178 protein-coding genes, 2 tRNA genes, 1 pseudogene and 1 riboswitch (2 of these 182 only partly in view) are annotated in these 230,686 nt (G+C 46.0%); of the genes and pseudogenes, 125 read left to right on the plus strand and 56 right to left on the minus strand.

Annotated elements, in window-relative coordinates:
* The 15 genes from FSB84_RS06915 to rho all read left to right on the plus strand — a co-directional run.
* Positions 1-2,788, plus strand: the 3' portion of a protein-coding gene (locus FSB84_RS06915) for a DUF7619 domain-containing protein (RefSeq protein WP_130542256.1). Its footprint begins 500 nt before the window's first position; the window shows 2,788 of its 3,288 coding nt (coding positions 501-3,288); its start codon lies off the left edge, out of view; its stop codon occupies positions 2,786-2,788.
* Positions 2,789-2,985: 197 nt separating this feature from the next.
* Positions 2,986-3,540 carry an ExbD/TolR family protein gene (locus FSB84_RS06920; RefSeq protein ID WP_130542255.1) on the plus strand — a complete coding sequence of 185 codons (555 nt, stop codon included), beginning with the start codon at positions 2,986-2,988 and terminating at the stop codon, positions 3,538-3,540.
* Positions 3,541-4,064: 524 nt separating this feature from the next.
* Positions 4,065-5,009 (plus strand): isopenicillin N synthase family dioxygenase, encoded by a 945-nt coding sequence (locus tag FSB84_RS06925; RefSeq protein ID WP_130542254.1) that lies wholly within the window; start codon positions 4,065-4,067, stop codon positions 5,007-5,009.
* A 152-nt stretch (positions 5,010-5,161) separates the two neighbouring features.
* A complete protein-coding gene (locus tag FSB84_RS06930) occupies positions 5,162-5,578 on the plus strand; it encodes a hypothetical protein (protein ID WP_130542253.1) in 417 nt (138 codons plus the stop codon).
* A gap of 60 nt (positions 5,579-5,638) precedes the next feature.
* On the plus strand, positions 5,639-6,229 hold the full coding sequence (locus FSB84_RS06935) for a penicillin-binding protein activator LpoB (RefSeq protein ID WP_130542252.1): 591 nt from the start codon (positions 5,639-5,641) through the stop codon (positions 6,227-6,229).
* Between the two features lie 23 nt (positions 6,230-6,252).
* Complete coding sequence (locus tag FSB84_RS06940) at positions 6,253-7,668, plus strand: COG3014 family protein (RefSeq protein ID WP_225980001.1); 1,416 nt, start codon at positions 6,253-6,255, stop codon at positions 7,666-7,668.
* 360 nt (positions 7,669-8,028) lie between these two features.
* Positions 8,029-8,247 (plus strand): hypothetical protein, encoded by a 219-nt coding sequence (locus FSB84_RS06945; protein WP_130542251.1) that lies wholly within the window; start codon positions 8,029-8,031, stop codon positions 8,245-8,247.
* Positions 8,248-8,291: 44 nt separating this feature from the next.
* Entirely contained in the window at positions 8,292-8,681 is a 390-nt protein-coding gene (locus tag FSB84_RS06950; protein WP_130542250.1) for a PadR family transcriptional regulator, read from the plus strand.
* Between the two features lie 26 nt (positions 8,682-8,707).
* Positions 8,708-10,843, plus strand: a complete 2,136-nt coding sequence (locus tag FSB84_RS06955; protein WP_130542249.1) for a PspC domain-containing protein — start codon at positions 8,708-8,710, stop codon at positions 10,841-10,843.
* Between the two features lie 178 nt (positions 10,844-11,021).
* Positions 11,022-11,864 (plus strand): hypothetical protein, encoded by an 843-nt coding sequence (locus FSB84_RS06960; protein ID WP_130542248.1) that lies wholly within the window; start codon positions 11,022-11,024, stop codon positions 11,862-11,864.
* Between the two features lie 71 nt (positions 11,865-11,935).
* Positions 11,936-13,021: a glycine cleavage system aminomethyltransferase GcvT gene (gcvT, locus tag FSB84_RS06965; protein WP_130542247.1), complete on the plus strand. Its 1,086-nt coding sequence runs from the start codon at positions 11,936-11,938 to the stop codon at positions 13,019-13,021.
* Positions 13,022-13,081: 60 nt separating this feature from the next.
* Positions 13,082-13,567 carry an SRPBCC family protein gene (locus FSB84_RS06970; RefSeq protein ID WP_130542246.1) on the plus strand — a complete coding sequence of 162 codons (486 nt, stop codon included), beginning with the start codon at positions 13,082-13,084 and terminating at the stop codon, positions 13,565-13,567.
* 45 nt (positions 13,568-13,612) lie between these two features.
* The gene (locus tag FSB84_RS06975; protein ID WP_130542245.1) at positions 13,613-14,350 is read left to right on the plus strand and encodes a 2-phosphosulfolactate phosphatase; all 738 of its coding nucleotides are present in this window, start codon (positions 13,613-13,615) and stop codon (positions 14,348-14,350) included.
* Between the two features lie 81 nt (positions 14,351-14,431).
* Positions 14,432-15,490, plus strand: coding sequence for a mechanosensitive ion channel family protein (locus FSB84_RS06980; RefSeq protein WP_130542244.1), 1,059 nt, complete (start codon positions 14,432-14,434; stop codon positions 15,488-15,490).
* Positions 15,491-15,934: 444 nt separating this feature from the next.
* Positions 15,935-17,632, plus strand: a complete 1,698-nt coding sequence (gene rho / locus FSB84_RS06985; protein WP_130542243.1) for a transcription termination factor Rho — start codon at positions 15,935-15,937, stop codon at positions 17,630-17,632.
* 459 nt (positions 17,633-18,091) lie between these two features.
* Here the strand turns inward: rho and FSB84_RS06990 are convergent, their stop codons facing one another.
* From FSB84_RS06990 to FSB84_RS07015, 6 genes are all read right to left on the minus strand, one after another.
* Entirely contained in the window at positions 18,092-18,352 is a 261-nt protein-coding gene (locus tag FSB84_RS06990; protein ID WP_130542242.1) for a hypothetical protein, read from the minus strand.
* Between the two features lie 32 nt (positions 18,353-18,384).
* The gene (locus tag FSB84_RS06995; RefSeq protein ID WP_130542241.1) at positions 18,385-18,588 is read right to left on the minus strand and encodes a hypothetical protein; all 204 of its coding nucleotides are present in this window, start codon (positions 18,586-18,588) and stop codon (positions 18,385-18,387) included.
* On the minus strand, positions 18,549-19,262 hold the full coding sequence (locus FSB84_RS07000; protein WP_130542240.1) for a hypothetical protein: 714 nt from the start codon (positions 19,260-19,262) through the stop codon (positions 18,549-18,551). The genes FSB84_RS06995 and FSB84_RS07000 overlap by 40 nt, the downstream gene beginning before the upstream one ends.
* 140 nt (positions 19,263-19,402) lie before the next feature.
* Positions 19,403-19,645 (minus strand): 4a-hydroxytetrahydrobiopterin dehydratase, encoded by a 243-nt coding sequence (locus FSB84_RS07005; RefSeq protein WP_262713808.1) that lies wholly within the window; start codon positions 19,643-19,645, stop codon positions 19,403-19,405.
* Between the two features lie 16 nt (positions 19,646-19,661).
* On the minus strand, positions 19,662-20,096 hold the full coding sequence (locus FSB84_RS07010) for an IPExxxVDY family protein (RefSeq protein ID WP_192909902.1): 435 nt from the start codon (positions 20,094-20,096) through the stop codon (positions 19,662-19,664).
* Between the two features lie 24 nt (positions 20,097-20,120).
* Positions 20,121-21,782, minus strand: a complete 1,662-nt coding sequence (locus tag FSB84_RS07015) for a M20/M25/M40 family metallo-hydrolase (RefSeq protein ID WP_130542237.1) — start codon at positions 21,780-21,782, stop codon at positions 20,121-20,123.
* 288 nt (positions 21,783-22,070) lie between these two features.
* On the opposite strand from FSB84_RS07015, the gene FSB84_RS07020 reads away from it, so the two are divergent.
* The 13 genes from FSB84_RS07020 (at position 22,071) to FSB84_RS07075 (ending at position 43,914) form a co-directional block, all read left to right on the plus strand.
* Entirely contained in the window at positions 22,071-25,859 is a 3,789-nt protein-coding gene (locus tag FSB84_RS07020) for a DEAD/DEAH box helicase (RefSeq protein WP_130542236.1), read from the plus strand.
* Positions 25,860-25,971: 112 nt separating this feature from the next.
* Entirely contained in the window at positions 25,972-28,977 is a 3,006-nt protein-coding gene (locus FSB84_RS07025) for an outer membrane beta-barrel family protein (protein WP_130542235.1), read from the plus strand.
* A 143-nt stretch (positions 28,978-29,120) separates the two neighbouring features.
* A complete protein-coding gene (locus FSB84_RS30945; protein WP_207234284.1) occupies positions 29,121-29,963 on the plus strand; it encodes an AlbA family DNA-binding domain-containing protein in 843 nt (280 codons plus the stop codon).
* Between the two features lie 108 nt (positions 29,964-30,071).
* On the plus strand, positions 30,072-30,641 hold the full coding sequence (locus tag FSB84_RS30950) for an HTH domain-containing protein (RefSeq protein ID WP_207234283.1): 570 nt from the start codon (positions 30,072-30,074) through the stop codon (positions 30,639-30,641).
* Between the two features lie 409 nt (positions 30,642-31,050).
* Positions 31,051-31,575 carry a hypothetical protein gene (locus tag FSB84_RS07035; RefSeq protein WP_130542234.1) on the plus strand — a complete coding sequence of 175 codons (525 nt, stop codon included), beginning with the start codon at positions 31,051-31,053 and terminating at the stop codon, positions 31,573-31,575.
* A 102-nt stretch (positions 31,576-31,677) separates the two neighbouring features.
* The gene (locus FSB84_RS07040; RefSeq protein ID WP_130542233.1) at positions 31,678-34,476 is read left to right on the plus strand and encodes an outer membrane beta-barrel family protein; all 2,799 of its coding nucleotides are present in this window, start codon (positions 31,678-31,680) and stop codon (positions 34,474-34,476) included.
* 280 nt (positions 34,477-34,756) lie between these two features.
* The gene (locus tag FSB84_RS07045; RefSeq protein WP_130542232.1) at positions 34,757-35,296 is read left to right on the plus strand and encodes a T9SS type A sorting domain-containing protein; all 540 of its coding nucleotides are present in this window, start codon (positions 34,757-34,759) and stop codon (positions 35,294-35,296) included.
* A 33-nt stretch (positions 35,297-35,329) separates the two neighbouring features.
* Positions 35,330-40,504 (plus strand): beta strand repeat-containing protein, encoded by a 5,175-nt coding sequence (locus tag FSB84_RS07050; protein ID WP_147122079.1) that lies wholly within the window; start codon positions 35,330-35,332, stop codon positions 40,502-40,504.
* An 18-nt stretch (positions 40,505-40,522) separates the two neighbouring features.
* Positions 40,523-40,984, plus strand: coding sequence for a hypothetical protein (locus FSB84_RS07055; protein WP_130542229.1), 462 nt, complete (start codon positions 40,523-40,525; stop codon positions 40,982-40,984).
* Between the two features lie 33 nt (positions 40,985-41,017).
* Positions 41,018-41,109: riboswitch (TPP riboswitch) on the plus strand.
* A 120-nt stretch (positions 41,110-41,229) separates the two neighbouring features.
* Entirely contained in the window at positions 41,230-41,928 is a 699-nt protein-coding gene (locus FSB84_RS07060) for a class I SAM-dependent methyltransferase (protein WP_130542228.1), read from the plus strand.
* A 6-nt stretch (positions 41,929-41,934) separates the two neighbouring features.
* Positions 41,935-42,981: an AIR synthase-related protein gene (locus FSB84_RS07065; protein ID WP_130542227.1), complete on the plus strand. Its 1,047-nt coding sequence runs from the start codon at positions 41,935-41,937 to the stop codon at positions 42,979-42,981.
* Positions 42,978-43,622, plus strand: coding sequence for a thiamine phosphate synthase (locus FSB84_RS07070; protein WP_158643803.1), 645 nt, complete (start codon positions 42,978-42,980; stop codon positions 43,620-43,622). Before FSB84_RS07065 ends, FSB84_RS07070 begins: the two co-directional genes overlap by 4 nt.
* A 1-nt stretch (position 43,623) precedes the next feature.
* Complete coding sequence (locus tag FSB84_RS07075) at positions 43,624-43,914, plus strand: Trm112 family protein (RefSeq protein ID WP_130542225.1); 291 nt, start codon at positions 43,624-43,626, stop codon at positions 43,912-43,914.
* Here the strand turns inward: FSB84_RS07075 and FSB84_RS07080 are convergent.
* Complete coding sequence (locus FSB84_RS07080; protein ID WP_158643804.1) at positions 43,907-44,803, minus strand: diacylglycerol/lipid kinase family protein; 897 nt, start codon at positions 44,801-44,803, stop codon at positions 43,907-43,909. The two genes, FSB84_RS07075 and FSB84_RS07080, sit on opposite strands and share 8 nt — an antisense overlap.
* A gap of 84 nt (positions 44,804-44,887) precedes the next feature.
* Here FSB84_RS07080 and surE point away from each other — a divergent pair, with 84 nt between their 5' ends.
* The gene (gene surE, locus FSB84_RS07085) at positions 44,888-45,616 is read left to right on the plus strand and encodes a 5'/3'-nucleotidase SurE (RefSeq protein ID WP_130542223.1); all 729 of its coding nucleotides are present in this window, start codon (positions 44,888-44,890) and stop codon (positions 45,614-45,616) included.
* 1 nt (position 45,617) lies between these two features.
* On the opposite strand, the gene FSB84_RS07090 is transcribed toward surE, so the two are convergent.
* Positions 45,618-47,075 carry a hypothetical protein gene (locus FSB84_RS07090; RefSeq protein WP_225980002.1) on the minus strand — a complete coding sequence of 486 codons (1,458 nt, stop codon included), beginning with the start codon at positions 47,073-47,075 and terminating at the stop codon, positions 45,618-45,620.
* Positions 47,076-47,688: 613 nt separating this feature from the next.
* Here FSB84_RS07090 and FSB84_RS07095 point away from each other — a divergent pair.
* The 3 genes from FSB84_RS07095 (at position 47,689) to FSB84_RS07105 (ending at position 52,542) form a co-directional block, all read left to right on the plus strand.
* A complete protein-coding gene (locus tag FSB84_RS07095; protein ID WP_130542221.1) occupies positions 47,689-50,739 on the plus strand; it encodes a glycosyltransferase family 117 protein in 3,051 nt (1,016 codons plus the stop codon).
* A gap of 69 nt (positions 50,740-50,808) precedes the next feature.
* Positions 50,809-51,456, plus strand: a complete 648-nt coding sequence (locus FSB84_RS07100) for a peptidylprolyl isomerase (RefSeq protein ID WP_225980003.1) — start codon at positions 50,809-50,811, stop codon at positions 51,454-51,456.
* Positions 51,457-51,495: 39 nt separating this feature from the next.
* Positions 51,496-52,542, plus strand: a complete 1,047-nt coding sequence (locus FSB84_RS07105) for a nucleoid-associated protein (RefSeq protein ID WP_130542220.1) — start codon at positions 51,496-51,498, stop codon at positions 52,540-52,542.
* Positions 52,543-52,607: 65 nt separating this feature from the next.
* Here FSB84_RS07105 and FSB84_RS07110 read toward each other — a convergent pair whose 3' ends face one another.
* On the minus strand, positions 52,608-53,615 hold the full coding sequence (locus tag FSB84_RS07110) for an EamA family transporter (RefSeq protein WP_130542219.1): 1,008 nt from the start codon (positions 53,613-53,615) through the stop codon (positions 52,608-52,610).
* A gap of 5 nt (positions 53,616-53,620) precedes the next feature.
* On the minus strand, positions 53,621-54,091 hold the full coding sequence (locus FSB84_RS07115; protein ID WP_130542218.1) for an Lrp/AsnC family transcriptional regulator: 471 nt from the start codon (positions 54,089-54,091) through the stop codon (positions 53,621-53,623).
* A gap of 340 nt (positions 54,092-54,431) precedes the next feature.
* On the opposite strand from FSB84_RS07115, the gene FSB84_RS07120 reads away from it, so the two are divergent.
* From FSB84_RS07120 to FSB84_RS07135, 4 genes are all read left to right on the plus strand, one after another.
* Positions 54,432-54,776, plus strand: a complete 345-nt coding sequence (locus FSB84_RS07120) for a DUF3127 domain-containing protein (protein ID WP_130542217.1) — start codon at positions 54,432-54,434, stop codon at positions 54,774-54,776.
* 123 nt (positions 54,777-54,899) lie between these two features.
* Positions 54,900-57,332 carry an outer membrane beta-barrel protein gene (locus FSB84_RS07125; protein ID WP_130542216.1) on the plus strand — a complete coding sequence of 811 codons (2,433 nt, stop codon included), beginning with the start codon at positions 54,900-54,902 and terminating at the stop codon, positions 57,330-57,332.
* A gap of 68 nt (positions 57,333-57,400) precedes the next feature.
* Positions 57,401-59,158 (plus strand): ABC transporter ATP-binding protein, encoded by a 1,758-nt coding sequence (locus FSB84_RS07130; RefSeq protein WP_130542215.1) that lies wholly within the window; start codon positions 57,401-57,403, stop codon positions 59,156-59,158.
* A 195-nt stretch (positions 59,159-59,353) separates the two neighbouring features.
* Positions 59,354-59,593 (plus strand): hypothetical protein, encoded by a 240-nt coding sequence (locus FSB84_RS07135; protein WP_130542214.1) that lies wholly within the window; start codon positions 59,354-59,356, stop codon positions 59,591-59,593.
* 7 nt (positions 59,594-59,600) lie between these two features.
* On the opposite strand, the gene FSB84_RS07140 is transcribed toward FSB84_RS07135, so the two are convergent.
* Positions 59,601-60,383, minus strand: coding sequence for a DeoR/GlpR family DNA-binding transcription regulator (locus tag FSB84_RS07140; RefSeq protein ID WP_130542213.1), 783 nt, complete (start codon positions 60,381-60,383; stop codon positions 59,601-59,603).
* A 355-nt stretch (positions 60,384-60,738) separates the two neighbouring features.
* Between FSB84_RS07140 and FSB84_RS07145 the strand changes: the two genes are divergently transcribed.
* The 6 genes from FSB84_RS07145 (at position 60,739) to FSB84_RS07170 (ending at position 70,555) form a co-directional block, all read left to right on the plus strand.
* Positions 60,739-63,903, plus strand: coding sequence for a SusC/RagA family TonB-linked outer membrane protein (locus tag FSB84_RS07145; protein ID WP_130542212.1), 3,165 nt, complete (start codon positions 60,739-60,741; stop codon positions 63,901-63,903).
* Between the two features lie 23 nt (positions 63,904-63,926).
* Positions 63,927-65,477 (plus strand): SusD/RagB family nutrient-binding outer membrane lipoprotein, encoded by a 1,551-nt coding sequence (locus FSB84_RS07150; RefSeq protein ID WP_130542211.1) that lies wholly within the window; start codon positions 63,927-63,929, stop codon positions 65,475-65,477.
* The gene (locus FSB84_RS07155; protein ID WP_130542210.1) at positions 65,477-67,738 is read left to right on the plus strand and encodes a glycoside hydrolase family 20 protein; all 2,262 of its coding nucleotides are present in this window, start codon (positions 65,477-65,479) and stop codon (positions 67,736-67,738) included. Before FSB84_RS07150 ends, FSB84_RS07155 begins: the two co-directional genes overlap by 1 nt.
* 38 nt (positions 67,739-67,776) lie before the next feature.
* Positions 67,777-68,241 (plus strand): RidA family protein, encoded by a 465-nt coding sequence (locus tag FSB84_RS07160; RefSeq protein WP_130542209.1) that lies wholly within the window; start codon positions 67,777-67,779, stop codon positions 68,239-68,241.
* An 84-nt stretch (positions 68,242-68,325) separates the two neighbouring features.
* Complete coding sequence (locus tag FSB84_RS07165) at positions 68,326-69,360, plus strand: sugar kinase (RefSeq protein ID WP_130542208.1); 1,035 nt, start codon at positions 68,326-68,328, stop codon at positions 69,358-69,360.
* Positions 69,361-69,481: 121 nt separating this feature from the next.
* On the plus strand, positions 69,482-70,555 hold the full coding sequence (locus tag FSB84_RS07170) for a dipeptidase (RefSeq protein WP_130542207.1): 1,074 nt from the start codon (positions 69,482-69,484) through the stop codon (positions 70,553-70,555).
* 77 nt (positions 70,556-70,632) lie between these two features.
* Here the strand turns inward: FSB84_RS07170 and FSB84_RS07175 are convergent, their stop codons facing one another.
* Both FSB84_RS07175 and FSB84_RS07180 read right to left on the minus strand, forming a co-directional pair.
* On the minus strand, positions 70,633-72,252 hold the full coding sequence (locus FSB84_RS07175) for a Na+/H+ antiporter (RefSeq protein WP_130542206.1): 1,620 nt from the start codon (positions 72,250-72,252) through the stop codon (positions 70,633-70,635).
* Between the two features lie 124 nt (positions 72,253-72,376).
* The gene (locus FSB84_RS07180) at positions 72,377-72,769 is read right to left on the minus strand and encodes a DoxX family protein (RefSeq protein WP_130542205.1); all 393 of its coding nucleotides are present in this window, start codon (positions 72,767-72,769) and stop codon (positions 72,377-72,379) included.
* A 130-nt stretch (positions 72,770-72,899) separates the two neighbouring features.
* On the opposite strand from FSB84_RS07180, the gene FSB84_RS07185 reads away from it, so the two are divergent.
* The 3 genes from FSB84_RS07185 to xseB all read left to right on the plus strand — a co-directional run bounded on the left by FSB84_RS07185 (position 72,900) and on the right by xseB (position 75,537).
* Entirely contained in the window at positions 72,900-73,883 is a 984-nt protein-coding gene (locus tag FSB84_RS07185) for a GlxA family transcriptional regulator (protein ID WP_130542204.1), read from the plus strand.
* Positions 73,884-73,981: 98 nt separating this feature from the next.
* Positions 73,982-75,304: an exodeoxyribonuclease VII large subunit gene (xseA, locus tag FSB84_RS07190; protein WP_130542203.1), complete on the plus strand. Its 1,323-nt coding sequence runs from the start codon at positions 73,982-73,984 to the stop codon at positions 75,302-75,304.
* A 5-nt stretch (positions 75,305-75,309) separates the two neighbouring features.
* Positions 75,310-75,537, plus strand: a complete 228-nt coding sequence (gene xseB, locus FSB84_RS07195; RefSeq protein ID WP_130542202.1) for an exodeoxyribonuclease VII small subunit — start codon at positions 75,310-75,312, stop codon at positions 75,535-75,537.
* Here xseB and FSB84_RS07200 read toward each other — a convergent pair whose 3' ends face one another.
* The 4 genes from FSB84_RS07200 to FSB84_RS07215 are packed head-to-tail and all read right to left on the minus strand — an operon-like array spanning position 75,538 to position 78,237.
* Positions 75,538-76,197 (minus strand): response regulator, encoded by a 660-nt coding sequence (locus FSB84_RS07200; protein WP_130542201.1) that lies wholly within the window; start codon positions 76,195-76,197, stop codon positions 75,538-75,540.
* Complete coding sequence (locus FSB84_RS07205; RefSeq protein ID WP_130542200.1) at positions 76,190-76,978, minus strand: sensor histidine kinase; 789 nt, start codon at positions 76,976-76,978, stop codon at positions 76,190-76,192. Before FSB84_RS07205 ends, FSB84_RS07200 begins: the two co-directional genes overlap by 8 nt.
* Complete coding sequence (locus tag FSB84_RS07210) at positions 76,948-77,607, minus strand: hypothetical protein (protein ID WP_130542199.1); 660 nt, start codon at positions 77,605-77,607, stop codon at positions 76,948-76,950. The genes FSB84_RS07205 and FSB84_RS07210 overlap by 31 nt, the downstream gene beginning before the upstream one ends.
* Positions 77,608-77,616: 9 nt before the next feature.
* Positions 77,617-78,237, minus strand: a complete 621-nt coding sequence (locus FSB84_RS07215; protein WP_130542198.1) for a hypothetical protein — start codon at positions 78,235-78,237, stop codon at positions 77,617-77,619.
* 418 nt (positions 78,238-78,655) lie between these two features.
* On the opposite strand from FSB84_RS07215, the gene FSB84_RS07220 reads away from it, so the two are divergent.
* A complete protein-coding gene (locus FSB84_RS07220; protein WP_158643805.1) occupies positions 78,656-79,486 on the plus strand; it encodes a YwqG family protein in 831 nt (276 codons plus the stop codon).
* On the opposite strand, the gene FSB84_RS07225 is transcribed toward FSB84_RS07220, so the two are convergent.
* Genes FSB84_RS07225 through FSB84_RS07235 form a run of 3 tightly spaced genes read right to left on the minus strand, consistent with a single transcriptional unit; the run spans position 79,483 to position 82,859 of the window.
* Positions 79,483-81,423: a protein kinase domain-containing protein gene (locus FSB84_RS07225; RefSeq protein ID WP_130542196.1), complete on the minus strand. Its 1,941-nt coding sequence runs from the start codon at positions 81,421-81,423 to the stop codon at positions 79,483-79,485. The genes FSB84_RS07220 and FSB84_RS07225 overlap by 4 nt on opposite strands.
* Before the next feature lie 3 nt (positions 81,424-81,426).
* A complete protein-coding gene (locus FSB84_RS07230) occupies positions 81,427-82,188 on the minus strand; it encodes a PP2C family serine/threonine-protein phosphatase (RefSeq protein ID WP_130542195.1) in 762 nt (253 codons plus the stop codon).
* Positions 82,185-82,859: a vWA domain-containing protein gene (locus tag FSB84_RS07235; protein WP_127132938.1), complete on the minus strand. Its 675-nt coding sequence runs from the start codon at positions 82,857-82,859 to the stop codon at positions 82,185-82,187. Before FSB84_RS07235 ends, FSB84_RS07230 begins: the two co-directional genes overlap by 4 nt.
* Before the next feature lie 444 nt (positions 82,860-83,303).
* Between FSB84_RS07235 and FSB84_RS07240 the strand changes: the two genes are divergently transcribed.
* The 5 genes from FSB84_RS07240 (at position 83,304) to dcm (ending at position 87,005) form a co-directional block, all read left to right on the plus strand.
* Positions 83,304-84,053, plus strand: a complete 750-nt coding sequence (locus tag FSB84_RS07240) for an AraC family transcriptional regulator (RefSeq protein WP_225980004.1) — start codon at positions 83,304-83,306, stop codon at positions 84,051-84,053.
* A gap of 45 nt (positions 84,054-84,098) precedes the next feature.
* On the plus strand, positions 84,099-84,506 hold the full coding sequence (locus FSB84_RS07245; protein WP_130542193.1) for a DinB family protein: 408 nt from the start codon (positions 84,099-84,101) through the stop codon (positions 84,504-84,506).
* A gap of 87 nt (positions 84,507-84,593) precedes the next feature.
* Positions 84,594-85,052, plus strand: a complete 459-nt coding sequence (locus FSB84_RS07250; RefSeq protein WP_130542192.1) for an NUDIX domain-containing protein — start codon at positions 84,594-84,596, stop codon at positions 85,050-85,052.
* A 75-nt stretch (positions 85,053-85,127) separates the two neighbouring features.
* Positions 85,128-85,550 carry a very short patch repair endonuclease gene (locus FSB84_RS07255; protein ID WP_130542191.1) on the plus strand — a complete coding sequence of 141 codons (423 nt, stop codon included), beginning with the start codon at positions 85,128-85,130 and terminating at the stop codon, positions 85,548-85,550.
* Positions 85,551-85,733: 183 nt separating this feature from the next.
* Complete coding sequence (gene dcm / locus FSB84_RS07260) at positions 85,734-87,005, plus strand: DNA (cytosine-5-)-methyltransferase (RefSeq protein WP_130542190.1); 1,272 nt, start codon at positions 85,734-85,736, stop codon at positions 87,003-87,005.
* Here the strand turns inward: dcm and FSB84_RS07265 are convergent.
* Positions 86,994-88,259, minus strand: coding sequence for a type II restriction endonuclease (locus FSB84_RS07265; protein WP_130542189.1), 1,266 nt, complete (start codon positions 88,257-88,259; stop codon positions 86,994-86,996). The two genes, dcm and FSB84_RS07265, sit on opposite strands and share 12 nt — an antisense overlap.
* A gap of 320 nt (positions 88,260-88,579) precedes the next feature.
* On the minus strand, positions 88,580-89,437 hold the full coding sequence (locus FSB84_RS07270; protein WP_130542188.1) for a helix-turn-helix domain-containing protein: 858 nt from the start codon (positions 89,435-89,437) through the stop codon (positions 88,580-88,582).
* A gap of 171 nt (positions 89,438-89,608) precedes the next feature.
* Here FSB84_RS07270 and FSB84_RS07275 point away from each other — a divergent pair, with 171 nt between their 5' ends.
* On the plus strand, positions 89,609-91,297 hold the full coding sequence (locus tag FSB84_RS07275) for a tetratricopeptide repeat protein (RefSeq protein WP_130542187.1): 1,689 nt from the start codon (positions 89,609-89,611) through the stop codon (positions 91,295-91,297).
* A 6-nt stretch (positions 91,298-91,303) separates the two neighbouring features.
* Here FSB84_RS07275 and FSB84_RS07280 read toward each other — a convergent pair whose 3' ends face one another.
* On the minus strand, positions 91,304-95,383 hold the full coding sequence (locus FSB84_RS07280) for a hybrid sensor histidine kinase/response regulator transcription factor (protein WP_130542186.1): 4,080 nt from the start codon (positions 95,381-95,383) through the stop codon (positions 91,304-91,306).
* 280 nt (positions 95,384-95,663) lie between these two features.
* Between FSB84_RS07280 and FSB84_RS07285 the strand changes: the two genes are divergently transcribed.
* Genes FSB84_RS07285 through FSB84_RS07305 form a run of 5 tightly spaced genes read left to right on the plus strand, consistent with a single transcriptional unit; the run spans position 95,664 to position 104,648 of the window.
* Positions 95,664-98,846, plus strand: coding sequence for a SusC/RagA family TonB-linked outer membrane protein (locus FSB84_RS07285; RefSeq protein WP_192909903.1), 3,183 nt, complete (start codon positions 95,664-95,666; stop codon positions 98,844-98,846).
* A 24-nt stretch (positions 98,847-98,870) separates the two neighbouring features.
* Positions 98,871-100,481 (plus strand): RagB/SusD family nutrient uptake outer membrane protein, encoded by a 1,611-nt coding sequence (locus FSB84_RS07290; protein ID WP_130542185.1) that lies wholly within the window; start codon positions 98,871-98,873, stop codon positions 100,479-100,481.
* Positions 100,482-100,505: 24 nt separating this feature from the next.
* Entirely contained in the window at positions 100,506-101,462 is a 957-nt protein-coding gene (locus FSB84_RS07295) for a DUF5017 domain-containing protein (protein WP_130542184.1), read from the plus strand.
* A gap of 24 nt (positions 101,463-101,486) precedes the next feature.
* A complete protein-coding gene (locus tag FSB84_RS07300; protein WP_130542183.1) occupies positions 101,487-102,743 on the plus strand; it encodes a glycoside hydrolase family 88 protein in 1,257 nt (418 codons plus the stop codon).
* Positions 102,744-102,785: 42 nt separating this feature from the next.
* The gene (locus FSB84_RS07305; RefSeq protein WP_130542182.1) at positions 102,786-104,648 is read left to right on the plus strand and encodes a heparinase II/III domain-containing protein; all 1,863 of its coding nucleotides are present in this window, start codon (positions 102,786-102,788) and stop codon (positions 104,646-104,648) included.
* Positions 104,649-104,655: 7 nt separating this feature from the next.
* On the opposite strand, the gene FSB84_RS07310 is transcribed toward FSB84_RS07305, so the two are convergent.
* The 3 genes from FSB84_RS07310 to FSB84_RS07320 all read right to left on the minus strand — a co-directional run bounded on the left by FSB84_RS07310 (position 104,656) and on the right by FSB84_RS07320 (position 107,422).
* Positions 104,656-106,176, minus strand: coding sequence for an ArnT family glycosyltransferase (locus tag FSB84_RS07310; protein ID WP_130542181.1), 1,521 nt, complete (start codon positions 106,174-106,176; stop codon positions 104,656-104,658).
* Positions 106,154-106,810 (minus strand): phosphatase PAP2 family protein, encoded by a 657-nt coding sequence (locus FSB84_RS07315; protein WP_130542180.1) that lies wholly within the window; start codon positions 106,808-106,810, stop codon positions 106,154-106,156. The genes FSB84_RS07310 and FSB84_RS07315 overlap by 23 nt, the downstream gene beginning before the upstream one ends.
* A 93-nt stretch (positions 106,811-106,903) precedes the next feature.
* Entirely contained in the window at positions 106,904-107,422 is a 519-nt protein-coding gene (locus tag FSB84_RS07320) for an exonuclease domain-containing protein (protein WP_130542179.1), read from the minus strand.
* 135 nt (positions 107,423-107,557) lie between these two features.
* Here FSB84_RS07320 and FSB84_RS07325 point away from each other — a divergent pair, with 135 nt between their 5' ends.
* Both FSB84_RS07325 and FSB84_RS07330 read left to right on the plus strand, forming a co-directional pair.
* Entirely contained in the window at positions 107,558-108,403 is an 846-nt protein-coding gene (locus FSB84_RS07325) for a CvfB family protein (protein WP_130542178.1), read from the plus strand.
* A 76-nt stretch (positions 108,404-108,479) separates the two neighbouring features.
* A complete protein-coding gene (locus tag FSB84_RS07330) occupies positions 108,480-108,974 on the plus strand; it encodes a hypothetical protein (RefSeq protein ID WP_130542177.1) in 495 nt (164 codons plus the stop codon).
* A 113-nt stretch (positions 108,975-109,087) separates the two neighbouring features.
* Here FSB84_RS07330 and FSB84_RS07335 read toward each other — a convergent pair whose 3' ends face one another.
* On the minus strand, positions 109,088-109,855 hold the full coding sequence (locus FSB84_RS07335) for a DeoR/GlpR family DNA-binding transcription regulator (RefSeq protein ID WP_130542176.1): 768 nt from the start codon (positions 109,853-109,855) through the stop codon (positions 109,088-109,090).
* Between the two features lie 407 nt (positions 109,856-110,262).
* Here FSB84_RS07335 and FSB84_RS07340 point away from each other — a divergent pair, with 407 nt between their 5' ends.
* From FSB84_RS07340 to FSB84_RS07470, 28 genes are all read left to right on the plus strand, one after another.
* Positions 110,263-113,358, plus strand: coding sequence for a SusC/RagA family TonB-linked outer membrane protein (locus FSB84_RS07340; protein WP_130542175.1), 3,096 nt, complete (start codon positions 110,263-110,265; stop codon positions 113,356-113,358).
* A 5-nt stretch (positions 113,359-113,363) separates the two neighbouring features.
* Complete coding sequence (locus tag FSB84_RS07345; protein ID WP_130542174.1) at positions 113,364-115,133, plus strand: RagB/SusD family nutrient uptake outer membrane protein; 1,770 nt, start codon at positions 113,364-113,366, stop codon at positions 115,131-115,133.
* 35 nt (positions 115,134-115,168) lie between these two features.
* Positions 115,169-116,410, plus strand: coding sequence for an MFS transporter (locus FSB84_RS07350; protein ID WP_130542173.1), 1,242 nt, complete (start codon positions 115,169-115,171; stop codon positions 116,408-116,410).
* 12 nt (positions 116,411-116,422) lie between these two features.
* Positions 116,423-117,811, plus strand: coding sequence for an FAD-dependent oxidoreductase (locus FSB84_RS07355; RefSeq protein ID WP_130542172.1), 1,389 nt, complete (start codon positions 116,423-116,425; stop codon positions 117,809-117,811).
* A gap of 12 nt (positions 117,812-117,823) precedes the next feature.
* The gene (locus tag FSB84_RS07360; RefSeq protein WP_130542171.1) at positions 117,824-118,741 is read left to right on the plus strand and encodes an endonuclease/exonuclease/phosphatase family protein; all 918 of its coding nucleotides are present in this window, start codon (positions 117,824-117,826) and stop codon (positions 118,739-118,741) included.
* Positions 118,742-118,753: 12 nt separating this feature from the next.
* Positions 118,754-119,863: a metallophosphoesterase gene (locus FSB84_RS07365; protein ID WP_130542170.1), complete on the plus strand. Its 1,110-nt coding sequence runs from the start codon at positions 118,754-118,756 to the stop codon at positions 119,861-119,863.
* A gap of 30 nt (positions 119,864-119,893) precedes the next feature.
* Entirely contained in the window at positions 119,894-121,168 is a 1,275-nt protein-coding gene (locus FSB84_RS07370) for an MFS transporter (RefSeq protein ID WP_130542169.1), read from the plus strand.
* 33 nt (positions 121,169-121,201) lie between these two features.
* The gene (locus FSB84_RS07375; protein WP_130542168.1) at positions 121,202-122,212 is read left to right on the plus strand and encodes a 2-hydroxyacid dehydrogenase; all 1,011 of its coding nucleotides are present in this window, start codon (positions 121,202-121,204) and stop codon (positions 122,210-122,212) included.
* Between the two features lie 12 nt (positions 122,213-122,224).
* Positions 122,225-123,679: an FGGY-family carbohydrate kinase gene (locus FSB84_RS07380; RefSeq protein WP_130542167.1), complete on the plus strand. Its 1,455-nt coding sequence runs from the start codon at positions 122,225-122,227 to the stop codon at positions 123,677-123,679.
* Positions 123,680-123,691: 12 nt separating this feature from the next.
* On the plus strand, positions 123,692-125,134 hold the full coding sequence (locus tag FSB84_RS07385; RefSeq protein WP_130542166.1) for an FGGY-family carbohydrate kinase: 1,443 nt from the start codon (positions 123,692-123,694) through the stop codon (positions 125,132-125,134).
* A gap of 2 nt (positions 125,135-125,136) precedes the next feature.
* Positions 125,137-125,736 (plus strand): histidine phosphatase family protein, encoded by a 600-nt coding sequence (locus FSB84_RS07390; protein ID WP_130542165.1) that lies wholly within the window; start codon positions 125,137-125,139, stop codon positions 125,734-125,736.
* The gene (locus tag FSB84_RS07395; RefSeq protein WP_130542164.1) at positions 125,737-126,624 is read left to right on the plus strand and encodes a glycerophosphodiester phosphodiesterase family protein; all 888 of its coding nucleotides are present in this window, start codon (positions 125,737-125,739) and stop codon (positions 126,622-126,624) included.
* 177 nt (positions 126,625-126,801) lie between these two features.
* Entirely contained in the window at positions 126,802-127,401 is a 600-nt protein-coding gene (locus FSB84_RS07400) for an RNA polymerase sigma-70 factor (protein WP_130542163.1), read from the plus strand.
* Positions 127,402-127,451: 50 nt separating this feature from the next.
* Positions 127,452-127,982 carry a FecR family protein gene (locus FSB84_RS07405; protein WP_147122080.1) on the plus strand — a complete coding sequence of 177 codons (531 nt, stop codon included), beginning with the start codon at positions 127,452-127,454 and terminating at the stop codon, positions 127,980-127,982.
* On the plus strand, positions 127,973-128,728 hold the full coding sequence (locus tag FSB84_RS07410) for a FecR family protein (RefSeq protein ID WP_147122083.1): 756 nt from the start codon (positions 127,973-127,975) through the stop codon (positions 128,726-128,728). The genes FSB84_RS07405 and FSB84_RS07410 overlap by 10 nt, the downstream gene beginning before the upstream one ends.
* Positions 128,729-128,963: 235 nt before the next feature.
* The gene (locus FSB84_RS07415) at positions 128,964-132,551 is read left to right on the plus strand and encodes a SusC/RagA family TonB-linked outer membrane protein (RefSeq protein WP_158643806.1); all 3,588 of its coding nucleotides are present in this window, start codon (positions 128,964-128,966) and stop codon (positions 132,549-132,551) included.
* Between the two features lie 47 nt (positions 132,552-132,598).
* Positions 132,599-133,966: a RagB/SusD family nutrient uptake outer membrane protein gene (locus FSB84_RS07420; RefSeq protein ID WP_158643807.1), complete on the plus strand. Its 1,368-nt coding sequence runs from the start codon at positions 132,599-132,601 to the stop codon at positions 133,964-133,966.
* Between the two features lie 147 nt (positions 133,967-134,113).
* Positions 134,114-135,514 carry a M16 family metallopeptidase gene (locus FSB84_RS07425; RefSeq protein ID WP_158643808.1) on the plus strand — a complete coding sequence of 467 codons (1,401 nt, stop codon included), beginning with the start codon at positions 134,114-134,116 and terminating at the stop codon, positions 135,512-135,514.
* 11 nt (positions 135,515-135,525) lie between these two features.
* On the plus strand, positions 135,526-136,137 hold the full coding sequence (locus tag FSB84_RS07430) for a hypothetical protein (protein ID WP_130542158.1): 612 nt from the start codon (positions 135,526-135,528) through the stop codon (positions 136,135-136,137).
* A 21-nt stretch (positions 136,138-136,158) separates the two neighbouring features.
* Positions 136,159-137,091: an ABC transporter ATP-binding protein gene (locus FSB84_RS07435; protein WP_130542157.1), complete on the plus strand. Its 933-nt coding sequence runs from the start codon at positions 136,159-136,161 to the stop codon at positions 137,089-137,091.
* A gap of 2 nt (positions 137,092-137,093) precedes the next feature.
* On the plus strand, positions 137,094-139,418 hold the full coding sequence (locus FSB84_RS07440; protein WP_130542156.1) for a Gldg family protein: 2,325 nt from the start codon (positions 137,094-137,096) through the stop codon (positions 139,416-139,418).
* Positions 139,419-139,422: 4 nt separating this feature from the next.
* The gene (locus FSB84_RS30640) at positions 139,423-139,587 is read left to right on the plus strand and encodes a hypothetical protein (RefSeq protein WP_158643809.1); all 165 of its coding nucleotides are present in this window, start codon (positions 139,423-139,425) and stop codon (positions 139,585-139,587) included.
* Entirely contained in the window at positions 139,554-140,783 is a 1,230-nt protein-coding gene (locus FSB84_RS07445; RefSeq protein WP_147122085.1) for a MutS-related protein, read from the plus strand. The genes FSB84_RS30640 and FSB84_RS07445 overlap by 34 nt, the downstream gene beginning before the upstream one ends.
* Before the next feature lie 2 nt (positions 140,784-140,785).
* On the plus strand, positions 140,786-142,102 hold the full coding sequence (locus FSB84_RS07450) for a MutS-related protein (protein WP_130542154.1): 1,317 nt from the start codon (positions 140,786-140,788) through the stop codon (positions 142,100-142,102).
* 104 nt (positions 142,103-142,206) lie between these two features.
* A complete protein-coding gene (locus tag FSB84_RS07455) occupies positions 142,207-143,382 on the plus strand; it encodes a serine hydrolase domain-containing protein (RefSeq protein WP_130542153.1) in 1,176 nt (391 codons plus the stop codon).
* Positions 143,383-143,637: 255 nt separating this feature from the next.
* Positions 143,638-144,534 carry an AraC family transcriptional regulator gene (locus FSB84_RS07460; protein WP_130542152.1) on the plus strand — a complete coding sequence of 299 codons (897 nt, stop codon included), beginning with the start codon at positions 143,638-143,640 and terminating at the stop codon, positions 144,532-144,534.
* A gap of 89 nt (positions 144,535-144,623) precedes the next feature.
* The gene (locus FSB84_RS07465) at positions 144,624-145,031 is read left to right on the plus strand and encodes a VOC family protein (protein WP_130542151.1); all 408 of its coding nucleotides are present in this window, start codon (positions 144,624-144,626) and stop codon (positions 145,029-145,031) included.
* Between the two features lie 7 nt (positions 145,032-145,038).
* Entirely contained in the window at positions 145,039-145,911 is an 873-nt protein-coding gene (locus FSB84_RS07470; protein WP_158643810.1) for an alpha/beta fold hydrolase, read from the plus strand.
* A 111-nt stretch (positions 145,912-146,022) separates the two neighbouring features.
* Here the strand turns inward: FSB84_RS07470 and FSB84_RS07475 are convergent, their stop codons facing one another.
* From FSB84_RS07475 to FSB84_RS07485, 3 genes are all read right to left on the minus strand, one after another.
* A complete protein-coding gene (locus FSB84_RS07475) occupies positions 146,023-153,297 on the minus strand; it encodes a right-handed parallel beta-helix repeat-containing protein (protein ID WP_130542149.1) in 7,275 nt (2,424 codons plus the stop codon).
* Positions 153,294-153,491, minus strand: a complete 198-nt coding sequence (locus FSB84_RS07480; RefSeq protein ID WP_130542148.1) for a hypothetical protein — start codon at positions 153,489-153,491, stop codon at positions 153,294-153,296. Before FSB84_RS07480 ends, FSB84_RS07475 begins: the two co-directional genes overlap by 4 nt.
* A 161-nt stretch (positions 153,492-153,652) precedes the next feature.
* On the minus strand, positions 153,653-155,353 hold the full coding sequence (locus FSB84_RS07485) for a tetratricopeptide repeat protein (protein ID WP_130542147.1): 1,701 nt from the start codon (positions 155,351-155,353) through the stop codon (positions 153,653-153,655).
* 486 nt (positions 155,354-155,839) lie between these two features.
* Here FSB84_RS07485 and FSB84_RS07490 point away from each other — a divergent pair, with 486 nt between their 5' ends.
* Positions 155,840-156,847 carry a type IV toxin-antitoxin system AbiEi family antitoxin gene (locus FSB84_RS07490; RefSeq protein ID WP_130542146.1) on the plus strand — a complete coding sequence of 336 codons (1,008 nt, stop codon included), beginning with the start codon at positions 155,840-155,842 and terminating at the stop codon, positions 156,845-156,847.
* A 40-nt stretch (positions 156,848-156,887) separates the two neighbouring features.
* On the opposite strand, the gene FSB84_RS31645 is transcribed toward FSB84_RS07490, so the two are convergent.
* Complete coding sequence (locus tag FSB84_RS31645; protein ID WP_394367092.1) at positions 156,888-157,046, minus strand: DUF5763 domain-containing protein; 159 nt, start codon at positions 157,044-157,046, stop codon at positions 156,888-156,890.
* Between the two features lie 228 nt (positions 157,047-157,274).
* Here FSB84_RS31645 and FSB84_RS07495 point away from each other — a divergent pair, with 228 nt between their 5' ends.
* Positions 157,275-158,030 carry a DNA recombination protein RmuC gene (locus FSB84_RS07495; RefSeq protein ID WP_225980090.1) on the plus strand — a complete coding sequence of 252 codons (756 nt, stop codon included), beginning with the start codon at positions 157,275-157,277 and terminating at the stop codon, positions 158,028-158,030.
* Between the two features lie 37 nt (positions 158,031-158,067).
* Here the strand turns inward: FSB84_RS07495 and FSB84_RS07500 are convergent, their stop codons facing one another.
* Both FSB84_RS07500 and FSB84_RS07505 read right to left on the minus strand, forming a co-directional pair.
* Positions 158,068-158,919 carry a nucleotidyl transferase AbiEii/AbiGii toxin family protein gene (locus tag FSB84_RS07500; protein ID WP_130542144.1) on the minus strand — a complete coding sequence of 284 codons (852 nt, stop codon included), beginning with the start codon at positions 158,917-158,919 and terminating at the stop codon, positions 158,068-158,070.
* On the minus strand, positions 158,916-159,554 hold the full coding sequence (locus FSB84_RS07505; RefSeq protein WP_130542143.1) for a type IV toxin-antitoxin system AbiEi family antitoxin domain-containing protein: 639 nt from the start codon (positions 159,552-159,554) through the stop codon (positions 158,916-158,918). Before FSB84_RS07505 ends, FSB84_RS07500 begins: the two co-directional genes overlap by 4 nt.
* A 624-nt stretch (positions 159,555-160,178) precedes the next feature.
* On the opposite strand from FSB84_RS07505, the gene FSB84_RS07510 reads away from it, so the two are divergent.
* Positions 160,179-164,471, plus strand: a complete 4,293-nt coding sequence (locus tag FSB84_RS07510) for an FG-GAP-like repeat-containing protein (protein WP_130542142.1) — start codon at positions 160,179-160,181, stop codon at positions 164,469-164,471.
* Between the two features lie 78 nt (positions 164,472-164,549).
* On the opposite strand, the gene FSB84_RS07515 is transcribed toward FSB84_RS07510, so the two are convergent.
* The 4 genes from FSB84_RS07515 to FSB84_RS07530 all read right to left on the minus strand — a co-directional run bounded on the left by FSB84_RS07515 (position 164,550) and on the right by FSB84_RS07530 (position 168,019).
* On the minus strand, positions 164,550-165,197 hold the full coding sequence (locus tag FSB84_RS07515) for a Crp/Fnr family transcriptional regulator (RefSeq protein WP_130542141.1): 648 nt from the start codon (positions 165,195-165,197) through the stop codon (positions 164,550-164,552).
* Positions 165,198-165,809: 612 nt separating this feature from the next.
* On the minus strand, positions 165,810-166,616 hold the full coding sequence (locus FSB84_RS07520) for a hypothetical protein (protein WP_130542140.1): 807 nt from the start codon (positions 166,614-166,616) through the stop codon (positions 165,810-165,812).
* A gap of 105 nt (positions 166,617-166,721) precedes the next feature.
* Positions 166,722-167,567 (minus strand): HEPN domain-containing protein, encoded by an 846-nt coding sequence (locus FSB84_RS07525; RefSeq protein ID WP_130542139.1) that lies wholly within the window; start codon positions 167,565-167,567, stop codon positions 166,722-166,724.
* A gap of 191 nt (positions 167,568-167,758) precedes the next feature.
* Positions 167,759-168,019 (minus strand): hypothetical protein, encoded by a 261-nt coding sequence (locus FSB84_RS07530; protein ID WP_130542138.1) that lies wholly within the window; start codon positions 168,017-168,019, stop codon positions 167,759-167,761.
* A gap of 352 nt (positions 168,020-168,371) precedes the next feature.
* Here FSB84_RS07530 and FSB84_RS07535 point away from each other — a divergent pair, with 352 nt between their 5' ends.
* Together FSB84_RS07535 and FSB84_RS07540 are read left to right on the plus strand one after the other, a co-directional pair.
* Positions 168,372-168,731 carry a hypothetical protein gene (locus FSB84_RS07535; protein ID WP_130542137.1) on the plus strand — a complete coding sequence of 120 codons (360 nt, stop codon included), beginning with the start codon at positions 168,372-168,374 and terminating at the stop codon, positions 168,729-168,731.
* A gap of 78 nt (positions 168,732-168,809) precedes the next feature.
* Positions 168,810-170,033: a hypothetical protein gene (locus FSB84_RS07540; RefSeq protein ID WP_130542136.1), complete on the plus strand. Its 1,224-nt coding sequence runs from the start codon at positions 168,810-168,812 to the stop codon at positions 170,031-170,033.
* Between the two features lie 33 nt (positions 170,034-170,066).
* Here the strand turns inward: FSB84_RS07540 and FSB84_RS07545 are convergent, their stop codons facing one another.
* Complete coding sequence (locus FSB84_RS07545) at positions 170,067-170,966, minus strand: GTP pyrophosphokinase (protein WP_130542135.1); 900 nt, start codon at positions 170,964-170,966, stop codon at positions 170,067-170,069.
* A gap of 161 nt (positions 170,967-171,127) precedes the next feature.
* Entirely contained in the window at positions 171,128-171,949 is an 822-nt protein-coding gene (locus FSB84_RS07550) for a hypothetical protein (protein ID WP_165434915.1), read from the minus strand.
* A gap of 949 nt (positions 171,950-172,898) precedes the next feature.
* On the opposite strand from FSB84_RS07550, the gene FSB84_RS07555 reads away from it, so the two are divergent.
* The 4 genes from FSB84_RS07555 to FSB84_RS07570 all read left to right on the plus strand — a co-directional run bounded on the left by FSB84_RS07555 (position 172,899) and on the right by FSB84_RS07570 (position 176,100).
* On the plus strand, positions 172,899-174,674 hold the full coding sequence (locus FSB84_RS07555) for an ATP-dependent nuclease (RefSeq protein WP_130542134.1): 1,776 nt from the start codon (positions 172,899-172,901) through the stop codon (positions 174,672-174,674).
* Positions 174,675-174,885: 211 nt separating this feature from the next.
* On the plus strand, positions 174,886-175,389 hold the full coding sequence (locus tag FSB84_RS07560) for a hypothetical protein (RefSeq protein WP_130542133.1): 504 nt from the start codon (positions 174,886-174,888) through the stop codon (positions 175,387-175,389).
* A gap of 10 nt (positions 175,390-175,399) precedes the next feature.
* Positions 175,400-175,678 carry a hypothetical protein gene (locus FSB84_RS07565; RefSeq protein WP_147122087.1) on the plus strand — a complete coding sequence of 93 codons (279 nt, stop codon included), beginning with the start codon at positions 175,400-175,402 and terminating at the stop codon, positions 175,676-175,678.
* Positions 175,669-176,100, plus strand: a complete 432-nt coding sequence (locus FSB84_RS07570) for a protein-export chaperone SecB (protein ID WP_130542131.1) — start codon at positions 175,669-175,671, stop codon at positions 176,098-176,100. Before FSB84_RS07565 ends, FSB84_RS07570 begins: the two co-directional genes overlap by 10 nt.
* 162 nt (positions 176,101-176,262) lie before the next feature.
* On the opposite strand, the gene FSB84_RS07575 is transcribed toward FSB84_RS07570, so the two are convergent.
* Positions 176,263-176,336 (minus strand) — tRNA-Asn (locus tag FSB84_RS07575).
* Positions 176,337-176,531: 195 nt separating this feature from the next.
* On the opposite strand from FSB84_RS07575, the gene FSB84_RS07580 reads away from it, so the two are divergent.
* The 7 genes from FSB84_RS07580 (at position 176,532) to FSB84_RS07610 (ending at position 185,651) form a co-directional block, all read left to right on the plus strand.
* Positions 176,532-179,519, plus strand: coding sequence for a PAS domain S-box protein (locus FSB84_RS07580; protein WP_130542130.1), 2,988 nt, complete (start codon positions 176,532-176,534; stop codon positions 179,517-179,519).
* A gap of 34 nt (positions 179,520-179,553) precedes the next feature.
* Complete coding sequence (locus tag FSB84_RS07585; RefSeq protein WP_130542129.1) at positions 179,554-179,919, plus strand: response regulator transcription factor; 366 nt, start codon at positions 179,554-179,556, stop codon at positions 179,917-179,919.
* Between the two features lie 66 nt (positions 179,920-179,985).
* Positions 179,986-181,071 carry a HEAT repeat domain-containing protein gene (locus FSB84_RS07590; RefSeq protein WP_130542128.1) on the plus strand — a complete coding sequence of 362 codons (1,086 nt, stop codon included), beginning with the start codon at positions 179,986-179,988 and terminating at the stop codon, positions 181,069-181,071.
* On the plus strand, positions 181,068-182,531 hold the full coding sequence (locus tag FSB84_RS07595; protein WP_130542127.1) for a glycosyltransferase family 2 protein: 1,464 nt from the start codon (positions 181,068-181,070) through the stop codon (positions 182,529-182,531). The genes FSB84_RS07590 and FSB84_RS07595 overlap by 4 nt, the downstream gene beginning before the upstream one ends.
* Entirely contained in the window at positions 182,518-184,584 is a 2,067-nt protein-coding gene (locus FSB84_RS07600) for an LTA synthase family protein (RefSeq protein ID WP_130542126.1), read from the plus strand. The genes FSB84_RS07595 and FSB84_RS07600 overlap by 14 nt, the downstream gene beginning before the upstream one ends.
* Before the next feature lie 170 nt (positions 184,585-184,754).
* A complete protein-coding gene (locus FSB84_RS07605) occupies positions 184,755-185,321 on the plus strand; it encodes a hypothetical protein (protein ID WP_130542125.1) in 567 nt (188 codons plus the stop codon).
* Positions 185,322-185,351: 30 nt separating this feature from the next.
* Complete coding sequence (locus tag FSB84_RS07610) at positions 185,352-185,651, plus strand: hypothetical protein (RefSeq protein WP_130542124.1); 300 nt, start codon at positions 185,352-185,354, stop codon at positions 185,649-185,651.
* A 33-nt stretch (positions 185,652-185,684) separates the two neighbouring features.
* On the opposite strand, the gene FSB84_RS07615 is transcribed toward FSB84_RS07610, so the two are convergent.
* From FSB84_RS07615 to hflX, 4 genes are all read right to left on the minus strand, one after another.
* Positions 185,685-186,845: a hypothetical protein gene (locus tag FSB84_RS07615; RefSeq protein ID WP_207234280.1), complete on the minus strand. Its 1,161-nt coding sequence runs from the start codon at positions 186,843-186,845 to the stop codon at positions 185,685-185,687.
* Positions 186,846-186,857: 12 nt separating this feature from the next.
* On the minus strand, positions 186,858-188,111 hold the full coding sequence (locus FSB84_RS07620; RefSeq protein ID WP_130542123.1) for a YaiO family outer membrane beta-barrel protein: 1,254 nt from the start codon (positions 188,109-188,111) through the stop codon (positions 186,858-186,860).
* Positions 188,112-188,207: 96 nt separating this feature from the next.
* Positions 188,208-188,564, minus strand: a complete 357-nt coding sequence (locus FSB84_RS07625) for a Rieske (2Fe-2S) protein (RefSeq protein WP_130542122.1) — start codon at positions 188,562-188,564, stop codon at positions 188,208-188,210.
* Positions 188,564-189,754 (minus strand): GTPase HflX, encoded by a 1,191-nt coding sequence (hflX, locus tag FSB84_RS07630; protein WP_130542121.1) that lies wholly within the window; start codon positions 189,752-189,754, stop codon positions 188,564-188,566. The genes FSB84_RS07625 and hflX overlap by 1 nt, the downstream gene beginning before the upstream one ends.
* A 158-nt stretch (positions 189,755-189,912) precedes the next feature.
* On the opposite strand from hflX, the gene FSB84_RS07635 reads away from it, so the two are divergent.
* Positions 189,913-190,542: a hypothetical protein gene (locus tag FSB84_RS07635; RefSeq protein WP_147122089.1), complete on the plus strand. Its 630-nt coding sequence runs from the start codon at positions 189,913-189,915 to the stop codon at positions 190,540-190,542.
* Between the two features lie 72 nt (positions 190,543-190,614).
* Here FSB84_RS07635 and FSB84_RS07640 read toward each other — a convergent pair whose 3' ends face one another.
* Together FSB84_RS07640 and FSB84_RS07645 are read right to left on the minus strand one after the other, a co-directional pair.
* Positions 190,615-191,367, minus strand: coding sequence for an outer membrane beta-barrel protein (locus FSB84_RS07640; protein WP_130542119.1), 753 nt, complete (start codon positions 191,365-191,367; stop codon positions 190,615-190,617).
* Positions 191,368-191,657: 290 nt separating this feature from the next.
* A tRNA-Ile gene (locus FSB84_RS07645) sits at positions 191,658-191,731 on the minus strand.
* 147 nt (positions 191,732-191,878) lie between these two features.
* On the opposite strand from FSB84_RS07645, the gene FSB84_RS07650 reads away from it, so the two are divergent.
* Both FSB84_RS07650 and FSB84_RS07655 read left to right on the plus strand, forming a co-directional pair.
* The gene (locus tag FSB84_RS07650) at positions 191,879-192,454 is read left to right on the plus strand and encodes an RNA polymerase sigma-70 factor (protein ID WP_130542118.1); all 576 of its coding nucleotides are present in this window, start codon (positions 191,879-191,881) and stop codon (positions 192,452-192,454) included.
* A 68-nt stretch (positions 192,455-192,522) separates the two neighbouring features.
* Positions 192,523-193,647, plus strand: coding sequence for a FecR family protein (locus FSB84_RS07655; protein WP_130542117.1), 1,125 nt, complete (start codon positions 192,523-192,525; stop codon positions 193,645-193,647).
* On the opposite strand, the gene FSB84_RS07660 is transcribed toward FSB84_RS07655, so the two are convergent.
* Positions 193,608-193,934: a hypothetical protein gene (locus tag FSB84_RS07660; RefSeq protein WP_130542116.1), complete on the minus strand. Its 327-nt coding sequence runs from the start codon at positions 193,932-193,934 to the stop codon at positions 193,608-193,610. The genes FSB84_RS07655 and FSB84_RS07660 overlap by 40 nt on opposite strands.
* Before the next feature lie 42 nt (positions 193,935-193,976).
* Between FSB84_RS07660 and FSB84_RS07665 the strand changes: the two genes are divergently transcribed.
* The 6 genes and pseudogenes from FSB84_RS07665 (at position 193,977) to bglX (ending at position 205,170) form a co-directional block, all read left to right on the plus strand.
* On the plus strand, positions 193,977-197,222 hold the full coding sequence (locus FSB84_RS07665) for a TonB-dependent receptor (protein ID WP_130542115.1): 3,246 nt from the start codon (positions 193,977-193,979) through the stop codon (positions 197,220-197,222).
* An 11-nt stretch (positions 197,223-197,233) separates the two neighbouring features.
* Positions 197,234-198,760, plus strand: coding sequence for a RagB/SusD family nutrient uptake outer membrane protein (locus FSB84_RS07670; RefSeq protein WP_207234279.1), 1,527 nt, complete (start codon positions 197,234-197,236; stop codon positions 198,758-198,760).
* A 49-nt stretch (positions 198,761-198,809) separates the two neighbouring features.
* Positions 198,810-199,643: a LamG domain-containing protein gene (locus tag FSB84_RS07675; protein ID WP_130542113.1), complete on the plus strand. Its 834-nt coding sequence runs from the start codon at positions 198,810-198,812 to the stop codon at positions 199,641-199,643.
* 52 nt (positions 199,644-199,695) lie between these two features.
* A pseudogene (locus FSB84_RS07680) lies at positions 199,696-201,347 on the plus strand (glucoamylase family protein).
* A gap of 21 nt (positions 201,348-201,368) precedes the next feature.
* The gene (locus FSB84_RS07685) at positions 201,369-202,733 is read left to right on the plus strand and encodes a glucoamylase family protein (protein WP_225980005.1); all 1,365 of its coding nucleotides are present in this window, start codon (positions 201,369-201,371) and stop codon (positions 202,731-202,733) included.
* A 184-nt stretch (positions 202,734-202,917) separates the two neighbouring features.
* Positions 202,918-205,170: a beta-glucosidase BglX gene (gene bglX, locus FSB84_RS07690; protein ID WP_130542112.1), complete on the plus strand. Its 2,253-nt coding sequence runs from the start codon at positions 202,918-202,920 to the stop codon at positions 205,168-205,170.
* A gap of 94 nt (positions 205,171-205,264) precedes the next feature.
* On the opposite strand, the gene FSB84_RS07695 is transcribed toward bglX, so the two are convergent.
* Positions 205,265-205,684: an aspartyl protease family protein gene (locus tag FSB84_RS07695; protein ID WP_130542111.1), complete on the minus strand. Its 420-nt coding sequence runs from the start codon at positions 205,682-205,684 to the stop codon at positions 205,265-205,267.
* 175 nt (positions 205,685-205,859) lie between these two features.
* Here FSB84_RS07695 and FSB84_RS07700 point away from each other — a divergent pair, with 175 nt between their 5' ends.
* Positions 205,860-206,477, plus strand: coding sequence for an HAD family hydrolase (locus tag FSB84_RS07700; RefSeq protein WP_130542110.1), 618 nt, complete (start codon positions 205,860-205,862; stop codon positions 206,475-206,477).
* A 9-nt stretch (positions 206,478-206,486) separates the two neighbouring features.
* On the opposite strand, the gene FSB84_RS07705 is transcribed toward FSB84_RS07700, so the two are convergent.
* The 3 genes from FSB84_RS07705 to FSB84_RS07715 are packed head-to-tail and all read right to left on the minus strand — an operon-like array spanning position 206,487 to position 207,574.
* Positions 206,487-206,744, minus strand: a complete 258-nt coding sequence (locus FSB84_RS07705; protein ID WP_130542109.1) for a DUF4834 family protein — start codon at positions 206,742-206,744, stop codon at positions 206,487-206,489.
* Positions 206,745-206,801: 57 nt separating this feature from the next.
* Entirely contained in the window at positions 206,802-207,143 is a 342-nt protein-coding gene (locus FSB84_RS07710; protein ID WP_130542108.1) for a hypothetical protein, read from the minus strand.
* A 44-nt stretch (positions 207,144-207,187) separates the two neighbouring features.
* Complete coding sequence (locus tag FSB84_RS07715) at positions 207,188-207,574, minus strand: hypothetical protein (protein WP_130542107.1); 387 nt, start codon at positions 207,572-207,574, stop codon at positions 207,188-207,190.
* A gap of 246 nt (positions 207,575-207,820) precedes the next feature.
* Here FSB84_RS07715 and FSB84_RS07720 point away from each other — a divergent pair, with 246 nt between their 5' ends.
* The 11 genes from FSB84_RS07720 to FSB84_RS07770 all read left to right on the plus strand — a co-directional run bounded on the left by FSB84_RS07720 (position 207,821) and on the right by FSB84_RS07770 (position 225,918).
* Positions 207,821-208,282 (plus strand): LSm family protein, encoded by a 462-nt coding sequence (locus FSB84_RS07720; protein WP_225980006.1) that lies wholly within the window; start codon positions 207,821-207,823, stop codon positions 208,280-208,282.
* Between the two features lie 107 nt (positions 208,283-208,389).
* Entirely contained in the window at positions 208,390-209,637 is a 1,248-nt protein-coding gene (nusA, locus tag FSB84_RS07725) for a transcription termination factor NusA (RefSeq protein WP_130542105.1), read from the plus strand.
* Positions 209,638-209,716: 79 nt separating this feature from the next.
* Positions 209,717-212,905, plus strand: coding sequence for a translation initiation factor IF-2 (infB, locus tag FSB84_RS07730; protein WP_165434914.1), 3,189 nt, complete (start codon positions 209,717-209,719; stop codon positions 212,903-212,905).
* A gap of 162 nt (positions 212,906-213,067) precedes the next feature.
* On the plus strand, positions 213,068-214,441 hold the full coding sequence (locus tag FSB84_RS07735) for a peptidylprolyl isomerase (protein WP_130542104.1): 1,374 nt from the start codon (positions 213,068-213,070) through the stop codon (positions 214,439-214,441).
* 271 nt (positions 214,442-214,712) lie between these two features.
* Positions 214,713-217,793, plus strand: a complete 3,081-nt coding sequence (locus tag FSB84_RS07740; protein WP_130542103.1) for a PAS domain S-box protein — start codon at positions 214,713-214,715, stop codon at positions 217,791-217,793.
* Positions 217,794-217,805: 12 nt separating this feature from the next.
* The gene (locus FSB84_RS07745) at positions 217,806-218,447 is read left to right on the plus strand and encodes a response regulator (protein ID WP_130542102.1); all 642 of its coding nucleotides are present in this window, start codon (positions 217,806-217,808) and stop codon (positions 218,445-218,447) included.
* A gap of 715 nt (positions 218,448-219,162) precedes the next feature.
* Complete coding sequence (locus FSB84_RS07750) at positions 219,163-221,010, plus strand: amidophosphoribosyltransferase (RefSeq protein ID WP_130542101.1); 1,848 nt, start codon at positions 219,163-219,165, stop codon at positions 221,008-221,010.
* Between the two features lie 198 nt (positions 221,011-221,208).
* On the plus strand, positions 221,209-221,844 hold the full coding sequence (locus FSB84_RS07755; RefSeq protein ID WP_130542100.1) for a response regulator: 636 nt from the start codon (positions 221,209-221,211) through the stop codon (positions 221,842-221,844).
* A gap of 276 nt (positions 221,845-222,120) precedes the next feature.
* On the plus strand, positions 222,121-222,621 hold the full coding sequence (locus FSB84_RS07760) for a SixA phosphatase family protein (protein ID WP_130542099.1): 501 nt from the start codon (positions 222,121-222,123) through the stop codon (positions 222,619-222,621).
* A gap of 150 nt (positions 222,622-222,771) precedes the next feature.
* Complete coding sequence (locus FSB84_RS07765; protein WP_130542098.1) at positions 222,772-224,292, plus strand: T9SS type A sorting domain-containing protein; 1,521 nt, start codon at positions 222,772-222,774, stop codon at positions 224,290-224,292.
* 243 nt (positions 224,293-224,535) lie between these two features.
* Positions 224,536-225,918: a T9SS type A sorting domain-containing protein gene (locus FSB84_RS07770; protein ID WP_158643811.1), complete on the plus strand. Its 1,383-nt coding sequence runs from the start codon at positions 224,536-224,538 to the stop codon at positions 225,916-225,918.
* 23 nt (positions 225,919-225,941) lie between these two features.
* On the opposite strand, the gene FSB84_RS07775 is transcribed toward FSB84_RS07770, so the two are convergent.
* Together FSB84_RS07775 and FSB84_RS07780 are read right to left on the minus strand one after the other, a co-directional pair.
* Positions 225,942-226,325: a glycosyltransferase gene (locus FSB84_RS07775; RefSeq protein ID WP_158643812.1), complete on the minus strand. Its 384-nt coding sequence runs from the start codon at positions 226,323-226,325 to the stop codon at positions 225,942-225,944.
* On the minus strand, positions 226,322-226,804 hold the full coding sequence (locus FSB84_RS07780; RefSeq protein ID WP_147122093.1) for a hypothetical protein: 483 nt from the start codon (positions 226,802-226,804) through the stop codon (positions 226,322-226,324). Before FSB84_RS07780 ends, FSB84_RS07775 begins: the two co-directional genes overlap by 4 nt.
* Positions 226,805-227,294: 490 nt before the next feature.
* Between FSB84_RS07780 and FSB84_RS07785 the strand changes: the two genes are divergently transcribed.
* Entirely contained in the window at positions 227,295-227,543 is a 249-nt protein-coding gene (locus FSB84_RS07785; protein ID WP_127133106.1) for a hypothetical protein, read from the plus strand.
* A gap of 95 nt (positions 227,544-227,638) precedes the next feature.
* Here FSB84_RS07785 and FSB84_RS07790 read toward each other — a convergent pair whose 3' ends face one another.
* The 3 genes from FSB84_RS07790 to FSB84_RS07800 form a co-directional block, all read right to left on the minus strand.
* Positions 227,639-228,895 (minus strand): pyridoxal phosphate-dependent aminotransferase, encoded by a 1,257-nt coding sequence (locus FSB84_RS07790; RefSeq protein ID WP_130542095.1) that lies wholly within the window; start codon positions 228,893-228,895, stop codon positions 227,639-227,641.
* A gap of 93 nt (positions 228,896-228,988) precedes the next feature.
* The gene (locus tag FSB84_RS07795) at positions 228,989-230,272 is read right to left on the minus strand and encodes a hypothetical protein (protein ID WP_130542094.1); all 1,284 of its coding nucleotides are present in this window, start codon (positions 230,270-230,272) and stop codon (positions 228,989-228,991) included.
* Positions 230,273-230,283: 11 nt separating this feature from the next.
* A protein-coding gene (locus tag FSB84_RS07800; protein ID WP_130542093.1) for a class I SAM-dependent methyltransferase crosses the window boundary here: on the minus strand, positions 230,284-230,686 show its 3' portion. The gene runs 338 nt beyond the window's last position; only the last 403 of its 741 coding nucleotides appear in the window; the start codon falls outside the window, past its right edge; the stop codon is at positions 230,284-230,286.

The following is a 230,686-nucleotide window of genomic DNA, read 5'->3' on the forward strand; positions in this document are numbered from 1 at the left end:
ATTCATGATTGCAGGAAGCAGTAAGTCTTTAGACGGACAGGTTAACGCAACAAATACATCAGCATTTTCAATCTGGAATTTCAGGATCACAGAAAATGGGGATTTTATCTCTGGCCTTGTAATGGGCAATATTGAAGGAGAATATCCCAATCATGGAGAAGATCTGAAAATATTACCTGATGGAAATATTATCATGTCTGTATTACCAGCCACTACGTCGGTAGAAGGTGCAGAGTTCCCAACTGGTATGCTGCCTACAGTCTGGCTTGTTAAACTGACGCCGCAAGGAGCTGTTATCTGGAAAAAGGAAGCTGATCCTGGAAACCTTTCCCGCTATGAGCCGCTTTTCTGTGCATCCATTCAAACAACTACTTTCGGAATTACTTTAGTAGAATCCGGAGATATGGGACCAATGGGCCACGATAATCGGGCATTTCTGATGAGCCTTCTGAATTTTGATGGCTCTAACACTGGACTTAAGAAGTTCTTCTTTTATGGCTTTGATGATGCTGGTTTAGCAGGAAATCAAAGTGTAATTGTTTCCAATCGGGGAACTGTCGGTTTATCGGATAGTTCCATACTGGCTGCGGGTTATTATAAAAAAAGGTTTGATGCCTCTTCTGATTTTTACCGTGAAGATGCATTCCTGGCAAGAAAAAATTTTTCTAAGACCACTCCTGAACCATTACCCGTTTTTTTTGGAGGCAGTAACGAGGATGCATTTGCCGCAGTCAAACGGGATGTAGGTTCACATTTTGTAGCAGCAGGTTATTCTGCTTCGTCAGACGGCGATCTTACCGGCAATCATGGAGCATTTGATGCCTGGATTGTTGGATTGACAGACTCAGTTAACATTCAAAAAAACTATATCAAAGGCAGGGTTTTCCTGGACCATAATAATAATCAGGCATATGATGCCGGCGACCAACTTTTCAGTCAACTGAAAGTAAAATCATCAAAAACGGGACTTCAAATAATTTCAATTCCATATGATGGGTATTTCACAAACGAAGTAGATACAGGTAATTTTGTAAGCTCGGTTATGGCAACTCCTTTCTATTCCGTTCACCCAGTTTCTCACAACTCTGCTTTCGGCAATTATGGGAATGAGGACAATGTAGATTTTGCCGTCACGTTGATCACAGGATTACGGGATTATAAAGTTTCACTGATTTCACTTAACCTGGATCTGATTCCAGCGTATGAAGTCCTATACCACGCAATTGTCAGCAATAAGGGAACGGATACTATGAAAAATCAAATGGCGGTAATGGTAAAAGACAGCCGGTTTGAACTCGTCATGGCCAATCCTGAGCCTGCTTATCAATCTGGTGATACATTGAAGTGGCTGATCAACTCACTGGTTCCAGATTCTACTTTTAAAGCTGAATTAATTTTCTATACGGCACAACCTCCGATACTTAACCTGGGCGATACAGTCATCAATTCATTCGAAGTAGACAGCATGCAGGATCTGACACCATTCGACAATATGGTAAGGCTGAGTGAGAAAGTGGCCCCTTACCTGGAGGATAATGGAATTATCGCTGATTTCGGAGAGTCAATGCCATTGTCGGAATACGAAAGGGGGGACTACCTGAGCTATACTATTCACTTCCAGAACACAGGGTCAGATACCAGTTTCAATGTTTTGATCCTGGATACCCTGAATAATAAGTTTGATCCACAAAGTTTGGAAATGATTTCGGCCAGTCACCCCTATCAATTGAGCTTGGTGAATAACAACGTGTATCAATGGAAATTCTCAGGAATCGGTCTCGTAGACAGCGGCAGAAATGCGCAGTTTAGCCGTGGATCTGTTTCTTTCAGGGTTAAACCTTCTCCCGGATTAAATATTGGTAGCGAGTTAACCAACTCTGCCTCCATTTATTTTGATGATAAGCTTCCTGTGAGAACCACTCATAAGATTACTATATCAGCATCCAAACCACCAATTCCGCAAATTAGCGGTATTCATTCCAGTTATTGTAAGAATGATGGGATAAAGACTGCTTCCATTGAAAACCTTTCCACAGCAGGTGGCGGCACTACTGCAGAAGTGCTGATCAATGGGGCTGCCACATCATTAGCGGGAAACCAGTTTTCATTTAACCCTTCCACACTAAACAATGGAGCCAACACAATCAAAGTATCCTTCTCCAACTCAGCCGGTATCTCTTCGAAAGAGATAAACCTTGATATCTTTGTTCCTGTAACGCCAGCTCTTGATGTGAGTGCCTCTGCTATCACAGTTACAGAACAATCTCCTGCGGTGACTATTTCTGTAGCAAACCCGGTTCATGCCGGAAGTGATCCATTATACACATTTGCCAAAGACAAATCTTTTACTAATATCATTCAGGCTTATTCAGTATCCACTAGCATCACAATGCAGCCGTCCGCCCTTACAGTTGGGGAGAATAAGATCTATGTAAAAATGGAATCCAGCGAAACTTGTTACACTGATAAGTATGCTATCGATAGCATACTTATTGTAAAGAGTACTCCCACTGGTATAGCCGATCCTGATTTTCCAGCTTCCAATATCAATATAGGCCCCAACCCATTCACGAGCATAATCAATATCTCAGGCCTGCAGCGATCAAAATCATATTTACTTACTATTGTAAATGCATCAGGAACTGTTTTATGGAAGAGAAAGGTTAGCAATACAAATACGTACATTATACAGTCAAATGGTTTTACAACGGGTGTTTATTGGTTACATATTACAGACGAAAAAAACAAAAGACCTCTTGGCACAATGAGTTTATATCATCAACAATAATTTCATTAGCCGCTCACTGGGACCAACCTCCAAGCTTAACTTTTAAGAAACAATAAGACATAGAGCCCGTACCTGCGGGCTGTATGTTTTATGCATTCATTGCTCCGGCATCTTTTAGAAATTTAGCTGGCCATTCAAAGGTTAAAATATAATTATGGAAAAATCTTCTTCTGGTATCTCATTCAAAACTCCTGCGTATGGCCGAAATAAACATGGCAACCAATACCGGCGGTGCCGGTGTTCGCCGTAGTAAAAAACGTTCCACCCGCGTAGACCTCACGCCCATGGTGGATCTTGGCTTCCTGCTGATCACCTTCTTCATTTTCACTACCAGCATGTCTGAGCCGGTAGCTTCCAAACTGAACATGCCTGCCGATGGTCCGGATTCAAAATCGCCTCAAAGCGGTTCCCTGACTGCTGTATTGCTGGACGATAACAAAGTATTCTATTATCACGGCAAACTTGAGGAAGCCATTCAAAACAAAGTTTACGGCACCACAAACTTCTACATAGCTAACGGTTTCGGACAAGTGATCCGCCAGAAAAAATCATATCTCGATAGTCAAAAACCCAATGGCAGCAAGGAATTGATCCTCATGATCAAACCTCTCGAAGAATCCGCCTACCGCGATGTTGTGGATATCCTGGACGAAGTGATGATCAACGATGTAAAAACCTACGCCCTGATGGACATAGATCCCCTCGAAAAAGAAATAATAAAAAAGCTCATCAACGAACCGCAACCGAAATAAAAGTAGTTTTCACACACTCAGCATAAACAAAGTATAGCCACGAACCTGCGCAGGGGTAGCTATTAACCAGTATCAATAACCGGAAGTGTTGATATTCTGCTTGTGCTGCTCCTGCGCTATCCTGCAGGGTACATCAGTTCCATAACCCGGCATCACACATACGTTCAACTTCCTTCCTGCCATTACTCTCGCAGATGCACCTGTTCCCCTCTCCCCACCATCCGATGCACAGAGAAATCCAGTGCGTCCTGCAACAACAAAAAAATCTGTTGAGCTTTCAGTGCCTGGCCGCCGGAGGGATATGAAAACAGGGCCTAAGAAACATAAGCGATAAAGCCCATCTCAGTACCACAGCCCAATCCACACCACCCACAGCTCAGAAAAAATCCTCCCGCGTTGGTTTGTTTCTTCAGCCCGCGTTTTCATATCCCCCGCCGGCCGCCCAAAAACATCTTATTTTTTCGTAACTTGTTACCCCGCACCTGATTTCTCAAGTGCATCATCCACCCACTTAATCTTATTTTATGGCAATACCGGTAGTAAACCTCGCCGACTTCACCTCCGGCGATCCCGAATTGAAAACATCCTTCGTGAATCAGTTAGGCAAAGCTTATGAAGACGTAGGCTTTGTAGCAGTAAAGAACCACGGTATCCCCGACCTCCTGATAGCTGATCTATATAAATATGTACAGCAATTCTTTTCATTGCCGCTGGATGCAAAAAAGAAATACGAGGTACCCGGACTGGCGGGCCAGCGTGGCTATACTTCCTTTGGCAAGGAGCATGCGAAAGGAAGCGAAGCTCCAGATCTGAAAGAGTTTTTCCAGTATGGACAGATCGTGGATGACAATGATCCTGTAAAATCGGAGTATCCCGATAATGTAAAAGTGAACGAAGTGGCGGCATTCAATGCTACATTCGAAAAGGCTTACAGGGCTTTTGAGAAATCCGGTAAGGCATTGTTGCAGGCCATCGCCATATACCTGGGATTGGATGAAAATTACTTCGATGCGCATATCCATAACGGTAATTCGATCCTTCGCGCCATTCATTATCCGCCCATTACGCAGGAACCGAAATCCGCCATCAGAGCGGAGCAGCATGAAGACATCAACCTGATCACATTACTGGTAGGTGCTTCTGCAGACGGGTTGCAGATCCTCACCAAACAAAATGAATGGGTGGGCGTAACCAGCCTGCCTGAGCAGATTGTAGTGAATGTGGGCGATATGCTTCAGCGTCTCACCAATAACAAACTCAAATCAACCACCCACCGTGTGGTGAATCCTCCGCGCGATAAATGGCATACATCCCGTTTCTCCATTCCATTTTTCCTGCATCCGAAAAGTGAAATGAGCCTGGCTGCCCTCGATAGTTGTGTGGATGCCTCTCACCCCAAGGCATATCCGGACGCAACTGCCGGAGAATACTTAGATGAAAGGCTTCGTGAAATAGGGTTGAAAAAATAGGGGTAAACCGGTATCTTGTTGTCTTTAGTAATGAATAGGATAGAATTAAAATACCCATTTGGTTGAAACTCAAACAGGTGGGCCGATTTAACTGCCGGTTAACGGATTTCGAACTAGCTTTGTACTGTTCAATTAACTAAAAAAGAAAGGCTATGAAAAAAGTATTACTTCCATTTTTCGCCTTTATAGCGCTGGCTTTTACGGCTGAAGCGCAGCATCTCGCTCCCGACCAGAATCCAAGATACATGGAGAGCCAGCAGCGTTACATGCGCATGGCTGACTCCATCAATACATGGCATGGCACCACTCCACAGGAAACCTATAAGGCAATCGACTTTCTGGCAGACAAACGCGAAGCCAGGGAAGCCCGCAAAGCCTTCCGCAGGGAACTGAGAATGGAAAGGGCCCGCTGGAATAATGATTTTTACCAGGGCTATGGCGGCTACTACAATTATAATAATTATTACCCCGGTTATTACCGCCATGGTTACCGCAGTAACTGGAATAATTATTTCTGGAATACACTCCCGCTCGCAACAGCCGTTGGCCTTGCATCCTGGTGGTGGTAACTTTCAGTACCGCACAAACGTAGTACTCATCTCAAATCCTTTTGTATAAATAATATCAATATGAAGAAAGTTCTGTTGGCTTTTACAGCTTTCGCTGCTGTAAGTGTTATTAGTGTATCCTGTGCCCACAAAGTGACCCGCATCGATCCCAATGAGCAGGTTGATCTCAGCGGCCGCTGGAACAATACAGATTCCAGGCTCGTAGCCGAAGAAATGACCCAAACCATTCTCAACAACAAATGGGTGGCCGATCACCTGGAATCACATAAAGGACAAAAACCCGTTGTGATTGTTGGATTCGTTACCAACAAAAGCCATGAACATATCGAAGCGGAAACTTTTGTGAAAGATGTGGAGCAATCCTTCATTCAATCTGGTCGCGTAAGACTGGTGCAGGGTGGAAAGAAAAGAGAAGAGCTCCGCGCTGAAAAAGCAGACCAGCAGACAAACTCATCCACCTCTTCCATGAAGAAATTCGGAATGGAACAGGGTGCTGACTATATCCTCCAGGGTTCCATCAACTCCATCGTTGACTCTCAGAAAAGGAACAAAGTGGTTTACTACCAGGTGAATCTCGAACTCACCAATATCGAGACCAATGAAGTGGTTTGGATCGGTGACAAGAAGATTGCCAAATACGTGAAGAACTAAAGTAGAAAATCCGGAGCCTGTTCATGCAGCAATTACCTTATAATAACAGGAGAGCATTGGCTTTGATTCCGCTGATGCTCTTTTTATTTTCCTGCGTTACTTACAATCAACGCATCGCCGACTATTATGCGGCTATGCGGAACAACAATTATACGGCCGCTGAAGCTACCCTGGAGAAAACAAAGATCCTTCAGGCTAAACGCAACCGGCTGCTCTACCTGTTTGAAAAAGGTAAAATGGCGCACCTCATGAAACAGTACGACTCCAGTAACAGGTATTTCAATGAAGCGGATATTTTCATGGAAGATGTGCGTACATCCGCGTCTGACGTAGCATTGGGCACCCTGCTCAATCCCATGATGCAGACCTACAAGGGTGAAGCCTTTGAGAAATTCATGTTGCATTACTACAAAGCTCTCAATTACCTCTACCTAGGAAAGCCGGGCGATGCCCTTGTGGAAGCAAGAAGGATCAGTCTTTCCAACTACGAATTGCAGGACAAAACAAAAAGCGATAACAAATACAATGATGATGCCTTCTCCCTCATGATGCAGGGCATCATCTACCAACAGAATGACGACTGGAACAATGCCTTCATCGCTTATCGAAACTCCGTTGATCTCTTTCTGAAGAACAATAACAGTTACTACGGAGTGCCTATCCCGCAACAACTGAAGCAAGATCTGCTCCGCGCTGCCGACAAAACAGGATTTACGGATGAGCTGGGACGTTATGAAAAACTGATGAACACCAGCTACCAGAAATACCCTGAGCCGCCCGGCGGAGAACTGGTGCTCTTCTGGGAAAATGGATTGGCGCCGGTAAAAGAGGAACAGAATTTTTTCTTCGCACTCACTAAAGATGGTCTCGGTAACTTCGCTTTTGTAGATCCCTCCGGTTCTTTCAATATTCCATTTAACTTCAGTGCCTATAACATCAATAGTTCAGACCTTCGCCTCGCTGATCTTCGTTCTTTTCGTGTAGCCTTCCCACGTTATGTGGAACAACCCATGTATTTCCGGAACGCGACCGTTACTCTCGACAATCAAAAATATTCACTGGAGCAGGCACAGAATATCAATACCCTCGCCTTTACAACGCTTCGCGAAAGATTTTTGAAAGAGATGAGCACTGCACTTGCACGTCTTGTAGTGAAAAAGCTGGCGGAAATGGCAGCAAGACCCAAGAGTGACGATAAGAATAAAGACACGAAGGAAGCCATCGCCCTGGCCATCCAGGCGTTTAGCTTTGCAACCGAAAAAGCCGATACCCGCAACTGGCAAAGCCTGCCACATACTATTTATTATACAAGGATCCCACTTCAGAAAGGAACCAACCAATTGCAGTTCCAGGCCAGTGGACAAAGCAGCCAAACCATCAACCTGGTAGTGGAAGGCAGGGGCGGACAGCAGGTTCAGAATATTGTGACACTCCGATAGATTGGATCGCTGATTTGTTATTAATTCCAACGAATCCCCCTTTTCCTGATCAGATAACCCCCAATTATCTCTTCGGCAATCAATTTTTGTTCCCCCGCTCCCCCTTTTTGACGTTTCCCGGCCCCAAACTTATACCACTCAGCCTCATTTTTAGACCATCCATTGATTTCGAAAAAAATTATCCTGATCCCTTTATTGCCCCAGATCTCAGTCTCAGACTGCATTTCAGGCAAAACTCATTACCCTCCTATGAAAATTACCTGTAAAAAGTTAGTACTATGTGTTGCATAGTACTAAAATTCGACGTATGTTTGTGTTGTGAATGATCGATCTCACCAAATATTGACCATTCCCAAGCATATGTTAGTAAAAGTTGCACTGGTTGTTTTATTATTGACTTCTCTGCTGACCGCCGGCATGGATGATCAGCAAACAATCTCCGGCCCCGCCGCCGCAACCGAAGAAGTTATCGAAGAGAACGAACCGGCAGAAAAGGACATTAAAACAGTTTCAGCCATAGAAAGGTCTTCTGGCTGGGAAGATGAGATTACTCCCGTTACTTTTGCTCTTTACAGATAAAGCATTTAAGTATAGCCAGCCCTTCGGGGCAAAAACGATCAAGTATGAATATCGAGAATACACAGAGCCAGATGCGCAAAGGGATTTTGGAGTTCTGCATTCTCTCCATTATCAGACGGGGTGAAGCTTACCCCAGTGATATTGTAGACGAGATGCGGGGCGCCAACCTGCAGATCCTTGAAGGAACCCTGTACCCCCTGCTAACCCGTTTGAAAAATGCAGACATGCTCACCTATCGCTGGGTGGAAAGCAACTCGGGCCCTCCGCGCAAATATTTTTCTCTCACTCCAAAAGGCGATGAGTTTTATATGGAACTGCAAGCCACCTGGAATGAACTGGCCAATGCCGTAAACACACTGGCCAGCAAAAAGGATTCTCTTACTTCATCCGCAGGAGCCAACGCCATTGAACCTGATCCCAACACTTCCAACTAACACTTCAACCGTCAAATAGCTGAACAATGAAAAAGGTCATCAACATAAATTTCCAGGGCAGGGTGATCCCCATCGAGGAAACTGCCTTCGATCTGCTGAAGCAATACATTGATAGTTTGCGCAGCTACTTCGCCCGGGAGGAAGGACGTGATGAAATTATCAATGATATTGAAAGCCGCATCGCTGAACTGTTCTCCGAAAGACTGAAGAAAGGCGCTGTTTGCATTACCGATCAGGATGTGAATGAAGTAAGCGCCAGCATTGGCCGTCCCGAAGATTTTGAGGACGATGGAGGCAGCACTACCCAGGAAACAACCGGCGAAGAGTCAAAGCAATCACAGCAACAGCAATCCACCCAGAGTGCCGGCTCACAGCAGTATGCTACCGGCCGTGGCCGTCTCTACCGCAATACTGATGATAAGATCCTCGGTGGCGTTTGTTCCGGTCTTGCCAACTATCTCGGCATCGACCCTGTGATCCTCCGTATCATCTTCGTTATACTGATGGCGCCATTGTTCTGGGTGTACATCATCCTCTGGATCGTGGTTCCCGGAAAATCAGTACAGACCAATATCACCAAACGTCTTTACAGAAGCAGTGACGATAAAGTGATTGCCGGTGTGGCAGGTGGTTTGGCTGCCTACTTCCATATCGACACCTGGATCCCCCGCCTGATATTCGCCCTCCCGCTGATCCTGGCGCTGGTATCCGGCCCTTTTGATTTCTTCTGGAACGATTGGGGCTTCTGGGGACCTAAATTCATCACAGGCTCTCTCGGCTGGACCCTCTTCATCACGTACGTGATCCTCTGGATTGCAGTACCGGTGGCCGTTACAGCTTCCGAGAAACTGGAAGCAAAAGGTGAAAGAGTAGACATCAATTCCATTGCCGATACAGTAAAGGAAGATCTCAAGGGCTTTCAGCAGAAAGCTGAAAAGTGGGGACAGGAAGTGAAACAATCTGCCCAGCAATTCGGAAGCAAAGCCCAGGAGTTCGGAAAAGAAGCAGGTGAACAATTCAAAACATATACAGGAGAAGCAAGCTCAAGAGTACAGGGCTCCGGTCTGGGACACGCCATCGGTGTGATCTTCAAAGCGCTCTTCATGCTGATTGCCGGCGGTATTGCTGTGGCTCTCTTCATTGCAGTGATGTGGGTGCTCTTTGGTGGCTTCAATATCTTCCCGCTGAAAGCCTTCATCCTCGAAGGATTCAAACAGGAAGTACTGGCCTGGCTTTCGCTCATCCTTTTCCTTGGCATTCCTATCGTTGCTGTACTTACCTGGCTGATCCGCAACATCGCTGGCGTGAAAAAGAACAAATACATCGGGTTTGCATTCGGAACGCTCTGGACCATCGGACTGATCTGTGTGATCGTTCTGAGTGGACTGATCGCCCGCAATTTCAGATCGCACGAAAAAGTATATGAAGATGCAAGGACTCTCACCAATACAAACGGCAGACTGCTGGTAGACATCAAACAGGACAAACGTTTATACTCCAGTGATTGGTTCGGTTTCGATGCAGATGAAGACTGGCCTTTCTACGCAGTTAGTCCGGATACACTCCTCATCAGCATGGTAAGAGTGAAAGTGGTGAAAAGCCCGGATTCCACCTACCATGCAAAGCTGGTGAAGATGTCACGTGGACGTACACCCGAAGTTGCAAGGAACCTCGCCGGCCAGATCAATTTTACACCAGTAGTTGAGAACAATACACTTTACCTGCCTGAAGGCTTTCTTATCAGTCGTGACGAAAAATGGCGCAGCCAGGGTGTATTGCTGATTCTTGAAGTACCTGTTGGCAAACGCGTAACATTAGACCGTAGCCTGGACAGATATGAACACTTCGATATCCAGGTGAACCGCCGTGATCGTTATGATTCAGATCTGGACCGCGAATGGCACTGGCTTGAATACGGCAAAGAATATGTAATGACGAAGGATGACGGCCCTAGAAAAGTGGAAGATATGAGTGAAGGGGAACTGAAGAAAGGAAATTTCAAATTGAAGATCAAAGACGGCGATACTGAGATCAATGCAGAGATCAACACCAACGATTCGAATCAAAAAGAAGATCACAATCCCAATAATGACTACCGCTACAAAGGACGTGAAGAAAGAAAAGAGAAAACCGACAGCACAGCAAAGAAAGTAGCAATCTGATCAGAAAGCCACAACAGGACTGCATTTCCCCGCACACACCCTTGCAGGACCGTTGCTAAAAATAGGTTGAAGTTGGAACAACGGGGTCCGTCGCCAGATGTGGCAGGGCCCCTTTTTTATGCCCTGCCGTAACGGCCGGATCAAAAGCATGCACCTCTAACTCCTTAAAAATTTTCATATGAAGAATAAAACTTTGAGAATCGGACTTTGGATGATCGCTATCATCTTATCCCTGCTCGGCACCATTTACCTGGTTGCCTGGAAGAGCCCCAAATATTACAAACTGGAAAAAGCATACAATTCAAAAGACAGCATTGTTCCATTCCGCGATTACAGCGCATATGCCAATCATCCCCGACCTTTTGTTGTGGAAGGAGAGAACTTTGTGATTGTGGGAGCGCCACATACGAGGGACCCTAAAAATCCTGATCTGCGCCTGGTCCATCAGAAATGGAACAGACTGAAACCAACAATGGCGCTGGTGGAAGGAAGGCTCGGTTTCCTGATCCCTTATTTGATGGACCCGGTAAAACAACTCGGAGAAGGAGGTTATGTGAAAAAGCTCGCCAGCAAAGATGGAGTACCGGTTTACACATGGGACCTATCCAAAGAATCGCTGGCTGTTGCGCTCCAGGATTCCTTTTCCAAAGAACAGATTGCACTCGGACAGATATTGAATCCTTATTTCAGTAATCTCCGGTTCGGAAAGCCTGCTTCTCCTGAGAACTATATTCAACCTTTCCTGAAACGGGCTGCGTACGTTGGACAAGAAGCCGGTTTCAAAAATGCCGCTGATGTAGATCTTGCCTGGAAAAAATATTTTCCCCAGGGACCCGACTGGAGGGATGTGTCTGATGAAAAGGAGTTGCCTGGTTATCTTTCTTCCATGATGGCGGCATCCAACGATCTCCGGAACCGGCACCTGGTGGGCATTGTAAAGGAACTGACAGCAAAAAACGAAAAGGTTTTCCTCATCTGCGGATCCAGTCATGCATTCTGCGTGTCGCCTGCTTTCCGTTAAGTCTGTTCACAATTTCTTTTTATTGGTCGCCTTATGGGCAACCTGTAATTTTGCAGCTCTAAAAAAGCTATATGAAGAATACTCCTTTTACGAACAAGCACATAGCGCTGGGAGCTAAAATGGCTGAGTTCGCTGGTTACAACATGCCGATCTCTTATTCTGGTATCAACGATGAACACGCAACCGTGCGCAACAATGCCGGCGTATTTGATGTAAGCCATATGGGCGAGTTCATTCTGAAAGGAGAAAATGCCCTGGACCTGATCCAGCGCGTCACTACCAACGATGCATCCAAGCTCACTAACGGAAAAGCACAGTACAGCTCACTGCCCAATAACAATGGCGGTCTCGTGGATGACCTCCTCGTTTACTGCATCGAAGAGAATAAAGTGTACATGCTGGTGGTGAATGCATCCAATATCGAAAAAGACTGGGACCGCATCAGCAGCTTCAACACCAAAGGCGTTGAGATGCACAATGTGTCTGACAAAACATGTCTGCTGGCAATCCAGGGGCCCAATGCCACAAAGATCCTTCAGACCCTTACAGACCTGGACATTCTCAATCTCAAGTATTACACTTTCGCAAAAGGAACTTTTGCCGGCGTGGAAAATGTACTGGTCAGCGCAACTGGCTATACCGGCGCTGGTGGTGTAGAGATTTATTTTGAAGATAAAGACGGCAATGCCGACAAGATCTGGGACGCCATCTTTGCTGCAGGCGGTCCGCAGGGGATGAAACCCATCGGTCTTGGTGCACGCGATACCCTCCGCCTCGAAATGGGATTCTGCCTGTACGGAAATGATATCGATGATAACACATCTCCATTGGAAGCTGGTCTTGGCTGGATCACTAAATTCACCAAGGACTTCCCTTCAAGGGCCATCTTCGAGCAACAAAAGAACAACGGCGTTGAACGCAAGCTGGTAGGATTTGAAATGATCGACAGAGGCATTCCCCGCCATGATTACGAGATCGCCGATAAAGACGGCAACGTGATCGGCAAGGTAACTTCCGGAACGCAATCACCCAGCCTCGGTAAAGCCATCGGCATGGGCTATGTGAAAACCGAACTGGCTGTACTGGACTCCATCATCTACATCAAAGTAAGAGATAAGTTGCTCCAGGCGAAAGTGGTTAAATTCCCATTCGCTTAAAGCATTGGCTCATTTCTTGCTGGTAATTCACCCCCGGACTCCGGCAGCAAACAATGACCTATGCCCATTATCCATCTAACAACATTTATTGCGGCTCCGGCAGAACGTGTGTTCGACCTGAGCCGCAGTATTGATTTTCATAAGAAGAGCATGAGCCATACCGGCGAAGATGCTGTTGCCGGTGTAAGAGCCGGGCTCATGGAGCTGCACGAGTCTGTAACCTGGAAGGCCCGCCACTTCAGGAAAACACGCTACATGAAAGTAGCTGTCACGGCCATGAAACGCCCCTTCTCCTTCATCGATGAAATGGAAAAAGGCGATCTCAAGTCCATGAAACATGAGCACTATTTCAAGCAGATCGAGAATGGCACCCTCATGATCGATGTATTCAGCTTTGAAGCCCCTTACGGATTTATCGGTTCCATCGCCAACAAATTGTTTCTCAGGAAATATTTCGAAAAATTACTGGTGCTGCGCAATGACCAGATCAGGCAGTATGCGGAGAGCGACAAATGGAAATTTGTTCTAATGACACACAACGCGTAAAATTGCAGCAAATTTCCGTCCATTAATTAAATCTCAGCCATCGGCATGTCTCAAGTAAAACCCTCTTTGTATACTTCCCTTTCCCCGGCTCTTTTGCATTTACATGACCTGAACAATACTGTGGTGGTGATCATCGATGTATTGAGGGCCACGTCTACCATCGCTACTGCGCTTTACAACGGCGCCCGTTGCGTGATACCTGTAGACAGCGTGGCAAGATGCATCGAGCTTGGAAAGAATATCGACTCCATTACTGCCGGAGAACGTGATGGGCAGATTGCCGAGGGCCTTCAATATGGCAACTCCCCTTTCGAATACCCTGAGTCTTTCATCAAAGGAAAAACGCTGGTGCTGACCACCACCAATGGCACCAAGTTATTGCATATGGCGCTGGAAAGAGGAGCAGGCGAAGTGATCACCGGATCCTTCCCCAACCTCAGTTCCGTTTGCGATTACCTGTTGGCTTCCAAACAAAATGTGATTCTCGGTTGTGCGGCATGGAAAGACAAAGTGAACCTGGAAGACACGCTCTTTGCGGGTGCAGTGATCAACCGTGTACAGGAACATTTTTCCATCAACTGCGATTCATCCAAATTGGCTGCTACCCTTTATGATGCCGCCAAAGATGATCTGTACGGTTTCATGCATGAGAAGAACGCGTCGCATTACCAACGCCTCACAGGATTTGGCCTGGAAAAGGATATCCGTTACTGCCTTACGCCAGATGTAGCCAATGTGCTGCCTTTTTATGGTGATGGAAAACTGACGATACACTCCTGGTAAAAACTGGCAGTTCATTTGCGTAAGTTTGTATTGCTCCCCCAACCCGTCCGTCTATCTTTTTAACAATAAAAGCTTATTCAGATGGAATCATTCTGGCAATACCAGTTCTGGGGTAATACAATATTAGCTTATACCATTGCTGCCGGCGGCATTATCCTTGCCTGGCTGATCATCCGTTTGCTGAAAGGCAAAGTGCTGAAAAAGATCCTTGATTACACTACCAAAACCGAGAGCAGGTACGACGATGTGATCTTCAGTACCATTCAGCGGTTTGTGCTGCCATGGATCTATATTTTCGTGAATTACCAGATCCTGCAGCAACTGCACTGGAGCCCTAAATGGGAACGTGTTCTTCACGTAGCCATGGCCGTTGTGACCACCTACTTCTTTGTGAGGATCGTGAACCATGTGCTAACGCTCATGCTCACCGGCATCATGCGCAAACGCAATGAGACTGAATACCGGATGAAGCAAATGCGTGGAGCACTGCTGGTATTGAAAGTGATCATATGGGCAGTGGCCATTGTATTTCTCATAGACAACCTGGGGTATAATGTCACTACCATGATTGCCGGCCTGGGTGTAGGTGGCATAGCCATTGCATTGGCTGCTCAAACTATCCTGGGAGATCTGTTTGGTTATTTCGTGATCTTCTTCGATAAGCCTTTCGAGATCGGCGATTATGTGGTGTGGGGCGATAAGGCAGGAAATATCGAATACATCGGTATCAAAACCACGCGTATCCGCAGTTTGGGCGGAGAGCAACTGGTTGTTACCAACTCTGATCTGACCAAACAGGCGCTGTCTAATTTCAAAAGCCTGCAACAGCGAAGGGAAGTGTTGAAGATCGGTGTTACTTACGATACGCCGGTGGATGTGTTGCAGGAAATTCCCGGAATGATCAGGCAGATCATCGAAAGCAAACCGAAAACGAGATTCGATCGCGCACATATGGCTGCATTGGCAGACAGCAGTATCAATTTTGAAGTGGTGTACCTGATCCTTACCACTGATTACAACGAGTACATGGATACGAGACAGGCAGTGTTATTCGACATACTGACCAAATTCAGGGAAACGAAAGTGAACTTTGCTTATCCAACGCAAACCCTCTACTACAAAGCAACAGCCACAGTTTAGGTGATCCCGGAACCTGTTACAATCAATGTGCAAAGAACAGCTATTGCGGAAACCTGCAAAAGTTGAAAAGGACTGAACAAGGTGACAACAGGTCAGTTGTTAATGGATCGGTAAATGAAGTGGTCGGAACCTAACAGGTAAGGGTAAACATGTATCGGCCTGAAAGCCTTGTAATGCCCGGATTGTCAGGGTTTCAGCGGACTGAAAACCATTTTCCGGCATTGAGAATAGCCAGCGGGAAAAAGCGTTTGCAGGCAGTCAAAAATTTTTGCTTTTTGCAAATTTGACGTATTATTGTGCCGGAATAAGGCTGATAAGTCGCCCCTGATTTCTCTCAACTCGTCAGTTTTTCTGATTCCGTTCAATATAATAACTCATTTCAAATCGTTTTTTCAACACACAAAGATTGGTTTTCTGATCAAGTGTTAAACACTCAAGATTTTTATGTATGACATTCTGCAACTGAACGACATGCTCGTTCCTGAGCTGCTGGATATAGCAGAGCAGTTAAAAATCTCCAACGCTAAAAAGCTCGACAAGCAAGAACTGATCTACAAGATCCTCGACAAACAGGCCGTCCTGGCCAGCGCTAATAAGGGCAACAACGCAGAAGAAAAAGGCAAACGCAAACGTGTTATCAAAGCAACTACCGCCAACAGCACAGAAGAAGCTGATGTAATGAGCGGTGGTGAAGAAAAGAAAAAAGAATCCAGGGAAACTCCTGCCAGCAAAGCGCCTGTAGCGAAGAAGAAAGCAATGGAGAAATCAGTGGAGAAAGCAGCAGCAGCAGCGGCTCCCGCTCCCGTGGCAAAGAAAGGCCGTGGCAAGAAAGATGCGCAGCCGGTTGAAGAACAACCGATGTCGCTCGACCTCGATGCTAATATTCCCGATGAGATGGAAGAAGAAGATGTAGCCATTGAACAACCAGGTGAAATGCATACTGATGTAGTTCACCACCAGGGACCTAATGGCGACAACCAGCATAAACCTTATCAAAATCGTCGCGAAACAGCCTTCAACATTGAGTTTGACGGTGTGATCCTCGGCGAAGGCGTTCTCGAAATGATGCCTGATGGTTATGGTTTCCTCCGCTCTTCAGACTATAACTACCTCTCTTCTCCCGATGATATTTATGTTTCTCCTTCACAGATCAAACTCTTCGGTCTTAAAACCGGCGATACTGTGTATGGAGCTGTTCGCCCTCCGAAAGAAGGTGAAAAATATTTCGCACTGTTGAAAGTAGAGACTATCAACGGCAAACAACCGGAAGATGTGCGGGACCGTGTTCCTTTCGATTACCTCACGCCACTCTTCCCCTACGAAAAACTCAATATCTTCACTACTCCCAACAGCTATAGCACTCGTATCATTGACCTTTTCACCCCTATCGGAAAAGGACAACGTGGTTTGATCGTAGCCCAGCCTAAAACAGGTAAAACTGTTCTGCTGAAAGAAATAGCCAATGCCATCGCAGCCAATCACCCTGAATGTTACCTGATGGTAGTACTCGTGGATGAGCGCCCTGAGGAGGTGACCGATATGGAACGCAGCGTAAGAGCAGAAGTGATCGCTTCTACTTTCGACGAACCTGCTGAGAAACATGTAAAGGTTTCCACTATCGCGCTTCAAAAAGCAAAAAGACTGGTAGAGTGCGGACATGATGTGATCATCCTCCTGGATTCCATCACTCGTCTTGCCCGTGCCCACAATACTGTTGCTCCTGCTTCCGGTAAAGTACTTTCCGGTGGTGTGGAAGCTAACGCCATGCAGAAACCGAAACAGTTCTTCGGTGCTGCACGTAAGATCGAGAATGGCGGATCACTCACCATCCTGGCCACTGCACTCATCGATACCGGATCCAAAATGGACGAGGTGATCTTCGAAGAGTTCAAAGGTACCGGTAACATGGAGCTTCAGCTCGATCGCCGCCTGGCAAACCGCCGTATCTTCCCTGCCATCGACCTGGTTGCATCATCCACCCGCCGTGATGATCTCCTCCTCGAAAAGGAAGTGCTTCAACGCATGAACCTTCTTCGTGTGTACCTCACCGATATGAACACGGAGGAGGCGATGCATGAACTCCTCAGAAGAATGCGCGGAACCAAGGATAATCAGGAGTTTTTGGCGAGCATGAATGGATAATGCAATTCTTAATTTATTGTAAGCCGGTTGGGGGTTCCCAGCCGGCTTTTTTGTTTTATATGCTGTGGGCCGGAGAAGGGATATAAGATGCCGGCTGACGAAACGAACTAACGCAGGAGGATATGTTTGGGCTTTGGGTTGGAGGGATGGGGCTGTGGTGCCGGGACGGGCTTCTTCGCTTATGTTTCGAAGGCCGGCATCTTATATCCCTTCCCCGGCCCCGTGCACAATCAACGTTCAACAGCTTCGGCCGATGAATCAATAGTTCTTATAAAATTGAAGAAGCATCTTTTCCATTCGGGCTAAAAAAACTTTGGATACTCCTTTCTTCCCCGCGCATGGAGGAGGTTCATGCATTTAGAAAAAAAAGGGGGAAAAGTGCATCACTCCAATTAATTGCAGTAAGAAAATAGTTGTGTAATCAATCAGGTTGTAATAAGAGAGTAAGAAAATGTAAGGTCAATTTTGTATTGCAACAAAGAATAGCAACATGTTAAATAGAATAGGTAATGAAAATGTATTCTTTAACTTATCTCGCAAATGCAGCACCAATAATGCTTTCAGGCTACTCCCATCAAAAAAGAATAAAGCAGATGATAAAGACTGCCCAATCATAATACCACTGCCTGCCATTACTTGTGCTGACGCACCTGTTCCCCATCCTCCTCCACCAGCGTGGTTGGAAGTAATGCACGCATCCCAAAGAAAAACTTTACCCATTCAGCGTGCTCTATCAAAGGGATGGATGTAATTCAGGCCTCGCAAATACAAGCGAAAAAGCCCACCAGCATTCCACAGTCCATCAAACCATAAAAAGCAGAAAAATATCCTCCCGCGCCGGTGTATTTCGCAGCCTGAATTACATCCATCCCTTTGATACCACCAAAGAAAAAGTTTTTCAGAAAAAAGGTGCAGCCTACTTCAACACCACGCCCTTCAATCTCTCCTTTCTCCATTGACCGGCGAGTTTGTCAGCAGCTTGTGCATCGTCCAGTTCGTAAAGATCATACATGTTGTCATTGAGACTGATCTTCCAGACGGTTACTTTTTTGCCGCCATTCTCTTCGTTTTCCTGTGTGCCGACGATCACCAGTTCATTGTTGCTGGTCCAGAAGGCATCTTCAACGGAGCCGCCTGGGCCCATGAAAAGGAGGCGTTTGCTTTTACCGGATTTGGGATCGATGAGACTTACTTCGGTATCAGGACCTCCGGCTGTGCCGATGAGCTTGCCGCGCGAGTCTTTGCGGATATCGATATTGTAGCTGTCGAGGTCGATGAAGCGGGTACTGTCGGGTGAGTATTTGAGGAATGTTCCGTAGGAGGAGAAATAGGTCTTAGTAGGTTTGAAATCCTGCGTGAGCAGGGAATCCTGTTCGTAGCTGCTCTTATATTTGAAACGACTCCAGTCGAAGTTGGGGATTTTGGTTTTGGCGTAGTCTGTGAAGCCGGCGGTCTGGAAGCGCTGGATTGTTTCAGCAGTGAGTGTGGTATCCGGACCTGTAGTAACAATGCTGTCTGTTGTTTCTGTTTCATCATCGGGCTGGGTCTGTTTGTCTGCATTGTCGTTGCAGGCTGTGGCGGAAATGATGAGGAGTGCGAGTATGGAAGTGTAAATAGTGTATTTCATCATGCGAACGTTGTTGATTAAGGTACACAATAATTCGGCATCGGCCTGTTAAGCAGTGCTGGCGCGGGGTTTATTTAACGGGGTTTTAATAGATATGACTTTCGCCGTGTTTGGGACTGCGTGCAATTTGTTGAAGGAATGCATCAGGATGCGGGCGCAAATGCATCGATCTTCTGCGCCAGTTTCCTGTCTTTTTCCGTGATGATATCGCCTGCATCATGTGTGGAGAGCCAGATCTCCACTTTGTTGTAAACGTTGGTCCAGAGTGGATGATGGTTCATTTTTTCCGCTTCGATGGCCACGCGCGTCATGAAGGCAAATGCTTCAGAGAAATTACGGAACTCGAACTGGCGATAGAGTTGATTGTTCTTTTCCTGCCACATAATGATTTGGTTTAAAAGACTAAAAAATCAGGTGACCTTTGTTTTTGATCTTTTCATTGGTCAATTCCGTTACCAGTTGCACGGGCGAGAGGGAACGGATGCCGGTTACCAGTTGTTGCATAAAATCTTCGGCCACGATATCTCCTTTGAGGAGCCAGAGGAAATCAAGATGTTTGAATTCCGGCAGCAGGTATTCGCCATCGTACTGGTTATGATAGAGATAATGCACCAGTGAGGTGGTGGGCTCACGGTATTCGAAGATAGAGAAATAATAGTTCCGGGATTTCTTGTAGAGTTGAATCTCGATCTCGTTGTTGATCCGGAAATCGTAACGCAGCAATTGATTGAGCTGCCAGCAGAACTGGTAGTTCTTTACAGATGCCACAATGCCCAGTAAGCGGGTATTGTCGAAGAAATCATCTGCGAGATCGTCGAAGTCTAGTTTCAGTTTCATGGATGTCAGGTAATGGCCTGATGCTTACTGGAAGGTTACTTTGGCTTCCAGGGTATCGTTTCCGCGTTTGTATTTGACAGTTGTTGAATCGCCTTTTTTGAATTTAGAGAGTGCCTGCATGTAGGCTTCCATGGAAGAGATGGAATGCTCTCCCAGTTGAATGATTACATCTCCTGACTTAATGCCTGCTTTCTGTGCGGGCCTGTTATCGCTTACGCCATCTGCGCGAACGCCTGCTCCCGTGAATGTGTAATCGGGCATGATGCCGAGGGATACACTGAACCGGGCAGTACTGGATGTTTGTGTTTCGCGGGTTTTGGCGAAAGCCAGTTTGCCTTTCGTATTGGTGGCTGTAACGATGTTCTCGATGCATTTGATCACCAGCAGCTCTCCGTTATAATTGATCTTATTGAAATCGTCTGAGGGTTTGTGATAGTCTGTATGCAGGCCGGTGAAAAAGAAAAGTACAGGAACATCCATCCGGTAGAAAGAGGTATGGTCGCTGGGTCCGGTGCCGCTGGAATCGAACTTGAAGGTAAGCGGATTGTTTTTGGGGCTCATGCTGCTGAAGATCTCGCCCCATACCGGAGAAGTGCCGTAGCCGCCTACTGTGAGTGTTTTGCTGCTATCGTTCAGTCTTCCCACCATATCCATATTGATCATATAGTTCACCGATTTCATATCGATGGTAGGCTGCTGTGTAAAATATTTGGAGCCGTTGAGGCCCAGCTCTTCGGCAGAGAAAGCGATAAAGAGATAGTTATTGTTTTTGTTCTTTGAAGCTTTGATCAATCGCGCCAGTTCGATAAGAGCGGCGGTTCCGCTGGCATTGTCGTCTGCGCCGTTGTGGATCTGGTTTTTCACATTCGGCGCCATGCTGTTGCCATCTTCGCCGAGTCCGAGGTGATCATAATGTGCACCCAGAATGATCGTTTGAGGGGCGCCGTTATCGATATAACCGATCACATTCTGTCCTGTCCGCGTTTTGTCGCCAATATCCACACGGATCTTCACATCATAGGTGCCGGATTCATCCTGGAGATAGGTACTCACTGCTTTGGGTGTGAGGTAAACAACAGGAATGGGCGATGAGGCTGACCTGTCTTTGCCGTTGAACTTCAGGTTGTCTTTGATTGATGACGTATTGAAAAGAACCAGTGCGGTAGCGCCTTTGGATGCAGCTTTGCTCACTTTTTCCTTGATGGCGGATTCGAGATCATAATGCGGATTGTCTTTATTGTCTTCCAGCATATTCTTGAGGTCCGCAAACCAGGGCACTCCTTTTTCGGCGAGTGCTGTGCTCACAGCTGCTTCTACGCTGGCGTTGGGGCTGAATGCAAGCGGAAAATAGTCGATATTCAGCTTGAGATCATTGTCGTTGATGATGAACAGCGTGGCATTGTTCACCTGTCTGCCTTCATTGATCTCAAAAGGCTGGAACCAGTTATTGTCTGGCCCTTTGGGTTGCAGACCAACGGCTGCAAACTGTTTGCTGATGTATTCTCCGGCTAGTTTTTCGCCATTGCTGCCTGCGCGGCGGCCTTCCAGCTTATCGTCTGCCAGGTAAGCGATATGTGCCTGGAGATTGGTTACAATCGCCTTGTCGGCCTTTTTGATCTTTTGTGCCTGAATATTGGAGGAGACGATCAGAAAAAGGGAGGCTATACTTAATGCGCGGATCAGCATATAGTAGAATTTTTCTTTAATAGAAGATTGCTGCAAAGGTACTTGTCAAACTGTATACCAATCATTCCACCGTAATAATTTCCCTGAATAGTAAACTAATAGTTAAATTCAGGTTTTGCGGGTACGCATTGTTAGAATGCCATTACGCAACTGGCTGATTGTAAAGGGGGCAGATTGGATTTCCATTAAGATTTGATAATAGCCTTTATTAGCTCGTGTTTTTTCCTTTACTTTTGCAGATTGGCCTTTTCTGAAGAGGGCTGAGGAACTATAATTTTAAAGAACAGCATGGCACTACCGCATCTCATTAAGTACGTGTATACCAATGGAACTGATGAAGTGATTCGTAGAGGCAAAAAGATCCACGCCATTGGTTATGTAGAGTTGGTGGATTACGATGAGCTCCTGGACTCTGTTGTCTTTCGTGTTAAAGACGATAGTTACAGCACCTATTACAAGGTGAGCATTCAAAAGTTCAAAGACCCCCGGAACCTCTCCGTTCGTTGTGCATGTCCCTATAACCTGGGCGATATCTGCAGGCACGAAGCCGCAGCCCTCATCCAGTTGCAGGAAATGCTCGACAAGAACATGCTCAAAACTGAGGAGGTAGAGTATGATCAGCGTCACACCGTAGTGAAGATGAAGTTCATCGACCTCAAAACACTACGACTTCTCTGCTCTCCCGACGCTTATTCAGCAGCCGAAGTTTATCTCCGTACACAACGCGCGGATATCGAATATGCCAAAGATGAAGTGGTGAAAGCCTCTGTTACCATCGAAGGCAAAGCTTACAAAGTAGTGCTCCGCAAAAATGAAGAGCGCAACTTTGATACAAGTTGTGATTACGAAGACAAACAGCATCCGCTCTGTCTGCCCAAAGTGATCGTGTTCCTGCAGCTGCTGAACGCATACGGCCCCTACTACTTCGATTCTATCCGCAACTGGGATAAAGAAAAGAACAAATTACTGGAAGCCTACGGCTACCAGCTCTCAGATAATCTTGAAGGAAAATTTGAATTCACGTACAAGGATGGAAAGCCTTTCCTGCGTGTACTGGATCCAACCATCAAACGCGTATCTCCACAGGATTCCGCCAAACTGCGCGCCAAACCTGTGATGGCCGAAGCTGAAACTGTCACTGCCGAAACAGCAACTGCAGAAGACACCGAAGCAAAAGTGCTTCCTGCAAGTCCAACGCTGAGGCTGGGCGTTGTTTTCAATTTCAATGCAGACAGCTATCCCGGCTGGACCATCGATGCCATCAGCGGAGAAGCCAATGAATCCTTCACTGAATTCACAGGAAAAGTGGAAAAGCTGGACCTGAGTAAATTCGTGAACATCGAGGCTTTCAGTGAGCAGGACAAACAACTCTTTGCTCCGATCCGCAAAATGCAGGATAGTGAGATCACCAAATACCTGAACAGGAACTCACCGTTCAGCGGCATCTGGGAAAATATCATTCACCATGAAAAAGATGAACTGCCTGAAGAAACAAAGGCGCTCATGAGTGAATACCTGCATCCCAAACTGAAAAAACTTTTCGTTGACATTGCTTCCAATCCATTCGTTTTTTACCTGAATGGAAAGAAGGCATTCAAGACCACCAACCTGCACACGGTAGGAGTGGTTACGGATTTCATCACGCCCTGGTTCAAAGTGAGCCGCAGCGGCGATCATTTTGAAGTGGAAGCTTGGGTGAAACTGAATGGTCAGAATGTGCCGATCAATGAAAACACCATGAACAGCGGACTGGTGTTCTTCCACAATGAAAATCTTTTTCTCTGGGATACTTCAGAGATCGTGAACCTGGTGAGCCGTTTCCAAAGCAAGGGCGGAAAACTCAGGTTCTCCAAATCCGAATGGCCGGAACAACTTCGCTCCTTCGTGTTGCCGCTCACACGCGAGTATCATGTTGAGTTCGATCAAACCATGATCAGTGAAGTAAAAGACGGCGATCCGGAAAAACGTGTTGTACTCCAGGAAAAAGGGGATTACCTCATCTTCATGCCACTATTCAGTTACAAAGGCTTTGAAACGAAGGCCGGCGGTAAAGATGAGCTGGTGATCCCAGATGGAGAGAAAGTGTTGGTAGTACATCGCGATAAAGAAAAAGAGCTTGCCTTCTTCAAGAAACTGGAAGCCCTGCACAGTAACTTTATCAGGCCGGAAGGCGGACAGCAACTGGCTTTGAAAGGAAGCGATGTGCTGAAGAACAACTGGTTCTTCCTCTTCGTGGATGCGATGAAAGACATGAAAGTGCCCGTATTCGGATACGATGCACTGAAGAATTTCCGCTTCAATACCGCCAAGCCACAAACGAAGATCCATATCAGTAGCAATACAGACTGGTTTGATGCACGCGTGGATATTCTCTTCGGTGAGCAGAAAGTAACCATCGCCGATGTGAAGAAAGCGCTGGCCAACCGTCAGCAGTTTGTGACCCTGGACGATGGCACACTTGGTATCCTGCCCGAAGAATGGATCAAGAAATACTCACTGCTCTTCCGTGTTGGTGAAGGCAAGCAGAACCAGCTCCGTTTATCGAAATACCATATGAGTGTGATCGATGAGCTGTACGAAGAAAGAAATGAAGAGGAGCTGGTATTGAAGCTGGAAGAGAAATACGAAACCCTCAAGAACTTCAATAATATCCGCGAGATCCCGGTGCCCGAGCACCTGAAGCCGATCCTGCGTCCTTACCAGGAGCATGGATTCCACTGGCTCAATTACCTGAGTGAGATCGGATGGGGAGGTATCCTGGCTGATGATATGGGTCTTGGTAAAACCATCCAGGCATTATCATTCCTTTATTATTACAGGAAACATCACGGGAAGCTGAGAGCACTCGTTGTTTGCCCCACTACCCTGATGTTCAACTGGGAGAATGAGATCAAGAAGTTCACGCCCGAGCTTACCTACCATATCCATCACGGTGGCGAGCGCACGCGCGATAAAGAACAACTGGCCAAAGCCGAAGTGATCATCACAACTTATGGAACCCTCCGCAGCGATATCAAACTGCTGGTAGACATTCCTCTTGACTATGTGGTGCTGGATGAAAGCCAGGCCATCAAGAACCCGGCCAGCAAGGTTACGAAGGCGGCCAGCCTGCTGAATGCTAAAAATCGTTTATGCCTCAGCGGTACTCCATTGCAGAATAACACTTTCGATATTTTCGCACAGATGAACTTCCTGAATCCAGGCATGCTCGGTAGTATCGAGTTCTTCCGTCAGGAGTTTGCCATCCCCATCGATAAATTCGGGGAAGCAGACAGGAAAGACCATCTCCGTAAATTATTGTTCCCATTCATTCTTCGCCGCACCAAGGAACAGGTGGCGAAAGATCTTCCTGAAAAAACAGAGACCATCCTCTTTTGCGAGATGGATGATGAGCAACGCAATATCTATGATGCGTACAGGAATGATTTCCGCGACAAGATCCTCGGCACCATTGAATCACAGGGCATCCAGCGATCACAGCTCACCATCCTGCAGGGCCTGATGAAGCTGCGCCAGATCTGCGATTCGCCGGCCATCCTGAATGAATCGGAGAAATTTCCCAATCATTCCATCAAACTGGAAGAGCTTGGCCGGGAGATCACAGAAAATATCAGCAACCACAAAGCGCTGGTGTTCTCACAATTCCTGGGCATGCTGGGCCTGATCAAGGAAAAACTGAGAGAATTGGATGTGGATTTCGAATATTTCGATGGCAGCACCACGGCCATTGAGCGTGAGAGAGCCATTCAGCGATTCCAGAATGATGATAAGTGCCGTGTATTCCTCATCTCCCTCAAAGCTGGTGGTGTGGGTCTTAACCTCACCGCCGCCGATTATGTATACATCGTTGATCCCTGGTGGAACCCCGCTGTGGAACAGCAGGCGATCGACCGTACACACCGTATTGGTCAGACAAAGAACATCTTTGCCTATCGCATGATCTGTAAAGACACTATCGAAGACAAGATCCTGCAGCTTCAGGATAAGAAGCGGGTGCTTGCCAAAGATCTCATTACAGATGATGAAGGATTTGTGAAGAGCCTCAGCCGCGAAGATGTAGAATATCTCTTTAGTTAAACCTGGCCGTAGGAAAAGGATCATAGGAACTGGTTTGCTGTCATTTTCTGCACAAGTTTGTCAGGAAGGCAGCCGTCTAAATTCCTATTATATTCTATTTATCCCTACAGCCATGAGCAAAGCTTTACTGGTATTACTGTTTACTTTCACAGCCGGCACTACTATGGCCCAGAAGATCTCGGGCAGTATCAAAGGCAAACTCACAGATTCAACGTACAGAGAACAATTGGCGGAAGCTACCGTATCAGTAATGCATGCGGAGGATTCAACACTTGTATCCTTTAAATTATCCAACGACAAAGGTGAATTCGAAATAAAAGATCTCGATACCGGCACCTTCCGGCTTCTGATCACTTACCAGGGATACCAGCCTTACTCAAGGAAATTCAGTATTACCAAAGACTCTTTCAATATCGACTTCCGCACCATTTACATGGACAAGAAGACCACTTTACTGGATGAAGTGATCGTGGAAGCTCCACCCATCTCGATAAAAAAAGATACAGTGGAGTTCAGGGCAAGCGCTTTCAAAACCAAAGTGAATGCAACTGCTGAAGATCTTCTGAAAAAATTACCCGGTGTTCAGGTTGATAAGGATGGTAACGTAAAAGCACAGGGCGAAGATGTTCCCAAGGTATATGTAGATGGAAAAGAATTCTTCGGTACCGATCCCAAGATGGCCACCAAGAATATTACTGCCGATATGATCGAGAGCATCCAGGTGTTTGATGATATGAGCGATCAGGCAAAGTTCACGCGCATCGATGACGGTAGCCGTTCAAAGACCATCAATATCAAACTCAAAAAAGATAAAAGAAAAGGGTACTTCGGAAGAGCTACTGTGGGGGCGGGTACTGACGATCGTTACGAAGCAAGTCTCAGCTTCAATCGTTTCGATAACGACAGAAGGATCTCCATTCTTGGCGGTTCCAACAATGTGAACCGCCAGAATTTTTCTTTCAATGATGTGATCGGCGGCATGGGTGGCTTCGGTTCCAGGGGCGGTGGCGGAGGTATGAGCACTATGGGTGGCGGTGGATTTGGAGGTGGCGGCTTCGGCGGCGGCGGCGGTGGTCGTGGAGGTGGTGGTGGCCGCGGCGGCGGTGGAGGCGGTTTCGGTGGTGGAGGCGGTGGCTTCAACCTCGGCAGTGGCGGAAGTGGTATCACGAAAAACACATCAGCAGGGATCAACTATACAGACAAATGGGGAAGCAAACTGGATGTAACTGCCAGTTATTTCTTCTCTCAATCAAATACACTTTCAGACCGGTCCAGTTCAAGAACAACCTTTTTGCAGGATACGGTCCTGCGCCAGGTGGAGAATGCATTCTCAGACAACAGAAATCAAAACCATCGACTCAACCTGCGGATGGAATATTATATCGATTCCATGAACTCCCTCCTGTTCACTTCCAACGGAACCGTTCAACATTCAACTTCCAGCCTTCTCGATACTTTCTCTACATACAAAAGTGTGAGCAAAGGACCGGAATACAGGTTCATCGATGGTCGTAATGAAAACACCAATGAAAGAGATGGTCTCAGTCTCAACAGTTACCTCCTCTATCGCAGGAAATTCAATAAAGTAGGAAGAACCCTTACATTGGGGTGGAACAACTCACTGAACAGAAGTGACGGTAACGGAAGAACGAATGCCCCATTCATCTATTACAATGAAGACGGCTCGCTTGACCAGGTGATACCGCAGGATATCAGGAGTAATCAAAAAACAAGGTCCAACAATAATCAGTACAGTGTAACCTATACAGAACCTATCGGAAAGAATAAACTGATAGAAGTGAATTATGCATTCCAGGATAACAAAAGCACTTCCGATGCGAAATCTTACAGCTACAACGACCTTACCGGAAAGTATGACTCTGTAAACACTTCGCTCACCAATTCATTCGAGAACAAATACGCCATTCACCGTGGTGGCGCCAACTTCAGGATGCAATGGACAAATGCCAGTTTCCAATTGGGCGGCGCCATGCAATACTCCGAACTGGAAAGTATCAGCAACAGATTTGTGAAAGGGAGAGACACAACCTTGATTGTGTCTCAGTCGCAGCTCAATTTTGCGCCTACTGCCAATCTGAATTACCAGTTCACGAAAACACAGCACCTGCGCATCAATTATCGCGGAAGGACCAACCAGCCAAGCAGCACTCAGTTACAGGATGTACCCGATGTGAGCAACAGGTTACAGATCCGTAACGGTAATCCCGGATTGAAACAGGAATACACGAATAATCTCTCAGTGAACTTCTCAAATTTCAACGTTCAGAATTTTCAGTATGTGAATGCGAATATGCAATTCTCCAATACCAGCAATAAGATCGTGAACAGCATTCAGGATGTACCTTCCGGAATACTGGAAGCAGACTCACTGGGTAAGGGTGCGCAATATATAGTACCTGTGAACATGAACGGTTCTTATAACACATCGGCCAATGTTACATTCGGATTTCCTCTGAAAGGAAAATTCAAAGGAAGCAATCTGAGCTTCAATACCAGTGGTACTTACAATAAAGACGGAAGTGTTTTATACGATGTAAAGAACTTCACCAAAACACTGGCGCTTACGCAGGGTGCAGGCATCAACCTCAGTTATAAAGACAATCTTCTTTTAGGACTGAATGCCAATCTTACTTATAATAATGTGAGCTATTCTTCCTCCAGGGCATTGCAGCAAGACCAGAAATATTTCACGCAGACCTATTCTGCAGATGTTAGCTATACTTTCTTCAAAAGCCTGGTGTTCTCTACCGACTTCGATTACCTGATCAATACAGGTAGAACAGACGGATTCAATCAAAGCATTCCATTGCTTAATACCAGCCTGGCTTTGCAGGTATTCAAAAAGAAGAATGGCGAGATAAAATTCTCTGTATACGATCTGCTGAATCAGAACCAGAGTATCAGCAGGTCAGTTGGTGATAACTATATCCAGGATACAAGAACAGTGGTACTGCAAAGATATTTCATGCTCACTTTCATGTTCAACCTCAACAAAGCTGGGGATAACAGGCAGCAACGACCTGCAGGTATGCCCGGCAATATGCCGAGGAATATTGAAAGACAGATGCGGAATATGGAGCGAAGTGGAACTAACTAAAAAATTAAGTTGATCAAAGGGCCCGTTCAATTTTGAACGGGTTTTTTATTATCCATTAAGTATAGTAAGATTATTTTTGCATGGTGCAGTTCCTTTTATGAAATAGCTTTTTGGTAAGGCGGCCTGATGAGTCAATAATTCAAATGAGAAAAAAACAAATGAATTTAGAACGTATAGGGCGCCTATTGACGGAAAAAGAAAACATTCGTCTCGAGTTTAAGGCTGCTACTGATGCATTGCCTGGAAATCTTTTTGAATCGATCTGCGCCATGCTCAACCGGGATGGCGGCGATATCCTTTTGGGAGTTGAAGATAATGGCAAAGTAATAGGTGTAAATGAAGACTCGGTTTCCAAAATGGTGACGGACCTGGTTAATCTTTCTAATAATTCACAGAAAATTGACCCGCCGTTTATTCTATTCCCTCAAGTTTATGAAATCGATGGAAAAAGGATAATACATATCCAGGTACCAGCGAGTTCTCAGGTACATAAAACAGGAAGGATCATTTACGATCGAAGTAATGATGGTGATTTTAAAGTTGAACAACCCTACCGGATTGCAGAAATGGCGAATCGTAAACGCAACCATTACTCCGAAGGGATGATTTATCCGGCTTTGCGAATGGAAGACTTAAAACTGGATTTGTTTACCAAAGTGAGAAATCTTATTCGAAGTCATAATCCTGATCACCCCTGGCTGATATTAGACAACCAGCAAATGTTGGAAATTTCCGGCTTATGGAAGAAGGATCACTTGTATGGACAGGAGGGTTTTACCTTGGCCGCTGCTTTATTATTGGGAAAAGATGAGGTAATTCAAAACATAATACCTCATTATAAAATTGATGCCCTGGTAAGGATCAATAATCTTGAACGATACGACGATCGCTTATACATACAGTCCAACCTTGTGGATGCTTATGACATGTTGTTGGATTTTGTAAACCGTCATCTTCCAGATAAGTTTTACCTGGAAGGAGCATAACGGATAAATCTTCGAGCTACTATTTTCCGGGAAATTATTACAAATCTTATCATTCATCGGGAGTACACCAATGCTACCCCGGCAACATTTATCATTTATGCAGACCGCGTGGAGACAAGTAACGCCAATAACCCTCACGGTAAAGGTCCAATTGATCCCACTAATTTTGTTCCCTTCCCTAAAAACCCATCGATTGCGAAATTCTTTATTCAACTGGGACGCGCCGAAGAGCTGGGCTCAGGGATTTTGACTACCACCCGTTTAATGAAAGAATATGCAGGTAATGGAAGAGCAATGTTTATAGAGGGCAGAACTTTTAAGACGATCATACCTCGTCCAGACAGAAAGACGATTGCGATAAGTGACACGATAAGTGTTACAGTAAATGACACGATAAATGACACGATAAATGACACGATAAATGACACGATAAATGACACGATAAATGACACGATAAGTGATCTAATAAAAGATAGATTAATTAAGGCGATAAAGCTGTTGTATGAAAAACCGGGTATGAAGGTCAATGAATTGATTAAGGAACTGGAAGTATCTGAGCGAACAGCAAAACGGGATCTCGAGAAAATTAGAAGTTTGATAGAGTATCGGGGCAGTAAGAAAACAGGCGGGTATTTTCTTTCCGACTATATGCTCTCAAAGCTGAACAGAGCATTTTGAGCGATAACTGTTCAACTATTGTAAAATAAAAGTCCCGGCCTTTTGGGCCGGGACCAGCACATACAATGTGGTTTCAGAGGTAAGTGCTTATAGGTGTAGAGGAACTATCTCCTTTTGGCATAACCGGGAGTGCTGATCGGCGATTGGCCAACCATCAACACAGAGCAGATACTTCTGAGGAAATTAAATAGATTGAATGTGGGTCTGTAGATTCCGCTGTAGACTTTAGTACGGTGGACATCGTAGTACATAGTCTTCTTTTTCATTGATATTGGTTTAGGATATAAAATTCATGGCGTACCATAGCTAACAACGAGACTTTGTAGAAATTATTGTACGCCACCCCATAGTATTTTTCCTATTTGATCAGGAAAAAGGTATTACTAATTTTCGGGCAAATCCACGGCCCATGAAAAGTGTACAGATCCTGTTACTCTTTTTGATAACAACTATAACGGTAACGGCACAGGGCGTTTTCAGCAATCAAACCAATGCTGCATTGCAGCGGGTGATTGAAGACTACCCTAACCGGTTTAAGAATATAAAAGGCGACCTGCTACAGGAAAGCAACAACTCGGCCGATTACCAATCCAAGGTTCAGATCCCGGGATCACTCAACTGTGTGATCTCGCTGGCCAATCAACCTGCGTCCGTTTCCAACTGGACATGCTCCATCTACCTCTCACCCGATTACGATAAGGCAAGACAGAAATACCAGGAACTCTACGACCAGATCAGCAATACCATCATTCGAATAAAAGGACAAAAACCGTTCATTCTTAACGGGTCCTACACAACACCGGAACAGGAAAGTAAATCAACCGCCACCCGCTTTCAAATGACCCCCGCCCCCGAATGCGTGCAAAACCTGAAGATCGAGATCAGCCTCCGCTACCGCGAAGAATGGGAAGTGGTACTCAGCGTATATGAATAGCTGAATTATTAACCTTCATTAACATTAAAGCAAGACTGGTTAACCTGTTTTGGAAACATCCAGGAATACTTTCGTAGGTAATAACCCACGAACGGAACTGGTATGAAAAAATTATTCTACGCACTTGTGCTGACAATTCTTCCCTCTCTCCTGTTTGCCCAGAAAAATGGAATGGTAAAAGGTGTATTGTATGACTCTGTTACCAAACAGGCCGTCAGTTCTGCCACCATTAGCCTCCTTCATCAGAAGGACTCATCCCTGGTGGGCTTTACAATGTCTGATGATCAGGGGAAGTTCCACTTGGATAAACTGTCTAACGGGAAATACAGGCTGATGATCACGCATGTGAACTATCATAACAGTAACCAGTTATTCTCCATCAGCGATACTTCAGGCCAGAAAGATCTTGGACGAATATTCCTGGCTGATCTTTCACAAACACTGCAGGAAGTAGTAGTAACGGCGGAAGCTCCTCCTATCACTATGTTGGGCGATACAGTTCAATACAATGCAGGCTCTTTCAAAGTTGCGCCCAATTCCAATGTAGAGCAGCTCCTGAAAAAACTGCCTGGTGTAAAAGTGGACAAAGACGGCTCAATCACCGCCCAGGGTGAGAAAGTGAAAAAGGTATTGGTAGATGGAAAAGAATTCTTCGGTAACGATCCTAAAATGGCTACCCGCAATCTTCCCGCAGACGCAGTGGACAAAGTGCAGGTATACGACAAGCTCAGCGAACAGGCACAGGTAACGGGTTTCGATGATGGCAGCAGTCAGAAGACCGTAAACCTGAAACTGAAAAAAGATAAAAACAAAGGCATGTTCGGTAGAGTTACTGCCGGAGGCGGCACAGACGACAGGTTCGAGGGCCGCTTCAACCTGAACTCCTTCAATGGCAACAGGAGACTTTCCCTGGTGGGCATGACCAACAATACCAACTCCGATGGATTCTCTTTCAATGATATCATGTCTATGACCGGCGCCCGCGCCAGCATTGCTGGCGGCGGGGGTATTACCATGGTTACAATGGATGCCAGCGCACTGCAGGGAGGTTCCGGCAGCAGCGGCAATATCCGCACTATCTGGGGAGGCGGGGTGAACTACAATGATATGATCGGCAAAGCCGATGTGTCCGGAAACTATTTTTACAATCACTACAATCCCAGGACAGCCTCGGAAACCAGCCGGCAGAATTTTTTGGGAGACAGTTCCTGGCTGTACAAACAATCATCAATAACCGATAATATCAATAATAGCCATCGCCTCAACATGGTGGCGGATATTCCACTCGATTCCTTTCATTCCATCCGCATCGCTCCATCGATCAATACACAGGATACGCGGAACAATGTGAGCAGGGATTATAAAACAATGCTGAACGATGGCAAGCTGGTGAATGAAGGCTCCAACAGAAGCACAGATCACACAAAGGGATATACTTTCAAAAATGATATCCTCTTTCGAAAATTATTCAGGAAGCAGGGCCGTACTTTTTCTCTAAATCTCTCTACCAATCTGAATGCAAGTGATGGCAAAGGCACACTGCAGTCTGCCACCGGCTTTTACAAACCAGCCGGCAGCCTTACCAACAGGGATACCATCAGTCAGCGCAATGAGCAATCCTCCGATCTGCGCAGCTACCAGGCAAAAGCCGTGTACACTGAGCCCATCTTCAAAAGATCATTACTCGAATTCAGTGCCGGCAATAGTTATCAGAAAGCCGGCTCTCAAAAAACTACCTGGGATATCGATCGCACCAGCAAACAGGAAAAGGTTAATGAGGATTATTCCAATGATTATACAAATACCTATGGTACAACTGAAGCGGGAATGCGCTTTCGTTCCAAGGGAAAAAAATACGAATATTCACTGGGTGGCTCCTGGCAAAGAGCGAGCCTGAGCGGCACCATTACCGCGGGCACCAAAGATTCTGTGCTGAAAAAAGACTTTGATAATTTTTTACCGAATGCCACTTTCAAGTATACATTCAAGCAAATGCATATTCTGAACCTGATGTACAGGACCAGCACCAATCAACCATCGGCAGGCCAGCTGCAACCTGTACCTGATAACAGCGATCCCCTGAATATCCGCCTTGGTAATCCGGATCTGAAGCAGGAATTCAATAATATGCTAACGATGGGCCTCAACATGGTGAACCCCTATGAAGGCAGAAGTCTCTTCTTCAACCTGACTGCCCAGCTCACCAACAATAAGATCGTTGACGGAGATTCACTCACGGAGAAGGGTATTCGCATTACTAAACCTGTAAATGCCAACGGCGTGTACAATCTCTCCGGCAATGTAAATGCAGGATTGCCTTTGAAATTTTTCAAAGGAAGGCTGGGGTTGGGATCATCTGTTAATTACAGCAGCAGCAAACAGTTGCTCAATCAAAAGGAGAATCAGATCCGCAGCTTTACTGCCGGTCCGAATGTAAGCCTGGACCTGAGCCTAACCGATATGCTGGATATTACCTTGAGAGCGGGCGTGAATTACAACAGGGTTAAGTATGCGTTAAGCCCTGAATTGAATAACAAATATTTCAGTCAAACCTATGAATCTGAACTGAGCTGGACCTTGCCAAAGGATTTCTTTTTCACTACCGATTTTAGTTATGTGGCCAATAACCGGTTGACCGAAGGTTATAATCTTCGGGTACCATTATGGAATGCGTCGGTAAGTAAACAGTTTTTGAAGAACAAGCGGGGCGAAATAAGAATTTCTGCATTCGATCTGTTGAATCAAAACGTAGATGTCACCCGGAATGCTGATCGTAATTACATCGAAGACGTAAGATCTACGGTGCTGCAAAGGTATTTCCTGCTAACGTTCACCTATAACCTGAATAAGATGGGCGGACCTCCCGGCGGAGGCGTACAAATCCGAACAATCGGCCGCTAATGCTATAATAAACAATTGAACTGTAAAAAGGTCCCGTTGAACTGACGGGATTTTTTTATAGTATTTTTTCGAAGGCATCACGGTATATTATGCGAGTGTATTGACAAGAATCATGAATGTGGAAATATTTTGTGCGTCAAATACTTAACCGGTACATATAATCGTTGAATTACATGTTGATCTCGTATAAATCCTATTTGACTAGAGGTTTTATATGATTATAATTACACCTTGATTTTTTTGATCAGGGGACTTCTTATTCTACCCAAACCCAATTCGTATGAAACCACTGGTGCTCTCAGCTGTAATGGCTGCTGCATGTGTGTCGGCTTCCGGGCAGGCCCTACCCTCCATCGACCCGGATGTTATCAATGTTGCCGGCGGAACTTTTAAAAAGGGATATTACTCCCTTGATTTCAGCATTGGTGAGGCAACGCTGATCAATACGATGAAGAGCCCGGGTAATAATTTCTTTCTCACCAACGGCTTTTTGCAACCCTACATAATTGGTTTTAATATTCCTGTTGAGAATCCTCATTTTTCGGAGGATGAAGTGCGCATCTATCCCAATCCAACTTTCGGTCCATTTGAGCTGAATATTTTTACCGAACAGCATGGTAAGGTGAAGATCTATCTGGTAGACAGACTTGGAAAGATCTTGTACACGAAGGAGAATCAGACATTCGGATTTGGATATCGTGATCGTATCGATCTGTCGCGTTATCCGAATGGCGTATACACCTTGAAAGTGGAACTGTTCCCGGATGATGGCAGTCGCAGCAAAAAAGGAACATATAAAATCATTAAAGTAGGCAGATAACAGTAAAACAACTCCCCCTTAAATCCAATTTTTATGAAGAAAACATTCCTGCTTTTCTTTTCCGTGTGGCTATCGGTTAAGATGGTTGGGCAGGCTCCAGGCCAGATGAACTACCAGGGTGTAGCACGCAGTGCGTTAGGTTTAGCTATGCCTAATCAAAACATTAAACTGCGCATAACCGTTCGTGATGGAAGTGCCAACGGATCGGTTCTTTACAAAGAAACCAGGTTGGTTAAAACGAACCATCTGGGTTTGTTTTCCGTAGCAATCGGCGGTCCGGGTAAAACCGACTTTACAGGAGACCTTCTTTCCATCAACTGGACCATTGGCGGAGCCAAATTTCTTCAGGTAGAAATGGATCCTAACGGAGGAAATGATCTTAAAGATATGGGTGCTACTCAATTGCTGAGTGTGCCTTATGCGCTGTCTGCCGGCGCTGCAGTGCCTGCGGGTGTTGCCGGCGGAATGCTTACCGGCCTCTATCCAAACCCTTCTATTGCCAATGGGGTGATCTCTACGATACATCTTGCCGACAATTCAGTAACTGGCGTGAAGATCGCAGACGGTGTGATCACTACCAGTAAAATCGCAGACGGTTCTGTTACCTTAGCCAAGTTAGCAGTAGGTTCCGGCCTGCCTCCTGTGGGTAATGCCGGAGGGGATTTAGGGGGAACTTATCCGAATCCGATCGTTGCAGTGAATGCCATTACTGCCGCCAAGATCGCAGACGGTGCTGTTGGTACTACCAAACTCGAGAACAATGCAGTTACTTCAGCCAAGCTGGCCGATAATGCAGTGACCTCTTCCAAACTGGTTGATGCTTCAGTTGGAAATGCCAAGATTGCAAACAATGCCGTAAACACTTCAAAAATTGCCGATGGTTCTATTACTACTATTAAGATAGATGATGCAGCAGTTACAAACGGAAAGCTGGCTGCCAATGCAGTGACCACAACTAAAATTGCTGATGGCTCCATTACTTCTGCAAAGCTGGCTTCCGGAATTTCACTTCCTCCCAATGGTGCAGCCAGCGGCGATCTGACAGGAAATTACCCCAATCCGTCTGTGGCTAACAATGCCATCACCAACGGAAAGATTGCAGATAATGCAGTAGGTTCTTCCAAAATTGCCAACGTTGCTGTTACCACAGGAAAGCTGGCTGATCTATCGGTAACAAATGGTAAGCTTGCTGATAATGCTGTAGGAACTTCAAAGGTTATCGATGGCTCTATCACAGCCGCCAAGCTGGCTTCGGGTATCACGGTTACTCCCGGTGGCGCTGCCAGCGGCGATCTGACAGGTAGCTATCCCAATCCAACTGTTGCTGCCAATGCAATCAATACTTCTAAACTGGCTGATGGTTCTGTAACCAATGCCAAGCTTGTAAATTCAGTTGTTAGTACCATTAAGATTGCAGACGAAGCAGTGACAACAGCCAAGCTGGGTGATGCTGCCGTAGATGTTGATAAATTGAAAGATGGCGCTGTAACAAATACAAAACTTGCCAATACCTCTGTTGGCACAACAAAAATCATAGACGAAGCAGTGACCACAGCAAAAATTGCTGATGGCGCAATCACTTCCAATAAACTTGCTGCAGGTCTTACCATTCCTCCTGGCGGAGCTGCCGGTGGCGATCTGACCGGAACCTTCCCCAGTCCTGCAGTTGCTTCAAATGCTATCACTTCAGCCAAGCTCGCTAATGACGCTGTTACTACCATTAAAGTAGTTGACGGTGCCATCACTACTGCAAAGCTGGATGCTAACGCTGTAACCACAGCGAAGCTGGCCGATGCTTCCGTGTCTGATACGAAGCTGGCGAACAATGCGGTTGTCACCGGCAAAATAGCTGACGTTGCTGTAACAACAGCTAAACTTGCCGATGCATCTGTAACCAATGCCAAGCTCGCCAATACATCAGTTGGTACAACCAAGATCATTGACGAAGCAGTCACCACAGCAAAAATTGCTGATGGTGCCATTACTTCCAATAAACTTGCTGCTGGACTTACCATTCCTCCCGGTGGTGCAGCCAGTGGTGACCTGACTGGAACCTACCCCAGTCCAGCTGTTGCAGCAAATGCAATCACTTCAGGAAAACTCGCAAATGATGCCGTAACTACTGCCAAAGTAGTTGACGGTGCTATCACTACTGCAAAGCTGGATGCTAACGCTGTAACCACAGCGAAGATCACTGATGCTTCAGTGATTGACACAAAACTTGCCAACAATGCAGTAGTTACTAATAAAATCGCAGACGTTGCTGTAACAACAGCTAAACTTGCCGATGCATCTGTAACCAATGCCAAGCTCGCCAACACAGCAGTTGGTACAACCAATATCATTGACGAAGCAGTCACCACAGCAAAAATTGCTGATGGTGCCATTACTTCCAATAAACTTGCTGCTGGACTTACCATTCCTCCCGGCGGAGCCGCCAGTGGTGATCTGACCGGAACCTTTCCCGGTCCAACTGTTGCTGCAAATGCAATCACTTCAGGAAAACTCGCTAATGACGCTGTAACTACCATTAAAGTAGTTGACGGTGCAATCACTACTGCAAAGCTGGATGCTAACGCTGTAACCACAGCAAAAATCGCTGATGGCGCCATCACTGCTGATAAACTCGCTGCTGGTCTTACCATTCCTCCTGGTGGTGCAGCCAGTGGTGACCTGACTGGCACATTCCCCGGTCCAACTGTTGCTGCAAATGCTATTACTTCAGCCAAGCTCGCAAATGATGCCGTAACTACTGCCAAAGTAGTTGACGGTGCTATCACTACTGCAAAGCTGGATGCTAACGCTGTAACCACAGCGAAGATCACTGATGCTTCAGTGACTGACACAAAACTTGCCAACAATGCAGTTGTTACTAATAAAATCGCAGACGTTGCAGTGACCACCGCAAAAATCGCTGATGGCGCCATCACTGCTGATAAACTCGCTGCAGGACTTACCATTCCTCCTGGTGGTGCAGCCAGCGGTGATCTGACTGGAACCTACCCCAGTCCTACAGTTGCTGCAAATGCTATCACTACTGCAAAGCTGGATGCTAACGCTGTAACCACAGCGAAGATCACTGATGCTTCAGTGACTGACACAAAACTTGCCAACAATGCAGTTGTTACTAATAAAATCGCAGACGTTGCAGTGACCACCGCAAAAATCGCTGATGGCGCCATCACTGCTGATAAACTCGCTGCAGGACTTACCATTCCTCCTGGTGGTGCAGCCAGCGGTGATCTGACTGGAACCTACCCCAGTCCTACAGTTGCTGCAAATGCAATCACTACTGCAAAGCTGGATGCTAACGCTGTAACCACAGCAAAGATCACTGATGCTTCAGTAACTGATACCAAGCTTGCTAACAATGCAGTAGTCACTAACAAAATCGCAGACGTTGCTGTAACCACAGCTAAACTTGCCGATGCATCTGTAACCAATGCCAAGCTCGCCAACACAGCAGTTGGTACAACCAATATCATAGACGAAGCAGTCACCACAGCAAAAATTGCTGACGGTGCCATCACTTCCGATAAACTCGCTGCCGGTCTCTCCATTCCTCCCGGCGGAGCCGCCAGCGGTGATCTGACCGGAACCTTTCCCGGTCCAACTATTGCTGCAAATGCAATCACTTCAGGAAAACTCGCTAATGACGCTGTTACTACCATTAAAGTGCTTAACGGCGCCATCACTACTACCAAACTGGATGATGCAGCTGTTACTGCATTGAAACTTGCTGCCGATGCTGTTACTACTGCCAAGATCCTGGACGCCAATGTAACTACAGCAAAAATTGCTGATGGCGCCATCACTGCCGATAAACTGGCTTCAGGGCTCAGCCTTCCTCCAGGTGGAACAGCTACCGGAGACCTCGATGGTAACTACCCTGCCCCTTCAGTTGCAAAACTCAAGGGTGTTAATCTCAGCGCTACGGCTCCTGCATCAGGTGAAGTGCTCACATTCGACGGTACAGCATGGGCTCCTGCAGCAGTTCCCGGCCTCACGCTGCCTTATGTAAAAACGGTGAACGAAGCAACAAAGGCGCTCTCTATAACCAACGATGGCGATGCCCCCGCAGTTGAAGGTGTCAATAATTCTACCTCAGATAATGTTGCCGGTTTGACTGGTATCATTTTGAACGATAATGCCGGAATGGATGTAGCAGGTGTAAAAGGTATTAATAATGCTACTTACACCAATAATGGTACTGGTGTATTAGGCATCCACAATGGTTTGGGTTCCGGAGTCAGAGGATATTCTGTTAATGGAACCGGTGTGGAAGCTTTCTCCGATGAAAGTATTGGTATCTATGCAAGGAGCGCCAGAAGTACTGCCGCATACATTGAAGTTTCTGATCCTGGTGCAGGCTCAGATGCCCTTACTATCGTACACCAGGGCTATGGCATAGGTATAACGGCTATCAGTAATGGAAGTCATGGTGTTTTTGGTGGAACGCTCGAGGCGTCGAGAGCTGCCGTAATGGGCTATCACTATAATGGTGGAGAAGGTGTACAGGGAATAACATTCAGTGATGTATCCTCTGGCGTTTCAGGTCTCAATACTGGTTTAGCCTCGGCAATTAAAGGATACAATGATTTTGCCGGTGGTATGGGTATCCTGGCGCAGGCAACCAGTGCAACCGGTGCTGGTGGCACAGCTCTTGTAGCTGAGCTTCTCGGAGATCCCGAAGGCGATGTAGCTGTATTCAAAGTGAATAATAGCAATGTTGCAAGAATCTCTGCTGATGGAACAGGATACTTTGCAAATGGCGCACAGACAGGCGGCGCAGACGTTGCCGAAATGTTCGATGTGGAAGGAACCCGCTCCAGCTATGAAGCAGGTGATGTACTCGTGATCTCTGAAACATCTGACCGCATGGTTACCAAATCATCCGGCGCATACTCTACACTGGTAGCCGGTGTTTATGCCACCAAGCCAGGTCTGATGCTCACAGAAAAAGATGCGCTCAAAAGTCATCTCGACAAAATGGTGCCCATGGGTGTGATCGGTGTGATCCCTACCAAAGTGTGCCTGGAAGGCGGCGCTATCAAACGTGGCGACCTGCTGGTGACCTCTTCAACCTCCGGCGTTGCCATGAAAGCTGATCCCAACAAAGTAAGAGTTGGACAAGTGCTCGGTAAAGCCCTGCAGGATTACAACGCAAACACTGTTGGAAAGATCAACGTACTGGTTAGTGTTAAGTAAGTATTTAAAAAGATAGTAATGAGATCTTCATACATTTTCGGAATACTGCTGATTCTGGTAACGGCCTTCTCCAATATGGCGATGGCGCAGCAACTGCCATCATCCTACAGTAAGCACGAGAAAAATATGCCGGCATCCGTTAAGAAGGCGATCGTCAAAATGCAGGCGAATCCCCGCAGTTCACGTGTAATGGCCAATTCAGCCATGCGGCCGGTGCAACTGAACACACAACAACGGGGTTCTATCGCTGACCGGGAACGTGTGCTCGCCATGTTGCTGGAAAGAAAGTCGAATCCAAAAGCCAGGCCCATCGAGAGCATCGCCAACGTCAACAGGAGCTCTAATTCGTCTCGGTCCCGTATGGTGCAGATGCAACAAACACAAAGGCATGCTGTAACATATCAAACCGAAACACAGAAAAAAGCAGAGCGCAAAGCCACTGCGGACAAGGTGCTGGCACAGATGAAAAGAAAACGCTGAGAATTCAGGAAACAGTAATAAATTTGGTCATTAATTATTGCATCGGGGTGCTACACAGTAGCTGAGATGATACCCGGGAACCTGAACTGGTTAATACCAGCGGAGGGAATGCAAGGTGACACTGATTGTACTTCATTGTATTCAGCATAAACCACATTTTCTTCGAACAGGAAATGTGGTTTTTTCTTTTACCATATTCCTGTTCGATCCCATTAGTTCCCCCGTGCAGTGTAAAAACTGTAAAAATGGAACTTCAACAACTCACCAAAGGGATCAGAACCTGGCAGCAAAGGCCAGAATGGTTCTTCAACAGGGAACACACAGATTCTTACGAACAATGGTACGAAGGCCGCTACAAGCGCGCTGAAGTCTGGCAGAAAAAAACGATCGGCAGCCTTATCAAAAAAGACGAACGCATCAAAACGCTTCTCGAATTCGGATGCGGCACCACACGATTCACCAGGTGGTGGCATAATATCGGAATCCAGGCAACAGGAGCAGATCTTTCGCCATTCATGCTTGGACAGGGAAGACATCTTTTCGATGGTAACCTCGCACTGGCCGACGCGCATTACATGCCTTTCAAAGACAAAACCTTCGATTCACTTGCTTTCATCACCACCTTCGAATATTACCGCGATCCCATCCAGGTGATACGCGAAGCACGCAGAGTGGCAAAGCATGGGATCGTATTTGGAATGATGAACCGTAACTCGCCCAAATTCATCAGACGCCGCGTGCAACAGGCTTTCGGAAAGAACCCCTTTTATGTGACTGCCCATTTCTACACACCGGATTCGCTCATCAGCAAGATCAATGAAGCCTTGAACGGCGAGAACTATTCCATCGAATGGACCTGCACGGGCCTGCCGAAATGGTTTCCTGTGCAGCAATGGGGAATGCCATATGGAGACTTCTTTGCACTCTTCGTTCAATTTAAATGATGAACTATGTCAGCATTTGTTGAAAGTGGAAAACTGCACATGGATCTGTTCAATCGGCTTATCTATCCTTTACGGGGAGCCGAAAACAAGATGGTGTCCACCGGACCAGAGTATGGAGTGGATGTATCTATCGTCGATTTGCCGGGAGGCTATTCGATGGCGCTCACCAGTGACCCGTTATCCTGGATACCAACGCTGGGGCTCCGCGAATCGGCATGGCTTTCCGTACATCTTATGGCCAATGATATCGCCACTACTTCCCAGCCGCCGCAGTTTGCACAACTGGTATTGAACCTGCCGGAATCGGCTTCAAGTGCTGAGTTTGAAGAGTACTGGATGTTCGTGCACCAGTACTGCAAAGACATTGGCGTTGCAATTACAGGCGGACATACCGGTAAGGCCGCTGGTCAGCATTCCACCATTGCAGGCGGCGGCACCATGATCAGTATTGCGCCGGCAGGAAAAATGCTGCTCAGCAAATATGCAAGACCTGGCGATCTCATCATGATCACCAAAGAAGCCGCACAGATAGCCAGTTCCATACTGGCGCTCAGTTTTCCTGAAACAGTAAAGAAGAATTGTGGAAAAGAGATATGGGAGAAAGCCGCAGGACTTTTCCAGGAAACAAGCTCCTTACAGGCAGGCTTATGCGCTGCCAGTCTGCCCGTAACAGCCATGCACGATGTTACCGAAGGCGGACTGCTCGGCGCCATATATGAAATGGCAATAGCTGCAGACTGTGGCGCTATTATCGATTCAGAAGAATTGCCTGTTGGAACTGCACAGCAGGCTGTTTGCGATCTGTTTGCCATCGATCCATTGCGCTGTATCGGCGCAGGCTCCATGATCATGGCCGTGAATCCGGAGCATGAAGCCACAGTGCTGCATCAATTTGCACTTGAGAAAATAAAAGTATCGGTGGTAGGAGAATTCACCGCAGAAGAACAGGGCATCAGGTTACAAAAAGATGATGGCATCGAAACGCTTTCACGCCCGGGATCCGATCCCTACTGGAATGCATTCTTTCAAGCTTTAAAAAACGAATGGAAATGATAACGAATACCACTATCCGCGGCGGTGTTTACCTGGTAGTAGACCCTTCTGCGTTAACAGACGGATCATATCAAAAGATCCGGCTTGCATTGAAAAGCGGACTGTCAGCCATTCAGGTCTGGAACCACTGGCAACACATCACTGCTAAAGCAGAAATAGTGCAAACCCTCGTGGATCTGGCGCAACCATTCGGTGTGCCAGTGCTGATCAACGAGAACTGGGAATTGCTCATGGAAACTGAAGCCAACGGTATTCACTTCGATCTGCCATCCGATAATCTGGCCCTGATCAGGAAAGCCATCGGTCGAAACATTATCACCGGTATCACCTGTGAAAATAACCTGGAAACAGTTCAGTATGCCATTGATCAGAAAATGGATTATATCTCTTTCTGTTCTGTATTCCCTTCCGGCTCCGCCAATAGTTGCGAATGGGTGAAACCCGCAACCATCGCGGCTGCCAGGGCAATGACCAATATTCCCATTTTTGCAGCGGGTGGCATTACGGCCAGCAATCTCCCTGAAATATTGCCAACAGGGCTCGATGGCGTAGCTGTGATCAACAGCATCATGAAAGCGGAAGATCCCGCAGCTGTAACCACTGCATTCAACAAGATCCTTCAACAACAAAAAACTCATTAACATGCACCCGGATTTCATACATCAACTCTGTTGTCCTTTCGATAAAAAAGATCTTCAACTCAAAGTATTTGCTACCGATACCAATAATCATATCATCGAAGGTCTCCTTAGTTGCAGCCATTGCAGCAGATACTATCCCATCATACACGGAGTGCCCATCATGAGCCCTGACGAATACAGGGAATGGCAACTGGAAGCGCCCATAGTTAAACAATGGGAACATAAGCTGGAAGGAAAGAAATTCGAATCCTTCAGGCTTGAAAATTCAAATATAAAAGTGGAAACTAAATGACTGATGGTTTTGCGGGAATCAGGAAGCTGACCATTTCTGGCAACAATTCGATCACTGCCGTCAATGGAGGCTTTTCTTTTTTCTCCAGGGCATCATCGATATGAACCTGTGCTCCTGTCCATTCAAGGTGAACACGCTTGCAGGCGAGTGAATGAAAGGGTGGCGTTGCTTCTTCCTTATTCAAACGATGACGGAGGTATTCGATCAGCTTGCTGCGTTCATCTTCCCGGATCCACACAGCATCGAAGCGCCCATCTCCGGGATCGGCCTGTGGAGCCAGTTTCAGATTGGGACCGATACTATGCGCATTCATGATCTCCAGCAAGAGGTAGTCGCCTGAGTGATCATTGCCATCCAGCTCCAGTTTGCAGTAACGGCTCTTCGCTGTCTGGGCAATGTCCAGCAATGTAGTCAATGCCAGTTCCAGTGATTCTTCCGCAGTTTCAGGAACATCATCCACCTTATTCATTTCCTTGATCAATTTGGGGAAGAGACCGAAGCCCACTCCTTCCAGGAAGATCTGTTCATCACCTTCCTGTTTGAAAAGACCGAGATCGAATTTCTTGATAAGCCCCGGCTTCCACGCTTCAACGATCTCTTCCAGCTCGCCGCTGATACCCAGGGTGCCTGCGATATTATTGGCAGTGCCCGCAGGCAGCAGTGCTAAAGGAATATGCGTTTGATCCTGCTTCACAAGGTTGCGAACTACCTTGCCTACGGTGCCGTCCCCGCCCGCAATAACGATCAGGTCCGCATCAGGATCGATGGTCTCCCAACCTTCCTTTTTTGTTGAAAAATATCTACACTCATAGTCCTGTGATTTGAGCAGGTCGAGCAGTTTTTGCTTCGTGTGTTCCTGGTCCCCGGCTCCGGGGTTGTGGATTAACATGGCCAACTTCATAGAATGAATTCTATTAATAAAAGCATACCAACAATATTTCCCGCAGGCATGATTATGATAAGCAATTATTTCATGAGAATACTGGTAACCAACGACGATGGAATTTACAGCCCGGGTATTGCATCCCTGGCGAAGATCGCTTCCAGATTCGGAGAAGTGCTGGTAGTGGCGCCCGATGTGGAGCAGTCTTCCATGGGCCATGCGATCACTCACTCCCGGCCACTTTTTTACAAGAAATCGCCTATATCCTTTGAAGGAATGGAAGCTTACAGAGTAAATGGTACACCTGCGGACTGTGTAGCCCTGGGCACGCATATGTGGGCAGATATTGAAGTAGTGCTCTCTGGCATCAATATGGGACTGAACCTCGGAAATGGTATGTGGCACTCGGGAACACTTGCTGCCGCCAAACAGGCTGCACTGCTGGGTTTGCGGGGTATTGCACTTAGTACTGTTGCCGGAAAAACGGAGCCCGATTTCGATACACTCGGCCCATATGTGGAGAGGACACTCAGCAGATTGCTCGAAATGAAAGATGCGAAACTGCTGAACGTGAATTTTCCTCCGGTGCCAAGAGGCATCAAGTGGACCCGCCAGTCGGTTCGCTTCTACGACGGTAAGATTGTTCCGGGAATGGACCCAATGGGAAGAAAGCATTACTGGTTCACGGTGATCCCGCTGGAACCTGCCGAAGAGGATACAGACAGGTGGGCCATCGAAAATGAATATGTTTCGGTTACCCCTCTGCGTTTAGATCTGACAGATGAAGCCCAGTTGAAAGATATGATCAATCATTCCTGACCTAATGCTTAACGGTAGCCCGTTCAGGCTTTACCCTGCGCTTGCTCTCGAGGTATTTCGCATGAACCACATCGCCCATGGGCTTCTCATACACTTTACTTTCCACCCAGGACACAACATCCAGGTAAGCAAAGGCACGCGTTTCAAAGCGGTTCCCTTCCAGGTGTTTGATCTTTTGCAGGAATTTCTCCAGCTCAGGCTTTAGCTTGCGGGGAGAAACATCGAATGAGTTGCGAAGGAACCTGAACATCTCCTCTTCCACCATCGTCAGGTTCTGCATTTTGGCCATAAAACGGTACACGCTCTTTATGAGCGATTCCATGATATCATAATTGCCCATTTCATAATGAGCCATCAGGTGCAGCAGACGTGCGTAACATTGCAGGTCAACACGCAGGTCTGGAACAGACACGTTCATGATCTTCTGCAGGTAGTCGATACTGGTAGAATAATCGCCGGCTCCAAAATGAAGGGTAGCGAACTTGTAATTGAACACCAGGATCCGGTGAGTGTCTACATATAGCTCGTAATCGTTGAGGTCTTTTTCAATTTCAGGAACAATGGCGAGGCCCTGCTTGAAAGTGCCTTGCATCAGGTGCTGGTTCAGGCGGGCGCCGCTGATATAGATAAAGGTATGTACCCGGAAATTGTCGTGCGCCTTGGCGAGATCTGTATCTGCATACTCCTGGAATTTGCGGAGCGTAAGATCGAACTGATCGAAGTTGCGCAGATCGAAATGGGCATTGAGCAAATTGTGCATGCCCTTCACATAATGACCGGGCTCCACGGAAATCATCACCGGCTGTTCTTCAAACAGCTCGATCCATTTCTTGCTGTTGCGGTAGTACATCAGCCAGTCCTGACGGATGAAAGCAAACCAGCAATAGCTTTGATAAAGATATAATCGTTCATACCAGTCCGTTACCTTGTGCGCATTTTCGGGGAGGTTCTTTTTGAAGAAGTCCTTGATATCTTTCTCTTCATCCTGGTTACGGGCGTGGCCATTGCGGATGAACCAGCGGTACATGAGCAGCGCGAGGTTAGACAATTTCACTACACTGTCGATATGCTGGCTGATCTCGAGCGCTTCCCTGGCCAGCAGTTCCGTTTTTTCCTGCGAGCTGCGGGTAATATGGAGTGTTTCGATCTTCTTCTCCAGCGAAATCACTTGTGCCAGGTAGTTATATTTATGATTCTCTTTGGCGAACTCCTTGGCTTTCTCAAGGATCTTAAGCGCCTGAATTTTTAGTCCTTTATTATACAGTACACGGGCATAATCGAGTTGTTCGCTGAGCTGCAGGTCTATATTCTCTGCAGTCTTCAGGAGCCGCAATCCTGCTAACAACTGTTTGTAAAGATGTGTTTTGAGGTTGGCCAGCTGCGGTTTAGTGATGGGCGACAGTTTTTTCAGCAATACTTTCTCATCATACTCCGGTAATTTGTCCAGCGCATCGAACAATTGGATGATTTTTAGGTCCTCCTTGGCGGAACTTCTGGTGATATATAGCTTAAAATGCCTTTTTTCCGACTTCTCCAGAGATCGAACTAACTGAAATAATGAGTCTGTAAATGGGTTGGCCCTCATATTGAAATTCTCCTAAAACGCACGCCCGGTAAGGGTTTTAAGATTTATTTACCAGTTTTGGGATGATAAAATACGTAATAAGTTGTTTTGCCAGCAGTGATTTCTCGTGTTATTTTTACATCGGATTTGAAACAAACATATGGCCAAGCAATCGTAAGCAGGCAGCAATAGAAAGAGGCAAAAGACAAAGTGACAAGCAAAGCAGAGTTAGAGGCCGAATATCAAATCCACACGAAAAAGATTTTTAAGAATTTTCATATGGCAAGCAATCGTTAGAGGTCATCTGTTTCTACAGAAGACCCTTTTTTTTACGGCTGCAATATAATACAAAAACGATTCGCACACTATAATCGCCGGAAAATTGCAAGGAAATGTTAAAGCTGCCTTAGTTTCCGCTTCTTTTATCTCACCGGTATTTCATTCCCCGCTCAAATGCACGAAATTTAAAGGAACACATCTCCTTTACTTCATCTAATGCCTTAATGCTATGCAGTTCAACAAATTGAACAACCTGTTCGGGTGGCTGGTCTGTGCAGTGGCCTGTACCACTTACCTGATCACTTTAGAACCAACTACCAGCTTCTGGGATTGCGGCGAATTCATATCCAGCGCCAACAAACTTCAGATCCCGCATCCTCCCGGCTCTCCGCTCTTCATTCTTATGGGAAGATTTTTTGTAGTGCTTTTTGGTGATAACCCACAAACTGCAGCCATTGCTGTGAACAGCATGAGCGCAATCGCCAGCGGATTCACCATTCTCTTCCTGTTCTGGACCATCACGTATTTTGCCAGAAAGCTGGTGCTGCCTGCATCACAGGCAACTCCAACAGGTCAGCAGACTTTCACTATTCTCAGCGCCGGAGTGATCGGCTCACTCGCATATGCATTCTCCGATTCTTTCTGGTTCAGCGCTGTGGAAGGTGAAGTATATGCGCTCAGCTCTTTCTTTACAGCACTGGTGTTCTGGGCCATCTTCAAGTGGGAAGCCAGGGCCAACGAGCCACGCGCCGATCGCTGGCTGGTATTTATCTTCTTTATGATGGGGCTTTCCATCGGAGTGCATCTCCTGAACCTGCTCACAATCCCCGCGGTTTTGATGGTGTATTATTTCAAGAAATACAAATTCACCAGGCGTGGCGCTTTCATTGCGCTCATCACTGGTTGCGCCATTACGGTGTTCATCATGAAATTCATCGTCCAAAGCACCATCCGTGGTGCCGGACAATTCGATATTTTCTTCACCAATGAATTTGGGCTGCCTTTCTTTACAGGTTTCATTATTTTCTTCGCACTGATCGGCGCCGGACTATTACTGGCCATCCGGTATGCTTCCCGAAGGAACTGGTACAGGGCAAAGCTCGCACTCTGGTGCGCCTTGTTCGTGATGCTGGGCTATTCTACTTACACCACAACGCTGATCAGGTCCAACGCCGACCCTGCCGTGAACATGTTCAGTGTGGATAATCCGATCAGCCTCGCCTCCTATCTTGGACGCGAAAGTTATAACGACTGGCCCCTGTTCTATGGTCCCGATTTCACGGAACGCGCACCCTTCAAGAAAGCAGGAGAAGAATATGTAAAAGGAGAAAAGAAATACGAAACTGCCGGTCCAAAATACGTTCAGGACTGGGCCAATGCACCGGGCGCTCATTTCTTCCCGCGCATCTGGGATAATAATGACGACCGGAATCAAAAAGCCTGCTACTATAACTTCACCGGCCTCGAAGAAGGTGAAACGCCCACCATGAAAGATAATATCGCTTACTTCTCCCGCTATCAGGCAGGCTGGATGTACATGCGATATTTCATGTGGAATTTCGCCGGAAGACAAAATGATCTGCAGGGATACGGCAACCCACGTGACAGTAATTTCATCAGCGGTATCAATTTCGTTGACAACTCTCTTTACGGCAATCAATCGAAAATGCCCGACACCGCCCGCGAAAGCAACAAAGCCTATAACCGTTTATTCATGCTGCCCCTGGCTCTTGGCCTGGTTGGGTTATTCTTTCAACTCAGGCGGAATAACAAAGACTGGTTCGTGAATACACTGCTTTTCCTCATCACCGGAATAGGCATCGTTATCTTCCTGAATCAATCCGGTCATCAACCACGAGAGCGTGATTATGCATTCGTAGGATCCTTCTATGCCTTTGCTGTCTGGATCGGACTGGGAGTAGTGGGGCTGATCAGTTTTACACAAAAACATATCAAAAAGCCGGCAGCGGCCTGGGCTACAGCTGCCCTCTGTTTTTTTGCTGTGCCTGTGCTGATGGCCCAACAGGAATGGGATGATCACGATCGCAGTGGAAAAACCCTGGCCCGCGATCTCGCCCGTAACTATCTCGAAAGCTGCCCGCCAAACGCCATCCTCATCACTGCCGAAGACAACGACACCTATCCCATCTGGTATCTCCAGGAAGTGGAAGGTGTGCGAAGGGATGTACGCGTGGTGATTGCTACCATGATCGGAAACGACTGGTGCATCGATCAGCTTCGCTACAAAGTGAACAACAGCGCGCCGGTGGATGTGCTGTTCACCAAAGAACAAGTAGCCGGCAACAAGAGAGGTGTGGTATACTTCAATAAAATGCAGGGCTTCGATCCCGAAAAGCATTATGACCTCTATGAATCCTTAAAAAACACCGTAGCCTCGGATGACAGCAAATACACTACTGTAACCGAAGATGGAGAAACATATCATCTTCTTCCCATGAATAAATTCAGCATCCCCGTGGATCAGGCCAAAGCAATCGCCAGTGGTGCGGCGCATAACGGCGAGAAAATAGCAGATCAGTTGTTGCTGGATTTTTCAGGAAAGAATTATCTCTTCAAACACGAGCTGGCTCCCCTGGCCATCATAGCAGCCAATAAATGGGAAAGGCCCATCTGCTTTGCTTCTTCGCAAACGGCCTCCGATTATGGATTAGGGAATTATGTGAGATCGAAAGGACTTGTATACCAGTTGAGCCCTGTCCAGAACAGTGAAGTGGATAACGAAACGGCCTACGCCAATGTGATGAACCATTTCCAGTATGGCAATACCCATAAATCGGGCATGTACCTGGATGAAACAAATCGTTTAAGGCTCAACGTGATCAAGATGGCTCATGTGCAGCTCGCCATGAGCCTGGTTAAAGCCGGAGAAATGGAAAAGGCGAAAAAAGTGCTACGTCGTTTTGACGAGAACGTTAGTCCGGCCAATATGCCTTATGGGTTCACCAGCAACAGGGGCAATCAGCATAATATTATGTCACTGCAGTTCCTGCATGCCTGTTACCTGGCCGGTGATCTGGAATTGGCGAAGAAAGTAACGGCATCATTGCGCAAGGATCTGTTGCAGCAGATGGAATACTATCGCTCACTGGGAGAAGAGCCACAAAGTGATGATGAGTTGGCCCGGAATGCTTACCAGCTGATACAGGGTGGAGGCGCTTCACTGAATAATCACCAGGTTTCATTCGCCAATGATATTCTCAGCAGCTTCCAGTTGCTGAACCAGGTAAGTGAATGGGAAAAGCAACCAGCAGCTTTATAGAAAAATGAAATAATAGAATGAAGAAAGCAGCAGTACATGTATTGCTGCTTTCTTTTTAGATTTGTGCATATGAAGCCTGTAAGATTTACTCAGGGTGTTACAGACACTCGCGGGAATGCGAGCAACAGGTTGCAGCGAAAGTATTGGTGGCAACTGATCGTGCTGGTGATGCTGTTTGCAGGCTGCTCCTCCGGCAACTCCAAACATCCCCGGGTTGAGATCAGTACACGCCAGGGCGATATCATTATCGAACTCTATCCAGATAAAGCACCCAAAAGCGTTGCAGCTTTCTTAAGCTATATAGAAAAGGATCTTTACAACAACGCCAGTTTTTACCGTGTTTTGAACGATGAGAACCAACCCTCCAATGCAGCCAAAGCCAATGTGATCCAGGGAGGATTGTACAGATCTAAGAAAAGGCCCGAACTGCCAGGCATCCCGCACGAGTCCACCAAGGAAACAGGTATCCTCCATAAAGACGGTGTTGTTTCCCTTGCACGCACAGATCCGGGCACTGCCACCAGCGAATTCTTCATCTGTATCGGCGATCAGCCCGGATTCGATGCAGGCGGCGCCAACAATGCAGACGGACTCGGCTATGCCGCCTTCGGACGCGTAGTGAAAGGGCTTGACATCGTGAGGAAGATCTACAACCAACCCGAATACGATCAATATTTCGATCCTCCTGTTCCTATTTACAACATCAAAAAGTTGTAACGGCTTGCTTATCTTCGCGGCCTCAAAAACCGTAGTAACATGACAGGCATCGATAGTGTACAGTTGGAGAAAGTGATCGTTCACAAGATCGGTAATCCCTCCCGTGGCGAAGATCTGCACCTGAGTGAAAATCCGCTTACACTCAACGACGAGATCGTGAGAGGCCTGCTCACCAAATACTTCCTCGGAGCCTTCAACGAAAACGAACTCTTCCACTTCACGCATATCAGCGACCTCCAGATGAATGAAGTGTACCGTTATGTGGCTGCCATCTTTGAAGACAGGGAATCCTTCATGGAACAGGCAGCCTATATTGCCCGGTTCCTCTACACAAAATCCACGCACGTAAAAGTAAAAGAAGGCGAACTCTACGTTGTGCAATTCGACAATGTTCCCTTTGAAGGAGAATATATCCCCGCTATCGGTATCTTCAAATCTGAAACCAAAGAATCTTTCCTGAGAGTATTTCCCCACGGGAAAAGCTATGAGGTATTACATGAAGAAGGCGTCAACATCAATAAAATGGACAAGGGCTGCCTCGTATTCAGGACAAATACCGTAGAAGGCTTCAAGGTTTGCGTGGTAGACAGCACCAATAAGAACAATGATGCGCAATACTGGGTGGAAGAGTTCCTGCAGATAACCCCCTATGCAGACAGCTATCACAATACCGACAAGGTCCTCAACCTCTGCAAACAATTCATCACCCAGGAATACCCTGAGAAATTCGACGTTTCCAAAAGTGACCAGATAGACCTGCTCAACAGGAGCATGGACTACTTCAAAAGCAAGGAGCAGTTCAGCTTGCAGGAGTTTGCTGAAGAAGTGATGCACCACCAGGAAGTGGTTGACACCTTTATGGATTACAAGAAGAATTTCGAGTCAGCGAAGAACTTTGAATTGAACGATGAATTCGCCATCCACATCAATGCGGTGAAAAAGCAGCAACGCGTTTTCAAAACTGTTTTGAAGCTTGACAAGAACTTCCATATCTATATTCACGGAAGACGAGACCTGATTGAAAAAGGAGTGGATGAAATGACCGGAAAGAAATACTACAAGATCTTTTTCGACGAAGAAAGCTGATAAATGCCGCAGGAAAAAACAGGATCTCCATCCGTAAAATTGAAGACCCTGCCTGCAATGGCTGACTAGGCCATCTTTTCCTGAGCATTTGAAACAATGAGACGTTTATTCAACACTGGCGTTGAGCCTTTGCCTGAATTTCCTTTATCAGAATTGCGGTATTTGGCGAGGTTGATCAGCAGCACGCTTCCCAGGATAACGCCCAGTCCAAGCAACTGCCAGAAGCTCATTACCTCATTGGCGAAGAACACGCCAAGCAACACAGCTACAACAGGGTTCACATAAGCGTAGGTGCTCACCTGTGTTGGGCTTCTCACCTGTAACAGCCATACATATGCGCTGAAAGCGAGGATCGATCCAAACACGATCAGGTAGGCCAGGGAAAGCCATGCACTATTGCTCACGGCAGCAAAGCTGAAATCTTTCCATTCTCCGGCAATGAAACTACCCGGCAGGAAGATAAAGCCGGCAGTCAGCATTTGAATGGTGGTGTTTACCAACGCGGATCCTGTTGAATTGTATTTTGAATAAATGGAACCACCTGCCCAGCTGATACATCCCGCCAATACGATAAGGAGGCCAACCAGGGTTTCTCCGCCTCCGGGCGTATTCATGATCGCATCCAGCTGATCACTCAGCAACAGTACTACACCAATGAAACCGATGATTAGTCCAACGATGGTGCTGGTGCTGCGGAAATTCTCTTTCCATTTTGATTTATCGAGTAAAAGGAACCAGATAGGCGCTGAAGAGATCCAAACGGCTACCAGAGAACTGGGTAATGTTTTCTCGGCCCAGATCACACAGCCGTTTCCGATGAACAGCAACAGTGCTCCTGTGATGATGGCCGCTTTGAATTGCTGAGGATTCCAGAGCTTCTCTCCCCTGATCAGACACCAGGCCAGCATGATGCCACCGGCCACCAGGAAACGAAAAGCTCCCATGATCAAAGGCGGAAAATCGTGCACAGCCTTTTGAATGAAAAAATAAGTGGAACCCCAAACCAGGTACACAGTGGCGAACGCGAGGATCACCATGATCGTTGAAGCGGGCTTTTTAGCTACAGTTGACATACGTTTTATTTTTTTGGAATGACCAGTTGCTGTTGCTCTTTTACGGTTTCCAAAACGATGGTTGTTTTGGTGGATGAAATGTTAGGGATCTTTTGGAGTGAGTTGCGCATCAGATGCATGAGTGAGGCAGAATCGGCTGTGCGGACTTTAATAAGGTAGCAATCTTCTCCTGCGATATGATGTACTTCCTGCACTTCTGGAATTTGGGCAAGGGCTTTGGAAGTGTCACCACTACAGGAAAATCCTTCGGAGGATCGTATAAAAATAAAAGCGAGGAGTTTTTGTTGAATGGCGGCAGGGTTCACCTGCGCAGAATAACGGACGATCACATTTTTATTCTCGAGCTTCTTCACGCGCTCCAGTACAGCTGATGGCGCCATATTCAGTTCGCGTGCCAGGTCTGCATTGGAGATCCGGGCATTTGACTGCATCAGGTCAAGTATCTGGAGGTCTGTATTGTCGAGTGTGATTTCCATTCCGGCTAATTTTCTGTAAATTTAGAATATTCCAGAATAATATTCGGAAGGAAGACGAAATTTAGAATTTATTCAGTTTTGAGTAGTCGATGGCCGAACAATAATCGGAATTGTGAGGCTGGTTGAGGTTAAAACCGAATTTTATTCGGATTTTGGTCGGAGAAGGAGCTTGCGAAGGGTCAGGGTTGACGCCAGTTGCTCACTTCCCCGCGAGTGCCCTGTATCAGTTCGCCTCCGGCGAATACAGCGTTGAGCGACTGCTCGCTCCCTGCACATAACCTGCATAAATTCTTATTGCCATTTTTCAAACCCGGCATATATTTACGCAAATCAGTCAATAATGGACATTAGTGGAAAGATCCTCCAGTTCCTTCCCGTGCAAACAGGACAGGGAAAGAACGGTACCTGGAAAAAACAGGAATTCATTCTCGAAACAGGCGATACCTACCCCAAGAAAGTTTGCATTGCAGCATGGGGTGATAAAATAGATCTCGCCAGCATCAAGCCCGGCGAACAGGTTACAGTTTCCTTCGACGTTGAAAGCCGTGAATTCAACGGTCGCTGGTACACAGACGTGAAAGCATGGAAAGTAGTGCGCGCAGCAGCAGGTAGCGGCAACAGCGCCGTGCCCGACGGCCCTCCCGGATTTGAGCCTGGAGCTGCAGATGATGACCTGCCGTTCTAAGAAAACGACAGTTCAGCAGGCATTTTTTTCGGTTCAGATTTTCGCAACAGTATATTGCCACTGACATAAATCAGCTAATGATACAGGATCAACTGGAGTAATTTCGGTTGATCCTTTTTTATTATGCGTACACTTTTTGTAGTTGTCTTGATACTGATTGCCCAGGTGGTAACAGCGCAACCCTCTGAAGATGGTGATGTCACCATAACTGTGAACAATAACCAGCAGCAACCGCTTTCGCTGGCCTCTGTTACAATGCTGAAAGCAAAAGATTCTTCCATTGTAAGAACGGGGATGACGGACTCTTCCGGCAAACTGGTTTTTGAAAATATACCTTCCGGAAAGTATCTCTTCCGCATCACCATGGTAGATCATATCACCCAATATGCGGGTCCGATAGAGTTTAGTTCAGGCAAAGCCAATCTCCCGCTGACCGTCACCTTACTTCGTTCCAATGCATCGCTCCAGGAAGTGACCATCTCGGCAAGAAGGCCATTGATCAGGTTTGCTCCGGATAAGACAATCGTTTCTGTAGACAACAGCATTACGAGCACAGGCGCCAATGTATTGGAAGTCCTGGAAAAATCACCCGGTGTTTCGGTTGATCGTGACGGTAATGTGAGCCTGAAAGGAAGGTCCAACGTACTGGTGCTCATCGATGGCAAACCAACTTACCTGAGCGGTTCCGAACTTAACAGCCTTTTGTCAGGTATGTCGGCTTCCCAGCTGGAGCAAATTGAGTTGATGGACAATCCGCCCAGTAAGTATGATGCCACCGGTAACGCAGGTGTGATCAATATCAAAACGAAAAAGAACAAGCAACAGGGCTTCAATGGTACAGCCAGTACAGCGTACCAGCAGGGAAGGAAACAAAGATCCATACACAGTCTGGCAATGAATTACCGGCAGGGACCACTCAACGCTTTCATGAACTACAATCTGAATGAAGGTGGTTTTCTCATTTATCTCTACGCACTTCGAAAATATTTTGATCCCGGTACTACCAATGCCAATGCAGTTTTACAACAACCTGGCCGAATCGAAGGCAGGGGACAGAACCATTCACTCAAACTGGGACTGGACTATACCATCAGCAAGAAAACATCACTGGGAATATTAGCCAATGGTTTTTACCAGTATCGACGCACGAGAAACAAAGCCGAAGCTGAATGGCTGAATGACCTTGATCAAAAAGATTCAGTGATCAACACCAATGGATACAGCACGCTCAACTGGAGGAATGGGGCTGTAAATATCAATGCCCGTCACAATTTCAGTGCAGATCAGGAACTGACAATGGACTTCGACTGGCTTGGATATAATATCCAGAATTACCAGCTCTTCCGGAATATACGGGAAGGGAATAATGGATACGATGAAGCAGAAAAGGGTGAGATTCCCACCAAAATCAAAATCCTGACAGGAAAGGCTGATTACTCGCAACGATTTGGTGAAACCATGAAGCTGGAAGCTGGGTGGAAAAGCAGCCGCATCCGGACCGACAACTATGCCGGCTATGAACTCAATACCAACGGTGATTGGATCAACAACCCCGACAAGACCAATCAATTTGTGTACATCGAAAATATTCATGCGGCCTATGGCAATTTCGAAAAGGCATGGGATAAGTTCACAGTGCAGGCAGGGCTTCGCTTTGAGCATACCGGGTATGATGCAGAGCAAATGGGTAATGCATTACGGAAAGACTCTGCCTTCTCCCGAAACTACAATAGCTTCTTCCCTACCACCTATCTTCAATATAAGCTTGATTCTTCCAGCAGTTTCACTCTCAGCGCCGGCAGAAGGATCGACAGGCCCGTGTTCCAGAACCTGAACCCCTTCGAGATGATCCTCAACAAATACACGAGCCAGCGGGGCAATCCATTTCTTTTGCCTCAATATACCTGGAATTTCCAGTTGTCGCATGTTTATAAAGAATGGTTGATGACAACGGTGAGCTATAGCCGAACTTCTGATTATCTTGCACAATTGTTCCATATCAAGCCTGATGGTTCCTTCCTGTATTCCTACGGTAATGTGGGTAACAAGCAAACGCTTGGACTTTCGGTAAGTGTGCAGTTACAGCCTGCAAGCTGGTGGAACATGAGTTTGCAAACTGATTTGATCCATAAACGCTTTAAAGCCGTGTTGTGGAAAGAGCTCACCCCCACAATAACCCAACTCAACGCTAATATCAACAACCAGTTCAAATTCAAAAAAGGATGGGCTGCTGAATTGACCGCCTATTATATCACGCGCAGCCAGGAAGACATCCAGGAAGTAGTGGAGCCAACCGGTCAGGTAGGCGCCGGTATTTCAAAGTCAATGTTCAAGAACAAAGCCACTATCAAACTGGCTTTCCGCGATATTTTCTACACACAGGCCATGAATGGCCTCACGCAGTTCAAAGATTCTGAAGAGTACTTCGAGACCAGACGGGACTCCCGTGTGGCCGTGTTGAGTTTCACCTGGCGCTTCGGCAAAACATTCAAAGGCGGTGTAAAAAGAAGTGGCAGCGCCGATGATGAAATGCGACGAGTGGGCTCAGGCGGTTAAAGCGATTGTGGCTCACCGTAATTCCTTAGATTTGTATCCACCCCAACCTGTCCGTACACATCGTCGGCATGCAGATCCTTTGGAAATATTTACAGCCACAACGCTGGTTGATCCTTTTCTCCCTGTTACTGGCAGGGATTGCCCAGATCTTGTCTTTGATCGATCCGGTGATCTTCGGAAAGATCATCGATGACTACGCTGGCCAGGTAAATATCAAACCCCGCGAAGAACTGGTGCGCGGCGTACTCTGGTGGCTCTTTATCGCGATAGCCATCGCTACGCTTGCCCGCGTTGCACGCGCCTTCCAGGAATATTTCACCCGCCTCGCCGTTCAGAAATTCGGATTACAGATCTTCAATGATGGCCTGCGCCAGACACTCCGTCTCACTTTCAGTGAATTTGAAGAACAACGAAGCGGGGAAACGATGGCCATTCTGCAAAAAGTACGCACAGATACCGAACGCTTCATCAACTCATTCATCAATATTCTTTTCTCTTCGCTGGTGGGCATGGGCTTTCTAATCTGGTACGCTATTACCAAACATTGGGCACTGATCCCTGTATTCGTGATCGGCGTACTGGTGTTGGGCTCACTAACAGGATTGCTGAGCAAAAAGATCAAGACGCTCCAAAGATCAATCAATAGAGAAACCAACCGCATGGCGGGGATCATCACTGAATCCCTGCGAAATATAGAACTGGTGCGGAGCCTGGGACTTACCTTTCCCGAGATCCGGCGGCTCCGCGAGTTCACCTATCGCATCTTCCAGCTGGAAATGCAGAAAACAAAACAGGTGAGGACCCTGAGTTTTCTGCAGGGCACTGTGTTGAATATCCTTCGTCAATCCATTCTCTTTATTTTGTTATGGCTGATCTTCGGCAATGTGCTGAGCACCGGCGAGCTGATCAGTATGCAGTTCATCTCCAGTTCCATCTTTGGCCCATTGCAGGATATCGGCAGTATCATTCTTTCCTATCGCGAAGCGGAAGCATCTTTGCAAACCTTCGATACGCTGATGAACAAGCCTGTGGAACAAAGGCCACCAGAGCCTATCGAGCTCAATGAACTGGAAAGCATCCGCTTCGATAATGTGGTGTTCCGGCACAAGACAGCCCGGCAAAATGCAATGGACGGCATCTCTTTTACTTTCAAAAAAGGCGATACTGTTGCTTTCGTTGGCCCTTCCGGCTCCGGCAAATCCACACTGGTGAAGCTGTTGGTGGGATTGTACAAACCTGTTGAAGGCGAGATCTATTTCAACGATATACCGGCAACGCTTATACGATATAATGAGCTCAGGCGGCAGATCGGTTTTGTAACACAGGATACGCAGCTGTTTGCCGGCACCATCCGTCAGAACCTGCTCTTCGTGCAGCCCAATGCCACAGATGAGCAGATGATGCAGGCCATCGAAAAGGCATCGGCGCTCAACCTTGTGAAGCGACATGAATCAGGACTGGATACCATGCTCGGTGAAGGCGGTCTCAAACTCTCCGGCGGCGAAAAGCAAAGGCTGAGCATCGCAAGAGCCCTTCTCCGCGAGCCGCGGCTCCTGATCTTCGATGAAGCTACTTCAGCGCTGGACTCGCTCACGGAAGAAGCCATCACAGAAACCATCCGCGAAATTGCTTCGCAAAGACAGCAGATCACCATCATGATCGCACACAGGCTCAGCACCATCATGTACGCAGATAATATCATCGTACTCGAGAAAGGAAAGATCACAGAGCAAGGCTCTCATGATGAATTACTGGAGCAGAAAGGACTGTACTATGCCATGTGGCGTCAGCAGATCGGGGAGCGCAGGCCGGAAACGGAGTTTTGAGGATTATCAAGATCTAAGCAGGCAGGAAATTTATTGTGGATCCGATCGTTTACTGATGTTACAATTGCCAACATATGAAAAGCGGAATCGTTTTATTGCTGTCTGTATTTTCACTGTTCACTGCATTGGCGGTTGTGCCAGCCATTCTTTCTTTCAGATCTTCCGAACATAGTTCCAAAGATATTGCCACCTGTTATGGCAGAACACCCTGTGCTGCCTGCTCCAATTGCTCGGGATGCAAACATTGTAAGGCTGGAGGAACCTGCGGGGTTTGCGAAAAGCCAAAATCCTCCAATGGGTCTTTTGGTTCGTCTTCTAAGAAAAGCAGTCCTGTTACTTCCGGTCAGTGCCGGGCAAAAACAAAAAAAGGAACAAGATGTTCCCGTAATCAAAGGTCTGGCGGCTATTGCTGGCAGCATGGCGGTTGAGCCATAGCGTTATACTACAACAATTCCACTTCTTTGGTTCTGTAAGGCTGCAGGGCGATATTGTCCGGAGGCAGTTCAGTGATCAGGTAATCGATATCCTGGATATCCGCAATTTTCATCTTCATGGTGGAGTTGAGTTTTTCGGAGATCGCGAGGATGGCGATCTTATCTGCGGCTTTGATCATGGCTTTTTTCACCTGGATGGTTTCCCAGTCGGAGTCCGTGAGGCCATTGGCTGCATCGAGGGCATTGGTGCCGATGATGCAGAGGTCCGCTTTGATATTGGAAAGATATTCGAATACCTCACCACTCACCGTCATCTGGCTGTAAGTGGAGATTTGTCCACCGATCATGATCGTTTTGATCATTGGCTTGTCCAGCAATTCCACTGCAGAAAGAACATTCACTGTAATGAAAGTGGCGCGGAGCGTATGCGGGATTTTTTTGATGAACTCCCGGATAGTGGTGCCACCGCCAACCAGCACGATCATATCATCTTTCAGCAGTTGCAAAGCTTTTTCAGCAATCACTACTTTATTGCTTTGTGAATAGGTTTCGGATTCATGTCCGTAATGATAAGCGATAGACATGGCGCCGCCCTTGATCTTCACTACTTCTCCATCGTCTGCCAGTTCGTTCACGTCGCGGCGGATCGTGTCTTCACTCACATTGATCAGACCTACCAGGTCGGCATAGGTCAAACGGGTGTGAATATTCACCTGTTTGATGATGAGTTTCTTTCTCGCCTGTTTGGTCAGCGAAGCAGGGGGGATCTGATCCTGTGTGTTTAAGTCCATAGAAAAAATGAATTGCGCTTACTGAATACTGTTGGAGGATCTGCCGCATGCGGCCCTCTTTTCCAAATATCCGGTAAAAATAGAATATAAGTTCAATTTTTTGCAGGATTTGGGAGGTAAATAATTTTTTTGCGAAATGTCATAGCAAAAGATAGAAAATCGATAGGCTGTTAAACTGTTGTTTAATAGCTAATTACACATCATAATTGCTTCAATGGCGGCTTTCCGCAAATTGATTTTTATGCATATTTTGCAATTAATGCATGCAAATATTTTGCAGATTGGAGGGAATTTGGCTAGTTTTAGGGAAGGAATTTGCATTATTTGAAAGAAAAGCTCTTAACTAACTCTTGCAATGAAAAAATTACAACTAACTGCCTGGGCCAGCCGACTGCTTTTGGCTTGCAGCCTCCTCTGCTGCATTTCAGCCCTGGCCCAGTCCAACGGTTCAAACCCCTCAGAGATCTCCGGCACTGTGAGCAGCACTGTGTCCGGACAAAAGATCGCAGGGGCCACCGTAATGCTGGTGAATAACAACAGCGTAGCAACCACTACCAACAACAACGGAGAATTCACATTGAAACTTCCCGCCATTTCCGGCGCCATCGAATTACTGATCACGCATGTGGGATATGAAAGAAAACAGGTGCGGCTGCAGGCAGGTCAAACTACTATCGCTATCCAGCTCAACGATGCGCGGGCATTGGACGAAGTAGTAGTAACCGCACTTGGTATCAAAAAAGAAAAGAAAGCCCTGGCCTATGCTGTTACTGAAGTAAAGGGCGAAGAATTTACGCAGGCGCGCGAGATCAATATCGCAAATGCACTTACAGGAAAGATCGCCGGAGTGAATGCGAGCAGCCTCGCCAGTGGTCCCGGCGGATCCAGTCGCGTGATCATCCGCGGCAACGGTTCTCTTAACGGCGACAATCAACCGCTTTACGTGGTGAACGGAATGCCGATCGACAATACCACCAACTCCATGCCCGCCAGTGGCAACGGCTCCGTTGGTCTGAACAACGACCGCGGCGATGGTATCGCAGGCATCAACCCTGATGATATCGAAGCCATCACTGTCCTCAAAGGTGGTACTGCCGCTGCTCTCTACGGAAGCCGCGCTTCCAACGGCGTGATCATCATCACCACCAAAAAAGGCGTGAAACAAAGAGGTATCGGAGTGGAGTACAATTCCACGCTCACCGTGGAAAGACCAGCCATCGTGCCGGACTGGCAATATGAATACGGCTCCGGTCAATATGCCGCCAAACCTATTGATCAGGCCCAGGCCATCGCTTACGGACGTCTTTCCTACGGCGCTAAAATGGACGGATCCGAAGTGGTGCAGTTCGATGGAGTGAAAAGACCTTACTCTCCGCAGAAAGATAATATCAAAAATTTCTACAGAACCGGCACTACCTTCACCAATACTGTCTCCTTTCTTGGTGGTTCTGATAGCTTCACCTGGCGTGCGTCCCTCTCTGATTTGAACAATCATGGCATTGTGCCCAATAATAAACTGAACAAGAAGATCGCTTCACTCTCTGTTGGTGCCAATCTCAGCAAGAGAATTTCTATCGAAGGATATGCGCAATACAATATCGAGAAATCGGAGAACCGTGCCGGTGTAGCCGATGCGGCCGGTAACCCTAACTGGGGAACCTACATGATCGCGAATACGGTAGACATCAGGAACCTCGATCCCGGCTACGACGCCAACGGAAAAGAAGTGCCCTGGAACGCAGTAGGCTTCGCTTCCAACCCCTACTTCGTGGTGAACAAATTCAAGAACAACGATGATCGCAACCGTTTCATCGGCAACCTCAGCATCCGCTATAATATCCTGAACAATCTTTTCGTGAAAGGAAGGGTAAGCCACGATTACTCCAATTTCAAATACACAGGCATTGTACCTACCGGTAACCTTTACTTTGCCGATGGTTATTATCAGAACTATCTTTCGGGTATCACAGAAACCAATGCCGAGCTCACTGTCAACTACAATACGAAGATCATCGATGATCTTACCGTAAACGTAATGGCTGGTGGTAACCAACGCAGATCAGTAACCGATAATACCAACCTCGACGGTACGGGCTACTCTGTTCCCGGCTTCTATGATGTAAGCAATGTGGTGAGCCTCACCACCAGCAAAGCTCTGGGAAGACTGCGCACCAATTCGGTTTTCGGTTCTGTGGATTTCTCGTACAAGAACCTTCTTTTCCTGACTGCTTCCGGACGGAACGACTGGTTCTCTACACTGGCCCCACAGAACAACAATATCTTCTACCCTTCTGTAGGCGCAAGCTTCATCCTTTCTGAAGCATTCCAGTTGCCGGTTTGGGTGAACTTTGCAAAGATCAGAAGCTCCCTGGCGCAGGTGGGTGGCGCTACGCCGATCCCATACGCGCTCAATCTTACATACAGCCTGGTGCCTGGAGGCGGGCACGACAAGCGCCCGCTCCAGATGATCACCAATTTCAACGGCGCCAATTCAGGTCAGCTGATGGTGCCCAACCAGAACCTGAAACCCCTCACCTCCACTACTTTTGAAGTAGGTCTGGAAGCCAGGTTCCTCAATGGCCGTCTCTCTACAGACATTGCCGTGTACGATCGCAGGACCACCAATGATATCGTTCGGGCTTCCATTTCACCATCTACCGGTTTCAACCATGCGCTTTTCAATGTGGGCGAAATGAGCAATAAAGGCCTGGAAGTTTTGGTCTCCGGCTTTCCTGTGAAGAACAAGAACTTCAACTGGGAAGTGAGTTACAATATCGCGTACAACAAGAACAAAGTGATCAGGATCACGGATGAGCTCAGCACCATTGAAGCGGATATCAGCGTGAACAGGTACGCCTTCATTCACCACCCCGAAGGAAAACCATACAGCACCATCATGGCTACTACCGGATTGAAAGATGCCAAAGGCAACCAGGTGTATGCAGCTGATGGCCGTGAAATAGCAAGCCCAACACTGGTAGATATGGGCACAGGCGTTGCGCCGCTCACAACAGGCATCACCAATACTTTCAACTATAAGCGCCTTTCGCTGAGCTTCCTTATCGACGGACGTTTCGGTGGTAAAGTGTATTCTGCTACCAATCTCTACGGCACACGTATGGGATTGCACAAAATGACGCTCCCCGGAAGAGATGGAAAGCTCACCGTGAATGGTGTTGACAATGGCGGCAACCCTTTCTCCAAAACATTTACCCCCGACCAGATGTGGAGCTATTACAACAACTGGCAGGTGCTTTCTGAAAAATTCGTGTACAGTTCCGATTTCGTGAAACTGCGCCAGGTGATCATCAGCTACAGTATTCCTGTAGAGAAGATTTCATTCTTGAAAATGCAATCACTCACCCTTTCACTGGTGGGAAGGAACCTGGCGATCCTCCACAAGGAAGCTGATAATATCGACCCCGAATCCACTTTCAGCAACTCCAATGCCCAGGGCTTCGAAATGTTCGGTGTGCCCCGCACCAGGAGCTTTGGGGTGAACCTGATGGTTAAGTTCTAATTCACGATTCAAAAATTAACAACATGCCACGTTTCAAATTATATCATAGCATACTCGCACTGGGCCTTTTGGGTGGACTGAGCGCCTGCGACAAAGACTTCGAAGAGGTGAATACCAACCCCAATGCCTCCACGAATGCCAATCCTGACCTGCTGTTTTCGCAAGCCATCCTTAAAGGGAACTATGTGCTGGACAGGACCTATTTCTATACCTCCTACCTGGGAGCAGGAATGTATGTGCAGCATTTCGCGAATTACAAAGATGCTTCCCTCGCCGGAATGGGCGATAAATATGGTATCAATGATCTCTACCAGGGATTCTATTTCACTTATCTCTATCCCAATGTGCTGGAAAACCTGCGACAATGCATGGAAGGGGCAGAGAAAGCCGGACATATGAACAAAGTAGCTACAGCCCGCATCTGGCGCGTACTCCACTTCCAGCGGCTCACAGACCTTTACGGAGATGTGCCTTATAAAAATGCCCTGAAAGGATATCCTGAAAATGAGTTCCTGCCCACCTATGACCCGCAATCCGAGATCTACGACGGATTGCTCACTGAGCTTGACCAGGCTATAAGTGCCTTACAGGCAGGAGCACCTACTTTCGGTGCGGCAGACTTCATTTACCAGGGCGATGTGGCCAAATGGAAAAAATTCGGTTACTCGCTGATGTTACGTCTCGCTATGCGGATGACTAAAATAGACGAGAACAAAGCAAGGACATGGGCACAGAAAGCAATTGCAGGCGGAGTGATCGAGCAGGCTGCGGATAATGCGGCGGTTAAATATTTCAATACCGGGCAGGTGTACAATTTCAACCCGGTTGCCTATGAGATCGGCGCGCAGGATTACAAGGCCGATGCCTACGGCGATGCCAATGTGGAAGGTGGAAAGTTCAGCAAGGCCTTCATCGATTTCCTGAGGGATAATAATGATCCCCGCCTCCCCGTGATGGCTGTTACTTACAATGGAACAACACCAGACACAACATCGTCCATTGCCAAAGGTCTGCCCAGCGGCACATTGAACAAGCCCAATAATTTCAAAACCTTTTCAGAGCCCAACCCCGCTACCATCCTTCGTTATGATGCACCCCTGCTGGTGCTCACCAATGCAGAGATGAGCTTCCTGCTAAGTGAAGCAGCCCTGCGCGGATGGACCAACGCCAATACTGCTTCGGCATACTTCAAAAACGGAATCGAGAACAATATGCGCAACTGGGCCAGGTTCGGCGCGGCAGGCGTGATTGCAGAACAACGCATCACGGATTATACAACTGCACATCCGCTGAATACAGGCGGCAGCTTCAATGATCAGATGAACCAGATACATTCTCAATTCTGGGTAGCTTTGTTACTGGATGAACTGGAATGTTTCGCCAACTGGCGCCGGACAGGCTATCCCGTGCTTACCCCCACCAATGCACCGGGTAACCAGACAGGCGGTGTGATTCCCCGCAGGTTCCCTTACCTGCAAACAGAGCGAAGCAATAACAAAACGGCCTATGAAGCGGCCCTCGCACGTCAGGGAGCAGACAATTTATTAACAAGAGTTTGGTGGGATAAACAATAATGAAAAAGCTATTCGTACTTCCGTTCCTGATGGTCTCGGTTTTCCAGGTTTTCGCAAGGCAGCAGCCGATACAGCCGGCGCTGATTCCTGTTCCTGTGAAAGCAACTTATGGTCAAGGCTTCTCAGTGATATCAAAACAAACAGCAATCGATGCCGGCAGTGAACTGAAGTACGAAGCTGCTTTATTGAATGAACTCATAAAACGAAACCTGGGCTATACGCTGCCTGTTATTGAGCACACCAACAGGATGTCTGTCAAACTCAGAATAGATACCCTTCTGGTGAAAGAACCGGAAGGGTATTTGCTGGAATCCAATGGCAATTTAAATATCACGGCGCATGATGGAGCAGGACTGATCCATGGCATTCAAACACTACGGCAATTGTGGGTTCTGCAAGAGGGAACATTGAAAATACCTGTTGCTAACATTCAGGACTATCCGAGATTCTCCTATCGTGGCATGCACCTGGACGTTTGCCGTCATTTCTTTTCCCTTGATTTCATCAAGCAGTACATCGATCTCCTCTCTCTCTACAAATTCAACACCTTCCACTGGCATCTCACGGATGACCAGGGCTGGAGGATCGAAATAAAGAAATATCCAAAACTGCAAACCGTTGCGGCCTGGAGGGATGAAACGATGATCGGTCACAAGAAGGAACTGCCTCACAGTTTTGATGGAAAAAGATACGGCGGTTATTACACGCAGGAGCAGATAAAAGAGATCGTTCAATACGCAACCGAAAGGCATATCACGGTAATTCCTGAGATCGAAATGCCGGGCCATGCGCAGGCCGCCCTGGCAGCCTATCCGGCGTTGGGCTGTACCGGCGGGCCATACAAGACCGCTACTTTCTGGGGAATATTCGATGAGGTATTCTGCGCGGGTAAAGATTCCACTTTTACATTCTTACAGGATGTGCTGGACGAAGTGCTTACGCTGTTTCCATCTCAATACATCCATATCGGCGGCGATGAATGTCCCAAAACAAGATGGAAGGCTTGTCCGCATTGTCAGAAAAGGATAAAAGAAGAAAACCTTTCCAATGAGGATGAGCTGCAGAGCTACTTCGTGGGCCGTATTGCAAAATATGTACAATCGAAAGGCAGGCGCGTGATCGGATGGGATGAGATCCTGGAAGGAGGTCTCGCCAAAGGCGCCACCGTCATGAGCTGGAGAGGAACCGGAGGAGCGGTGGAAGCCGCAAGAATGAATCACGATGCCATCATGACCACAGAAGACGAATATTATTTCGATCACTATCAAAGCCTCTATCCTTCCGAGCCTGTTGCTGCCGGCGGTTATACATCACTGAAAGATGTGTATAATTACCAGCCACTCCCGGATTCCATCGATGCCAGCCTGCTGCCGCATATTAAGGGAGTACAGGGGCAATTGTGGAGCGAATATTTACCCACTGCCCAACAGGCATCTTACATGCTGTTGCCAAGAGCCATTGCACTGGCAGAAGCAGGCTGGAGCCAGTCGGCAAATCTCAATTACGATGATTTTCTGTTGCGTGTCCGGAAACAGGATGCCACACTGAAACGTATCGGTCTAACCATGGCCAATAATTTTGACGAGATCACATTTACAACTGATAAAGTATTACGGGGTAGTCTTTCTTTTCATCTTCATTCCAGTTTCCGGGAAGCTGAAATACGCTACACTTCTGATGGCAGTTTTCCTGACAAGAGTAGCCGGGTTTATTCAGGCCTGGTGCAAACAGGTGGCAGAAATGGTGTAATACGCGCTCAGCTTTTCCGGAACGGAATGCCCTGGGGACGGATATTTGAACTGCCCTACAGCATAAACAAGGCAACCGGAGCGGACATCACTGTCTCCGGTCTTCCCGCCGGCACCTCGGCTTCCAGACTGATGAATGGATTGTCTGGCACTCACCGGTACAACGATAACCAGTGGGTAAGATTCACCAACAATTTTGAAGCGATACTCGACCTGGGCAGCAGCCAGAGCATTTCAAAGTTCGGAGCAAATGTGCTCAATTATGCCTGGCAAAGGATGTGGCCGCCTGTATCGCTGGATTTTTATGTGTCGGATAACGGGACAGATTATACGAAAATCACTTCCCTTGCCAGTTTCCCTGTTAACGGCATCAACAAAGCAAGGGCAACAGTGAAGCCCGTGAATGCCAGGTATGTGAAGATCTCCGGCCGGCATCCCGGTATTATCCCTGCTGGAAAATATGGCGCCGGATCAACAGCGCTGATGATGATAGACGAATTCATTCTGGAATAAACAACAATAAGAGAACAAGTATTAAAATTTACACACGTATGAGCACAGCAGAAGAAAGATTCAGGCAACTGGGATTAACATTGCCTCCTGCTCCCGAGCCACTGGGTGTTTATAAACCCTATGTACTGGATGGAAAATACCTCTACCTCAGCGGGCATGGGCCCGTGCAGGATGATGGTTCCCTCATTATCGGACGTATCGGAAAGGAACTGGATGCAGACCAGGGGAAATTGTCGGCCAGACAGGTGGGCCTTACCATGCTGAGTACTATCCACACCCGGATCGGTGGCCTGAACAAAGTGAAAAGAGTGATCAAAATGCTGGGAATGGTGAATGCTACACCCGATTTTGAGAGGCATCCGCACGTGATCAATGGTTGCAGCGAATTGTTTGCAGCAGTCTGGGGAGAAGAGCACGGTGTTGGCGTACGCAGTGCTGTGGGCTTCGGCTCTTTGCCGGACAATATCCCCGTTGAAATTGAAGCGCTCTTTGAATTGTATTGATGGATTGCCATTTTTTAGATGTTTTGTGTTGACTGGCTTTTGTGATAGCTCAGGATTAATTAGTTTGCCGGAAAATCAACCACGATGGATCAGCCTGCCGGGAAAAAAGTTCAGTTGGCAGCCTTTGGTGAATTCCTGTTAAGATTGCACAGTCACCAGGCCAAACGTTTTCAGCAAACCGATGCTTACACTGCTTACTATGCAGGAGCGGAAGCCAATGTTTGCGTACTGCTGGCCAGGCTGGGCATGAACGTGAATTACGTCAGCCGTGTACCAGATAATGATATCGCGCTGGCAGGGATCCAACAGTTGAAAAGCCATGGCGTAGGAACAGAACATATGATCTTCGGAGGCGACAGGCTCGGATTGTATTTCACGGAATCCGGCAATCATATCCGAAGCAGTCGTGTGATCTACGACAGGACCGGCGCCAGTTTCTCCGGCCTCCAACCAGGAATGATCAACTGGAAACAGGTGTTGCAGAACACCTATTGTTTTCATTGGTCCGGCGTTGCCGCAGCCCTGAGCGCAAGTGCTGCGGATGTTTGCAGAGAAGCTCTGGAGGCCGCATCGGAATTGGGTTTGACCATCTCGGGCGACTTCAATTATCGCAGCAAGCTCTGGCAGTACGGCAAACATCCGAAAGAGATCATGCCTGCTTTGTTGCAATACAGCACTGTGGCTGTAGCCGACCTTGATGCCGTGAATATTTATTACGGTATTGAAACAGATAAAGAACTGCCGTTGGAAGAAAGATTCAAACAAACAGTTCAGCAACTGCAACAGAAAATGCCGAAGCTGCAAACACTTGGTATGAGCTTTCGCAAAACCATCCAGCAGCAGACCGTTTACCTGGCAGCACTGGCGCATAAAGGCGAATATTATTTCTCCGAAGGCTATGCTATTCCGCATGTAACTGATCAGATCGGAACCGGCGATGCATTCACTGCCGGTATCCTGTATGGACTGATGCAGGAAATGACACCACAAAATATCATCAGCTTCGCCACCGCCTGCGGTGTGCTTAAGCAAAGCATCGCAGGAGACTGGGCCATCATCAGCAAAGAGGAAATAGAAGAATTCATTCAGACCGGCGTTTCTGGAAGGATTATCAGGTGAGGATTTTCCAGAGTGTTCCGCAACTGACCAATAATGTCGGAGAGCCGGCAGTCGTTCGCCTCCCGGCGGGTGACCTGTATTTGTTCGCTGCTGGCGAACACCCTAATTAAATAATACATACATGTTCATTATAGATGCGCATCTCGATCTCAGTATGAATGCCCTTGAGTGGAATCGCGACCTCCGTCTGCCGGTACACGCCATTCGTGAAAGAGAGCTGGGACTTACAGATAAACCCGACCGGGCCAAAGGCACTGTTGCCTTACCTGAATTGCGCGCAGGCAATATCGGATTGGTAGTGGCTACTCAGATCGCGCGGTATGTAGCGCCCGGAAACCCGCTACCAGGCTGGCATTCGCCGCAGCAGGCCTGGGCGCAGAGCCAGGGTCAGCTTGCCTGGTACAAAGCCATGGAAGCAGCAGGCGAAATGGTGATGATAAAAACAAAGAAAGACCTCAGCGATCATATCGCATTGTGGCATAATGGTCAGCCCAATGATAAGAAACCAATTGGATACATACTTAGTCTCGAAGGTGCAGACAGCATCGTTACAATCGATCACCTGGAAACAGCCTGGAAATATGGGCTTCGTGCCATTGGCCCCGCGCATTATGGTCCTGGTCGTTATGCAAACGGAACCGATGCTACCGGTCATCTGCATGCGCAGGGACGCGACCTGATCAAGGAAATAGAAAGACTCGGACTCATCCTGGATGCCACGCATCTTTGTGATGATGCATTCTGGGATGCCATGGAAATATTCAACGGAAATGTTTGGGCCAGCCACAACAATGTTCGTGCATTAGTGGACCATAACCGCCAGTTCAGTGATGAAATGGTACGCGCGCTCATCAGCAAAGGCGCTGTGATCGGCGCTGCGCTTGATGCCTGGATGATGGTGCCCAACTGGGTTCGCCGGCAATCCACGCCGGAGGGCATGCACTGCAACCTGGAAGTTATCATCGATCATATCGATCATATCTGCCAGCTGGCTGGCAACAGCCTGCATGCGGGGATCGGAACGGACCTTGATGGCGCATTTGGAAAGGAGCAATGTCCTTATGATCTGGATACAATAGCAGATTTGCAAAAACTACCGGAAATGTTCACACGCAGAGGGTATTCTACAGAAGATATTCAGAACATCCTGCATGGAAATTTTCTTCGGTTTATGCAGAAGGCTCTGCCTGAATAGTCTCAGTGTGTCGCGAGCCGCTCGCCTCTGGGGGATGACAAACTTTTGTTCGCTTTCGGCGAACGCCGTGCCGAATCCTAATGATGCCCGTGCCCGTTTTCGCGTAACAATTTTTCCTGCTCAAGGTCCAACTGACCTTCAACTTTCCGGATCAGCTCATCTTCGAACTGGTCACGGTCGCGGAGCTGGAACAGGCGTTGACGCTGTGTTCCCAACAACTCGAGGTAAATACTGTTGTAGACCAGTGAAGAATGTCTTTCCTTTTCGCCGGCGCCATGTCCTTCCAGGAAATTGGCGGTGAGCTGGAGATCGTTCTTCATTTGGTTGTAAAGATTTTGCAGTACAGGTTGTTTCTTCATCAGATCTGTGTACTGTTCTTCCAGGTGTGAAACCGCAGCAGTGAGCAGTTGATGGTGGAGTTTGGCTTCTTCCTCCTGTTCAGAAGAAGCGGGTTGTTCTTTATCGAGACCTACCAGTTTGATCACCCAGGGAAGCGTAAGTCCCTGCAATACCAGAGTGATGAGGATAACAATGAAAGTAATGCAAAGGATTAAACTGCGGTAGGGAAATGGCTGGCCATTCTTCAGCAGCAGTGGGATAGACAATGCTGAAGCCAGCGATACCACACCGCGCATACCGGCCCAGCCGATCACGATGGGGCCGCGCCAGCCGGGGTTTTGATCAGCCACGGTGATCCATCGGCCTATCAATTTTGTCCAGCCTGCAGTGAACAAAGCGGTGATGATACGTGTAACAATGATCACCAAAGAGATCACCACGCCATAAAAAATGGCCTGTCCTTTGGAGTAATCACCCAGGTTGCGCATGATCTCCGGCATTTCCAGCCCGATGAGCATGAACACCAATCCGTTCAATATGAATGTTATCGTGTTCCACATCGCATAGCCCTGTAAGCGGCTCTGGTGGCTGAGTGTAACATGACTGTGATAAGACAGGAACAGGCCGCCGCTCACCACGGCCATTACGCCTGAGTAATGAAACGATTCAGCAGTCAGGTACATCAGGTAAGGCGCTATAAAGGAAAGTGCGATATCGATACTGGTGGTGGTGGGCAGCCAGCGATACATGGCATAGATGATCAGCGCGATGGCCAGTCCGATCACAACGCCCATCACCGCTACCAGTACAAAACTTACAGCAGCTTTTTGAAATACGAAAGTGCCGGTCATGATAGCGGCCAGGGCAAACCTGAATACGATCAGCGAAGAAGCATCGTTCACGAGGCTTTCCCCTTCCAGGATCTGCGTCAGCGGTTTGGGAATATTGATTCCTTTCAAAACTGAAGTGGCTGCAACTGCATCGGGTGGTGAAATGATGGCGCCCAGCAGAAAACCCATTGCCAGTGTGAATCCCGGGATCAGTGCAGTGGAAACGAAAGCCACTACCGTACTGGTGATCAGCACAAAGCCGAAGGCCAGCATCGTGATCACCCTTCGCCATTTCCAGAAAGCTTTCCAGCTGGTCATCCAGGCGGCTTCAAATAAGAGTGGTGGAAGAAATATCAGGAAGATCAGTTCCGGGTCGATGGTAATGCTCGGCAGGCCGGGAATAAAGCTGATGGCCAGTCCGCCCAATACCAGAAAGATAGGGTACGAAATGCGCAGCCGCTGGCCAAGCATTACCAGCATGGAAACAACAAGGATCAGTGCGATACAAAGCAATAAAGAATAATGCATGCGGGAATCAAGGATTTTCAGGCAGAAAATTAGGATTTGTTTTCATACCTGAAAAAACTATCATAAAATACAAAAGCCGCATCCATAGGGGGAATGCGGCTTGAAGTTGTTTTATAGCAGGGAATCAGATGGCGAGTGCAGGAACCTGGCTGGGGCGGCGCTCATATCTTTTCCAGATATAGTAAGTAAAGAACATCACAGCCAGCATGATCAGTGGGAACACGGAGTAGGCGATCGGCGCTCCTACAATGGCCCAGCTTGCGGCGGCTGAAATAAAGTTGATAGTGAAACCGGCATATGCCCATTCTTTGATGGTTTTGTACCTGGTCTGCAGGATAGCGATAGCCCCGAGTATTTTGCCGGCGCCCACGAGGTACATGATGTAATTGGGATAGCCCAGTTGTTGCATGGCTGCTTTGCCATCTTCGGTCATGGCAAATCCGGCAAATCCGTCCATCAGCATCAGGGCTGCGAAGATGATCGTTACGATCCAGTATAAAGTTTTTGAAGGTTTCATGTGGTTGAATATTGTGGGTGAAGAAATATTTGTTGACAACAAAATTGAAAAGGATTAATCAATTTTCACGGGTGTGTTCACGTCAATTTCCGGGGTTGATTGCGACGCTGTGCCATCCTACTTTTATTACATGAAAAACATCACGTTAGTTATCCCGAAAGGCGAAATCAGCCTGGGAAACATCGAAGCTGTAACGCAGATCTTCACCGCAGTGAATGATCTGTTACATGAAGGCGGAAATGCTCCTGCCTTTGAAGTACAACTGGCATCCTGTGAAAGGGTGAACCAGATCGATAAACATATTGCCGTTACTGTTAACAGGCAGCTGGCCGATGTTGGCGCTACCGACCTGATCATTATCCCATCTGTGCAGGGCCATATGGAATTGCTGCTGGAGCGGAACCTGGAGTTGATCGAATGGTTGAAGGAGCAGCGCGCCAGAGGGGCGGAGATCGCCGTGTTATCCTTGTCTGCCGCACTGCTGGCAGAGACAGGCCTGCTCAATGGTAAGGGCTGCACTTCGCACTGGATGATCGGCGAAGAATTGAAGAAGCGCTTCCCCGAGATCAAACTGCAGCTGTTCAAAGTATTCACCGATGAAGATGGACTGTACACCAGCGCCGGTGGGTTCAGCTTCCTCAATCTGCTGCTGCACCTGGTGGAAAAAGAAACCGACAGGGAAATGGCATTGCTGATCTCCAAGATCTTTGAGATCGATATTGACCGCAACAGCCAAAGCCCATTCATCATTTTCAGGGGACTGAAACACCATGGCGATGATCCCGTTATCCGCGCACAGGAATACATCGAAGCCAATTACAAAGAAAAGTTGACTGTAGATGAACTGGCCCGCAAATTCCTGCTTGGCAGAAGAAGCCTTGAACGCCGTTTCAAGAAAGCTACCGAGAACACCGTGATCGAATACATCCAGCGTGTGAAAATGGAAGAAGCGCGCAAAAGCCTTGAAAGCTCACAGGGTAGTGTACACGAAATCATGGCTGAAGTAGGATATTCCGATCCGAAAGCCTTCCGGGAAGTTTTCAGGAAAATGGTGGGCCTCAGCCCGGTTGAATACAGGAGCATGATTGGCAGGCAGGCTCCCAGCGAATCTTAGAACAAACGGACTGCGGTTACTACGGGGAATGCGGGGAAAATCATGGAAAAATGTAAATTTGGAAAAGGCGCTATTTCCAATGCATTAACCCCCTTGCAATGCCTGAGAATATTACAGACAGAACGGTGTTTTCCTTGCTGGAAGTTCAACGGAGTATCCAGAAAACGCTTACCGACAGGTATGGCAGTTCCTTCTGGGTAAAAGCCGAAATGAACAAGCTCAACTATTACAAGCAATCGGGGCACTGCTATCCGGAGCTGGTAGAGAAACAGCAGGGCAAAGTGATTGCTCAACTGAAAAGTGTACTCTGGCGCGAAGATTTCGTGCTTATCAATAAACATTTCCTTTCTTTTCTCAACGAGCCATTGAAAGATGGCATCAAGATCCTTTTCCAGGCGAAGCTGATCTATGACCCTGTGCATGGTCTTAGCCTCCGCATCCTCGATATCGATCCCAGCTATACCCTCGGCGACCTGGAAAAAGAAAAAATGGAATCCATCAGCAGGCTCGTCAACGAAGGCATCTTTGATCAGAACAAATTATTGCCCATCCCCCTGCTGCCACAGCGTATTGCTGTGATCTCCGTTGAAAGCAGCAAAGGCTATGTGGATTTCATAGAAGTGCTGGAAGGAAATCCCTGGCGATACAAATTCTTTCATTATCTCTTTCCTTCCCTCTTGCAGGGAGAGAAAGCAATCGATACCATCCGCCTGCAACTGGCCCGCATCCGGAAAGTGATCCATCATTTCGATGTAGTGGCCATTGTACGGGGCGGTGGCGGAGACGTAGGGCTGAGTGTGTACAACAACTATGAACTGGCTAAGGCTATCGCGCTTTTCCCCATCCCGGTGATCACCGGTATCGGGCATGCCACCAACGATACGGTAGTGGAAATGGTGGCCCACGCCAATGCTATCACCCCTACTAAAATTGCGGAATACCTGATCCAGCGGTTCCACAATTTCTCGGTACCCGTTATGCAGGCAACGGAAAAGATCACGGACCGCGCGAGACGATTGATACTGGAAGAAAGGAATAAACTGCGCTCGGAAGTGAAGCTGTTCCGGTCTGTAACGGCAACGGTCACCCTGGAACACCGCAGTCAGTTGATGAGCTCGGTTGCGCTGCTGAAGCAGCAGGCAAAATATTTGCTGCGGGAACATCAGGATGAACTGACAAAGGTCCAGTTGACAGAAAAGACAGCTATATTCCTGAAAGAACAAAATTCAGGACTGGCCCAGCTTGAAAGGAATATCAATAATATGAGCCCTGAAAAAGTGCTCCAGCGCGGTTTTAGCATCACCCTGAAAGATGGGAAACTGATCAGGGACGCAGCCGAAGTAAAAGAAGGTGATACCTTAGAAACAGTACTTGCCAACGGAACCATCAGCAGTACTGCCTTATCCATAAAAAAACAATAAGCTATATGGAATCTACATCATTGGATTATACGCAGGCATTTGAAGAGTTGCAGCAGATTGTGAACGATATCGAACAGGGAGAGATCTCCGTTGATGAGCTTTCCACAAAAGTGAAGCGTGCCGCCGAGCTGATCCGCTTTTGCCGCAACAGGCTTACCACAACCGAAGAAGATGTGAACAAGATCATCAAGGAACTGGATGCGGCAGGAAGGGACCCGTTCCTGGAAGATTGATCAAATCTTTACCATACCAGCCCTGATGGCAAACAGCACCATTCCTATACGGGTATTCACTTTTAGCTTCTTGAATACAGATTCCCGGTATCCATCTACGGTCCTTTCGCTTACCTGCAAATCCCGCGCGATCTCCATGTAACTTTTCTCGCTGCAGGCATGGCGGATAAATATGATTTCCCGTTCAGTGAGTTTGTCAGGAGATGAAGCCCCCTGATGGTTATTCAGAAGATGCCCTGCCGCCTGCAAGACCAGGTCTGTAACGGCATCGTTGTAATAGAATCCCTTCGAAAGAATTTCATTGAAAGCCAGTTGCAATTCCGCAGGGTCTGCATCTTTGAGGATATAACCCTTTGCACCGTGGCGGACCATTTTAATAATGGCGGTTTCACTGTCCATTGTACTGAGGGCCAGGATGCAGATACCGGGATGGTTCACCCGGATCCAGTCGGCAGTAGCATAGCCATCCATTTCCGGCATGGAAATGTCCAGCAGCACAATGTCAGGAAGATGTGGCGCTTTCAGTTGTTTGATAAAGTCTTTTCCATTGGAAGCATCAAAAAGCACTTTGTAACCCGGAAACATATTGATGAGCACCGCCAGTCCCTTCCGGAACATGGCATGATCATCCACGATGGTTATGTAGCGTGTTTCAGCCATGAGCAATTCTTATGCATAAACAGGTGCCTTCACCGGCTGCGCTGCAGATCTGGGCATTGCCTCCGATCAGCGCAACACGATTGAGGATATTTTTCAGCCCCAGGCCGGAATGTCCTTTGAGTGCGGCTTCCGTATCAAAGCCAACGCCATTGTCCACGATCATGATATTCGTATGTTCTTTGGCGTGATGGATTCTGACCAGCAGACTGCTGGCTCCGGCATGCTTCAGGATATTCTGCAAGCCCTCCTGCACTACACGGAACGTGATCAGCTTTTGCTGGTCTTTCAGGTAACAATCCTCCTCCCCTTCCAGACGCAGCTCAGCAGCAATGGCGCCGCTTTTATTGATACGGTTGATCTCCTCCCTGATATTTTCAAGCCAGTTGAAATGCTGGGCCTGATCATGGTTCAGGCTTTTGGCAATCTCCCGCAATTCGGTCATGGCTTTTCCCACATTCTCTCTGACGGAATTCACCAGTTCGCCTTTTCCATTCAGCTGTTGTTGCAGGATATTGAGCTCCACTTTTGCCAGACTTAAGATCTGGCCCACATTATCGTGGATCTCCTGACTGATGAAATGAAAGGTCTGCTGCTGGATCTCCAGCCGTGATTCCAGCAATTGGTTTTCATACAATTCCTGTATCCTCAATTTTTCCATTGCCATTTGTTTGCGGCGGCTGTTATGATGCATTACCATCACCAGGAAGAGGACAGCCAGGAAAAGTAATACGGCAACTACGGCAACGATCACTACAACGATCTGTTCAGTGGGGCTCGACATAAATAAAATCCATAACAATAACTGGTGTATAAAATAATATTCGCGGTTGGGATAATAGCATAGTACAGGCTTTTATGCAGAAGCTGGATATCGTTCTCCCGGATATATGGCTGCAGGCCCAGCAATACCAGGGTAACCAGTGCAAAGAGCAGGTTTCCTGCATTGATCCAAAAGAACGGATGCCTGTACAATGAAATGGTGATGATATCGGTAACGGATAGCCTGAACAGGATCAGGCAGCTGAATACGATGGTAAGGATCATCAAAAGAAGGAGCGACCAGGAATTGAATTCCTTCACTCCTTCTCCATAAAAATAGTTCACGAACATAAAGCTCATGCAGAGGATGGCAATCCACCGGAAGATCACAATAGCCATCCCTGAAAGGCCCAGCATCTGGCGGAACAGGTACAGCCAGAATGGGGTGGACAATATCAGGTAGATATTATAGATGAAATAATTATTGTCCCAACCGAAGGCCTCGAAATTATTGCCAACGATCTCTACCAGGAAAATGAAAACCAGCAACGGCAGGAAAGCGCCGATGGACCAGGATTTCAGGCTCCGGTAAAACCAGATGGCAAAGGCAAGGCTGAGGAATTGGAAAAACTGGAACAGGTGGAAATGCATGATCACTGCTTAAGGTTGAACGCCTCCAAGCTCCCACACTGTACGACCCTGTAATGCCGCAATCATGGAACCCGATCTGAATTTCCTGATCATCTGGTTGACCTGCAAGCCCTCGGATTTTTTCACGGGAACAATGAAGATACTGGTGCGGTTCAGTTTGTATTTCCAATCTGCGGGATCTTCCTGTACGGCTTTGAGGAAATCTTCATCCAGGTGACCTGGCATCATTAGAAAGCCGATGTCCGCAGGATCAGTTCCGGGAAAGGCTTTCATCATGCGGTTCATCCATTCCAGCATCTTTTCACCATCATAACTGACAGCGGTGGTGATGGGCTCTTGCGGCACTTTGATGGTAACCGTTCCATTTGGCTTAGCAACAAATCCATGCGCATTCATCATTTTTTCGTAACGGGTGAAACAGGGAACGGCTAATTCCAATTGAACTTCACGACCGGTAAATTGTGGCCCTGCTTTGGGAGAGACGGCTTCATGAGATGCAAGGGCACTTTTTAAACCGGGAAGATCCTGGGAGAAACTGTTGTCGGTTACTACCTGTTTTGTTTTACAGGAAATAAAAAGCAGGAAGGATAATGCTGCTGCAATGCAGCGCACGAGGTTTTGGTTAATCATGGCATTTAGATTTTCGTTTAAAAGGTACAAAATAATACGGGTTGAGGCCCATATCTTCCTGATATGCCAAAGTATAAATATTATTATTTCCCAAATGCGCACTTGCAGGGCTTTACCCGGAATCGGAGAATGAGTGGAAGGACAAAAAAGGAGGAAATCACGGTTGAATGCACCGGGAAAAATACCCGGATGAGATTGGGGTGATTTTCCCGGTATGGTAGTTGCATTACTACCGGTGATGCTCATGTTTTTTACCGAACTTAGATAAAGGAAACACAGAAAGGAATAACTAACGTACCTCTAATGCACAAGTATGGGAATATTTGATTTTTTTTCTAAAAAGAAGAAAGCGCACCTCATCGATACTCCAATAATTCAAGCCACCCGGCAAACGAATACTGAGAAAAAAATGCTACAGGTGGATGCCGAAATTTTACTCGAAAAAATTGAAGTGGTTCCCGGTCTCGTCCTGCCACGTGCTTTTGCCAATCACTGGCCCGAACTCTCTCAATCAAAAACATCCTTTATCCAGATAAAAACCACACCTGCTGCAGCGCTTACACCCGGGCAAAGCAAGTTTGGATCTTATCCAAAGCTTCCTTTGAATTTCTCATATCCCAGGGATCAGCATGGCGAATACATGTTCCCGCTGGCCCAGATCAATTTCAGGGAATTACCTCCAATGCCAGGCTATCCGAGAACCGGCTTCCTCCAATTCTATATTTCTGCAGATGACACTTACGGATACCGTTTCGACAATCGTCCCAATGATTTCAGGATCCTTTTCTTTGAAGAGGCCGATGTTGAAAATTTCCAAGCCGATTTCAGTTTTCTGCAATCCACGATGGGATCGGAGTCTGTGCCGTTATCAGAGCCTCTTTCATTGCAATTCGAACTAAAAGAAGAATATTTCGGTCTGGGAAATGTTACCAATCAGATGAACCCCGGTATTTCCCTGGAGCAGATCGCAGCGCAATATGACGAGGAACTGGAAGAAGAACTGATGACCTGCGCCTATGATCATTTTACTCCCTCAGGTCATAAGCTGGGAGGTTATGCATATTTCACACAGACTGATCCGCGCGAATACCGCGAGGAAAAAGAAAAAGAATTTGTTTTGCTGCTTCAGATCGACTCCGATGATAAGATCATGTGGGGCGATGCGGGAGTGGCCAATTTCTTCATTCACCCCAACGATCTCGCCAAAAAGGATTTCAGCAAAGCCTTCTACACCTGGGACTGCAGTTAAATCACCTTGATCAGTTGCTTGAAAGATTGTAGTTCGGCCTGAGCCTGTGCTACCTGCAGGCTGATGGCGCTGATCTGCGATTGCAGTTGTTTCCTTTTCGCCAGGATATGTTGCTTCAGCTGTTGCAGACCGTTATACTGGCTCCTGATCTCCTGTTCCAATTGTTTTTTGGATTGAGCGGCATCATCGATGATCCTGAGGAAAGCTTTATTGAGTTGCAGGTTGTCCGGGTAATACACAAATCCACCGGCCATTTGTCTTTGCCAGGAAAGCAGCATCTGTTCATACTTTTGTCCGATTCCCTGCACCTTGATATTCCCCAGTTTCGTAAGATCCGATGCCGTTATTATGCCTGCATTGTACAAAGCCTGCTTTCGGTTGGCGCCGAAGCCGGGAATAGAATGGTCCTGTAATCTGAACTGTTGAAGAAAGTGATGTAGTTGCTGATTGTAGATCCTTTCTTCTTCCAGTCTTTTCTTTACCTGGATGGTCCTGGGCACTTCTCCATATTGTGCAATCAGTTGTATGATCCGCTTTCCATGCTGGTTGTATTGGTCCAGGTCCTGTGTACTCTGATAACTGTTCACTGCCCTGTTGAGCTGATTCGACAAGTTCTGGTGATTCTCATTATGCCTTTTCAGTTCAGCCTGGAGATACCATTTCCAGGGAAAGCCCATATAAAAAAACACTGAGAGGCCGAGTACCAAAAATCCGCTGGTAGTACTGATAATAAAAACAAAAGCGGCAGTCAATAGCAGCAGAGCGCTGATGGCTGTTTGCTGCAGTTCATACTTCTTCATGCGTCCGCCATGCTGTATTGTGGCCAATGGTTGTACTGGAATGCTCAGGTCCGGTTCGGGAAAATAAACCGGGTCCACGGTAAACCCATGAATGAACCTGTCGAAGTCACTATGGATAGCGCTTTGAGCGGAATGCAGATCGTCTATGAAGTAAAGGATATTCCTTTTGGTCTTGAATTCGCACCAGGGGCATTGGGTGAGTTTGTTGGGAAAGATATGCAGCTTACTCCGGCTGCAATGGCTCATCTGTTGCAGCAATTGATTGGTGGCCAGGATCCATTGAGCAGGCATCGGCCGGGTGACTGATTCAAAAGCATCGTGAAAAAGATCGGTGATGCTATTGGGCAGGCTGTTGATATCGAAACTGTCTTTCGGAGGAGTGATCAGCTTATGGTTTTGACGAAGCGAGTAAGCAAACAATTGACGCTGGATGGCTGTTTCTTCACCGATATCTTCAGCGGTATGATTGATCCCTGCAAAAGGATGTCTTCCCAGGAACAATAACTGGAAGATGAGGATGGCCATGGAGAACGCATCGGTATTGGCAGTGCGCACTACATTCTCAAAGGAAGGGAGCCGAAGCAATTCCGGGGGCGTGTATCGTGGCACACCTACTTCACAATAAAAATAATTGTTGCCATCGGATAGCTGGAAGGAATCGCAATCGATGAAGGCCACCATACCCTGTTTATTCACAAGCAGGTTTCCTTCGTTCACATCACCTACAACCATGCCAGCACTATGCAGGGTGTGGAAAGCAGAAGAGATGTTGCGCGCAACATGTACCAAAAAATTATAGCCTTTGTCGGGGAAGATCCTTTTCCTGTCCATCGGGCTGAAGAGCATGTGCAGTGGCATGTATTTGTGAAGCTTCTTCATCACGAAGCCGCAGGGTTTTCCTTTTTTGTCGCGAACCAGGTCTGTGGGCCAGGCGGCATAAGCCTGCATTTGTTCCGAGAAGCGGTCCACCATCAGCTGCAGTTTATTGGCTTTGCTGCTGCTGAGTGGTTCCGAATACAGCTTCAAGACCTGGTCCGGATGGTCCGCCAGTTCATACACTTCACCTTCCCCTCCTTTGCCGAGAAGGTTGGACGTAATATATACGCCCTTACTGCCGCTGTACTGCTGGTTGATCATGGATCAGAATCGTGTTGCGAGAAAAAGGGTTTTATCGTCGTCGGTCCTGTTGTTGATGGCTTCGCTGTTCAGGTATTCTCCGAGTTTCCGGTTGAGAACGGCCAGGTGTTCTTCCTGTGTGGCCATTCGTAGCCATTTGAAAAGGTCGGCGAAGAATGGCTGGTGCACGCTGAGCGATTCATTGTTCAGGGTCAGCAGTTGCAGGCCGTCTGTGAACAGGGCTACTTCTTTGATGGTTTCGCGGAGCGTGACCACCCGGAGATGGCTCATATTGCTGTCGTCTACCAGGAAGGCGGTGGTATTGGAATACTCACCGTTATGCGGCCACCAGATTGTCGTGTATTGGTCTGCGTTGGTATCCCTGATGATGGCGCCATCGCCAACCTGGAAGAAGATGGCTGTGAATTCTGTGATCACTGCACCGAGAAGGGTGCAGGAGTATTCGTTGATGTTTTCTTTTTTTTCTTCGGCAAACTGCAACAGGTTGTCGTACACCTTTTCAAGGATAGCGATGATAGAGGCTTCTTCAATCGAACCATCAGCTGCTACGGCTTCGGAGAGCAACTGCACTGTGGTCTTAACAGTATAGTTGGCCGCTTCTGCTGCAAACTTTGCACTGCCTGCTCCATCGCTTGCACAACAGATCAGGGCTTCATCACCACCAGGAAGAGCGCAGGTTTTAAAGGCAAGCGCATCTTCACAAGTCCGCTGCGATTGAAGATGGGAAGTTCCGGTAACGGATTGTCCGATTGTTTTCCAGATCATACTTCAGCCCAACCGGTAGGAGGTAAGAGATTCACTTTATTGCCGGGATTCTTGCTGCTCACGGTTTTGAGTGAGCCGGAGAGCCAGATGAAGAATTCGCGGAACATAAGTCCTTTCAGCTTCAGTGGTTGACGCACGGAGATTTCGCGCAATACATCGAAGTTGGCGTCTTCCACGCCGATGGCGAAGAATGCGAAGGAATTCATCGATTCCCCTTCCCTCACCTGCATTGCGGCTTTGGTATGACTGTCTGTTGGCGCACCATCCGTGATGAGGATGATCCAGGGTTTGTAATACCCGATACCATGCGACTTATATTCATTCTTCCTGCGCGTAACCATATCGATCCCGAGTGAGATGGCAGTACCCATAGGAGTATCGCCCTCCGCTTCCAATGGACGTGGGAAAAAATTGGTGACGGTGGAAAAATCCGCATCCACTGTAACCGGGCCGAAAGTGATCATGGCAATTTCCACTCTTTTGGAAGCGAGCGGGTCGGCAAGCAATTCTTTTTTCAGCGTTTGGATCCCTTCATTGAGTTGTGCGATGGGTTTACCCGACATGGAGCCTGAAGTATCCAGCAACAACACGCAAGGGCATCTCGGTTCAGGATTATCTGCAAAACTTTCGCTTCCAAAGGGGATCTGCTCAAAAGAAATATACTCATCCATGTACAGAAATTATAAGTGTTGGTCTATATAAATGTAGTAAATCCCATTTAATTCCTTTTCGATTATATTGGATCCTTAATCGTATTCACTTATTAGCAATCATTTCAATTTCTTAACTGCATGTCAGGCGAGAAGAAATAACCATTGCTTTGATTGGCGATCCGGCAGCCAACAGTGGTGCATAGGTATTGAAGGTCCTTTTTGTACGATAATTCTTCCCGGGATAATATATTTTCTTATTTGATTCTTCAACCGGCGGTGACCCCGCCGATTTTTGTTTTCAAGATACCTCCTATGGAAATTCTGTAACTTTATAGACGCATGCAGGCAGACATCCATACATTATTTCAGTCGGACTTCTACCGCATACTGGACTTCCGGTGCAGATGCACGGAGTGCACAACCTCGAAACCAGAATACAGCGATACTTTTGGGATCAGCTTTGTGAGAAAGGGAAATTTCTTGTTCAATGTATTCAGGCATTCACTTGATTCTTACAACGGCTGTGTGCTGATCACGAAGCCTGGATTTGAAAGAACTGTCACACATGCCCACTCCGTGCCTGACCAGTGCACGATCCTCGAGTTCCACAAGGATTTTTTTTCTATTATTAAAAAGCATTATAAGCATTGTCGCTTTTTTCATGATGCGGACTGGCATTCCACGTTGATCAGGACCAATGCTTCAACAGAGCTATTGCATTATATGGCCTGGCAGCTGGTCAATACGCGAAAAGGCAGTAAGCTGCAGATCGATAACCTGGTATTGGAGATAATGGACAAAGTGCTGGGAGAAATTACGGATTATCATCCCGATCCGGCCATCAACAGTAAGATGAAAAAGAACCACCTGCAGACTATCGAGCGGGCAAAAGAATACATCACCAATAATTTTACTACAGACATATCATTGATGGAGCTGGCTTCATTTTGCTACGTAAGCCCATTCCATTTTAGCCGGATCTTCCGCACATTCACCAAAGTACCGCCTCATCAATACCTGGCAGATACCAGGCTTCAACACGCAGCGCTGATGCTTCGAACCACCAACTCACCCGTGGCAGATATTGCTTTTAGTTCAGGGTTCAACAGTATCGAGTACTTCAATAGCGCTTTTAAGAAAAAATATGATAGCGCTCCAGGCTCTTTTCGAAATCAGGAATTCAGGTTCCCGGTAATTAGCAAGATATCTTAAGTGATCGCCAGCCGGCAGTTTTAGCTTTACTCTAAATAATTTATTATGAAAGAGCATCTCTTGAATTTAGTAGACACTTCTAAGAAATATACGCTGGATGTGGCCAATGCCATGCCTCCCGGAAAATACGAAACCAAACCTGTAGACAGTGTTTGGAATTTTAAAGAGCTGCTTCACCATATTGCCTATGGCATTGAATGGTGGGGATCGAATTATGTGCGCGGAGAGCAAATGGATTGGGCACCGGGTACAGTGAGCAAAGACAAAAAAGAAGTAATGAATTATCTGGAGAAGGCTTATGCAGGGCTGGAAAATGCCATTAAAGACCGGGCGCTTAATGAGGAGGAAGTGAAGGGCGTGCATGCAACGCTGGATCATGTGACGCATCATAGGGGGCAGGCTGTGTTACATTTGCGCGTGCAGGGGCAGGAAGTGCCAGAGTATGTGTACTAGTTGTTTAGATAGCCATGAGGCGGAACTCCCCGGGTGACCGGTGGAGTTTTTTGAGTTTGGGTATCAAAATTGTGTTCAAATTGAGTTATGAAACAAAGCGCAGGAATCCTGATGTATAGAATAAGGGATAATAAGTTAGAAATGCTGTTGGCTCATCCAGGCGGACCGTTTTGGAAGAACAAAGACCTGGGTGCCTGGAGCATTCCCAAAGGAGAATATAATGAAGATGAAGAGGCTCTTACTGCTGCAATCAGAGAATTCAAAGAGGAAACAGGATTGTTGATTGATGGAGCATTTATTCAATTGGCACCTGTAAAACAGAAATCGGGAAAGGTTGTGCAAGCCTGGGCAGTGGAGGGAGATGCAGATATATCAACGTTTGTGTCTAATAAATTTACTATAGAGTGGCCGCCAAAATCAGGAAAAATGGTTGAGTTTCCCGAAGTGGATAAGTGGGAATGGTTTGGAGCGGAGAAAGCGAAAGAGAAGGTTTTATATGGACAGGCAGGATTGTTGGAGGAACTTGCCGAATTGATAAAAAGTTGAAAAAAGAATAGAAAAGCATAAATTGTAGCCCTGCAGGCAGCATCTCCTTCAAAAGCAGGTAACTATTTGCATAACATGGCAGACGTACATGACAAAGCTACCCGTAGTTTTAACATGAGTAGAATTAAGAGCAAGAATACGAAACCAGAATTGCTGGTCAGAAAATTTTTGCACTCAAAAGGTTTTCGGTATAAGCTAAATGATAAAACTCTTCCCGGAAAACCTGACCTTGTCTTACCAAAGTATAGAACCATAATCTTCATTCACGGCTGTTTTTGGCATGGACATGAGGGATGTAAATTTTTTGTTGTACCCAAGACCAGGACTGAATGGTGGCTGAACAAGATTGCAATCAATACTGCCAATGATCAAAAAGCTGCTCTGGCTCTCATGAAGCAAGGATGGCAGGTGATTATAATTTGGGAATGTGAACTTAAGCCTAATAACATTGAGCTAACTTTAAGTCAACTTTTTTCTGAGCTTAAGCCGAACGTTTAGGTATGTAAAGCAATTCACATTTCTATGTAGATGGTGGATATCAAAGTCAATATTGCTTGATGTATCTTTGTAAATTGTAATGACGTAATGCTAATTTGGAGAAAACTAAGAATGTGAATCATCTCCGAAAATTACGCTCTCACAATTGGATTTTTGATTGATTAATGAGAAACGAATTAATTAATGCAAAGCATAGAACAAGAAAACAAAACTCTCGAAAGCTCACTTCAACCTTTAATTGAAAAGTTATGGAAGGGGCATCTTTTTGGCGCGGAAAACCATCGATCTGCAATTATTAGCCATTATCTTCACTCAAATAAGATTGTGTATAAAAAAAATGCTATTCAATATGGGAAGGAAATGATTAATGGTCACTTTGCTGAAAAAATGAATGATAAGATTGCAGAAGAAGCTTTGCAGTATATCATAAGGTATAACGATCAAATTATCCCATTTCAAAATCCTTCAAAACCTGAATTTACATTTATTGATCTGTTTGCGGGCGTTGGGGGATTCAGACTTGCTCTGCAAAGTCTCCAGGGAGAATGTATTTTTTCCTCGGAGTGGGATAAAATGGCTCAAAGAACTTATTACGCGAACTTTGGTGAGATCCCTTTTGGAGACATAACCAAAGAAGAAACAAGAAAATGGGTGCCTGAAAAGTTTGATCTTTTATGCGGAGGATTCCCCTGTCAGCCATTTTCAATTGCTGGAGTTTCTAAAAAAAATAGCTTAGGCAGGAAGCATGGCTTCGAAGATGAAAAACAAGGAAATCTTTTCTTTCATGTCGCGAAAATTATTGAGGAAAAACGTCCGAAAGCTTTTTTTCTGGAAAATGTAAAAAACCTTGTATCACATGATAAGGGCAATACTTTTAAAGTTATCAAAGAAACGCTGGAAGAGCTGGGTTATACCTTCTACTCAAAAGTCCTTAACGGAAAACATTTTGTACCTCAACATCGTGAAAGAACTTTTATGGTAGGTTTTGACAAGAAGGTTTTCAAAGGAGAAGAACAATTTTCATTTCCCGAACTTCCACTGCCTGAAAGGAGGATAAAAGAAATTTTAGAAAATAGAGCAGATCCTAAATACACGCTTTCTGATAAACTATGGGATTATTTACAAGGATATGCTCGTAAACATAAGGAGAAAGGAAATGGATTTGGATTCGGCTTAGTAGATTTGAATGGTATTTCAAGAACTATGAGCGCCAGATATTATAAAGACGGTGCTGAAATCTTAATTCCCCAAAAGGACAAGAATCCCCGAAGGCTTACAGTTCGTGAAGCTGCCCGACTTCAGGGTTATCCTGATAACTTTGTGATAGATAAAGTTTCAATGAATCAGGCATATAAGCAGTTTGGAAACTCTGTGGTGGTACCACTGATACGAGCCATCGGTGAACAAATAGTTGAAGTACTCAAGAAGACACCAGTCAAGAAATCACGAAAATAATTCTCCCGAAAAATCTTTAAGGTTAATCTGTCTGGATTTTAAATATGATATGAATTCTTTGAGATTCATAAGCCATGCTCTTTGAGCGGCATTATAGGTTGTATGTATTGAGGCGGGTAATATCAATTGGAGTCCATGCGCCATCATTTCATTGGTTTGATTCTCGCTGATTCCTGGTTCAAGTGTTAGAAGGTGTTTGTTATTAATGCGTTTAGCTTCACTCAAAACTTGTCTCCACCTATCCTTACAAGTGGTTTTCACTCCAAGCATTGTTAGGTTTTCACTTTTAAAAGATGCCAGATGGTATTCTCTTGCTCCTGGAAATAGAAAATCTGGTTTTGCTTTGTTCTCAGTTATTTTTGCTCTATCAAATTTTATTTGATAAAGTCTGAATATCTCTTCTGTATGATTTTCTAATGCAAGTCCGGCTCTTGACTTTCGTGTATTTTGAATACTTAATGAAAATTTTAGAAACCCCTCAACATCAACATTCCCATCTTTATCAAAAAATCCTTGTTTTAGTCTTTTTTCCAATTCCAATCGCTCCATTCTTCTAAATAACTTCTCTTCGTGATTCATCCATGACATTAATGCGGTATCTGGATCTTCCAGTGGTGCGATATCTTTAAGTGATTGTCTGGTTAGTATAGAAAATTCTTTTGTAGTAGGCATTTTACCTTTAAGCCTTAAAAGTATTGAGTCGAGGAAATCCGTTTCAGTGTCTTCAATTTCAATACCCAGCTCTTCAAGTATGAAACGAACAGGAAAGTCGATCTCTTTATCCCCTGATTGCTGAAAATCCTGATAAACAAAGCTTTTGCCTGCTTGTACCGGTACTTCAAATAGCCAGAGTAATTGACTCTCCACTGTAGTTTGAGCAGGAGTTATGATACAAAGCAAAGTATTATCAGGTCGTTTAGCGATTATTAAGAGATCCCCAGCTTGTGCACGTTGGGAAACATCTGTAGTAGGAAAATATAATCTCCACTCTGCTGCTCTTTCTTTACCAAATCTTGCGTCGTACCATGAAAGCTGTGCGTCTGATGTTGTAGTTTCATTGTCGTCTCCCATCCAAACAAACCTGCTCCGAAAAGTTATTGTCTCACCAACTTCATTTGTCCCAAGAACTTTTTTTAAGGCTTCTGAGCCGTTGAATTCGTGTTGGTTAGATTTCTTGATATTTACTTCTACAGTTGAAAGTCTTTTAGCAGCAACTGCTACAAAGTATTGTGATAAATATCCTTTTTTATGCATGCTTTTTTACGAGCTTTTTTATTATTTTTCTAAAGACAATTTACAATTTAATGAAATTTTTGTAACAAGAACCTCCCCTAAATAGAACAGACCATTATCCAAATGCGCCGTCCACCTACAAACCACTTCTCTCCACAAATACCAAAAATTGATTTGAAAAAATTTACCCATCAGCCAGATTGAATTCTTTCATTGTATTTGCTATTGTCCCCTTCACAAACTTCTTATTTTTCTAATGATTAACGTTGTTCCCGCTAGCGCATACATTTATTCAACCTATCTTATGACAAACGTAAAGGCCTGCTCCCTTACCGTAAATCTCATATCACCTGCACATCCCTCACATTCACCGGCGAGCTTCCAAACTTCTGCTTAAATACCCTGCTAAAATGAGACGGATTCTCAAAGCCGCTCTCAAACGCAGCTTCGGCAACGGTTTTGGCCTGACTGGTCAATAGATGGCGTGCATGATACAGTCTTTTGTCCATCAGCCATTTCCCGGGAGTTGTATTGAATAAAGAAACAAAATCTCTTTTGAATGCAGACAGGCTCCTCGCACTCAGCCTGGCATAGTCCTCCAGTTTCAAGTTAAAACAGAAATTATCTTCCATCACACGTTGTAAAACAATCTGCGGCTCGTTCATCAATGAGCAGAACCAGGATAACAATTGCTCATTGGCCGGGTTCTCTGCAATCAGCAATACCAGCTCACGGAATTTCAATTCCAGCAATAATGGATCGGGTTGATAGGAAGGCCTGAAATATGGCATCAATGAAAGGAAATAAGCTTCCGCGGCAGTACTGTTATGAATGGGGATCACAGGATCAAGCTTTCCTGCCGGTCTTATCTTCTCTCCCGGTTTGCTTTTCAACACATCGCAGATGAATGCATCGGGTAAGAAAAAAAGTACAAAACAGAACTCTGTTTCATTGAACTGCTCAACAATGGAAGCGCCTTTCCTTACAAATACACAACTGCCTTTCTGAAGATCGTAAGAGCCATGTGGCGTATGCCAAACCTTTCTCCCTTCCATCACATACAAAACGTAATTGTGATGACTCCAGAGATCGGCAAACTTTGAATCGAGCGGGCAAGTAAAAATAGAAACCAGCGCCTCTCCGCAACTGAGCTGGCGATAAGCGGGATTGCCTTTTACTGTAGAATAGAAATTGTACACGGGGCTGGTTGAACTGCAAAATTAGTATTTTGGCTGGTCCCCTGAATACTACTAACCGGTAATCTCTCCTGCACTTTCAGCTTCGATATTCCCGGCAATTGTCGAACTTTGTATCCTTCCCACCTCCTGCTGAATAGTCCGCACCAATTGGTCAACCTAAAATCGTTTTGTATGAAATTGAAAATGAATTTCTCACAAAGCCTGGTGTTGCTATTCTGCCTGTTGCTGTTCGCCTGCAAAGAGAGCAGGAAAGCGCCTTCCAGGGCATCGATCGATGCACTGAACCTCAAAAAAGGACAACTGATCACCTGTGGCCCATCACAGCAGCTTGGCACCCTGCACTTTGCCATCGATGCTCCTGCAGCCACTCAATCTTCTTTTATGCTAGGGCTCAAACTGCTTCATTCGTTTGAATACGACGAAGCGGAAAAAGTCTTCGCCGGTATTATCGATCAAAACCCCGACTGTGCAATGGCGTATTGGGGAGTGGCAATGAGTAATTTTCATCCGCTCTGGGCGCCTCCTTCCAAAGCAGAATTGCAAAAAGGAAGCGCAGCCATCGCAATCGCAAGAGGACTGAAACCGGCTTCAAAAAAAGAGTCATCATATATTGAAGCCATCGCATCATTCTACGACCGCTGGCAACAAACAGATCATAAAACACGCTGCCTCCGGTTCGAAAAGGCAATGGAAGATCTGCACGAAAAAGATTCCTCCGATATGGAAGCCACCGTTCTCTATGCTCTGGCCCTGGATGCCGCGGCCAATCCATCGGATAAGAATTTTAAGAAACAAAAAAAAGCAGGCGAACTCTTGCAGTCATTAGCGCCCGGTGCACCGGATCATCCGGGTATCGCACATTATCTTATACATACTTATGATGTACCGGAACTAGCCTCCCTGGCGCTGCCCGCAGCAAGGAAATACGCATCCATAGCGCCATCGTCGGCGCACGCTTTGCATATGCCTTCTCATATATTTACAAGGCTTGGGCTTTGGGACGAAGCTGTTCAGTCCAATATCGCCTCCGTTTCTTCTGCACAATGCTATGCGCAACAAAATGGAATGAAACATTGGGACGAAGAATTGCATGGCCTTGATTATCTGATGTACGCCTATCTCCAAAAGGGTGATACATACAATGCGAAAAAACAACTGGACTATCTGTTATCCATCCACGAAACATCGCCTGCCAATTTTAAAGTCGCCTATTCTTTCGCTGCCATACCTGCAAGGTATTACCTCGAGAGCCGCAATTGGAAAGAAGCAGCCCGCCTTCCTTTCCCTGTTGCCAATTTTTCCTGGGATGATTTCCTCTGGCAAAAAGCGATCATCCACTTCGCAAGAGTGATGGGCGCGGTACATACGGGTCAGACAAAGATCTCAACAGAGGAAATACAGGAATTGAAACGAATCAGGGATACACTTGCCGAACAGGGGGATACTTACAAGGCACAACAGGTAAGTGTGCAGTTGGCAGCAGGTGAAGCCTGGGCAAAACTCAGATCCGGAAAGAAAGGAGAAGCCTTGCAACTCATGCAGCTCGCTGCAAAAATGGAAGACAGCACAGAAAAACATCCCGTAACACCTGCTGAAGTATTACCGGCAAAGGAATTGCTGGGCGATATGCTGATGGAACTAAAAGATTATCAGGCTGCTCTCGAAGCATATGAACAAAATCTTAAGAGACATCCCAACCGCTTCAATGCATTACTCGGGGCAGCACAGGCTGCATCAAAAACCGGAGAAAAATCAAAAGCAATCGACTACTATCACCGATTGATATCGATAGCAGTTACAAATAGCCCCAAACCGGAATTACAACTGGCTAAACAATCATTGGAAGAAATGGAAAAATGAATTGTATTATCCGGAAGTTTTTGCCCCGTACTCGCTTGGGTTTACACCATATTGTTTCTTAAACTCACGGCTGAAATATTTACTGTCTTCATACCCCACCATATAAGCGATCTCATACACGGTGTGTCGTTGCCCCGAAAGCAGCGTGGCTGCCTGTTTCAGCCTGAGGGACTTCACAAAATCATTTGCACTCAGCCCGGTAATGGCTTTGATCTTTTTGTATAAAACAGGTTGGCTCATCAGAGCTTTCTGGGCAAGCACGCCTACACCAAAACCCGGATCGTCCATGTTTTCAAGAACAATGTTTTCGATGTTTTTAAGGAAGGCTTCATCCAATGGATGCAAGGCAGGAAATGTCAGGGGAGTATCAGGCGCAGTTGAAGAAGAAGCCTGAACGTCTTCGCCTGGAAATGTTTTCCGGCCCAGTGTTGTATTGAAATGCTGCCAGTACTTCTCTCTTGCCAGCAATAAATTCTGTACCGTCAGTTCCAGCACTTTCGTACTGAATGGCTTGGTCAGGTAAGTGTTCGCGCCGGTCTGAAGCCCGCTGATCTGGTGCTCCACCGCGGTCTTAGCCGTGAGCAGCACTACAGGAATATGACTGGTACGTATATCCGATTTGATCCTGCTGCAGAATTCAAGCCCGTCCATTTCAGGCATCATTACGTCACTGATGATCAGGTCTGGAATATGTTCTACCGCATATACCAGCCCTGATGCTCCATCTGCCGCTTCTGCTATGAAATATTTGTCCTGGAGTGTTTCTTTGATGAACGTCCTGATTGCTCTATTGTCTTCTACCAGCAAAATGGATGGTTTGCCATTGTTGCTTATCAAAGAACCCTGCACAGGGCTTGTTTCTCCGGCAAGGATGGTTTGGATGACGGGAAGATCGGCAGTAGCAACCAGCTGACCGGGCGCATAATGCTGTATTCCTTTCAGGAGCGTTACACGGAAAATAGTTTCATGAAGATCCTGGTGGCTAAGTTTGGTGGAGCTGACGCTGATAGTGCCTTTATGCGCCTGCACAATACTTTTTGACAATGCCAGGCCGATCCCATAACCGGTGTTCTGTTGTCCGTGATCATTTTCCTGGAAGTAATTATCGAACAATCGGTCTACATTCTCGCGAGCAATCCCCTTTCCGCTATTGGCCACGGTGATGATCACCTGTTTGGCGTCATCCTGAATGGTAAGTTTCACAAAACCACCATCAGGCGTGAATTTGAATGCATTTGAAAAAAGATTGTAGAAAACTTTTTCCATTTGTTCACGATCGAATGTAAGGTTGATATGAGAAGGATGAGCAGAAAACTGCTGATCGATATTCCGCGATGCGGCAATATCTCCAAAGCTATTGTAGATCGATTGGGCAAAGTCAGCAATATCTGTAGTGGATGCGTGCAGTGTGAGATGTCCTGTTTCTGCTTTCCTGAAATCCATTAGTTCATTCACCAGTTGCAACAGGCTATCCGAGTTGGATCTGATGGTTTGCAGCAATTGTTTATCGGCCGTATTGCCGCTGTTCTTGCTCATCAATTTTTCCGTAGGACCGGTGATCAGGGAAAGATGTGTTCTTATTTCATGGGAGATATTGGTAAAGAAATTCAATTTTAGTTGGGTGAGCGTGTTGCTTTTTTTCATCAATGCCTGCATCAGGAAGTAACGGGCAACAAAGAACACGAGGGCCAATCCCGCAAGAATGTACAACGTATAGGCCCACCATGTTTTCCAAAAGGGAGGCAGCACCTGTATCTTCAGTGAAATGGGGGTGCCCCAGACTCCATCATTATTACTTCCTTTCACGATCAGTGTATAATTACCGGAGGGCACATTTGAATAACTGGCGAGCGGATCGCTGGTGTAGGTAAAGTTATCGTCGAAGCCTTCCAGCTTGTAGGCGTACCTGTTCTTTGCGGGTTTGATGAAATTCAACGCAGCAAATTCCACAGAGAATGCATTCTGGTTATGCTTCAGTCTGATTGCAGATGTATAACTGATCTGTTTTTGCAACAAACTGTCCTGTGCGCCTGTTTTCACTTCTTTATTATGAAGATTGAAAGAGGAGAACGCTACAAGCGGCGCTTGCAGGTTCTGACTGATAGCAGCAGGTTCAAAAGCAGTAAGACCAAAGTAACCGCCGAAATACAGTTTTCCATCCGGGGCTTTGTACCAGGCATTATTATTGAAAACATTGCCGGCCAGTCCATCTTCCGTGTTGTACACATTGCAGGAACCTGTAGCAGGATTATATCTCGCCAAACCGTTGATGGTACTGATCCATAGCTCCCCGTTTTCGCCTTCGATGATGCCGAGCACATTATTGTCCGGCAATCCTTCGTTCTTTGTGATGCTCGATTTCTGGTTTCCATTTTTATCCAAAAGAACCAGTCCGTTCTCACCGCTGCCCGCCCAAATGCGTTGTTGTTTATCTTCATACAAACAGTTCACCGGAAAGATGGAGCTGTCTGTTTTCAACAGTTTGCTGCCATCAGCAGTAAGAATATACAGTCCTCGCCTGGTCCCGGTCCAGATTGTATTGGTTGAAGTAAGCAGTGTAGAAAGAATGGATTGCCGTTGCAGTTTCGCGAATCCTTCAGGAGCAGGAAGTGGCTCCAGTTGTGATCCTTTCTTTTGATAAAGTTGAAGTCCCTGTGTTTCCGTGCCTATCCAGAAGCGACCAGCTGCGTCCTGCATCAGGCTCGTGATCTCAGCTCCCTGCAGATAAGGATCAGCTGCATTGTAAAGGTATCGGATGAATCGGTTCTTGCTGCGATCGAAAAGATTGAGGCCACCCCCATGCGTACCCGCCCAGATATTCCCCTCTTTGTCTTTGTACAAAACTTTCACCAGGTTGGAACCAGGGCTGTAAGGATCATTGGAATTGTGTTTGTAATAAGTAATGGAACCATCGCGGCCAAACCGGTTGATGCCTCCGCCTTCGGTTCCGATCCAGAGATCGTCGTCATTATCCTGCACAATGGAACTGACAACATTATTGTTCAACTTCCTGGAAGACCTGGTGGAGTATACAGTGAATGGCGTGCTCAGTGAATAAAGACAATTCACGCCACCAAAAAAAGTTCCCACCCAGATGGAACCGGTCTTATCCATATACAAACTATGTACAGAATTCTGACTGAGGCTGGCATCGTTCCAGGGATCATTGATGAAGGTAGAGATCTGTTCTGTTCCGGCCTGCAACTTTGAAAGTCCTTCCTGGGTACCGATCCAAAGATTCCCTTCCTTATCCAGTAAGAGTTTGCGGATATGATCGCTGGCGATCCGGCTATTCACATTTTGATAGCGATGGAATGTACCGGTAACGGGATCATATAAATGCAATCCTCTGTGCGCAGTGCCGATCCAGAGTTGATTGCGTTTGTCGCGTACGATGCTCTTCACCTGGTTGTCTACCAGACGTGTTTCACCGGCTTCCTGGTGAAAGATCTCTTTAACGGAGAATTTGCCGTTCTGTTCGTGTAACTGTACCAGGCCATGGTCCGATCCTACCCAGATGACACCTTCATCTTCATACACACAATTGATATTGGTAAGCCGAAATGCATTACCGGTAAACCGGCTGACCGGAACCAGTACCGCTTGCTGAACATCTGCAATCAGGTAAAGGGTATTCCGGGTGCCTGCCCAGATCCTCCCCCGGCTGTCTTCGAACAAACAGATGATCTCTTTATCGCGACTGCTGATGGCTGCATCTTTTTCGAATGGAATAAGATCGAACTGATCTGTTTCAGAATGATAGCGGTTGAGCCCGTTCTGTGTGCCTGCCCATACCTGGCCATTGCGATCGGTGAGCAGGCAAAAAATATAATTGTTGGAGATGCCTGATCTGTTGCCGGGTGTATTCTTATAAATGGTGAATTTCCGGGAGTCGTATTTGTTGAGCCCCTGTCGCGTGCCGAACCACATGAAACCTTTGGCGTCCTGTGTAATGGCAATGACCGAGTTTTGGGAGAGGCGATCAGACACATCAAGGTGTGAAAAACTCATTTGCTGACAAATTCCCTGCACGGAGATCAGCAGCAAAGCCTGTACAACAAGCAGTATTCGATTCGGAAAACTCATGGGTGTTCATTAAAAAGCAGGCATGGGAGATATTGTTGACTGGCAATCTGAGGACTTCAATTTAGGTTATTTTTTAAAACGAAGGAGGCAGGAAAATACTTTGGAACATCGTTTGAAACCAATCAACACACCATTTGTATTAGGAACAAACTCAATATAAGCAGCAGTTCACCGTCATTTTTTAAAAATTGACCCTATAAAGCCGAATTTTTCACCCCATGTTCCTTCAATTATTCGCCAAATTCGTCAGGGATTGCGTAACCATATTAATGTATTGCTTATGTCATTGAAAGCTCAAAGCCATAGTCGCCGTTCAGGCGGCCGGAAGCTTCAGTTAATTCTTTTTCTATTTTTCTCTTTTTCCATTCCTGCACTTGCCCAGAAGAAAGTTTCGGGTACAGTGAAAGATGCTGAGGGGAAACCCGTTCCTGCCGTAACAGTTTCCGTAAAAGGAAAGACTGCTGCCACCAATTCAGACTCCAATGGAGCGTTCAGCATCCAGGCCAGCGTGGGAGATACCTTACAGTTCACCAGTGTGAACTTCGATCCTGTTTCGCAGGTGGTAGGCGAAAAGAACGAATATTCCATTATTCTCAATAACAAGGTCAGCAAGCTGGACGATGTGATCGTCATCGGCTATGGCACCGTTCAGAAACGGGATGTGACCGGTTCTGTTTCCAAAGCGCCGGTGGAAGACATGCAGAAGGCGCCGGTCCGTTCATTTGATGAAGCACTTGCTGGTCGTGTTGCCGGAGTGAATGTGTCTTCGGTTGACGGACAACCCGGCTCAGCCGTGAACATCACCATCCGCGGCGCCAACTCCGTTACGCAGGATAACTCGCCTCTTTATGTGATCGATGGATTTCCGATCGAAAGCCCCAACAACAATTTCATCAATCCACAGGACATCGAATCTATCGAAGTCTTGAAAGATGCGTCGGCTACAGCAATCTACGGTTCCCGTGCCGCAAACGGGGTGATCATCATCACCACCAAAAAAGGAAAGGCCGGTCCGCCCGTGGTAACACTGAGCAGCTCCTTCGGACTGCAGAAAGATTATAACCGGATGAAGCTGTTGAGCCCTTCCCGGTTTGTGGAGTACCAGCTGGAAAGGATCCCAACCGATGCCAACAATATTTACCTGTCAGATGGTAAGTCGCTCGACTACTACCGAAGCATTCCGGAAATAGACTGGCAGGACCAACTCTACAGAACAGCTCCCATGAGCAATAATTCCATTTCCATCAGCGGCGGCAACAATACCACTAAATATTATGTGTCTGGTAATCTTCTCCGGCAGGAAGGCGTGATGGTGAACTCCGGATACAGGAGATACCAGGGCACCATGTCGCTCAATCAGACATTCAATTCTAAACTCAAAGGCGGTGTGTATGTGAATTATGCTTACAATAAACAAAACGGCGCATCGCCTTCCACTCCGAATAGCAGCAGCTCCACTGCTTACTCTTTGTTCAGCGTGTACGGATACAGAAATTTCTCCCTGGACGGTTCAACGGGCTTAACAGATCAGCTCTTCGATCAGTTCATAGATCCAACCATCGATCTGCGAATGAACCCGGTGATCAACCAGAAACATATGCTGCGTGAGAACATCGGACGTAACACCATTATCAATGCCAACCTGGAGTATGCGATCCTGAAAAATCTGAAACTGAAAATAACAGGAGGCATCAACAGCACCATTACACAGAATAACCAGTTCAATGATACCAATACTGTCTACGGCAATAAACGTTCCTTGCTGGGATCACAAAATGGCGTGAATGGAAGCGTGATGTATTATAACTCTTCCACCTGGGTGAATGAAAACACATTGACATGGAACAAAACCTTCAATCGCAAGCACAACTTCACTGTGCTGGCCGGTATGTCGGAGTCTGTGAACAAATCTTCCAGTCATGGTTCTTCCGCCACCAATCTCCCCAATGCGCAGCTGGGCATCAGTGGCCTGGATGAAGGCACACCGCAGGTGGTGCGCGCCACCACCACCAGTTGGGGATTAATGTCATTCCTCGGAAGAGCAGACTACAAATATGGGAACAGGTACCTGCTCACTTTTTCTTATCGCGCAGACGGTTCTTCAAAATTTGCGAAACACAATCGCTGGGGGTATTTCCCTTCCGGCGCTGCCGCCTGGAAATTCAGCGAAGAAAAATTCATGAAACAGTTTGAGGATATTCTCTCGGAAGGTAAACTGCGCGTGAGTTACGGTCTTACAGGTAATAACCGTGTAGGCGATTTCACTTATCTCTCCGCCATCAACCTGGCAGTGAATCCGCAGGGATATACTTTCGGGAATACTACCATCTCAGGCGCCATCCCATCCAACTTCGGAAACGAAAACCTCACCTGGGAAACAACAGAGCAATTCAATATTGGTCTGGATCTCGGGTTTCTAAACGACAGGATCAACCTCACAGCCGATATCTATCGTAAGAAAACAAAGGACCTGCTGATCTATGCCAATATTCCGCTTTCTCTCGGATATGCACAAGCGTACAGGAATATCGGCAGCGTACAAAACCAGGGCCTCGAACTTACAGTGGGCACCACCAATATCGACAACCGTGATTTCAAATGGAAATCCAGTTTAAACATAACTTTCAATCAGAACAAGATCCTGCAGCTGACAGAGAACCAGGAATCGATCCTCTCTGCGGCTCCTTTCGATCAATACTTCAGAACCATCCCGGCCTTTATTTCCAAAGTGGGCAATCAGTTGGGAATGATGTACGGTTTCATCTGGGATGGCGTTTACCAGTATGAAGATTTCGATGTCTCCAACACGGGTAACTATGTATTGAAGGATCATATCACCACCAACGGCAATACACGCGCAAATATCCAACCCGGCGATATCAAATTCAGGGATATCAATGGCGACAAAGTTGTTGATGCGAACGATTATGCCGTTATCGGAAGGGGACTGCCCATTCACACAGGCGGTTTCACCAATGAGTTCACGTATAAGAATTTCGATCTGAATATTTTCTTCCAGTGGTCTTATGGCAACGATATCATCAATGCGAACCGCTACATCTTTGAAGGAAATATTCTCGGCCGTTCACACCTAAACCAGTTTGCGAGCTTCGCCGATCGCTGGAGCCCCACTAATACCGATTCTAAAATTCCACGCGGCGGCGCTGGTGGCTATGGGCCCACAACGCCCACTGGAACTAATTCCCGGGTGATCGAAGACGGTTCTTATCTAAGGTTGAAGACCGTTCAACTCGGGTATAATTTTTCACCTAAGACCCTGCGCTTCCTGAAAATAAAATCAGCCAGGCTATATGCAGCAGCACAGAACCTGCTCACCTGGACTGACTACTCCGGTGTTGATCCTGAAGTGAGCATCTTCAATTCGGTACTCACGCCTGGTGTGGATTACTCGGCGTATCCCCGCCCCAGGACCATCACATTTGGACTGAACGTGACATTCTAATTCGCAACGATAAACTTGTTATATATGAAACCGATTTTGTTATTCTTATTGCCGGCGCTGGTACTTGCTACGGGTTGCAATAAGATACTCGATAGACAACCCACGGACTTCATACAGCCGGATAATTATTACAATAGTGAGCAGGATTTGAACTTTGCACTTACAGGCGCCTATGATCCACTGGGTAGTGAATACCTCTACGGCAGTTCGCTTTGGTTCCAGTTCGGAAGCTGTTCGGATGAATCGTTCTATCCCAATACTGCCAACTCCTTTTCAGCTCCCATGTTCTACCAGTTCGATTATACCAATCCGTATGTGAGCGGATTATGGGAACAATGCTATGTTGGGATCGAACGCGCCAACCTGCTGATAAAGAATATCAACAAACCCAACATGGATGAAACGAAGCGCCAGGTGATCCTGGGTGAAGCGCTCTTCCTGCGCGGGTTCTATCATTTCCTGCTGGTGAGCAATTATGGCGGTGTGCCCTTGAAACTAACGCCTACGGCAAATATCAACTCCGTGAATATTCCCAGGGACGATGCTGCTACCGTGTATGCACAGGTGCTGGCGGACATGAAAGAAGCCGAAGCCAAAGTGAGCAAAGCATCTGTGATCGGTAATGGAAGTCATGTTTCGCAAACCACTGTTCAGGGAATGCTGGCGCGTGTTTGTTTGTACATGGCAGGTAATCCGCTCAACGATCAAAGCAAATACGCGGAAGCATTGAGTTGGGCGCAGAAAGTGCAACAAAGCGGCGAACACCAGTTGAATACCAATTTCGATCCCTTACTCACCAATTCTGCCTATAGCCAGGTGTTTATTAATCAGACAAGGGATGTGTACGATGTAAAGGAAAGTATGTGGGAAGCAGACTTCTACATGAATGGACAAAATACCGCTTACAACGAAGGAGGCAGATTGGGTACTTACCAGATGGGTTGCCAGAATATCGATACCGGCTTCGGTTCCGGCAATATCAGGACTACCATCAAACTGTACAACCTGTACAAGACAGGCGATCAGCGCCGCGACTGGTCCATTGCTCCGTTCAGCTTTACCAGTACAGCCACAACGGCGGTCCGCGTGAACTATACAGCCAGTAATATCATTGGTCGTGAAAGCGGCAAATGGAGAAGATATACCGAGCTCCCTCCCAAACAACAATACAGAACAGGCACCAATTTTCCGATCCTTCGCTACAGTGATGTACTGCTGATGCTGGCCGAAGCTGAGAACGAAGTGAATGCCGGACCTACACAAGCGGCCTATGATGCCATCAATGAAGTGAGAAGACGCGGCTATGGAGTTCCGTTAGATCAGCCCGATGTAAATGCCGATCTCCCTGCTGATCTCTCCTATACTGATTTCAAACAACAGATCCAGGACGAGCGCGCACGCGAGCTGTGTTTTGAAGGATTGCGCAGGCCCGATCTCATCCGATGGGGAATATTCAAACAGGTGATGGACGCGATGGTGACCGAGATCCAGGCTTCCAATGCCAGCGTTACCAACAAGAACAGGTGGATACTGGGTTACAGTACCGCCGGCTCTTCTCCGCGCTACACCATCTTACCTATTCCCGCGCTGGAGCTCAATATCAATAAAGCCATCCGCCCGAACCAGGGCTGGTAATTGTTCAAACCTAATAATGATTGTATGTTGAAATATAGTTGTTCAATATTGTTCTTGCTGGCAGGACTCAGCGCCTGCACCAAAAAGCTCAGCAACGGCTCCTCCGATTTTGCAGTAACTGCGCAAAGAACTTCACTCAACGCAGGAGACACTGCAAGATTCAGTTTCGCAGGTAATCCCGATATCATAACTTTCTATTCAGGAGAGCCGGGCAAAAGATTTGAATTCAAAGACCGTGTGCAGGCCGAGGGCTTGCCTGTGGTGAATTTCAGCACAGTAAGGGCCAATGGTGTGCAACAGAACACACTCCTGCTGATGATCTCTTCTGATTTCAAGGGAGTGGTTCGTGGCGATACCAACAGCACCAAAGCAAATATTGCTGCCGCAACCTGGGAGGACATTACTTCGCGCGCCACGCTGGCCCTGAGTGGCACTACGGCTGTTCCTTCCGGCGATATAGAGCTCACCGATTTTGCAGAAGCAGGCAAGCCTGTATACATCGCTTTCAAATACATTGCTGAAGCGGGAAGCATCCAGCCCAAATGGACCATCAGCAATTTCACCGTGAAGAATAATCTGTCCGATGGAACCAGCTACACCATCGCCAACATGAATACTTCCTCAACGCCTTATACAAATTATGGGGTCAATACTTTCAGTCCGGGATTTGCCTCTTACACGCTGCAAAACAATTTCAATTGGTCCGTCAGCACAACCAGTATGGTAATTACCGGTGCAACCTCAGTGGGGGCTGCAGGCGCCCCCGCCGAGGCATGGCTTTTCATCGGTCCCATTAATCTTCGCAAAGTGACGCCCGATGCAGGATTGGTGATCAAGAACGGAGGTCAGAATATGGCTGATCTGAATTTCTATACTTTTTACAATACACCCGGCAACTACAAGGCAACCTTCGTTGGTGGTCGCGTGAGCATCGAAGAAACAAGTGTGACCCCGCATAATATCGATATATCTGTACAATAAAGTGAAAGCGATAAAACCGTAACAATGAAATACCAATTTTTTGTGGTGATTGGCCTGTTGATAGGTTCAGCCTTTATCCGGAATGATGAACAACAGTTTTTGCAGGATAACTTCTCGTTTGCAAAATCACAGATCAAAGGAATGCTGGAAGAAGCCAATAAGTACGACACACTTTTTCCCCGCACCATCGATGAAAAAGGAAAATTGAAACTGACAGATAAGTACGAATGGACCTCCGGCTTTTTCCCTGGCAGCCTCTGGTACCTCTATGAAGGAACAAAGAATGATTCCATCAAACAGGAAGCCATCGAATGGACAGACAAACTGGAATCCCTGAAATCCTTCACGGAACACCACGATCTTGGATTCATGATGTATTGTAGTTACGGCAATGCTTACCGGCTCACCGGAAACGAAGTCTACAAGCCACTGCTGGCGCAGGCTGCGGCCAGTTTAAGCACCCGCTTCAGCGAAAAGACCGGCGTCATCCGCTCCTGGAACATGTTCGGCTCCTGGGATGGTAAGAACAAATACAATTATCCCGTGATCATCGACAATATGATGAACCTGGAGCTGCTGTTCTTCGCTACAAAAGTTACAGGAGATCCGAAATATAAAAAGATAGCCATTACGCACGCAGACAATGTGCTGAAGAACCAGGTCCGTGCCGATGGAAGCTGCTACCATGTTGTTTGTTATGATGCACAAACAGGGAAAGTATTAAGTCGCGAAACCGTACAGGGATATGCCAACAATTCCACCTGGGCCCGCGGCCAGGCCTGGGGTATTTATGGTTTCACGATGAGCTATCGCGAAACGAAAGATCCGCGCTATCTGAAAACAGCCATGAAGATGGCTGACTTCTATATCAATCATCCCAACCTGCCCAACGACAAAGTTTGTTACTGGGACTTCAATGCTAACCAGAATGGCTATACGCCTTCCGTTCGTTCGCGCGCGCCACAGACGCCCACCAATTACCGCGACGTGTCCGCAGCTGCCATCACGGCTTCCGCCCTGTTGGAACTCTGTGTGCTGGCGGGCGACAAAGGCGCAGCCTATAAAGAAGCGGGCATAAAGATCCTGCATTCCCTGAGCTCGAAAGTGTACCGTTCCGAAGCCGGAACCAATGGCGGATTCCTGCTGAAACACAGCGTGGGCAGCATCGCGCATGGATTTGAGATAGACGTACCGCTGGTGTACGCAGATTATTATTACCTGGAAGCGTTGAACCGTTATCAGCAAATATTAGAAAAGGACAATACCGCTTCGATTCGATAATTTCAGGTTGTAAAAAAGAAACGCATGTACATCCCCGTTCAAATGAAACCTGCCTTGCTCTTCATAGGTATCCTGCTGACGGCAACAGTTTCATGGAGCCAAATGCCCCTGATCGATTCTGCCAAGATCCAGGACCACCCGAGATTACTTCTATTGAAAGGAGAAGAGGAAAGGATAAAAACAGAGATCAGGAATAATGCAATATGGAAAAATGTACATGATGCCATATTGAAAGAATGTGATTCCATCTTAAAAAAATATCCCGTTGAACGGACGATGATCGGCAGGAGATTATTGCAGGTGTCCCGGGAAGGTCTGCGCAGGATCTTTTTCCTGAGCTATGCCTGGCGCACAACCGGCAAGAAGAAATACTTCAATCGCTGCGAAGAGGAAATGCTGGCCGTTTGCAATTTCAGCAACTGGAACCCAGACCACTTCCTGGATGTAGCCGAAATGACGATGGCTGTTGCTATCGGCTACGACTGGCTCTATCATGATCTGTCAGAAAAATCGAAAAATGTAATCAGGAAAGCCATTATCGAAAAAGGCATCAATCCTTCGCTCGAAAAAAAATACAATGGCTGGTTACGTGGCACCAATAACTGGAACCAGGTCTGCAATGCAGGGATCAGTTTCGGAGCACTGGCCGTTTATGAGGACCAGCCACAGGTGACTATGGAATTGTTGCGCCGCGCAGTAACCAGCATTGTGAAGCCAATGAATGAATATGCGCCTGCCGGCAATTACAAGGAAGGCTACAGTTACTGGGGATATGGAACTTCCTTCAATGTGTTCTTCAACAGTGCCCTAGAAAAAATCTTCGGAACAGCATTCGGGTTGAATGAACAACCTGGTTTTATGGAATCTGCATCTTTCTACCAGCACCTGATCAGCCAGGAAGGTGCGCCGTTCAACTATTCCGATGCCGGCAGTCTGGAAGGACTGCAGCCGGCTATGTTCTGGTTTGCCGATAAACTGAATGACCCGACATTGCTATTTGTTGAAAAGACTTATCTCTTAGAATCGAAATTCAATGCAAGAACAAACAGGCTGCTGCCTGCTGCAATGATCTGGGGCAAAGGCATCGCAACAGAAAAGATCAACGAGCCTGCACAGAAGACCTGGGCAGGAAAAGGAGACAACCAGGTAGTGATGATGCGCACGAGCTGGAAGAAGAACCAGGGCATCTATGTAGGATTCAAAGGTGGATCACCTTCCGTTAGTCATGCTCATATGGATGCCGGCTCTTTCGTAATGGATGCTGGCGCATCCAGGTGGTCTGCCGATCTCGGCATGCAGCAATACAATTCGCTTGAATCTGCCGGACTGAGCATCTGGGATATGAGCCAGGGCTCTCAACGCTGGGACGTATTCCGTTATTCCAATTTTTCACATAGCACACTCACCGTTAACGGACATCTTCAACAGGTTAAAGGAAATGCGCCGCTCGTAAGCTTTTCAGATGATTCAATGAATACACGCGCTGTACTTGATCTGACCAATATTTACAAACAGGACCTGGCAAATGCGCGCAGGGGTATTGCGATCATCAACAAACAATATGTAACCGTTCGTGATGAATTAGAGAGCGGAGACAGTACTTGCATTATCCGCTGGACCATGCTTACACCTGCAAAAATAGTAGCTATCGATGGCCACCAGGCGCAACTCGAAAGTAAAGGACAAAAGCTGTTCATCAGCGTAGCCGGACTGCCAGGCGTGAAACTGCAAACCTGGAGAACAGATCCTCCCCACAGTTATGATGCTGTCAATCCTGGTACCACACTGATCGGATTTGAAATGAGTTTACCTGCCCGTACAAAAATATCATTCAATGTGATACTGGTACCGGGAGAAGGCATCGCAATCAAAAGATCAGACCTGAAGGAACTGGATCAATGGTGATTGGATTTCATTCAACCATTTCTTTATACCCCTTCAATCTATACACATAGAAATACCTGGCAACTTTTCCATTCCTGATCTGTGGAATGGAAACAGGTGCCGATACTTCGCTGAATCGTTTTGTTATTGCTTCCGGAACGGGCTCATAAAAATTGGAAATGCCGATATAATAGGCATCTTCTCCAGGTTTCAATTCCGGAAGTTTTTCATTCAGCCAGGCGAAATGATGGATGGCGTTGATATCGCCAATGCCTTTCACAAAGAGACCGATTGGCCGGGCTACATAGAAATCGAGATGGGCTGCGGGGAACCAGTAGTTGCTGAAAATAAAGCGGGGGCTGTCTTTTGCGGATTTTTTGTCTTCTTTATACAAATTACTGAAGTCTTTCCCGAAATTTCGCCAGCCACTCATGTCGAGGGTAATATCATGTTTGCCGAAGTCGGGTATGGATTTATTGCCGAGGGTTCCGGGCCAGTAATTGATGATGCAGATAGCAGTGAGCAGCACGCCTGCTGTGAGACTAATGCCTGCGGTTGTCCATTTTTTTACTTTCCGGGAATTGATCCCACTTAGGCGGGCGGCTGTCAGCAGTATTAAAGTACTGTAAGCAGGGCCGCTCCAATGCGGTAATGTATCGTTAAAGAGGGAAAGGAAGATTACTGTCAGGATCAATGGAAGGCCCAGCCAGAGGATCAGTGAATATTGTTTCAATTTCCATTTGAGCGCAACCAATGAAGCAACCAGGAGAATTACATTCAGTGGATTATTATATGCAAAGGATCCCAGTAGTTCCCGGATAAAACTGTCGAATTGAAAATGCCGGATAAGGATGCGGCTGCCATGATAATCTACCGTACTCATTTTGTTGCTGATAGTCCAAAGGAATGAGGGAACCAGCATAGCAGCAGTAATCAGGGCGCTGATATAAAGAAAAGGATTTTTGAGCAGGCTTCTTTTGTGAAAAAGAATAAAGCCTCCAAATCCAAGCCAGCAGAAGATGCCATGCACTTTGCTGAGTATGCAAAGTCCGATGCTGATACCAAGAAGGATCAGGTTGATATTGATAGAGAAGCTTCGCTTACTGCCGGCAATCCGGATTATCAGATAAACGCTTAGCATCCAGAAAACCATTTGCGGAGAATCAGGCAGGATCAGTAGCCCGGCAATTACACTGCTATAAAAAGAGGCTGTGAAAAGGCAGGCGGCAATCCAGCCGGTCCGCTCACTGCTCAATGATTTACCCGAAAGATAGATCAACCAGGTGCTAATAGCTGCGCCAATCACGGAAGCCAGGCGGATGAAGAACTCATGGTTCCAATGCAGTCCGGCAGTAAAGAAGCGGATGCAAACTCCAACCAGGGGAGGATGATCGAAATAATTCCATTGAAGCTCTTTGGCGTAAGTCCAATAATAGACTTCATCATTATTCAATTCCACTATTCCACTTAGCAATAACCTGATAATGGACGAAATAATGATCAGCAGGATAGTCTTCCTTTTATGATCAGATGGCTGCAGGCCGTTCATATTGGTTGGATGGATTTTTTCCTACGGCTCTTCCTCTTACAATGTAAGATTTATACCCGTAATCTATGAAGATGGAGCTGGCAACGCCAATGATGATGCCGGTAGCCACATCTTCAACAAAATGCTGGCCCAGGTAGATACGTGAATAGCCTACCAGGATGGCTGCCAGGAATGTAAGGATGCAAATTGGCCTACTGCTTGTATTCATGCTGAGCATAGCCGCTACTGCAAAGGCAGTTGTGGTGTGCCCGGATGGGAAGCTGGCAAAGCCGCTATGCGTAACACCTTCGATGAAATATTGATAAAAGTTTTCAGGGAAGAATGTTTTGGGCCTGGGTGCCTGGAACAACGCTTTGAGTAATTGTACCACCAGACCGGAAAAAAGAAATGTAATCAGCAGCTTTATTGCGAGTGTAGTTTTCTTCACTATGAAATAACAACTTACCAGCAGGACCGCTACAATGCCATCGCCAAGATGGGTGAAATGAGTGAACCACCAATCCAGTAAAGGACAATGGAAAAAATTGGCGCCAAGGAAGGAGGTGGTTTTGGAGAAGCAGCAAACGATCAGGAGAAGCGGGCAGATCAGGATCAATGTGTACTGCTTGAAAAGATTTCCAGGGTTGTTGGGCATATGATTGAGTTGCGCCCAAAAGTATTCCGGGAATGCTACCTGAATTTTATGGTACTGTTACGGGATTGATAACAAAAGAAACGACTGGCGTTTTCAAAGTTTTATTTTGAGGTTGTAATCTTTCTTTAATGTTAACAGCGCTTCGGCATTGCCAATGGCATCGTCTACGGGGTTGTGAGTATGCGCAGTTTTGCGGAGGTGTTTGAAATTCTGGTAAGTGTCTTTAACCAGGCCTTTATACAAACTGCCAAGGTTGGATGAACTATGTCCAAAAGGATTTGCCCCTGTGAAATGATGAAAGTACCAGCAGATGAACATCCAGTCGAAGCCATTATTGTCGCTTATAAAACTCGGTCTGTTCGGCGAAACTTCCTTCAGCCAGGCTGCGAAGTTTTCCATAACTGATTTGGGGTTGTCGAAGTTGTTGGTGTCTTCCCTGGTGAATCCTGAAACAGCGAGCGCTTCGGGGATGAATTGATCGGAGATGGGTTTTAGTTTTCCGTAAAAGGATTTGTTGAGTTGTTCGTCAACCAGCACGGCGCCAAAAGAGATCATCGAATAATCTCCGGGAATGGGACCATCGGTTTCAACATCAACCATGATGTAAGCCATATTGATTGTTTGTTAGGAGCAGGTAATAGCGCCTGCTCTGCAAAATTAAGTTCCTCTTTTGCATTTTTGTATATATCCGCTCAACAACCTGTGCGGGTGTTACCAAATTGCTGTTTCTTTGCACAAAACCGGATTATGGCAGACAGCATGATAAAAGTTGGAGAGTTCAATCGTTTAAAAGTGGCCCGTACATTCGATTTCGGCATGTACCTGGGTGAGGGTAAGGATGTTGTGCTGTTGCCAAAAAGATTCATTCCCGAGGGCGTGAAAGTAGGAGACGTGTTGAATGTATTTGTTTATCACGATTCTGAAGACCGCCTGATTGCCACCACCCAGCGCCCGAAGGGCGTTGTGGGCGATATTGTTTACCTGCCGGTTGTATCTGTTACTCCGCATGGCGCCTTCATGGATTGGGGATTGATGAAAGATATTTTCGTGCCCAAATCAAAACAGCTGACGGGTATGCGCGTTGGCGGCAGTTATCTCGTGAAGATCTTCCTGGATGAACAGACAGGCCGCGTAGCCGCTACTGAAAAAATAGAACATGGATTGTCCAACGATCTGCTGACGGTAAAAGAACTGCAACTGGTGGACCTGCTGATCTACCGGAGAACAGATATTGGGTACAGCGTCATCATCAACAACATACACACAGGCGTACTTCACTTCAATGATATTTTCCAGCAGATCACTGTAGGTGATAAAGTGAAAGGCTATATCAAGAACATCCGCGAAGAAAATAAGATCGACGTGGGGGTTGGAAAACCCGGCTACCAGCGCGTAGAAGATGAGACCGGCAAAGTATTGCGATTGCTGGAAGAGAACAACGGTTACCTGCCTTATAATGATAAATCAAGTCCTGAAGATATTTATGAATTCTTTGGGATGAGTAAGAAGGTCTTCAAGATGACAACCGGTAATTTGTACAAAGCCAGGAAGATCGAGTTTACACAGACAGGGATCAAGCTGGTGCAGGAATAGAGTAAGATTATAGTAGTATTTTTTCGTATATTGGTAGTAGTTCAGGAACCATAACCATTAACCTAATCATTCTACTATGAAAAGAATTACTACCGCCCTTGCGGCCTTAGCTTTCATGCTTTGCTTCGTCCCTATTTCAATGGCTCAATCAGCGGACTGTGAAGAGATCAAAAAGGAAAATGAATATTTGAAAAAGGCGCTGAACATTCTCACTCCTGTAAAAACAGCTACATCAAAAAAAATGGATTTTCTTCTCACTAAGTGTGAAGGAAATATCAAAGAACAAACAGTTACTATTACATTGGTTGTTACGAATCATGGGCCCAATACAGAACTTAACTTCCGGAAGACCACTGGAGTTGATGTAGAAGCGAATGAATACGAAACCTATAGAATTAAGATAGGAAGCGGGGGCTCTAGCAATAAGGTTTTTACAGATGTACCTGTAAAGACAGTATTCCAGTATGAAAAAGTCCTGCCATCAATAAAACTAATGAAACTGATTGCCTTGGAATTCGGCGGAAACGATCCCGGCTTTGAATACAAGGACATTCCGATCACCTGGAAATAAAACACAGGGAAACCCACCTTACAGTTATTGCACAGAAAACCAGAGCGTTTCAATAAAAACCCGGACAGCATCTTTATCCTGTCCGGGTTTTTATTGAAACGCTACAGCAATGTTTATTCCGCAATCACCACTTTCACGCCTGACTTCTCTATTTTATTCACTGTTTCCCTGCTCACTTCTCCATCTGTAATGATATAATCGATCTGATCCAGGTTACAGATCTTGCCCAATCCCCTGCGATCGAATTTAGAACTGTCTGCACAAACCACTACTGTCTGCGCCAGCTTGATCATTTTTTGATTCAGGCTCGCTTCAACGATATTGGTGATGGTAAGCCCATGTTCAAGGTCTATTCCATCTACTCCAATGAAAAGCACGCCGCAGGTCAGTTCATCCAAAACTCTTTCTGCGAAAGACCCTGCTGTTGACGAAGAGCTTTGATGCACCAGGCCGCCAAGCTGGAGTATCTCCACATTCGGACGGTTGATCAGTTCCAGCGCCACTTTCAATGCAGGCGTGATAGCGATCAATCTTTTTTCCGGATGCAATTGCCGGGCTACCTCAAACACAGTAGTGCCTGATCCTATTATAATGGAGTCGTTCTGACCGATCAGGCCGAGTGCAGCTTTCGCGATCTTCTTCTTTTCATCGGATTTGATGAACTCTTTTTCGTCGATGGGCCGCTCGATAGCGTAGGGATTATTGATAGAGCCGCCGCCGCGGGTGCGGAAGAGCAGCTTTTTTTCTTCCAACAGTTTCAGGTCTTTCCGGATCGTAACGCCACTCACTTTCATTTCATCCATGAGTTGAGGAATGCTGACCTGCCCCTTTTCCGCTAGTTTCTTCAGGATGAACTGATGCCTGTCTGTGATCGTTTTCATACAATAAAGTTAAGTTTCACAAAGTTGCCAATATTTCCTAATATTTTCAAAGTCTTGCAAAGAGTTTACGATTTGGTAAAAAATATCAACTGTAATCGCCTAATCTCCACTTTAATTTCCTTTCTTTTTATTTAATATTGTTTAATTTAGTTAAATTACTTTACATTTGGTTAACGCTCATGGCCCAAATGAAAGCAAATATCGGCTTTTCCGGGCCAGATTTTACCACGATTGCTCTTTTCAAGGCTTCAATTCATAATGATTTGTTTACAGACAGGTAATGTTTTGTTTAATTTCTGATCATTCTTTTGCAAAACATTAATTCTTTTTAACTGAAATGAAACAAAATTTAAGAGGGTTGATGGCCGAGGAAAAAATTAGTAAGCATCAAAAAACTAAAAGCTGATATGAAAAAAAATCTCTGCTTTGCCATTACTCAGCTGCAAAGCGCGCTCCGGAAAGTTTCCGGCAATTGGCTACCAGGCCTGGTTTGGCTCCTTCTCTTCTCTGTACCGGCAGTTGCACAAACAAAAAAAATCACCGGAAAGATCACTGACGAACAAAACAAACCCCTCGAAGGGGTGAGCATCAGCGTTAGGCCCACCGGATCCGGCACTACCACCAATGCGGAAGGCGAGTTTACACTGAATGTTCCCGCTTCCGCAGAAACACTGGTCTTTTCAGCAGTTGGCTACCTGGAAAAGGAAATGACCATCGCTAACAACACTACTATTAATGTCACACTGAAAAAAGATGTGGCCGGACTGAACGAAGTAGTGGTAGTGGGCTATGGTACGCAGAAAAAAGGCAACCTCACCGGTTCCGTTTCTGTGATCGGCAGTCAACAAATTGAAAGACGCCCCAACACTTCCACTTCAAATGCTTTACAGGGTCTTGCCCCAGGCGTTACCGTTACATCCCAGACCGGTTCTCCCGGCGGTGATGGCGGACAGATCCGAATCAGAGGCATCAACTCCTTCGGAGGCTCCAGCAGCAACCCACTCGTGATCATAGACGGGGTGGCAGGTTCCATCGACGATATCGATGTAAACCTCATCGAGTCTGTTTCAGTTTTGAAAGATGCGGCCTCTTCCGCCATCTACGGCTCCCGCGCCGCTAATGGCGTGATCCTCATCACCACCAAAAGAGCGAAAGATAAACTGTCTGTGAACTATAGAGGATTCGTGGGCAAACAATCACCTACGGATATTCCCAAAGTAACAGATGGCCTCACTTACATGAAGGTGTTCAACGACGCCAGCATGAACGATAATAATATCAAGATCTATAGCGACGAAGACATTGAAGAGTTCAGAAAGAAATATGAAGCCAATCCCAAAAACTACGATTGGCAGGACGCTATCCTCGATGGAAGCGGATTAATGCAGAACCACTTCATTTCTCTCATGGCCAATAGCGGCATCGTTCGTGTGAACCCATCTTTCAGCTACACTGACCAGGAAGGCATCATCAGGAACACCAATTTCAAACGCTATATCTTCCGCAATAACCTCGATATCACTCCCAACAAACAATGGAATATCAAGGCTGACGTGTCTGTAACCAACAGGAACAGGAAACAGATTGCCGACGAAGGCACCATCTGGAACTACCTCGGAAGGATGCCAACGAATATCCCTATCCGTTATGGCGATAAATGGTCGGACGGTTGGGTAAAGATCAATCCTGTAGGTTATATCCAGGACGGTGGAAACCGCAAGACCAATAACCTGGAGTTCTACGGTAACCTCAGCGTGAACTTCAAGCCCGTGGACTGGCTCTCACTCACCGGTATGTTCGCGCCGCGTTACCTCACTTCCAACGTTCATACTTTCAGGAAAAGTGTACCCACTTATTATGAAGATGGGTCTGACGCAGGCGCAGCCAACACTTTCACGGAACTCACAGAGTCCGCCATCAGGTATTTCTATGGCACTTACCAGTTCCAGGCCACAGCCCAAAAGAGTTTCGGCGATCACAACTTCAGCCTGATGGCCGGTACTTCAAGAGAAACATACGACGAAAAACTCCTCTCCGGCTACAGAAGGGATTTCGTGTACGACAATTATGAACAACTCACCGCAGGTGCAGATGACGCAACAAAAGATAATAACGGCACCCAGAACCAATGGATCCTCATCTCAGGATTCGGCAGGTTCAACTACGATTTCAACGGCAAGTACCTGTTTGAAGCCAATATGAGGTACGATGGTACTTCGCGTTTTGCAGGAGACAACCGCTGGGCAGCATTCCCTTCCTTCTCTGCTGGATGGGTGGTGTCTAAAGAAGACTTCTGGGATAAATTCAGTCCGGTAGTGAACATGCTGAAGATCCGTGGATCATGGGGTAAGCTCGGTAACCAGAATATCGGCAACTCCTACTATCCTTTTGCAGAAGCCCTATCACTGAGCAGTGTTTCCATGGGAGGAAATATCTACCAGATGATCACACAGACCACGCTCTCCAATCCCAATCTCCGCTGGGAAGAAACAGAAATGAAAGGAATTGGCTTTGATGCGAACCTGTTCAACAAATTCTCCGTAACATTCGATTACTACGATAAAAGAACAGACGGCATCCTGCTCAAATTGAATACATCTCAACTCACTGGTCTTGCTTCGCCTTATCAGAATGCCGCAGTGGTGTCCAACAAAGGTTGGGAAGTTTCTGCCAGGTATGATAACAGGTGGGGCGATTTCCAGTTCGGTGTTGGATTCAACCTCTCCGATGTGAAGAACAAGATCATCGATATGAAAGGACAAACTTCAGGTGATCTTCTCCGTCAGCAGGAAGGATATTCCATCAATTCTATTTATGGTTATATCGCTGATGGTTTGTATCAATCACAGGAAGAGATCAATAACGGTCCTACACAGATCGGAACGCTGAAGCCCGGTGATGTTCGTTACAAAGACATTGCAGGAGCAACAGGTCCTGATGGCAAACCAGCGCCGGACGGCAAGATCACAGATGCAGACAAAGTGATCATCGGCAGCACCATCCCCCGTTACACTTACGGTGGTAACCTCGATCTCGGATGGAAAGGATTTCGCCTGAGCGCTTTTGTACAGGGTGTTGGAAAAGTGGATGGCTACCTGAACTCTCACTATGTGATCCCGGCCGCCAACTCCAGCGCCATCAAGCCCTGGCAGCTGGATTACTGGACTCCGGAAAATACGGATGCTGCATTGCCCCGCGTATCAGTTACTTCTACCAACAATACACAGAACTCCACTTTGTGGATGCGCAGCGCAGCTTATCTCCGTTTGAAGAATGTTCAGCTCGGATATGAGATCCCGCAAACCATTCTGAAAAAAGTAGGCATCCAGAAAGCATTTATCTATGTGAATGGACAGAACATTTTCACCAAAACCAATTTCTACGAGGGATATGATCCTGAGATCAACTTCGATGCCGGTGCATCGGATGGCGTGGCATTGGGTGGTGGAAACTTCTATCCCCAGGTTAAGGTCTTCACATTTGGTATTGACATTAAATTCTAAGAACAATGAAACGCTTTAATAATATAACAAAGATTGCGGCAGTTACTATCGGGGCCATCATCACCCTGAATGCCTGCAAACCCGATCTTATTTCTCTCAACGGTCCATCTACCGGATCATTCCCTGCCAATGCCAAAGAAGCGGAAATGGGCTTGTTCGGTGCTTATCAGAACATCAGCAAGCTGGATGCTGCCAGCACACCGATGTGGCATGTAATGGACAATATCACTGATATTGGTTTTGCCAGACCCGGCACTAATTATACATCACCGATCACCAGCGCTATCACAACAGACAATGCCCTGGTGAATAAACCCTGGCAGGTACATTTTGCAACCATCGCGCGTTGTCATACTGTGCTTGATAACCTGGAAAAGCTGAAAGCAAGCATGACGGAGACAGCCTATGATCAGCTGGATGCAGAGCTGCGCTTCGTGCGCGCTTACTGCTATTCTCAACTGATCGAGCTGTACGGCGGAGTACCTCTGCTCACGCATTCTGTTGACCTGAGCAATGCGAGTGTACCTCAATCGCCCAAGGCAGAAGTAGAGCAATTCATCCTGGATGAGTTGACTGCCATTGCAGATAAGCTTCCCATTTCTCAATCACAATTCGGAAATGTAAGGGCATCACGCGTAGCAGCTTACATGCTCAAAGCAAGAGTGGCGCTGTATGCAAAGAAATATAAGGACGCAGCAACAGCTGCCAATACCGCCATTTCACTTTCTGCAGGTGTGCATGATCTGACAGAATTCAACAGTACTATCAATTATGTTGGGAAAGACCACACTGTTGGCGAGCCAGACGCGTCTAATATCTTCGGACATGCGGGATTCAAGTCCAGCAAGGAATGGATCTGGGTGGCCGAGTACAACATGAATATTCCTGGTAACACACATAACCAGCAATACTATTCAGCATCACGTTTGGGTAAGGGTGTTTGCTACTGGGGACCCACGCAGGACCTCATCAATACTTTCCAGTGTGATGATGGTCTGCCGATCACTGAGTCTCCCCGGTACGATGCCTCCAAACCATTTGAGAACCGCGATCCCAGACTGGACATGTATTGCGCACGCCCGCATATGAGGTATGTAGGTTACCAGTTTGAACCAGCCACCAGCTTTCCGCAGGTAAAGAATTACTGGCCGGTGATCAATGGTACTTCGCCCACGGCGCCCAATGTAGCCAATGCAGATGCCACCAACGCTTTCAGATCTTTCAGTGGTTATCTCTGGCGTAAGCCGATCGATCTGGTTGATTTCGGTTCTACCTCTGTAAGTGGCGTATCGGATCTGAATGTAGGCATCTTCCGATTTGCTGAACTGTTGTTGTTGTATGCAGAAGCAAAGATCGAAGATAATGATATCGACTATACCGTTTATGAAGCCATCAACAAGATCCGTCGTCGTGCGAAAATGCCTGAGCTGCCCACCAGCCTCACGCAGGCTCAATTGCGCAAGGCGCTGCGCTATGAGCGCAAAGTGGAACTGGCAAACGATGGCCTGAGATGGTACGATCTCCGTCGCTGGAATATTGCCAAAACAGTCATGAACGGAGTGATCTACCTTAACAGGGATGCAAAAGCCTGGACGAAAGAAGTGATTACCGGATTCGATGAAAGCTATACACCGATCTACAATCATGCGGAAGCTGTAAAATATTTCACTACCCAACAGGTGGTGTACCAGGAGAACAAAGATGAATTGTGGCCTGTGCCCAAATCTGAAATGGATGCCAACAAGAAGTTGGAGCAAAATCCCGGATACAAATAAGAAGAGTCTTTATACAGATCATTTAATTGCGTAGAATGAAAACATTGCTTAGCCCTGAGAAGAGACGTTGGTTTATCGTTGCCATAATTTTCCTGGCCATAGTGTTCAACTATGTGGACAGGCAGATTGTGTCGATACTAAAGCCATTGCTCAAATCTGAGTTCAGTTTGAACGACAGCGGCTATGCATGGATCCTGAACATCTTTACCATTTGTTATGCTGTGATGTATCCTGTTACAGGATGGATGGTAGACAGATTCGGCGCGCGGTTGGTGATGTTCTGGGGAATCATCACCTGGTCACTGGCCTGCATTGGTGGCGGCCTGTCCAGGACGATCGGACAATTCGGTTTTTTCCGCGGATTGCTTGGAGCAGCGGAGCCTACCAATTTTCCCGCCCAGTTGAAAGTAATTGCAATATGGTTCCCCGGTAAACTGCGCGCTACTGCGAATAGTCTTTGCGTAGCGGGCAGTTCTATCGGGGCCATTATCGCTCCACCCACTATTGCATGGCTCGCCATTACATACAGCTGGAAAGTAGCCTTCATCACAATGGGCGCTATTGGAATACTGATTGCCATTTTATGGAAGCTCATCTATCGTGATCCTCCGGCGCATATCATGAAGGAAGCAACCACCTCCAGTTCCGGAGAACCAACAGCAGCATTTGAATGGAAACAGTTATGGAGTACAAAAAGTCTCTGGGGCATATTGCTGATAAGATTTGTGAGCGATCCGGTTTGGTATTTCTGTCTGTTCTGGCTGCCAGGATATTTACAGGAAGAATCCGGGCTCACACTGGCGCAGGTTGGCATGTTCGGATGGATACCTTTCCTGTTCGCAGATGTAGGCGCCATCGGCACTTCGGCCTGGTCCGATAAACTGGTAAGAAAAGGATACGATCCATTGAAAGCAAGAAAAGTGATGCTGACCCGTGTTGCCGTATTAAGTCCCTTATGCGCACTTACGCCGTACCTCGGTGGCGCATGGGCAACGCTGGCAGTGTTCAGTATTGTGGCCATCGCCTGCCTGAGCTGGTTGTTTACGATCAGCGTGGTAGTAGCGGAGGCTTTTCCTGTAAAGAACGTTGCCAGTGTACTCGGCATTGCCGGTGGCTTTGGCGCATTGGGCGCTGTGCTGTTCAACTACTTTGTAGGACAGTTCATGGGAACATTGGGTGCCGAAAAAATATTCATCGCCATGGCATTCCTGCATCCATTGGCGGTATTGATCTTATGGACGATGGTGCGTCCGGAAAAACCGAAAGCAAAACCATAAAATATAAATCAGATGATAAGAACAATCGCAGAGCCAGCCAGGGAACTCACTGTGAGAAAAGAAACAGATGTACTGGTGATTGGCGGAGGACCTTCAGGTATCATGGCTGCATTGGCGGCAGCCGAAGATGGATTGAATGTAATGCTGGTAGAGAGCCGCAGCTTCGTTGGTGGCAACATGACCATCGGATTACCCATCCTCGGATTCCTCGGTCAAAAAGGAAACCAGATCATCAAAGGACTTCCACAAAAACTGATCGACAGACTGAAAGCAGTTCAGGCTTCCAGCGAACATCGTCCATGCCCATTGCACATGAGCCTCACCCTGGTGGAACCCGAAGCGGTGAAAACAGTGGCATTGCAAATGCTGGTGGAAAGCAAGGTGGATGTATTGTTCTATGCTTTTTGCGCTGGCGTTGTGATGGAGAAAGATGAATTGAAAGGCGTGATCATTGAAAGCAAAGCCGGACGCGAAGTGATCCTCGCCAAAACTATTATCGATTGCAGCGGGGATGCCGATGTGGCTTATCGTGCAGGCGTTCCCTGCGAATATGGCAACGAGAACGGCGGTGTTCAGCCCCCTACCCTGATGTTCTGTCTGGGTGGCGTGGATACAGAGAAACTGCGCACCAGCATTGCGAATGAACCCCGCACTTATCTTACCGATTTTATCCCCGCAGAATATTTTGGACAAAACAACCAGTTTGTACTGGTAGGTATGCGCAACCTGATCAAACAGGCGCAGGAAGACGGACTAACACTCACCACTGAACGAACTATCCTGATCACCGGCCTGCGCAAAGGAGAAGTTTGGGTGAACATGACGCGCGTTAGCGGCGTGAATGGTACAGATCCCGGAAGCCTTACCCATGGCGAGATCGAAGGCCGTCACCAGATCCAGGATATTCAGAAATACCTCATCGAATACGTACCCGGATTCGAGAATGCCTACTTCCTGAAAACCGCTCCATTCCTCGGCATCAGGGAAACAAGACGTATTCAGGGACAATACACCATGACCCGCGAAGATATCATGGCCTGCCAGCATTTTGATGATGCTATTGCAGTAGCCAGTTATCCGCTCGATATCCATCACCCTCAGGGCGGCGGTTGTACATTGGAGTGGTGTGGCGATTGTTACGATATCCCCTATCGTTCCCTCATTCCTCAAAAAGTAAAGAACCTCATCGTGGCAGGGCGTTGCATTTCCACAACACATGAAGCAATGTCTGCGATTCGTGTTATGGCGCCTTGTATGGCGATGGGTGAAGCCGCTGGCCGTGCTGCGAAGATGGCCGTCAGACAAGGTGTTCAGCCTGCTGATATCGATGTAAAGAAATTGCAGAAAGAGCTGCTCGAAAAAGGAGCTTACCTGCGTATCGAAAAAGAACAACTCGCATAAAACTGTTTAAGCATGTCAACCGGAAGGAGAAAATTTTTAAAAGGCATCAGCGCAGCAGCCCTGCTGCCTGCGTTGCCGGCTTTCGCCAGGCAAAGCAGCACTGCATCTGCTAAAACCGGCGCGCACCGCATTCTCACCTGTAATATCCGTGTAGCATTGGACGAAGATGAAGCAAAAGGTGTGGGCTGGTCATCCAGAAAAGATATCTGTCTGAAAGTGATCGGCAGCAAAAAACCGGATATGATTTGCTTGCAGGAAGTGTTGAAAGTGCAGGCCGATGATCTCAAAAAGCATTTTACCTCCTTCCAGTTGTTCGGTTTCGATGGCCCTGAGATGGATGCAAATCCAACAGGCTATCATGGCATCGCCAAAAATCCCATCCTGTTTTCCAAAGACCGTTATGAATTACTCACGGGAGGCACTTACTGGCTTTCCGAAACACCACTGGTGGCAGGAAGCAAGTCCTGGGAAACTGCCAGGGCAAGACATGCGAACTGGATTAGATTAAAAGATAAGAAAACCGGAAAGGAACTGAGGATCGTAAACCTGCACCTGGACCATATTTCAGGAGAAGCGAAGATCCAACAGGCCAAAATGGTGGTGGATGAAAGCGCACAATACCAACCGGATTTCATCCAGATCCTTACTGGTGATTTCAATACAAGATTCGACAGTAAAGTATTCGAATCTGTTCGCAACGGTGGCTGGAAAGAAAGCTATGAAACCATCCATGGTCAAAAAGAAGCCGGGCATACCGGACATGAATTCCAGGGAACAAATTATGATAAAGCCGCTACGAAAGGCCGGATCGATTATATCTGGTACAGGGGAAGGATCAAACCAACCAATGCAACTATCATCAAGGATGCAGTGAATGGCAAGTTCCCCAGTGATCATTTCTTTTTACAGGCAGACTTCGTTATCGATTAAAAAATATTAACAATGAAGAAGAGCATTTTCGGTTGTTTATTACTGTTGTTGCTGGTAAGCTCCGGCGTTTTTGCACAGGAAAAATATCAGAAACCTGTATTGGAGCAGAAAGGTTCCTGGAGCCTGATCATGGTGCCGGATCTGCAGAACTATGTGAAATGGCAAAGGAACCAGCCATTGATAGACCTGATGATGGCCTGGATAGTGGATAATATCGATACGCTCAATATCAAGTTTGTGGTGCAGGTAGGCGACCTGGTGGAGAATGATGGAAAGATCACCAATGATTATGATGGCGATATCACTTCCAAAGGCCAGTGGGACTATGTAGCCAAAGCCTTCAGCAAACTGGATGGCAAGGTACCTTACATCGCTGCCACCGGCAATCACGATTATAGTATTGACAGGCTGGGAAACCGAACCTCTTTATACAGCCAATTCTTCTTTACTGAAAAGAATTTTCTCAATCAGAAATATCTCGTTCAAAATACAAGAAATGAACAGGGGCAGCCAACCCTCGAAAACTCTGCCTACGAGTTGAAAGGATTGAATGGAAAGGATTATCTCTTCATTACAGCAGAGTACGCGCCAAGAGATACAGTGCTTACATGGGTAAAAAATGTCGCTGCGCTTCCGCAATACAAAAATCACAAAGTGATCCTCGCTACACATGAATTCCTGAATGCAAAGGACCAGCGCACAACAGGTAAACCACAATGGATCTGGTGGGAGCCATATAATGTCGACAATATGATCCAGAAGGGGCCACGCATCCCGCTTCCCAACGCCAACAACGGTCAGCAGATCTGGGAGAAAACGGTGCAGCCATCTTCCAATATCGAAATGGTATTGTGCGGCCATATCTCCGGTGAAGGTTACAGAAAGGACAAGAATGCTGCGGGCAAAAATGTTCACCAGATCTTATTCGATGCACAATCAATGGGCGGCGGCCACCGAGAAGGTAATGGCGGCGACGGCTGGTTGCGCATCATTGAATTCTTCCCCGACGGAAAAACTGTAAAAGTTAAAACATTTTCTCCCTTGTTCGGCATCTCGCCAACAAGCAGACCCAATGCCTGGAAGAAAGATAACAGGAACGAGTACTCGTTTACGCTCGACTAGTTCAACATAGAAACCAAATACGATTGCTGCATGAGAAACGAAACCATTACTAACAAATTCGGCATCCCGCCATCACTCTTATCCGGCTACCTGGGCATCCTGTTGTTCATGATGGGAGACGGAATGGAAACGGGATGGCTGAGCCCTTATCTTTTGGAACGTGGCCTGAGCATTCAGCAGAATGCCACGCTGTTCACTGCTTACGGAGTTACCATTGCCATTGCTTCCTGGTTCTCGGGTGTGATGGCGGAATCTTTTACGCCAAAAAAAGCGATGCTGATCGGACTGCTGATTTATCTGGCAGGCACAGCCGGATTCATTGGCATCGGACTGGATAAACTGGATATGCCTGTGATGCTGATCACTTACGCATTGCGCGGATTCGGTTATCCATTATTCGCTTATTCCTTTTTAGTATGGGTGTCTTACGTGACGCCTCCGAATATGCTGGGACGTGCCGTTGGTTGGTTCTGGTTTGTGTTCACCGGTGGATTGAATGTGCTTGGCGCCTTCTATTCCAGCTGGGCCATCCGAGAGCTCGGACATATCCCTGCTTTGTGGAGCGCCGTATTCTGGGTATTGCTCGGAGCACTGTTTGCACTGGTGCTGAACAAAGCGCCATTCAAAAGAAATGAAGATGCAAAACAGAACAAATGGAAAGAATTGATGAAGGGTCTGACCATTGTTCGAACCGAACCTAAAGTAGCACTGGGTGGAGTTGTGCGCGTGATCAATACAACAGCTCAGTTTGCTTTTCCTGTTTTCCTTCCAACTTATATGGAGGCGCATGGATTCAGCACAACGCAATGGTTGTATATCTGGGGCACCATCTTCACCAGCAATATCGCTTTCAACCTGATCTTCGGTTTTGTGGGGGACAGGCTCGGCTGGAGACAAACCATTGCCTGGTTCGGTGGAGTGGGATGTGGCATCACTACATTATTGCTCTTCTACATCCCTCACTACACAGGCGGGAATTATTGGCTGGTAATGCTGGCCGGTATCGCCTGGGGAGCTTGCCTGGCGGGCTATGTACCGCTTTCTGCATTGGTTCCATCGCTGGTGAAAAAAGATAAAGGAGCCGCAATGGCCATCCTCAACCTGGGAGCAGGGCTGCCTGTTTTTGTTGGACCGGCAATCGTTGGTCTTTTTATCGGAAGCCTCGGTGCAGAAGGGATCATCTGGATCCTGGCCGTACTTTATTTCATCAGCGCAGTCTTGACAAGGTTCATCACTTTGCCTGATACGGATACTGATCACAAAAGCAAATTACAGGTTGCAGAGTCTTCAGTATTGCCATCATGATCTATGAAAAATTGTTAAACATTAATGAGACATATGAGAGTATTGATTACAGCGCCCTATCATGAGAAAGGTTTGTTTGATGTAAAGCAGGACCTGGGAGAAGTAATTTATCGTCCATGGAAGGAGAACGGACGGGCTTATAATGAAGATGAGCTGATTGCGCTTTTGTACGAAACTGAAGCCGAAGCACTCATCACTGAGCACGATCATGTAACTGAGAAAGTGATCAACGCCAATGCACACCTGCAATTCATTGGTGTGTGCAGGGGCACGCCTTCCAATGTTGCTGTTGCAACCGCCACCAAACATGGCATTCCTGTTTTCTATACACCCGCCCGTAATGCACAGGCAGTAGCAGAAATGTTCATTGCCAATGTGATCACCTTTATGCGAAAAACATTGCCGGCAATCGACTGGCTGCGGGGACGCAACTGGAGCGCAGGTGCGCATACCTCTTACCTGCAATTCAAGGGAAATGAGTTGGCAGGGAAAAAAGTAGGTATGGTTGGGTTTGGCGCTATTGGTCAGTTGATCGCCAGAATGATCGAGAACTATCCCTGCTCTATCGCATACTACGATCCATATGTGAATGCATCGTCATTCCCCTCTTACCAGCAACTTAGTTTGGAAGAACTGTTCTCCACCTGTGATATCGTATCCATTCACTTACCGGTAACGGCAGATACAAAAGGAATGATCAATGCACGACTGTTTGAATTGATGCGGCCCGATGCCATTTTCGTGAATACAGCAAGGGCGGTGGTTGTGAACAGGAATGATATGTACAGCGCTTTATCGCAAAACAAGATCAAAGGCGCCATCCTTGATGTGTTCGATAACGAGCCTCCGGATGAATTGGATTATAAGATCATCGATCTGCCGAATGTATTGCCTACACCGCATATTGCCGGCGCTACGCATGAAGTGGAAGATCATCACGTGCGCATTCTCAATGAGGTGCTGGTGGAATGGTTTGTTCATGGAAAGCATAGTGCAGAGCGTCTGGCCAATAAGGAAATATTATCATCGTATATTCAACGATAAAAAAATTGAAAGATGAAACAACAGGATGCATACCTGGTGCTTGATATCGGTACTGGCAATGTGCGATCTGCTATCGTAACGCCGTCAGGTAAAATACTGGGAGTAGCGAGAGCCGATATCCGATATTATCGCGATGAGCTTTACCCCGATTCCATTTATTTCAAGCCTGAAGAGCTCCGGGAACAACTCAAGCAACTGACTGCACATGCATTGCAGCAGGCTGGCGGCGTGAATATTACAGCCGCTACCACCACCAGCCAACGGGAAGGGATTGTGTTGGTGGATAAATCCGGCAAAGCCGTGATAGGTCTGCCAAACATTGATCATCGTGGCCGCGAATGGGAAAATCATTTTCCGGACAAGAGCAGGATCTATCAATTGACTGGCCGTTATCCTACTTCCTTATTCTCTTCCTACAAACTGGTAGGGATACAAAAAAAGAGAAAAGAGATCTGGAATGAGTTGAACTTCTTTCTCAGCATCAGCGATTGGGCCGCCTGGGAATTGAGTGGAATAGCAGTATACGAGCATTCGCAGGCATCTGAAACTTTGTTGTATGATGTAGCTGCGGGTAAATGGAGCGAAGAACTCTGCAGCATGTTTGGCATTGCCCAGGAGTTGTTACCGCCACTTTCTCAATCAGGTTCATTGATTGGAAAAGTGAAAAAAGAGATTGCTGAAGGCTGGGGAGTCAACGCACTCGCTGAGGTTGTTACCGGCGGTGGCGATACGCAGATGGCGATCAAAAGCACAGAGCCCTCTGTTGGCGATGTGGTGATCGTTTCTGGGACCACTACACCGGTGGTAAAACTCGAAGGATCTTATATCACTGATACAAAAGAAAGAACCTGGACCAGCAGGGATATCGTAAAAGACAGGTTTGTATTTGAAGCCAATGCCGGCGTTACCGGTTTGAACTATCAGCGTCTCAAGGAAGTATTCTATCCGAACGAAGGCTATGATGTGATAGAGCGGGAACTGACAGAAACGGCCAGTAAAAAATGTGTGGCGAGCCTGGGCTCGCTGATTGCGGGCGAAACAAAGCCGGTGACCTGGGGAGGGTTCGTGTTTCCGGTTCCGGTTTCGCATGAGCTGAGCCGTGGGAGTTTCGTTTGGGCTACACTGATGGATATTGCATTTTCCATTGCAGAGAATTATAAAGTACTGGCAGAAGTATCTGGTCATGATGCCGGGTATATCTGGGCCTGTGGCGGCGGATTACAGAGCCGGACCCTGCGCAAACTGATTGCCGTTATCACCGGGAATGAAGTAAGGGTGAAAGCCGGATTTGAGCAGGCGTCCGTTATTGGCGCCGCTATCCTTTGTAATGAAGCAAACGGAGTTGTTGTAGAAAGAGAAGAAGCAAAACAAGAAAGCTCGGTGGCTGCTGGATGGGATAAAGGCGAGATAGAAAAATATTATGAACAATGGAAAGCAACAAGAGAGCAGTTCAGGGCTGTCAGCTAAATTGATGTGAACATGAGTGAAGCATATTTTATTGGGATCGATATTGGCACCCAGGGTGCAAGAGTAGTGATGCTGGATGAAACCGGCCGGCAGTTGGGAGCGAAAGAAGAAGTGTTCCCATTGACAGAAGATTCACGCGAAGAACAATCGCCTGAACTTTGGTGGGAATGCTGTTGCAGATTGATCCCTGCTTTGGTTAAAGAAGTAAAGGACCAGGCTCCAATGGAAAAGATAAAAGCTGTTGCCGTTACTTCTACTTCCGGCACCATCATTCCATTAGACCAGGATTTCAATCCTTTACACAATGCGATCATGTACAGCGATCCGCGTTCTGCTCAGCAGGCATCATTCTGTAAAGCAATAGCAGAAAAAAATGTACAGGAAGGATATACGGCATTCAATGCATCCAGCGGATTACCCAAGATGCGTTGGTTCCTGGAAACATGCCCGGAAAAAACAGAACAACTGTACAAATTCATACATGCATCGGATTTCATCACCGGAAGATTATCCGGTCAGTATGATATAACCGATTATACCAATGCTATGAAATCAGGCTATGATCTTCATAAGGATCAATGGCCGGGCTATATCGCAGAGCAGATCGGTATTCGCCGCGAGTGGTTGCAGGAAGTGAAACCTTCCGGAGAGCCGATCGGAGTCATCCGGAAAGAACTGGCCAAACAATTTGGACTTCCGGAGACTCTTATTGTAACAACTGGCATGACTGACGGCTGTGCCTCACAGGTAGCATCAGGTGCAGTTAGCCCGGGCCAGTGGAATACCACTATCGGCACTACACTGGTGATCAAGGGCGTTACCAAACAATCTGTGAATGATCCGTCGGGAGCCATTTACAATCATCGTCACCCTGCCGGTTACTGGATGCCTGGCGGCGCCAGCAATACCGGCGCTGATTGGGTAAGTAAATTATTTGGCGGCCAGGATTTGCAGAACTTAGGCAAAGAGGCAGCGTTAAGATTGCCTGCTGCTTCATTGGCCTGGCCTTTATTACAGAAAGGTGAAAGGTTTCCGTTTGTTTCGCCACAGGCTGTTGGCTTCTGGCCTGAAGGAGATGAAGTGGAGAAGTTCACTGCATGCATGGAAGGTGTGGCGTTCATAGAGCGGTTCGCTTATGAAAGGATTGCATTATTGTCAGGCGAAAAAATAGAAAAAGTATTCTCTGCCGGAGGCGGCAGTAACAGTGATACCTGGTTGCTGATCAGGAGCAGTGTACTGAAGGTACCTGTCTGCAAAATGAAGAATGTATCAGGTGCGGCAGGCGCAGCTATCCTGGCTGCATCACGAAGTTATTATGATGGGCTGCAATCCGCTGCTGCCGCGATGGTTACTCCGGAATTGACTGTACAGCCATCACCTGAGTTAGTAAACGCCTACGATCAGAAATACAAATTGTTTATTGAAGAATTACAAGCAAGAAAAATATTGAACTGAACATGCTGAAGATCTTCTTACTCAGACACGGTGAAACAACCTACAATGCAGATAATAACCGCTATTGCGGAAGAACAGATATCCCGCTCACGGAAAAGGGAGTAAAGCAGGCGGAAGAAGTGAAAAGGCAACTGGAAGGGATCGAATTTACCGCAGTATATTCTTCGCCTCTCCAACGCGCATATACAACCGCAAAGATAGCTTCCGGCAAAGATCCTATAAAAGATGAACGACTGATCGAAGCAGACTTCGGTACCTGGGAAGCAAAAACAAAAGAAGAGTTCATTGCGGAGAATGAATCGTTGTGGCTGGACTGGATGCACAATCCGGCAATCTATCGCGCAGGCGGAACGGGAGAAACAGGAGCTGAGATCGTAGCCAGGGTAGATGATTTCTTTCAATCACTACAACAAACCTATTCAGAAGGGAATATCATGGTAGTGGCGCATAATGGCATCAACCGATTATTCATGGCGCATAAATTAGGTATGCCTTTAAAGAACTACCGGCAGTTGGTGCAGCAAAACTCATCTATCACCTGCTTCACACTTGATAAGAACGGAACGCTTACGCTGGAATTACTCAATTCAAAACTTCGGTAAATGAAAACATTCTTGTTGGGAATTGTTGCTTCAATGGCCGCACTGTTAATGGCTTCAACCGGTTCTGCCCAGTTGAAAACGATAAAAGTGAAAACGCCTGCTGACCTCCATGGATTTTTCCATTATTCGGGAAAAGAAAAAAAGATCATCAGCGGGCACAGAGGAAGTTACCTGACCGGTTATCCTGAAAATGCGATCGAGACTTTCGAGTACGTGTTGAAGCATACCCCGGCCTTTTTTGAAATAGACCCGCGCCTGACCAAAGACAGTGTGATCGTGTTGTTGCATGATGCCACTTTAGACAGGACCACCACCGGAAAAGGAAAACTTGCAGATTACACCTGGGAAGAAGTAAAACAATTACGGTTAAAAGATAAAGATGGAAATGTAACACCATACCGTATCCCAACACTGCAGGAGGCAATCGACTGGGCCCGTGGAAAAACCATTCTCAATCTGGATAAGAAAGATGTACCAATGCAAATGACAGCGGATATCATTCGGAAAAATAATGCAGGCAGCTTTGTGATGGTGACCGTACACAATGCCAAACAGGCGAAATTTTATTTTGATGATGATAACCAGCGGATGATGTCTGCTTTTGTAAAAACAGAAGACGCTCTAAAAGAATATGAAGCTGTTGGCCTGCCCTGGAAGAATATGATCGCATACATAGGTTCAGAGAATAAACCAGCCAATAAGACCATGTTTGATCTGCTGCATGCACGCGGTGTGATGTGCATGATCTCAGCAGCGCCGGTATATGATAAGTTGGAAACTAAGGAAGAACGTGCCGCGGCATTTCGGGATATTTTCAAACAAGGTGCAGATATTCTGGAATCTGATCTGCCGGTTGAAGTAGCGGAGGCTGTAAAAAGTAAACGTTGATGATTTCAATTTAAGAAAATCCGGAAGCGACTGAATGGTCGCTTTTTTTATGCGCGTTATTTATTCCTCTCCCTGGTTTTCATTTATGTTCAGAACAAGTGTATTATTACTAAAATTGGAGTAGTTTTCCGGCGTTTCCCTAATTTCACTTTTTTACTAACTGATTTTTAAAACGACTTGTCGGTAAATTATTCAAATATAGAACAGGAACTGCTTAATCGAATCGCAGAGGGAGATGAGGCAGCTTTCAAGGAGCTTTATGACAGAAGCTGGAACCGTTTATATGCATTTGCTATTTCCTGGCTTAAATCCGGAATATTGGCGGAAGATGTTGTGCAGGACATTTTCCTGAAGCTATGGATCAGGCGGGCTGAATTGAGCGCCATTAAGAATGCCGACAATTATCTCTTTATTCTCTGCCGGAATGCCGTCCTCAACTTGATGGAAAAAAATGCCGTTCGCCAAAAGAGTGGCAATGAAATTGCTTCTGCGCTTGAATCTCCTTTGTTACCGGATGCTGTATTGCAATTGAAGGAATTGAAAACAACCATCAATCAGCTGGTAGAGAAATTGCCCACCCAACAGCGGCTGGTATATAAAATGAGCCGGGAAGAGGGCCTTACCCATGATGAAATAGCCCAGCGCCTGGGAATCTTAAAGGAAACGGTTAAAAATCACATGGTGCGGGCCTTGAATACCCTCCGGAAAAATGCTGACCCGGGTAACACGCTGGCGCTGCTGTTTTTTTGGATGCTGGAATTGACCTTAAAAAAATAATTCACGGCGCTGTACCTGTTTGATATGTTGCCTGTCTTTACTTATACAGTATGCAATCAACCGATCTAAACATATTAATTGAGCAGTACCTTACTCAGGAGCAAAGCCCGGAAACACAGGAGCAATTGCTGCTGGCGATTCTTTCCCCGCAGTATCGTGGAAAACTTGAGCTGCTGATGCAGCAACAGTATGATCAGGATGCGTTCACTGATGCAGAGGATATCAATTTAAGGGAAAAAATTTTTGAGGCCATTTGGACAACGCAGCAGTCTGTTGTTTCTCCGTCTCCTGGTAACCTCTCAGTTGATGTTTCTTCTCCTGTTCGCCGTATTCATTTCCCGCGTACCGGCTTTTTCCGATATGCAGCCGCTATTATACTGGCAATTGGTCTGGCGGTACTTGCTTATCTTTTGACTACTCACAAAGAGCCTGAACAAACGCTTGCAGGCAGCGACCACCATATACAAACGGATATAGCTCCTGGTGGCAACCGGGCAATTCTTACACTAGCTGACGGCAGTAAAATAATTCTCGACAGCGCTGCTGATGGAAAGCTCGCCAGTCAGGGGGAGTGCAGGTAATTAAACTGACCAATGGTCAGATTGCTTATGACCAGCGAGGTCTCGCCGCAAAAGAAGCGATGTGGAATACGATCAATACGCCAAGAGGAGGACAATACCGCGTAACGCTTCCCGATGGTACAAAGGTTTGGTTGAATGCAGCCTCGTCCCTTACATTTCCTGCAGCCTTTACCGGCAACAAGCGGGAAGTAAAGATCGATGGAGAAGTCTATTTCGAAGTGTCTCCCAACAAAGAGAAGCCTTTCATGGTAAATGTGAATGGAGGATCATCTGTTGAAGTGCTGGGAACAAGTTTCAACGTGAACGCCTATCGGGATGAAGAGAACATCAATACAACTTTACTGGATGGCGCGGTAGCCGTTTCATTGCCTGGCGCAATGAAACAACAGAATAACGCAAACATACAAACCCGCGTTGTATTGAAACCCGGTCAACAGGCGCGGATGGCTTCTACAATTACACAAAAATCTTCTTCCGGAATAATGATCATTGATGCAGATACAGACAAGGTTGTTGCCTGGAAGAACGGAGCCTTCAATTTTAAAGATGCCAGTCTGGAAGAAGTTATGCGTCAACTGGCACGATGGTACGATTTGGAAATTGTATATCCACAAGGTGTTCCTGATATAAAGTTCGGCGGCAAAATGAGCCGGAGCGTAACGCTCGCCAGTGTACTCCGGGCATTGAAAGATGCGAAGATCAATATTCAACTCTCAGGAGAAAGAAAACTTTTAGTATTGCCCTGAAAGATAAAAGTAGAAACCAGCCATTAGCATTAAACCTGTATCATCCTGCTGACAAAACGAAAGCCGGAAGTGGTGACACACTCCCGGCCGATAGTTAGGTTAGTTCATTCGCTGTGACGCTTATTTTTTAACCAAACCAATGCAAATTATGCAAAAAACTGCTAATTGCTGCAGGCATGATATCCCGTTGTCAAGCGGATCTTCACGCCAGCTAGCTTCCAAAACTTTCCGTATTATGAGACTGGTTTTCTTGTTTCAACTTGTTGCTTCACTCGCTGTCTCCGCGCGACCCCTGGCGCAAACAGTCACTTTCTCAGAGTCGAATGCATCCGCCATGCGGGTTATTGCCGCTATCGAAAAGCAAACGGATTACCTCGTTTTCTTTACACTCAATTTACTGGAGAATGCAAAGCCGGTATCGATTTCTGCGTACAAAATGCCACTGGTGGAATTCATGACTGCATTCGTAAAGGATCAGCCCTTCGGATTCAGGATCGATGGACGTACAATTTTTCTTACAGAAAAAATGGAAGAAGTATCGTCAGGATCTGTCAAACCCTACATACCACTTGCTGACCTGCTGGCGCCAAAACTGATCAAAGGCCGTGTTCGCTCACAGGAAGGCGCCTCCCTTCCAGGTGTAACCTTTTCAAAGAACAAATTACCGGTTGGCAGTTCGGGTACAGATGGTCGCTTCGAGCTCAATGTGGAGGAAGGCGACACCATTACTGTTACTGCTGTCGGATACTATGACCTCCAATTCAAAGTTACCTCCAATACCAGAAATGGCTTTCGTGCTGTTCAGTTGAATACCGCAGCCAGGTTGAAGGATCAAAAGGATGAAGCACAGGCAACCGGTTCATATATTCAAAACGTGAATGATGAAATAATTGTAGTGATGGTCCCTAGCTTTTCTTCGCTGAATGAAGTAGTGGTGAATACAGGCTACCAGGCGCTTCCCAAAGAGCGAGCCACCGGAAGTTTTGTGTTTGTTGGGAAAGAACAACTGAACAGTAGGACCGATGCCCGGCTCATGGACAGGCTGGTGGGATATGTTCCCGGCTTGCAGTTGAATCGTCGTCTTAACTCCGAAACAAGAGACAAGAACCAATATAACATCAGGGGACTGAATACTTTCATGTCTGCGCTCAATGGCCCATTAATCATTGTTAACGGTTTCCCGTATGACGGTGATATCGACCTGATCAATCCCATGGATGTTGAATCTGTTACCTTACTCAAAGATGCAGCTGCGGCGTCTATCTGGGGCGCAAGGGCCGCCAATGGCGTAATTGTGATAGAACTGAAAAAGAATAATACCAAATCACCGCTCCAATTGAGCTTTAGCGCCAATGTGAATATTTCAGAGAAGAAAGACGTCAAGTACAGGAAGGAAATGAACTCTTCAGATTTCATAGACCTGGAATTGGAAATGTTTGATAAAGGATATTACGATTCCGACCTTTCTGGTTTGTCCTCACGCCTCAGGGTGACTTCCCCGCTGGTGAATATGCTGGACGATCACAGGAAAGGCCTCGTAAGCGATCAGCAATTGAATGATCAGATAGCAAAATGGAGAAATACCGATTACCGCGATGAATATACCCGCCTCTTCCTGCAAAATCCTGTTCGCCAGAATTACAATCTGGGAATCAGTGGTGGAAGCAACGTGATGAGCTACCTCGTTTCAGGTTCCTATGACAGGGCACTGACCGATAATAAAGGGAATTATGAGAACAGGTACACGCTTCGGACAGTTACCGAGATCAAGCCTGTAAAAAACCTCTCGATAGAGGTTGGGTTATTGTATATCAACAATCTTTCAGAGAACGGCTCCTCTTTCGCTTCCACCTTTATGCCGGTTGGCGGCAAAAATGCTTTATACCCCTACGCTGAATTCCAGGGTTCTGACGGGGAAGCGCTCGCCATTCCCTTTTCATTCAATAAAAAGTTCATCGATACAGCAGGAGGCGGAAGACTGTTGGATTATTCCTATAGACCATTGGATGAAATAGGCTTGAACTCAATCAAGACCAAATCGGAGAATATCAACCTCACTGCCCGCATCAAATATAATTTCAAGCCCGGGCTTTCTGCAGAAATAAGATATGGAATAGACAAGCAGTCCACCTCTATTGAAACCATCAATGATGAGAAAAGCTATTACATGAGAGAAATGATCAACAGATGGACGCAGATCGATGGAGACCGTACTACTTATATTTTACCGAAAGGATCGAGGATTTCAGTACAAGACCAGAACGCGTTCAAGCACCAGTTCAGAGGACAATTGAGCTACAATAACAAATGGAATGGTCTGCATGAAGTTACTGCTTTCGTTGCTTCGGAAATTTCACAGAACAAAGGATCGGGAGCAACCTATTCTGCCTATGGTTATGACAGGGAATATAAAACCTTTACAAATGTAGATTATACAACCGCTTACCCTACGTTTGGAGGAATATATGGTAAATTCAAGATACCCGGTTTACAAAGTTTTAGCGGTAATAATAACAGAATGGTTTCCTTTCTCGGGAATGCTGCCTATACTTACGATGGTAAATATGTTTTCACGATTTCCGGAAGGAGAGATGCATCCAATGTATTGGGCGTTAAAACGAACGAAAAGTGGAAACCTCTATGGTCTTCGGGCCTTGCCTGGCAAATACATAAAGAAAAATTTTTCAATGCCGGCTGGGTCAATCTCCTGAAAGCACGAATTACATACGGTCATAGCGGAAATATTTTCCCGGGGAATGGCTATTATCCCATCATCAGCATTTTAAATGGCGCCTATTTTACCAATTATCCTTATGCCAACATTTCGACGCCGCCCAATCCCGAAATGAAATGGGAAGATACCAGGATGATCAATTATGGATTGGATTTCGCCCTGTTCAATAGCCGCCTCTCCGGCTCCATAGAATATTACGATAAGAAAAGTACCGATCTGATTGCTTTAAGTCAGTTGGACCCCAGCTCAGGACTGACGTCAATGAACAAAAATGTGGGTATACTCACAGGCAGCGGATGGGATATCATATTGAATTCAGTCAATATTCAGACAAAGGATTTTTCCTGGACAACAGCTTTCTCTCTATCCTATACAAAGAATCTTGTAAAGAAATTTTATGGAAGAACCTCCAACGGTTACAACCTGATCAATGGAGGGGAGAGTGCTAATATCATAGAGGGGTACCAGATGTACACGGTATTCAGTTTCAAATCAGCCGGTCTTGATCCTCTGACAGGCGATCCCAGAGGCTACGACCGCCAAACGGGAGAGATTAGTAAGAATTATGCAGAATTATTCAAAGACTCGGTGAAGGACCTGGTGGTGAATGGTCCTGGCATGCCGCCTTTTACCGGATTCCTGCGCAATGCTTTCAGGTATAAGAATTTTGATTTGTCGTTTAACCTGATGTATAAGTTCGGCGCCTGGTTTAAAGAAGAAATGTACAGGGGGTATGCTTTCGAAAATTGGGTGCATTTAGGAAATTATGAAGGCAGATGGCAGAAGCCCGGCGACGAAAAACACACTTATATTCCTTCCACCGTTTATCCGCTCAATAATAACAGAACAAGTTTTGCTGCATATACCACCGATTTCGTTCATAAAGCTGATTTTATTCGCTTATCAGATATCCGGATAGGATACAGTTTTGCCATAAAGACGGCCGCAAAGCCGGTGAGCCTGAATGTATTTGCAGGAGCGAGGGACCTGGGATTAATATGGAAAGCGAATAAAGTTGGTGTTGACCCTGATAATCTCTATTACAGAGCGGTGAGTTCAGCGAATATTGGATGTAACGTTACTTTCTAATTTTAAGAAGATCGATCATGAAATTGAGAATGATAAAATCATTATGTATGGCATCGCTGGCTACAGCCTTGTTTACTTTGCCATCCTGCCAGAAGTTTCTCGACAGCAAGCCCAGTTCTTCACAGGTAATACCTTCAAAGCTCAAAGACCTGAGAGCTATGATGGATAATAACGGCAAGATCAATAATCAGGGGGCAACGAGTGTGCTGGAACATTACAGCGATTATTTCAAAATGGATAAAGAGGATTTGGACAAGCTCACCTATACAACAAAGGAGTTTTACACTTTCGGCCAGGACTATTATACTGAACAATTTTTCCTGAACGGATGGACCTATAGTTTCACACCTGTTTATTATGCCAATACCGTATTGGACCTCTTGCCAAAAGTGAAGAACGATGATCCGGTTGAATGGAGAAGAATAAAAGGTGCGGCCCTTTTCGTAAGAGCCAACGCTTTTTTTCATTTATTGAAATGTTTTTCTCCCATATATATCAAGGGTGATGAAGCGGCCAATAAGAAACCTGGCATACCCCTCAGACTTGACCCGGATGTAAATGCGATCTCGAAAAGGTCTACTGTGAAAGAGGCATACGAACAGGTTGTTGCTGACCTTAAAGAAGCGATACAGCTCCTGCCTCCCAAGGAACAATATAACACAAGGCCGGATAAAGCCAGCGCATATGGTTCCCTTTCCCGTGTTTACCTGGTAATGCAGGAATTTGAACTGGCCGGAAAATATGCTGACTCATCGTTAAAGATCGACCACTCCCTGTTTGATTTCAACGAGCTGGATCTGAATGCGCAGCTGCCATTCGAAAACTACAATAAAGAAACTTTGTATTACTCCACAAGCACTTCTACAGACCTCTTCTACCCCACCAGGAATGGTTATATCGATAACAACCTGGTAGCCTCGTATGATGAGAACGATCTCAGGAAAGCTGCATTTTTCTTAATCGATAACAAAGGGCATTCACAATTCAAAGGAAGTTATACAGGGTCCTCCAGCGGGAGTTTTATGATCGGTGTTTGCGTGGATGAAATGTATTTGACATTGGCTGAATCACATGCAAGAGCCGGTAGAAAAGAGGATGCGATGACTGCGCTGAACACCCTGCTGGAAACCAGGTGGCGTACCGGGACCTTTGTTCCTCTTACTGCTGCAAATGCGCAGGATGCCCTCGAAATTGTACTGGCAGAACGAAAAAAATCCCTGATCTACAGGGGAGTCAGGGTGATGGACCAACGCAGGCTCAACCTGGAACCACAATTTGCAAAACCTGTAGTTCGTGTAATGGACCCCGGTGGAGAGAACCTGACCTATACACTTGCCCCCAATGATCTCCGGTATGTTTTCTTATTGCCACATGATGTAGTCCAGGTTACCGGAATGCCACAGCCCGAGCGGTAAATACAACAACATACACAGGGCATAGGATGCCCATCATAATCCATAGAAAATAATAGGCTATATATGGATTGGGCATCCTATGCCTGGTTGTGAAAACAAAACTCAACAGTTATGCGGTACTTTTTTGTGTCAATGTTTTTAGTGTGCATGCAAATTGCAATAGCTCAACCCGGTCAGTTGCCAGTTGATAAAAGTGTTTCCCAGGGCAGCTTAGCCAACGGATTCAATTATTTTATCAAGCCCTATAAAGGCGAGCCGGGAAGAGTTGCCATCTACCTCGTTTCCAAACTGGGCTCGATGGTGGAAACAAAAAACGAAAGTGGATACATGAGACTTTCAGCTCATCTTTCCCTGAACAACACCCAACACTTCAGCAAAGAAGATATTCAGTATCTATTTTTGAAAACCGGCTCTAAAGCCGATGGTTCTGATATTGTGTACAATGGTTACGATAAAACCATCTATAAGTTCCAGCTGGCCAGTTATACACCACTCGTGCGAAATACAATGGAGTGGTTGAGAGATGTGATCACTCCGTCAACGCCTGCAGCAAATTTGCTGCAGGCCCAACGCGACAGCACCATCAGGCTGATCAAAGAATCCACAACACTGTTCCCCCAACGTGTGATAGAACAATTAAGACCGATCCAACTGGGTTATTCAGAATTTGCTGAACATCCGCCGATTGGTAGCATGGCCGCTATGGAAAAATTGTCTGCTTCCGGATTGGAAATTTTTCAAAAAAAATGGCTGCGCCCCGATTTGCAGGCACTCATCATAGTTGGAGATATTGATGTAACAGAAATGAAAAAACAAATAGAAGCTGTTTTTTCTTCATTACCCGCAGCAGAAATTAATTCAGATAATACCAGTTTTTCCATAAATCTCAGTAAAACTCCCGGCTTTGTTGTAGTAACGGATACGGCAGTCCGGGAAACAACATTCACCCTGGCTGTACAATATCCGGAAACAGATGTGATCACTTCAGAGAGCCTGCGCAAAAAGTTTGTCCGGGATATATTTCAGCAGGCAATGAGCAATACCCTTACTACCCTTGCCACAAAGAACAAAGATATCAATGCTACTTTCCTGATCAGGAGAGCGGAACGCGGGCTCGACTTCGCCATGCTGAATATAGCAGCCAATGAAAATAATCTGGAAGATCATTTTCAAACTGTATACAAACAATTGGTGCAAATATCCCGCAATGGATTCCCGGACTCAGCCCTGGCTATCGCCAAAGCAAAAATGCTACAGGATGCAAACAAAATGTTTGCCGCCAGGGGCCGGCTCTATGCCCGCTATTATGCTGATCAGATCTGCAATAGATTTTTATACAAGATCCCCGACCTGCCTGTTGAATCGCTGTATGAGCAGCAACAACAACTAATTGCTTCCATCAATTCCAAAGACATCGGAAACTGTTTACAGGAATTCATTCATGGAGTGAAACACTGTTTTATTGTTGCTCCGCAACAGCACAGGAAGAAAATGCCGGCAAAATCAGATATCGATAACTGGATGGCAACAGCTTCAAAAAACAAATAACCATACATGTTATGATAAAGAAAAAGTATTTACTGATGATCGCCTGTTCATTGCTTTTCATTCAGCTACAGGCCCAGAGCGGATCCGTACCCTATAAAGTTCGTTACGGCACAAAAGACAGGGAGCTCCAGGACCTGATACAGCTGGAAAATATCGATTACCAGACGATCACATTTACCGGCAGTTCCCTGATTGGAAAACATTTCATTGTAACCGCGAAAGAGATCTGGAGTGGAGAAGTTACCACTACTTCAATTATCGCCAACTCCTTATCCCGGAAACCCATTGCAGACTCTGTTTTTGAAGTGCGAGTGATCTCGAAACTGGATGAGCAAAAAAATATCTCCATGCATTTTCATTTCCCCGATCTGATGGCGCGTAAGCAATTCAAGACCACGGGATCCGCCTTGTACAGCCTGCGGAATGTTTTGCTGGACAGCAAAAAGCCATTCGTAACAGGAAAGCGGCAATATTTCCTCGCCCATATACTTCCGATACCCGTACCTGGTTCACCGGACATGCTTTCCTATTGCAATGTGGACGACAGTGGAGAGGATGTGATGAACTGGGGAAAGAAACTGGGCATTCCACATTATATCGTTTTCGAGCTTGAAATTTTTTAACCGGCCATAAAAATTGTTTTGATGCAGCATCCAATTCTAAAGATTGAAAATTTATCGCATGCCTACTCTACCGCCTGGGCCATACGCGATATCAATATAGAAATAACGAAGAAAGGCATTTATGGTCTGCTTGGCTCCAATGGAGCCGGCAAATCAACAACCATGAATATCGTTTGCGGCGCTTTGAACCAGACCAAGGGGGAAGTATATATCCAGGGCGTCAATATCAGGAAGAATCCTATGGAGGCAAAAAGCCATATCGGTTTTCTTCCGCAATATGCTCCCCTGTACCTTGATCTTACTGTATCTGAATACCTGTTGTATACGGCAAGGCTGCGGGGGATCGATGGGAAGGCTGCCCATGAATCCGTTGATGAAGTAATGGAGAAGTGCGGAGTGGTGCATATGAAAGACCGCTTATTGAAAAATCTTTCCGGCGGATACCGTCAACGCGCAGGCATTGCACAATCGATCATTCATAAGCCAGCTCTCGTAATCCTCGATGAGCCTACCAATGGTCTCGATCCCGTTCAGATAGTTGAAGTGCGTAACCTGATCAAAGAAATTGCCGACGAACGGACCGTGATCCTTTCCTCACATATTTTATCAGAGATCCAATTGTTGTGTCAGGAGATCCTGATGATAGAGCAAGGTAAACTTGTGTTTTCCGATACGATGGATGCATTCAATAATTACGTGGCCCCGCAAAGTATGCTGGTGGAGTTCGAGAATGCGCCTTCTGCCGATGTACTGGCGGCAGTTAAAGGAGTGAACAGGGTAGAGAAATTGACGCCCCGCTCCTTCAGGATCTTTTATGATGGCAGCAAGTTGGTGAGTGAAACCATCATTACGGAAAGCGTCCGGAAAGAATGGAGGATGACGCAGCTTGCCATCGAAAAGAATTCAATCGATGAAATATTCAAACAATTAACCGGACACTCAGAAAAGAACTAATAATGAAACGCATATTATATGTAGCGAAGAATGAGCTGTATTCACTGTTCTATTCGCCTATCGCCTGGATATTGATGATCTTCTTCATGATTCTGACCAGCGCCGACTATATTGCCTCACTCGATGCCTACACCGGTATATACGAAAGAGGCGGCCCTGCTTTGATGGCATTACAGAATCTTACCGCTAAATTGCTTAGCTCCGGTAACGGTTTATTTGGCAGCGTTATCCGCAACCTGTATTTGTTCTTTCCATTGATCACGATGGGGCTGATCAGTCGTGAAGTGAATAATGGCACCATCAAGCTGCTGTATTCTTCCCCTGTCAGGATCAGGGAAATTGTTTTGGGTAAATACCTTGCCATATTATGCTTTACGCTTTGCCTGCTTTTTCTGGTGTGCCTGACCGTTATCAGTTTTGCTTTTAGTGTGGAGAATCCGGACTACGGAAATATTCTGGCTTCGCTTTTCGGATTGTTCCTGGTGTTGGCAACCTATGCCGCAATAGGCCTGTTCATTTCAGCTGTAACATCTTACCAGATCGTTGCAGCCATCATAACTTTTGGGGTTTTCGCCTTCCTGTCGAAAGTGGGAGAGCTCTGGCAGGATATCGATATCCTCAGGAATATCACCTACTATTTGAATTTCGGTGGAAAAGCAGGCCGCTTCCTGGTGGGGCTGATGAACCTGCGCGACTTTACCTATTTCCTCATTATTATAGTTAGCTTCCTCAGTTTTACCATCATCAAGATCAAGTCAGATACAGAATCCGTTTCCGGTTTCAGGAAAGCCATGCGTTATATTTCTGTAATAGCTATTGCATTTGTGGTGGGTTATATTACCAATAAGCCGCAGGTGAATATGTACTACGACGCCACCAGAGAAAAAATATTTACAATTCATCCCAACACACAGGAATTATTGAAGAAGATGGATGGGAAACTGGAGATAATATTGTACGGCAATTTACTGGGGCATTATTATCCTGTGCGACCTGCTGCACAATTATCAATTATCGCTATGTGGGAGCGGTATTTACGCTTCAAGCCCGATATCGATATCGATTTCAAATATTATTACAATCTCGACACTTCCAATTATCGGTTTAAGAATAAACCAGGCAGAACGCTTAAGCAAATTGCCGAAGAAGAAGCAAGGACATACAGAACCTCTTTAGCCCGCTTCATGAGTCCGGAAGAAGCAGGTAAGTTGGCAGATATTGTAGCAGAAGAGAACCGTTGCTTTTTCGTTCTTAAATATAATGGAAAGGAAACTATTGTAAGAACTTTCGATGATCCGGCATTCTGGCCGGGCGAAAGCGAAGTGGCTGCAGGCCTTAGTAGACTTGTAGCTGCAGACATGCCGAAAATCGGGTTCCTTTCAGATGAAATCGAACGCGGGCCTTTCTCGGATCGCCTAAGGGATTACAGGGTCATTGCCAATCAGCTTGGGAACAGGTACTCGTTGGTAAACCAGGGTTTCGATTTTGTAAATGTATCGCTGAAGAACAATGAAATTCCAACAGCACTTACCGCGCTTGTGATTGCAGATCCGCGCACGCCTTTCCCGGCAGAAAGCCTGGAGAAGATCAACAGGTATATCGATGAAGGCGGCAACCTCCTTATTGCCGGGGAGCCCGACAGGAAGGAGGTGATAAAACCTTTGTTCAACAAGCTGGGACTTACTTTTCGTGATGGTATGCTCATTCAGCCAACCGAAAAATATTCAAGTGATGTGGTATTCAGCTACATGACCGATACTGCTAAAAATTTCTCTCCGCAATTCAGGCGGCTCATGGATACAGACACCAAGTACAGGGGTGATTCCCTGCATCGCGTTGCGCTTGCAGGCGCTTCCGCCATAGAGTATACTGAACAATCCGGGTTTCATATAGACCCGCTGTTGATCACCGATAAGGATCTGAGCTGGAACCGGACTGCGCCCGTCAGCAATGACTCACTGCAATTGAATCTTACAAGAACTGCGGGTGATGAATCAGGAAGTTTCGTCACGGCAGTACGCATGAACAGAAAAGTAAATGGGAAAGACCAGCGCATCATCGTGAGTGGCGATGCTGATTACCTGGCTACGCCCCAATTGTCCGGAAGCAAACCTGCACGCTATAATTATCTCTATGGTACCTGGAGCTTCAGTTATTTCACGGAAGGTAAGTTTCCCGCGAACGTATATAGCGACGAAAGTATCGACAATAAATTCAAGATCACTGTTGATAGCATTCCTACGTTTAAGCTGATTTTTTATTGGATCATTCCCGCGATCATTGGTGTGATCTGTTCTGTGATCATCATCCGGCGCAAAAGAAAATAATACTATGAGCACATTCTTAAAAACAGATGAACAGACGATGAGTGATCTGGCTGTTTTCGCCAGGTCCGGTAAGGCTTCTATCTATGATCTGTATAATAAGACCATTACACAGGGGGCGGTGCTAAGTTGGACAGTATGTTCAGGCATCCCCTGTCTGATGAAAAGCTGATCAATGAAAAAGTGGAAATATTCAGGTTCTTCGGTTCACAGGAATTACATTTTCCTGTGGACTCGGAATCCATTGGCGGGATCGTTTATTATTTGCAGAATGAGGACGTGAGAAGCCAATTACAGCTTGGAGGACAATCTTTCGGGCAGCTGTTCAAAGACATAGTGGCTGCCGATTCATCGCAGGTTTTTGTGAATGATGGCGTGCAGGCGGTGTTACGGATGTTCTATAAACTGGGCCAGTTCACCAAACAATTAGCGCAGATAGTTAACGGTTCTGCTTATGCGCCCGCATTCAATAAACTGGAAGCAGCGATCAATGCAGCCGAATTTGCATTGGTCAGGCAGCACCTGAGTTCGAAATTTGAAATAAAACTGAATCAGGGCATACTGGCTGAATTGGATAAGCTCGTTCGTTTTGAACAGCGTGAAAAAATGCTTTCCATTCTTGATCTGCTATACGATCTCGATGTTTACATTTCTGTAGGACAGGTATCGCGTAAACGCGGATTCAATTTTGCGAAGGCAATGCCTAAGAACAGCGGCGTGCTTAATTATAAAAAAGTATATCACCCTCATGTGGAAGGGGCTGTTCCGAATGATATCTATTTGGATCGTGACAGCAATGTACTGTTCCTGACCGGGGCCAATATGGCGGGGAAATCGACACTGATGAAAAGTATCGGAGTGGCACTATACCTGGGACATATGGGCTTTCCTGTAGCCGCCGAAAATTTTGAGTTTGCAGTGCGCGACGGCATTTTTACCAGCATTAACCTGGCAGATAATTTAAGTATGGGCGCCAGTCATTATTACGCGGAGGTATTAAGGGTGAAGGAAGTGGCGTTGGAATTAAGTGAGGGCAAACAGTTATTTGTGATTTTCGATGAGATGTTCCGGGGCACCAATGTTAAAGATGCTTACGATGCCACGCTTGCCATCACCAGGTCTTTTTGTAAGAAAAGCGGTAGCCAGTTTATTATTTCCACCCATATTATGGAAGCAGGGGAATTGCTGCAGCAAGAAGCCTTATCGATAAAATACCAGTATCTGCCCACAGAAATGAAGGGGGCTGTGCCTGTGTACACCAGGGTATTGAAAGATGGGATCACTGCGGACAGGCAGGGCATGATCATTATTCAGAACGAAGGTATTCTTGAAATGCTGGATGCTGGTTTAAAAGAAAAGGAGGTTTAATTATGTCGTTTATAACAGATAAACAAACGCTGGCTGATTTGAACTTGCTGGGCAAATACAAGATTGGATCGATGTTCAATATTTTTAACAGGGTTAAGACAAGAGGAGGTGAATTGCTTTTGGAAGAGATGTTCAAGACTCCTTTGACCGATGCAGATGCAATCAATCATCGAACTAACTGTATCGCTTACCTGCAGCAGTTGAACCTGAAGCTGGAGATAGATCCTGAGCTTGCCGAAATGGCCTCGCAGTATCTCACCGAGCCCAGGCCCGGCAGCAGGGTATCCTGCGTGCTGGGCGCGTACAAAGGGAAGTTTCAGGAGATGATGTATAAGTCGCAAAAATATTATTTGCAGCAGCGGCGAATTTATGCAGTGCAGGAAGTGTTGGTATCGGCGAGTAAATTACTTGGCCAGCTGATCAGGAATGGCATACAGGACAATCCCTGTAAAGCGATGCAGGACAAGCTGGATAAGATCATCAATGCGCCGGCATTACGTCACTTGAAAGCGAAATATCCTTATACCGTTGGCCAGACCGCGGACTGCCAGTTCTTATTCCTGAATAAATTCCGGCAATCACTGGAAGAGTTATTACAGCTCTTGTATGAGTTTGATGTTTTCATTTCTGTGGCGCAGGTAGCGGCAGATAAAGGTTTTATTTATGCACAGGCGTTGGCCACGGATTCAAATGGTTTGATCAACGTTGACAATCTCCGGCATCCTTCTTTAAGCAATGCAAAAGGGAATACCATCACTTTAAGCAAGGAAGAAAACCTGCTTTTTCTGACCGGTGCTAATATGGCTGGTAAATCTACCTGGATGAAAACCCTGGGTGTGTCTTTTTACCTGGCGCATATGGGCTTTCCGGTTGCTGCAAACAAAATGAGTTTTATGGTAATGGAAGGCATATTCACCTCTATCAATGTGCCTGATGATCTCAGCCTGGGCTGGAGCCATTTTTATGCAGAAGTGATGCGTGTAAAAGAAGTGTCGAGACAGGTTAGTAATGGGAAAAAACTATTCATCCTGTTCGATGAGTTGTTTAAAGGCACCAATGTAAAGGATGCTTTTGATGCAACATTGGTGGTAACGCAGAAACTTGCCAGGTACAGATCCTGCATGTTCGTTATTTCAACTCATATTATTGAAGTGGGGGAAGCCCTGAAGGGAACGCTGAATATTCAATTCGGCTATATGCCAACGATCATGAAAGGCGCAGTGCCACATTATACCTATCAGTTGACTCAGGGCATAACAACCGACAGGCAGGGTATGATCATCCTGGAGAACGAAAAGATATTGGAATTGCTGGCATAAAAGAATTGATATGGAAAGATGAATACGGGTGGTTGCAAAAAGGTAACTGAGGTTCTGGTTGTTTCGAAACACTCGCTTACATTTAGGGTACAAACAACCTTATCATGCAACGAAGGAAATTCATCCTGTGGGGCGGACAGACCGCCTTATTCTCTGTTGCTGGTCTGTCTTCAATGGCCAACCTGAACCCTTTACAGTATTCCTCTTTTCTCAATCTTACTTCAGAACCGCTGGCAAAAGAACTGGAAAAGCTGATCCCGAAACTGATGCAGGAAGCAAAGATTCCGGGACTTTCCATTGCCCTGGTGAGAAACGGACAACTCAGCTGGAGTAAAGGTTTCGGAGTGAAGGATCAGCTTTCAAAAAAACCGGTTAATCCAAATACGATTTTTGAGATCGCCTCTGTCAGCAAAACTGTGTTTGCGTATGCAGTGATGAAGCTTTGCGAGAAAGGCATCATCGATCTGGATATTCCACTTGTTCAATATGCCAATATTGGATTTCTGGATAATGATCCGCGGATCAACCTGATCACAGCAAGGCATGTATTGAGCCACAGAAGCGGATTGCAGAACTGGCGTTCACAGGATGATCCAATAAAACTACATTTTGATCCCGGTACTGATTTCCTCTATTCAGGAGAAGGCTATTATTATTTGCAATCCATCGTTACACAACTAACCGGAAAGGTCAACCCAAATGAATGCGGCTCCTACGAAGGAGATGTAAAAGTTTGCGCAAGCGATATAGGCGACTACCTGGAAAAAAATGTACTGAGACCATTTGGAATGAACAGCAGCGGCTATGTATGGACTGAAGCAATCGGTAAAGATCAGGCGCTGCCTCATGATCCCAATGGGCAATTGATTACTAAACCCAATCAAACCGCTACAGATATGGCGAGGTATGCTGCTGCTGGTGGGTTGCTAACTTCCGCTAATGATTATGCGCGTTTCATTATTGGTCTTTTCAGTCCAAAGGAAAATGATCCATTTATTCTCAATAAGAAGAGGATGATGGAAATGGTTCGTCCACATATAAAACTTCGCGAAGAACAGAAAATAGATGGCGCCAGCTCCTGGGCATTGGGCTGGGCAGTACAGGAAAGGCCTGAAGGTAATGTGATACTGCATTCTGGCGGACAGACCGGGTTCAAATCTCTGGCGATGGTTTCCCTGGAAAAAAAGAGTGGCTTTGTAATCCTGACCAATTGCGATAATGGAGCATATGTGTTGAATAACCCTAAGGTGGAGAAAGTGTTGAGCCGGTTGTTTGAGTAGAAATGAGATTCCGGGTAAAGTGGGAACTTCAAAAATGAATCCTTCCTCACCCTATTGCCAGGGGATACTTTTCTTAAGATCATCTTTTCAATTTAATGTTGTTCTCAATATTTGACTTCAGGTGTTTCCAGTTACCAATTACCTGCCCTGCCAATGTGTAAACACCATTTGTGTATTGTTTTTCATTTAATTTCATCTTGAGTTGGCGGGATTTCATATTAACCGCGTCTGGCTTCATATTATAAATTGTACACTGTGGCCGCAAACCTTCCATACTACAAAGAGATCAATGATTTTCTGGCAACGCTTCCGCATCCGGGAAGGACAACAAATCCTGCGTTCTATTGCAGGCGCATACAACCCCTGGAAGCAGGCATGACGGTATACCGGCCACCATTCAGAAGGTCTTTCTATTTTTTCTCCCTGTTTGTGAATGCCGGCAATATCAGTATTCAGTACGATGATAAAATGGTAACGAACCCGGAATCATATATGGTTTGCCACTCGCCTGGCCTGGTTTACAGCTTCACGCACGACCATAAGTTGGAAGGATATGTGATCTATTTCAAGCCGGAATGTTTTTCTTTTTTTAAACCTGATTTCCACCAGAGTTTCCCATTTTTCAATACCCTGTATACAAACCTGTATAAGATGGATCAGGCAACAGCTGAAGGATTGGCGCCCCATTTTGAAGATGTACAGGCTGCTTATGAAAGAAACACGACAGAGAATCACATGGAAGCGCGTGCAAAGTTGCTCGCCTTACTATATCATATCAAGGAATTTGTCGGAAACCGTTCTTCGGGTACACGTTTTGTTACGCCACAGCAACTTTTGCTGTCAAGGTATGTTCAGTTAGTGAACAATCATTACATCGATAAGCGAAGTGTGAAAGAGTATGCTGACCTCCTGGCCGTTACACCCAATCATCTTTCCCAGACAGTAAAAGCCGCTACGGGTAAAAATGCGCTGGCCTTCATTGTTGAGCGCATCATTGCAGAATCAAAGTCGCTTATTTTATATACTGATTTCGATATAACTGAAATAGCGCACCAGCTTGATTTTTCCGATCCGGCTAATTTTGGAAAGTTCTTTAAGAAAGAAGTCGGGATCTCCCCACTGGAGTTCAGAAAACAGCGAGCCATCAAATAAACCATCTTCCCCAATTTATTGACCAGCGCAGGGCTGTTAATCAATTTTTCTTTGTGATAAGAAAATCAATCACAATTTAAAATTGAACAATGGCAACAAAAGTTTTTATCAATCTTCCCGTAAAGGATATTGAAAGATCCAGGAGTTTTTTTGAAGGACTGGGCTTTCAGTTCAACCCGCAATTTTCTGACGAGAACGCGGCGTGTATGATCATCAGTGATGCAATCTATGCACAGCTCTTGCAGGAAACTTACTTCGCTACGTTCACCAAAAAGCCGATCAGTGACGCTAAAAAAACTACGGAAGTACTGATTGCACTGGATGCAGCTTCGCGGGAAGAAGTTGATCAGATGGTGGCCAGTGCGAAAAAGCTCGGGGGAAGAATTTACGCGGACCCAGCTGATCATGGCTGGATGTATCAGCACAGTTTTGAAGACCTGGATGGTCATCAATGGGAGATCGCGTACGCAGACATGTCACAATTCCCCACTCAATAAACTTATTATGAAACATTTTTTGATCACGGTATTATTAGCTGCCGCTATTTTACAAAGTAGTACCGGATTAGCACAAACGAAGATCCCATATGGCTCCAACAACGGAAGCTACAAAACGATCAATGGCGCGAAACTTTATTACGAAGAATATGGTAAAGGAACTCCTTTACTGTTGATCCATGGCGGACTGAGTTCTATTGAAGGAGTGGGTCCGCTTATTCCGGAGCTGTCGAAAAAGTTTAGGGTCATTGCGGTGGATTGCCCGGGACAGGGTCGTTCGGAGCAGGGCGATTCTGTAAGTTATCAACTTATGGCTGATTATTTGTTGAAACTGGTGGATGCTTTAAAACTGGACAGCACTTATATCTTCGGTTATAGTGATGGTGGAAATGTGGCCTTACTGATGGCGGCTGATCGTCCTGATAAGGTGAAGAAAGCAGTTGCCTTTGCTGCAGCATCGGACACTTCGGGATATTTTGGTTATGTGACTTCTTCCCTGGACGAGCTCACGCCGGAGGTGATGGAGAAAGATTATCGCTGGTGGCTGGATGTGCATTTGAAGAAAACGCCACAAAAGGACAAATGGAAAAAATTCGCAAAGGATTTTAGAACTATGTGTTCTACTCCGGTGATTGTTCCTGCTGAAAAGCTGGCTAAGATCCAAAGTAGAGTACTGATTGTGCAGGGCGATAATGATATTGTAAAGCTGGAACATGCTGTACAATTGCATCAGTCTATCAAAGGAAGTCAACTTGGGATTATTCCGGCAGCTTCCCATTTTATCATTTTCGAAAAACCGGGAGCGCTTAATAGCATGGCGATAGAGTTTTTCACCAAAGAGCCGAAGTTGTTCGATTGGACGAAGTTGAATGAGTTGTAACGATATTATTTGATCCCACTTGTAAACACAGGTGGGATTTTTCTTTTCAAACAACTCACAAAAAAGGGAGCCTCCAATAAATTGAAGACTCCCTATCCAATTGCCAGGACCTTATTTTCTGATGATCATTCTTTCTATATGATGCTGTGTGCCATCTTCCACTTTTAGGATATATACGCCACCACTCAGCTTTTGTACATTGATGGTATTGATCCCCTGAACCAGTAATTGCTGATGTACCAACTTTCCACTTGCATCGTACAATTGAAGTGTGGACCTGCTGGCTGCATGATCGATCTGAACTACAAATTGTCCCTTGTTCGGATTAGGATACACCAGTAAGTTTGGACCATTCTTTCTTATTGCGATCATCTTACTGTACTTGAATCGTCTATCGATATCTACCATCTTCAACCGGTAGTAATTCCATCCGTTGGCTGGTTGATTATCCCAGAAAGTGTAGGACTGATTGCCAGCGATATTTCGCGCGGGCACTTGCCCGATAGAAACCCATTCGTTATTGCCAGTGCTGCGTTCCACCTCAAAATGAGAAACATTCTCTTCATTGGCTGTGAGCCATTCCAGCCTGCTTTTATCATTGATCAGCCTGCCACTGAAATTGAGCAGATCGAGGGGTAATGGTGATGAAGTGATCGCTGCCATCGAACCTGAGCTGAAGGAAGTGACATAGAACTCTGCATACTGCAATCCCTGGTAAGTACCCAGCGTAAAGGTTGTTTTGGAAGCAGTGTCTGCAAACTTGTAACTGGTATAGCCTGTGGCATCTGTATTCCAGGCGTCTGCTCCATTTACTTTATACAATACCAGGTTGCGAAGGCTCTCAAATGAAACAGTGTTCTTTACATCACTGCTGTCTGCTGCTCCGAAGTAGAATCTTACACCCACTGAATCTACCGGCGTTTTGCTGGTGGTGATGGTCCAGCTGCGATTGAATGGATACAGGTTATCGGTTGTGCCGAAGGGAGCAGTCATCATCTCTGTATTGTCAGTTGCATAGCCGGTCCTGAGGTTGCCGGAAGCTGTAATGGTGCCGAGATCGTTGAATCCTGCTTTGATAGACACCAGGATCTTTTCACCGGTTGTGTTATAGTAATTGGTCCAGCCATTGTTTTGACAATTGATGTCTGAAATGAGTGTGGCACTTGTTTCGTTCAATGAATACGACTTGCTGGATTCATACGCGCCCATATCGATATTGATCAGACCAATTCGTGGTTGATTGGCGATGTCTTTTAATATAGATGCGTCTATGGCAATGTTGACGCCCGCATTGATAGCAGGGCTGCACAAAGTCAAAGCCAATCCATCATCGGCAGTACCCCAAAGATTATCTGCACCATCGGGATCGGTTTCATTTACAAAACCCGGATCAGCAGCCTGAAGATTATTGCCTTTGTTCAGCTGCATGCCTGCTGCATGGTAAACATCATTGTCACCTGCGCCTGCATGGCATTTATAGAAAATATTATTATACACTGATGCATCTCCGGTAGTAGGGTCTAGCCTTATGGCCCCGCCACGACCATTGGAAGTAGTATCGGCATAGAAAGTATTATTGGTGATCCAATAAGAACCCGAGGCAATGCACACAGCTCCTCCACCCACACTGCTTTTATCTTTATTACGAATGAACAGATTGTTCACCAGCGTATCCGTCCCCTGGAACAGGCTCATGGCTGCGCCGGTATTGGTGCTGCTGTTCGATTCGAAAAAGGAATTCTGCACAAATAATTTATTCGATTGTTCATTGCGGATAGCGCCGCCGTACTGTGCAGTATTGCCCGTAAACCTGGAAGCATCGATCCTGAAATGGCCACCTGTCTGGAATATCGCGCCGCCCCCAATTGTTGCAAGGTTCTTTTCAAAGCTGCTGCCTGTAACAGGGATATTGGCAGCCAAACCATACAATGCCCCACCTCGTTTTGCAACATTCTCCTTTAAAACACATTTTTCCAACGCAGGATGTGAATTATCACGGACAAAGATGGCGCCGCCATCATTTCGGGCTGTGTCTTTGATGAACTGGCAATTCCTGACAATTGGATTTGAAAAATTGATGCAGTATAAGCCTCCACCATAAGTAGCAGAATTCTCTGAAAACAGGCAGCTGTCGATCAGCGGTGAAGAGTAGATTGCGGTGTGTACGGCTCCGCCATCTGAAGTTGCTGTGTTCCTGATGAATTGACTATTCTTGAAAACCGGAACTGATGAATCTCTTGTATAGATCGCTCCTCCGTAACGGGCGCTGTTCTCAGCAAAATAACAGCTATCAATAACCGGAACGGACTTCAGCATATTCTGGATGGCGCCACCGGTGGAGGTACATTTGTTACCGATGAACCTTGAGTTCCTGATCACAGGATGACTGGAATAACTGTTGATCATACCACCTGCTCCTTGTTGGGAAATATTGCCGGAGAATAAACAACTGTCGAATTGCGGGGAGGACAGATAATTATTATAAACGCCTGCTCCATCATCCACCGATTGGTTCTGCATGATGTTGTTGCTCTTCACAATGGGGCTGGAACGAATGTAATTATACATGCCTGCCCCGTATTTGGCAGTGTTTTCAGCGATGATACAATTGTAGATCAGCGGTCCGCAGAAATTGGTATTATAGATACCGCCGCCATCGGTAATGGCAGCGTTCTTCGTGAATCGGGAATTCCTGATGGCAGGTGCAGAGGTATCGTTATTGGCAATGCCAGCTCCGTATTTTGCTGTGTTCTCTGAGAACAGGCAACTGTCGATCAGGGGAGAAGATTTCTTGATATTGTAGATGCCGCCGCCATAGGTAGTTGCTTTGTTTTGTATGAAGCTGGTGTTTCTTATGATCGGGTTGGAGCCTAAAAAGTTTTGCATACCACCGCCTTCCTCAGCAATATTCCCAGAAATGATACAGCTGTCTATCTGCGGAGCGGAGTTAAGGATGTTCATTATTCCACCGCCATCGCTGATGGCTGTATTCAGGGTGATCTGCGTGTTCCTGATCACTGCATTGGAGTAATCACGATTGTAAATGCCGGCACCGGAAGCGCTGCTGTTTTCTGAAATGATGCAACTGTCTATCAGCGCAATGGATTTGACATTGTTGTAGATGCCACCGCCGTCTCCGGTTGTATTGTTTTTTAGAAAATTAGTTTTCCTGATCACGGCATTGGAGTAATCGATATTATACATTCCTGCACCATGCATTGCGGAATTGGATGTAAAACTGCAATTCAGCACAACCGGCGAAGACCTGAAACAATTGTACATGGCGCCACCGTCAACCGTGCACCTGTTATCAGAGAAATTACAATCGGAGATAAGCGGGGATGCGTTATTGTTATAGATCCCGGCTCCTTCTCTGTTGGCGGTGTTGTTCATGAAATTGCAATTACTGAAACGGGTGAAAGCCCCGCAGAACAATACAAAGGCTCCGCCTCCTGAATTCCTTTGTATGGCATATCCATCGTTGATGTTGCTGCCTGATCCGTCGGCATTACCATTGCGGATCGTAAATCCGTCGAGCACCAGGCTGTCTGCAGGAAGTCTGGTATCAACGATCATCAGTACGTGGAAACTATTGTCGAGGTTATCATCCGGGTTGTTGATATCGCCATCGAGATAAACCGGATTGGCGAGGAGATCCCTTGTGCCACCGCCAGCGGGATAACCGCCGTACAGTTTTAGTCCTGCGCGATAAATGATAAAGGAGCTATCGCGATTGGTACCGTTCTGTTGACCGGTAGGGAAATAAGTTCCTTTGGCAACCAGGATACTGTCTACGGTATTTCCAGGTTTGTTGGCGATGTGTAATGTGCGTGCCAGTGTTTTATGCGCAAGTGCCCAGGATGCGCCGCTATTGCCGTCGTTGCCATTGGTGCTATCTACATACAAAATATTGGCTGCCATTGCGAGGGATTCATAAGCGCCCTTGTCGATGGCATCACCAAAGATCCTTGTATTGCCGGAAAGGTCTGTGGACGGCATGCAACTCTCAAAACCCAATGAGTAGCCGGTGTTGGCTTCAGTGCTGGAAGTCTGTAATATCAGTCCATCATCTGCTGTTCCCCAAATATTATCAGCGCCGATTGGAGAAGCTTCATTGATAAAAAGTGGATCGATGGAATAGCTGTTAGCCAGTTCCGTTAGAGGCATACCTGCATCGTTGTATACATCATTGCTGGCTGTTGCCTTACACTTGTAGAAAATATTGTTTTGCAGTTTTGCATTTCCGCTACCACCTTCCAAACGGATAGCGCCGCCATTGCCCATGGTGGTATCGGCATAAAATGTATTGTTGACTACCGAGAAATTTCCAGCAAACAAACAGATAGCGCCACCGCCTACAGCGCTATTGTCTTTATTCCGGATGAACAGGTTATTCACGAGTGTGTCGCTACCCTCGGCAAGGCTCATGGCTGCGCCGGTATTGTTGGAACTGTTTCCACTGAACACAGAATTCTTTACCGACAAAACAGGATTGCTCTGATTGCGGATAGCGCCTCCATATTCTGCACTGTTGTTTGTAAAGGTGGAACCTGAAACCTGAATTGTGCCTCCTTCCTGGTAGATAGAACCTCCTGCCAGCGAAGCCGTATTGTTGTTGAACTGTGTGTTGTTGATGGTGGCAGTTGAATTGCCTGAGTTGGCGATAGCTCCACCTGCTTCCGCATTGTTCCCATCAAATCGCGAACCGGTGATCAGGTTTTGAGCATTGATATTATTGATAGCTGCACCCGTCAGTCCATTGTTGGCAATGAACTCGCAATTGGTGAACACAACACTGTTGTCATAATTCTGAATGGTGCCGCCAATACCTCCGCTGGTAATTTGGTTGTTATCGAAACGACAATTTTCAAAAACAGGATCGGTATCGATGGTATAAACAGCGGCTCCTTCTCTTCTTGTAAGGTTATTGGTAAAGACGCAATTGATGATCTTTATCTTTTTCGATTTTGCGTTATCCTGTAAAACCAGTGCGCCGCCATAGTTTTGCCACACATCAAAGTTGTTATACTTTTTGCGAAGGTCTCCTGTGGCGTTTCCATTCCGGAAAGTAAAGCCATCGATGATCACACTGTCTGCTGTGGCTGATAATCCGGCTACAACCATGATATGATAGCTGTTGTCTGTAGACAGATTTGGATTAACAATATTTCCATCGAGGTAAACCGGGTTGTTGGCGATATCTCTTACACCGCCACCGGCAGGATATCCGCCATACAATTTGATATTACCACGTAAGATGGTGAAGGCACTGTCGCGCGAAGCGCCGGCCTGCACACCGGACGGATAGTATGTTCCCTTTGCCACGTAGATGGACATGATAGGCTGGTTATTGCTCAATGCGCGCGACAATGTTTTATAAGCTGTAGACCAGGAACTGCCGTCGTTTGCATCATTACCATTGGTACTGTCTACATACAATTCGGAACCGATACTTGATTCATAAGCGCCGATATCGATCTGATGCCCAACAATCCTCGGATTGCCGGCGATATCGAATGAAGGGATGATATGTCCGATGCCAGTTGTATCACCTGCATTGGCTAATGAAGTGGTTCCTGTAATTACAAGTCCATCATCAAGAGTGCCCCAGGTATTGTCGGGACCTGCAGGCGATGCTTCGTTCTTAAAAACCGGGTTAACAGAAAAACTATTGTGGCTTTCTGTGTAGGGCATGGCGGCATCATTATATACTTCTGTGCCCGATGCGGCTTTGCATTTATAGAAAAGATTATTTCGCAGATTGCAACTTCCGCCGGTGCCTTCCAGCCTGATGGCCGCGCCACGACCATTAGTGGTATCAGCATAGAAAGTATTATTGGCGATGAAATAATTGCCGTTGTACAAACAAATAGCGCCGCCGCCTACTGTGCTGTTGTCTTTGTTTTGAATGAAAAGATTATTGATCAAAGTGTCTGCGGCACCACCTGCAAGACTCATCGCAGGCGCGGTATTGGTACTTTTATTTCGACTGAAGATGGCATTCTTTACAGTGAGTTGCGGATATCCTTCGTTCCTGATCACTCCTCCATATTGGGCAGCGTTTTCGCTGAACAGACCCTTGTCTATTGTTACACTTCCTGATTTGAAAGTGAGTACACCGCCTCCACGCGAAGCTTTATTACCGGAATAAGTTCCGCCATTGATAGTGATTGTTGAAGTAACCGAGTAAATAACGCCGCCATCAACTTCTGCATTATTCCCTGCAGCAGTGGCCTGATTAACGGAAATAGTAGATTCTTCAATATAAATAGCACCACCAGTTGCTGAGGTATTATTCAAAAACTTACAGTTATTGATATTACCGTTTGAACGCCTGACAAACATCCCTGCTCCAAACCTTGCATTGTTATTGCTGAACGTACTGTTTTTGATGGAGGCATTTTGGACCTGGAAAATTAAAAGAGAGCCTCCCTGTTGAGGAAAGGAATTATTTGAAAAGAGACAATTATCCACTTCTGCGCTCATCGAACTAAGGCTGGCAACACCACCGAGTTCAAATGTCTCGTTGTTCAGAAAACTACTGTTAAGTATTCTGGTCTCTCCTCCCCATCCCGCAAGCCCTGATTCTTTATAGCTTTTATTATCTGAAAAAATGCACTCGTTAAAAACGGAACTGCTATTGATGGCGCCCACACCGGCGCCACGTATCGCAGTGCCCGAACTGAATTTGCATTTATTGAAAATCACTGCCGCATTATTGGCATATACTCCGCCTCCGGTATTGGAAGAATTGTTTGTAAACTCACAATTGGTGACGGCAATGGGATTATCATGGTCGATAGAAAGCCGTTCTAAAAGCAGCCCGCCGCCAAAATGCCTGTAGAGTACCAGTTGACTGGAATAATACTTGCCATCGGGGTCCTCCAGATCGGATCCTTTACCATGGCGGAAAGTAAATCCATCGATCACCGTGCTGTCTTTGATGCCTTTGCTTCCTACCACTACCATGATGTGAAAGCTGTTACCGGCAGCATCACCAGCTGTACCGATATCGCCATCGAGATAGACTTTGTTGACTGTTGGATCGCGGACGCCTCCGCCCCTGGGGTAACCACCCAGCAGCCTGATGCCGGCGCGATAGATGGTGAAGGCAGAGTCGCGGTCAGTAGCTGACTGATCGCCGGTGGGGAAATAAGTGCCGCTGGCCACGTGAACCTGAACGGCTGAACTACCTGCATTCACGGCGGTGAGGGCATCGGATAGTTTGGTATAGGCATTGGTCCAGCTGCTGCCGTTGTTGGCGCCGGTTGCTCCACTGTCTACATACACATTTTGCTGGCTCTGTGCCTGGAAAGAAACCAGACAAATGGAAAAAGTTATCAATAAAAGGTACAGGCGATCCTTTACTGTAAATGTTTTGTTCATATACAGGTTGTTTGTTGGGTGTTTGATTTTTCTTGTAAAAGGGTGTTGGGGTGGAATGAAACAGTTGGGCGTTCCAGTTGACGATCCAGTTGGTGTATGCGATAATTATACACCAGCCAGATGGTAACCAGCAGCAGGAGAAAGAATAAGATCATGGCGATAAGCCACAGCAGTAGTTTTTTTCTTTCCGGCATAGCTTTATTTGTTGGGAAGCAAAGCTACCAGCCGGCTGATGGGAAAGGAAAATCAGCGCATTTCAAAAGCGTTACAGGAGCGTCACAAAAACGTTACAAGGCGGAATGGAGGCAGTTTTGAGACTAACGGGTCTGGTTATTCGGGGATTTATGGGTGGTTATCAGATGGAGTTCACCAGTTCTTCCAGGCTTCCTTCTTCCGGGAGGTCGAGTTTTTTTCTGAGCCTGTGCCAGGTGGTTCTGATGGCTTGCTGGGATACACCGAGGGTGGCGGCCATCTCTTTATTGGTGAATTGGAGTTTGGCGAGTGTCATGAAACGGATCTCGGCGGGGCTCAGTTCCGGGAGTTTCGTTTTTAATCTGCGGAGATAACCGCTATGCACTCTCTCGAAAAGATTCCTGAAACTATCCCATTCTTCTTCTGTGAGAATGGTGCTTTGTTGTAATTGGACGAAGAGTTCATTGTCCTGTTGTCCATTTTGTTCCTGGAGGAGATCGATCAGTTTGTTCTTTTCTGAAATATGTCTGGCGAATTCATTCAGCTGTCTGGTGGCGGAAGCGAGCTCTTCTTCAGCCCGACGAACCTGCTCTTCCTGTCTTTGTTGCTTTTTAACCTGCTGGCGATACCAGAACCAGGCGATCAATATCATCAGCAGCACCACTCCGATCAGGAGATTTCTTTCTATTTTATTCAGGAGACGTTTGTTCTCGATATCTTTTACGGTAGCGCGGTATTGGTCCTGTTCTGCTTTTTGGGCCGCGCGCATCATTTGAAGGGCGTTGAATTCGCGGGCAAGACTGTCTTTCACGATGATGGCGGAATCCAGGTAAGCATTCGATAATGGCAGTTTTCCTTCTGCCGCGTACATCTTGCTCATGAGCGGGAACAGGTAGCGGTAGCGCGAGTATTGGTTCGATCTCAAAACATATTCCCTGGCCTGTAGCGTTTGTTCCTTTGCTTTAGACAACTGGTTTTTCTTGAAATAGATATCAGCGAGCGTCATGGCGGAGCCGGAAGCGAGGCCCCAGTCCTGTTCTTTGATGGCGAGGACCACATCTTTTTCCAATAATGGAATGGCGGTATCGAAATCATTCCGGAGATAGTAACTGTAACCGAGATTGCCACTGGCGATACCTTCCCAGATATTGCCTGGATTGGACTTGATGAGTTCGCGGAAACAGAGGTCGGCGGAATCCAGTTGGTTAATGGCCTGATAGCTCATACCCATGGTATTTCTGGCCTGGTTGACATAGATCTTATTGAAAGGAGTTTCGGGCAGACTCAGGGCTTTCTTGAAATAGGTGATGGCTTCGCGATGTTCGGAGAAATGATAATAAGCGCGACCGATTTGGTAAAGATGGTCCAGTTTATCCGGGAATGTATCCGAGTTCATTTTTTCCAGCACCTGGTCAAGGAGGAGGAACTGCTCGAAGGCGAGCTCGTAGTTCTTGAGGTAGTTCCAGTAATAATAAGAAAGATGGCGGTGGCCGCGGGCTTCGTGTACCAATGAGCCTTTTGCTTTGGCATTTTCGATGAGTTGCTGGAAAAGGTTGATCACGCGGTTGCGGTCGCTGGCGTGGATGCTGAGGTAATAGGCGTGAACGAGTTCGGCTTCGAGAATGATCTCTTTGTCGTTGTGTTTTTCGCCGAAGGATTTGAGGCTGTCTATTTTTTTGAATACGGAGATGGAATCAGGGTTGAAGATGAGTCCGTCTATGAAGACCTTGATATCGCCTACCCGTTCGCGGTAGCTGCGGTTGAGCCAGGACTCGTATTGACCATTGGCGGAAAAGACAAACAGCCAGGTAATGGCAAAGAGGGAAGCTTTGATACAAAGGAAGCGGTTTGTTCTATTGGTCATACGGAGGCAGTGAGTTAGATCTGTGCCGGCAAAAATAATGGAATAAGGTGTGTTTGTGGAAAGATGGCTGAGGGATCATGAAGTGTTTATTCGATTTCTATATTGATCCTGGCAGTGGATATTGATAACTGGAAAAGAGAGTTGAACATTCACTGATTTGATCAAACGCAAATTTGTTATCATTTTCTGACCGGTATCTTTTATATGTATTTAGATATAAATTCCTCCATTTGAATATGATTATATCTAATTGCGTATAGTTGAGAGGAGCTTTTAGGCTTTTCAAAAGGACAGAAAACGAACTGAATACCCTGGCTTCTTTCTGAACCCCTACTTTATTGATAACTAGCAAGTTAATACATTTGTTCACTAATTTCGTTTGTTCACTTTTAATGAACAATGCTGGTTTATGTGAACAACTAAGCACAACTTTGTCCATTTGTTCACTATTTTCGGTTGTTCATTATAGATGGACAACAGCAACTTATGAATAAAGAATCCGAAATAATTGAGCAGGCCATCAATATTTTAAGAGACAGAACAGGGATAAAAGTTACCTGGCAAACTTATGGGAAGGCCGAGAACAGGGTATATGGGATCGTGTTTCAGGAACGCGTGATGCAGTTCATTGTCGAGTATAAGAAATACCTGACTGCTTACCAGGTTGATCAGATCATAAGAGCAAAGGATTTTCGATTTTCACTTTTAGTGGTGGCGGAACAAATTGCAGCTCCTGCCCGGGAGCTGTTAAGAAAGAAAGGAGTTGCCTACCTGGAAGCAAACGGAAACATCTTCATCAACACCAGCCAGGCGATCATCTTCCTGGATGGCAACAAACCGATCAGGGAAACAAAGCCTGTGACCAACCGGGCATTTACCAAAACAGGATTGAAAGCTGTCTTTCATCTTTTGAATAATCCGGATGCGATTGCGGGAACTTACCGGCAGTTGGCCCAGGAAACCGGAATTGCGCTGGGGAATATCAAATATATTATAGATGGATTGGCGGAAGCCGGGTATATCCTGCCTCTCAGCAAGCGGAAGGTAACGCTCAAAAATAAACGAGAATTATTGGAACGATGGGTTGCCGGTTACAGGGAAACCCTGAAACCTGACCTCTTCAAAGGCGCCTTTCGGATACAGGTAGACGAAAATCGTGATAATTGGCAGGACATAAACCTGAAAGACCTCAATATGGAATGGAGTGGCGAACCTGCCGGCGAACTCATGACCAATTACCTCCAGGCCAGGGTATGGACGCTCTACACGCCCGGTCTGAATGACCAACAGGCCAATGCCATCGGATTGGTGCCGGATAGAAAGGGAGATGTTCTTGTGTACAATAAGTTTTGGTCTGAAAAAAACAACAATAACACTACCGCTCCCCCGCTTCTTGTGTACGCCGACCTGCTAATAACAGATGATCCGCGTTGCATACAAACTGCCAACCTCATCTACGATCATCATATAAAACATCAGATCGAGTCTAATTGATACAGCCCGGAATCTTCTTATCCGGCGAAACCAACAGTAATCATCTGCCATGTTGCCAGCAATACCCATTGCTTTTTGCTTTTCTTCTGCAGGGAGTTCCTTTTTTGGTCATGGCTGCACAATAGTTTGTTTGCCAAAGCGCACCCATATTGTTTATGCCTCCAGGACTTGTGTTTGTGGCCTGCGTTAAGGAATCCATTTTTTTTTCGAGATGGGTGATGCGGTCATTCAGTTGTTTCAGCTCGTGAGCATTTGTATTTATATTATGACAGGAATACAAAAGAGAAACAAGAATCACCAGGAGTATATTGGAACGTCTGGCAGTTGCTCTTCAGTGGTTGATAGTTCGCTAACTTCTATTTCATTTCCGAGTGGCGGACGCACCAAATCCGGACTGTAATTAGAATTTACTAATTGGACTAAAACCCTGGGCGGATGGGGTGAAATGATCCTCGAAAATATCCTGGAACGCTCGGGCCTCGTAAAGGACCGGGAATACTTTATGGAGCATCAGTTGCATGATGAATGGGGAAATCCTATGCGCTCCGAAGGAGAAGATAAAAAGATGCGTCCGGATGCTGTGATCAAGTACCCCGATAACCGGCATGTGATCATCGATTCAAAAATTTCACTCAACGCTTTCACAAGAAGCATTGATGCGGCAGACGACGCGGAAAGAAACAAGGGGCTGAATGAGCATGTTACCTGTATCAAGAAACATATCCAGTCGCTCAGTGTAAAGGGATATGATGATTACAGTAAGAGTCTTGATTTTGTGATGATGTTCATTCCCAGCGAGCCTGCTTATATCGCGGCACTCCAGGCTGACCCGGAGCTCTGGAATTATGCTTATGATAAAAGGATCCTGTTACTGAGCCCTACCAATCTGATCACTTCCCTGAAACTGATCGTTGATCTATGGAAGCGGGAGTACCAGAATCAGAATGCAAACGAGATTGCAGAACGTGGGGCCAAATTGTATGATAAGTTCGTAGGATTTGTAGCGAACCTGGAAGATGTAGGCGATTATCTTACAAAAGCCCAAAACAAATACGGGGAGGCTTACAAAAAATTGACAACAGGAAATGACAACCTGGTTACACAGGCAACGAAATTGAAAAACCTGGGGTTAAAGACAAAGAATAGTTTGCCGGAAAAGTTGCTGACGATGAGCGAGGAGTAGATTTTCTCAAATAAATACGGGACAATTGTGATACAGATTATTCAAATCGAAGTTTGTCTACTAATCTATGAAAATAATGAGGACTCCAAATGTCAAGTACCGAATCATCCGGTATAAACCTTCTGATGTCTTCTTTTATTGCTTCCATAGAGACGGCGTCAATTCTATCATTAATAAGCTGGTCAACCTGACTCTTAGTAATTGTAGCTTCTTTCCAGTCGCCACTATCCTGTGCACGAAGCAAAAAGTGTTGAAGATTAAGTGGTATACCTTTTTTTACATACCATTCGAAGTCATACCAATCTCTTCCTTTTACCCGATTGCCCCATTTACGGAAAAGAAGGGCATGTAGTTTGCCTGCAAAAAGATTCGGTAGTGTAAAGCATTTTACATAAAAAGAAAATGGACGCAGCAGTAGTTTCTCTTCTGTTTCAAATCCAGATGGAGGTTCGCGGTCCACTTCCAGTTTGATTTTAATATTTACAGCCGTTCCAATGCCTGCTTGTGGAATAATACTATCGAGTATCAACTCCTTCCATACCGTTTCTGATTTTAGAAAAGCGGAATCAATATTTGTTTGATTCGTTTTCTTCTTTTCTTTTATACTTACTTTCATACCGATGGCGCCAAATTCAGTAATGATACTCTCAAAATGTGGCTCAAAGGAAAAGTCAGGGTCTGCATGCAGTAATGAAAAATCGAGGTCTTCTGAGAACCTATCCAGTCCATGAAATATTCTCAATGCAGTTCCTCCGTAGAAAGCTGCCTTTTCAAAAAAGCCTGATCGTTGCAGGCCCGCCAATGCAACTTCCTGCATGATTTCACGCAATGCAGCTTTCGCCTGATCTGTATTTTGTGGCTTGTATTCCCCGATCCATTCTTTGATCATAAGTTGCTGATTGTTTTTACCAATATTTCAAGACTCTTCTTTTTGGGTGCATTGCTGATCCAGGAGCTAATTTCTTTTAGGTTGAGCGATAATAGCAGGTCTTCATCAATTCGCAGATCATCAATCAGAAAATTAGTTGCCTGTATGGTGCTTCTTAGAGAAATGCCTGGCGTCATAATAATCTTATCGCAAAGTGCTTTTTCGGGACTGGCTATTAAGACAACTTGCTTTGGACTTAGTGATACACTTTTTATTCCGAAGGAAAAGTAAGGGAGAGGTGCATTGAAGTAGCGAAACCTTCCTATTGTAGTTCGATAGATTTTACTTGCTTTGATTGTTACAGAATTTGTCTCAAACACTCTTTCAGGTATAAATCCCCAATATGAGAGGGCGGATTCCAAAGAAACATAACTTGGTCCCCAGAGATGATTAGCAATAAGAAAAGGTTCTGGTTGTTGAACTTTTGTTTGAGGGCCTGCAACATACAGCCCATTCTTCACAGTAATTAATTCACCTTTCTTCACAAGCTCATGAATTTTATCATTAGGACGCTTATATCCCTTTAGCAAATCGAGAATGATTTGCCTGTTCAGCGGTTCTTCAGCGTAATCTTGAATGGCATCCCTAAAATCCATCTTGTATGATTTCGGTACAAAAATCGGAAATTATCCGATTTTAGGCTGTGAAATTTACAAGAACTTGTAATATATTCCAATAAAAATCGGAAATTATCCGATTTAGCTGCCCTTTTTTGGCAGGTGTTTAGCTAATCTTACCTAATTGTGGGCATGGACAATCTCTATATTTTGAGGTATTATTATTTCCAGGTCAAATTTTTTGAGAGTACTCCTATCGAAGAAAGTTGGTTTGCCTGTCTCAAACATAAGGAAGGGTGTTGGATTCACATGCTCTCACTTTATACCGTGAACGATGGCCTTCTTATGTTATCAACCCGTAAATAAATTCAATGGAGAAGAAGTGAATACGCCAATCAATCGAATCAAAAAACATAAAAACCCTCCACCCCATTTTTTGGCAAACGTCAAAAAGAAAACCAAAATCCGAACTACAAAATCCTCCCTCCCTTTTCATCCCCTCCTTCTACAACTCTTTACCAGCCTTGCTTACAAGAAGATGTAAAAAACCAAGCAAAACAAATATGAATATATGGTAATACGAAAACGGCGGCTTTTCAATCTTTCTTTGCCCTCGAACCAATAGAATGAAAAACCACTTTTTCTTATCTAAACTATGTGTGCATGTTGAAGATTATTAGCTTGTCGGTTGCATTACTGGCATGGCCTGTAATAACAAATTTGAAAGAGCTCAAAACAGACCATCTTACCACCGACGTTAACTTTCAATATAAACCGACGTTAACCCTCGCAAAGAAAACGCCAACAGAACAACCGCCCATGGCTGATACCAACGCTTTGAAACAAAGCGGCTGGTTTTCCGAAGCGATCCGCATCCTCAAGCAACAGGAATATGAATTCAGGGAAACTCCTGAAAAAGAGGAATACACAACCTCCAATCGCAGGAACAATCTCTTCTTCACCTATTCAGAAAATGGATTCAAAGTTTCACCGCGTGAAAAAAATCCCGCCTGGCGTATAGCATTCAATCTCGATAAAAAACAAATAGGAAAAGGGGAATGGGAGATTGCTGGTAAACAGGCAACCTATCAAACAGAAAATATCGATGTGCAATACATCAATAATGAAGCTGGCATGCGCCAGAACTTCATCGTGAAAAAGCCAACGTCTCCGGGGGAAGATGAAAAGATCATTCTGCAAATCAAAACAGGTCTGACAATAAAACTGCAAACCGATCGCCTGCAATTCTCTTCAAACGGAGGTCTCGTGATGCAATATGATCAGCTGAAAGTGTGGGATGCAAACGGACAGCCTCTTGCAGCAAGCTTTGAAAAAAGCAATAAAGACTTTTGTATTCATGTACAGAGCAGCGATGCTGTGTATCCAATTATCATCGATCCTGTAAGTTCAACACCGGCTTCAATTTTGGAAGAAAACCAGGCCGGTGCTCAATTCGGAGTGGCTGTTGCCAGTGCAGGAGATGTGAATGGCGACGGCTACAGCGATGTGATCATCGGAGCAAAAAATTACGACAGAGGTCAGGTTAATGAAGGGGCTGTTTTTGCTTATTATGGTTCCGCTGCTGGTTTGAGCACTACTGCTTCTTATACTGTTGATCAGCATCATCCGGAAGGCGCTTTCGGCTCTTCTGTATCTACCGCCGGTGATGTGAATGGCGACGGGTATAGTGATGTGATTGTGGGTGCACCCAAATTTAAGATCCGTTTCGACGAGCAGGGAGTTGCTTTTTTATATCTTGGTTCACCCACTGGTCTTAACACTAATTTTAGTACATATATAGAGGGTAGCGATTATTATTCAAATTTAGGCACCTCCGTTTCCTGTGCAGGTGATGTAAACGGAGATGGTTATAGCGATGTGATTGTTGGTGTACGTGCACATTATTATCCGGTTATGAACAGAGGCGCAGCGATAGTCAGGTATGGATCACCAACAGGCTTAGCCGGGATCACGGTATTGACTGATTATATCGAAGGAGTTTCCCCTATGGTTAATAGTGAATTCGGATCATCAGTAGCAGGTGCGGGTGATGTGAATGGAGATGGATACAGTGATGTAATTGTTGGTGCTTTCAAAGGAGGCTCCTCCATTTCAACCAGTGGAGATGGAAGAGCTTACGTGTTTCATGGCTCTCCGACGGGAGTCAACAGGAACTGGTCATTTGTTGAAATAGGAAGCTATAGTACCGCACAGCGATTAGGAACTTCAGTAGCTTGTGCAGGCGACGTGAATGGTGATGGTTATAGCGATGTGATCATTGGCATTCCTTTTTACAATAATGGACTTGTAGTGGGTGCAGTGATGGTAAGGTATGGTTCCTCTGCTGGTATCAGTAGTGGTAATTTGATTATGGGAGTTCAGGCATCACAGCTCTTCGGAAATTCGCTTGCCGGTGCAGGCGATGTTAATGGCGATGGATTCAGCGACATCATTGTAGGTTCTCCTTTTTATGATAATGGTGAATTGAATGAAGGCAGGGCTGACATCTTCTATGGCTCTCCTGCCGGAATTAATGATACCAGGCATCCTGTAGGTGAAGGCAATCAGGCTTCCGCGGCCTATGGAGGCGCAGTTGCCAGTGCCGGTGATGTGAATGGCGATGGCTTTAGTGATGTAATTGTTGGTGCTTATAATTTTGATAACCCCGACGTGGATGAAGGCATCGTTTATGTATATCATGGATCGGCATCAGGTATTTCAGCCGGGCCCTCCAGCCTTAGAGAAAGTAATTCGGCCGATGCCAGAATGGGAGCTTCCATCGCCTATGCGGGCGATGTAAATGGCGATGGATACAGCGATGTTGTGGTGGGTGCTCCTAATTATAGCAACGGTGAATCTTTTGAAGGAGCCATCTATGTATATCATGGTTCTGCAACAGGTATTCCCTCCACTCCTTCTGCTTTTATCGAAATGAACAGAGGATTTACCACGCTTGGCTTTTCAGTGGCTGGTGCCGGTGATGTAAATGGTGATGGATATGCCGATATAATTGCCGGAGCGCCCAATTATTCAAACGGAGAAAATACGGAAGGAGCATGCTGGGTTTTCCTGGGCTCTCCTACCGGGATCAATACTACGCCGGCTTTTACTTTTGAAAGTAATCAGGTGGATGCTCAACTGGGAGTTTCAGTGGCCGGTGCAGGAGATGTAAATGGTGATGGTTATGGCGATGTGATAGTTGGAGCAAATAAATTCAGTCATGGTCAGGCAACTGAAGGCGTTGTTTTTGTTTTTCATGGTTCATCAACTGGTATCAATCCTGCAGTAGCTGCCATACTGGAAAGGGACCAGACAGGTTCCAGGTTTGGCGGAGCAGTATCAGGTGCCGGTGATGTAAATGGCGATGGATACAGTGATGTGATCGTAGGAGCAAATGTATTCAGTAACGGACAAGCAAATGAAGGTGCTGCGTTTGTGTATTATGGATCTGCCAGTGGATTGAATACAGCAACTTCAGTATTGCTGGAAGGCAATCTGGCTGCGGCTCGATTTGGCTTTTCCGTATGTGGCGCCGGCGATGTGAATGGCGATGGATTCTCCGATGTATTTGTGGGCGCTATCGATTTTTCAAATGGACACACACAAGAAGGTGCTGTATATGTTTTTCATGGTTCATCATCGGGCATCAACACTACAGCGGCTATCAGGATTGAACGCAATATGAACCTGGCCCAGTTTGGTTATTCTGTTGGCGCCAATGATGTGAATGGCGATGGTTACAATGATCTGCTGGCAGGGGCTATCGGCTATTCAAATATTGAAGCGACCGAAGGGGCGATATATGTTTATCATGGTTCGCCTGCTGGCATCTCCAATACAATGGCTGATAGAAGAGAAAGCAATGTAGCCAATGCCGCGATGGGATTTGCCATTTCTGGCGCAGGCGACCTGAATGGTGATGGCTATGGTGATATTGTTGCAGGTGCTCCGGTATATGCAAATGGACAAAGCTCCGAAGGTGCGTTCTATGTATTCAGTGGCAATAACCCTGGTTCAGGTCTAAATAAAATGCTTTCCCTGTTTAATTCCGATCTCACTACACGGATCGATAAAAGTAATTTTGGATCGGGGGATTTTGGTGTGAAAATTTGGGGCAGATCGTTTTTGGGACGGTCAAAAGGAAAGCTTGTCTGGGAAACAAGGAGCAATGGACAGGCTTACAGTGGAGCGCAGATAACCAATAGTACACAGTTCACAGCAACGCAGGCTGCTTACTCCGATCTGGGAGTACATGGCCTTGAGTTCAGTGTGCTGGTTAATAAACTTAGTGCTGGTCCTTATACCCAGGTTAGAGCGAGAGTGAAGTATGATCCCGTTACTGCTCTTACCGGCCAGATGTATGGCCCCTGGCTTTATGTACCTGATCTGGTAGCAGGGAAGTCGATGGGTGCATTGCCGGTTGATCTGGTCTCTTTCAAAGCAGAATGGATCAGGAAAGGACAAACTGCGCAAGTGAAATTCATTACAGATAACGAATCCGGGATCTGTTGTTATAAAATAGAAAAAAGTATTGATGGTGTTCAGTTTGCTGCTATCGGTAAACTGCCTGCAAAAAATTCTGGAACAAGAATTCAATACAATTTTGTTGATAATAATGCTACTGCTCAAAAGCAATTTTATCGGTTAAAGATCATCTCCCAGGATGGAACGGTTGAATATAGCAATCTTCAATGGCTGCAATCGAATCAGGTGATTGAAGTGACAGTATTCCCCAATCCAACTGCCGGAAAACTCCAGCTCCGGCTGAACAGCGCTTATACATCGCTGCGAGGGCAGATCATGAATGCATCAGGACAAATCGTAAAACAATTAAATAGATTATCGGCCGCCAGTCAAACTATCGACATACCGGTGAACGATCTGAGTTCGGGTACATATTTCCTGTTACTTCAAAGTGGCGAAGGGCAACAGGTGTTGCAATTTGTAAAACAATAAACAGATTGCTGATTAAAAGGGCATGCCATCCCGTTTCAACGGGGTGGCTTTTTCTTTTTTGCGTACTAAGCTGAATGGTTATTGAGCGGGCAGGCTCTGTTTCTTTTTTGATTGCCGGCTTCTGATGCGGCTAAGTGTTTCGATTGAAATACCCAGGTAGGAGGCGATATAGGAGAGCGAGATCCGGTTTACCAGGTGGCTATGGTTTTGCATGAAATAATTGTATCTGTCGGTTGCGTTGCTCAGCCGGCAGATGAAAGCCCGGTCTTCAGCAAAAGTGTAATAGAATTCATTGATCTTTCTTCCCACAATATTGAACTCGACAAATTGTTCATAGGCGTTTTCGAGGTCTGAGTGAAGCAATGCCAGCAGGTGACAGTCTTCCAGCGCTTCAATATTTTCAGCGGTGGGTTGTTGTAAGAGGAAGCCGCGGATGGAAGACACAAGCTGATTTTCTGAAGTGATCCAGGTAGTGATATTTTTTTTGTTATCGATGATGTAGCCGCGGAGGATCCCTTTGATCACAAAATATACATACGGACAGATCTCGCCGGACTTATGCAATAACTCATGCTTTTTTAACTTCACTTCAAAAGCCTTCTTTTTGAGATAGTCGCTACAGGATTTATTAACAGGATGGAAAACGGAGAGGTAGTTGATGGCGATATCTACTGTGAGCGGATCGGCTTTCTTGTTTTTTACAGCAGGCTTGGGAACTGAGACCATTGGGAAAAGTTGATTATTTGGAAGGCTTTGAGGATAATGGCGAAAGTTACGGATTATAGCTATTTGCCGGAACGAGTGAAATCGATTCTTTAGATCGAATTCCGATAATCAGATAATTCTTGTGGGGTAATAGTGGAGGGCGTGTTCAGTGTACTCATTGCTTCAAAATTTTATCGGTTATTAGAAAGATCTTGCGCAGCATGTTTTTTCAGAGTTCTTAATTGTTGGTAATAGGTATTGTACCTGCTTCCTGAATATGGAATGCATCCTGGAGACTTATACAACAAGGTATTAGCGAAGTATATCCGGAGTAATTCCCTGATACACTCGGGAACCACGTGCCTAAAAGGTGGACTTGATCCGGAAATGAGCTGCATTTATGATCCAGAATACAAATGAGAATATAGAAAGATGATTTTACGGGTTGGCATGCGCATACCAGATCACTTACAGGCAATTTTACATTCGATGTTGCATAAAAAAGAGGAAAACTTGTCTGACAACAGCAGAAAATTGTAGACCAAGACAATACATTTCCGCGGAGCGATTGCTCCGGAGGTTGTTATCGTAATACATCCATCAAAAAATATTGAATTGATCTGCAGATCGGAACTATTCCCGTAGCTCGTTCCATCCCGATCGATCATTAAAAAGATGGTGAGATAATACAATCGGTAGTATTTCTTTTTCAATCTGCCACCGCTGTGATCCAGGCGATTTCCAGGACTTCCCCGATTTGAATCTTTTTGCTTTTTTCCGTTGTGTGTTGCTGATGGTTTCTTTTGCCGGGATCTGGATAGCAATCAGGTCTGTGGCGAGGTAGCGTTTATCTAACAATGGTAGATTATCCTGGAAGGCGTTGACTTGCAGGGCGAGGATCAGTGTGCCTTGTTTGGGAGCGATGGCATTGAACTGTAGTCCTTCAAAGGACTGCTTCAGATCCAGGAACCGCGACTGGCTAACGGTGCTGATCACCCGACCGGTGTTGAAATTGATACTTGCCGCGATGAGCTTCACTTCAAGATGCGTGACCTTGCGCGGAAGCGCGGGCAAGACCTGCGCAGGGATCTGCAGGAGGTTATTGTGATCTATCGTGAATTGGGGAAAGAAGGTTTCGATACCGGTTTGCTGGTTGAAGCGATATCCTTTCAAGCCTTCTAGTCCGGACTGGATCAGTGTTTTGTTGAGCCGGTTGACCCATCCCCCATCTTTTCTTCCGTTAAGGTGTGGCGCAAATGCCTGCCTGATGAGTTTACCCTTTCGGCTGGCGATACCGAATTGCTGTGCCGCCTGTCGGGTGGCTTTTGTTTGATGCACTTTCGCTGGTCTGCTGCGCAGACAATGCACCCCATTGCGATAGTAGCCAATCAGATCACCGATCCTGCCGGTGAACCGGATCTGTCCAGTCTGGATTGCCATATTGCAAAAATTTGATATAAAATTATGGAATAATAAGGAGGATTGTTTTGGAGAGAATTGTTAAATGAAGGGAAGATCAGTGGCTGCGGTTTTTGATAACTGCGCTTAGGCATGGCTGCGATGCTGCTGCAAATGGAAAGGAGCAATTTTCGATCGAAAAATCTTTTCTGCGATGGTTTGCAGTTTGAGCACTTCATTCATCAGGTAGTTGATATCGGTGGCAGTAATGTCAAAATCCGATTTGTACCGGAAGCGTGTGTAGGTGGTTTTAAGGAGCTGGAACCTGGCTCTTTCTGCTGCTGTTGTTCTGATAAAGACCTGGTTCATATCGGGCAGGTAGAAACGGAGAAACGACAACGTTTTATCAAGATTGTGACTGCTGTACCGAAACCCGGTGACGGCCTGCGACAGCATACTCAGGAACTGCTCGGCGGCCTGGTGCAGACAAAAAGCGGTCATACCGAGCTCTCCGTATTGTTGTTGACTCTTCGCGATCCTCAGGAAGCTCAGGGCGTTCTTGTACCAGCAGGCAATTTCCCTGTGTTGGTTGGCGGGTTCAGGAATGATGAGATTGTTGGAGCTGATGGTGCTAACGATGTTTCGATCTTCAAAGATCCAATGATTGGCTTGCAGTACAGCCATGGCAAAGGGATTGCCTTTACTAAGTAGGATCTTGAACTCTTCCGGCGTCAGGAGCAGAGCGGCGATGGGTATTTTGTGTTTACATCTTTGCTCGATCATGTCCAGTAGCTCATGCCTGGACTCTCTGGTGGATCTTGCCAGTATGAGCAGGTTGAGTTTTGTAGGCGCGAGGATCTCTGGCGGTTGGGGGTGAAAGAAATTCCAGGTAGCTTGTTCCTGGCTGGTGAATGCCAATAGCGCGATCTTTTCTGTGGGAACAGTTCTTACAATGATGGCGATTACTTCCTGAAGAAGCGGATGAGGTTTCATGCGATCAATTTTAAATGCTTGAATGAATAGGAGGATAAGCAGGCAGGCGCTCCTGATCAGTGTTTGCGGGCATAGGATGCTCCTATCGATTTACATCGATACCTGTGAGTATGCGAGCTTACAAAAGTGGAAAATGATACAGGAGCGGTGGCAATTACGATGATAGCCTGGCCTGCGGATAAGAACTGGGCTTAATTGGTCGCGATTTCCGGATTGTCCGGTTTTGTGATGAGGACATGTGCGACTTCGATCAAGTTGGAAATTCTGCGCAGGAAATCGACGAGCAGCCATTTGTCTTCTTTGTCCAGGTCTCCGTAGGATTCAGTGATGGTGGTGTTTTGGAGGTTGTCCATGTCTGAGCGGATTTTCTCGATAGAGTCTCCGTTGAAGAATTGGTGGATGGATGCGATAGGGTTGGATAGCGACTGAGTTGACTGGGATGTGTTTGGCATAGCGAAAAGATTAATGGTGAAAAAATGAAAGGATGTATAAAGAAGTCAGAGGAAGGCAGATTCTTGGGGAAATAATTATAGGGTTGGAACCTACCTGTCCTTCCTGAACGGGCCGTGACAAGACCCCCGCTTTCGCGGTCAGAGAGTAAAGACATAAGTAGGCCCAACCCTATAATGTAATATATGGATTGGGCGCTTTACTTATACCCGCTCTCTGAGAAATTTGTCACGTTTCGTTCAGCGAGACTCGTAAATGCGCTAATACAATTAAATTCTGAACGAATATAAGAAGAATAATTGAGTGTTATGCGAACGCAGAACAAAAAATTATGAAATCCTTGTTCTTTCGGAGATGGAGGAAAAAGAAAAAGATCTTATTAAGCTAAAAGCTGCCCTAGTTTTTAAGAAAATTATTGATAATAATAAGGGGATTGCCGAAAAGCTTAAAGAACAGAACGCCATCAACCCTGATTTGATAACGAGCTATCGGAAATGGGAAACCGCATCAGGTGTTCCTATTGCCTCTATTTCCGAAATAATGACTGGAGAGAGAAATGCATCACTTACCACGCTTGTTACTCTCATTAACTCGCTCGGCATAAATACTCAGACATTTGGCCAGGCATTTGACAATATAACTGAATCTGAGTTGCGAGATTTTAAGAAGGAATTAAATAGGAAGATATCGGATAAGGGGAAAACTAAAAAATAATCAGTTTTAGGAACAATTAATAGGAAGATTTTGGTGTGGCTTATCAATAATCCTCAGATAAATTAGAAAGCGACTATCATGAAAATTGCACAAGTCGGAACTCAGTTTTCACAAGTTACTCAAATAGATTTTTTTTCAAGCAGTACTTTCTTGGAGTATGATTCATTAGTTATTAGTTTAAATAAGATTGCTAGCGCTTCAAGAAATGTAAGACGTGATTGGTTTGATAATAGAAAGAAGCATCTAGTTGAATTTATGGCTTTTAAAAAAGTGCCTATAGTTTATTTAGCTCCGAGTAAGGATAGAGTTGAAATCACAGAAAATAACACATTCGTAATCAAATATCATAGTGAAATCTTACCAGTCCCAAAATTTGAAACTGAAGCAGAAGCAGGAAAAACGATTTCGGTAATACCAAAAACTCCATTTACTGAGTTCCTAGAAAAATACAAAACTTGGTTTGGTTATGACCGATTTTATAAACATGTAGTTGGTACTCCAATAGCAGTTACACCATATACAAATAAAATTTTGGCTTTTTATACAGATGAAGCAGTTTTCTTACCTCAGATAGTATCAAAGGATGATCGATTAGAGAAAGATTTCCTATCTGAACTCTTTGAGTGTATTATAAAAGTAAGGTTTGATTCAAAAAACTTTAAACTTCCTGAGTGGACTGAAACATATTTTTTTCCAGGTGAGTATGAAGCCAAGAATAAGATAGAGCAACTCAATTCGCAAATTGAAATCCTACAAAATGAATTAGCAAAATCAGAAGTAGATATCCAAGCAATAAGGGAGAAAAAAAAGTTAATAACTGCTTCAGGAAATGAGCTCGAAAAGAAAGTTGAGGAAATTTTCAAGGAACTTGGTTTTGAAATTCTTCAGGCAGAAAGAAATCGAGATGATTTAATAGTCAGATATGGAACTGATATAGCTGTTGTTGAAATAAAGGGATTAACAAATTCGGCTGGTGAAAAAAATGCAGCTCAATTGGAGAAGTGGAGAGCTACATATTTGGAAAATAAAGGGGTTGATCCTAAAGGCATATTACTAGTAAATACTTATAGAGACGTTCCATTGATTGAACGAAATCAGCCTGATTTTCCAGATCAAATGCTCCGATATGCTATAGGTCGTGAACATTGCTTAATTACTACAACCCAGCTTTTGGCATTATACTTTGAAACCCTTCGAAATCCAGCATCCAAAGAACAGATTGTAAAGTCATTGTTTGACACTGTAGGTCGATATTCTAATGATTATAAATGGCAGAATTATATTAATGTTCTTGGCAGCTAACCTAATACTGGAAATAGATTACTTCAAAAGAGATTAGCTGTAATTGTTCCCCTTAAATCTAGCAAGTATGATTTCGATCACTTGTGCGTGATTCAGGTTAGGGTTGTCTGGTATATCTTTAAAATATTTCTGAATAATTTCCAATAAGAAAGGGAGGTGCTTGATATTAAAGTCTTTTTCAATTGTGTTATTAAGTAAGGCATATTGTTCATCGTCGACAAGCGCATATTTAGATAAAACAACCATCATAAACTTTTTAAAGGTAAGTACATTTAAGTCTTCTTGCATTAAACTATGAACATCCAAACGCTCGATCATATTTGTATATTCTTGGTGGCTTTTCTTAATGTGACTCAATTCGCTATCTACAACCTCTAACAAAGCAGAAAGGCGATGTAGAGGCCTTTTAATACCGGGCGGCACGTTTAGACTGCTTTTGTAGTTTAGTGAATGAGAACATTCAGCCCAAATATGTTCAGAAAGGGTTCTTATCTGTATTTCTGTTGAGAGGCTCCCAAAGCGAGACAAATGAGAAACAGCCTTCCACGCCTCGGGAGGTCTGACAACAAAATGAAGAGAAGAATAACCAAATTGATCGCTTCCAAAACGGGCATTGGTGTTGTACGATTTGTGATCTGGAAAAAGTTCTTCTACTAATCGAACTATGTCAGGTATCTCACTTTTGTATAATGTCACAAATCTGATACCAGCAAGGTCTTGCATCTCTGTTATACTGGTTTTTGGGGTAAACTTCCCATCTTTTACTTTGTCAAGTGTCGATACTAGTGACTTCACTCTTCCGTCAACTGGAAATGCAAGTTTAATATTACGATGTTTTACAGCATGTCGCATTTGATTGATAACTTCCTTAACAAAATCATTCAATAATTCACTAATGCTTGCATGTTCAACCTGAATTTCTTCAACAGTCATAAATCGTAGTTTATTCTTCTGTTATGGAAGCGGATGGCGCGTTTGATTTCAAAGAATGGAAACAGTCCTCATTCCCCGGAGTCTTTTTATACAATTTGAGAGGCTTTGTGAATAGTTCCAGTTCAAAAAATTCCCATTTCCGATACAATGTTATTCAAAGCTCAAAATACCGTTTTTGTGATCTTATCTACACCACTGATCATGTCCACAATGTCTGTTTCCGTCGGTTCTGTTTTTTTATTATGATCGCACAAATTTCGGATATCCGCTAAATGCTGAATAAATCGCCATTGCGGAATATCAATTATATCATTTTGCTTAATCAATTCATTAAAATCATTAATTGTAGGTTTTTTTTTGCTCAGAGTTAGGCTGTGATTTTCACAAACTTGCCCCAAATGCTTTTCAAGAACAACCCCAGCAAGAGCGCCTGCCGCTCTATAAAATTTATTATTTGATAATTCTTTAGCTGCCCCTAATTCGGAATCAAATAAGTCAGCCTGTACAAGTTGTTTTATATCAAATAAAGAACTTTCAAATCTTTTTTGAGTAGCCTTAAGTATATTCAATTGCTGGGTAAATCTGGGAATTGCAGCTTCAGGACCTACAACTCTTTCTTTCTCCCATCCTTTTGTAACGCTTAACCCTTGCAAACAGTCTTCGATAACATAATTCTCAAAGTCTATGCTTTTTCTAGCGGTTTTTGGCTTTTCGTATTGTTTGACAAAATCAGAAACGCGATCCGGTAAAAGTAACTTAATCAAAGACCTTGATTCAGAGTACCACGTTTGATATTTAGCATTAAAAGACGGCAACATTTTCATAAATCTCTTAAACTCTTCTTCTCCATACGCTTTTTTGACCTGTTTTTCAAATTCTTCAGGATAACACTCGTACTGGAGTGCATTGGAAAGCATATCCCCTAAGTCAATTAGCTTTTTAATATCAGCCTTATACTTTTCTAAGTTTGAGATTTTTGACATTTGCTAAATACATAAGATTGAAAATTAAAAATATTTTTTCATTTGTGAGGGCTCATATATCCACAATGCGGGGTAATTAAAATGATAAAGCTCCCACTTGGAAGCTTTATATTAAATGCCGTTGAGGCTTGTTATGGGTTGTCTTCTTAATGTAGCTATAATAATGATTATGGTTTGCATGAGTTTTTCTCATATTACCCTCCTTTTCAGTTTTTTGTATCTGCTCGATATGAGAAGAGTGACTAGAAAGTAAAGATATTATCTCATCATGCGAGTGTTTCGCATACATTCCTATCAGAAAAAACATATAGTAATACTACAAAGAGCTTTTTCACCTTTAACCAGCCTTCGGACCACCGAGGTGCTATTAAATAAGAAGACTTGAAAAGGTACGAAATTTTGAAACGGAATTAAATACAGGCTTGTGAAGGAGTAACGATATTTTATGTAACAATTCTATTGCAGTAGTCCAGCTGTCGGTTCCTATATTTTTCCCCCACGCACACAGCACAAAAAAAGTTTTGGTTGTGCGTAAATGAAAAAGCAGTTACAACATATCGTTATAACTGCTTAATTTTCCGCTCCCCTAAATAGACAGTTTTTGAACCAAGTGATCCATGGATTGGAGGCTTTTGCTGGTGTGCCGGAATGACGCAGTGACGTCCGTTTCCAAGCGGATCACAAATAACACAACAAGTAAACTTGTCGTTGGGTTCTTAGAAGGCAGGCATTACAAAATTGACAAATATCATTTTTATTTTATTTGAAAGATGTGTACTTTGCGACAGTCAATCTCCATAATCGGCCCATCTGATTGACTTACACCCAACCTACTTCACTATCAGAGTCAAGCAGCTAGTAATAGTCTGAAATTTATTGCTATTGGAAATCTGATTTGCCATAGCAACTGTTGGCTTTATTGACAAATCTTTAATTAATGCAGTAGGTAATGAAACTAATCAAGTTTGGTGTAAATAATTTTCGCGCAATTTCAGGTGGATTAGAAAACAATCAAATAAATTTTCGTGGTTCCAATACAATCTTCATTTTCGGCCAGAATAATGTAGGTAAATCCACATTTCTGGCAGCATATGATTTCTTTTTTAATGACAAAGTTCCTTCGCTAAATGATTTTCATAAAAGAGATGAGAATGGAGTCTTAGAATTTGAAATTGAATTAGGTGTAGATGAAGTCGATCTGCTGTATATTGAGCAAAAGCAGTCCAAAAAATTAGATTCATTCCGGGAGTATCTTAATTATGATTCTACAATAAGAATAAAAAGGACTTATTCACTATCTATTATTAAGGATAAACCCTCAATTAGCAAGGCTACCGACCAAACATTTAACCCTGCAGGCGGGAAGTGGGATAATAGTGCATTCGGGAGTATAGGCCTTATTCAGGTTTTTCAAACTCTGATGCCAACACCTATACTTATTAAGGCTATGCCAACTGAGCAAGAAGTTGAAAATGTTGTTAACGAAATTTTGGCGAGTAAGGCTAAATCTAAGCTTAATGAGAAGGAGTTTGCCGAATTGAATGAGGCTCAGAAAAGAGTGCGTGAGTTACAGGCAAAGATGTATAACCCTGTATCAATAGATCGCTATAAAGAGGAGGTTAATAAACATTTCCAGCTGCTTTTTCCGGATACATTGATTGAAATTGCTGATTCTGATAAGGTCAAATGGACTGAGGATAAATTCGGAAAAAAATTCAACGTAGAGTTTAAAAAACAAAATTCAGACGGGTCACTTGATGAGTCTACTCCAAGCTCATACAATACAATAGGTCATGGGGCAGTGAGAAGCGCTATTTTTTCGCTTTTATTAATGCGAGATATAGCTGAAGAGTTACCTAGGCATGCTGACAGAAAAGAATATTTAATATTGTTTGAGGAGCCTGAATTATTTCTCTATCCCAAAATCTTGAAAAGCTTGAGAGAATTGGTATACGCAGTTAGTGATTTAGATTATCCTTACCAAGTGCTGTGCGCCTCACATTCTCCTCAAATGATAGATATTTCTAAACGGAATTCAACTTTGATTCGAATGGTCAAGGTAGAATCAGGGACGAAGTTGTATCAAATTAGCGACGGAGATTTACAAGAAGCCAATGGGGCTAGAAGTTTTGAAGATTTAAAGCAGGCAATGTATGAGGTTCTTCGGTTTAATCCCCATATCTGTGAATCTTTCTATGCAGATGAAGTGCTACTTGTTGAAGGGCCAACTGAAGAAATTTTGATTAGGGGAATCTTGCAACGTCTTCCTCCCTCAAAAGATCTTTTTATTGTGAATTGTGGTACAGTGAACAACATTCCCTTCTATCAAAAAGTATATAGAAAGTTTGCAATTAAGAGTCACATTATCTGCGATACTGATAGCCAAGAAATTCGATCGCTGGATAATTTCACTAATCCAGTTTTCGATAAAGGAATTCAAAGCTCTATTTACAATGAGCATTGGGAGAATTGTAATTATGATCCAAAGATAGGTGGCCTACTTCGTGTTCATGATACCACCTTCGAGGTTGCGCACTCAAAGGAGGAAATACATTCAGAGTTACGTTATCCCAATAATCTTCTTGAAAGCCATGGAAAACCTTACAATGCGAACCGTTACTGGCTCGATATATTATCGCCAAATTTCGATAGTGAACATATAAATTCTGTCCCCATTATTGCTTATTTAAAAGAAATCTTGTCGTATAAATGGAATTCCGTTTGATAGTCAGTTAATTATAGAAGAATTGTGTGTATTGAGGAGGGGCTTAAATTTGGCTTTATTCTCCATTTCTAAATCCACCATCCTTTGTCTTTAATCAAGTTTTTTAAGAACCGTGAAAAGCCCCTTTGTTTAATTTGTTTTTTTTGAGAAGTTTGATCTCTTGATTTTATCGGGCATGATTTTTTAATTATTTTATCTATTGTCTGCTCCAATGAACGAATTAGTTAGGCAGATGTTCCATACCCAAGAGAAAAGGGCCGAACTCCTAAAGGGACCTATTATTTGCTCTTATTTGAATGCTTGGCTGGGCGAGGCATATTATTTTTGGTATAGCCTAGATGATGCACATTATTGGGGTATTACATCTAAAAGGAAAACTGGTTATTTTGAAGTGTATCAAGCAGATATAGTTTGTGAAAATATCTTGGATACTGTCTTCAATGAAGAGCATTATAATTTTTGGATTAAAAATATAGAAAAAGCTATAACTCGGTTTACTAAGGCTGGTATAGAAGAAATCACGCTTGCGCTAGTGAACAAATATTTTACTGAAAAAAACATTTGGACTCAATTCCAAGGGATAATGTTTCAAGATATTTCTAGTAAAAAATCAAACATAAAAGATTTTCATTATAAGAAACGAATTCAACTAGGAGTTTTTGATCACAAAATAATTACTAACTTTGCGTTGAGATATGATTGCCCATGTGTGTAAATGATTGATTATGGTAGACTTGAATAAATTGCAAGCTCAAATTGATTCTCTTTTAGAGAACGAAACGGATGAATCTATTCTAAATTGGTATCTTGACCAGAAGGTTGAGAAATACAAAAACTTGTTAGGCGAAGGCAAGTTTTCCAATTTAAAAGATGAATCTTGTACTCTTAATACACAAGGTATAGCTTCTAATTTAGCAAGACAAAATAATACGGATCAGCACTTGGGGATATTCATGTCGATTTATACTCTTGCGCAGCCTAATATATTCTCCAAATGGAAATAAAGCCTCAGCCTAAATTAAAATTCGTTGGTGTTCATATAATAAATGTCCAATTTAAGGCGAGTCAAGAGATCACAAAGGAGAAGTCTCTTAATATTAATATCGAGCCAACAGTTTTCTACCCTGAGGATAATACGAACGCATTTTCTATCTTAATGACTGTTTCGATTTCTCATAAAGAAGAATTATCGCTTACTGTTCATTCTGTCGGTAATTTTTTGGTTGAAACAGAGGGGAGCACTAGTGACCAAGATTTCCGTAAATCACTTGTTAATGCAAATGCTCCAGCTATAATGTTTCCTTATTTAAGAGCGTTTATATCCACTTTCACTTCAAATTTAGGGGGAATTGTTTCGCCTATTATTTTGCCTACTCAGTTTTTTCAAGGAGAGCTTAAGGAGCATAAACCAAGTGTTGTAGAATAATCAGCAAACTCAAATGGTTGTCTATTCGTATGGCATTCAGAAGTAAATTTCTGAAAGTCTGAATGACGAGACATTTATATCAATCTGCTCCAAAAACAAGTTACACGAGTGGATCAAGTAAAAAGAAAAAGGGTTTCATTTGAAACCCTTTTGTCATGCTTGCTCCCCCTGCTGGACTTGAACCAGCGACCCTCTGATTAACAGTCAGATGCTCTAACCAACTGAGCTAAGGAGGATTATCCATTCCTTACATCTTTAACTTTCGTTCTCTCTGTAAGGGGTTGCAAAAATAGGGATTTTTACTTTCCAACAAAACTCATTTCCAATTTTTTCCAAATAATTTTTCACGCCGCTAAATATGGCAATTTTTTTTATACTAACTTAGTATATAATACTTTAGGCTCAACCTTCCTCAGGTATCATAATATCCCATGAAGACGTATCGTCCAATATTATTTGTACTGCTTTTCGCCGTGGTAGGGGTCGTCCTTTTCCTCTTCACTTCCTGGAAAGACAGTCAACGCGTAAAACAAACCCAGAACTGGATCAATCACACCAATGAAGTGATCCGGCAACTCGACATTATCTATAACACCATCCTCTCCGAAGAATCTTCGGTCCGCGGTTACACCATCTCCGGAAACGATATCTTCATCTGGGATATCCCCAACAACAACAAAAAAGTACTCGCTACCCTCCAGCATACGCACGGTCTGCTTAAAGACAATTCCCAACAAGCGGCCAGACTCAAAAAAGTCCAGTCGCTCGTTGAACAAAAGCTGGGACATCATACAAATCTCATCCAGATCAAAACTACCAATCCGGATTCCGCCAACGCACTCGTCTCCAGTCTCACGGGAAAAAAGATCACAGACCAGCTCAACGCCGCCATCACCGAAATGAAAATGGTGGAACACAAACTCCTGCAGGATCGCATCGGCCACAGCAAAGAAGTAGCCGAATCATCTTTCAACAGAAGTCTTATCGGTTCCCTGATCATCACCATCTTCATCTGGGGCATCTGTCTGAAACTCATTCGCGATATCAAGCTTCGCAAGAAAACCGAAAACCAGCTCATAGAAAGCGAGACCCGTTACCGCCAGTTCGTGGAGAACGCAGGCGTCATCAACTATACAGCCGATCAATCAGGACACTTCACCTTCATCAGCAGCCAGGTGGAAGCCCTCACCGGCTTCACTCCGGAAGAACTGCTCGGCAAACATTTCACTACCCTCATCCCGCAGGACTGGGTGCCCATCGTCTCCGAAAAATATTACAACCAGTTCACCAACCATATCCGCGAAACCACGCTCGTCTTCCCCATCATCCACAAAAGCAGTGAAATGAAATGGGTGGAGCAAGACGCTATCCTCCTGGAAAAAAACAATATCATCCAGGGCTTCCAATGCGTGGTAAAAGATGTAACAGAACGCACCCGTGTAGAACAAAAACTCAGAAAGGCCGAAGAAGAAAAGAACGAAGTGCAGTTCCGCATCCAGGCCATCCTCGACAATACCCCGCTTATCATTTACATCAAAGACCTCAAAGGCCGCTACACCCTCGTCAACAAACAATTCAAGGAAGTATTCAGACTAACAGACGAAGATGTAATCGGAAAAACAGTACAGGAACTCCACAATGATATACCCAGACAAACACAGGACACCGTCACCAAATACCAGGATGCAGACCTGGAAGTGATCAAAACCGGCGCCTCCGTTGAACTCGAAGACGTTCTCAAACTTCCTGACGGCGACCATCACCTGCTAACCGTCAAGTTCCCGCTCTTCGATAAATACAATGAGATCTTCGGCGTCAGCGGCTTCATGAAAGACATCTCGGAAATGGTGCGCTACCGCCAGGACCTCATCGAAGCACGCACAAAAGCAGAATCCGCCGAACTCCTGCAGGAGCAGTTCCTCGCCAACATGAGCCACGAGATCCGCACGCCCATGAACGGCATCATCGGCATGAGCAACCTCCTTATCCAGACACCACTTCAAAGACACCAGAAAGAATACCTCGAGATCATTCGGCAATCCTCCGAAAATCTCATGGTACTCATCAATGATATCCTCGATCTCTCAAAGATCAAAGCAGGAAAAATTTCTCTGGAACAGATCGCTTTCGATCTCGATTCCATCATACAGCCATTAATAGCCACATTCGAAATCAAAGCCGCCGAAAAGAGTATCGGATTCTCGGTTTCTCTTTATCCCGATGTTCCGAGATTCCTCACCGGCGATCCCTATCGTCTCAACCAGGTACTCAACAATCTCCTCAGCAACGCATTCAAGTTTACAGAAAAAGGATTCGTAACAATGGAGGTTGACCTGGAAAAAATGGAAAACGAAACAGCCTGGGTCTCGCTCCGCATCAGCGATTCAGGCATCGGCATCAAACACGAACAACTCAACTATATCTTTGAAAGCTTCTCCCAGGCCAGTTCTGACACCACCCGCAAATACGGCGGCACAGGGCTCGGTCTTGCTATCACCAAAAAGCTGGTGGAAATACAGGGAGGAACTATCTACGTAACCAGTCAACCCAATGCCGGCACCACTTTCTCCATCACTATCCCCTACCAGATCGCAAATGAAGATCAGGTGCAGCATACGCTTCAGCAAACTGATGCTATCATCGATCCCAGTCATGCTTTCAGCGGAAAGAAAGTACTGATCGTAGAAGATAATGAAGTGAACCAGCGCGTACTTCAGCTCAACCTGCAAAAGTTCAATATCGATGTAAGCATCGCAGGCGATGGCAGCGCAGCAGTGGAATGGCTCAGCAAGAACCGCGATACAGACATGGTGTTCATGGATCTTCACATGCCGGTGATGGACGGCCTCCAGGCCACAATCTGCATCCGCAAAGACCTCAAGCTCACCACGCCCGTTGTAATGCTCACCGCCGCCGCACAAAAATCGGAACAGCAACGTTGTCTGGATGCCGGCGCAGACGCATACATCACCAAGCCCATCTCACAACAGGAATTATACAACAGCCTGGAAAGATACCTGCTGATCAATCAGTCGCCCGAAGAATATATTCCATACGAAGCGGATATGTCGAATTACTCAGAGTTCAATATTTCTGAACTGCTGCAGTTGGGCGATGCCGAAAGCATCAGGATGGTCTACGAGCTCTTCGAAGCCACCCTGCCACCCGGACTGGAAAATTTAAAACAGGCCGCAATCAAAAAAGACTGGAAAACCGTATATGAACAGGCGCATAAACTGAAAAGCAGTCTGGCCGTGATTCAAGTGAAAGGAATGCTGGGCATAATGGGCACTATCGAACACAATGCCAAACAACAAATGAACCTGGCATCAGTGTTGCCGATGATAGAAGAAGCCTCGGCCTATATCATAGAAGTAATGCCCCGCATCAAAACGGCCATAGAGAAAGAAACAGCCTGATAACTATTTTGTACTTTTTTTGAAAACAGAGAACATGAAGATTTTAGTTGCAGAAGACGAACCCATTATGCTGAAGACGATCGAGCTTCGACTGAAAAAGGATGGTTACGACGTAATAGCAGTATCCGACGGCAGGGAAGCCCTGAAACAGATCAGGGAAAATACACCGGACCTGCTGATCACAGATATCATGATGCCCTATTCATCAGGACTGGAACTGGTGGGCGCCGTGAAACAGGAATTATCGAGTCCCATTCCCGTGATCATCCTCTCCGCCATGGGGCAGGAAGACGTTGTTGTGAAAGCATTCAAGCTGGGCGCCGATGATTTCCTGAACAAACCTTTCAGTCCAAACGAACTGAGCTTACGCGTAAAACGTCTTTTTGGAAAGACGATGTAATGATTTACAGAAATCTGATCGTTCACCATAATCGAGATCCTTATTAAAACCATTATTGCCGATACCTTGCTATTTGCCCGGTTCATCCGGCCCGAACAGCTATTCTATCTGGGCATACTCTGCCTGATAGCTGCCGGCGTCACCATACTGTACTGTTTCTACTACAGCTCCAGGAGGAATAAATTCCGCAATCAGAAAGCGCGTATCAAACAACTGGTGGATCCTTATATCAGCCAGAGCATTCTCGAATCCATGGATACGGAAGAGACCAACCTCCGCCTGCCGGGCTTCGATGAACTGCAGCAAAAATGTAAAGACTCATACAACCGGAAAGTGATCATCAATGAGCTGGTGCTCGCGCGCAAGAATCTCTCCGGACAAGCCGCGCAAACCATCCAACAACTCTACACTTCCCTGCAACTGCAACTGGATTCGGAACAAAAACTCCACAGCTACAAATGGCATAAAAAAGCCAAAGGCATCCAGGAACTATCGCTCATGGGTCAACGACAATACTGGAAAAGCATTTACCGCCTTACCGACCATTCCAATGAACATGTGCGCATGGAAGCTCAGGCCGGCATCGTTAGACTGCTGGGCTTCGCCAGTCTTCGTTTCCTCAACTCCGCCACCTACCAGATCTCCGAATGGCAGCAGATCAACCTACTCTACCTGCTGGAGTCCCTGCCAGTCGCGGAGTTCCAGGGAATAGAAAGATGGCTGCATTCAGGGAATAAGTCGGTAGTTATCTTTGCGCTCAAGCTGATCGGCAGTTTCAGGAGATATGAACAACATGATCTCGTGATCAAATGTCTCCAACGCATTGAACCGGAAATAAGACAACAGGCCATCAAAACCCTGGCGAATATCTACCGGGAAGACACAGCCGCTTTCATCATCGAACAATACCCCGTCGAAACCTGGCATAACAAGCTCGAAGCATTGAAAACACTCGGAAAGATCGGTGCGGAAGATGTAGCGCCCTTTCTCGTGGGCGAGACCAATCACCCTGACCCCGCCATCCGCATGGAAGCGGCCCGTTCCTTACTGCAATGCACAGCGGCCGCCAGCCAGGTACTGCAACAGAAAGCCATTACAGACCATTCCTGGAACACTATTCTTGCACAACTTGAAAATGAAATGCGCGCATGAGTTGGCAACAAGTCATATTCGATATACTTACCTACGGCATCCTCGGTTATTCCGTGGTGCTGATCTTTTTCTATTTGTTCATCGGTGTGTATAGCATCGGCGAAACCAGGAAATACCTGCACAAGAATAGTTTTACAGATTATTCTCTGCTGGCGGTATCATCGGAAACACCGGGTATTTCTATCATCGCACCGGCTTACAATGAAAGCGCCACCATTGTTGAGAATGTGCGCTCTTTGTTAAGCGTGTATTATCCCAACCTGGAATTGCTGGTAGTGAACGATGGCAGCAAGGATAATTGTTTGCAACTACTCATCGACGCTTACCAGCTGGAACAGGTGCCCATCTTCATTCACGAACAGATCGCCACCAAACCTGTTCGCGGTGTATACAAGAGCAGGAACCCGGTGTTCAGCAAACTGGTAGTGATCGATAAAGTGAACGGAGGTAAGGCCGATGCCCTGAATGTAGGCATCAACCTGGCCACCAAGCCTTATGTGGTTTGTATCGATGTGGATTGCATCCTGGAAGAAAATGCATTACTGAAAATGATCAAGCCCTTCCTGGAATCTACCAACAAAAGAGTGATCGCTTCGGGCGGTGTTGTGCGCATCGCGAATTCCTGCGAGATCGAAAGCGGACGCCTGGTGAAAGTGCATCTCCCGAAACAATTCTTACCACGCGTGCAAACGCTGGAGTATATCCGCGCATTTTTGTTAGGCCGTATGGCCTGGAGCAGGCTGAACGGGCTGCTCCTGATCTCCGGCGCCTTCGGCGCCTTTGACCGCGAGATCGTGATCAAGGCCGGAGGCTACAATCACAATACAGTCGGGGAAGATATGGAACTGGTAGTGCGCATGCGCCGATACATGGAAGAACAAAAGATCCCTTACAAAGTCACTTATATCCCCGATCCGCTTTGCTGGACCGAAGCACCGGCATCCTTCAAGATCCTTGGCCGGCAACGCAACCGCTGGACACGCGGCACCATCGAAACACTTGGCTTCCATAAAAAGATCTTCTTCAACCCCCGATACGGACTGCTCGGCATGCTCAGCTATCCTTACTGGTTCTTCTTTGAATTCCTCGCGCCGCTGATTGAAGCATTCGGGATGCTCGTGTTCCTGGTGTTTGCTTCGCTCGGACTGGTAGACTGGAATTTTTTCTTCGCATTGCTCTTTTTCATTGCGGCATTCGGCTTCACGTATTCTGTGTTCGCGATCTTCATGGAAGTAATCACCTACAATCAATACAAAAAACGATCAGAGGTATTGAGCCTCTTCCTCACGGCATTGATAGAGCCTTTCTTCTTCCATCCTTTCGTGGTATGGTCGGCCATCAAAGGCAATATCGACCTGGCAAGGAAAAAGAACGCCTGGGGCGAAATGACCCGACAAGGTTTCGCAGGAGCCAATGCCAATAAAGTAAATCCAATTCCACCCAAACATGGCAACAGTTGAATCGTTACCAGCTCAGGAAAAAATAGAAAACGCTACAACAGGAAAATGGACAATAGCGCTGCGTCGCTTTGCGTCTTTGTCGCTGAGCACGTTTATCGTGTTGTTTGTATTGAGGATGCTGGAGTGGATCTGGAATGGCGTTAGTCACCAGTTCCCGCAGGAAGGATTTATCTTTTTTCTCAATATCATTGTGAATGATTTCGTGTTCTTCTGCAAGATGAGTTTGGTGTTGCTGGTTGTATTTGCACTGTTCTGTTTTGTATCTCTCCGAGTTGCTACTATTGTTTATCGGGTGCTGGCGGTGCTGGCCATTCTCGGCTATCTCATGCTGATCCAGTATTTCAACAGCACGCTGGTGCCGCTCGGCGCAGACCTGTACGGGTACAGCTGGAATGAGATCAAACTCACGGTAGGAGCTTCAGGAAAACTCAACGTGTGGACGGCGCTGCTGCTGATCATATTTGTAGCAGGCATCGTGTTCGGCTTATTATGGATGGGTAAAAAGATAAGGCCCGGGCGGGTTTCATCTTTCGTTATTTGTTTGTTGATCGTCTCTACTTCTTTCCTGGCCTATGCTTCAGCCTTCACGCCACATATTTTTTCTGTTGAGTACGATAATAATTTATCGAGGAATAAACTGGATTATTTCCTCTCGGCATCCGTGGGTCATTTCTTCCCGGAAGAACAGGAAACGGATATCTATGCGGATTCATATATCGGGGATTACGGAGAGAATACCGGAGAGGATCTGCTGGCATCATTCAATTATATCGATGAAAAGGAATATCCTTTTCTGCATGCAGACAGTACGGAAGATGTGTTATCGCCATTCTTATCAAAATCCGCTACGCCTCCGAATATCGTGATCCTCCTGGTAGAAGGACTGGGACGCGCTTTCACCAACGAAGGCGCTTACCTCGGTAACTGGACGCCGTTTGTTGATTCATTATCGCAGCACAGCCTGTATTGGGAGAATTGTTTGAGTGGCGGCGGAAGAACCTTTGCTGTATTGCCAACGGTGCTCGGCTCGCTGCCATTCGGGAAAAATGGATTCAATGAACTGGGGAATGATATGCCGCAGCAATTATCACTGATGAGTTTGCTGAAGAAGAATGGCTATCATACTGGGTTCTATTATTGCGGCGACGCCAGTTTCGATAACATGAATATCTTCCTGAAACACCAGCAGGTGGATAAGATAAAAGACAAGAATACTTTCCCTGCCGGTTATGCGCAGTTACCCTCCCAGAACGGTTTCACCTGGGGATATGGAGATAAAGAACTGTTCCGTTATTATTATGCCGATCAGCAAAAAGAACCTGTTGGCGGGCCTAAGCTGCAAGTATTGCTGACAGTGGCTACACACAGTCCATTCCTGATCAATGAGCAAGATAAGTACAACCAACGCGTAGACCAGCGCATGGACGATCTGAAACTGACCGATCAACAGAAAGCAGAAAGAAAACAATATCGCGCGCAATTCGCGTCCATCCTGTATGCAGACGATGCTCTGCAGCAGTTTTTCGAAAAATCAAAACAGTTACCGGACTATAACAATACCATCTTCCTCATCACGGGCGACCACCGCATGCCGGAGATCCCGATGATCACCAAGATAGACAGGTACCATGTTCCGCTGATCCTGTACTCTCCCATGCTGCAGCGCAGTGCCAGGTTTCAATCACTCAATACACATTTTGATATCGGCCCGAGCCTGCTGGCTTATCTCAAAAACACTTACGCGCTCAAAGGCCCATCTATGCAAAGCTGGATGGGTAGTGGTCTGGATACGGCGCGCAGCTTCCGTAATATCCACTCTATTCCATTAATGCAAACCAAAACGGATCTGATAGATTACGTGATGGGGAATTATCATATAAATGGAACTGATGTCTTCCGACTCAGCAATACGCTCAACGAAGATCGCGTAACAGAAACGCCAATAATAGAAAGTATAAAAGGCGCATTCGACAAATTCCGCCAGAAGAACCAGCAATTCATTCAGGGAGCGCCACTGATCCCGGATACATTATTCAAAAACTGGAAGCCGTAACAAGATAAAATTACTCAACATGTTGGCAGTCGCTTGAGTAATGAACAGTCCCATTACTTAAAAAACTGATTTATCCGTCTGAAAAATAGTCTGGATTTTCATTTTGCTTTTCCTGTTTTTTTGTAACTTATGTCGAATAGTACTCGATTCTCAAATCCTAAACCTTACTTATGAATAAGATCTCTTACATTCTGTTCTCTGCTATTATTTTCTTCGTTTCCTGTTCCAAGAAAACTACGTCAGAAGATATCATTTCCCCACAAGTCCAAACGATGGTAATAAAAGAAGTGGACAGCGCTGGGATCCGCACATTAATTTACCCTGATGGCAAGAAAAAGATTATTAAGAAACCTGAATCGAGCAAAGGGAAAGTAACAACAAATTCTACCCAAATCGGATATGATTTGGATGAGTTGTCAGATGTAGATTTAGATGGCCCCTCCTTCGGAAACTTTCAAATGAAATATGAAACAGAGTATGTTGTTGACTTGAATACATTAGAGATCATACAGGTGAATCATGCTTATACTTATTTGCTGAATCCTGTATCGTTTCGCTCAGATGGTGCATCCAGAACCAGCGCGGTGATAGGACACACGTGGTCGCTGCTCACTCCTTTGCCTGCCTATGCATTTAGCGTATACCGTACTTTCTATATCAATTGTTATTATCAATATCCCGGGGGAACTCCCAGGACAAGACAATATTCATATAGTAAGGTCACGTATCATCCATAGTCGGGATGATCAGGAAATAAAACTGAAAGTATGGCTTCCGAAAAAACATATCGGCCTGCAAGAATGTTGTTCGTTGATGCTGTTATCCACATCAAACAAAATGCCCATAAGCAAAACACAGATATATCAGATAGCTTGATTGCGAGCAAGCTCAATATTTCTGAAGCCCAGTATAGGAGCTTTTATGAAAGGAATTTCTTACCTGAAGATTTGTTTCAAGCCTTTGAATCAGTCTTCTCGGAATTTTATTCCATTATGATTGTTACCGATGTGAGTCATGAAGAATTACCAGACCCAATGGATGAGGATGAATCAAAAGATGGGAAATAGGACGATGATTTAATAAGGCTGTAATGCTAATAGCTACTGCCCGCGATATAAGTCATCAAGAATGGTAGTCATTAACGGACGGTAATAATTCCAGAAGAAACTTTTCCTTTCCATCGGGTCGCTGGAATCATAGAACAACCAGCTGAAATAGTTGACGCCTCTGAAATAAGAGCTGGTCATGCTTACCGGGTTATCGCAAAAATCTGCGGAGAAATAATAGAATTTGTAATCCTGACGGATATGTTGCGTTACAGCGGGAAAGCTGGCCGGGATATTCTTTTCTTTCAGCAGTTTCATTCCTGCTTCATTCGCATCCACTTTGAAATGCGCGATCACTTCATTGATAGTGGTATCGGTATTGATCACATCGAACCAGAAAGCGTATTTCATGGATTCGGGAAGACCATAAACCGTTTGTCCTTTTATTCCGGTAACGATATGCGGCACTGCCTCACCCAGATGCGTACCCGCTTCCAGGATCACGATCTCATCTTTATCGCTCACAAAAGCCACTCCGTCTTTCTTGAAGGGCCATTGGTTATTGTGTTGTTGCAGGTAATTGCTGATCAGCCAATGCGGGAGTTCTTTGTTCAGGGCGGTGTCCAGGTTCTCGAAATACCGGCCGATCCATCCCGTCCAGCGCATGGCGAATAGTTGCTCGAACTGCTGGCGGATCTCGAGAGCCGTAGGAGACCCAATGGTATTGAATTCCGTGATGATGAGCTTGTGTTTGTCTTTCATCCTTTGCAGCAGCCCGATATCTTCCTTGCTCATGCCGCCATATACGATGCCGCTGCGCTCGGTTACATTTTTTCCACTGAACCATTCATTGCTGAATACGCCGTAGGTGTCGGTGAAGTAGGCGGCCTGGGCATCTTCGCTGAGCTGGTCCAGTTGCTGCGGAGTGAATCTTTCCAGTCCTTTGATGCGGAAGTTCTCGCCTTGTTTTGGAAAAAATCCAAAATAATCGTTGGAAACGCCGTAGGCTTTTTTACTGGTTTTGGTGTAGCGCTCCTGGTTCAGCACCCAGGTGAGGGAGATATGTTCCTGTCCTTTTCTGCTGATCTCGGTCTTGTCTACAATGGCGATCACCATTTTCTTTTTGGGCGTGCATAGCCAGGCGATCCACATCCAAAGTGGGAGTAGTACAATCAGCGCAACAATGATCAATATATTCCTGGTTCTCTTTTTCAAGGGATCGAAAATTTAGAATCTTCTCTGGTAGCCGATACCGGCTGTGAATTGATTGTCTTTTGTTTTGGGCAGGTATTCCACGCGCGCAAAACCGGCATTGATCAGGAATACATTGAGTTTCCTGTGAGTAAACCGATATCCGCCGGAGATCCGGTTGGTGAGCAGTTTGTAATTGTTGTTGAGCTGGATGGCCTGAGTACGATCATCCGGTGAGATCCCATAGCCGAGCGACAAGTGCAGAAAATCGTCTGCGCCTCCCAGGTAGTAACGGGTGGTGAAGGAGTAGGAATGCGAGATGCGGTCATCGTCGGGCGTTACATAAGCGCGGAGATTGAACCAAAAGCTTTTGTAGTATTTGCCAATAGAACCGGTGTAGATCCAGGTATCGTTACCGAAGTTGAGGTAGCGGAAACCGAGGTCTGCTTCAAAACTTTTGGGCAGGTTGGCATAGAGCGAAAAACCGCCGCGGTATTTGGGGAACACTACATCATCCGCTGAGTAGCCGAAGTTCACATAAGCGTAAAAGTTTTTGGCGATGCTGGGATAGGCGTCTACCTCAAACTGAACACCATCGGTTTTGAATCGATTGGTATAATTGACCCGACCAATGATGGAGCCATATTTTGTCTGACGGCCATAATCCAGACTGATGAGGTGCCAGGGATCTGAGAACTGTTTATCGAAATGCGTATAGTCGTAAGAGATACCGATCCTGTTAGATGCGGCATAGTCGCGGATCCTGCCGGAGAGGGCGCGTGCTTCTGTGTTCTTTGGATCGATGGTGAGCAGGGAATCCGCGAGACGCGCTGCGGGTTTGTAGTCGCGCATGGCGGTAAGGATCTTTGCTTTTTGCAGCATCAGGTCAGGGGAACGCGGATGGTGTTGCAGGCCGGTTTCGCAATAGGCCAGTCCTTCTTTGTATCGGTTGGTGAAGTAGGCGATACTGGCTGCAGCAACGGCTGCATCTTCATGCGAAGGGTTTTCGCGCAGCGCCTGATCGAGTGTGATTCGGGAGCTGTCTTCTTTATCGCTCCAGAAATAAAGTCGACCGAGGAATACCCGGATATCTGTATAACCCGGGCTCTGGCTCAATGCCTGCTGGCAAAGCGCGATGGCTTTGGGATAATCTTTTTGCTGAAAGGCTGCGCTGCGCGCCTGCACTAAAAGCTCATCGGAAGATAATTTCTCCTGGGCTGTCAGCGTATGCGCATGCAGGATAGCGGTGGCTATGAGGAAAGCCGGTACGAATAGTTTTTTCAGGATCATCGGAAATTTCCGTTATAAATATATAAGGTAAATTAATGCTTTATAAGCAAATAACTGGCAGTAAGCTGCACAATTCCGGAAGAGCCAGGAGTTAACTTATAACCAACCGAAGAGGCTGCTTTCTTCAAGACCTACGAAAATGCCGGCTTCGGTGGTTTTTATGGGGAATGTTTTCAGGTAATAACCTTCGCCACTGGTATTACGGCCATTCTTGATACTGAATTTGTAACGGTGCAAAGGACATACCACGTTGCCAATGGCATCGATATAACCATCGGCCATAATGCCACCAGCATGCGGACATTTGAAAGCAAAGCCAAACCATTCCTCCTGCTGCTTCGTGATGCAGATCTTTTTCCCTTTTACTTCCACAACGGCAATGCCGTTAGTGGCAAAGGGAAGCTCGGCTTCGCTTTCGGCAACCTGGTGCCATTTGTAATTCTTTTCACTCATCAATAAAAGAAAGCTGTTTTGTAGGGATAACGGATCTTGTACATATCCCTTACTTTTTCGAGAATGGTAGTGCGGAGTGTATCTAGATTTCTTCTTTCTGTTGCAGAAATGAAAACGCAGTTGCCCTGCAGTTCGTTCTCCCATCTTTCCTTGAGCTCATTGAGGATCTCCACTTTCACTTCTTCTTCCAGCCAGGGATCGAAAGTATTCTTTTCGTACTGGTCCATTTTATTGAAGATGGTGATCACGGGTTTGTCGTGTGCTTTCAGTTCCTGGAGCGTGCTGTTCACTACGCCGAGCTGATCTTCGTATTGAGGATGGGACACATCTACCACATGCAGCAGGATATCAGCTTCGCGCACTTCATCCAGTGTGCTTTTGAAACTCTCAACCAGGTGGTGGGGCAATTTTCGTATGAACCCTACCGTGTCACTGAGCAGGAAAGGCGTATTCTCGAAGACTACTTTGCTGGTTGTGGTATCCAGCGTTGCGAAGAGTTTGTTCTCTGCAAATACTTCTCTTTTGCTGATCAGGTTCATGATGGTGCTCTTGCCTACGTTGGTGTAACCCACCAGCGCTACGCGGATGAATTCACCGCGGTCTTTGCGCTGCACGCCGGCGATCTTATCGATCTCCGCGAGTTTCCTGCGCAGCAAAGCGATCTTATCTTTTACAATACGACGGTCGGTTTCGATCTCCGTTTCACCGGGACCTCTGGTACCGATACCACCACCAAGACGTTCAAGGTGTTTCCACATACCTTTCAGCCTGGGCAGCAGGTACTGGTATTGGGCCAGCTCCACCTGTGTTTTGGCCTGGGCGGTTTTGGCCCGGCGTGCAAAGATGTCGAGGATCAGATCCGAGCGGTCGATGGTTTTTACACCGAGGATCTTTTCAATATTCTGGATCTGTGAGCCACTGAGCTCATCATCGAATATAACGAGGTTGATATCTTTTCCCTGGATGTATTCCTGGATCTGCTCCAGTTTTCCTTTTCCTACAAAAGTGCGGCTGTCCGGATGGGCCAGCTTTTGCATGAAACGTTTAACGGCCTGTGCCCCGGCGGTCTCAGCCAGGAAGGCCAGTTCTTCGAGATATTCCTTCACCTGCGGTTCTGTCTGGTCTTTGTGTACCAGGCCCACGAGTACGGCTTTCTCCTCCTGTTGAATGATGTTCTTCTTATCTAACAATTACTAAAATTTTGACAAAGGTAATTGAAATTGGATGGAACGGCGTTCCGGCCGCCCAGTTGGCTTTCAATGCGATCCTTAATTGATTATATTAGCCATCTCTTAAACTTTCTTATGGAACAGGTAAAAAAGACCCTACTCCCCTCGTATTCACTCTGATGGTGCTGCCCTTATTGGCACAGGAACCAAAGGATTATCATCCGGACCTGACCCAAATGATGAAAGAGATCAGAACAAAGCAGATCAACCATACGCTCATGAATGGCCATTCTGTAATTCTTTCCCCAATGATGAACAGGAAAGTGACATTGACCGTGTTCATGAAAGACAGTACCAAACTGGAATTACCCTATACAACCTTCAGGCTGGATACGGCTTTGAAGAAGTTTTGCCTCATTCATACAGACAAAGACAAGCGTCGCTCAGACAGCAGCCGAAGTACCAGGATCTATCCGGATGAAACCGTAAAAGTAACGAGGTTGATAGGTGGAACGAAACTGATAACCGGTTATCCTGTCGATGACTGCTGGCTTTTTCCCGAGATCAAAGGGAAGATCACACTGTATACAATGTTCACGGATATTCCGAATGATAAGATGGAGGTTCAGTATGTTCGTGGTTATAGTTTCGATAACGGCCCGGTACTTCCCTGGAATTCCAATGAAATGAGAAAGATCATTGCGGCGGACCGTGATGCCGCTGCGCTATATGCTTCCGGTGAATACCTCAGGGCAGTGAAACTTTTCAACAGGAATGCGAGAAAGACAGAGGGAAAGAAAGAAGAATAACTATGGCAGCATAGCATAAAAGAAACGGGCGTCTTGCAAAAGACGCCCCTTAATATTTTTATCAGGATTTTCTTATAATCCGCTGATCGATATGCCCACCTGGAACGGTCTAACATCAGGGCCCATACCATCTTTTATGAAACTGTTCACCTGGTAAGCGCCATAGATACCGAACACACCGTAGCTGATACGGCCGGTAACGCTGAGGCGGGTGCCATCGAAGAAGCGTTTTGCTTTTTCTTTCTGGGTGAAGGCATTGATGGTATTGCCATTCCTGTTCTGGAGTGTCTTTCCTTTGGTAGAAGCGCTCATGAGCGTTCCGATCTTACCACCCAGCGCGAATTTCCAGCTGCGGTTGGTGTTTTCGGGATTCAAAGCAAAGCGGAGTTCCACTGGAGCTTCCAGGTAAGTGGTAGCCAGTTTATATTTCTTGAAGTGGTTGGTATCAGCCACATTCCTGAACGTGAGTTTGTTGCTGTTGAGTCTTCCGGTGATATCGATGTCTGTATTCTTGAAATAAATATTGTCTGTGCCAAACCCTGCACCGATACCAATACTGAAACGGGGATCGGATTTAAAAGGGAAATCGAACATGAAATAGATGTTCAGGCTGCGGGGAATCCCTCTGGTATTGATACTGTCTGGCATCTGGGACCAGCTATTGTAACCAAGCTGGATCATGAAGTGATCATTGGCGCGGTTTCCGAGGCTTACCTTACTCCAGTCCTTTTTCTTTTTCGTGGAAGTGGTAGTGATAGTTGAATCCTGGGCGTTAACAGCAGTTACACAGGCTACAGTAATGAACAGAAACAGAAATTTTTTCATACCAGTTTAATAATTGATCAAAAGTATCCTTCCCGGGTTAAATGAAATGTTAAGGTTGGCAAAGAAACGACAATTTAAATGGTTTCACGGAGTTTTCATGCAAATTGTTGGAAAGCAAGCAGGGGGGCTGTATTTGACAGGGGTGGCAACAAGAAAAGCTGTAGTATTTGAAGGATGAAAATGGCTAGAATGCAGAGTGGTTGAAGGGGTTTGTCTATTACCGGTATTTCAATATATATGGAGTGGTCATGAAAAACAGAAAACCCGCAACAAGTGCGGGTTTAGTTTTGTGGACCCTGTCGGATTTGAACCAACGACCCTCTGATTATGAGTCAGATGCTCTAACCGTCTGAGCTAAGGGTCCATTCTCCTCGCGGAGAAATATCCTTATTCTGTGGCTTTGCGTTTTGACGGAGGGCAAAATTAAAAAAATAGCCCGCACAACAGAAATATTCTTTCTGAATTTTTCAGCTAAATTGTGATGCTACTCTACTATTAAACTTGTTCCTCAGTGAGCCCGGGTTCTGACCATACCAAAGAACTGCAAAGACGCATTGCCATTTATGATGACCAACAGGCCTACCAGGAACTGTTTTACCTCTATTATAAGCCTCTCCTCCGATTTGCCAACGCTTTTGTACGCTCCCACGAATTATCCGAAGAAATTGTTTCCGATGTGTTCATCCGCATCTGGGAAAGACGCGCACAATTAAGCGAGATCACCAATCTTACCGTATACCTCTACGTGAGTGTGAGGAATATGGCCCTCAAATACCTGCTCAAAAAACAGAAACAGGCATCCATCGGCCTGGACGATCTTCAGGTGGAACTCGAAAGCCAGTACCACAATCCCGAACAGCTCCTGCTCACCGCAGAATTGATGAACCGGGTTTCCCGCGCCATCGATGAATTGCCTCCCCGCTGTAAAATGGTCTATAAATTAATAAAGGAAGATGGACTTCGCTACCGCGAAGTGTCTGAGATCCTGGATATCTCCATCAAAACCATCGATAACCAGTTGGCTATCGCCCTGAAGAAGATCGGCAAGGCCATCAATATCAATCTCCGCAAACTGGTTTGTCTCTAAAAAAATATTTTCCCTGCCTTTGGTAGATCGGCCCCGGAACCGGGTCCTTAGTAGTAATCACTATTAATATGTCTGTAGACCGCGCATGGGAACTGATGGCCAGGAAACTTGCCGGGGAAGCTTCTGAAGCTGAGCTGGAAGAATTGGATCGATTGCTGAAAGTCAATCCAGGCCTCCATTTTCCTATGCAAACCCTTACGGATCTCTGGCAACAAAAAGCAGTTGCAGATCCGGGAGAACTGGAACAGGCTTTCAGCAAGCATCTCCGGCGAATGGAAGAGCAGGGCATCAGTTTTGCTGCAAACAGCACAGAGGCAGAGGAGCCCGCCACCTTCCGTATGTCTGACAGCTCACGCCGGAACAAGCCCTGGAAATATATCGCCGCTGCCGCAAGTCTGTTGCTGGTGGGCTCAATAATTTGGTATTACTCACGCCCTGCCATAGCCGAACAACACACTGGATTGGCCAATAGCAGGAAAGACCCATCCAGCGAGATCGTAACAAAGAACGGATCCCGTACCAGGATCACATTGCCCGATGGCAGCACCGTCTGGCTCAATGCTGGCAGTAAGCTCAACTACGATAAATCCTTTGGCCTGAAGCTGCGGGAAGTATCACTTACCGGCGAAGCATTCTTTGATGTGGTAAAGAATCCTGATCAACCTTTCATCATTCATACCAATCGCATCGATATAAAAGTGCTGGGAACACAATTCAATGTGAAATCCTACCCAGGGGAGAAAACTACAGAAGCCGCACTGGTGAAGGGAAGTATCCAAGTGGACCTGCACAGTGAACAGTCGGGCAAGATTATCCTCAAACCCAATCAGAAAATCATAGTAGGGGAAGATAGTGCTGCGGATGGATCAGCAAAAGCCGGAGTTGCAAAATTACAGGAGCCCATTGTTTCGGTGCGGCAAATGACCATCGATGAGAAAGATGGTACTGCGGTGGAAACAGCCTGGGTAGAGAACAAACTGGCCTTTGTGGAAGAACCTTTTGCCGATGTGGCCCTGAAAATGGAAAGATGGTATGGCGTCAACATTAGTTTCAGCAATCCAAAACTGGCGAAGGTGCCGCTGACAGGCAGTTTCGCCAATGAATCGATAAAGGAGGCTTTACATGCATTATCTGTAGCCACTCCTTTCAGTTATCAGTTCACGGATGCCAAAACGATCGTAATCGGAAAATAGAAAACCCATTGATCACATAAAATCCTCACGATGCTAACTGCTAACAGCTCCTGATCAATCTTTTTAATGAAAGCGGGAAATGCTACCAACATTCCCCGCAGAATGAAAAAGTCATCGGTAAAATCTCCCTTGCCAGGAATTGCTTTTACCAATTGTAAACCCTTTTCAATGCTTAAAGTATGAAAAAAATCAGGATTTGCCCCGATTTTCCGGGGCGGCCTACCATAACAAAGCTTGTCATTCTCATGAAACTGACCTTTGCCATAATATTGATAGGCTGTCTTCATGTTTCGGCGAATGTGCGATCCCAGTCGAAAGTCTCACTCAACATGCAATCCGCGGATATCAAGAGAGTATTGATCGCCATCGAAAAAAAGACCAGCTTTCGGTTCCTCTACAATTCAAGTCTGCTCACAGAACAACCGAAAGTGACCATCACCGCCAATAATGAAGATGTATTATCTGTCGTGAACAGATTATTGGCCAATACCCTCATCGCATACGAAGTACTTAACAATAACCTGGTAGTATTGAAGAAAGAGGATGTAATCATCAACCAGGTTGCCGTGAAAGGACGCATCACCAATGCTGCAGGCGAGCCGCTGGCTGCCGTTTCCGTTCGCGTGAAAGGAAGCAATGCCGGTACTTCCACCGATGCCGAAGGGCGTTACTCCATTGAAGTGCCGAATGATGCGGTACTGGTAATATCCAGCGTCAGTTACCTCACACAGGAAATCTCCGTGAATGGAAGAGCCGAGATCAATATCATTCTGGAAACAAATAATGCACAACTCGAACAGGTAGTGGTGATCGGTTATGGCACCGCACAAAAAAGAGATATCACTGGCTCCATCGCCAAAGTGAGCGGAAGGGAAGTGGCAGACAAACCCAATACCAATCCGCTCTCTTCCTTGCAGGGTAAGGTTTCCGGCGTGAGTATCATCAACACCGGTCTGCCGGGGCAGGAACCAGATATTCGCATACGCGGTACCGTAAGTCGCTCTCAAACCAAGCCATTGTATGTGGTAGACGGACTGTTCAATGATAATATCAACTTCCTCAACCCCGCTGATATCGAGTCCATCGAGATCCTGAAAGATCCTTCTTCTCTCGCCATCTTCGGTGTGCGTGGCGCCAACGGCGTGATCATCGTCACAACAAAAAAAGGAAGGACCGGGCAACTAACGGTGAACCTCAATGCTTCCATCGGCATCAAAAAGATCACCGATGAAGTGAAGATGGCCGATGCCGTACAGTTCAAAACCCTGTTCGATGAACAAAGACAAAATGAAGGCCAGCCGCCCTTTGCCTACTACGACAAGTTCACCGGCAACTCCAACTGGGTGGATCTGATCGCAAAGAAGAATGCTATCGTCTCCAATAATAATGTCAGCGTTTCTGCAGGCACCGAAAAGAATAAATTCTATATGGGTGTTGGCTATATCAAGGAACAGGGACTGATCAAACATGAGGACCTGGACAAGATCCTGCTCTCCATCAATGATGAGCTGCGCGTGTCCAAAGCCATTAAGCTTTCTTTCAACCTGAACGGGTACCGCGCCACGCCACCTGCCGCGAATGATTTTGTACAGGCTATCAATGCCACACCGATAGTAGAACCATTCAATAAAGAAAGAGGGATCTACAATCGCTTACCGGATCAGATCGGCGGTCCGCAGGTACCCAATCCCGTTATGCTGGTGGAAGAAAAAAAGAACACAGACCTCCAGCGCGAGTACCGCGTGATCGGAAGCGTTTCAGGTGAAGTGAATTTTCTCCGCGACTTCAACTTCAAATCCACCTTCTACCTGGATCTCGGCTTCAATGACCAGCGCCGCTACACGCCAAGGATCAGGGTTTGGTCTGCCGACCTGGATACTGCCGACTGGCAGAACGGTTATCAAAACACACAAGTATTCCAGAAAGAAAATACCTATTCCAAATTCCAGCAGGAATATCTCCTCACCTGGAAGAAAAAATTCGGTGACCATAACCTCACAGCACTCGGTGGTTTCACCACTTACTTCAACAGTTATACGGAAACCAATGGACGCGTTACACAATTTGCCAATGGCACACCCATTCCAAGAGACAAACGATTCTGGTATGTAGATAACTTCTTCGGTGATCCCGGAACCAGGGTTTCAGGAGTCAGTACCGGTGGCGATCTATTCGGCAACGATAAGCCCCTGCAATGGGAGCAGGCCACTGTTTCTTATCTGTTCCGTGCACTGTACAACTACCAGGGTAAATACATGCTCAATGCTTCTTTCAGACGAGATGGCTCCTCCGAGATCTCTCCCGAAAACCGTTATCAGAACTTCATTGCCTTAGGCGCAGCCTGGGAAATGACAAGAGAGAATTTCATGGAAAGACAAACCATCTTCGATTACCTGAAAGTGAAAGCCTCCTACGGCGTGCTCGGTAATCAGTATACTGAAATACACTATCCCTATTATCCGCAGCTCGTAAGCGGCTCCAGTGCTGTGTTTGGCAATAATGTGGTGGCTGCCTACACGCCCAGCTATATTGCCGATCAAAACCTGAAATGGGAACAGGTGCGTTCCGCAGAAGCAGGCGTTGAGTTTGCGATCCTGAAAAATCGCCTGCGCGTTGAAGCAGTGTATTATCACAAGAAAACAACAGACCTGCTGACCAACTATCCCGGCCTCAGCGGTCAAAAGCCGGGTATTACCAATGCAGGAGAGATCGAGAACAAAGGCGTTGAAGCATCGGCTACCTGGACCGATAAGCTGCCTAACGGCATCGGTTATTCGATCAGCGGTAATATCACCAGTTTCAAGAATAAGGTATTATCTATTTATCAGCCCGGCTTCGAGATCATCTCCGGCGCCTCCCGCGTAACGGCCGGAATGCCCATCGGATATTTTTATGGCTATGTGGTGGAAGGCGTATACCAGTCATATGCGGATAAGATCTCATCTCCAAGAGCAGGCTTCTTTGGTGAATATGGACCCGGCGACCTGAAGTTCAAAGATGTGGCTGGCCCGAAAGATGCCAATGGCAAACCCACCGGTCCGGATGGCGTAGTGGATGATAATGATCGCACGATGATCGGAAACCCTACTCCCGATTTCATTTACGGATTCGCTTTGAGCGCAGACTATAAAGGTTTCGATATCGGTATCGATTTCCAGGGCGTATACGGCAATGAAGTATTCAGAAGCTGGGGCAATGGAAACACATTTGCCGTGTTCAATTACCGGGAAGACAGGATGGGAAGATGGCATGGCGCCGGCACTTCCAACTGGGAGCCACAGGTAAACGACCTGCGTGGTATCAACAAACAAAATTCCTCTTACATGATCGAAGACGGAAGCTATCTCCGTATCCGCAATGTAAGTATCGGGTACAATGTGCCGATCAAAAAGGAAGGGTTCACCCGCTTTGCGAAATCGCTCCGCGTTTTCCTGAATGCGCAGAATCTGGTAACCTTCAAAGACAATTCCGGTTTCTCCCCCGAGTTTGGAGGAAATGCCATCGAGTTTGGAGTAGACAGAGGCTCTTATCCCCTGCCTGCCATTTACTCATTCGGATTCAATGTAACATTCTAAAACTAATGATCATGAAACTTAATAATAAATGGATCAGCGCTTTGTTGCCGGTGATGTTGCTCATGACAGGCATGGCAGGTTGCTCCAAATTCCTCGACAGGAAACCACTGGGCGTAGGAACCCAGGATGATATCGTTCAGGGCGGCGTGGAAGGAATGGTGTTCGGACTTTATGGAGAGCTGCGCAAAAGCGGTGTGAGCGGATTTCCCACCATTGGCTTGCATAATGTTCGTTCTGATGATGCGGTCAAAGGAAGTACTTCCGGTGATGAGTCAGCGATAACAGCCATTTTCGATGAATTCAAATACGATCCCTCTTACAATCAGGTTACCACCTATTGGGACGATCACTATGCTTTCATCACTTTGTGCAATGCAGTTATTCACGAAGTGGATTCGCTTAAACTCACAGACCAGGCCAGTTTGCAGAACCGTGGGGAAGCCACTTTCCTCCGGGCCTTCGCTTATTTTGACCTGGTGCGCAATTTTGGAAGTGTGCCGAAGATCGATTTCAAGATCTATCTTCCCTCAGATGCCAATGTTCCCAAAGTGCCGGTAACTGAGATCTATGCACTCATTGATGCAGACCTCGATTTTGCCATTGCCAATCTGCCGCCGGAATGGGAGGCCAAATTCATTGGCAGATCAACAAAAGGCGCTGCTGATGCACTGAAAGCCAAAACCCTTTTGTACAGGCAGAACTGGGCCGGCGCGCTCGCCAAAGCTGAAGATGTGATCAGCTCACAACGTTATTCACTGATCGATCCCTATTACAGGTTGTTCAAGGAAGAAGGTGAGAACTCAAAAGAATCCCTGTTCGAAATTCAGATGTATGTGAATGCGAATGGCTCCGTGAATCTTGGTAACAATTATAATCAGTCGCAGGGTGTTCGTGGTGCAGGTGAATGGAATCTCGGCTGGGGCTTCAATGCGCCAACGGCAAGTTTGGTGAATTCTTATGAGACCGGTGATCCGCGCAGGGAAGCTACCATCCTGTTCTCAGGAGAATCAGATGGCGGCACAGCCAATGGTGGATATAATAAGGTACTTCCACCAGCCAATATCTCTGCTCAACCCTATTGGAACAAAAAAGTATACACCGATCCTACGCGTCGCGGGCTCATCACCATCACGGATGGTGATCCGCAATTCAGCCGCTGGCTCAATATTCCCAAACTGCGTTATGCAGATGTTCTGCTTATGGCTGCAGAAGCTGCCAATGAACTGGGAGGTCCTGCCAATACCACAAAGGCGCTGGATTACCTGGAGCAGGTAAGGTTCAGGGCAAGACAAGGGAACAATGCTATTCTTCCCGAAGTTGAAATAACAGATCAGGCCCTGCTCCGCGCGGCTATCCAACGTGAACGGAGAGCCGAACTGGCCATGGAAGGCGAAAGATTCTATGACCTGGTGAGATGGGGCAGAGCGCTGGAAGTGCTGGGGCCGCTCGGTTACCAGGATAAGAATAAGTATTATCCGATCCCTCAGAGCGCTATCGATAAATCCGGTGGCACACTGATCCAGAATCCTGACTATTGATAACAGGACCGGATAACCGAAATATTTTTTCATACTGAAAAGATCTTTTATGAAAAGCAATCAATCTTTCTTCATTATATGTCTGCTGGCCGTTCTGGCCGGCGCCAGCTGTCAGAAACTCGACAGGCCCGGTATGCCCGAATACCCGGTAGATCAGGCCAACCCGGGAGGCGCGCTGAATTTCTTTACAGCATTTGAGGGTACGGAGGTTGACAGTATTCGCGCCAATTTTGGTCAACCTGTGAACGCCACATGGGTGGATGGAATAAGTGGAAAAGCATACAAAGGCGGACCCGATTCTTATATTAAATATCCTTCAGCCAATAACTTCTCAAGGGCAACCAGTTTCACCATTTCATTCTGGTTGAAAAAAACGCCCCATCCACCTGGATCTGCAGCCGAAATGGTATTTGGATTGTCAACCACCAAAGGAGAAATAGAGCACAAGAGCGATATATTCCTCCTCATCGAAGATGGCAATCAGAGTACAGCAGAGTTGGCAACATTCAAGTTTTATCTCCTCGATCAATGGTTTGAATACAACGGCGATAAGCGTATTCCCAATGTTTTGAACGATCAATGGCATCATTTTGCTTTCACCTACGATGAAAACAGCTCCAAACTGGTTACGTATGTTGATGGCGCCGAGCCTACCAATCTACCTGCTGGTTTTGGCGATGTGAAATTTCAAGGTAATCCACGCGGCAAACTGGACCTGACCAAATCCGCTGGTCTGATAATCGGTGGGCCTGCAGCATTGGCTGTAGGTGTAAAACCTCCCGTATGGATGGTGGAATACACAGGTGCATTGGATCAGTTCCGGCTCTACAACAAAGTGCTGACCCAGGCTGAGATCACTGCCCTTTTTAATGGAAAACAATAAAAAGATCCGGTTCATTTCGTTCCCTATATCGTCAATAACCATGCGAAAAAAAATGACCCTGTTTGCAGCTATTGTATTGGTAACTGCCTGCAGCCGCAGCGGTTCATCGCCGGATCCCGATCCGCCGCCAACCCCTGTGAACTTCAGTTTCTCGTACTGGACCATTGACGAAAAACCGGCGCTGACAACTTATTACGATGTGAGCAGGCAGCCACTGATCAAATTCAGGCTGCCTGCCAAAATTGATAAAGCCTCTGCGAGTGCAGCGGTTTCGCTGACCAAACACCAGGGCGGTACCGTTCCATTAAATCTGACCTATGAACACAGCGACAGCATCTTGGTTCTACAGCCAACCCAACAGCTGAACCATTACGAAAAATATTTCCTGGAAGTAGCATCATCACTCAAGTCAGCCAACGGCGGGCATTTGCAACAGCCCGTACAGTTGCAGTTAGTCACATCACTGGACAGCTCTGACAAGTATCCGCGTATCACCGATGAGCAATTGCTCTCAAAAGTGCAGGAACAAACATTCCGGTATTTCTGGGACTTTGCTCATCCGGTCAGCGGATTGGCCAGAGAAAGAAATACTTCCGGTGATATTGTAACCTCAGGTGGTTCGGGTTTCGGCATCATGGCCATTGTAACGGCAGTGCACCGCAACTTCATCACGAGGGCGCAAGCGCTGACGCGGTTGCAGACAATAGTAGCCTTTCTGAAAAATGCTGAAAAAGTACACGGCGCATTTCCGCACTGGCTGAACGGCGCCACAGGAAAGATCATTCCCTTCAGCGCTAAAGATAATGGCGCAGACCTGGTGGAAACTGGGTACCTGATGCAGGGACTGCTCACTGCCAGGCAGTTCTTCAACAAACCCGATGCCCCGGAAGCCGTACTCCGCGCGGATATCAATCAACTTTGGGAGGGCGTGGAATGGAGCTGGTTCAGAAAGAACAATCAGCAGGAACTGTACTGGCATTATAGTGCCGATCTGCAATGGGAAATGAATCTGCCCATCCAGGGCTGGAATGAATGTTTGATCACTTATGTGCTGGCTGCCGGAGCCCCGGTTCACACCATTCCGAAGTCGGTGTATGATGAAGGTTGGGCAAGGAACGGCGCCATGCGCAACAACAATAATTATTACGGGGTGAAATTGCCACTGGGCCCGGCAATGGGCGGGCCCTTATTCTTTTCTCATTATTCATTTTTGGGCCTTGACCCAGAGGACTGAAAGATGCTTATGCCGATTATGAAGAACAGGTGATCAACCACACGAAGATCAATTACCAGTATGCCATCAATAATCCCAATCATTATTTCGGGTATTCCGATGAATGCTGGGGACTCACGGCAAGCGATATCCCAGGCGGCTATGCAGCGAGTTCGCCCACCAATGATCTGGGCGTGATCGCGCCCACAGCAGCGCTCTCATCTTTTCCCTACACTCCTTCAGAATCCATGAAGGCGTTGAAATTCTTCTATTATGTACTCGGCGATAAACTTTTTAAAGAATACGGCTTTGCCGATGCGTTCTCATTGAAAGATATATGGGTGGCAGATTCTTTTCTTGCCATCGATCAGGGTCCTATTATTATAATGATCGAGAACTACCGGAGCGGACTGCTCTGGAACCTGTTCATGAGCTGCGATGAAGTGAAAACAGGATTGCAGAAACTGGGATTTACGCATCCCGGTATTTAATTGAACCATCAAAAAGAAACAATGACCAGTAAATTCAGATACAGCGTATATGCTTTGATTTCGTTCATGCTTTTGGGTTATACTTCTTTTTTGCAGGCGCAGAAGAAGAAAGTCCAGGCAAAGGAAACAGTGAGTACCACTATCATTCCCGATCTCACAGATGAGCAATTGCTGGACCTTGTTCAAAAACAAACCTTCCGGTATTTCTGGGATTTCGGTCATCCGGTATCCGGGCTTAGCCGGGAGCGGAGCAATATCGCTTATGATTATGGAGATGAAGTGGTCACTACCGGTGGCTCAGGGTTTGGAGTGATGGCCATTATTGTGGCGGCAGAGCGTGGATGGATACCGCGAGATTCAGCACTGGCGCGGCTTCAGAAGATCGTGACCTTTCTCAGTAAAGCCGATCACTACCATGGCATCTTCGCACACTGGCTCAATGGCAGTACGGGAAAAACGATTCCCTTCAGCAGGAAAGATGATGGAGGTGATATTGTTGAATCCTCTTTTCTATTTCAGGGTTTGCTTTGTGCGCGGCAATACTTTAATAAGGAAGCGCCTGAAGAGACACGGCTTCGCAATACCATCAACTGGCTCTGGAATGAAGCCGAATGGGATTGGTACACGCAGGGCGGAAGGAATGTGCTTTACTGGCACTGGAGCCCCAACAACGGATGGAGTATGAATTTCGAGATCCGCGGATTCAATGAATGTCTTATCACTTATGTATTGGCGGCTTCATCGCAACGCTATCCCGTGAAACCCGAAGTGTATCACCAGGGATGGGCCAATAGCTGGTTCTTTCGCAACGGCAGATCGTTCTATGGGATAGAACTTCCGCTGGGCTTCGATTATGGCGGTCCGCTCTTCTTTTCTCATTACTCATTTCTGGGCCTCGATCCTCGCGGGCTGAAGGACAAATATGCAGACTACTGGACCCAGACCACGCACCATGTACAAATTAACCGGGAGCATTGCATCCGGAATCCGAACAAATTCAAAGGATATGGCGCGGATTGCTGGGGACTTACTGCCAGCGATACCTACAACGGTTACAGTGCGCATTCACCAGACAATGATAATGGCACCATTTCTCCTACAGCTGCTCTATCTTCCTTTCCCTATAGTCCCAAAGAGAGCATGCAGGCGCTACGTCATTTTTATTACAAGCTCGGCGATAAGCTCTGGACGCAATATGGTTTTGTGGATGCCTTCAATGAAACCCAGAACTGGGTGGCAGGTTCACACCTGGCCATCGATCAGGGACCGATCATTGTGATGATAGAGAACTACCGTTCCGGACTGCTCTGGAAGCTGTTCATGAGCTGCCCGGAAATCAAAAATGGACTGACGCGACTGGGATTCGAAAGCCCGGCGTTGAAGTAGTAATGAAAAATATCATCGAAACTTGATGATATGCTACCAGTCATTAGTGAAGTAATGAAGTATTTTGGTGGATATGTCCATGCATTTGATACGTCAATAATACGTCAGCGGCTTTTTCAATGCTGATCAACGAATGCCGGCATTTATATTTTTTGAGATTTGTATTCAGAAAAAATGAAATAGTATGATCAATAGATGGCTTGTCGCCTTTCTGATGCTGATGACCGTGTCGGCATTTGCACAAAAAAAAGATATGAATACCACGGTGAGTAAACTCCTGCAGCAAATGACGCTGGAAGAAAAACTCGGTCAGCTCAACCTGCCTTCGATTGGATTCGATGTTACAGGTCCGATCCTTAGTCAGGGTGTGGAAGAAAAGATCCGCAAAGGTTTGGTGGGAGGTGTGTTCAATACCTTCACGCCATCGGCTGTTCGAAAACTGCAGGACCTGGCCGTGAAAGAAACAAGACTGAAGATCCCGCTGCTTTTTGGATATGACGTGATCCATGGTCACCGCACCATCTTCCCCATCAATCTTGGTCTGGCAGCCTCCTGGGATATGGACCTGCTGCAACGCACAGCCCGCGTGGCTGCTGAAGAGGCCAGCGCCGATGGTCTTAACTGGACCTTCTCCCCGATGGTGGACATCGCCCGTGATCCGCGCTGGGGCCGCGTAAGTGAAGGCGCTGGTGAAGATCCTTACCTGGGATCACAGATCGGAAAAGCCATGGTACAGGGCTATCAGGGAATTGATCTCTCGAAGAACAATACCATCCTCGCCTGTGTGAAACATTTTGCATTGTATGGCGCTTCAGAAGCAGGAAGGGATTACAATACTGTCGACATGAGCCGCGTAAAAATGTACAACGAATACCTGCCGCCTTACAAAGCTGCTGTGCAGGCTGGCGCTGGTTCGGTAATGACCAGCTTCAATGAGATCGATGGCATTCCCGCTACCGCCAACAAATGGCTGCTCACGGATCTGCTGCGCAAACAATACGGCTTTAATGGATTGATCGTAACGGATTACACCGCCATTAATGAAATGATCGCGCATGGAATGGGTGATGAAAAGAAAGTAGGTGAACTCTCATTGAATGCCGGCGTTGACATGGATATGGTAGGCGAAGTATTTCTCAAACACGGAGCACAACTGGTGAAAGAAGGAAAAGTATCGATGGCTCAGATAGATGCAGCAGTCCGCAGGATACTGGAAGCAAAATTCAAACTCGGACTATTTGAAGATCCTTACCGATATATCAGCGAAGAGCGCAATAAAACAGAGATCATGAATGCGCAGCAACTGGCGCTGAGCAAGGAAGCTGCGATAAAAAGCATGGTGCTGCTGAAGAACAGTAACCAGGTGTTACCATTGAATGCTTCCAAAAAAATTGCTTTCATCGGGCCGCTGGTAAAAGACCAGCGCAACCTGATCGGAAGCTGGAGTGGCGCCGGTGATTACAAGAAAGCCGTGAGCCTCTGGGCCGCACTCGAACAAAAAGGTGGTGGATATCTCTATGCCAAAGGTTGTAATTTATTGGAAGATGAAAACCTGCTCAAGCGCCTCAATGCGCATGATGGACAGATCACTCGTGAAACGGCAACTCCTGAGCAACTGATCACAGAAGCCGTGGCAACTGCGCAGCAGGCTGATGTAGTAGTGGCGGTGCTGGGAGAAGCATTTGGTATGAGTGGAGAAGCTGCCAGTCGTAGTATGATCGGATTGCCCGAAAATCAACTGGCTTTGCTGAAAGCATTGAAAGCAACCGGCAAACCTGTTGTGTTGGTATTGATGAATGGAAGACCGCTCACTGTGAGCTGGGAGAACGAGAATATCGATGCCATCCTGGAAACCTGGTTCGGTGGAACGCAGGCTGGCGCTGCCATTGCAGATGTGTTGTTCGGCGCGGCCAATCCTTCCGGTAAGCTCACTATGAGCTGGCCCCGGAATGTAGGACAGATCCCCATTTACTATAATGCAAAAAACACCGGTCGCCCCCTCGACGAAAACCAAAAGTATACAACCAAGTACCTCGATGTTCCCAACACGCCGCTGTATCCATTTGGTTATGGACTGAGCTATACCACCTTTACTTATGGCGATCTGAAACTGGACAAGAAAAGCATCACTGCAAAAGATAAAATACAGGTGACTGTGACTGTTAGTAACACAGGGAATTATGATGGTGTTGAAACAGTACAGCTATACATCCGTGACCTGGTAGGAACCATTACCAGACCAGTGAAAGAGTTGAAAGGATTCAAAAAAGTGGAATTGAAAAAAGGTGAATCGAAGGAAGTCAGCTTTACAATTTCTGTGGAGGATCTGAAATTCTATAACAGTGATCTGAAGTTTGTGGCGGAGCCTGGTGCTTTCAAAGTGTTTGTGGGAGGGAATTCGCAGGAAGTGAAAGAAGCAGGTTTTGAATTGAAATGATAGTACGGGGTTGATTTTTATAAACCAGGGGATATTCGGCCTAACCTGAATATCCTCTTTTTTTATTTGAGAGGACTGGTTTACAATTTTCCGGCTACTTAAGTTTTGTTACCGGATATAGTGGATGTTCCGGATTTACAGTTAAATCCTGCCTGACCGGATTTACCAATACATCCATCTCTTCCATTGGAATAGTTCCCAGCAATGGTTCTGAGTTGCCGGGAAGTACAAATGCATTAGCTGTGCATCTCCGGTTCTTGAATCGTATTTCAACATTATTCACGAAATCACAGGAAACGATTTCTCCGTTGCCCAGTGTAAAATTCTTTTTCCCCTGAACCGGAAGCTGGAGGATCTCCTGAATGTTTTCGTTAATGGCAAGGTGTAAAGATCCTGTAGCAACCAGAGCTTTTACAGTAGTACTTTTTACCTGTTTCTGAGTGAGCAGGTTTCTTCTGGATGCTTCCAGTTCCCATCCATTGATAAGTTCAGGTTCTGCATACACTAATCCCATTGGCGATTGATTTGATGATTGAGAAATATTGTTACATTAGTAGAAACAGCGAAGCGGCCCCATTGTCCTACTCCTCTTCAAAAAATATTTTTCGATTGCCCCCTAACGATAGTCCTTCATCTCCCTTAACCTTTTCGCAACCCATCATTTCCTTACCATTTATTATTTTTGATGCATGCCAACCAAAAACATCATCTTCGATCTCGGTGGAGTTCTCCTCAACTTAGATATCCCCAAAACTGTGCAAGCCTTCGAACAACTCGGCGCGCCTGAATTCAGTAAACTCTTTGGCCTGGGCCGTGCGGAATCTTTTCTCAAAGCCTATGAAGTTGGTTATATCAACGATGATGAATTCATTACCGACCTTCAGCAACTCACCGGTGGCAAGAGCCGTGATGAAGTAGTACATGCCTGGAATGCCATGTTGCTGGACTTCCCGAAGGAGCGCATCGATCTACTGGCAGAGCTCAGGAAAAAATACAATCTTTATTTATTCAGCAATACCAACGCTATTCATCTTTCTTCATTCGCGAAAACATTCTCTGATACATTCAACGGCGCATCGCTGGATGGAGAATTCAGCAAAGCCTGGTACAGTCATCTTATCAAACTAAGAAAACCGGATGTGGAAGCATTTGAGTTCATCATCAAAGACGGAGGGCTCAATCCATCCGAATCAGTCTTCATCGATGATGCACTTGTTAATGTGGAAGGTGCGCGCAAAGCGGGTTTGAACGGCATTCATCTGGAACCCGGAAAAACCATTCTTGATCTGGATTGGAACCTCAGTTAAGTACGCGGATTATTTCACTTCTTCGAAATCGATATAATCTCCAGCCTTCTCTTTGGGTGGATTAGGCGTTGGTGCGGAGGTAGAACCAGACTGATAATTATTCTGCGCAGCCTGTTGTTGTTGCTGTGCAGTATTCATGGCATTGTGAAATTCTTTCACTTGCTGCCTCATTCTTTTGGACACCACAAACAATGGCAGCAGGAACCTGAAGACGAACCTGATGGCCAGATAGCCGACGATGATCCAAAGTATAAGTTTCCAAGACATGTTGTAAAGATACTATGCGGGGACCAAAAAACTGTTAAGGCACTGCAAAACCAGGTTTCATTTCTTACCGAACCAGCGCTCCATCAGTCTTTCGAGACCTGCTGAGATCTTGTTCGCTACCAGTGGCACCAGTTGTTGTAACAGTATCTGGATGCTTTCGGTGCCCAGCAATCCCTGGATGAAACCGGTACCGTAGCTTGCTTCTTCTTCTTCGCGTTTTTGCTTTCTTCTGCGACGGCCGCGGAAAATGCTGTTCCAGCCCATCTTGTAGAAATTGTCCTGCAGATGATCGAAGCTATCGTCCAGATGCAATTCAATATCTTTTGCTTTCAGTTGCAGTTTGAAGATCTCCTTTTCCAGTTCATAGAGTGTATCGATACTGCTGGTGGATCTTGCCATATGATTGAGTGATTAAGTGTGAATTAAAATTTGATGAGAGGGCTCTAATCTTCGTCGTTATCTGATTTGCTGACCTTCACTTCTTCGCGCGCGCGAATGATGATGCTGCGGATAATGGGATTCACGAAAAGTTTTTCGCGGAATACCGCAATGGCAACAAATAGAATGATGAGAATAATAGTGGTAAGGCCGAATCCTTTCACGTAACTTTGTGTGAGTTCGGAAAGCCAGAAACCAAGGCACATTCCCGCAAAGATGAGGATCAGAAAGGCAATGAAGGCTGCAATCACCATCCAGGCAAGCAGTCCCATTGATTTTGAAAAGATCCGGATGGCCTGCAACCGGAAGATCTCAGACTTGGTCTCTACATAAACTTTCAGCAGTTCTTTGTTTTCCCTGAAGAAGTCGCCCAGATTATCCGGTTGATTCATAACGCGATGGATTTGATTTAAAGTTACTTACTATTACCTGAAAGCGCATTTGAAATATACTTCATATAACTTTAATGCCACCTCTGATTGTTAAAAACCAGATTTTTGGAAGTAATACCTTATTTACCTTACCTTTGCCTCGGCAAAAGATGAAGTAGAAGGGAACGGGGTCCGTTCCCTTCTTTATTTCCCTGCAGTAAAGGACTTATGAGTACGGAAACACAAATTCAGGCAATTGAAAAGTTGGTGAGTGCAATCATAGCCGAGGATCCGGCGATATTCCTGGTTGAGACCAGGATCAAGCCCACCAATAATGTAAAGGTTTTTCTTGATGGCGACAATGGTATCACAATCGAGCAATGCATCGCCATCAACAGGGCATTATACAAGCAGGTAGAGGGTTCGGGCCTGTTCCCGAATGATGATTTCTCCCTGGAAATTTCTTCTCCCGGTTTAGATGAGCCGCTGAAACTGCCCCGCCAGTTCAGGAAAAATATGGGCAGGGTCGTGGAGGTTATGCTACAGGATGGGACTAAGATCGAGGGAAAACTGATCGAAGCAAAAGATGATGCGATCGTTATAGAAGAAATAAAGTCCAAAAAGCCAATATCCCAGAAACATAAGCCAACCGCCAAACAGGTAGAGCTGGTGCTGCGTGAATTACCGCTGAAAGAAGTAAAATCAACAAAAATTCAAATAACATTTTAAAAAAAAGGCCACAACACATGAGGGCCGTAGCGGCCGGGACTGATCCTGGCAGGTCTGCGTATCCGGTGGCAAACAATTCCGAAACAGGATTTTATAAATTATAGTATATGGCAAGTATCAACCTGATTGAAGCTTTCCAGGAGTTCAAGGAAGCTGAAAATATTGATCGTCCCACGATGATGAAAGTAGTGGAAGATGTGTTCAAGACCCTGCTCCGTAAGAAATACGGCAGTGATGAGAACTTTGACGTGATCGTGAACGCAGAGAAAGGTGACCTTGAGATCTTCCGTCGCCGGATGATCGTGGAAGATGGCGCTGTAGCTGATCCGCTCGCCGAGATCGCTTACAGTGATGCCGTTAAGATCGAGCCTGACTTCGAAGTGGGTGAAGAACTCTACGAAGAGGTGAACATCCTCGATTTCGGCCGCCGCGCTATCCTTGCCGCCAAACAAACTCTCGCCAGCCGTATCTCCGATCTGAAGAAGAACGTACTGGTGAAAAAATATGGCGACCGTGTTGGAGAGATCACCAGCGCTGAGGTTTACCAGGTTTGGAAAAAGGAGATCCTTCTCCTGGATGAGGAAGGCAATGAGCTGATCCTCCCCAAATCTGAGCAGATCCCGCAGGATTACTTCAAGAAAGGTGAGAATATCCGCGCCGTTGTGAAAAAGGTGGAATTAAAAAATAATTCACCAGTAATCATTCTTTCCCGCACCTCTCCCTCATTTCTTGCTAAATTGCTTGAAATTGAGGTTCCGGAGATCTTTGATGGCCTGATCGTGATCAAGAAGATCGTTCGTGAGCCTGGCGAAAGAGCGAAAGTAGCCGTGGAATCTTACGATGACCGTATCGACCCCGTTGGCGCCTGCGTAGGTATGAAAGGTAGCCGTATCCACGGGATCGTTCGTGAGCTGAAGAATGAAAACATCGACGTTATCAACTGGACCAATAACCTTCAACTGCTGATCCAACGCTCCCTGACCCCTGCAAGGATCACCAGTATGGACCTGAACAACGACACAAAACAGGCGAATGTTTACCTCAAACCAGACCAGGTATCACTGGCCATCGGTAAAAAAGGTGTGAACATCAAACTGGCGCAGGAATTGACAGGCTATAGCATCGACGTTTACCGCGATACCGAAGGTGAGCCCCAGGAATTTGATATTGACCTGGAAGAATTCAGCGATGAGATCGAAACATGGATCATCGATGAATTCAAACGCATCGGTTGCGATACCGCCCGCAGCGTTCTGGATCTGACACCCGAAGAACTGGAAAGAAGAACAGACCTGGAAAAAGAAACGATCGACAGCGTTCGCAAGATTCTGAAAGAAGAGTTTGAGAAAGAATAAATAGCCGGGAGCCCGGCTCCCTTCTGATTTTTTCCGCCTCAAACAGCTTACAAACTAAAAAATTGTCTTACAATAACGAATGGCAGAAACAACAACACCCAGATTAATGGCCGCAGCCAAGGAATTCAACGTAGGGAAGGAAACCCTGGTTGATTACCTGGTAGGCAAGGGATTTAGCAAAGACGATCTCAAACCTACGTCAAAACTGACGGAGGATATGTATCGTGCTTTGCAACAAGAGTTCCAGAGCGATAAGGTGGCAAAGCTTAAGAGCGACCAGATCGATCTGCCTAAAGGAAGCCTTGAGGCCAAGAAAAAGAAGGAAGAAGAAGCTACCTTATTCAAAAAAGAAGTTTCTAAAAAAGAGCCGGGAGAAGAAGCGAAGAAAGAAGAGCCGCAGGCACCGGTTGCACAGCCTAAAGTTGAGGAAGTACCTGTAGTGGAAGAAAAACCAAAGCAGGAAGAACCTCAGCCACAGCCTCAACCTCCGGTTCAAACTCAACCTGAGCCCGAAGTAGTGAAAGTGGAAGTACCGGAAATTGAAGGGCCAAAGGTTTTTGATAAGATCGACCTCTCCGCCATCGATTCTTCTACCAGACCCAAGAAGAACCAGCCTAAGAAAAAAGAAGAGCCGGTTCAACCTGAAGTGAAGGAAGAGCCAGTTGCTGAAGCAGCACCTGTAGCTGAACCTAAGGAAGAAGTAAAGAAGGAAAAAGAGGTCAAGAAAGAAGAGAAGGAACAGCCTGTTGAAAAACCAGCAGAGCCCGTAAATATTCCACCGGTCATAGCAGAAGAAAAGCCGAAGGCAGAAGAGAAGAAACCAGAAGTAAAGAAGGTAGAAAAACCGAAAGAAGAAGTTAAGCCGGTTCCTGAAATTGTTGAAGAATCAAAAGAAGCCACACCTGTAACTGATGAAGAAGCAGGTCCGGTCATTGAAAATATTAAGGCAACAAAATTGGAAGGTCCTAAGATATTGGGTAAGATCGAACTGCCAGTAGGCAATGATCGTTCTAAATCCAACCAGGCACAACAGCAGCAGCAGCAGCAACAGCAGCAGCAGCAGCAACAACAACAGGGAGAGGAAAAACGTAAACGCAAGCGTATCCCCATCGAGAAGAGAGATCAGCAAACGCCTCAGCAAAAAGCAGCCCACCTGTTCAAGAAACCGGAAGGCCAGCAACAGCGCCAGGGCGGCGGTCATGGTGGCCAGCAAGGCGGTTTTCAGCGCGGAAATCAGCAGGGCGGTGGTCAGCAGGGCGGCGGTTTCAATCGTGGTGGTGGTAATCAACGCGGCGGCCATGGCGGTCAGCGTACCGGTGGCAAGTTTGTTCAGCGTGAGCCCAAAGAGATCAACGAAAAAGAAATTCAGAATAAGATCCGCGAAACCCAGGCGAAACTCGCAGGCACCAGTGGCCGCGGTAAGAGCCTCAAGGCAAAATACCGTCGTGAAAAACGTCAGGGTATCGCAGACAATGCCGGCGATGGCGATATGCAGGATAGCAAACTGCAGGTAACGGAATTCATCAGCGTAAGCGAGCTCGCCAACCTGATGGACGTGAACTTTGCAGATGTGATCTCGAAATGTATGAGCCTCGGCCTGATGGTAAGTATCAACCAGCGCCTGGACGCAGAAGTGATCGAGCTCGTGGCCAACGAATTTGGTTTCGATGTTGAATTCATCGACATGGAAAAACAAATGGCCATGGAGGAAGAAGAAGAAGCAGATGACGAAGATGAACTGCAGCCCCGCGCTCCCATCGTTACCATCATGGGTCACGTTGACCACGGTAAAACCTCGTTGCTCGACTATATCCGCAATGCCAATGTAGTTGCCGGTGAGGCAGGTGGTATCACCCAGCACATCGGTGCCTATGAGGTAACTGTGAAGAATGGTCAGAAGATTACCTTCCTCGATACTCCAGGTCACGAAGCATTTACGGCTATGCGTGCCCGTGGTGCCAAAGTAACCGATATCGCAGTGATTGTGGTAGCTGCTGACGATGCTGTGATGCCGCAAACCAAGGAAGCCATCAGCCACGCACAGGCAGCCGGCGTTCCCATGATCTTTGCCATCAACAAGATCGATAAAGACGGAGCCAATCCGCAAAAGATATATGAACAGCTCGCAGGTATGAACCTCCTCGTGGAAGAATGGGGTGGTAAATTCCAAAGCCAGCAACTCAGCGCCAAGAAAGGTCTGAATGTAGACAACCTCCTGGAGAAGATCCTCCTCGAAGCTGAACTACTGAACCTGAAAGCCAACCCAGACAGGGAAGCTTCCGGCTCCATCATCGAAGCTACGCTGGACAAAGGCCGTGGTTATGTAGCCACTGTACTGGTTCAGAACGGTACCCTCAAACAAGGTGACCTGGTTGTATCCGGACAATTCTACGGTCGTGTGAAAGCGATGTTCAATGAAAGGAACAAACGCATGGAAGATGCACCGCCATCTACTCCGGCACTGATCCTCGGTCTGAACGGAGCGCCGCAGGCTGGTGAGAAATTCAAAGTATACGAAGACGAATCTGAAGCCAAGGAAGTGGCTAACCGCCGCGCGCAGATCCTGCGTGAACAGGGCCTCAGGACCAAGAAACATATTACGCTTGATGAGATCGGACGTCGTCTGGCTCTCGGAAACTTCAAACAACTGAACCTGATCATCAAGGGTGACGTGGATGGTTCCGTAGAAGCGTTGAGCGATTCACTGCAGAAACTCTCTACCGAAGAGATCGTGGTGAGCGTGGTGCACAAAGCTGTAGGCGCTATCACAGAAAGTGATGTACTCCTCGCAACTGCATCAGACGCCATCGTGATCGGTTTCAACGTTCGTCCTTCTATCTCAGCAGCCAAAGTGGCCGAGCATGAAGGTGTGGAGATCAAATTGTACTCCATCATCTACAACGCCATCGAAGAGATCAAGTCCGCGATGGAAGGTATGTTGGAGCCAAAGATCCAGGAGAAGATCGTTGCCAACGTGGAAGTCCGCAACGTATTCAAGTTCGACAAGGCTACCGTTGCCGGTTGTTATGTGTTGGACGGAAAGATCGCCCGCAACTCCAAGATCCGCATCATCCGCGATGGTATCGTGGAATTCCCGAAAGGCGAAGGCAAATCTGGAGAGCTCGCTTCACTGAAACGTTACAAAGACGACGTGAAGGATGTTTCAGCTGGCATGGAGTGCGGTCTTACCATCAAGAACTTCGATAATATCCAGGTAGGTGATATCGTGGAAGCTTTTGAAGAGGAAGAAGTAAAACGTACATTATAATTTGAAGTAATACAAGGCAAGGCACAAGGTAAACTGTTATCCAACGTTTCTCCTTGTGCCTTTTTTCCTGGACCTGCGCCTTAAAACCTTGTTAATAAGAAAGAGTAAACGCAGAATATCTGACCGGAAAAGTATTTTTGAGCATATCCATTTCATAAGAATATGAAAAAATTAAGCACGCTACTGGTAGCTATGTTACTCATCTCCGCCGCATTTTCACAAGGCGTAAGAAAAGTAACAGCCGATAAGATCGTTGGCATCGTTGGAGACAAGATCATTCTCCGCTCCGATGTGTACAACGATATTACAGACAGACAGCGCCGCGGCGAACCAGTGCCACCTAATGCCGACTGTTTCATCATGGAACAATTGCTCACCCTGAAAGCATTGGTGCTGCAGGCTGAGAAAGACTCTATCGTTGTAGGGGAAGATGAGATCGATGCCCTGCTCGATAACCAGGTACGCGGATTCATCCAGATGTATGGTGGCAGAGCAGAGCTTGAACAGATCGCCGGCCGCTCTATCTATCAGATCAAGGAAGACTTCAGACAGTCTTTCACTGAAAGAAAAAAAGCGGAGCGCATGCGCGATAAGATCACAGAAGGCGTAAAGATCACCCCTCAGGAAGTAAAAGAATTTTTCGATAAGATACCTAAAGACAGTCTCCGCTATTACGAATCTGAAGTAGCCATCTGCGAAGTGGTACTCTATCCAAAACCCTCACGTGAACTTGAGCTCCTGGCAATGGATGAACTGGCAGAATACAAACGCTCCGCAGAATCAGGTACACAGAAGTTTGAAACCCTCGCCCAGCTTTACTCTGACGACCCGGGCAGCAAAGACAACGGTGGAAGATATGCTATCAACCGTACTGAAAAGAACTGGGACCCCGCTTTCATCCAAAATGCATTCCGTCTGAAAGATGGACAGATCTCTCCCGTGTTCAAATCCAAATTCGGTTATCATATTATCAAGATGGAAAGTCGCTCCGGTGATGATGCCATCGTAAGACATATCCTTCGTATCCCGAAAATTACTGATGAGGAAGTGAACAATGCAGTGAACCAGCTGGACTCAGTTCGTGCAAGGATCATTGCGGGTACCATGACCTTCGGAGAAGCCGTAAACAAATACAGTGAAGAGGAATCTTCCAAATTCACCGGTGGTTGTTTGCAGAACAATATGGGAGGAAGCACACTGGCGCTTGACCAGCTCGACAAGAACATGGTAGAGTTCCTCGCCAAATCAAATCTCAAACCCGGTGAAGTTTCCAAGCCAACTGTGTATACAGACGAGCGCCAGAAAAAAGGAGTAAGACTTGTTTTCCTCCGCTCCAGGTCTGAGCCTCACCGTGAGAACCTGAAAGATGATTATGACCGTGTTGCACTCAGGGCCATCGAAGAAAAGAAACAGAACGTACTTGAGAAATGGTTCCAGTCGAAGATCTCCACTTTCTACCTGATGATCGACGATGATTTCAAAGATTGTGAATCCATGAGCAACTGGCTTCAGCACGCAGTAAAGACCAGCGAATAAGGTATTTCAACCTGACTTAGCCCCGGCTTTTGAAAAGCCGGGGCTTTTTTATGGCTAAACATTAAATATTTTCGGCTTTGCTTTCTTTTATCAAAGTGCTTACGTATTTTGATCCTCTTTCAGGTTTCGGCCAGCCTGGAATACCACCCTGCCATTAACGATCTCCTAAGGAAAAAAAGAACTAGGTGTAAACTCTTAGATATATTAGAAATTGCCTTTTTTATTGTGACAGCTTCGGCTTTTACGGTACTTTGTATAAGTATTTACCTGTATGCTCAAGCAGCCCAACAAGCCCAGACCAGGAGCGGGTCGACCCAAAACCTTATACCTCCAAACCGACCTCCGCGGCACCATCATTTCGGTGTCTGCTCCGCTATTGGTCACTACCGGCAAAACCAGGCAGGAACTGATTGATCAGCCTTTCAGTAAACTGCTCGAACCTTCCGGAGCCGCCTGTCTTCAGGACATTCTGAATGCACCGGACCTGGTAGATCAACCCAGGGTATCTCTAACGGTGCAGGGTATCCGAACAAATACTACCATCGAATTCTCAGTTACCAAAAATGATTCAGAATATCAACCGGCCTTGCTGGAATGGCGTGCCGAATCCTTCGATGAACTGAGCGATTTTCCCCAGATCAATGATCAGCATGCTGAGGCCCTCTTCCGCCAGTTCGCAGATGCTGCACCCGGCATGATCTGGATCTCAGATGAACAGGACAACACCGTTTTCTTCAATAAAAGCTGGCTGCAGTTCACCGGCATCACGGTAGATGATGTAGCCGGAGACGGATGGACCAGGCAGATCCATCCAGATGACATCCCCATAGCCATCAGCGTATACCGCAAATACTTCAGAGAACGAAAACCCGCCACACTCGAATACCGCATTAAGACCAATGGAGACCAATACCGGTGGGTGATCGATCAGAGCGCACCACGCTATCATGCAGACGGACGCTTTCTCGGATTTGTGGGATCGGTGATGGACATTCACGACAGGAAGCAGGCAGAAGAAACCATCCGCCTCCAGGCCAAAGTGATGCACGATGTATCAGATGCTATCATCTCAACAGACCTGGACTACAAGATCACCGCCTTCAATAACGCTGCGGAAAAGATCTACGGCCTTAAAGCTGCTGACCTGCTCGGCAAGCATATCCGCTCTGTAATCAATCACGAATACCTTTCTGCCACACCCCAGGAAGTGCTTGACAGTCTTGATCAAACCGGCGGATGGGAAGGCATGGTCTGGTATGATCACCCCGAAGGGCGCCGTGTATTTATGCTGGCCACCCTCACTGTTCTCCGTAACGAGCAGGGACAACGGACAGGCGTAGCCGCTATTCACCGCGATGTTTCTGAAAAGCGCCGCGCTGAAGAAACCCTTCGTATCACTGAAGAAAGATACCGCTCGCTGGTATTCGCGCTCGGCGAGGGTGTGATCATGTGCAACAAGGAAGGTGAGATCATTGCCTGTAACGAGAGCGCAGAACTGATCCTGGATATTCCCAATGGCGATCTCAAAGGCCGCTCTATCTATAAGCCCTACACGAAATATTTCTTTGAAGACGGTGATGTAGTGAACGCCGGCGAATCGCCGGCAGTGCGTACACTTAAAACAGGCGAATCTTACAAGGAAGTGATCCTGGGATTCAGCAAGCGCGACAGTATGCTTAGCTGGATTTCCGTGAACACGGAGCCCATCTATTATTCAACGCCCACTATCATGTCTGCGCCCGATGCAGTGGTGGTGACCATTGTTGATATTACCGATCGCAAGAACCATGAACAACTGCTGGCCCTGGAGAAAAAAGTGCTGGAGATGAATGCGCTTCCTGCCATCAGTCTTAAGACCATTATCGATTATTTCCTCGAAGGACTGGAGAAATTGTTTCCGGGCATGCTCTGTACCGTACTCACGCTGGACCACCAGAAACAGTCCGTTCATCCGCTCAGCGCGCCCAGTCTGCCTGTTGAATATTCCAACGCCATCAGTGGAAGGCCCATCGGTCCCTGCGATGGTTCCTGCGGTACCGCCATGTTCCGCAAGGTAAAAGTGATCAGTACCGATGTGGCAAAGGACCCGCTCTGGGATAAATACAGGGAACTGGCTGAACAGTTCGGCATCGGCGCCTGCTGGAGCTTTCCGATACTGGATTCCCACAAGGAAGTGATGGCCACCATCGCTACCTATTATCATTTCCCCAAAGTGCCCGGCCCCAAGGACCTCGGCATTCTCGATCGCGCATGCGACCTGCTGCGCGTGATCATCGAGAACAAAGACGCGGAAAGAAAGATCCGCCGCAATCACGAAAGATACCTCCTCGTCACAAAAGCCACCAACGATGCTATCTGGGACTGGGATATCAATACCAGCGACCTCTACTGGGGAGATGGGTATTTCACCCTCTTCGGTTACAAACCCGGATATATAACCGAAGGAATGAAAAAATGGGAAAACTGCATCCATCCGGAGGATCGTGAGCGGGTGAAAAATCATCTGGATAAATACCTGAATAATAATAATACCCGTTTATGGGAAGCGGAATATCGTTTCCTGAAATCGAATGGTGAATATGCGCTTGTGCAAGACCGTGGGTTCCTCATCTTCGACCACGAAGGAAAGATGAACCGCATGGTGGGCTCTGTTCAGGACATCACAGAGAAACGGGAAATGGAAAGGAAACTGCTGGAGACCGAGCTCAATAAACAGAAGCTGGTAGCGCAGGCTGTGGTGAATGCACAGGAGAAAGACAGAGCCGAGATTGGAAAAGACCTTCACGACAATGTGAACCAGATACTCACTACCGGAAAACTATACCTGGAACTGGCCCTGGTGGAAGAAAGCGAAAGGCTACAGCTGATCCAGCGATGTGCAGCCAGTATTTCAGATGCCATCAATGAAGTACGCGCCATCTCCAGATCCTTGGTGCCGGCAAGTATCGGTGACCTCGGCCTGATCGAATCCATCCAGGACCTTTCCGAAAGTGTGAGGGCAACAAAAAAACTGAAAGTGCAGTTCAGATATAAAGGCTCAATTGACGAACTGCTGGATGATAAAAGAAAGCTCACCCTTTTCAGGGTTGTGCAGGAACAGGTGAATAATGTATTGAAGCATTCCCGGGCCGCCAATCTCCTGATCGAACTTAGCTGTGAAGATCAAAGGATCTGTCTCAGCATCTCAGATGATGGCATCGGATTTGACCAATCTACTGTTCGTGCACGCAAGGGCAACGGACTGTCCAATATCATCAGCAGGGCCGACCTCTTCAATGGTGTGGTGAAGTTAGACACAGCGCCGGGAAAGGGTTGCAGGCTTATCGTTCATGTACCAATAGCTAACCTCTAAAAAACCAAGTGTATGGATAAGATCAGTGTTTTGATTGCAGATGATCACAAGTTGATCCGGGAGACCTGGAGCTTTATTTTAAACAATGATCCAAGATTTGTTGTGGTAGCCGACTGCGGAGATTCCGAACAGGCGGTGGAACTTGCCAGGAGTAAGAAGCCGCAGATCGTGCTGATGGACATCAATATGGCGCCTGCCTCGGGCTTTGAAGCAACTGAAAGGATTCGTAAGCTTTCGCCGGCCAGCCGTATCATTGGAATTTCCATGCACTCGCAGCCTGCCTATGCTAAAAAAATGCTGCAGATCGGCGCAAGAGGCTACGTAACCAAGAATTCATCCAAGGAAGAAATGATCTCCGCTATACTGGAAGTACACAGCGGCAACAAATACATTTGCGACGAGATCAAGAACAATATCTCAGAACTGGTGCTGGAAGAGAACAAGGAAGTTCCCAATATCAATGCATTGACAGACCGGGAGATCCAGATCATCAACCTGATCAAGGAAGGAGAGTCTTCCAAAGAGATCGCCTCTCTGCTGAAGATCTCTCTCAAAACAGTGGAAGTGCACAGGCATAACATCCTGAAAAAACTGAAATTGAAAAACTCAGCTTCGCTGGTGAACTTCATTAATAATGTTGCAACGAATATCTAAGAGTAATTACGTAGATTCTTAATAGGTTTTACAATTATCAAATTAACAATCTACCCTGTACATTATGCAGGATGCATAAGAATAAAGAACTTTGCAAAAGTGTAACACTCACTAACTTACTTATTATGTGAAGGCTCTGCAATGCTCTCTTCTGCCAGGAAGGGGGCATTGTTCTTTTAGGCCCATTTCAAGCCCATAGTGGATTTACGAAGTGTTTTACCAACTGTAAAAGCATTCAGAAACGCTATAGGAGGAAACCTTTACAGGCATCTGAAATAACTATTTAGGATGCCGAAAGTTTAGGGAAAATTTAGCCTTACAACTCAGAAATACAGCAACTTAGCTGTAAATCCAATGTTCGCAGGTAAACACATTTACCCTGACCCTTTTTAATCCAAGTCCCGTAGAGAAACCTTGATCCGAGAAAAGTCCAGTTATCCGTGAAAACCAGGCCTGAACCGGCTTAAAAAATGGTCCATCTATCCTATTGAAAAAAGCACCCCCCAAGTTCCTATGAAGACTGGGGGTTTTCTTTTTCTCCTTCTTTATCTTCCTTCACTTTATTTTTAACTTATACATAAGTTTTCACTCATCTGTAACTCACTGATTGTAAGTGGTGGATAAATTTGAATGTTACAACAATCAAAAACCATGTTTTCTTCCGGATGGAGTTGCTTAACTTTGCGCTTTCTTTTTTTCAACCCAGGAGTTATCCATGAGTGACGAAATAAAACATGAGTGCGGACTAGCATTCATACGCTTACGCAAGCCGTTCTCCTATTATAAGCAACAATACGGTACAGTAATGTGGGGCTTAAACAAGCTGTACCTGCTCATGGAAAAACAACACAACCGCGGCCAGGATGGTGCGGGTGTTGCAGCCGTGAAGCTGAATGTGGAACCCGGTAATCCCTTCCTCAACCGGATCAGGAGCAATGCCAATCAACCTATCGCGGATGTTTTCACCAAGATCAATCAGGATGTAAAGGATCTGGAAATGTATATGCCGGATTGCCTTGAGCATCCCAATGTGATGAAAGGACATATCCCTTTCCTGGGTGAGTTGCTGCTGGGCCATCTTCGTTACGGAACACAGGGAAAGAACAATGTTGAGTTCTGTCATCCATTCATAAAACGTCATACCGTTCCAGCCCGCAATCTGGCGCTGGCCGGTAATTTCAATCTCGTTAATACAGACGAGCTCTTCAACCTGATTGATATCGATCCGGGTGAATTCCAGAAACAAAGCGACCTCGCCGCAATGATGGAAGTGATCCATCATTTCCTGGTGAAGGCTGATGAAGAGAACAAAGGAAATCTGGATGTGGTGTCTGCCCTTCGCAAGGCAGTTAAGCTTTTCGACGGAGGTTTCACTGTTGGTGGATTGATCGGGAACGGAGACTCTTTCGTATTCCGTGATGCCAATGGTATCCGCCCTGCTTACTACTACGTGAATGAAGATGTGATTGTGGCTGCATCTGAAAGAGCAGCCATCCGTACCGTGTTCAACGTAGGAGAAAATGAAGTGCTTGAGCTGATGCCTGGCCAGGGAGTGATCACCAAATCCGACGGAACTTATTCCGTGGAACAGATCCTGGAGCCGAAAGAGCGCAGGGCCTGCAGCTTCGAGCGTATTTATTTCTCCCGCGGCAGTGATGAAAAGATCTATAAAGAAAGAACCCAGCTCGGATACAATCTCACTGAGCAGGTGCTCAATGCAGTTGATCACGATCTGAAACATACTATCTTCTCTTTTATCCCCAATACAGCGGAAGTTGCCTTCTATGGTATGTGGAAAGGACTGGATGATTACATGAAGCGGGTGAAGATCGAAAGGATCCTGAGCTGGGGAAATAATATCGATCCGGAAAAACTTTCGGAGATGATCAGCCGAAAAGTAAGGATCGAAAAGATTGCCATTAAAGATGTAAAAATGCGTACCTTCATTACAGCCGACAGCAGCCGTAATGAAATGGTACAACACGTATACGACATTACTTACGGTACTGTGCAGAAAGGACTGGATACGCTGGTGGTGATAGATGATTCCATTGTGAGGGGCACCACGTTGAAGCAAAGTATCATCAGGATGCTGGCCAGGCTGGAACCGAAGAAGATCATTGTGGTATCTTCTGCTCCGCAGATCAGATACCCTGATTGTTACGGTATAGACATGAGCAAGCTGGGCGATTTCATCGCATTCCGTGCGGCATATGAGTTGATGAAGGAAACAGGGAAAGAGAAATGTCTTCAGGACATGTATGAGCGCTGTAAGGAATTGCAGAGAATGGGACAGCTTCACACAGAGAACGTAGTACAACAACTTTACAAGCCCTTTACACCAGAACAGATCTCGGAAAAGATTGCACAACTGATCACTCCGAAAGAAGTGAAAATTCCGGTTCAGGTAATCTTCCAGACGATCGAATCCTTACATCATGCCTGTCCGACCAATTTGGGCGACTGGTATTTCACCGGTGATTATCCTACTCCAGGAGGCAACAGGGTAGTGAACCGGGCTTTCATAAACTTTATGGAAGGCAAGAATGTAAGGGGTTACTAGATTCTGTTTACGCCATCATTTTACCTGACAGATGAAAATGGGTATACTTACTCGTTATAGGGTAGTTCATGCCTGTGCCTGATGCTTGAAAACTTTGACCAGAGCTGAAAAAATTGTAATTTTTTTCGCCCGGATGATGGTACATTCGTATGAGTCCAGCCCCACATTCGTAACCGCTGTTTTGTAAAGAAATATCTTATGAATAGGATTTCGATCATGATTGTTGATGACCATACCCTTATCCGGGAAACATGGTCATTCCTGCTTGGACGAAATGAAGGATTCGATGTAATTGCTGAAGTGGGCGATGGTCAGCAGGCAATTGAGATTGCGCGCGACAAGCGCCCGAATATTGTATTGCTGGACATCAACATGACGCCGCTCAACGGGTTCGACATTATCAAAATGATCCGCAAACTGAGCCCAGGCTCCAAAGTGATTGCAGTCTCCATGCACTCACAACCTGCTTACGCCAAGAAAATGTTCCGCCTCGGCGCCAGAGGTTATGTTACAAAAAATTCCCCCAGACAGGAAATGCTGAATGCCATTACAGAAGTGTACAATGGACAGATCTTCATTTGCCAGGAAGTGAAGAATATCCTGAGCGATCAGGTGTTGAATGAAGAAGAAACCAATACCGGCCTCAACCAGCTTTCTGAAAGAGAGATCGAAGTGATCAATCTCATCCGCGATGGTCTCAGCTCCAAAGAGATCGCAGACAAGCTCAAGCTCTCCATTAAAACAGTGGAAGTACACAGGCATAATATCCTGAAAAAACTCCGCGTGAAGAACACTGCAGCCCTGATCAACTATATCAACTCAAACGGACTTTAATAAGGAATTACCGGTTCTTCCCCGGGCGCTTTTAGCCCCGGCCAGGACTGAATTTGGTGATTCCGGCAGTTTTCTTACACAATAAGGTAAAAAAATTAACTCCAATTTAATTTGGCAAAGATTTTGCTACTTTTTTCCTGCCGACCGTTTAGCTTCCTATGAGGAACCAATCTTAAACAGGCCTGTTTAAATTTCTGATTCCTTTGATTGAAACTTATTAGGTATTATTGCAAGGGGGAACTATTTCCTCCCTTATTTTTTTATAGTCATTGTATTATGAAAAGATCCGTGATCATTGTAAGACATGCAAAGAGCAGTTGGAGCGATCCCGCCCAGCCTGATTTTGAACGTCCACTGAATGATCGCGGCAAAGCCGATGCTCCCGTAATGGCAAAGCGACTGCTCGACAAACATGTGCGCATCGATGCTTTCATTACAAGTCCCGCAAAACGTGCAAAGAAAACTGCTTCCCTCTTTGCCGAAGTTTATGGGAAAGATAAGGACCATCTGATTCAGGTTCCCTCACTTTATCATGCAGAGCCCGCAGACTTTTTCAGGTGCATTGCACAGGCCCCCGATCAGGCAGCTACCATTGCCATCTTTTCTCACAATCCAGGTATTACAGCTTTTGTAAATATGCTAACCAAAGTAAATGTGGACGATATGCCTACATGCGCTGTATATGCTGTTCAGTGCGAACTGGAAAACTGGAGCGGATTTGAATCAGTTCAAAAAGATTTCTGGTTCTTTGATTATCCCAAATCCTTCCTACCCTGATCAGGGAGTTGGCGGGCATTTGATTTGTATGTAATTTCGAAATATATCCCTGATACATTCCACCCTCTCAGAAAACAATACCGGATTTCCTGCCGGTTTTAATTTTTGATTTCCTGTAAAATACCGCCGCACTACTAAAACTGAAAGCATATGCTTATTAGGCAACTCATTCATCGCACCAATGCGGCGCGAACCCTGCTGCTTTGCGCACTGCTGTTGGCATCGGCAATTGGAATCAATGCTCAATGCACATTTACGAAGTTCATACCGGAGAATATTCCGAAGGGGACCATTCCAGGAAATCATCTTAGTACTAATCCGGCTTTCCCTCACGATTTCATCACGGGGCATTTGAAATATTTCCCGGCGGAATATGCTACAAATCCAACCAAGAAATTTCCGGTGATTATTTACCTCCATGGATGGAGTGCAATGGCATCAGGCAATCCAAACGATCTTTGCCTGGTGGTTTCAGATATGCCTTATGCTATTCCCTGGAATATAGAGAATAACCGGTTTCCGGATCCCTTTAATTACAATGGAACAGATCATAGCTTCATTGTACTGGCTCCACAATACAGGGGATATGGAGATCCCTGGCATTTTGATACGCAGCTCGATGCATATATTACCTGGGTGCTTGCTCAATACCGGATTGATCCGGACAGGATCTATCTGACTGGCGCAAGCGCAGGAGCGAATCTTGTGATTGATTATATCAGCAGTTCCGTAGCGCATGCTGAAAGGATTGCAGGAGCATCCATGGCATCTTTATGCTACAGGGTGGATCAACAGATCTCGTCCGGTGCTGCAAATATTGCCGCGGGTAAAGTGGCCACCTGGTTCCTGCAATGCTCATCTGACAACAGCACTAATTGTGAGATTTCAACGCCTACCGGTTGGGTGAACGCTATCAATGCGCAAACAGATAAGATTGCTCCCCGGTTTACCATTTTGAATCCCCGCGGACCCAGTGATAATAACCCACTGGATTCTTTGCTGTTTTGTAAAGGTTTTGCGCACGAGACCTGGCCCACGATGTACTATCCACCGGCACCCGCAAGAGTGGTTACTCCCAACATCTATGAATGGAACCTCCAATACTCCCGCGCATCTTCCTTGCCAGTCAAGCTCAAAGATTTTTCTCTCAAAGCTGTCAACGGAAAAGTGCAATTGAAATGGATCACCTCCAGTGAAGAAGACAACCTCCAATTCACCATCGAAAGAGCAGGAGCAGATCAGCGTTTCCAGAAACTCTCCGTCATCCCTGGCAAAGGCACTACCAACCTGGAACAGGTGTATGAGTTCACAGATAATCAACCGCTCGAGAACCTCAACTACTACAGGCTGGTGCAAAAAGATATCGATGGCCGTGAAAAAATATTCGAGGCAAAACGAATCATGATGCGCCGCGACGGTAAATCACTCGTAACAGTATCATCCAATCCGTTCACTACAGAGCTCAGCGCATTCGTTACTGTGCAGCAAGCACAGCAGGTAAGATTAAGTATCACCGATATGAGCGGAAAGATCTGGGCCAATATCAACGGAAGATACACCAGCGGCAGTTCCGAAGTGAGCCTTCCGGTAGGTAATCTCCCTAAAGGTGTATACCTGCTGAAAGCCACAGGAGATGGGCTTTCCGGCGTAGTGAAGATCATAAAGAGATAAGCTTTAAAAGAAGATATATTAGCAAAGCTCCCGCCTTCACGGGAGCTTTTTTCATTCTTCAGGAATCAGCAATCAGAAAAAGAAATCATTATTTTCTCATCATTTGATTTTTCTCAAGTCTCTCCGGCAGGATAATTGCTTCATGCTTATACTTCCTCATCCAAAATCCATTCGAACATGTTTTCCCAATCCGTAAGCAGCAAGTGCTACCGCCTTGCGCTTTGTGCAATTGTTTTGTGCCTGATGTCTGCTAGCCTATTAGCGCAGGATGGATGTCCCGACCGGACCTTCCCTGTGATGAAACAGAAAAAAGTAACAGTGAGCATCCCTGGTACAGATATGATCAAAGGCTATCTGGAAGCTTTGCCCGAAACTTACAATGCGAGTCCTGGCAAGCGTTTCCCGCTAATGATCTTTTTCCATGGAGCCAATGAAGGCGGCGATGGCTCCGCTGAAAAGCTTTGCCTGCTGGTGAATCAGTGGTGGTGGGCGCCGCCATCACTCATCGAACTAAATCGTTTTCCTCACTGGACAACAGATAAAAGTGGGCAACCCACACAGTTCATCCTGATCTCCGCACAACTGGCATATTTTGGTGATCCTTCCAAAGCCATCAATCCGCTGATCGATTACCTGCAGCAACGGTATCGCGTGGATGCTTCCAGGATCTATCTCACAGGATTGAGCGCCGGAGCTAATTTCATCATGAGCTACGCTGGCGCCAACGAAGCGAATGCCAACAGGGTTGCAGGAATTGCACCTGTGTCTCCCTGCATGAGCCTGAATTCACAGCAGGCTGCTGTGATTGCCCGCGCCAACCTCGCTTTCTATTCCGTGCAGTGCAGCACAGATGGCGCCTGCAGCGGATACACCGCAGCCAATAATGCAGCGCTGATCAATCAGCAAAATCCAACACTGAAAGCAGCCGCTACCACATTGCCTGTTCCCAACTGGGCCTGCAACTCCTTCACACACGATGCCTGGGGCACGGCGTATGATACCACCTTCAAACAAAATATCAATGGCCGCAATCTGAATATGTATGAATGGATGCTCCAGAATGTGCGCGCAGGTGCATTACCGGTAGTACTGAAAGATTATCAGATCAGGCTGGCACAAGGGAAAGTGGTGATCAACTGGACTACCACCTATGAACACAATAATGCAGCCTTTATCATAGAAAGAACAGGCGAGACGCTTCCATTCAAGGAGATCGGCCGGGTGGCAGGATCCAACAATGCTACAGGTAGTCAGTACCAATGGATAGACGAAAATCCACTGCCGGACCTGAATCAATACCGGCTTGTACAGGTTGATCAGGATGGCGTCAAAGAATATTTCGGGATCAAAACTATCCTCAACCACTCACAGGGATCGAAAGCAACAGTGATTGCTCCCAATCCCTTCAAAGGCGATCTCAGCGTTTACCTGCAACTTCCCCGGACAGAACGGGTTCGCATAGTCATCACAGATGTAAATGGGAAAAGATTACACAGTATCGATCAGCAATTACCGGCTGGAACTACCCCGCTGGAGTTCAAAACAGCCGCGTTGAGCAATGGCATTTACTTTTTGAAGATCGAAGGGAGATCATTTACCGAAAACAGGAAGATGGTGAAGCAATAACGGCGATGGATACCTGCAATTGATCAGCTTCTCAAAGACTGAACAAAGTTATTGATCACAGTTTTGTACAACTGCATATCATCGTCAATCGTTTGGAAAGGAAATACTGAAGCGCGTTGCAGCGCTGCTTGCAGGTTGAATTCCTCTTGCGTGAAACTGCATGCCAGTCTTTCTTTTTCGAGGTGACTGGCCAGGTACTCCTGTTCGGCCTGCCCGGGAGTAGGCACCAGGATACTTCTTTTTTTTGTTTTGAGAAGGTCCATCACAGTGGTATAGCCCGAGCGGCTGATCACCAGTTTTGCTTTGCAAACAAGACGGTTCAATGCAGGCGCAGGCAAATGGTCGAAGCTGGTAAGATTGGGCAAAAGCTTTTCTCCTTTTGAATGCTTACCTGGCAGAGCTCTCACCAGTACAGCCCCCCATTGAATGCAGGTAATTGTTCCAGCAGCTTTTGCTCGAAGATGGATCTTTGCGGTTCCGGGCCTGAAAGTATGATGAGCAGATCCACGGGATGCGTGATCAGGTCTCCCGCTTGCATTTCAACAGGATCACATTTTTCAAACCTGCTGATCCCTCCAATATACTTCACAGGTGGAACAGGCATCATGGCCGGTTTTGCCAGTTCTCCCGCTATCGAATATCCATGAGGGTTATCAGGCACCCATACTTCCGAGAACCGGTTGATATGATTGTAATTCATCGAGCGGGCCCTGCTGTCGAACCATGGGCCCAGTCCGGTTTTTATAGCCAATTGATGAGTAATGAAAACGGAGGGAATATGTTCCGCATACAGACCAAAACGGTTGTCGGAGATGATTGCGTCCACCCGATGAGCAGAAAGGAAGTTTTTCAACCAACGATGCTCCTTTTTTATCCGTATCATCATTTTAGGTAGCTGGAACGCAATTCTAACGATGGTTATCCATCGATTTTTTGCGTACCTGATGCCATAGCCTTCCAGATCATGATAAATTAAGTGGGGGAATTCGGCTTTCAGAAGGGTTTTTTGCTGGCTGTTGCAAGCAATGACCACTTCGCAGCCTTCGTGTATAAGATGTTGAATTACAGGCACACAGCGCGTAGTATGACCCAGTCCCCAATCCAATGGGGATAATAAAACTAGGGGTTTTCCACTATGGGGATTAAATTTAGCCTGAGTTGTCAATTTCAAATAATAAATTGTTCGTAAAATAGTTTAATTTAGTAAAGACCATATGATGAGAACTGTGAAAAAGCCAATGATTTTTTTGTTATTAATTGTTATCAGTCTTGTTGCTGTCAGTTGCAGTGCCGGAAATAAAATGGGAGGCTCATCCAAAAAATGCGGCTGCGGCTTGAACAGGGGTTTTGTAGGCTATTAAAAATCCTAATAAGAAATGAAAACGCCCAATCGCGATTTGCTTGTCCTGGTGAAAGACGATCACCTTAGCGAAGCTGCTATGGAAAATGAACTGGAACAGCTCAACCAGTTACTTTTTCATTTTGAGACTATCGACAACTTCTGCGTAGCGCATGAAGTGTTCGATATGAACAGATATAAAGTGATCCATACGGCCAGGCATATCCGTAAACTGGTCCACCAGAAAGAACTGGAGCCGTTTGTTTTCATCTGCAATAAGAACTGATTTATATACACGTTGACCTGAAATACCCATAATAACAAAGCGGGTGTATCATTTACTGGTACACCCGCTTTTATTTTGAAGATAAAAATGATTGTTTATGACAGCTGGGCCAGCGCATTGCGCAGTTGACTGATCATTGCAGGGATCTCCTCCACTTTGCAGGTGCCTACACTGAGACGATACCAGGGTGAAGTCTTTTCCGCACCGAAGGCGTAGAAAGGCACTACGGCCAGCTTGGCTGCACTCAGCAGGTAGGCGGTAACATCGCTTTGCTTTTCCAATACAGTACCATCGGCAGTCTTCTTGCCTTTCAGATCGAATTTGATGGTAAGATAGATAGCAGCCTGCGGAGCAATGGCGTCCACGGCAAATCCTTCTTTCTTCAGATCAGACAGACCATTGTAGATACCGCGAAGACGGGCTTCCAGGGCTGCTTTGAAATCTGTCAGGTATTGATCGATAGCTTCTTTGTTGTAAAGGAATTTCGCAACGGCCTTCTGCTCCGCCATGGGCGCCCATCCGCCGATATGGCTGAGGATGGCCTTCATTTTATCGATCACTGTTTTGGGGCCCATCGCCCAACCCACACGCACACCTGTAGCGGCAAATACTTTACTGATGGCATCGATGAAGATGGTGTACTGCTGCATGGCAGGTCTGAGTGAAACAGGATTGTGATGTCGGATATCCCCGTACGTAAGATGCCAGTACATCTGGTCATACATCACATACAGTTTTTTCTCGTTCTCACCACGGCCGGCATTCTCTTCGAGGACCATATCGCAGATGGCTGTCAGTTCCTTCTCGGAAAATGTTGTGCCGGTTGGATTCTGCGGAGAGCAGAGTGCCAGGAGTGTAGCTCCCTTGATAACAGGGCGGAGCTGCTCCACAGTAGGCATGAAATTGTTCTCCGGAGTGGCTTCCACCAAAACGTGCTCGGCTCCTACGAAATGTGCATAGTGATTATTATTCCAGGATGGCACTGCATACACAACTTTATCACCTTTATCCACGATAGCCCTGAACAAGCTGTAGATCAGCGGCCTTCCACCGGCAGCGATCAGGATCTCGGCATGTGAGTAATGGATCTGCTCCCTTTCTTTGATGAAAGCAGCCACAGCCTCACGGAGGTCAAGGTTACCTTCAGCGGCGGGATAGTTGGTAAAATGATTGCGGTATGCATCGATGATCTCTTGCTGCAGTTGAGCAGGGATGGGGAAGATAGAGGGGTCGAAATCGCCTACAGTAAAATTGTAGATCTTTTCGCCCTGGCGTATCTTTTCTTTGATCTCGCCTCCAAGTTTCACGATCTCTGACCCGATCAGGGTTTCCGAAAGATGACTGAGTTTCATGAGGCAAAAATAATAAAACTCTCTATTGGGACCCGGTTAAAAATTAACGCTCGTTAGTTAATTCCGAAAATATTGATGAATCTGCCTTTTGAGCTACTTATCGTACTTATTCAGGATGTCAACCACATTCTGGTCAAGGTGCACTGCTGTATCGCTCAAAGGCTTCCCGAAGAAATGGGTCTCGTATTCATTTCTGTATACGCCGTTTGCCTGCTTTTTCGCAAATTCCTCTTTATTCAATCCTGTTTTAAGTGAATAGATCGCAGCGATGATACCTAGCATCAGGTAGAAGCCCAGGTATACCCTGCTCAGTGATTTCAGCCAGGGCTTGCTATTAAAAGGTGTGTGCAAAAGCACGGCGATGATCAAAGGCAGAACCGGTACCCAGAACCGGGGATCATAATAAGGCCAGTTGATGATTATGAAAGCATAGAACACCAGGTACATTTTGATATAGAAAGGAATGCCGCTTCGTTTTGAGAACAGGACCCAGAAGAGCCAGATCAGTATGGCCACTCCCAGCATTACGAACAAAGCAGGGCCAGCTGCGCCGGGCAGATAGCCCATCAGTTTGGAAGCAGGCATATTCACAAACACTTCGCCGAGTTCCTGTAAATGGTTCTTCAGGTTTTCAGCAAAGAAAGAGCCCGCGCCTTTGCCCATCGATGTTTTCAGGAGGCTGGTATAATCCATGATCTTGAGTTGTTTGGCAAAGAAGGCCAGGATAGCCAGCACAACTATAATTGCAACGATCACCAGTTTATTCTTTCGGATGATCCGGCTGATCTCAGCCCTGTGCTGGTATACCACACCCAGTACCAGTGCGGGGATCAGTGAAATACCTACGGTCCTGGTGAGCAATGTGAGGAAACCCAACAGGAATGCAAGGATCAGCCATTTGTATCCTTTTTGTTTTGTATAAAGATGAAAACAGTACAAAGAGGAGCAGGAGAAGAAAATGTATTGCATCTCGGAGAGAGGATGCGTGGAGAACTTGATCACCGTCCAGTTGAAAAGCACCAGCGAATAAAATAGAAAAGGGGAAAGCTGTTCACTGAACAGCTTCCTTACAAACCAGATACCCAGGAACAGATAGATGCAGTTTACGAAAACGATGAAGAACCCGTTCAGTATGCCCAGCTTGGAAAGGCCGATCAACAGTGCCGTATATCCATAAGGCAGGTAATCGGTAGCGGCGAAGGAATCCGGCGGGCAGCCATATTCCAGGCAGTCTTTGATATTATAATACCGGATGGAATCGAAATGGATATGCAGTGGGGTGAAACAGGCAGCCAGGTAAGCCAGGGCCATAACGGTGAACAATCCCCGCAGGATCCTGGTGGTGCCGGTGCTTGGGGTTGGTTGGATGCTTGTCATAGTTGAAGGGTTTATTTTTTCCGGCCGATGGCTATAACGGAGAGGCCCAGCCGGTGAAAGGTAATCTGGTCTATCAGTCTGAATAAGGGCACGAGCTTGTTGAAGGTCTTGAGCTGGCTGGCGGGGATGATCTTTTTACGGAGCAGGCTGCCACTCAGCCACCATCCGAAGATGCCTGCTGCATTGAAATACCTTGTATTGGTCACTTCAAACCCCTGCCTTTCCAATAAACCGGAAAGACGTTTCGCACTGTAACGCTTGAAATGGCCGAGCTCTTTGTCGAACGGATTATAGAGCCATTGATAAGCCGGCACCAGTATCACTGCATTCCCCCCGGGCTTCAGCATTTGGTGGCAATGGGCAATGGCCAGATCGTCGTTCCGGATATGTTCCACCACATTGAGGGCAACAACG

The sequence above is a fragment of the Pseudobacter ginsenosidimutans genome (genome assembly GCF_007970185.1).
Classification (GTDB): domain Bacteria; phylum Bacteroidota; class Bacteroidia; order Chitinophagales; family Chitinophagaceae; genus Pseudobacter; species Pseudobacter ginsenosidimutans.

Excerpts from the sequence above, each read along its gene's own strand:
- FSB84_RS06920 (WP_130542255.1), top strand. The coding sequence starts at position 2,986 with ATGGCCGAAATAAACATGGCAACCAATACCGGCGGTGCCGGTGTTCGC.
- FSB84_RS06925 (WP_130542254.1), top strand. The coding sequence starts at position 4,065 with ATGGCAATACCGGTAGTAAACCTCGCCGACTTCACCTCCGGCGATCCC.
- FSB84_RS06930 (WP_130542253.1), top strand. The coding sequence starts at position 5,162 with ATGAAAAAAGTATTACTTCCATTTTTCGCCTTTATAGCGCTGGCTTTT.
- FSB84_RS06935 (WP_130542252.1), top strand. The coding sequence starts at position 5,639 with ATGAAGAAAGTTCTGTTGGCTTTTACAGCTTTCGCTGCTGTAAGTGTT.
- FSB84_RS06940 (WP_225980001.1), top strand. The coding sequence starts at position 6,253 with ATGCAGCAATTACCTTATAATAACAGGAGAGCATTGGCTTTGATTCCG.
- FSB84_RS06945 (WP_130542251.1), top strand. The coding sequence starts at position 8,029 with ATGTTAGTAAAAGTTGCACTGGTTGTTTTATTATTGACTTCTCTGCTG.
- FSB84_RS06950 (WP_130542250.1), top strand. The coding sequence starts at position 8,292 with ATGAATATCGAGAATACACAGAGCCAGATGCGCAAAGGGATTTTGGAG.
- FSB84_RS06955 (WP_130542249.1), top strand. The coding sequence starts at position 8,708 with ATGAAAAAGGTCATCAACATAAATTTCCAGGGCAGGGTGATCCCCATC.
- FSB84_RS06960 (WP_130542248.1), top strand. The coding sequence starts at position 11,022 with ATGAAGAATAAAACTTTGAGAATCGGACTTTGGATGATCGCTATCATC.
- gcvT (WP_130542247.1), top strand. The coding sequence starts at position 11,936 with ATGAAGAATACTCCTTTTACGAACAAGCACATAGCGCTGGGAGCTAAA.
- FSB84_RS06970 (WP_130542246.1), top strand. The coding sequence starts at position 13,082 with ATGCCCATTATCCATCTAACAACATTTATTGCGGCTCCGGCAGAACGT.
- FSB84_RS06975 (WP_130542245.1), top strand. The coding sequence starts at position 13,613 with ATGTCTCAAGTAAAACCCTCTTTGTATACTTCCCTTTCCCCGGCTCTT.
- FSB84_RS06980 (WP_130542244.1), top strand. The coding sequence starts at position 14,432 with ATGGAATCATTCTGGCAATACCAGTTCTGGGGTAATACAATATTAGCT.
- rho (WP_130542243.1), top strand. The coding sequence starts at position 15,935 with ATGTATGACATTCTGCAACTGAACGACATGCTCGTTCCTGAGCTGCTG.
- FSB84_RS06990 (WP_130542242.1), bottom strand. The coding sequence starts at position 18,352 with ATGGGTAAAGTTTTTCTTTGGGATGCGTGCATTACTTCCAACCACGCT.
- FSB84_RS06995 (WP_130542241.1), bottom strand. The coding sequence starts at position 18,588 with ATGGAGAAAGGAGAGATTGAAGGGCGTGGTGTTGAAGTAGGCTGCACC.
- FSB84_RS07000 (WP_130542240.1), bottom strand. The coding sequence starts at position 19,262 with ATGATGAAATACACTATTTACACTTCCATACTCGCACTCCTCATCATT.
- FSB84_RS07010 (WP_192909902.1), bottom strand. The coding sequence starts at position 20,096 with ATGAAACTGAAACTAGACTTCGACGATCTCGCAGATGATTTCTTCGAC.
- FSB84_RS07015 (WP_130542237.1), bottom strand. The coding sequence starts at position 21,782 with ATGCTGATCCGCGCATTAAGTATAGCCTCCCTTTTTCTGATCGTCTCC.
- FSB84_RS07020 (WP_130542236.1), top strand. The coding sequence starts at position 22,071 with ATGGCACTACCGCATCTCATTAAGTACGTGTATACCAATGGAACTGAT.
- FSB84_RS07025 (WP_130542235.1), top strand. The coding sequence starts at position 25,972 with ATGAGCAAAGCTTTACTGGTATTACTGTTTACTTTCACAGCCGGCACT.
- FSB84_RS30945 (WP_207234284.1), top strand. The coding sequence starts at position 29,121 with ATGAGAAAAAAACAAATGAATTTAGAACGTATAGGGCGCCTATTGACG.
- FSB84_RS07035 (WP_130542234.1), top strand. The coding sequence starts at position 31,051 with ATGAAAAGTGTACAGATCCTGTTACTCTTTTTGATAACAACTATAACG.
- FSB84_RS07040 (WP_130542233.1), top strand. The coding sequence starts at position 31,678 with ATGAAAAAATTATTCTACGCACTTGTGCTGACAATTCTTCCCTCTCTC.
- FSB84_RS07045 (WP_130542232.1), top strand. The coding sequence starts at position 34,757 with ATGAAACCACTGGTGCTCTCAGCTGTAATGGCTGCTGCATGTGTGTCG.
- FSB84_RS07050 (WP_147122079.1), top strand. The coding sequence starts at position 35,330 with ATGAAGAAAACATTCCTGCTTTTCTTTTCCGTGTGGCTATCGGTTAAG.
- FSB84_RS07055 (WP_130542229.1), top strand. The coding sequence starts at position 40,523 with ATGAGATCTTCATACATTTTCGGAATACTGCTGATTCTGGTAACGGCC.
- FSB84_RS07060 (WP_130542228.1), top strand. The coding sequence starts at position 41,230 with ATGGAACTTCAACAACTCACCAAAGGGATCAGAACCTGGCAGCAAAGG.
- FSB84_RS07065 (WP_130542227.1), top strand. The coding sequence starts at position 41,935 with ATGTCAGCATTTGTTGAAAGTGGAAAACTGCACATGGATCTGTTCAAT.
- FSB84_RS07070 (WP_158643803.1), top strand. The coding sequence starts at position 42,978 with ATGATAACGAATACCACTATCCGCGGCGGTGTTTACCTGGTAGTAGAC.
- FSB84_RS07075 (WP_130542225.1), top strand. The coding sequence starts at position 43,624 with ATGCACCCGGATTTCATACATCAACTCTGTTGTCCTTTCGATAAAAAA.
- FSB84_RS07080 (WP_158643804.1), bottom strand. The coding sequence starts at position 44,803 with ATGTTAATCCACAACCCCGGAGCCGGGGACCAGGAACACACGAAGCAA.
- surE (WP_130542223.1), top strand. The coding sequence starts at position 44,888 with ATGAGAATACTGGTAACCAACGACGATGGAATTTACAGCCCGGGTATT.
- FSB84_RS07095 (WP_130542221.1), top strand. The coding sequence starts at position 47,689 with ATGCAGTTCAACAAATTGAACAACCTGTTCGGGTGGCTGGTCTGTGCA.
- FSB84_RS07100 (WP_225980003.1), top strand. The coding sequence starts at position 50,809 with ATGAAGCCTGTAAGATTTACTCAGGGTGTTACAGACACTCGCGGGAAT.
- FSB84_RS07105 (WP_130542220.1), top strand. The coding sequence starts at position 51,496 with ATGACAGGCATCGATAGTGTACAGTTGGAGAAAGTGATCGTTCACAAG.
- FSB84_RS07110 (WP_130542219.1), bottom strand. The coding sequence starts at position 53,615 with ATGTCAACTGTAGCTAAAAAGCCCGCTTCAACGATCATGGTGATCCTC.
- FSB84_RS07115 (WP_130542218.1), bottom strand. The coding sequence starts at position 54,091 with ATGGAAATCACACTCGACAATACAGACCTCCAGATACTTGACCTGATG.
- FSB84_RS07120 (WP_130542217.1), top strand. The coding sequence starts at position 54,432 with ATGGACATTAGTGGAAAGATCCTCCAGTTCCTTCCCGTGCAAACAGGA.
- FSB84_RS07125 (WP_130542216.1), top strand. The coding sequence starts at position 54,900 with ATGCGTACACTTTTTGTAGTTGTCTTGATACTGATTGCCCAGGTGGTA.
- FSB84_RS07130 (WP_130542215.1), top strand. The coding sequence starts at position 57,401 with ATGCAGATCCTTTGGAAATATTTACAGCCACAACGCTGGTTGATCCTT.
- FSB84_RS07135 (WP_130542214.1), top strand. The coding sequence starts at position 59,354 with ATGGCAGAACACCCTGTGCTGCCTGCTCCAATTGCTCGGGATGCAAAC.
- FSB84_RS07140 (WP_130542213.1), bottom strand. The coding sequence starts at position 60,383 with ATGGACTTAAACACACAGGATCAGATCCCCCCTGCTTCGCTGACCAAA.
- FSB84_RS07145 (WP_130542212.1), top strand. The coding sequence starts at position 60,739 with ATGAAAAAATTACAACTAACTGCCTGGGCCAGCCGACTGCTTTTGGCT.
- FSB84_RS07150 (WP_130542211.1), top strand. The coding sequence starts at position 63,927 with ATGCCACGTTTCAAATTATATCATAGCATACTCGCACTGGGCCTTTTG.
- FSB84_RS07155 (WP_130542210.1), top strand. The coding sequence starts at position 65,477 with ATGAAAAAGCTATTCGTACTTCCGTTCCTGATGGTCTCGGTTTTCCAG.
- FSB84_RS07160 (WP_130542209.1), top strand. The coding sequence starts at position 67,777 with ATGAGCACAGCAGAAGAAAGATTCAGGCAACTGGGATTAACATTGCCT.
- FSB84_RS07165 (WP_130542208.1), top strand. The coding sequence starts at position 68,326 with ATGGATCAGCCTGCCGGGAAAAAAGTTCAGTTGGCAGCCTTTGGTGAA.
- FSB84_RS07170 (WP_130542207.1), top strand. The coding sequence starts at position 69,482 with ATGTTCATTATAGATGCGCATCTCGATCTCAGTATGAATGCCCTTGAG.
- FSB84_RS07175 (WP_130542206.1), bottom strand. The coding sequence starts at position 72,252 with ATGCATTATTCTTTATTGCTTTGTATCGCACTGATCCTTGTTGTTTCC.
- FSB84_RS07180 (WP_130542205.1), bottom strand. The coding sequence starts at position 72,769 with ATGAAACCTTCAAAAACTTTATACTGGATCGTAACGATCATCTTCGCA.
- FSB84_RS07185 (WP_130542204.1), top strand. The coding sequence starts at position 72,900 with ATGAAAAACATCACGTTAGTTATCCCGAAAGGCGAAATCAGCCTGGGA.
- xseA (WP_130542203.1), top strand. The coding sequence starts at position 73,982 with ATGCCTGAGAATATTACAGACAGAACGGTGTTTTCCTTGCTGGAAGTT.
- xseB (WP_130542202.1), top strand. The coding sequence starts at position 75,310 with ATGGAATCTACATCATTGGATTATACGCAGGCATTTGAAGAGTTGCAG.
- FSB84_RS07200 (WP_130542201.1), bottom strand. The coding sequence starts at position 76,197 with ATGGCTGAAACACGCTACATAACCATCGTGGATGATCATGCCATGTTC.
- FSB84_RS07205 (WP_130542200.1), bottom strand. The coding sequence starts at position 76,978 with ATGTCGAGCCCCACTGAACAGATCGTTGTAGTGATCGTTGCCGTAGTT.
- FSB84_RS07210 (WP_130542199.1), bottom strand. The coding sequence starts at position 77,607 with ATGCATTTCCACCTGTTCCAGTTTTTCCAATTCCTCAGCCTTGCCTTT.
- FSB84_RS07215 (WP_130542198.1), bottom strand. The coding sequence starts at position 78,237 with ATGATTAACCAAAACCTCGTGCGCTGCATTGCAGCAGCATTATCCTTC.
- FSB84_RS07225 (WP_130542196.1), bottom strand. The coding sequence starts at position 81,423 with ATGATCAACCAGCAGTACAGCGGCAGTAAGGGCGTATATATTACGTCC.
- FSB84_RS07230 (WP_130542195.1), bottom strand. The coding sequence starts at position 82,188 with ATGATCTGGAAAACAATCGGACAATCCGTTACCGGAACTTCCCATCTT.
- FSB84_RS07235 (WP_127132938.1), bottom strand. The coding sequence starts at position 82,859 with ATGGATGAGTATATTTCTTTTGAGCAGATCCCCTTTGGAAGCGAAAGT.
- FSB84_RS07245 (WP_130542193.1), top strand. The coding sequence starts at position 84,099 with ATGAAAGAGCATCTCTTGAATTTAGTAGACACTTCTAAGAAATATACG.
- FSB84_RS07250 (WP_130542192.1), top strand. The coding sequence starts at position 84,594 with ATGAAACAAAGCGCAGGAATCCTGATGTATAGAATAAGGGATAATAAG.
- FSB84_RS07255 (WP_130542191.1), top strand. The coding sequence starts at position 85,128 with ATGGCAGACGTACATGACAAAGCTACCCGTAGTTTTAACATGAGTAGA.
- dcm (WP_130542190.1), top strand. The coding sequence starts at position 85,734 with ATGCAAAGCATAGAACAAGAAAACAAAACTCTCGAAAGCTCACTTCAA.
- FSB84_RS07265 (WP_130542189.1), bottom strand. The coding sequence starts at position 88,259 with ATGCATAAAAAAGGATATTTATCACAATACTTTGTAGCAGTTGCTGCT.
- FSB84_RS07275 (WP_130542187.1), top strand. The coding sequence starts at position 89,609 with ATGAAATTGAAAATGAATTTCTCACAAAGCCTGGTGTTGCTATTCTGC.
- FSB84_RS07280 (WP_130542186.1), bottom strand. The coding sequence starts at position 95,383 with ATGAGTTTTCCGAATCGAATACTGCTTGTTGTACAGGCTTTGCTGCTG.
- FSB84_RS07285 (WP_192909903.1), top strand. The coding sequence starts at position 95,664 with ATGTCATTGAAAGCTCAAAGCCATAGTCGCCGTTCAGGCGGCCGGAAG.
- FSB84_RS07290 (WP_130542185.1), top strand. The coding sequence starts at position 98,871 with ATGAAACCGATTTTGTTATTCTTATTGCCGGCGCTGGTACTTGCTACG.
- FSB84_RS07295 (WP_130542184.1), top strand. The coding sequence starts at position 100,506 with ATGTTGAAATATAGTTGTTCAATATTGTTCTTGCTGGCAGGACTCAGC.
- FSB84_RS07300 (WP_130542183.1), top strand. The coding sequence starts at position 101,487 with ATGAAATACCAATTTTTTGTGGTGATTGGCCTGTTGATAGGTTCAGCC.
- FSB84_RS07305 (WP_130542182.1), top strand. The coding sequence starts at position 102,786 with ATGAAACCTGCCTTGCTCTTCATAGGTATCCTGCTGACGGCAACAGTT.
- FSB84_RS07310 (WP_130542181.1), bottom strand. The coding sequence starts at position 106,176 with ATGAACGGCCTGCAGCCATCTGATCATAAAAGGAAGACTATCCTGCTG.
- FSB84_RS07315 (WP_130542180.1), bottom strand. The coding sequence starts at position 106,810 with ATGCCCAACAACCCTGGAAATCTTTTCAAGCAGTACACATTGATCCTG.
- FSB84_RS07320 (WP_130542179.1), bottom strand. The coding sequence starts at position 107,422 with ATGGCTTACATCATGGTTGATGTTGAAACCGATGGTCCCATTCCCGGA.
- FSB84_RS07325 (WP_130542178.1), top strand. The coding sequence starts at position 107,558 with ATGGCAGACAGCATGATAAAAGTTGGAGAGTTCAATCGTTTAAAAGTG.
- FSB84_RS07330 (WP_130542177.1), top strand. The coding sequence starts at position 108,480 with ATGAAAAGAATTACTACCGCCCTTGCGGCCTTAGCTTTCATGCTTTGC.
- FSB84_RS07335 (WP_130542176.1), bottom strand. The coding sequence starts at position 109,855 with ATGAAAACGATCACAGACAGGCATCAGTTCATCCTGAAGAAACTAGCG.
- FSB84_RS07340 (WP_130542175.1), top strand. The coding sequence starts at position 110,263 with ATGAAAAAAAATCTCTGCTTTGCCATTACTCAGCTGCAAAGCGCGCTC.
- FSB84_RS07345 (WP_130542174.1), top strand. The coding sequence starts at position 113,364 with ATGAAACGCTTTAATAATATAACAAAGATTGCGGCAGTTACTATCGGG.
- FSB84_RS07350 (WP_130542173.1), top strand. The coding sequence starts at position 115,169 with ATGAAAACATTGCTTAGCCCTGAGAAGAGACGTTGGTTTATCGTTGCC.
- FSB84_RS07355 (WP_130542172.1), top strand. The coding sequence starts at position 116,423 with ATGATAAGAACAATCGCAGAGCCAGCCAGGGAACTCACTGTGAGAAAA.
- FSB84_RS07360 (WP_130542171.1), top strand. The coding sequence starts at position 117,824 with ATGTCAACCGGAAGGAGAAAATTTTTAAAAGGCATCAGCGCAGCAGCC.
- FSB84_RS07365 (WP_130542170.1), top strand. The coding sequence starts at position 118,754 with ATGAAGAAGAGCATTTTCGGTTGTTTATTACTGTTGTTGCTGGTAAGC.
- FSB84_RS07370 (WP_130542169.1), top strand. The coding sequence starts at position 119,894 with ATGAGAAACGAAACCATTACTAACAAATTCGGCATCCCGCCATCACTC.
- FSB84_RS07375 (WP_130542168.1), top strand. The coding sequence starts at position 121,202 with ATGAGAGTATTGATTACAGCGCCCTATCATGAGAAAGGTTTGTTTGAT.
- FSB84_RS07380 (WP_130542167.1), top strand. The coding sequence starts at position 122,225 with ATGAAACAACAGGATGCATACCTGGTGCTTGATATCGGTACTGGCAAT.
- FSB84_RS07385 (WP_130542166.1), top strand. The coding sequence starts at position 123,692 with ATGAGTGAAGCATATTTTATTGGGATCGATATTGGCACCCAGGGTGCA.
- FSB84_RS07390 (WP_130542165.1), top strand. The coding sequence starts at position 125,137 with ATGCTGAAGATCTTCTTACTCAGACACGGTGAAACAACCTACAATGCA.
- FSB84_RS07395 (WP_130542164.1), top strand. The coding sequence starts at position 125,737 with ATGAAAACATTCTTGTTGGGAATTGTTGCTTCAATGGCCGCACTGTTA.
- FSB84_RS07405 (WP_147122080.1), top strand. The coding sequence starts at position 127,452 with ATGCAATCAACCGATCTAAACATATTAATTGAGCAGTACCTTACTCAG.
- FSB84_RS07415 (WP_158643806.1), top strand. The coding sequence starts at position 128,964 with ATGAGACTGGTTTTCTTGTTTCAACTTGTTGCTTCACTCGCTGTCTCC.
- FSB84_RS07420 (WP_158643807.1), top strand. The coding sequence starts at position 132,599 with ATGGCATCGCTGGCTACAGCCTTGTTTACTTTGCCATCCTGCCAGAAG.
- FSB84_RS07425 (WP_158643808.1), top strand. The coding sequence starts at position 134,114 with ATGCAAATTGCAATAGCTCAACCCGGTCAGTTGCCAGTTGATAAAAGT.
- FSB84_RS07430 (WP_130542158.1), top strand. The coding sequence starts at position 135,526 with ATGATAAAGAAAAAGTATTTACTGATGATCGCCTGTTCATTGCTTTTC.
- FSB84_RS07435 (WP_130542157.1), top strand. The coding sequence starts at position 136,159 with ATGCAGCATCCAATTCTAAAGATTGAAAATTTATCGCATGCCTACTCT.
- FSB84_RS07440 (WP_130542156.1), top strand. The coding sequence starts at position 137,094 with ATGAAACGCATATTATATGTAGCGAAGAATGAGCTGTATTCACTGTTC.
- FSB84_RS30640 (WP_158643809.1), top strand. The coding sequence starts at position 139,423 with ATGAGCACATTCTTAAAAACAGATGAACAGACGATGAGTGATCTGGCT.
- FSB84_RS07445 (WP_147122085.1), top strand. The coding sequence starts at position 139,554 with ATGTTCAGGCATCCCCTGTCTGATGAAAAGCTGATCAATGAAAAAGTG.
- FSB84_RS07450 (WP_130542154.1), top strand. The coding sequence starts at position 140,786 with ATGTCGTTTATAACAGATAAACAAACGCTGGCTGATTTGAACTTGCTG.
- FSB84_RS07455 (WP_130542153.1), top strand. The coding sequence starts at position 142,207 with ATGCAACGAAGGAAATTCATCCTGTGGGGCGGACAGACCGCCTTATTC.
- FSB84_RS07465 (WP_130542151.1), top strand. The coding sequence starts at position 144,624 with ATGGCAACAAAAGTTTTTATCAATCTTCCCGTAAAGGATATTGAAAGA.
- FSB84_RS07470 (WP_158643810.1), top strand. The coding sequence starts at position 145,039 with ATGAAACATTTTTTGATCACGGTATTATTAGCTGCCGCTATTTTACAA.
- FSB84_RS07475 (WP_130542149.1), bottom strand. The coding sequence starts at position 153,297 with ATGAACAAAACATTTACAGTAAAGGATCGCCTGTACCTTTTATTGATA.
- FSB84_RS07480 (WP_130542148.1), bottom strand. The coding sequence starts at position 153,491 with ATGCCGGAAAGAAAAAAACTACTGCTGTGGCTTATCGCCATGATCTTA.
- FSB84_RS07485 (WP_130542147.1), bottom strand. The coding sequence starts at position 155,353 with ATGACCAATAGAACAAACCGCTTCCTTTGTATCAAAGCTTCCCTCTTT.
- FSB84_RS07490 (WP_130542146.1), top strand. The coding sequence starts at position 155,840 with ATGAATAAAGAATCCGAAATAATTGAGCAGGCCATCAATATTTTAAGA.
- FSB84_RS31645 (WP_394367092.1), bottom strand. The coding sequence starts at position 157,046 with ATGGATTCCTTAACGCAGGCCACAAACACAAGTCCTGGAGGCATAAAC.
- FSB84_RS07500 (WP_130542144.1), bottom strand. The coding sequence starts at position 158,919 with ATGATCAAAGAATGGATCGGGGAATACAAGCCACAAAATACAGATCAG.
- FSB84_RS07505 (WP_130542143.1), bottom strand. The coding sequence starts at position 159,554 with ATGGATTTTAGGGATGCCATTCAAGATTACGCTGAAGAACCGCTGAAC.
- FSB84_RS07510 (WP_130542142.1), top strand. The coding sequence starts at position 160,179 with ATGTTGAAGATTATTAGCTTGTCGGTTGCATTACTGGCATGGCCTGTA.
- FSB84_RS07515 (WP_130542141.1), bottom strand. The coding sequence starts at position 165,197 with ATGGTCTCAGTTCCCAAGCCTGCTGTAAAAAACAAGAAAGCCGATCCG.
- FSB84_RS07520 (WP_130542140.1), bottom strand. The coding sequence starts at position 166,616 with ATGGCAATCCAGACTGGACAGATCCGGTTCACCGGCAGGATCGGTGAT.
- FSB84_RS07525 (WP_130542139.1), bottom strand. The coding sequence starts at position 167,567 with ATGAAACCTCATCCGCTTCTTCAGGAAGTAATCGCCATCATTGTAAGA.
- FSB84_RS07530 (WP_130542138.1), bottom strand. The coding sequence starts at position 168,019 with ATGCCAAACACATCCCAGTCAACTCAGTCGCTATCCAACCCTATCGCA.
- FSB84_RS07535 (WP_130542137.1), top strand. The coding sequence starts at position 168,372 with ATGGAGGAAAAAGAAAAAGATCTTATTAAGCTAAAAGCTGCCCTAGTT.
- FSB84_RS07540 (WP_130542136.1), top strand. The coding sequence starts at position 168,810 with ATGAAAATTGCACAAGTCGGAACTCAGTTTTCACAAGTTACTCAAATA.
- FSB84_RS07545 (WP_130542135.1), bottom strand. The coding sequence starts at position 170,966 with ATGACTGTTGAAGAAATTCAGGTTGAACATGCAAGCATTAGTGAATTA.
- FSB84_RS07550 (WP_165434915.1), bottom strand. The coding sequence starts at position 171,949 with ATGTCAAAAATCTCAAACTTAGAAAAGTATAAGGCTGATATTAAAAAG.
- FSB84_RS07555 (WP_130542134.1), top strand. The coding sequence starts at position 172,899 with ATGAAACTAATCAAGTTTGGTGTAAATAATTTTCGCGCAATTTCAGGT.
- FSB84_RS07560 (WP_130542133.1), top strand. The coding sequence starts at position 174,886 with ATGAACGAATTAGTTAGGCAGATGTTCCATACCCAAGAGAAAAGGGCC.
- FSB84_RS07565 (WP_147122087.1), top strand. The coding sequence starts at position 175,400 with ATGGTAGACTTGAATAAATTGCAAGCTCAAATTGATTCTCTTTTAGAG.
- FSB84_RS07570 (WP_130542131.1), top strand. The coding sequence starts at position 175,669 with ATGGAAATAAAGCCTCAGCCTAAATTAAAATTCGTTGGTGTTCATATA.
- FSB84_RS07580 (WP_130542130.1), top strand. The coding sequence starts at position 176,532 with ATGAAGACGTATCGTCCAATATTATTTGTACTGCTTTTCGCCGTGGTA.
- FSB84_RS07585 (WP_130542129.1), top strand. The coding sequence starts at position 179,554 with ATGAAGATTTTAGTTGCAGAAGACGAACCCATTATGCTGAAGACGATC.
- FSB84_RS07595 (WP_130542127.1), top strand. The coding sequence starts at position 181,068 with ATGAGTTGGCAACAAGTCATATTCGATATACTTACCTACGGCATCCTC.
- FSB84_RS07600 (WP_130542126.1), top strand. The coding sequence starts at position 182,518 with ATGGCAACAGTTGAATCGTTACCAGCTCAGGAAAAAATAGAAAACGCT.
- FSB84_RS07605 (WP_130542125.1), top strand. The coding sequence starts at position 184,755 with ATGAATAAGATCTCTTACATTCTGTTCTCTGCTATTATTTTCTTCGTT.
- FSB84_RS07610 (WP_130542124.1), top strand. The coding sequence starts at position 185,352 with ATGGCTTCCGAAAAAACATATCGGCCTGCAAGAATGTTGTTCGTTGAT.
- FSB84_RS07620 (WP_130542123.1), bottom strand. The coding sequence starts at position 188,111 with ATGATCCTGAAAAAACTATTCGTACCGGCTTTCCTCATAGCCACCGCT.
- FSB84_RS07625 (WP_130542122.1), bottom strand. The coding sequence starts at position 188,564 with ATGAGTGAAAAGAATTACAAATGGCACCAGGTTGCCGAAAGCGAAGCC.
- FSB84_RS07635 (WP_147122089.1), top strand. The coding sequence starts at position 189,913 with ATGGTGCTGCCCTTATTGGCACAGGAACCAAAGGATTATCATCCGGAC.
- FSB84_RS07640 (WP_130542119.1), bottom strand. The coding sequence starts at position 191,367 with ATGAAAAAATTTCTGTTTCTGTTCATTACTGTAGCCTGTGTAACTGCT.
- FSB84_RS07655 (WP_130542117.1), top strand. The coding sequence starts at position 192,523 with ATGTCTGTAGACCGCGCATGGGAACTGATGGCCAGGAAACTTGCCGGG.
- FSB84_RS07660 (WP_130542116.1), bottom strand. The coding sequence starts at position 193,934 with ATGAAGACAGCCTATCAATATTATGGCAAAGGTCAGTTTCATGAGAAT.
- FSB84_RS07665 (WP_130542115.1), top strand. The coding sequence starts at position 193,977 with ATGCAATCCGCGGATATCAAGAGAGTATTGATCGCCATCGAAAAAAAG.
- FSB84_RS07670 (WP_207234279.1), top strand. The coding sequence starts at position 197,234 with ATGAAACTTAATAATAAATGGATCAGCGCTTTGTTGCCGGTGATGTTG.
- FSB84_RS07675 (WP_130542113.1), top strand. The coding sequence starts at position 198,810 with ATGAAAAGCAATCAATCTTTCTTCATTATATGTCTGCTGGCCGTTCTG.
- FSB84_RS07685 (WP_225980005.1), top strand. The coding sequence starts at position 201,369 with ATGACCAGTAAATTCAGATACAGCGTATATGCTTTGATTTCGTTCATG.
- bglX (WP_130542112.1), top strand. The coding sequence starts at position 202,918 with ATGATCAATAGATGGCTTGTCGCCTTTCTGATGCTGATGACCGTGTCG.
- FSB84_RS07695 (WP_130542111.1), bottom strand. The coding sequence starts at position 205,684 with ATGGGATTAGTGTATGCAGAACCTGAACTTATCAATGGATGGGAACTG.
- FSB84_RS07700 (WP_130542110.1), top strand. The coding sequence starts at position 205,860 with ATGCCAACCAAAAACATCATCTTCGATCTCGGTGGAGTTCTCCTCAAC.
- FSB84_RS07705 (WP_130542109.1), bottom strand. The coding sequence starts at position 206,744 with ATGTCTTGGAAACTTATACTTTGGATCATCGTCGGCTATCTGGCCATC.
- FSB84_RS07710 (WP_130542108.1), bottom strand. The coding sequence starts at position 207,143 with ATGGCAAGATCCACCAGCAGTATCGATACACTCTATGAACTGGAAAAG.
- FSB84_RS07715 (WP_130542107.1), bottom strand. The coding sequence starts at position 207,574 with ATGAATCAACCGGATAATCTGGGCGACTTCTTCAGGGAAAACAAAGAA.
- nusA (WP_130542105.1), top strand. The coding sequence starts at position 208,390 with ATGGCAAGTATCAACCTGATTGAAGCTTTCCAGGAGTTCAAGGAAGCT.
- infB (WP_165434914.1), top strand. The coding sequence starts at position 209,717 with ATGGCAGAAACAACAACACCCAGATTAATGGCCGCAGCCAAGGAATTC.
- FSB84_RS07735 (WP_130542104.1), top strand. The coding sequence starts at position 213,068 with ATGAAAAAATTAAGCACGCTACTGGTAGCTATGTTACTCATCTCCGCC.
- FSB84_RS07740 (WP_130542103.1), top strand. The coding sequence starts at position 214,713 with ATGCTCAAGCAGCCCAACAAGCCCAGACCAGGAGCGGGTCGACCCAAA.
- FSB84_RS07745 (WP_130542102.1), top strand. The coding sequence starts at position 217,806 with ATGGATAAGATCAGTGTTTTGATTGCAGATGATCACAAGTTGATCCGG.
- FSB84_RS07750 (WP_130542101.1), top strand. The coding sequence starts at position 219,163 with ATGAGTGACGAAATAAAACATGAGTGCGGACTAGCATTCATACGCTTA.
- FSB84_RS07755 (WP_130542100.1), top strand. The coding sequence starts at position 221,209 with ATGAATAGGATTTCGATCATGATTGTTGATGACCATACCCTTATCCGG.
- FSB84_RS07760 (WP_130542099.1), top strand. The coding sequence starts at position 222,121 with ATGAAAAGATCCGTGATCATTGTAAGACATGCAAAGAGCAGTTGGAGC.
- FSB84_RS07765 (WP_130542098.1), top strand. The coding sequence starts at position 222,772 with ATGCTTATTAGGCAACTCATTCATCGCACCAATGCGGCGCGAACCCTG.
- FSB84_RS07770 (WP_158643811.1), top strand. The coding sequence starts at position 224,536 with ATGTCTGCTAGCCTATTAGCGCAGGATGGATGTCCCGACCGGACCTTC.
- FSB84_RS07780 (WP_147122093.1), bottom strand. The coding sequence starts at position 226,804 with ATGATGATACGGATAAAAAAGGAGCATCGTTGGTTGAAAAACTTCCTT.
- FSB84_RS07785 (WP_127133106.1), top strand. The coding sequence starts at position 227,295 with ATGAAAACGCCCAATCGCGATTTGCTTGTCCTGGTGAAAGACGATCAC.
- FSB84_RS07790 (WP_130542095.1), bottom strand. The coding sequence starts at position 228,895 with ATGAAACTCAGTCATCTTTCGGAAACCCTGATCGGGTCAGAGATCGTG.
- FSB84_RS07795 (WP_130542094.1), bottom strand. The coding sequence starts at position 230,272 with ATGACAAGCATCCAACCAACCCCAAGCACCGGCACCACCAGGATCCTG.